A 227,796-nucleotide genomic window follows, 5' to 3' on the forward strand; every position below is an offset into this window, starting at 1 on the left:
GCCTGATTGTCGGGGGTGAGCGTGGTGAACGACCCGGTGCGCGAGGCGCGCTGTCCGCCGCCGCGAGCCGTGGCGGTCACGGTGTACGTCCGGCCATAACCGAGCGGTTCACCGACCTTCCAGGAGGAGCGGTCCGGTGTCATGATGCCGACGACAGGCCGCCCCCCATCGTTGACGAGCGTCACGTTCTCCAGGGTGCCGCCGCGCACAGTGGCCACGACCGGGGCAAGGGGATCGACTCCGCTCGCCCCGTCGTCGGGGGTGAGCTCGATCGACGGCGCGGCCGACGCAACCGACGGATCGGCCACCAGATCCCGGGATGGCTGCGAACACCCTGCGATGATCAGGACGGCAGCAAGAAGGAAGGCGGCAGTACCGCCTCTAGGGAATTTGACCATGGGATACGACCTCTCGTGTGCACAGAACGCGACCGCGAGGGGCGAAACCACCCCATCTACTAAGCAGCTTAGTAGATGGGGTGATCGAGGTGTCTCAGTCGGCCCGCGATGTACCGGTCTAGGTGCCGCAGGGCTGGTGCGTCTACGCGTATCGGAGAGTGGTCATCATGCCCGTCTCCATGTGATAGATGTTGTGGCAGTGCAGAGCCCAGGCGCCGGGGTTGTCGGCGTCGAGGTCGACGTTGACGCGGCCCATCGGACGGATCAGCACCGTATCCTTGCGCAAACCCGATCGGTCGGGCAGCGACCAGGTGTGGCCGTGGATGTGCATCGGATGCACCATCATCGTCGAGTTCGTGATCTGCATTCGCAGCCGCTGGCCGGGCCGGACAGTCAGCGGTGTGTCCTGGCCGTACTTCTTGCCGTTGATCCCCCAGGCAAACGGCGACATCTGCCCGTTCAAAGTGACTTTGAGTGTGGTGTCGGGATCGCGGTCGGGCAATCGTGCCGATTCCGCCGCGGCCAGGTCATCGGCGCCAAGAAGTACTGGACCCTCGAGTTCGCGCGGGCGGATGGTGCTCGGCGGGGCCTGTCCCGAAGCTGTCCGCAGGAACGCCAAGGCTTGGCCACTCTTGCCTTCGGCCGCCGCGACAAGCGGGAACACACCATCTCCGGCGGTGATGGTCACGTCGTAGCGCTCACCCATCGCGACGTACAGGGCTCCGGTCTGCTTGTCGTTGACCCGATGGCCGTCACTGTGCGTCACCGTCATCGTGTGGTCGGCGAGTGCGACCTTGAAGACCGTGTCCGATGCCGCGTTGATCAGTCGCACCCGGACTCGTTGACCCGGTCGGCAGCGGAACTCGGTCGGCGCCTCCGGAACCCTGCCGTTGATGAGATAGTGCGGGTAGGCGACGTCTCCGGCGTCACCCAGCGACGAATTGCCGTGGTTCATTCCCGGCATCGACGAGTGATCCATCCCGCCCATGCCCGACTTCAACGGTCCGGACTCGGCCTGAAAGTCGGCCAGAATCTGATCGGGGCTCTTCCCGACCCCGTCCGTCCAGTCGTCGAGGACGACGATCCATTCCGCGTCGTAGTCGCCCGCATCGGCCGGATCATCGATGATGATCGGCGCGTACAGACCCCGATCGAGCTGTGCCCCGACGTGGGGGTGGAAGAAGTGCGTCCCAGCATCGGGGGCCGTGAAGGCGTACACGAACCGGTTTCCGGGTGCGATCGCCTGCTGCGTGACGTCTGGGACTCCGTCGGCTTCGTTGCGAAGTCGGATGCCGTGCCAGTGAACGGTCGTCGGCGCAGGAAGTTGATTGTCGACGTTGACTCGCAGGAAGTCGCCCGCCGTGGCGCGAACCACTCGCCCGGGAACCTCGTCGCCGTAGGCCCAGGTGTTCGCGATAATGCCCGCACCGAGATCGACAGCCACCGGTCGGGCCGTCAAAGACGCCTCCACCACCTTCTGCCCCGGCTTCGGCGACGCCTGCAACGGCGGTCCCGGCAACGGCGACGACTCAGGGCGTTGAGGGCGGTCCGGGCTGCACGCGCCGAGTACGCCGACCCCCAGCGCCGCCAACCCTCCGATGAGCACCGATCGCCTCGAAACCTCAACCATCCTGATCAGCCTTTCTGGTCCGCGCTGAATCCGCGAGCATGTATCGCGGACGTCCACTCCCATAGTCGTCTCCGACGCGCCGGGTAGCGACCCTCGCGGACGATCTTGAGGAAACCTTGAACCGATGCTGACGATACGAATGTGGCCGATCACCGTCACCGACATTGGAGCACGCACAACGGCATGTCCTGGCTCACCGTTCAACGAGAAGTATCACCAACCCCACAGGCCTGACCACTGCGCCGACTCGTCGGCTCTCACCAGTTTGGAGGCCCCTGGGGGTCGTCGCGAATCAGCCGAACCATCCGCGTGTAGTCCACGTCAGAGATCTCCCCGCACGCCAAACGCTGGCCGAGGACAGACTCGGGGTCCAGCTTTGAAGAGGCGCGTATCGACGAACGGATCGCCAGAGTGATTCCGACGGCGATCAACGCCCAGACTGCGATCAGTACGAGCAGCATCCAACCGTGCCCGAAACTGCCCATGTGGCCGCCGTTAGAGAACATCATCGCTACACCTCATTCACCGTCGATCCAACAGTACGCCCGCCGACCGTGGCAGACCGAGTCTCGCCTGCACCGACCGGGGCACAGGCCGACAACTTCAGGCATTCGGTCGTCACGGCCCAAGATGCCTTCCCCACGTCACACCGCCCTGGACTGAACAGCATTGATGCTGTTGTCCGCCACGAGTTTCCTTCAGCGACGTCGCCTACCCGAAGCTGCGGGGCGAGCCGGACCGCACAGTGAGGCGGTCAGGCGCACCCAGGCAGCGGAGCCATCGAAAACCGCTACCGGACACCCGACTTGCGTGCGACGAGTAACCAGTAGGGAAAGTCGACACTGCCGGCGCGGATCCGCTCCTCGACATGCAGGCCGGCTCGCTGGAGTTCGTCGACAATCGCATCGAACTCCCGGACATGAAACCCGTACTGCGTGAACGGCATCGCTCGCAAAGCATCCGGATCTGCGATGCCGAGAACGGCGCAGCCGTTGCCAGCGAGAATCCGATTGAGCTCACTGAATGCGGCGAACACATCATCGATGAAGTAGATCGTATTTGTGCTGATCAACGCGTCAATCGAAGCGTCCGGAACAGGTAATGCCTCCATCGGCGCGGCAGTCAGTGACAGTCTCCGCGTTTGGACCTCGCGACGGAAGCGTCTCTGTGCGCCGTCGATCATCGTTGTGGAGATCTCGAATCCGTGCACCATGCCCGATTGCCCTACACGATCAAGCAACAACCCTAATCCGACACCACCACCGAACCCGACATCGGCGACTACTTGACCCGCCCGGATTCCAGCAGCCTCCACCGCGGCAGCGATAGGTTCACGATTGCGTCGATTCACTACCCGGCCAACGATTCGACCGCGAATCCCGGCAGGTCGCCCAAGTTGCCGAGAAATACTCACCAATACATGCTCGCCCACATGCATACCTCGATTGCAGCATCCCAGACCCGGCAACCGCATCAGGGAACTCCCGGAGAGTTCGCCCGGGTGTGACATCGGGAACGACTTACCGGATGAATCACGGAACCAATCCTCTGCTGGCCCCCGACTGCCAATCTCAAACGACTCCACGCCGGTCCTCGACGCCCACGTAAGCCCTATCGACGGGTACACCCGACTGGAGGGGTGTCACCCACAATCTAAACCGTCATGTGATTCACAGTCAGATACACCGTAACCAAGTTACAGATAAAAAGTGTGCTCACAAGGGCACAGTGTCGCAGAACTCAACGACACGAAGTATTGAGAGACAGTTGGTTTTCGGACGGGTTTCGAGACACTCAACGATTCGATAACGAAAGGTCGACCTGTCAGTTTCAGAAGAGAGCAGCACGATTTCGAGAGTTCACTGCACTGATGCGGTTAAACGTACTCTGTCAGAGTCCAAGTTCAGGACATTCGATTCCGGGCTCGTACACTGCGATGGTTTTGTGCGCGGACCTTTTTCTACCCTCAGGTCCGACATAGTCACGGTCATTTCAGAAATTGCGCACCATCCAATTACCCCTGGGGGTACTCTGGCGGATTCGAGTACTACCCGGCCCGTGTTTTGGAGGAATGTGCGTAGATGGATTCATCTGAGTGGGATGCGCGTTACAGCAGCGTCGAGCATCCGTGGGGCTCGGCCCCGGCGGCTGCCCTGTCTGCGCGGTTCGCGGAGCTGACGCCGGGCCGGGCGATCGACCTGGGCTGCGGAGACGGCCGCCACGCTCGATGGTTGGCCGACGCGGGCTGGACAGTGCGCGCTGTCGACTTTTCTTCTGTGGCAATCGAATTGGCACGCAGCGGCGGCGAGGATCGGGCGATCGACTACACCGTCGCCGACGCCCGGACCTGGGAACCATCCGAACCGGTGGATCTGGTGGCCATCGGCTTCCTGCATCTACCGGTCGACGAGTTGGTCGCCGTCATTGCCGGTGCAGCGAGTTGGCTCGCACCGAGCGGACGGTTGCTGTATCTCGGCCATGCGCTCGAGAACTTCACTCACGGCGTCGGGGGCCCACCCGATCCGTCGATCCTGCCCGCCATCGACGACCTCGCCCGCGCCGCGAGCGGACTGCAGGTCCGCGAACTGGGACACCTGGTCCGCCCGGTCGGCGAGGGTCGGGCCATCGATGTCCTTCTCCACGCACAGCCCTGGGGCACCGCAGCTCACCGCGATCTGAAGAACGGAACCTTCACGTGACCGATCATCCCACTCCCCTGCGCGTGGTGTTCGCGGTGAACACCACACCCACCGCCGTGGTGCGAGCGATCCACAACCTTCTCGATGCTGCGACAGAGCCGGTGACGATCGAAGTCGTGTGCTTCGGACCGGGCCTCGATGCGGCCTTGCGCTGTTCGGATATCTCCCTGGAGATGCGGGCGTTGATCGACTCTGCCTCCATCACGGTGAAAGCATGCCGCAACAGTCTGGAGGGCAGAGGGCTCGGTGACGACGATCTGCTGATGGGTGTCGAAATGGTTCCCGCTGCAGTGCTCCATCTCGCTCGACGTCAGCGAGATGGATGGTCACAGCTCTACACCTGACGTCACATCCCCGCTCCAGTGTCGTAGGCACACCGTCTCAGAGAGTTCGGTCCTCGCGTTCACCGAGCTCGGAGGACTCGGCTGCGGTGTCGCGGTCTCGACCACGGACGATGCGCACCGTCAGGACTGCGATGATCACCAGCACTGCGATCAGGAGCACTGCGGTGTTCGGTACCGCGCCGGCCACGTCGCTGATCCAGACCTGCAGCGAGTACTGACTGTCGACCCCCATGACGCCGCCGAGGTTCGCTGTGCCCTCCGTGAGCAGGAACAGCACTCCGATACCGATGAAAAGCACCCCCGATATCAGAGACGTCGTGTGCGTTTTCAGCGGTCCTATGCTGATTTCCTTGCCGCGCAGCCACGTTCGTGATCCGAGCGAGAATCGGTCCCAGACCAGCGCCAGCACGAACAGGGGTATCACCATCCCCGCTGCGTAGAGTGCCATGAGCACTCCGCCGTATACGGCCTGACCGCCGGCGACGGCAACGGTCAGGACCGCGCCGAGCAGGGGTCCCGAGCAGAACCCTGCGAGCCCGTAGACCGCGCCGAGGGCGAACACCGATCCGGTGGAGGAGACGTCGATGCGCGCGGCTGCTCTCTGAGCGGACCCCAGCGCGAAGCCGCGACCGACGATGATCATCACTCCGAGGGCGATGATGACCACGCCGCCGATCATCGTGGTGACCTCGCGATACCGGGTGATCGCCGAGCCGATGGCCCCGACTCCAGCACCGAGGGGCACCAAGACCGCTGCCAGCCCGAGGTAGAAGATCCCGGTGCGGCCGGCGAGCTTGCCGGCCCCGTCGAAGGCGTACGCGAAGAAGGAAGGAAGTAGCAGGGCCGAGCATGGACTGAGAAGTGCCAGCAGCCCGCCGAGAAATGCTCCGAGAAGTCCGATCTGCGACATCGTGCCGCCCTACGCGCCGGCTGCCGCGTCGATCAGATCGACGAATTCCGAGAACGGTTGCGCGCCCAGAACCGGATCTCCGTTGACCGAGAACGCCGGAGTGGCCGGGATACCCAGCGACTGCGCTTCGGTGGAGTCGGCGGTGATCGCGGCGTCGAATGCGGTGCCGGTGGCGTCGGCGGTGAACCGAGCCATATCCGGTACCCCGGCCTGTTGCGCGTAGCTCTGCAGCGACTCCAGTGTCAGGTCTGCGTGACCGGTTTCGGGAGCATCGGCGTAGACGGCGCGGGTGAACTCCCAGAACTTGCCCTGGGCGGCGGCGGCGCGTCCGGCCCGGGCGGCGTCGAACGATTGTTGCCCGAAAATGGGTAGGTCTCGCCATTCGATGCGCAGGGTGCCGGTGTCGACGTATCGGTCGATCAGCTGCGGCTCGGTGTCCCGGCTGAATTGGGCGCAGAACGGACACCGGAAGTCCGAGAAGGCGATCATCACCACCGGGGCGTCGACGTCGCCGAGGGCCATCGGATCATCGGGCTCGCGGTGCGCCAGATCGCCGAGCGGTCCCATCACCGGCGGTCCGCTCGCGCTGCTCGACCCGGCGTCCGGTGCCGCCTCCGACTGCTCGTCGCCACCGGTCGTTCCGAGTACGAGAGCTCCCACGAGCACGGCCGCCACCACGACGGCGATGGCCAGGAGCACGATGTCGCGGCGGCGAGTGGAGCGAGATGTCGAAGTCATGCAATACCTTTCGGCAGTCGGATACTGGCAGCGATACCCATCTGGGTATAGCCTCACAGTGTCACCCTACTCACACAACTACACCTCGTAGGAGATCCCAGCCGATGACAGAGCCCGCCACCTCCGACCGTCTCGACGTCGATGCTGCCGGCCGTTCCGGTGACGGGGTGATCGCCGAGTCCGATCGTTTCCGGGGTTGGGGGGCGCGGGTACTGCGCGGCACAGTCGCCGGTGTGGTCACGGTGTTGGTGGTGGGCATTCCCACCGACATCATCGACACGCCGGTCTTCGGCCGTGAGGTGCCGGTGCGGGCGTGGGAGCTTCCGGTTCTGCTGGCCACGGCCCTGTTGACCGCACTGTGGTTCGGGATCGACAAACCCGCGCAGGTCGAGCGGACCGGCACACCCGCCGCTCTCGGTGTGGTCCTGACTTTCTTCGCCGTCGGGTGTCCGGTGTGCAACAAGCTGGTACTTCTTGCGCTCGGCACCTCGGGTGCACTGGGGTTGTGGGCACCGATACAACCCATCCTTGCCGGGGTGTCCCTGGCAATGCTGACAGCAGCGGTGATCGTGCGATGGCGCAAACGCGACTGCACCTCCGCGTCCTGCGCAGCATGACCGGGCGACGCCTGCTCACCCGTGCACCGACCATCGGGTGACCGGCACCCGAACCGATCGAAAGGAACCGAACGAACTATGACCGAATTGGCCATCGGTACCCGCGTGGACATGCCGTTCGAGGAAACCGTGGACGCAACCCGTGAGGCACTCGCCGAACAGGGATTCGGAGTGCTCACCGAGATCGACATGCAGTCGACGTTGAAGAGCAAGATCGACGCCGACATCGAACGCTACGTCATCCTCGGAGCGTGTAATCCGCAGTTGGCGAAGGCTGCGATCGACACCGATCGGCAGGTGGGGTTGCTGCTGCCGTGCAACGTGGTGGTGCGGGCCGATGGCAGCAGCACGATCGTCGAAGCGATGAACCCCCAGGTGATGGTGGGGCTCTCGGATGCAGCGGGCCTGGCCGAGGTCGCCGACCGGGCCACTGCACTGCTGCAGAGCGCGATCATGGCACTCGGCGGAGACAGCACCACCGCATAGATGGGTGCGCACCGTATCGGCAGAGCGGCGGCGGTGATCGGGACCGTTGCACTGTGCGCCGTCGCGCTGGCGTCGGGGTGCAGTTCCTCACCTGCTCCCGACACCACGGGCACCGATCCGGCGGCACATCCGTCGTCGCCGGCCGCGCCGCCGCCGGGCTTCGGAGACACGGCCCTGTGGTCGATCCCGTTCCTGTCGCAGCCTCACATCGTCGAGGACGGGTTCGTCGGAGTCGTCGACTCCTCGGACGCATCCGGTTCGCACCGGGTGCAGGTACTCGACGACACCGGCACACCACGATTCGGCGTGGACGTACCCGCCGATCGCGACGAGTTCGCGGTGACGAGCACACACAACCGTGAGCTGTTGATCACCGAGGACATCGATGATCCCGGTTCGGGTGCACCGGCCACGGTGACCGCCCGCGATACCCGCACCGGCGACCTCGTATGGGGCCCGGTCTCCGCTGCAGGCTGCCTGACCGGGTCCGGACTGCTGATCGACGCCGACTGCTCGCAGACAGCAAAGCCCGCGGCCGTGGCCGCCATCTCGGCGACCGACGGACACCGCACCGACCTGACGGGTGCGATCTCCGAATCCGGTGGATACGCGGTCACCGTCGACGGCGACACAGCGCGCATCGTGACCGCCGACACCGGCAACACCGCCTGGTCCACCGACACCCTCACCCCGCCCCCCGCAGCGATCCCCGGGACCGCACGATTCGTCGCCACCGCCGGCAATGCAGTGGTCGTGGCATGGACGATCCCGACCCGTCCCGAACCGATCCAGGCGGTCTATCGCCTCTCCGATGCCGAGCTCCGATGGATCAGCGGTAGCCGCAGTCCGATGGTGATGACCGCCGACAGCAGTAGCGGGGCGACGATGATCACCACCGCAGACCTCACCGACGACGGCATCGCTGTCCTGTTCGAGCAGTACGGCACCCGAGGTTTCACCGCCGATCAATTTCCCGGTGCCGACCGCTTCTCTCTGGTCGGCGGCATCGTCTACGGCGCGTCGGACTCGCGGGTGACTGCCATCGATGCGACCTCCGGCCGCGTCACCGGCACATCACCGAGCGCCGCACCGACAGCAGTGACCTCGAACGGTGTCGCATTGGCCCAGAGCAGCGACGGGTACACCGCATTCAAGGTGATCCCCCATTTCTGAGCTGCCCGCCCGCACACCCCGTTCAGGACGTCTTGGGACGACCTCGAAGATCGACGGAGAACAACGGACCGAGCAGACACACGTTGATCACCCCGGTCAGCACGAAGACACCGCCGATCACTCCCACCACGATGCCCCCGACACCGCCGAGCACGACGGCGACCACGATCAGAGCGATTCCCACCACGATACGCAGTGCGCGCCCGGCAGTACTGCGCATGAATTCGACGAACGACATGATGATTCCAGTTCTGTAGAGGGACTTTCACTGTTGGACGGGCGAGAACGCCGAAGTGGACCGATCCACGGCTCCTCGCGCGAACAGCCAAACCCTACCCCAGCCCCGACCTCGACAGCGCGGCATACGACGAGCGCTTCGCGCGCGATCTGATCGACCAGGGCACGACTCTTCGTAGCTTCGCAGCCGCGATGACACGATCACCGGCCGATACCGACGATCTGGTGCAGGACGTCCTCGAACGCGCATGGCGCAACCGGAGAACGTTTCGATCCGAATCGGCGCTCACGACGTGGCTCTACCGGATCACGATCAACCGTGCCCGCGATGTGGCCGCACGCGCGGAGACTCAGCGCACCGAACCATCGGGCACGGGCGACATCGATGTATCGATCAGCGACCTCGAGCACCCCGAGACGGTCGCGCAGGCGCTCAGCGATCGATCCACGGTGCGAGCGGCGCTGGCGACGTTGACCGTCGAGGATCGAATGGTCCTGGCACTGCACGACGGCGAGGGCTGGACGGCGACACAGATCGGTGCGGTCGGCGCGCTCACCACCGCAGCGGTGTACAAGCGCATCCACCGTGCACGGGTGAAGCTGCTACGCGCCCTCGACGACGGTCCCGCACACCCGCGAAACGACTCCCAGGCGTGCCGGCGCACACTCGCCGCGGCATCGGACTACCTGGACGGGCGTCTCGATGTCGACGCGTCGGCCCGCATCGATACGCACCTGCGGCAGTGTCGCCGGTGCCCACCCATCGCACAGGCCCTGATCGGTATCAAGACCGCACTCGGCCTGCGGCCGTGGACCAGCGCGGTACCCGAACAGTTCGTCTACGACGTCGCCCACTTGGGCGGACCCCCGCCGCGATGACCGATCATCCCCGACACCCGGAAAAAGATACCCCATAGGGTATATTGAAAGTGAATTGTCGACCGAGGGAGAGACTCATGTGCAGGGCTGTCACGTGCAAGAAGTGCGGGAAAACGACGTGGGCGGGATGTGGTCAACACGTCGATCAGGTGATGCGGGGCGTTCCGGCGTCCAATCGCTGCAAGGGGCACGACTCCGATCCGAAGTCACCGGGATTGTTCTCCCGCATGTTCTCCAAGAAGTAGATCGCGGTCCGCAGCCCTGGTCTTGCCAGGGCTGCGACCCGAGTCGTCGTTCTTCGTGGTCTCGCCCGTCGCAGCGCGCCGACCGGCCAGACCGTGCATACGCAGGTCCGCATCGTAGTGAACGAACAGCCCCCACCCGATCAGGTGCAACACCACGACCACACTCGCCATCGCCGGCAAGCGGGGGCTCCGTCGCGGGAAAGTCGATGTCGCGCAGGCACACTCGCGTCGGTCACCGGCACAGCCAGCCGTCCGGCGGGCAGTCGAGGGTAGTTACGATCGACGTCTGCGACCCTGGAGTGGCTTTCGCCGCCGCGGGGTGCAGGCGAGGTTGCTCGATCAGCTTTTCCCGTTCCCGGACATATCGTCGTCGATGCTCGGACCGACCCCGACCCCGACCAAGGTCAACGATCGGCGATGGTGAGGATCGACCCACACCGAAATGGTGGCACCGGTCACCAGTGCGCGGCCGGTCGACCGTTCTGCACGCACATCGCACTGGTACGTTCCGGACCCGGGCACCGTCACTTCCAGTTCCACCCGTCGTGAATCGATGTCGGTGCCCAGGACCACCGCCCACCCCTCGACGATGTCGTCCTCTCGGTCCGCCGCGGTGTCCCGGACCACGGATACCGCTGCAGGATGCAGCGGTGTGCGGGCTGCGAACATCATCGCCGCCATCAGCAGCACCGCGAAGCCGGCCACCACGGCAGCGGTGACAGCGGTCGCTGACCCGGGTGAGAGTCGAGGGACGAGGAAGGTGAACACCAGGATCAGCGCGAGCACGTAGAACCCCATGGCGACCGCGATCGCGTAAGACACCCGTCCCGGTACCAGGACAGCGGCACCTGTCGAGCGCCGTCTCCGCGCGCTCGTCACCGTCTCTCCCCTGAGGTCCCGCTGGCGGTGCCCTCTTCGACGCCGTCGGCGATCACTTCGGAGGGTGCCCGCACAGCGGCGGTGTGGCCCGTCAGCCCGACGTGGGCTTCGGTGCGCATGCGTTCGACCATATGAGGGTAGTGCAGCTCGAACGCCGGCCGCTCGGAACGGATACGAGGTATTTCGGTGAAATTGTGGCGGGGCGGTGGGCAGGTGGTGGCCCATTCGAGAGAGTTGCCGTAGCCCCACGGATCGTCGACGGTGGCGACCTCGCCGTATCGGTAGGACTTGAACACATTCCATACGAACGGCAGCGTGGACAGCCCGAGAATGAACGCTCCGATCGAGGAGATCAGGTTCAAGGTGGTGAATCCGTCGGAGGGCAGGTAGTCGGCGTAGCGGCGCGGCATCCCTTCGTTGCCGAGCCAGTGCTGGACCAGGAACGTCATGTGGAACCCGACGAACGTCGTCCAGAAGTGCCACTTGCCGAGGCGTTCGTCGAGCATGCGTCCGGTGATCTTGGGAAACCAGAAGTACACCCCGGCGTAGGTGGCGAAGACGATGGTCCCGAACAGTACGTAGTGGAAGTGAGCCACCACGAAGTAGGTGTCGGTGACGTGGAAATCGATCGGGGGGGCTGGCCAGCAGCACACCGGTCAGTCCGCCGAACAGGAATGTGATCAGAAATCCGATGCTGAACAGCATCGGGGTTTCCAGGGTGACCTGTCCTCGCCACATGGTGCCGATCCAGTTGAACAACTTCACCCCGGTCGGCACGGCGATGAGGAAGGACATGAACGAAAAGAACGGCAGCAGAACAGCTCCGGTGGCGTACATGTGGTGCGCCCACACCGTGATCGAGAGCGCTGCGATGCCGAGGGTGGCGAAGATCAGACCCTTGTAGCCGAAGATGGGTTTGCGGCTGAAGACCGGGAAGATTTCGGAGACGATGCCGAAGAACGGGAGCGCGACGATGTAGACCTCGGGATGGCCGAAGAACCAGAACAGGTGCTGCCAGAGCACCGCTCCCCCGGTCGCCGGGTCGAACACGTGACCACCGAAGTGTCGATCGAAGGCCAGCCCGGCCAACGCGGCCGCGAAGGTCGGGAACGCCAGCAATACCAGCACCGAGGTCACGAGCATGTTCCAGGTGAAGACCGGCATCCGGAACATCGTCATGCCGGGTGCGCGCAGGCACACCACGGTGGTGATGAAGTTGACCGCGCCCAAGATCGTGCCCAAGCCGGACAGGATCAGCCCCAGTACCCACAGGTCGGCGCCGACGCCGGGGGAATGCAGTGCGCTCGTCAGTGGGGTGTAGGCGGTCCATCCGAAGTCCGCGGCACCTCCCGGGGTGATGAACCCGGCGAGCACGATCAGCGATCCGAACACGTACAGCCAGTACGCGAACGCGTTGAGCCGCGGGAACGCGACGTCCGGTGCCCCGATCTGAAGCGGCAGAATGTAATTGGCGAATCCGTACGCGACCGGGACGGCGTAGAGCAACAGCATAATCGTGCCGTGCATGGTGAACAGCTGGTTGTACTGCTCGTTGGACAGGAACTGCAACCCCGGTACGGCGAGTTCGGTGCGCATGAGCAGCGCCATCAACCCGCCGATGAGGAACAACCCGAACGAGGTGACCAGATACATCTTCCCGATCGTCTTGTGATCGGTGGTGGTCACCAATTGGAACAGCGTCGAGCCCTTCGGCTCGTGACGCATCGGATACGGCCTGGCCGCCTCAGGGCGGGGAATCAGTGCGGTCATCGACGATTTCCTCGAACTAGGTGTGGGATGCGCCCGCATTTGCATGCGCAGAAATAGGCTCAGTGATGCACAACGATGTGCGTTACAGGGCCATGGAGGCCTGGACGGTGACGTAGACGGCCACGACGAGCAACAGGGCTGCGAAGCTACGGGTGAGTGTGGTGGCAGAGACTTTGTCGCTGATGGCTTTTCCTGCGAACGATCCGGCGATGGCCGCGAGGGTGAACGGTACGACGATCTCCCACGGGATGGTGGCACCTGTGCCGAGGCGTTCGGTGAAGGCTCCCGCGCTGGTGATGGAGATGATCACCAGCGACGTTCCGACCGCGACGGGCATCGAGTAGCCCAGTGCCAGAACCAGGGCGGGGACGATGAGGAAGCCGCCGCCCACTCCCAGAAACCCGGTGAGGAAGCCGACGACGAGCGCGGAAGCGACCAGCTTGACTACCTGCGACGTGGTGATCTTCACTTTCGCGGGCTTGGTGGCGACCGCAACGGCACCCGGGCGTGTTCCCGCGGTCTCGGCCGGGTTCGGTGTCGGTAGGTCGGCATCGTGTCCACGCCGGGTGCGGCGCAGCATCGCACCGGCGGCGACGATCATCAGTGCCGCGAACGCGAGCAGCAAGATCTGCGGGTCGACCGATCGGTTGAGGATCGATCCACCGAAGGCGGTGACCGAGCCCAGAATTCCGAACACTGCCGCTGCCCGCCACCGAACGTGCCGTGCTCGCGCATGACTGATGGCCGCGATGATCGAGGTGATTCCGACGATGATCAACGAGGCGCTCGTTGCCGACTGCGGTTCGACCGCCAGGAGATACACCAGGGCAGGAACAGTCAGTATCGATCCCCCACCACCGAGCGCGCCGAGGGAAAGACCGATGAGAATCCCTGCGGCAACTGCAATCGCCAGGGTGGCGACCATGTCAGATCACTGCGCCGGGGGTGCCGTCATCACGGACCACAGGGCGGCCGTCTTCGTGCCACGCTTTCATTCCGCCCGACAGATTGTGCGCTGTACGACCGGCATCGGTGAGGGCCGCGACAGCTTTGCTCGACCGAGCGCCCGACCGGCACACCACGACCAATTTCTGCTCAGGAGGGTAGGCAGCAGGATCGAGATCGCCGAGGCGTACATGGACGGCGTCCGGGGCGTGGCCGGCAGCCCATTCGTCGTCCTCGCGGACATCGATCAGGATGGCTCCCGATTCGGCGATCAGTGCATATGCGGCGGCCGGATCGGCTTCCGGTGGTGCTCCAGTCATGAACAACGCTCCTTGGATCAGTGGGTGCTTACAGGGCGTGCAGCGGCGTGGCCGGCACGAAGCGATAGCCCTCGCTCGGTGAGAACGTGGCCGAGACGGTGAACCGATCTCCTCGAATCACTGTGTGCCGCAACTCCACCGGCCGGGAATTCATGCAGCCCAAGCGGCGGATCGACAGCGCCGCGGTCTTCGAGTCGAGTTCGAGTGCTGCCGCATCCTCCGGATCCGGCACGACGGCAGTGACGTCCTCGCGGCCACCGGTCAGGCGGATGCCGCAGCGTTTCTCGAGCTCGATGTAGAGAGCCGTGTGAGTGAAGTCCGCATCCAGGAGGTCGCGTGCCAGCTCCCCCGGCAACCAGGCACGGTCGAGAGCCAACGGCATGGTCCCTGCCATACGGATGCGCTCCAGGTAGAGCAGCGGAGCCTTGGGACCGACCTGCAAGGTAGCGGCCACCGCGGGGTCGGTCCGCAGTTCGAGTGCACGCACCACGCTGTGCTGAGCAACACCCGTGGCTTCCACGGCAGCGAAGAGACTGTAGAGCGCACCGAGTGGCTGCTCGATCACCGGCGGAGCCGCCAACCGAGAAGGCCGGCCACGCTCTGCAATCAAGATTCCTTCGTTCCGCAGGTGCCGCAGGGCCTCGCGGGTGGTGTGACGGCTCACCCCGTAGCTCGTCGTCAACGCATGCTCGCCCGGGAACTCGGAGCCGGCGAATTCGTCGTCACCGATTCGGCGGACCAGATCGGCATGCAGTTGCGCCCACAGCGGCATCGCACTGGAGCGGTCGAGCGCGGCGCTGCGATCGGGTTCAACCATCAGAGGCCCTCCTGTCGATCTGTGTCGGAATCCGAATTCGAGCCGCCGGCTGCTGACCCTCGGGGCCACTGTACAACAAATGTACGTACATCCGTACGGACGGCAGTGATGCTCTCTACGCGTCGAAGCGATGTCGACCGAGGATCTCGGGGACCGCAGCTCCCCCCGTCCCCGAGAAACCATCCGTCGGCGTCGCCGACACACAACGAGACAATGCTTGCTTCGAGAAAAGTTGTTTCCCACCACGAACGAGCGCCTGGTGGAGATCGCGCCGAACCTGGTGAATCCGCCCGCGTAGCGAGCGTCATCGTTTCGCTTCCCAGTCGGTCCCGGATCAGGCCAGTCGGTGCCGGATCAGGAGTGTCGCCCGGGGGCTGCTCGCCCGGGGCCTGCTCTACCGTCGGTGGCGCAGCGAGCCGACAGGGCGAGCACCGGACCGAACCGGGGGCGGACTGCACGACCGCCTCCGATTCGGGCGGGTTCGATCAGACTGTTTCGAGGTTGCGCTCGGCCCAGGCGGCGTAGCTGCCCTCGAGTTCGACAACTCGGTAGCCGGCGCGGCGCAGGGCGCTGGCTGCGACCGCGTTACGGACGCCGCTCTGGCAATAAGTCACGATCGGACCGCCCGTGGGCAGTCCGTCGAGGTTCCACAGCAATCGGCCACCGCTGAGCTGTTCGGAGCCAGGTATGTGGCCGTCGGCGTGTTCGGTTTTGTTGCGCACGTCCAGCACCATTGCCGGGTCGAACGAATCCAGCTCGTCCGCACCGATCGTCTCGGGTGTCGTCATGGGGAGCCCTCGTAGACTCGTGACGTACCCGGTCACCGTATCGATGCCGACCCGCAGCAGGTGATCACGTAGCTCGTCGGCGACGGCGTGGTCCTCGGCGAGCACCACCAGTGGAGTGTCCTCTCGTTCGGGGTCGTAGACCCAGGCACCGAACGAGGCTGCCTTGTCGATGCCGGGGATGTTGAGCGCTCCGGGGACAGCGCCGGCGTGCACCTCATCTTGGCCGCGGGTGTCGAGGAGGACGACCTCGTCGGAGTCGAGGGCGCGTGCCAATTCTGCGGAGTCGTACTCGCGCAAGGGAGAGAGTGGCCCGAGAACGACCGGGCCCTGCTTGTTCTGACGCTTCATCCGGCCGAAGTAGGCGTGTGCATCCGGTTGACCGTCGAGCATCTCGTCGACGAAGCCCTGCTCGTCGTCGCGCTCGACATACCCGGCCCACCAAGCGAAACGGCGTTCGTAGCCGACGCTGGTCGACGGAAGCGCGCCGAGAGCTTTTCCGCAGGCACTGCCCGAACCGTGACCGGGAAAGACCTGGATATGATCCGGCTGCGTGACGAACGACCGCTTCAGACTGCGGAAGATCTGTTTGGCACCCTCGAAACGGGTGTCGACACCGTCTGCAGCTTCGTCGAGTAGGTCCGGGCGGCCGAGATCGCCGGCGAAGACGAAGTCGCCCGTCAACATGTATCCCGGAGCATCGGCGAAGGCGCCGTCGGTCACCAGGAACGAGAGGTGCTCCGGGGTATGACCGGGCGTGTGAACGGCTTGCACGGTGATGTTGCCCAGAGCCAGCGTGTCGCCATCGTGGAGGCGTTCGGCCTCGAAGCCGTACTGCCAGTCGTCGCCGCCCTCTCCTGAGACGTAGGTGGTCGCGCCGGTGGCCTTGGCCAGCTCGCGGGTGCCGGACAGGTAGTCGGCATGGATGTGGGTCTCGGTGACGGCGGTGATGGTCATGCCATGTCGATCGGCCAGGTCCAGGTACACACCGATGTCGCGGCGGGCGTCGACCACCACTGCCTCTCCCTTGGCCTGGCAGCCGATGAAGTATCCGGCTTGGGCGAGGTCTTCGTCGTAGATGCGTTCGAGAAGCATCGAAATCTCCTTGTCGATCGTGGTGGCGTTCGTACAGGTCTCAGAATTCATGGTACCCCGTGGGGTATTTCAGGAGGTTCTGTGCGGCGAGGTGCACGGTTCCGATTCCTGCGGGGTGGAGGTGAAGTGGGCGGCATTCCACTGGGCGACCAGGGGCATCGCAACCGACTGATCCAGCGAGGCGCAACGACTCACAGCGACATCGCAGTGGTTGCCGATCATCACGTCCTCCTCAGCCGTCCGGCACTCACCGACTCGGGGCGGACGAGGAAATTTCATTCGTCCCGAGTGTGGCGTTTGTCAGTATTGGCGACTAACCTCTTCCATAATGTACGTACATCCGTACGATCAATCAAGGAGAGGGCGACGTACACCTCGGCACGTGTCCTTGCACCACCTGCTCGAACGCCGGAATGACCTTCCAGCACGACTGCTGTGGATGCAGTGCACCTGGCTTCAATGACCACCAATGTTGTGACCACACGGCTCGCGCCCACACCGACGTCGAGCTGAACCACCCGGCATCAACCGAAATCGAGACAGCGCTCACCGAGCTCGTGTCTCGAACAGGAGGACCACATGTCCGCGCACACCATCGACCACAAAGTCGCGATCATCGGCGGAGGCAACGCCGGTATTTCGCTCGCGGCACGTTTGCGGCGAGCAGGAATGACCGACATCGGCATCATCGAGCCGGCAGAGACCCACTATTACCAACCTTTGTGGACGCTCGTCGGTGGAGGCCGCGCCCCGGCCTCGGAGAGTGCGCGCAGCGAGGCGTCGGTGATGCCCCAGGGCGTCGGCTGGATCAAGGATCGCGCCGAGGGGGTCGACCCCGATGCCCAGACGGTCAGCACCTCCTCGGGAACTACGATCCATTACGACCACCTGGTGGTGTGCCCCGGCATCCAGCTCGACTGGGATTCGGTGTCCGGCATGGCCGAATCGATCGACACCCCGCAGGTCTCGAGCAATTACCGCTACGATCTCGCACCCAAGACGTGGCAGATGATTCAAAAGATGCGGTCGGGCACCGCCGTGTTCACGATGCCCTCCGGCCCCATCAAATGCGCGGGTGCCCCGCAGAAGATCGCGTACCTCGCGGCCGACTACTGGCGCGAGCAGGGCGTGCTCGATGCCATCCGAGTTGTCCTCGTCCTGCCCACACCCGGAATGTTCGGGGTACCGGTGTTCGCCGAGGAGCTCGAACGAGTCGTGGCGCGTTACGGCATCGAGGTGCGCAAGAACAGCGAAGTCACCGCTGTCGATCCGGACGGCCGGTCGGTGACGATCACCGACAACAGTGCAGGTACCACCGACGAGCTACCCTACGATCTGCTCCACGTCGTACCGCGCCAATCTGCACCGGACTGGATCAAGGCCAGCCCCATAGCGGACCCCGAGAATCCAGCCGGATACGTCCAGATCGACAAGAACACACTGCGTCACAACAGATTCGACAACATCTTCGCCCTCGGTGACGCCGGATCGTCACCGAATTCCAAGACCGGTGCCGCCATCCGCAAGCAAGCACCCGTGGTCGCCGAGAACCTGCAGGCGAGCATCGCCGGCCGTCCACTGACCGCACAGTACGGCGGGTACGCCTCCTGCCCCTTGACCACCTCTCGTAAGACGATGCTTCTGGCCGAGTTCGACTACACGATGCAGCCGGCTCCCTCGATACCGCTGATCGACACCACCCGCGAACGCCGCGACATGTGGTTCCTCAAGAGACGCGGACTGCCGGCGTTGTACTGGAATGCCATTCTCACCGGCCGAGCGTGAACGGTCGACCGCCGCACAGTTACGACCGCGAGGGCGACCTGAGCCACTATCGGTCGGTGTTCGAGGCCATCGAACGACGCGTGATACCGGAGGTGGTGATCACCCGGGTCACCCCGTATCTGCTCGTTCTGGTGTCGGCGGCCGTGCTCGGAGTGGTGCTTCCGCACACCGGCGGCGCACACGGGTACGACGTTCTTCTGCGCACCGAAAGCGCCGACGCGGAATCAGCGGGTGTGTTGGCGACACTGTTCACCGCATTCACTCTCACGTTCACCGTCGTAGCGGCCTCGATCGCGCGTCTGGTTCGGCGTTTTCGGTGGGCCGCTCTGGCTTTGGCGGGCAACGGTGTCACCACGGTGTTCGGTGTGCTCGCGATCTGGGCTCGGCAGTCACTGGCACCGACCGCGACGGTGGCGGGTCCATCGATCGGCCTGTATCTGGGGGCGGTGGCAGCCCTGCTGTCCACCGTTCTCTGGGCTCGTGTGGTGTTCACCCGCCCACCCGAGCATCCCGGTCCAGCGCGCAGGAGCTGACACGTCGCGGGCCCGAGCACCCCATCTCGAACCGGCTGTCCTGCCTCGGTCCGATCACCCCCGTGCATCGATGCGGGGGTGATCGGACCGTTGTCAGGCGAGGGCGAGAAAGAGCTTCTCGAGCTCCGCTTCGCTCATCTTCTCCCCTGTTTCCGCCCCGGTGATGCACTCACGGAGTCCGGTGGCGACGATCTTGAAGCCTGCCCGGTCGAGAGCCTTCGACACCGCGGCCAGCTGGGTGACGACGTCCTTGCAGTCACGGCCGCTCTCGATCATCGAGATCACTCCTGCGAGCTGACCCTGCGCACGCCGCAGACGGTTCAGTACCAACGCGATGCTTTCGGTGTCACCGGTCATGTCGTTCAGTCCTTCGTTCGATGAAACTCCAGGTTACCCCTAGGGGTAAGAGTGGTCGTGGTGGCCGACGCCGGACGGTATCGGCCACCACCATGGTGAGCATCTCGACTGTGCGAGCGTCTCAGCTGTGCGAGAAGCCGATCTTGGGTAGTACTGCTCGTAGCCACGTGGGTGACCACCATGCGGCATGGCCGGTCAGGCGCAGGAGCACCGGCAGCAGAACCAAGCGGATGAGTATCGCGTCCAGCAATACGGCGACACCCAGAATGATGCCCATCTCCTTGGGTGGCAGTGGTTCGGCGAGCGCGAACGAGAAGAACACCGCGATCATCACCGCTGCGGCCGCGAAGATCACCCGACCCGAATGCGCCATTCCGTCGACCTGAGAACCGTGCGGATCACCGGTGTTCTCGTAGTGTTCCTTGACGCTCGACAGCAGAAACACCGTGTAGTCCATCGCGATTGCGAAGATCATCGCGAAGAAGAACACCGGGCCCCAACCGTTCAGGAATCCCTGCGGGGTGAATCCGAGCAGCGACGCCCCGTGACCGTCTTGGAAGATCAGCTTCGCCACACCGAATGCTGCGCCGGTGGACAGCAGGCTGACCACGGTCCCCAGCAGGGCGATCAGCGGTGCCTGGAGCGCGATCAGCAGCAGCAGGAATCCGAGCACGAGGATCACCGACACCACGATCGGCAGGTACTCGTTCAACGCGGTCTGTAGGTCCAGGTTCTCCGCGGGTGCACCGCCGACGATCGCTCCCTCGGGCAGCTCGGCGCGCAAGGCGTCGAGTGTGGTCTCGAGTGCGGGGTCCGACGGGTCCACGTTCGGGATGGCCTGCAGCATGACGTAATCGGATCCGTCCATGGCGGGCATGGGCGGCGTCACCATCGATACGCCGTCGACGCTCGCTGCGATCTGTGCGGTCTGCTCTGCCTCCGCCGTGGGGGCGATGATCTGCAGCATGCCTGGTGCGCCTTCGCCCATCTGTGCCTGCACCAGTTCGTAGCCTTGGCGGACCGGAGCGTCCTCGGGGACAACCGAAATGGACGGCATGGCGACCTTGAGACCCAGTGCCGGAATCGACAGCGCCACCAGAATCAGCAGGGAGCCGATGGCGAACGGCCACGGATGCTTGTGCAGCAACTGACCCCAGGTCGCGAATTTCGGCGAGCGGTGCACCTGTCGCTTCGCGTACGGGAGGGAGCCGGCATTGACCTTCGGTCCGAGCTTGCCCAGAACTGCGGGGAGCAGTGTGAGGGTGGCCGCGAGAACGAACACCACCGCGAGCATGATGCCCACGGCCATCGTGCGTACCGCAGGTGCAGGTACCAGAAGCACGGCGGACAGGCTGATCAGCACGGTCAGGCCGGACAGCAGGACTGCTTTGCCTGCCGTGTCCATCGTTTCTGCCACTGCACGCTGGGGGTCGATCCGTCCGGCGTCGATGGTCTTGCGGAGCGCATCCCGGAATCGGACGACGAGGAAGAGCGCGTAGTCGATACCGAGCGCCAGCGCGAACATCATCGCAAAGTTCATCGCCCACACCGAGATCGGTGTGATTTCGTTGAGCAGAACCAGACCACCCGCGGATGCGACGAGGCCGGCCAGAGTCAACAGCAAGGGCAGACCTGCCGCGACGAGCGATCCGAACGCGAGCACCATGATCGCCAATGTGACGGGCCAGGAGATGATTTCGGCCTTGATCATCGCGTCGTGGTTGGCCTTGTTGAAGTCACTCCACAGTGCCGATGCTCCGGTCGGGTAGACCTCGATCGAGTCCGTGGAGGCTGCGGTCAGCTCACCTTTGAGATCGTCGACGGCCTTCACCATCTCGTCGGTGGTCCCGTTCGCTCCACCGATGAGGATCCCGGTGTGTCCGTCGGGGCTGATCGACATTCCCGGTTGCGGGGGGATCACCTCGGAAATCCGCGAATCGGCGGCCAGAATGTCGGTGACCTCGGAAATGACCGCCGCGACAGCGGGATCGGTCACCTGCTCGGTGTCCGAATGCACGACCACCTGGATCGCGGCCGAGGAGTTCCCGCCGAAGTGCTCCTGTGCGAGTTCGCGAACCTGGACCGACTCCGATCCGTTGGATTGCCACCCGGCACCGGCGAGGGATCCGAACACCGACGGGGCGAACGCTCCCAATCCGATGATGACCACGAGCCACGCGGTGACCACCCACTTGAAGTTGCCTGCCATGCGCGCACCGAAGCGCGCCAACGGCCCGCCGGTGATTCCTGGCGGCGAGTTGTCTGCAGAACTCTCGTCGGTTCGAACGTCGGTGGAACTCACATCGTGCCCTTACTGGTCGGGAAGATGGAGGAACCGTAACACAGTACCCCCAGGGGTATGCTGGTATCATCGTATCTACCCCCTAGGGTATGCACGGACGACCGCACCACACGCAGAGAAGCGAGGATCTACCGCATGTCATGCACCGACACCCTCACCGGCCCCGGCGGACCGAGTATCGAACGCGCAGTCCCCGCGCTGGCGGGCACCATGGTCCTTGCCAGCCTCGCCGCCGGTTCCCTTCACGACCGCCGCTGGCATGTCCTGACAGCATTCGTCGGCGGGAATCTGCTGCTGTATTCCGCAGTCGGATGGTGCCCGGCCAGCCTGTTGATGAAGCGGCTGGGGATGCGTCAGAGCACAGCGACCCCGACCCGGTGAACCGCAACAGGACCCGCCCTTTGCCGTGGCAGTGGGTCGGCTACGCCTTCGGCCGCACTCTGCCCTCGACCATGACGGACTGGGTGGCCAACGATCTGACGGGCAATCACGCCGTGGTTCGGCACCTGATCCGCGGCCAGGTTCCGTTTCTTCCCATCTACGCCGTGTTCATGTTCTTTCCGGGTGAACTGTGGTTGCGTGGTTCCATGGTGCTTCTGGCGGTCCTGCTCTCGCTGTTCTTCACCGCCTCGTACATGGAAGAGAATCGGCAACGCCGCCTCGTGCGACACATGCTGCCCCGCGATCTCACGAACTCCCGTAAAGCGCAGGAATCGGAGCTGGTCAAGAAGCGTTATCTGGCGGCGCACCCCGAGTCCGAGGCCTCACGCACCGCCGCGGCACCCATCGCTCCCGGCCGGGAGCACTGAGCGATGGTCGGCGATTCGACGCACCGTCTCGCCCGATGGCAACGATTCTGGGACAAGCAAGCGGCCGGTTACGACAAGCACATGACCTTCCTCGACCGAGTCCTTTTCCGCGACACCAGATCCTGGATCTGCAGTCGCGCCCGAGGCCAGGTTCTCGAGGTCGCAGTGGGAACGGGACTCAATCTCGAGCACTACCCGGCGGGGACATCGTTGACCGGAATCGAGCTGAGTCCGGACATGCTCGCGCAGGCACACTTTCGCGCCGCCGACGTCAGACCGGATGCGCACCTGACGCTCGGGGACGCTCATGCTCTCGACTTTCCCGATGCATCCTTCGACACCGTGGTGTGCACGTTCTCACTCTGCGCCATCCCCGCCACGGACATCGCGCTCGCGGAAATGTCGCGGGTGCTGCGTCCGGGTGGAACGTTGCTACTCGCCGATCACGTCGCCTCGTCGATCCGGCCGGTTCGATGGATCCAACGCGCCCTGGAACTGGTGAGCGTCCCGATCGGCGGCGAGCACTTTCTGCGCCGGCCCTCGCTCGTGATCACCGGTGACGAGAGCTTCTCCATCGAGGACATCGACCGGTTCACTCTCGGTCTTGTCGAGCGTCTTCACGCCACGAAAGTGGCCTGAACGGGAGCAAGGACCACCATCCTCGCGGCACGAACTACCGGCCACGCCCGGCTATCTCGGTCTCGACGAACTCGAGAAGTTGCTTCTCTGCCATCCACCCACACTTGTCGCGCACCCACGGCGAACAACCCAGGATGTAGGGGCGACGAGATCAGCCCACCGAGACTTCGCAACGACGCCGAGGCTCCGACGCTGAACCCATTTCACCCCCGCACCGAGAGTCGGTACGGGGGTGAAGATGGGGTTCGATGGAGAAATCAGGCCAGATCGTAGCGATCGAGCATCATGACCTTGTCCCACGCCGCGACGAAGTCGCGGACGAACTTGTCCTTGGCGTCATCGCAAGCGTAAACCTCTGCGACAGCGCGCAACTCGGAGTTCGAGCCGAAGACCAGATCGTTGCGAGTTCCGGTCCACTTCTTCTCACCGGTAGCGGCATCCTTGGCCTCGTAGATGCCCTCCTCGGCGGCGGGAACCCACTCGGTGCCCATGTCGAGGAGGTTGACGAAGAAGTCGTTGGTGAGCGTGCCGACCTTGTCGGTCAGAACGCCGTGCGTCGACTTCTTGAAGTTCGCACCGAGCACGCGCAGACCACCGACGAGCACGGTCATCTCGGGCGCACTGAGCGAGAGCAGGTTTGCCCGATCGACCAGGTTGAACTCGGCCGGCAGCTTCTGGCCTTTGCCCAGGAAGTTACGGAAACCGTCGACCTTGGGCTCCAGATCGGAGAACGAGTCGACGTCCGTCTTCTCCTGCGTGGCATCCATGCGGCCCGGGGTGAACGGGACCGTGATGTCGACGCCGGCGTTCTTGGCGGCCTGCTCGACGGCTGCGACGCCACCGAGTACCACGAGGTCGGCGAAGGACACAGTTCCGGAGAATGACTGCTGGATTCCTTCGAGAACGCGGATGACCTGTGCGAGCTCGTCGGGCTCGTTGACCTCCCAGCCGGCCTGCGGCTGCAGACGCAGACGGCCACCGTTCGCACCGCCGCGCTTGTCACTGACGCGGAACGACGACGCCGCCGCCCACGCAGCCGAGATCAGCTGATCCTGAGTCAATTCGGATCCGAGGATGGCCTGCTTCAGTTCGGCGATCTGTGCGTCACCGATCAGCTCGTGATCGACGGCCGGGATCGGGTCCTGCCAGAGCAGGGGCTCCGCCGGAACCTCGGGGCCGAGGTAACGCGTGACCGGTCCCATGTCGCGGTGGGTGAGCTTGAACCAGGCCTTCTGGAATTCCTCTGCGAGCTCCTCGGGATGATCGAGCCACCGCCGGGTGATCTGCTCGTAGATCGGGTCGACGCGCATCGCGATGTCGGAGGTGAGCATCGACGGGTGGCGACGCTTGGAGGGATCGGCGGGATCGGGAACGAGGTCCGCGCCCTCGCCGTTCTTCGGGCGCCACTGGTGTGCACCGGCTGGGCTCTTGTAGAGCTCCCACTCGAACCCGTACAGGGTCTCGAGGAACGAGTTGTCCCACTGGGTGGGCGTGGGGGTCCAGATGACCTCGAGGCCACTGGTGATCGCGTCCGCACCGACACCGCTCTGGTAGCTGTTCTTCCAGCCGAGGCCCATCTGTTCGAGGGGAGCGCCTTCCGGCTCGGCACCGATGTGCACCTCGGGATCGGCAGCGCCGTGCGTCTTGCCGAAGGTGTGTCCGCCGATGGCCAACGCGGCGGTCTCGATGTCGTTCATGGCCATGCGGCCGAAGGTCTCGCGAATGTCCAGTGCGGACTGCACCGGATCCGGGTTACCGTTCGGGCCTTCGGGATTGACGTAGATCAGACCCATCTGCACTGCGGCCAGCGGGCCCTCGAGGCTGGTGCGGTCACCGTAGTAGCGCTCGTCGCCCAACCAGGTCTGCTCCGGGCCCCAGTAGATGTCCTCGTCCGGCTCCCAGGCGTCGACGCGTCCGCCGGCGTAGCCGTAGGTCGGCAGGCCCATGGACTCGATGGCGACGTTGCCGGTGAGCACGATCAGGTCGGCCCAGGAGAGCTTGCGGCCGTATTTCTGCTTGATCGGCCAGATCAGCCTGCGGGCCTTGTCCAGGCTCGCGTTGTCGGGCCAGCTGTTCAGAGGCGCGAAGCGCTGCATGCCCGCTCCGGCACCGCCGCGTCCGTCCTGCTTGCGGTACGTGCCCGCTGCGTGCCACGCCATGCGAATGAAGAACGGGCCGTAGTGACCGAAGTCCGCGGGCCACCAGGGCTGCGAGTTCGTCATCAGGGCTTCGATGTCGCGCTTGACCTCAGCGAGATCGAGAGAGTTGAACTCGGCTGCGTAGTCGAAGTCCGGGCCCATGGGGTCGCCGACTGCCGGGTTCTTCTTGAGGATCTTCAGATTCAGGGACTTGGGCCACCACTCGCGGTTGCTTCCGCCTTCGACGGGTGCCGGCATCGAGTCGTGCATGACCGGACACTTGCCACCCGACTCCTGTGGCTGGTCCTGGTTCATCTCTTTTTCGCGTGTTGTGTGGTCCTCGGACACGAGTTTCCCTCCAGAAGATGGTGAATGATCTGATTTCCGCGGCGCTCCCGCGCCGCGACATCAGGGGCTGACGCTGGTGGAGCAGTTCTCGCACAGGCCCCAGTAGATGACCTCTGCCTCGTCGACGACGAAACCAGGGGCCTCCGACGGAGTGAGGCACGGAGCCTCGCCGACGGCGCACTCCACATCGGCGATCGCGCCGCACTTGCGGCACACGAGATGGTGATGATTGTCGCCGATCCTGCTCTCGTACCGGGAGACCGAACCCGACGGCTGAATGCGCCGGACCAGTCCCGCGATGGTCAGAGCGCGGAGCACGTCGTACACGGCCTGGCGCGAGACGTCGGGCAGGGTGGCCCGAACGGCTCCGTAGACGGTGTCGGTGTCGACGTGCGGATGTTCGTGCACCACGTCGAGCACCGCCAGACGGGGGCGGGTGACTCTGAGCGCAGCACTACGCAGCATCTCCGAGTAGTTCGACGATGAGCTCACATCGACCAGTATGCATGACTTTTCTGGAATGAGTCCGGAAACTGAGCGACGGACTGATGTGAGGCGGCGAGCGCAGAGCCAGCGCGTTCCGCGCCGAGTGGCACCGAGATTGCGGGGAGCAATCGCCGGAGGATCTTCGGTTCGGGTGAACCCCTCAGGCTCGGTGTGCGTACACCACAGTGAAGCCCACAGCAGTCGTGGGCCCGAGGACAGGACACGTGATGAACTGAATCGTCCCGGGTTTGATGGAGGCAGGTTTGACCGGAAGGGACACTTGTTTCATGCCTCGCCCATCGAAGTACTCGAAGGAGTTGCGGGACCGTGCCACGCGGATGGCCATCGATGCCCGTAGCGATCCTGCGACCGCGCCGGGTGCGTTGGCGCGGATCGCCAAGCAACTCGATATCCACCCCGAGACTCTGCGGAACTGGGTCCGCCGCGTCGAGAAGGGCCAAGCCGAAACCCCTGGCGTGGAGACGGTCTCCGATATCGAGAGGATCCGTCAGCTCGAGCGTGAGAACGCGGAGTTGCGGCGGGCGAACGAGATGGCGGATTCAAGCGGTGGGCGCAAGAAGCTCTGCGAGCTTCTCTGATGGTGTCAGATAGCCCAGAGTCTTGCGCGGTCGGCTGTTGAGGCTGTCCTGGATCGCGTCCAACTCCTCGCGGGTGACGGCGCTCAGGTCGGTGCCCTTGGGCAGGTACTGACGCAACAGGCCGTTGGTGTTCTCGTTGCTCCCGCGCTGCCAGGGCGAGTGGGGATCGCAGAAGTAGATCGGGATACCCGTGGCAGTGGTGAACGCCGCGTGCTGCGACATCTCCGCGCCCTGGTCCCAGGTGATCGTTCTGGCCAACGAGGACGGTAGTTTGCTGATCGCGGCGCGCATCGCTGCCTCGACCTGCTCGGCTGTCTTGCCATCTGGGAGGTGCAACAGCAGCGTCATCCGCGTCGATCGCTCGACGAGCGTCCCGACCGCGCTGCGGCTGCCCTCGCCAAGGATGAGGTCGCCTTCCCAGTGTCCGGGCACGGCGCGGTCGTCGGCTTCTGCGGGGCGTTCGCTGAGCATCACCATGCCGGGGATCCGGCCGCGGCCGTCAGTGGTGCCGCGGGGCTTTCGGGCCGCTCTTCCGGACCGTAGACACCGCGCCAACTCGCGGCGCAACTCGCCTCGGCCCTGGACAAACAGGGACTGGTAGATCGTCTCGTGGCTCACGCGCATCTCCGGATCATCGGCGTGATCCAACCGTAGGCGCGCCGCGATCTCCTCGGGGGACCACAACTGCTCCAGCCGGCTGGAGACCTCCTCGAGCAACCGGCCTGACGCGAGCTTGAAAGACTTCGGCCGACGAGCTTGATCGCGAGCGCGTTCGTGCGCATGCCATGCCGAGTAGCCGCAGCGACCACCGCCGCGCTTCACCTCGCGGCTGATGGTCGACACCGCGCGCCCCAGGTGCTCGGCGATCGCGGTGAAGGTGTCGCCACGATTGATCCCCACCAGGATCTGCTCGCGCTCGTCAATCGTCAGGCAGCCCTGGCGTGGCTCCCAGCCGAACGGCTTGGCGTCGGCGTGCCTGCCGGTGCGGGCCATGATCCCGACCATCGGCGCGCTGCAGCCGATCTCCTTGGCGATGTCGACCAGCCGCCAACCCCTCGCATGCAGCCTGAGTGCCAGCCGCTTCTGCTCCCGACTGAGATGACCGTGCTTGCCCTGCATCCGGATCCTCCTGTGATCAGTGACTGCCTCATCTCACAGGACTCGTTGCACTGACCGCTTGAATCCGCCGATCTTGAAGACCGCGTCGGCTTTCTTCGCGGCCGAGCTCGACCGGCCACGCCGCTGATCGTCGATTTCATCGACCAGTACCGCCGTCGATGGCCCGTCGAGGCGATCTGCACCGCCCTCACCGAGGCCGGATGCGCGATCGCGCCATCGACCTACTACGCCGCCCGAGGCCGCGGTCCATCGGCCCGCGCCCTGCGCGACGAGGAACTCAAAGAACAGATCATGGACGTCTACGAAGACTCCGGCGGTATCTATGGGCGCCGCAAGATCCGCGCCGCACTCGCCCGCAAAGGGATAACGGTCGCGAAGTGCACGGTCGAACGATTGTGCGGTGACCTGGGAATCCGTGGGGTGGTGCGCGGGAAGTTCCCGCGCACCACGAAACCAGCGGCCGAGACCGAACACCCCGGTGATCTCGTTGACCGCGCATTCGCCGCGACAGCGCCGAATCAGCTGTGGGTTGCCGACATCACCTACGTCCGCACCGATGCCGGCTGGGTCTACGTGGCATTCGTCTTGGACGTGTTCTCGCGGATGATCGTCGGCTGGCAGACCTCGACCCGCATGTTCGCCGACCTGGCGATCGACGCCCTCGCGATGGGCTTGTGGCTGCGGCGTCGGACCGGCCAGGACATCACTGGCCTGATTCATCATTCCGACCGCGGAGTCCAGTATCGAGCGGTGCGCTACACCCAGGCCCTCGACGAGGCCGGCGCCGTCGCCTCAGTCGGCTCGCGCGGGGACTCCTACGACAACGCGATGGCCGAAGCCCTGAACTCGCTGTACAAGCACGAGCTGATTTACCGGAAGGGCCCGTGGCGATCGACGAACGCCGTCGAGATCGCGACTGCCGAATGGGTCCATTGGTACAACACCGCCCGACTGCACGGCGAACTCGATCACCGGCCACCGACAGAGATCGAGGACCTCTACTGGCAGCAGCACGCTGCTGCCGAGACTGAACCTGCACTACAGAACAAATGATCGGTCTCTAACAAACCCGGGACTTGACAAACACTTCAAGGTTCCGTATGGCAACGTCGCTCCTGGCGTCGGCGGCGATGATCGCCCTCGCCGGGTGCGGTTCCACCGAACCCACCGGTTCGGTCGCTGTGTCGAGTACTCCGGTGTCCACGTCGGCGGATCCGAGCGCCTCAACACCTGATGCAGCACCGTCCGAACCCGGTCTGGTGGTGTACGCCAGCAACTACTCCGTGAGTGACACGGTCTCTCGGGTCCAGCGCGCGCTCGAGACGGTGGGGACTGTGGCAGCCACTGTGGATTTCGAGAAGTTGGCACAGGGAACAGGTAAGACGATCCGTCCGACCACCGTGGTGATCGGGGGGAATCCGAAGGCGGCGTCGCCGTTGATCACCGCGGATCAACGGGCCGCGATCGACCTTCCACAGAAGTACCTGGTCTGGCAGGCTGCCAACGGGACGGTGTTTCTGGCATACAACTCCGCGGAGTACATCGCGGCGCTCGCTGGTATCCCGGTGTCGTCCGACGCCCTCGACGGACTCCGGGCCGGGTCGGCATCCACCGCGTCCGATGCGACGGGATCCTCGGCGGCCGCTGCAGAGGGCACCGATGTGTCCACAGCGCCGAGATACCTGGTCGAAAAGACCAGTGATGCATCGGTTGCTGCGTCCATCGCTCGATACGAGGCAGCGTTCGCGGCCAAGAATCAGCCCACAGTCGCCACCGTCGATCTCGCGTCCGCCGCTGCCGAGACACCTCTGAGGCCCACCATGGTCACCTACGTCGGTAATCCTGCGGTCTCGACTGCGCTGGTCGGAGCGCAGCAGACCATGGGGATCGACCTCCCCGCCCGATACGTGGCGTGGCAGGACTCCGAAGGGATCGTTCACGTGGCTCATCCCGATATCCGTGTACTCGCTGCTCGGCATTCGATCTCGCCGACCAATCCCGTTCTCGACATGGTCGAGGCCGCCACGACCGGTTTCACCGATGCCGCTTCCGGCTCGGGCAGTTAGGTGGACGGTGTCGAATCCGGCTCACAGCAGAACCATCAGCTCGTCGATGCGTCCGAAGTTGCCATGTCGGCGCTCTTCCGCGAGCACCAGCATGCAGTGACTCGATTCGTCAGCCGCTACACCCAGACCCGCGAGCAGTGCGAGGACATCGTCCAGGAGACGATGTTGCGTGCGTGGCGCGGGATCGACCGCATCGATGTGACAGCAGCATCGACGCGGTCCTATCTCATGACGATCGCGCGAAACGTGCTCACCGATCAGTGGCGGGCGAGCACGAGCAGGCCGACTCTTGTCCACGACCAGATCGCACTCGCTGCCGAGTGCATCGACGACGAATTGGGCGGGGTCCTCGACGGGTGGCTCATAGACGAGTCGCTGCACCGGTTGTCCGAGGAGCATCGAGCGGTCATCGTGCTCATCTACTACGAGGGCCGAACCGTCTCCGAAGTGGCCGCACACCTCGATATCGCGGTCGGCACGGTCAAGTCCCGCTCCTACTACGCTGTACGTGCCCTACGCCGGATCTTCGACGAGTTGGGATTGATTCCATGAGCTCAGCGCACGACGAGATCCGACCACTGCTCGGGGCGTACGTACTCGACGGACTCGAGCGCGACGACCGAGCAGCGGTACGACGACATCTCGACGACTGCCTTGCCTGCCGAACCGAAATCGACGTACTGGCACCCGTCGCGGGTGTGCTTCGACGTCGAAGGCAGCCAGCAGATCTCTCACCGGTGCACTCGACGGCCGGTGCAGACCAGCGACTCGACCACCTGCTGAGCGCGATGAGGCAGCAACGGACCTCCGAGAAGAGGCGGCGGCGAGTGTGGACTGCGGTGTCGGCGACCCTCGTTCTGGGAGTCGCTGCGGCGATCGTCCCGCTCAGTAGCCTCGCCCGCTCCGACGATTCGACAACGGTGAACGATGCGGGAGCCCGCCCGCTCGTTCTGTCGAGCACCATCGGGGCCACAGGTGAGCTCGAGCTCACCACGAAAGCCTGGGGCACATCGATCGACGTCGACGTCCAACAACTCCCCGACGCAGGCGTCCTCACTCTCCAGGTGGTCGGCAACGACGGGGCTCGACAGCAAGCAGCTCAATGGTCGGTCACCGCGAGCCGAGCAGCAGCGGTGACCGGCGCGACGTCCCTTTCTGTCGAGGACATCCACTCGATCGTGATCGACGATCCGGCGGGCAACACGATCGCGCGGGCCTCTCGCTGAGACCGAGTCGTCACCGACACGGGCCAGGTTTGGATGCGGTGCCTCGAACCGCATGTTGGTCGAACGGCCGGCCGAGTGGCTGGACCGCAGTCGAAGGAGGTCGGGGCGCTCACGACGTACCCCGGATCGAAGTCCGAGTCCGACCTGCGACATCGAGCGATCACACCAGTCTCCTCGTCTCACCAGAACCAATCGACCCGCAGCCCACTGTCGGGTGTCCCACAGAAAATTACGGATATCGACGACACGTACGTCGCAGGATCCGAGACCCCTAGCTATCCGAGGCGACCCAGCGAGCATCGGATGTATACACGGTCAGATGTACCCCATGGGTATGTGCTGATATCACCCTCAGGGGCTCATACTCGTAGTCGTTTGCGATGACTGTGACGACAATTGGACGCGCCTTCGGTCGTCTCGTCGTTTCGGCGGTCGGGTATCGAAGACGGTGCTGCCATCGACCCAAGGGCACCCACTCATCGACGTAGACATCGAGCCGGTGACGGAAGTCGACATCTGTGTCCATGGGTCGACAGCACACCGACAGTGCAATCAGTCCGCCGATGCCAGTTGCCCGAGAGACAGCATCAACAGTCGCCGCGATCCCATCCGTCGTGTTCGTCGAGAATGTCGACGAGAGTGCGCAAAAGATCGTCGACGCGGTCATTGATGTCGTCGAACCGATCGTCGAGCTCGGCGAGGCGGATGTGTGCGTCACGCCGGGCACGAATCCCGTGCTCGTAGTAGGCATTGTCCAGAACGAAGCCCGATCGACCTGGTTCTGCTCCGTGTAGAACAGCACTGTCGGGGTCGTTCGTCGTCCACAGGGTGCGCGGTCGATGCGCAGCCGGCCGACCGTTCAGGTGAGCGCGCGTCAGTGCGGACAGCGACTGCACTGTGAGCGGTTCCGGCGTCCAGGGTGTGTAGCCCCAGCGATCGATACGAACCACAAGCGGCTCCTCCGCGTGCTGCGCTGTCACCACCGGAGACGCAGACATCGAAGGTGAGCGATCGGGGTCGAGAAATTCACGGAGCATCGAGATACTCGCGGAGCGATCGAACATCGACTGAAGTTGCGCCCAGCGCCGGTACACCGACACCGGACCGGACTCACCGTAACTGCCGAGCATGGTCGGGGTGACACGGTGCAGGCCGGAAACGATCAGGTCCGGCCCTGCGACCTCGATGTCGCCGCGGCGCAGAGTGCTGATGTCACGGTAAGTCAGTCCGGCAGAAACCAAAGTCAATATCAGTGCATCACGTCGCCCGAACAGCCCGTATGGCCATCCAGACGACAGAATGCCGTCGATGATCGATGCAGCGCAGCCACGGATTTCGGTGAGACGTTCCCGGCGGCGCTCTGCGAGAGCGAGCCGAATGGGGACCGAGCGACCGGGTTCGGCCATACCGCGACTGCGGTGGGCAGCGTTGACAGCCGATACTCGACGACGCTGCGTGGCGACTGCGGCAGGGTGGTGGTCAAGAAACTCTGCCAGTGTGGACGGTGTAGCAGGCAGCGACGACCGGTCGCTGGCAGCGCACCAGTCGCAGAACAATGCCCATGTGTGTTCTGCGGAGCGGCCGAGACCCGAGATGCCATAAGCCACCGAGCCGAACGTAATTCCGTTCGATTGACTGGCGGAGTGTCGATATTCAAAGTTGCAGTGTTCGGAAACGGTGACACTTCCTCCCCGGTTTGGCTGTTACAACAGTTTAGGCACCGCTCGCCCAGCCTTGGTGACGTCGAGCCGAGGTGGACGCCCCCGTAGCCCAAGCATCTTCAGATCTGCCCGCCGTCTGTCAGCGGGCGCGAAACCGTTCCGTACGAGCCCGTCCATTCGCACCGTCACGTCAATCGGAGGCTCGTTTGCGGCGGTGGACGTGATCGAAGGCGGATGTTGAACCGGCTAGCCATACCGTATTGTGATACGGTATGGCTATGAGCGAAGCCGCAGTGCGCAACCGACGAGCAGGTGGCCCCAAGCGTCTCCTCGTGCTCGATCAGGTGATATCGACTATGGCGGTCCGCGGATACAGCGGCACCAGGTACGCAGATATCTCCGAGGCCTCCGGTATCGCAGTAAGCACCTTGCAGGGCTACTTCGGATCTCGCGAGGACATGTTGATCGAAGCTTTCCAACGCGCCACTTCCGTTGCCGTTGAAGCCATGCGCGAATTCACGGCGCAATTCGATGACCCATGGAAACAACTGGTGGCGATGGTGGACCGTGGCCTTGCAACGGATGTTCCGACCTGGCGGATGCTCATGGAATTCTGGACGGCAGCCGCCCACGACACCGAACTCCGGCAGCACGCCACAGCATTGGCGACCCAGTACCGAGAACCCTTCGCGGACGCTGTTCGTCGAGGAGTGGAGAGCGGTCAATTCGACCCGCGCTTCGATGTCGAGTCCATCGTCGAAGTCGCAGTGGCAAACATCGTCGGCGTGCTGTACCCAACGGTACTCGGCCACCTGCCTCTTCCTGCAACGAATTACCGCGACGTAGTCATCTCCCAGTTGGCGTACGTCCTCCAAGTTGATACCCACGAAACTTCCGGCAACCCGCCGGCGCTCGGCGAACAAGAAGGGTGACACCCATGTCCCACTCAGTCATCAACCCCAGTGAGCTCCACGACCCAATTCCCTACGGCTACAGTCACACTGCGGCAGTGCCGGCCGGTACTGGCCTAGTGTTCGTCTCCGGTCAGTACGGATCCGGAAAGGACGGCATGGTCGTCTCTGCCGACTTCGCCGGCCAAGTGAAACAAGCATTCGCCAACCTCGGCGTGGCCCTGGCTTCGCACGGGCTCGACCACAGCAACATCGTCCAACTCAGAACCTACGTCGTCGGCCCGGATTTCGAGAAGCTCGGAATCATCGGAAGTGTTGTCCATGACAGCTGCGGGGAGCTGCCACCGACACAGACCGTAATCGGTGTGTCGGGTTTGGCCATGCCCGACATTCTGTTCGAGGTCGAAGCAGTCGCTTCCTACCCAAGCGCCGAATCGTAGACGCAACCCCATTTGGGGGCCACCGGCGACGTAACCTGCCCACTCGTCGGTGTATCCGAAAACAGGGACAGGTAGTCGAGACCCGATGCCCGGATCGAACCTGGTCGAAATGCTCGATGGTAGGACCTTGAATGTGTTGTGTAAGTGCACATTCACTGTTTCAGCTTGGCGTTCATGATTCGTCTTGTTGCTCTTCGGAACGAGCGAGCAGGTAGTCGGCCCAGTCTCGTCGTGTTCGACTGGACCATTTGGTGGCTGTAGATATGTTGACGCCGAGTAGGTCAGCGGCGATCGGGGCAGGGATGTCGCGGGCCCAGGCCGAGCGAGCCGAGTGGCGGGCAGGAAGCGGTTCGATCCCGTGGTGGCGGAGTTTGCGTGCGAGGACAGCAGACGCCATTGGCCTGCCCGGGGACCTTCCCGGAAACAGAAATCGGGTTGCGAGTTCGGTCTGGTAGAAGGTTTCGCGACCGACTCTGTTGTCTCGCAGGGTGGTCAGGAGTGCGGCCAGTGCAGGTGGCACCAAGGCGGGGCCTTCGTCGAAACGCAGGTAGGTCTCCTGGTCGACGACGTCGATGCGGCCACAGGTCAGCGTAGCGATGCTGGTGGTTGTGCGGCCGTAAAGCAGGACGAGCGCACCCGTGACTCGGACGTCGAGAGGCAGTTCGTCGTCGTGAAGACACCTGTCGAGCATGTCCCACCGGTCTTCTTCGGTGAGCAAGTTCGACGGGTCGGCGCTCGGCCTTTGGGGCACCGTCAGGTCGGAGCATAGCTTCCTTCCTTTCGACCATTCTATGAATGTGGTTACGAAGTAACGGTATTCGCTGCCACCGTCGAGCCAAACATCGATGTCGGCTTGATCGGTCGTGGGCAGTGTCTTGCCGCGTTCATCGAGCCAGGTCAGGAATTCGAGACTGATTGCGATTTGGCTCCGAACGTAAGTGGCAGCGCTGACCGTGACGGGCCGTCGGTTGGATCGTCGGCGAGCACGCCGCAGAACGTGCCAGGTGGCGAATGGTCGCACGAGTGCGATGTGATGAGCGGGCCGTTCACCGAGGGCATGCTCGAGCCACTGTTCGATTCGCTCGAGCAACTCGTCGCGCTCCGCGAGAATTCCCGCGTGGACGAGCAGATCACGCAGTCGGTGCAAAGCATAGCTCGGCGGGCACTGGTCGAGCAGTTCATGGCTCAGGGACTCGTGGTGGGCTCGTTGAGCGAGCTCGTGAAGCAACTTCGCACCGCCGGCGCGTCGATGAAGCCAGCGCATCATCGAAGACGGATTGGGGACGTGGGCGAAGACGGCAATTAACGGAACAAGTTGCTCGGCAATGCCGTGTTCCGGGTGACTGAGGACGATGCGGAGCTTTGCCTCGAGTGCGTCGTGGGCGGTTTCGTGTTGTCGCCGGCGTACTCGTGTCGGGGATTCGGTGAGCTGGGGTTCGAGGACATGGCCGTCGTCGCGGCAGCGAAGACATACCGGTTGTTGGGCATCCGGATGTGCTGGATGCGCCGCACCGCAGATCACGCATGGGTGTCGTGGTCGGGTGAGGCAGCGGTTGCAGAGATCAGGTTCGGTGCCTCGGGCGGTGCGGTCGATTCCCCTGACTTCGCCGCACCCACCGCAGCGGCGCTTGGGCCGGGTGTAGCAGCTTTTGCAGATCGGGCCGTCGTCGGTGTGGGCGTATGTGGGCGCGTCCTCCCCGCACCGGATGCAGGTGCAGTGCGGAGTGCGGTAGCAATTCGGACACAATGCGGCGCCGTCGCTCCGCCGCGCCTTGATCGCCAACACTCGCCCACATTGTCCGCATGGCCCCCTCTTGCGGGGGACGCATGAGCTGCACAGTGGTCTGCCGTGGTCGTCGCGTTTGGCGATCGACCGATCCTTGCCGCAGCGACTGCACGGCGCGCAGTGGAAATATCGTCGGCAGTTGTCGCAGACACGACCTCCGTCGACTATGTGGTGCAGGATCTTTGGGGCCTTGCATCGTAGGCAACTGGGAATCGTGACCGTGGTGTGTCCGGCCGCGACGAGTAGCGCGGCCAGTCGCTGCACTGCCACTGGGGTGTTCGATGATCCCGACGTCAGCGCATCGGGATGCCGCGCAAGGTGCGCTTCCAACGGTCTCAGTGTTGAGTCGACTACCGCTTCGGCAACGAATTCCATTGCGGCGCAGAGGCTGAGGTCAGGAACACTGTTTCTGACGTGATGGGCGGCTCGCTCGAGCACGATTTGGCGTGGCTCGACTCCCGGCCGTCGGCTCATGTCGTCTCTGGTCGGCGGATGGTGGTGCGTCGTGCCCGTGGCGGGGCTGGGTGCTCACCCGTACTGCCGTTGCTCGTCTTCTTGATAGCAGTGTTGACGACGTCGATCTCGATGAGGTCGTTCGGTGTGCACCCGAGGATGTCGCACAACGCGGCGAGGGTGTCCATCGACAACCGTTGCGGCGGTGCGGTGACGAGCCGGTAGACCTGTTCGCGGGAGAGGTGAATCCCGCGCTCGGCGAGCAGCGGGCCCAGCTCGGTGGTCTGGAACATCTCATGGTCGGCCATCAGGCGTCGCAGGTTCCAGCGGTAGCCCATCTTCTTGATCATGGCGCTCCCTTCCATAAAGTGTCGCGGCTCTGCAGCGCTCGGCGTATTAGTCGGGTTCGGTACTCGTCGGATACACCGGTATAGATCGCGGTCGTCGAGGCGTATCGGTGACCGACCTGTTCGGAGACGAACCGTTCTGGGTAGTCGAACTCCACCAGATGCGTGACGTACGAATGCCGCAGACAGTGCAGGTCGAGTTCGACCGGCAACCCCGCCGCCTGACGCACTTGCTCGAAGGCATCGTTGATGCTGCGCAGTGACATTCGACCGGCGCGCTCGCTGACCCAGAGCGCGGTCAGCGCGCCCGGCTTCATCAATGGCCGAACCTCCTCGACCCAGTGGTCGAGCACATCGACGATCCAATCCATCTCCGGAACCGTCAACACGGTGCGCCGCTTCGGCGGGCTTCCCTTCGATGCCTTCCCCCACCGCACGAACCAAGCACCGTACTGGCCGTACTGCGCTGCTTTCGGTGCGCGGCGTCGGTCGGAGAGATCTAACCCGCGGGCCTCTCGACGGCGCAGTCCGTAGGCGTAGACGGTCTTGAGCAGGGCGGCGTCGCGTAACGCTGTCAACGAACCTTTGCGGCCCAGCTTGCGGATCTGCTCGACGCGGCCGTCCGCGGCATCGAACAAGGTCTGCACTTCGTCGTAGGTCAGCGGCCGCCTCCCCGGTCCGCCCTCGAAATCTGCAGCATGCGCGATCGTGTTTCCCTCGTGAAAAACCTGTTGCGGCACAACCGAAAACCGATCCCAGCACTGCGCAGGCCAACCGTAGCGGCTGTCGGTGACGTACTCCATGAACAAGCAAATCGACATCTCGTACGACCGGGCGGTCGACACCACGATCGGCTTACGCCGGACCGAGGACCGCAGATGCACGATGAAATCTTCACCGTCCGCCGGTTCCCATTGCCACGGATACGAATTGGTGAACTCGGCCATCCGACGCACCAGCGACAAACGCGGCGCGATCGTCCCCTCGTCACTGAGAAACCGCGTTCGTTGCTGACGTTCCCACCCCGCCAGCATCGCTTCGAACACTGCCTGTTCGGGCTCGAGATGCACTACCCCGTCGGTCAACACCAGATGCGCCGCACCCGGAATCTCAGTCTCGCCCATGCGTTGCATTAAACACAACAATGTTGAATCAAGTCTAGTCTGACTGCCGTCGCCGCAGGTCAGGCGAGACGGAAAGCCGGCAACGGATAGGATGACACCGCGGTCAACGTCCAGGTCGCATCAGCTTATGCGGTGGAACGCAGTTGCATCGGACGCAATTCCGCCTAGTTCCGGTTTCATAGTCCGAGGTCGGTGACGGCGTTGCCGAGCATGGGTGCGTGCTCACGGGCGTAGATTTCGACCATCCCAGGGGTCGTGTGGCCGGTCTGGCGCATGATGGCGTGGGCGTCTGCGCCGTTGCGGAATGCTTGGGTGACGAATCCTGCCCGCAACGAATGCCCACCCAACTGTGTGACCGTCTCGGGGTCGAAGCCGGCGCGAGCGGCGCGGCGACGGATCGCGGCGTGCACCGCAGCCCCGGAGAGCGCAGTGTCGGAGAGGTTGCCATTCTTGCGGACCGATCGGAACAGCGGCGAAGATTTGTCGGCGGCGGGCAATGCTCCCCGGCACACATGAGAGTCGAATGGTGTTGCACGGGAAAGTAACCGAATGACGGCGACTCTGCCGCCGGTGTCGAACGCGGCGACGAGCTGCAGCCATCGCACCCACGCGCACACCGGGCATGACTCGTGGCGGTTGGTGAACGGTAGTGCTTTCACTGCTCCGGTGCCGGCCTGGTCGGTCTTGGACTTCCGGATCTGTACGTGCGCGCCGTCGAGACGGTCGCGGCGGACATCGCGGCATTCGAGCGCTACGAGTTCACTGCGACGAAACGCGCCGGTGAAGCCCATCAGCAGCAGCGCGGTGTCGCGGCGCTCGAGCACCTCGGACGCCCACCCGACAGCACTGCGGCGCGCGTGGTCGACGATCGTGGTGATGTCGGAGGTCAGCAGCGGTGCCCGCGGGTTGCGGGGCCGCTCCCCCGCCGACGCATAATCCCGACGAACACCTGCCAGAGTCGCTTTCACCATTTCGTGTCCGCACGGGTTGTCGTAGCCGGCGCTGCGGTGGCGGTCGGCGATCGCTGCAATCCATTTGCCGAATGTCGCAGGCGCATACGCCCGCGTGCCGTCGACGGTGAGTGTGTCGGCCGCGGCGACGAGATACGCGGCCACCACGGCGGGATGCGCCGGCAACGCGGCATGTCCGGTGGCGGTGCACCAGGTCTCGAAGCCTCGCCACGCCGAGCTGTAAGCCCGGCGGGTACCGGCGGACCGCGATGCAGCCATCGACCGCTCTATCCGGGCGGCAACCTCGGGCGTCAGATCCGGAAACACCGCTGCGCCACACGACACGACAGCTGGGACAGTGTTCGGGCCGTCTGCTGGCTGGCGTTCTGTCATGGAAAGGACTGTAGCGGGCAGCTCCGACACATTTTCTGGATCCAAAACCACGCTCAGCTGGTGGTTTGTGGGTCTACGGTGCGGGAAGGAAAATTCTCGTCGGTCACCGCACAAATAACGTTGGTGACTGTGACACCGCCGCCAAAACGGGCCTTGTCGGCCATCGCCGCGTGTGCGTCGCGGACGACCCCGCTCCATCGGGCGAGAACTACGTCGGCGGATGTTGCAGCGGGATCCCGTGGTCGACGAACAGTCGCACCGTCTCATCCAGCTCCGCTGCGGTGCGGCACCCCCAGCGCAGGAAGTTGTACAACGAACTGGCGGATGCGGGATCGACGCGCGCTGCCTCGATGGCGGCCTCGGCTGCAGCGTGCGCGTCAGCCCATAAATCGCGCTCGGGTGCGGGATAGGACGAGCGCGTCGGAGGTGTCCCGGGATCGACCGGCTCATAGGGTCGTGGGCGCAGCAGAGATGCGTGCGCACCGCCGGCATTGATCTCACCGCTCTCGACCATCGCGATGCCGATCGCTGCGGCCTCGAGGACTTTCGCCTGCTCGTCCCAGTGCAGGTCCTCGAACGGAACCCACGCGGTCCGCAACGGGCGAGAACGACCGGCGGCCCTCCATATCGCAACGAGTCTCGTCGCCCACCGTCCGGTGCGAACCAGTGGCGAGGACACTTCGTCGACGACGGTGCGCAGAAGCCGGAACCACACTGCGGCATGTACCCGGCCTGAGCCGAGTTCCACCCATCCCGTCGTCAGAGCCTCGGTGCTGCGCCGATCGAGGTCCGTGACCGCTGAAGAAACCGGAACGGGCGAGACCCGTTCGTCCGAACCGAACCGGACCTGATCCCAGAAGATCGCATGACCAGGGAAAGCAGAGCAGGGTTCGAGTCGACAACGGTGGTCGAGGCAGCTGCTCAGCACCGGATATTGACGCAGCAGAGTCATGTTGATATCAGCAGTGGATTCGAGGCTGTCGACACATGCCGGGCATGCCCGACTGCGCGGAGTGCTAGCCCACGGCAACCATGCCTCGCTCGTGGGTGTGCGGCGTCGTCGATCCTCCCTCGCGAGGTCGGCCGGTAGCAGGATCGAAAATTGGTGGACGTAGGTGTCGAAGTCGCAGTCGGCGGGGTCGGTGCTGTCGAGCAGCCACGGTGTCCACCCCGCCAACGTCATCATCCGTACCCTCTCTACCGGAACTGCGCCGCGAACGGCCAGCTCGGCAAGTATCGGCTCCGGTGTGTAGCGGTCGAGATCCTCGACAGCACAATCGATATCGAGGTCTGCGAGCAGGTCAGAAGGCCTGATGTGCGGATACAGCTCGCATATCCGGGCCAACCAGGACGAGAGGGCCTCACCTGGCAGTGGCTGCGGGTGCAGCGGCCACGGGCGAACGTACGCATCATCGGGCATAGGTGCGAGCCGCGCGTTCATGCGAGGTGGCGCTCGAACTGGCGGCGGCGCTCCGTGGGGCCGACGTACGGAGTGCGCGTGAGCACCGATGAGGTGATCGCTTCCTCTCCGCTGTCGACGGCGGTCACTGCTGCGGCAGTGAGCAGCGTTGTCAGTTCACCGATGGTGCCCTCGGAGCGAGTGAGGAGGTAGTCGGTCATCTCCGGTGATGTCAGGTGCGAGGGTTTGCGGAGGGAGAAGCTCGTGGTGAAGCTGGCCAGCAGTGATCTGGCGTCGGCCGTGTTGGTCCAGACCGGCAAAGTCATGGGGTGGAATCGGTTCTCCAGCTGAGGATCGGTCCGGATGGCGAGGTAGGCGTCGCGGGTTCCGACGGCGACAAGAGGAATGCGTAGTTCGTTGCCCAGGAATCGCAGCACGTTCAAGAATTCGCGGCGGACGTTGTCGCGGCCGGCGAGAACATTGTGGAGCTCGTCGATGATCAACATCCGTACGCCGGTGGCGCGGAGCAGCATCAATGCTTGCTGTTCGAGTTCGTGGACCCGATTGCGTGGTCGGGTCGGTGTTCCCAACGCTGTGAGCAGTGCGAGGTAGAACCGGCCAGGTGACGGGTCCGGGGGCATCTGCATGCACAACACCGGTATCTGCTCGCGGTCGGACAAGCTGATCGGCGGATGAGTGCGCCGGAACTTTTCGATGATCATCGACTTGCCGTTGTTCGTCGGACCGAGCAACAGTAGGTTCGGCATACGCTGCCGGTCCGGCCACGACAGCAACGTCTCCAGATGGTCGATGACCGTACGAGCCTGCGGATACCCGATCCACCTCTCCGACCGGATCAACCGGATCCGCTCCGCATCGTCGAGTACGGTGAGCGGTCGAACCGACTCCCGCAGGTGCCCCAAACCCTCGCCGGACGACTCGGTGGGTTCGTCGCTGCTTCCCATCGATGCGGTCATCGCCTCACCATTCCTCGATGTCGCTGAAGACCGGCGTTGCGGTGCCGCCGTCCGCTCGAGGCTCCTCCGGCGGGTGAATCGCCGGGATCGGTGCAGACGCGACGCCGGTGAGATGCATACGGCGGGCACGGTTGCGCCGGGCTTTGCGGGTAGCTTTCTGCGAGCGGTCGGTGACCTCGCGCATCTGCTCGATCATCGAAAACAGTGCGCTCTCATCGACGTTCGACCGACCTTGTTCGCGGAGACGAGTGATAGCAGCTCTGTGCTCCCACAGTGTCACCGCGGGATGTGACATCGTCCGATACGGCACCTCGACATAGCCGGCACCCTCTGGTTCGAGGACCCAGATTCTGCTCAAATCGCGTGGGTCACGTCGTATCACGAACCGCCCCAAATCCTCTCGCCGCGCAACCCACGGTTTGAGCGCGTTCGAGAAGTAGTGCACGTGATCGAGAACGAAGCCCGTGCGCGTCAGACGTCGCCGGATGACGGGAAGAAAGTCCACCAGGAACGCGGTTTCGCCGAGCACCACACGAGGGGCATGACCAACTGCGGCGACCGCGCCGGCCCACACGGCGGCCGGAGTGTTCCCGATCCCTGTGTGAACGCTCGCGTGATACGAGGCTATGGCCAGGACCAGCCAGCGCTCCAACTCACGCAATGTCAACGCCGCGTGCTTGTCCGAGTCGTAACTTCCTCGGTCCGCGGGGTTCGAGAAGGTGGTCCCAGGCAGCTCGTGCACCGCCGTCATCGCCGTTCCGATGATGCGTTCGACGATCCCGCCGTAGTGCGGTCGGCCCGGAGGACGGTATTCGAGTGTGATCGCGTGCTGGGCGCATCCGCGACGCAGCGCTTCGCTTTTGAACTCGGAGGCGTTGTCGAGATACAACTGTTTCGGCTTCCCTGCCATCGGCCAGTGCACCTGCTCCGCGAACTCGCATGCCTCCAGCCATGTCTGTTTCTCGCAGCACACGCGGCCCAGGCACAACCCGACCGATATCGACGACGGCGGCTCCAGAGTGACGACGAACCCAAGTACGGAACGGCTGAAGACATCGATGGCGATCGTCAGGTAGGGGCGGCCGATCGGTTGCCGCTCGTACTCGTCAACGACCATCAGATCGACGACGGTGTGGTCGATCTGGACCTGATCGAGAATCCCCGACACCGTCGGTGGACTGTCGCCGGCGGACTGACGTGGGCGGGCGGCATCGGGTCCTCCGCGTGACCTGGCCACCGATGCCGGATGGAGCGCGGCGATACGCGCGGTGACGGTATTTCTGGCCGGCACAGGCAGACCCGCGCGGTGGCACGCCAACGCGATACGTCGATGCAGCGCAGCGACACTGAGCTTCTGACGGTGAAGAAAATATCGGGTGAGATGATCGCCGATCACGTCCTCGACCTCGGCCGTTACTCGGCTGCGGCCACGCCCACCCGACGAGACCTTCGTCAGAAGATCGGTGACTGTCCCCGTCCCGTTCCTGAGCCTGCCGACCAACGTGTAGACCTGCCGCCTGGACAATCCCAACCGCTGCGCGGCATCGTCGACCGCTTCCGAACGCACCGGATGCATCTCCAGCAAGGGAGCCAGGACAGCGAAACGGGTCTCGGCCTGGGACCACCGCTCCCCCGACGCGGTCAGCACACCGGTCTCCACGACGTCGAGCTTGTCAGGGTCCATCACAAGCCTCCCTGTCACCGAGAGCCGAACGTGCGACCGTGCACCGCACTTCTGACATCAGGATGTCAGAAGACCACTGCACTCACCCTCGAAACACCTGCAAAGAGTGCAGCCGTCTTCTGAAATTGACACGACCGAACCTCCCGATGTGAGTCCGGCAGTGTCCGAGAAACGAACGAATGAGAGACGACCCGAAGTGGCGCATAACTATGCAATGGGGGTTGCGAGGCGGTCGGGGTCAGGGTTTTGCTCTGCACATACGACCGAGCCATCGGAGATGGTCACTTCATTCATCAGACGAATCGCGCCGTTCTCCGGGGTTTATCGGAGCTTTCGTGTGCTGCCTCCGCGCGGTAGGTGTCAAGGCGCGGAGTAGGCGTCTTGCGTGACCGAGTCCAGATCAGCGGTGTCGGCCTGCGCCAGCATCGAGGATGCGACGGCGGCGCCGACCCGATGCGCAGCCTCGATGTCCAGGACTTCGCCGTCGGGGTGTGCGTCCAGCCACGGTTGGGCCTCCTCGCGGGAGGCGAAGTAGTGCACCTGGTTGCAGAACGAGGACCGAACGGGGCCGTCGTGGTCCGGGATCAAGAGGGATAGGACGGCGGTGTCGGGCTGCACGGACGTGATCGTGCCGTCGGTGCCTGTCGTCACCCGGACGGAGATCCCGCTGTCTGGGGAGGTCGACTCGATCGTCGCGGCCTTCCCGATCAGTGCCGGAAAGAAGAGAGTGTCCAGCGCGCACCACGTGTATAGCTGCCGCCCCGCCACCGTGAAGCGATGTGGCGTGGGCCGCAGAGTCAGGGCCAGGCCGAGGATGCGGCCGTCGTCGTCGTACTCGGCGTCGGGGACTGAGGACAGTCCCCGCCGGACCGTGTTCTCGCTCCGTCCGCTGGCGGTGGCCAGTTCGGCGATGGTGACGGGCTCGCCCTCGGCCAGCAGCCGCAGGAGCGGCACGAACAGGCTCGGGTCGAGCCCTGACCTGGAGGGGGACAGCAGATAGGCGAGGGTCTTCTCGTCGATGGCGGTCATGTGATTCCTTTGTTTCAGAGGCGGGGTCGCGGGCTCACGCGCAGCAGGAGAGCTTGGTGACGTCGGTGGTGAACGCCTTGCAGGCGATCCGGATGCCCTCGGTCATCGTGAGATACGGGCTCCACGCGGCGGCGACCTGCGCGGTCGTCATTGCCCCCTCGAGGATGTAGACGCCGGCGGCGGCGAGCTCCCCGGCGTCCTTTGCCACAGCGGAGATGCCCAGAATCTGCCCGCTGTCGCTATCGGCGACGACCTTGATGAAGCCTCGGGTGTCCCGGTTGGCCTGCGCCCGCGGGACGAATTCCAGGGGTAGCACCTGGCTAACGCTGGAGATCCCGGCGGACACAGCTTCCTGCTCGGTCATCCCGACCGCCCCGATGGCGGGGCTGGTGAAGGTGACGCGGGGCAAGTTTCGGTAGTCGACCACGGCGACGGTGTCGGTGAACGCGTTCTCCACCGCGAGAGCGCCGTGTGCCGCCGCGACGTACACGAAATCCCACTGTCCGGTCACGTCCCCGGCGGCCCAGACTCGCGGATTGGATGTGGCCAGCCGGGAATCCACCACGATCTCGCCGGACGTGCCGGTCTCCACCCCGACCTGGTTGAGGTTCAGCTCCGCGGTGACGGGCCGTCGCCCCGTGGCCACCAGCAGCTTCGCGGACTGGAAAGTCTCCTGCCCGCCGTCCACTGTTGCGGAGACGACGATCTCTCCGCTGTCCTCGTCGCGTGCCACGGCGTTCACGGCGGCCTGCTGGACCACCCGAATCCCCTCATCGGCGAACACCCCGGCCAACGCCTCGGACGCTTCCGGCTCCTCATGCGAGGCCAGCCGGGAACGGACCAGCATCGTCACTCGGGAGCCCAGCCGGGAGAACAACTGCGCCAGCTCCAGCGCGACGTAGCCCCCGCCCAGAACCAGCAATGTCTCTGGCACTTCGTCCAACTCCATCGCCGTGGTAGACGTCAGATACCCGGCCTCCACCAGTCCCGGAACGTGCGGCACGTGGGGCGCAGAGCCGGTGGCCACGAGGTACTGCTCGGCCTCGATCGTCCGCAGCGCGCCGCCGGGCGAGGCGACCTGGAGCAATGGCGCATCCGGGGTTCCGGTGAACGACGCTTCCCCCTCGACCATGTCCCACCCGTGGATGGCGGCCTGATCGACGTACTTCTCCGCTCGCATGCTCTCAACCAGAGCGTCCTTGCCCTTGATCAGTGCCGGCATGTCCACCGGCCCGGCCGAGGCCGCCACACCAGGGAAGCGGGCCGAGTCCGACGCGACGTGGCGGGCCTCCGCGGCAGCCAAGAGAGCCTTCGACGGCACGCACCCGGTGTTCACGCACGTCCCGCCGATAGTCCCGCGCTCAATCATCACGACACGCTTGCCCAGTCCTGTGGCCCGGATCGCGGCCGCGAAGGCCCCGCCCCCGGAGCCGACAATCGCCAAATCGAACTGCTCGCCGCTCATTCAGACACCTCTTCGCCGTGACTCAGGAACTCCTGTCAGCCATTATCAACCTTCCAGTACGATGGAAGGTCAAGTCTGGCGATCACGGATGGGGGCTTCGGCGCACATGAGAATCGGGCAACTCGCGGAGGCGACCGGCACCACGACGAAGACCCTGCGGTTCTACGAGGAGTCCGGGCTCCTCTCTCCCGCGGAACGACTGGCCTCGGGCTACCGGGACTACACCGACGACGCCGTGGGCCAGGTCGGGTTCATCCATCGGGGCCAAGCGGCCGGGCTGACCCTCGCCCAAATCCGGCAGATCCTGGAAATCCGTGGGCACGGCCAAGCGCCGTGCTCACATGTCAAGAGTCTGCTAGGCGAGCGGCTCGACGCGCTCGATGCCCAGATCGCAGAGCTTCTCGTCCTCAGGGAGACCATCTCCCAACTTCACGCGAACGCGAGCAAACCAGAGCCGAGCACTTGCTCTGCCGACCAAGTTTGTCGCTACATCTGATCTCGAACCCTGAGATCCACGGGAGGGCCTTGACCCCGGAAACTGGACACGGGGTTTGTGATTACGCGGCTTTCTGCAGGCTATCGGATGTGTGAGCGTTTTCGTAGTCGGCAGGGCTGAGATAGTTGCAGTACGAGTGCCGGCGTCGGGTGTTGTAGCGGGTGATCCACCGGAACACCGCGAGCCTTGCCGCCCGGGGCGATTCCCAGCGGGCTGCGCCTTGCAGCGTTTCGCGTTTGAGTGTCGCATTGAACGACTCGGCCAGGGCATTGTCCGCGCTCGTGCCCACCGCTCCCATCGATTGCGCAACACCCAACTTCGCGCAGATCATCGCGAAACCCTTTGAGGTGTATTGACTTCCGCGATCGGCGTGGAACACTGCACCGGCAAGACCGCCGCGGGTCAGTGCTGCGGCACCTAAGGCATCTTCGACGAGTTCGGTACGCATGTGCTCGGCGATCGACCAGCCCACCAGGCGGCGGGAGAAGCAGTCGATCACCGTGGCCAAATACAAGAACTCATTGTCCCCGCATGGCAGATACGTGATGTCACCGACGTATCGGGTATTCGGTGCGATCGCGGTGAAATCACGGTTGAGCAGGTCCGGCGACGGAGTGTCGGCTGGTTCGGCGATGGTGGTGCGGTGTTTTCGGCGCAGTCGCAGGCCCTCGATGTTGTTGGCGCGCATGATCCGTGCGATCCGTTTGTGATTGATCCGCTGGTCGGCGGGTTGTCCGTGATTGATCTCGGCGGTGATCCGGGGCCGCCCGTAGGTGTTGTCCACCGTGTGGACGGCGCGGATCTTGTCGGCGAGTTCAGCGTCGGCTGCGGCCCGGGCGGCTCGTTTCTCGGCGGCGTTGATCCATGCGTAGTACGACGAGCGGGCGATATCGATGACCTGGCACAACCGCTTCACCGGGTAGGTGTCGGAGTGGTCTGCGACGAACTGGAAGCGGTTCACCAGTTCGTCTCTCCGGCGAAATATTTTGCCGCCGACCGCAGGATGTCTCGTTCGGTTTCGAGCTTGGTTTTCTCCGCGCGTAGGTGTGCGACCTCGGCGCGGAGCCTGGCGGCTTCCTGCTCGGGTGTCTCGCCGGTGCCGGGCCCCGGAGCGGTGGCGGCGGGTCTGCGGATCGGGATACCCGCATTTCTCAGCCATGTGGTCAGGGAGCCGTGGGATACGCCGAGATCGGCGGCGATCCCGGCTACGGTCGCGCCGCCGGTGTCGCGGTACAGCTCGACTGCGTCGCGGCGGAACTCTTCGGAGTAATTTTTCTTTGCCATCGGGTTAGATCTTCTCGCTTTCCCTGGTCTGAGACCAGGATCAAGCGTGTCCAACCCGCGGGGTCAAGGCCCTGCCTCCATCGGCGCGGCAGTCAGTGACAGTCTCCGCGTTTGGACCTCGCGACGGAAGCGTCTCTGTGCGCCGTCGATCATCGTTGTGGAGATCTCGAATCCGTGCACCATGCCCGATTGCCCTACACGATCAAGCAACAACCCTAATCCGACACCACCACCGAACCCGACATCGGCGACTACTTGACCCGCCCGGATTCCAGCAGCCTCCACCGCGGCAGCGATAGGTTCACGATTGCGTCGATTCACTACCCGGCCAACGATTCGACCGCGAATCCCGGCAGGTCGCCCAAGTTGCCGAGAAATACTCACCAATACATGCTCGCCCACATGCATACCTCGATTGCAGCATCCCAGACCCGGCAACCGCATCAGGGAACTCCCGGAGAGTTCGCCCGGGTGTGACATCGGGAACGACTTACCGGATGAATCACGGAACCAATCCTCTGCTGGCCCCCGACTGCCAATCTCAAACGACTCCACGCCGGTCCTCGACGCCCACGTAAGCCCTATCGACGGGTACACCCGACTGGAGGGGTGTCACCCACAATCTAAACCGTCATGTGATTCACAGTCAGATACACCGTAACCAAGTTACAGATAAGATCGCGGGACCGAGTTGGCTGTGCAGAGCCTCGCGCGCCATCCCGCCGAGGGCCGCGAGCGCTTCCATCCGGGCGGGGACCTCGGTGATCGAGTTGGCGTGCAGCGTGCCCGCGCAGCCGTCGTGCCCGGTATTGAGCGCGGTGAGCAGATCGATCACCTCGGCGCCCCGGACCTCCCCGACGACGATCCGGTCGGGTCGCATTCGCAGTGCCTGCCGCACCAGCATCCGGACCGTCACCTCACCGACGCCTTCGACGTTGGCCGCGCGAGCCACCAGGCGCACTACGTGCGGGTGGCACGGCTCCAGTTCGGGCGCGTCTTCCACGCACAGGATCCGCTGACTCGGGTCGACCAGACCCAGCAGACTCCCCAGCACAGTGGTCTTGCCCGCCCCGGTCCCTCCGACGACCAAGAAGGCGAGCCGAGCCGCGATCACGCCTGCGACCAGGTCGCTCACCTCGGCGTCGATCGAGCCGCCCGAGACGAGCGCCTCGAAATCGTGTGTGGCACTCCGCAGCACGCGCAGCGAGATGCAGGTTCCGTCGGGTGCCAGCGGGGGGATGAGGGCGTGCAGCCGCAGATGCGAACCGCTGCGGCCGACTCCCGTGAGCCGGCCGTCGACCCACGGCTGGGCGTCGTCGAGCCGGCGGCCCGCGCTGAGCGCCAGCCGCGCGGCCAGGCGGCGCACGCTCGCCTCGTCGTCGAACACCACGTCGGTCAGCTGCGGACCGTCACCGCGGTCGGCCCACACCTGCCGCGGTCCGACCACCAGTACGTCCGTCACCGCGGGGTCGGCGAGCAGCACTTCGAGACGTCCGACGCCGACCATCTCCGTCTGCAGGTAACGCAACGCCGCGAGCAGGTCGGTGTCGCCGAGCAGCCCGCCGGACTCAGCACGGATCGCACACGCGATCATCTCCGGTCCCGGCGACGGCGCTCCCGGCCCCGCCTCGGCCGCGAGACGATGCCGGACCCGTTCGAGCAGCTCGGCGTCGACCCCGGTCACCGGGCACCCACTCGTGCGCGACGGCAGACGGTTTCGGCTGCTCGGGTCAGCGGGGAGAACCGGCGCAGCGTGAGCCCGCCCGCCTCGCATCGACCGGGCAACGATGCGTCGGCTCGGAAACCGCCGAGCAGTTCCAGTCCGACGGCATCGGCGACCTGAGGGGCGGTCAGTCCGCTCGGCGACGGGCCGCGGACCAGCAGCAGCGGTTCGCGCTCACGGAGCAGACGGTCGAGTGTGCGGCGGGTGGCCGCGACGGCGGCGACCGTCGCCGTGGTCACCACGACGGTCAGGTCGACGGAGTCGACGATCCCGGCCGTGACCGGCCCCGGTTCCCGTCCCACGTCGGCCACCACCGCGTCTCCTGCACCGCGGCTCGCGTCGAGCGCCGCGAGCACGGTCTCCGGGCGCAGACTCGAGGGCTGCTCGCGACCGGCGGAGAGAACCCCCACACCGCGCGTGCGCGGCACGGCCGACCGCAACGCCGCGCCGCCGATGGAACCGGTCTCCCCGTTGACGTCAGACCACCGCAGGCCCGGCTCCGATTCGATACCCAAGAGCAGATCCGCACCCGCACCGGCCTGGTCGACGTCGAGAAGCAGCACGCCGGTCGTCCGTGCGGCCACGAGCGCCACTGCCGCGGCAAGTGTGCTGGCCCCGGCACCGCCGTGCCCCGGCACCACCGCGACCGCACGCGCCGGATGCCGACGCGGTTCGCGGGCTCGCGACAGCGTTGCGACCAGTGCGGCTTCCTCCTCGGGGAGCACGAAACCGCCGTCGGCGCCGAGAACCAGGCCCGACCGCCACAGCCGCGCGTCGTCGCCGGCGCCGCTGACCGCGAACAGACCGTCGCGCCGCGGCAACTCCTGCCCGGCGAGGACGTCGAGAGCCGCCGAATCGGCGACGACCGCGGCGGCTCTGAGCCATTGGTGTCTGCAGCGCGCCGGATCGCCGACCACCATCGCGAAGCCGGCGGCCGCACTGCACCGCGCGAGATCGTCGTGGAGAGACTCCTGAGCCAGGACCAGCAGCACATCGCTCATGATCCGAGCGTGCCCGCAGACGCCGAGTCAGGAAATCGCGTTGTCCACAGGTCCCGGCGGCGCAGTCGCTACGACTGCCCGGTGAACGGCGGCACGAACTCGCATGGCACCGTGACCGGGTGCGCCGGGTCCAGCGCGTTCAGTGCCAGGTACGCCGCCCGGCGGGATCCCGCGATCGCGAGGTGGTCGCTGTAGTCCTGTGCGCAGCTGTCCTGAACCACGATGTTGTCCACCGACTCGCCCCGGCGGCCGGGGACGAAGCCCGCGGTGTACGGCACCAGCAACTCGTCGTACCTGGTCATGATGTTGGTGTAGTGCACACCCTTCACATACGGGCTTCCGCCGCGCCAGATCTTCTTGTTCATCGACGATCCGCGAAGCATGCCGCCACATCCGATGCACATCGGCATCGGGACGTCGCCGAGCAACCGACCGAGCTGATTCATGGACGGACTCACCGACCCGGTCCCCTTCCACAGGGGCGCGAGGGAGACGTAGTTGGTCACCTTGTCGGCGCCGCCGAGGTACTTGACGTAGTACTCCGGCATGTAGGTTCCCTGCGAGTGGCCGATGATGTCGACGGTCTTCGCGCCGGTGGCCGCCAGCACGCGTGCGACGAATTTCTGCAATTGCCCCGCGCTGACCTCGATCCGGTCCATGCCGCCCACCGCGGTCAGCGGCCACGGCATGCCCGGCAAGGCGCCGTAAGTCAGTGCGAAGACGCAGTATCCGCGGTTCTTGAGCATGGGGACATAGGCTCCCCAGTTGGTGGTGCGTGCTCCGCCGGTACCGTGCACCAGGACCACTGGGCGCGGATGTGCGGCAGTCGGCTTGCAGCGGAAGTCGTTGGATCCGGGCAACGAACCGCCCGGGTGCTGTAGCTCGTAGGGGATTCCGCCGAAGAAGTTGTAGTTCTCGGGCTGGGCGGGGGCGGCTTGAGCAGGTGCCGCCACCAGGGCCGTGGCACCGATCAGCACCGCGCAGATCGCGAGGACGAGACGTCCGAAGGGCTTCATGAGGGTCCAAACTCTAGACGACACGCACCCGCCTCCGGGGTGCACTGGTCTCTGAAGCTACCGCGACGCCCACACCGTGGTGAGACAATCGAGGATGTTCGTCTCGCTTGGGTGGAGTTCGAACGGAAGATCCGACCGCAGAAATGGGACGACCCCGGCCAGGGGGGAGGAGGCCGGGGTCATCAGCGTTTCAGCCCCGGGGGGTCGGGCTGAAAGCTACCGGCGTGAACCGGATAACTACAAGCTACACGCGTAGACGCGAACATTGCAATACCAACTATCTGGTTCCAGTGTTTTCTACGTCACACTTCCCGGCACCCTTCCCCGGGCGTCGGATTCCACCTAGGATTCGGCCTGTGACCTCGACGTCATCGGATCGGATCGCCGCATTCTTCGACCTCGACAAGACGGTGATCGCCCGATCCAGCGCCCTCGCATTCACCCGCCCCTTCTTCGACGGCGGGCTGCTCACCCGTCGCGCAATGCTGAGGTCGGCGGTTGCGCAGCTGCAATTCCTGCTCGCCTCCACCGGCGACGATCAGGTGGAGCGGCTCCGCAAACATGTGACCGACATGTGCACCGGCTGGGACGCCGGCCTGGTTCGCGAGATCGTCTCCGAGACACTCGAGGAGGTGGTCCGGCCAGCGATCTTCAGCGAGGCCGCAGCCCTGATCGAACAACACAGACGCGCAGGCCACGAGATCGTGCTCATCTCCGCCTCCGGAATCGAGATGGTGGAACCGATCGGCCGCCTCCTCGGTGCCGATGTGGTCCGGGCGAGCATCATGCGCGTGGTCGACGGTCGATACTCGGGAGAACTCGAGTTCTACTGCTTCGGCGAGGCCAAGGCGATCGCCATGCGGTCACTCGCCGATGAACGCGGCTACCGCCTGGACGAGTGTTACGCATACTCCGATTCGAGCACCGATCTGCCGATGCTGACCGCGGTCGGCCACCCCGCCGTGGTGAATCCAGACAGGGCGCTCCGTCGCCACGCGACCGAGAACGGTTGGGAGATATTCGATTTCCCAAATCCGCTACCCGCATCGCCGTGGTCGTCCAAGGCCACGGTGACGCGTACGGCGCTGTGCGCCACGGGGATTGGCGCCGCCGCCGCGGCAGCGATCGTCTATCAGCTTCGGCACTCGAAAAACGCCAGGTCAGAGGCCGCGTGAAGATTTTTCACGAAGGGCTTGATGTGATGGGCATCACCATGTACAAATGACTTACGGAGCCCCGGACGGCCCAGCTTCTCCCGGAAGAGAAGGGCAGAAGCCCCCGGACCGGCAAGCTCCCAGCACGGGCGGCAAGCACCCACGCGGAGCGCGCCGCATTGGCACAAGTGTTGTGCGCCTGCGACATTGCGGGCATCATTCGCGAAATCTCTTTTGGGCCGACAACCCGACGTTCGATTCACGACGAGATGCCAGCAGTCCCTCGCCGAGGCGGGTACCACAACCCACATATGCACGCCTGGTCACTTGGGCCCGTGCTTGCGGGCGGCCGCACCGATCGGAGATCCGATCGGTGGGCCGCCCGCAAATATGTGTGCGGCTCCTACTCTTGACGGCGATCCGTCGGTGACACCGCCGATCAGCCGCGGGCCGCATCGGCAATCGCCGTGGCCTCTGCGCCGCCCGCCTCCATCGCCTCGCAGCACAGAACGATCCACGCACCGATCGCCTCCGGATCGCCGGTAGCGAAGCGTGCGGACAGTTCCCGGTACTCACCGAGACGCTTGAGCCAGGTCACCTCCGGCACGCCGAGCAGATGCGGGTCGAGCCCGGTCATCGCCGAGACCAGTCGCGACGCGGCGCGCGCGACCACTCCGTTCGCCTCGGTGAAGGGTGCCAGCGCCAACAGTTCCCCGTGCACCACGGCGGCCAGCACCGGAGCCGGCGCCGACGTGCCGCCGGTGATCAACTGCCCGAGCAGGTCGAGACGCTGTGCGATATGCGGCTCGGGGCGGGGACGGCCGAGCAGCTCCGGATCGTCGAGCAGGTCGGCGGCGGCGAGTGTGTGCAGGCGGGCCAGCGACTGGGCGGGCGCGCGCCGGAACACTGCGACTGCCTGATCGATCGCATCGCTGTCGAGCGACTGGGCCACCCGGACCGCGCCGGCGGCGATCGGGTCACCGAGATCCGACCGTGAGATGTCCGTGGTGCCGCCGTCGATCGCTGCCGACGACCGCCCGGCCCGCCACGAGGCCTCGCGGGAGGTCTTGTCCCACTGCCGCAGGTTGATCGGATGACGATGTGCCGCGCTGACCGCGTCGCGGGCCCGGTCGGACGCCTCGCGAACGCCGGGCAGGTCGAGCAGCGGCGACAACGGATCTGAACTCACGCGTTCAACAGTAGCGGCACCTGCGCGAGCGCCGCCGACCGCTGACGACCGACCGCTCATCGCTCGCAACCCGCATGCAACCGTCCCGCCGTCACACTGTCAGACGGTAGTGATTACCTTCACAATGGAAGTCTCTTCGCCCTGCAGACCCGTTCCGGTCTCACCGTGTGGCCGGAGTCGATGAACGAACAGAGGAAAGGCAAACGACGATGTCTTCGAGCGCAAATCAGGTCTACCCGCCGTCTCCCGAATTCGCTGCCGACGCGAATGCGACGGCCCAGCTGTACGACCGCGCCGAGGCCGATCCGCTCGAGTTCTGGGCGCAGCAGGCACGCCGCCTCGACTGGGACACTCCATTCGGCGAGGTCCTGGACTGGTCCAACGCCCCGTTCGCCAAGTGGTTCGTCGGCGGCAGGCTGAACGTCGCCTACAACTGCGTCGACCGTCATGTCGCCGCGGGCAAGGGTGATCGCGTCGCCATCCACTGGGTCGGCGAGCCCGGGGACTCGCGCGACATCACCTACAGCCAGCTCAAGGACGAGGTCTCACGCGCCGCGAACTATCTGGCGTCCATCGGGCTGCAGGCAGGCGACCGCGTCGCCATCTACATGCCGATGGTTCCCGAGGCCGTCGTCTCGATGCTCGCCTGCGCCCGGCTCGGCCTGACCCACTCGGTGGTCTTCGCGGGCTTCTCCGCCACCGCCCTCCGGTCGCGAGTCGACGATGCCGAGGCCAAGGTCGTCATCACCACCGACGGCCAGTACCGACGCGGCAAGCCGGCACCGCTCAAGGAAGCCGTCGACGAGGCCCTCGGCACCGGCGACGACGCCGCGAAGTCGGTCGAGAAGGTGCTTGTGGTGCGCCGCACCAACCACGACCCGAACCTGAACTGGGTGGAGGGCCGCGACGTCTGGTGGGACGACACGGTCGGCGAGTCGTCTCCCCATCACGAGCCCGAGGCCTTCGACGCCGAGCATCCCCTCTTCCTGCTCTACACCTCCGGCACCACCGGCAAGCCCAAGGGCATCGTCCACTCGTCGGGCGGCTACCTCACTCAGGCCAACTACACCTTCCACAACGTCTTCGACCACAAGGAGGGCCGCGACGTCTTCTGGTGCGGCGCCGACATCGGCTGGGTCACCGGACACACATACCTCGTCTACGGACCGCTCTCCAACGGCGCCACCGAGGTGATCTACGAGGGCACGCCGAACACTCCCAACGAGCACCGGCACTTCCAGGTGATCGAGAAGTACGGCGTGACGATCTATTACATCGCGCCGACCCTCATCCGCACCTTCATGAAGTGGGGACGCGAGATCCCCGATGCGCACGACCTCTCGTCGCTGCGCCTCCTCGGCAGCGTCGGCGAGCCGATCAATCCCGAGGCCTGGCGCTGGTATCACGAGGTCATCGGGGGCAGCCGCTGCCCGATCGTCGACACCTGGTGGCAGACCGAGACCGGCGGCATCATGATCTCCCCGCTCCCCGGCGTCACCGCGACCAAGCCGGGCTCGGCCATGCGCCCCCTGCCCGGCATCAGCGCCAATGTGGTGGACGACAACGGCAATCCGGTGCCCGACGGCGAGCAGGGCTACCTCGTTCTCGACCGTCCGTGGCCGGGGATGCTGCGCGGCATCTGGGGCGACGACGAGCGGTTCAAGGAGACCTACTGGTCGCGCTTCGCCGAGCAGGGCTGGTACTTCGCCGGCGACGGCGCGCGGTACGACGAAGACCACGCACTGTGGGTCCTGGGCCGAGTGGACGACGTCATGAACGTGTCGGGGCACCGCATCTCCACGTCCGAAGTGGAATCGGCGCTGGTGGCGCACTCAGCCGTGGCCGAGGCCGCCGTCATCGGCGCCGCGGACGAGACCACCGGTCAGGGCATCGTCGCATTCGTCATCCTCATGGAGGGCGCCGACGCCTCCGGCGATTCGCTGATCGCCGAACTCCGCGAACAGGTGTCGGTCGACATCTCGCCGATCGCGAAGCCCCGGGAGATCAACATCGTCCCGGAGCTTCCCAAGACGCGGTCGGGCAAGATCATGCGGCGCCTGCTCAAGGACGTCGCCGAGGGCCGCGAGTTGGGCGACACCTCCACCCTCGTCGATCCGTCCGTATTCGAAGCCATCCGGTCGCGCAAGAGCTGATCGCCGGACCGTCCGCATCGACACCGCCGACCTGCCCGGGTCGGCGGTGTCGTTTCGCGGTACGACCCGACATGGCAACATGAGACCGACCAACGATCTTCAAGGGAGTATTCGTGAGCGGAAATTCCGACACCTGGCCGAGTGAACCGAGCAACGCTCCCCGCGTTCCGTCGATCCCCATGTCGGACGCGAACCTCGGACCGAGCGGCGAACCGACGATCGGCAATCTGGTCAAGGACGCCGCCGCGAGCGCCTCCACCCTGTTCCGCGCCGAGATCGCGCTGGCCAAGTCCGAGCTGGTCCGCGAGGCCAAGAAGGCCGGCGCCGGCGGTGGACTGATGATCGTGGCGGCCGTGCTGCTGCTGTACGCGAGCCTGTTCTTCTTCGTGTTCCTCGGCTTCCTGCTCGACATCTGGCTGCCGACCTGGGCTGCGTTCGGCATCGTCTTCCTGGTGCTCCTGGTGGTCTCGATCGCCCTGATAGTCGCTGGGTACGTGTTCCTGAAACGGCTTCGAGCGCCGGAGAAGACGATCGAATCGGTCAACGAGCTGGCGACCGTGATCCCCGGTCACCACGAGTCGACCGGCGGTATGGCGCACCCGCAGATCCCGCCTGCGCGCGACCCGATGCGCAACTGATCCATCACCGCCAGATTGACGAGCACTCCTCCGGACCCGACCCTGGTCCGCTTCGATGGACCGTGGCGGCACTTCGACGTCCGCGCCAACGGTCTGCGCTTTCATGCCGTGGAGACGCAGCGGTTCGTGGCCGACCGTCCGTTGGTGCTGCTGCTGCACGGCTTCGGCGAAGTCTGGTGGTCGTGGCGGCACCAGCTCGAAGCACTGACCGAGGCCGGCTACCGCGCCGTCGCCGTCGACCTGCGCGGCTACGGCGACTCCGACAAGCCGCCCCGCGGATACGACGGGTGGACGCTGGCCGGCGACACCAACGCACTCGTGCGCGCACTCGGCCACACGAGCGCCACGCTGGTGGGTCACGCCGACGGCGGGCTCGTCTGCTGGGCCACGGCCACACTGCATCCCGCGGTCGTCGAGCGGGTGGCGGTGCTGTCGTCGCCACATCCGCGCGCGCTCAAGCGCGGCGTCCTGTTCAACTCCGAGGAGCGGTCGGCGTTTCTCCCGCTGTTCCTGCACAACCAGCTGCCTCGCCTGGGCGAGCGTCGCCTCACCCGGGCGGACGGAGCCTTCATCGAGGAGTACTTCCGGGAACGCTCCGGACCGGCTTGGCAGCAGAGCCCCGACTTCGCCGAGACGATCGCCCGCAACCGGCTCGCCATTCAGATCCCCGGCGTGGCCCACTGCAGCCTGGAGTACCGGCGGTGGGCGTTCCGGTCGCAGTTCCGCAACGACGGCCGGCGTTTCATGGATCTCATGGACAAGCGGCTGCCGATCCCCATCCTCGCCGTGCGCGGCCACGACGACGAGTACATCCTCGACTCGGTGATGGTCCAGAGCCGCCACTGGGCAGCCGACATGGACTACCGGATCATTCCCGACACCGGGCACTTCGCACACCAGGAAGCACCCGGGGAGTTCAACGCGCTGCTGCTGCAGCTCCTCGGCCGGTGACGAACGCCGCCGCTCGAGAGTCCGATCGATCCCGGATCAGCCCGAGACGCATTGCTGCGTCGCCGCTTCGGAATCGCTCTGCTCCGAAGCCGCGAGATCGCGCTGAACCTGTTCCGCGGTGAGGACGAAGCCGGTGTCCTCTGTCGGGTCCTCTGCGGCGCCGAAGACCACGCCGAGGACTTTGCCGTCGGTGGAGATCATCGGACCGCCGGAGTTGCCCGAACGGATGTTGCCGCGCACCGTGTACACCTGGCGCTGCACCTGGCGCGGGCTCTGATAGATGTCCGGCCCGTTGAGCTCCACCACATTCCGCACGCGCAGCGGCGTGACCGTGAAGGGCCCGTTCTCGGGGTAGCCGAGAGCGATGGCGTCGTCGCCCGTCTGCGCCTGCCCGGAGGCGAACTCGAGGGCCGGCGCGCGCAGTCCCGGCACGTCCAGGACCGCGACGTCGTTGCGCGGGTTGAACCAGACGACGGTGGCCTCGTAATCGCCGCCCGCCGACGTCTGAACGCTCACGGTGTCGGTACCCGCCACGACGTGCGCGTTGGTCATCACGCGCTCGGGCGAGACCACGAATCCACTGCCCTCCAGCGCCTGGCCGCAACTGCGAGCCACACCGCTGATCTTGACGACGCTCCGCTTCGCCGAGCGCACCGCGGGCTGGTCGACCAGAGCCGCGTCGGGCGGACCGACGTTCGCCACGCGCGTCTGCCCGAACGGCCCGATCACCTCCTTGAGCCCGGAACTGTCGACCAGACCGGTGAACTCGTCGGGCAGGTCACGCACCCACTGCGGGGCCACCTTGTCGACCGTCTGAATCACCTTCGAGCCGTCGATCGCCGACGAGAGACGGAATTCGTCCGTACTCCGCAAAGGGAAGGCGAGCAGCCACGCAGCGATCACGATGGCGATCACCTGCAGCACCGAACCGATCCAGCTGTCCACGCGCCGCAGTCCCGGGGAGTGGATACTGCTGCGCACCGCACCGCCGAGGACCATGCCCGCGACTTCGCCGATGATGACGAACACGACGATCAGCACCACGCCGATCAACAGCCTAAGCCGAGCGTCGTCGAAGCGTTCGATGACGACGGGAGCCAGCAGAATTCCCGCGACCGCACCCAGGACCACGCCGAAGAAGGCCAGTGCGGACGCTGCCGCACCCTGGCGGTATCCGCTCAGCGCCGCCAGCAGGGCGACGACGAGGATCACCAGGTCGACCCACACCGATCCGCTCATCGATCTCCGTTCACGTCGGCGGCGAGGCCGCCGTCCCGGGGGTCGGAGAACCCCGACACCTGCCGACCGCCGGTCTCGGCGATCATCTGCTCCAGTGGGCGCACGTCGTCGGTGTCCCAGGGGACGTCCCAGCCCGCGGCTTCGCTGATCGCCGCCAGCAGTCCACCGGTGAATCCCCAGACCAGCATGCCGTCGTAGAGAAACGCCGGGCCCTTGTACACGGTGGTTCCCACGAGGGACCGACTCACCTGGAAGCGGTTCTCCGGTGCCAGGAGTTCGCGCAGGTTCACCCTGGTGACCCTCGCCGTCTCACCGTGGTCGACGGCGTACACGTGGCTGGGGCGTTCCCAGTGTGCGAGCACCGGGTGCACTTCGAAACCGGTCGGCACCGGGAAGGCGGGCAGATTCGCCAGCACTTTGACGCCGTCGTCGGTGAGGCCGGTCTCTTCCCGCGCCTCTCGCAGCGCGGTGCCGACGGGATAGTCGTCGCCGGGATCGCGGCTGCCGCCCGGAAAGGCGATCTGTCCGCTGTGCGTTCGCAGGGTGGCGGCGCGCTCGGTGAGCAGCACGTCCGCGTCGGCGGGCAGTCCTCCGGCCGCCAGCGGGTCGGCGGCGAACGACCCGGCGAAGAGCACCAGAACGGCCGCGGCACGGTGTCCGCGCAGGCCCGCGACGAGCCGTGCCCGACCGCCGCCTCGGCTGAGCACCTTCTCGTTGACGACCTCGGGGTCGTCGGTCACCGGGCGCAGCCACGGCGGGATCTGGTCCCGGGACACGAGCGGCCCCACCGGAACTCCGCTCACTGCGCTCCCCCTACGTCGACACCCAGCTTCTCACGGACCACCTCTGCGAGCTGCGCCTCCGAATCGAACACTCGCGGCAGCACATCGGCCACGGTGCCGTCCGACCGGATCAGAACGGTCGACGGGAACACCCGAGGCGCCCCGATCGCCTTGGCGACCGCACCGTTCGGATCGGTGACCACCGGAAGATGCACCCCGACCTCCTGCAGGAATTTCAGGACGAAGTACGGTTTGTCGCCGCCCTGGCTTGCGTGAACGGCGAGCACGTTCAGGCTCTCGCCCGCGTCCTTGGAGAACTGGTCGAAGATCGGCAGCTCACGACGGCAGGGCAGACACCACACCGCCCACATGTTGATGACCAGAGGCTTTCCCGCCGTGGTCACGCCGAGGTCCACCGGTGCGCCGGTGGCCATGCACGGAACCGTGACACCGGCCAGGACGGAATGCGGGCCGGCCGGCCCCGTGCCGTCGGGACAGGGCTGCAGTGCGGCCGCCGCGCGCTCCTTGCTCAGCTCGTCCTCGGACACCTGCTGATCGGTCACACCAGAGGTGGAGGTCGCCGCCGTCGTCCCACCGCCGCCCGCGGTGTCGTCGGGCCCGCCACGGGGCCAGAGCGCCACGATTAGCGCGACCGCGACGATGACGAATGCCAGCGTGGCCCGGGCCGCGGGCTCCTTCAGGATCTTCACTGAGCCGCTCCCGACTGCTCGACTCCGGCCAAGGCGAGCAGATGCTCGGTCTCCGGCCCCTTCACCAGTGCCGCCGCCGCGCCCTTGTCAGTGGGCCCCTCACCGTAGGAGGGACAGTCCTTGGCGAGCACGCAGACACCGCACGCCGGTTTGCGCGCATGGCAGACGCGCCGACCGTGGAAGATGATGCGATGCGACAGGTCGGTCCAGTCGCGCTTCTCGAACAGCGCGCCCACCGCGTGCTCCACCTTCACCGGGTCGGTCTCCCGAGTCCAGTCCCAGCGGCGGACCAGCCGGCCGAAATGCGTGTCGACGGTGATCCCAGGCACGCCGAAGGCGTTGCCCAGGACGACGTTGGCCGTCTTGCGCCCGAAGCCGGGAAGGCTCACCAGATCCTTGAGATTCGCCGGCACCTCGCCACCGAACCGCGAGACCAGCGCCTGCCCCAGGCCGATGATCGAATTGGCCTTGTTCCGATAGAAGCCGGTGGACCGAATCATCTCCTCCAACTCGGTCCGGTCGGCCTCGGCATATGCGCGCGCGTCCGGGTACCTGGCGAAGAGCGCGGGCGTCACCTGGTTCACGCGCACGTCGGTGCACTGTGCCGACAGGATCGTCGCGACCGACAGTTCCAGCGGCGTTGTGAAATCCAGTTCGCAGTAGACGTGCGGGAAGGCCGCCTCCAGCGCTCGGTTCATCCGCCGCGCCCGCCGGACCAGGCCCAGCCTGGTCTCCTCCTTGCGTCTACTCACAACAGACCAGGTTAGCCGCCGTGCCCCCGGCCGCGCGGTCGGCTGACCTCGCCGGCCCGGGTAACCGCAGGTCACAACTCGGTGACGAGAGCCGTCTGGGTTTGCGGCACCCCCACGGCCCCGGTGTTTACTGTTCCTCATGCAAGGACTGGCCGGACTTCTCTTCCCCGCTGTGCTGATGCTCTTCGCACTCGCGATGGAGAGGGTGCAGGCGGGACTCGACCGACTGTCGGTGGGCCCGGCCCACGTCGAGGAGTTCCTGGAAGCCGCGGATGAGACCGACGTGAGCAACCTCGCGAAAGACGGGCTGCCCGCCGCACTCGACGAGCTCCGGAGCCGGCGCAGCAAGCCGATCGCGGAAACAGACGAACCGGAATCCAGTCGCGCGTCCTGAAGTCCGGTGAGCGTGCAGGCGGCCCGAGCCGCAGGTACGACGCGCGCTAGTTGCCTACTAATGCGAACAGTGATCAATCCAACATCTATGATCTTTCACGTAGTCTTTATCACTGGACGCGGCAAAAGCATTTGAGAGAGGTTCTTTAGGTGGAAGAAGTACTAGCACGGGCCGGCATTTTCCAGGGTGTCGAACCCACCGCCGTCGCAGCTCTCGCGAAGGAACTTCAGCCGGTCGAGTTTCCGCGCGGTCATGTCATCTTCCACGAGGGCGAACCCGGCGACCGTCTTTACATCATCCTGTCCGGCAAGGTGAAGCTCGGCCGCCGCTCGCCGGACGGTCGCGAGAACCTGCTGACCATCATGGGTCCGTCGGACATGTTCGGTGAGCTGTCGATCTTCGACCCCGGCCCCCGCACCTCGTCGGCGACCACCGTCACCGAGGTCCGCGCGGTCACCATGGACCGCGACGCGCTGCGCAAGTGGATCAAGGACCGTCCGGAGATCGCCGAGCAGTTGCTCCGCGTGCTGGCACGTCGCCTGCGCCGTACCAACAACAACCTCGCCGACCTGATCTTCACCGACGTCCCGGGTCGCGTCGCCAAGCAGCTCTTGCAGTTGGCGCAGCGCTTCGGCACGCAGGAGGGCGGCGCACTGCGCGTCACGCACGACCTCACGCAGGAAGAGATCGCCCAGCTCGTCGGCGCCTCGCGCGAGACCGTCAACAAGGCGCTCGCCGACTTCGCACAGCGCGGATGGCTGCGACTCGAGGGCAAGAGTGTCCTGATCGCGGACTCCGAGCGCCTCGCGCGCCGCGCACGCTGAGCAAGCGCAACAATCAGTACCGACAAACAGGTCCGAGGGCATTTCGCCCTCGGACCTGTTTGTCAGTCCTGGTCTCCGCCGCACGCGCTCACAGCGTGCGGAGATACTCCAACTGAGTCTTCACCGACATCTTCGCGGCCGGCCAGAGCTTCTGATCGACGTCGGAGTAGACCTTCCGGACCACCTTCATCGGCTTGGCCTTCTCCGGTGAGACACCGAGTTCGTCGAGTGCGGCGACGATCTGCGCGAGACGTTCCTCGCGATGCGACTTGTAGTAGCGCGCAATGGGTTCCAGCTCCGGATGGTCGGGGCCGTGTCCGGGCAGCACGACCGCGTCGGAGGCCTCCACCAGCAGCCGATTGAGCGAGTTGAAGTAGTCCTTCAGCGAACCGTCCGACGGATCGAGCACGGTGGTGCCGAAACCGAGAATGGTGTCGGCGGTCAGGATCGCACGCTGCCCCTCCCACTCGACGAGGAAGCTCGTGGAGTCGGCCGTATGTCCCGGGGTGTGCATCACCGTGATGGTCACGCCCGCCGCCTCGATGACTTCACGGTCCCGCAACCGCGGGGCGCCCACCGAGTACTCGTCTGAGTAGGCCCGCTGCGGTGCGCCCGCGAGTTTGCGCATCCTCTTGCATGCACCGACGTGATCGTGATGGCGATGGCTGATGAGGACGAGTTCGACCTCCCCGGCCGCGGCCGCGACAGCCCGCACGTGATTGCCGTGCTTGGTCGGTCCCGGATCCACGACCACCGCGGTCGACGAACCCGGCGCTCGCAGGATCCAGGTGTTGGTGCCGTCGAGCTCGAACGAGCCGGGATTGTGACACAGCAGCACGGAGGCGAACGGCGTCACCTCACGCACTACGCCGTATGCGGGATGGACCGGCTTGTCGTCGGCGGAAGCGTCGGCATGAAGGGGCATTCACCGAGCCTACCGAGCGACCGCCGCGTCACCACACCACCGGTGCCAGGAACTTCGTGGCGTAGGCCCGGACGGTCTCGACGTCCGCGATGTCCAGACGCGAGGTCCGGATCTGCGTGAGCGACAGCGCGACGCGTACGAAATGCTCCGACACCAGCAGAAGATCGTCGTCGGGCATGGTCGCGCCCGCACGACGCAGCGTGCCCGCGACCGCGGCGCCGGAGGCTTCCAGGAACTCTCCGGCGGTACGGGAAGTCTGGCTCACCAGAACGTCGGCGACGTCCGGCTCGTCCAGCAGCAGTCGGCGCACGAGCGGATCCTCGTCGACGATCCGCGTGCATTCGACGAAGGCCTCGACCACCGCCTCGCGCGGCGGCAGGCCGCGGACGGCTGCGGCGAGATGCCGCATGGTCGCGAGCGCGATCGCCTCGCCGACCTTCGCGAGCAATGCGTCCTTGTTCGGGAAACGCCGGTACAGCGTGCTGCGCGAGACGCCCGCGGCGCGCGCCACGGCGTCCATGCCGGCCCGCCGCACTCCGACCTCCGCGAACTCGCGGCGCGCCGCCGCCAGGATCACCGCTTCCTGTTCCTCGGGACGCACGCTGGTCCGCAGCCTCCGGGCACCGCTCCCCGGTCGGGTCATTTCACCTGGACGACGATTTCCACCTCGACGGGCACGCCCAGGGGGAGTTCGGCGACCCCGACGGCCGACCGCGCGTGGACGCCGGCCTCGCCGAAGATCTCACCCAGCAGGTCCGACGCTCCATTGATCACGCCGGGCTGACCGGTGAATCCGGGTGCCGAGGCGACGAATCCGACCACCTTGACCACCCGGACGATCGAGTCGATGCCGACTTCGGCGTGCACGGCCGCGAGCGCGTTGAGCGCGCAGAGCCGAGCCGCCGCGTTCGCCTGTTCCGGCGTGACGATGCCTTCCGCGCCCTCGGACACCTTCCCCGTGACCCTCACCTGACCGTCGGCCACCGGGATCTGTCCCGAGGTGTACACGAGATCGCCGACGCGGAGTGCGGGGGTGTAACTGCCGACCGGTGCGACCACCGTCGGAAGATCGATTCCGAGTTCCGCCAAGCGCTTCGACCACTGCCCGCTCATCGGTCAGGCCTTCGGACGCTTGAGGTATGCGACGTGCTGTTCTCCGGTGGGACCGGGCAGAACGCTCACCAGTTCCCAGCCGTCCGAGCCCCACTGGTCGAGGATCTGCTTGGTCGCATGCGTGAGCAGCGGAACGGTGACGTATTCCCAGGCGGTGACTTCACTCATGGTGCCAACCTTAACGGTTAACCGCGGTCACAGTAGACACGGTCGATAAGGTGATCGGCGTGGTCAACGAAGTTCGCAAGGACGGTCCCGGGGCGTGGCCGGCGCAGGCGGCGAGCGCGCGTCTGCATTTCGTGTCCGGCAAGGGCGGCACCGGAAAGACGACGGTGGCCTCAGCGCTGGCACTCACCCTCGCCTCCGAGGGTAAGAAGGTCCTGCTCGTCGAGTGCGAAGAACGGCAGGCCATCGCCCAGCTCTTCGACGTCCCCCCGCTTCCGCCCACCGACACTCAACTGGTCGGGATGGACGGCGGTGGCTCGGTGTGGGCGCTCGCACTTCAGATCGAGCACGCCCTGCTGGAGTATCTGGAGATGTTCTACAACCTCGGCTTCGCCGGGCGGGCGATCAAGAAGGTCGGCGCGATCGACTTCGTCACGACCGTCGCCCCCGGACTCAAGGACGTCCTGGTGACCGGCAAGATCAAGGAACGCGTCATCGCCACGGACAAGAACGGCGCGCGGACCTACGACGCGATCGTCGTCGACTCACCCCCGACCGGCCGAATCGGCAACTTCCTCGACGTGACCACCGCGATGCGCGATCTGGCGAAGAGCGGCCCCATTCGGAATCAGTCCGAAGGTGTTGCGGCACTGCTGCATTCGCCGGAGACCGCGATACACCTATGCACCCTCCTGGAAGCCATGCCGGTGCAGGAGACCATCGAGGCAGTCGCAGAACTGCGTGCCAAGAACCTCAACATCGGCGCCATCGTCGTCAATCGCGTCAACCCGTCCTATCTTCCCGAGGCCGAGGCGGACGCCATCGCCGAAGGCCGCATCGACTCGGCACGGATCGAGAAGAGCCTGGCGGAGGCCGGCGTCCACCTGTCCGACGACGATCTGGCCGGTCTGCTGACCGAGACCATCGACTACGCGGCACGGCTTCAGGCGCAGCAGATCGCGCGCGCCGAACTCGACGACGTCGACGCCGCGCAGGTGGAACTGCCGACCGTGGAGAACGGTGTCGACCTCGGCGCCCTGTACGAACTGTCCGCCGTGCTCAAGGAGGCTGGAGCGTAATGCCCGACCTGAAGATGGGCGCGGTGCTGGCCGACCCTGGAACCCGCGTCGTGGTGTGCTGTGGGTCGGGCGGCGTCGGCAAGACGACGACCGCCGCGGCGATGGCCCTGCACGCCGCCGAGCGCGGCCGCAGAGTGGCGGTTCTGACGATCGATCCGGCACGTCGCCTCGCCCAGTCGCTGGGAATGTCGGAGCTGACCAACGAACCGCAGCCGGTTCCCCTCGACAGGCTCGACGGCGCGGGCAGTCTCGACGCGATGATGCTCGACATGCGGCGCACCTTCGACGACATGGTGATCGAACACTCGACGCCGGAGCGCGCCGAGTCGATCATGAACAACAGCTTCTATCAGACAGTGGCGTCGTCGTTCTCGGGCACGCAGGAGTACATGGCGATGGAGAAGCTGAGCCGACTCCTCGACGAGCAGCGGTGGGATCTGATCATCGTCGACACGCCGCCCTCCCGGAATGCGCTCGACTTCCTGGACGCCCCCCAGCGCCTCGGCTCGTTCCTGTCCGGTCGACTGATGCGCATGCTCGTCGGCGGCGGTCGCGGCGTCGGCCGCGTGCTGACCGGGGCGATGAGCCTGGCGATGCGAGGCATCTCCACGATCGTCGGCGGGGAGATCCTGCGCGATGTGGCGACCTTCGTACAGTCCCTCGACTCGATGTTCGGCGGATTCCAAGAGCGCGCCAACCGCACCTACGAACTGCTCAAGCAGCCCGGAACCGAGTTCGTCGTGGTGGCCGCCCCCGAGCCCGATGCGCTGCGCGAGGCCTCGTTCTTCGTCGAACGGCTGTCGAAGGACTCGATGCCGCTCACCGGCCTGATCGTGAACCGGACCCACCCGACGCTCACCTCCATGACGGCCGCTGCGGCCGAGACCGCGATGACCGGCATGGACGATGAACTGACGCGCGGCGTGCTGAAAGTGCACACCGAGCGCGCCGCCACCGCCAAGCGCGAGGTGCGCCTGCTTCAGCGGTTCACCTCGTCGCACCCGAGCGTTCCGCTGGTGGGTGTGCCGGCGCTGCCCTTCGAGGTGGCCGACATGTCGGCCCTGCGCGCAGTCGCCGAACAGATCACCAGCCGCGGCTGACCGAAGGACCGCACAGCCCCAGACGACGAGGAGCCCGGCGCGTGCCGGGCTCCTCGTCGTTCAGTTCTGGTCGGGAACTGCGCCGAGACGCTGTCGTCGGCGCTGCGCTTCGAAGAACGCCGCCCACGACGTCACTTCGGGATGCTGACGGAGCAGCGCGCGACGCTGCCGCTCGGTCATTCCGCCCCAGACGCCGAACTCGACGCGATTGTCGAGCGCATCCGCACCGCACTCGAGTTGCACCGGACAGTGTCTGCAGATGGTCGCAGCCTTCCTCTGAGCAGCTCCGCGGACGAACAGATCGTCCGGGTCACCTCCACGACAACGCGCCTGGGAAACCCAAGCCAGTCGAGCCTCTGAGTCAACGGTGGTCAACGGCGCCAGAGTCATTGCGCAATCCCGCCTTTCACAAACCCATCGACATGCCCCTGGTTGAGCGCATGCATAAGATCCTGCTGTGATTCGTACCTACCAATGAGTTTCTTTGTTAGGTAACTCACGTTTCCAATCTATTGAGGCGGCCGATGCAACGCAAGTCGGTGGGCTATGGTCCTGAGTTCGACGCAGGTCGGGCCGACATCCGCGCAGGTGGATACGGCGCCCCGCGGCGAATCACACGTATCCTGGCCATCGTGCGCAAGACTTCGAACCTCGCAGGCCTGGCCGTCGCCGTCGTGATGGCCGCGGTCCTCGTGGCCGGACTCCTGTTCCCCGTCGCCACCGGAATGGGCGTGCTCTCGAACCGGGCAGCCGCCACGATGGAGAACTCGTCGTCCGAGCTGCTGGGCGGAACCGTCCCCGAAGTCACCACGGTGACCGACGCGAACGGCACACCGATTGCGCTCCTCTACGACCAGTACCGCTACCAGGTCGGATACAACGACATCTCGCAGGACATGATCCGGGCGATCATCTCGATCGAGGACCGGCGTTTCCTCGAACACGACGGCGTCGACTGGAAGGGCACCATCCGTGCGGCCCTGAAGAACTCGTCGTCGGGTGAGGTGCAACAGGGTGCCTCGACGCTCGATCAGCAGTACATCAAGAACTACCAACTGCTGGTTCTGGCCCGGACCGAGGCCGAGCGCGAAGCGGCCACGGAGACGACACCCGCGCGCAAACTGCGGGAGGTGCGGATGGCCCTGACTCTGGAGCAGACGCTCACCGATCAGGCCAAGCGGGAGAAGGGACTCGACGACGCCGCCGCGAAGCAGGACGCGAAGAAGCAGATCGTGACCCGCTACCTGAACGTCGTACCGTTCGGCAACAACGCCTACGGTGTGGAGGCCGCGGCCCAGACGTACTTCGGTCACTCCGCGAAGGAGCTGACGGTGGAACAGGCGGCCATGCTCGCCGGCATGGTCCAGTCGAGCTCCGGGCTGAACCCGTACACCGATCCGCAGGCCACCATGGCGCGGCGGAACACCGTGCTCGACACCATGATCGAGAACTTCCCCGAACGTCGCGCCGAACTTGAGGCGGCGAAGAAGAAGCCGCTCGGCGTGGTGCCCGCGCCGAAGACCCCCGTGCAGGGATGCATCTCCGCGCACAACAACGGCTTCTTCTGCGACTATGTCCTGCAGTACCTGGCCGACAACGGCATCCCGCGCGCACAGGTGATGCGGGGCGGTTACCTCATCCGAACCACCCTGAATCCCGAGGTCCAGGCCGATGCGGTGCGGTCCGCGCAGCAGCACACCGCTCCGGACACCGACGGCATCGCGACCGTGATGAGCATCGTCGCTCCCGGCAAGGACTCTCACGACGTGCTGGCGATGGCCTCGAGCCGCAATTACGGCCTCGACGCCAAGCGCGATGAGACTGTTCAACCGCAGCCCTTCTCTCTCGTCGGCGACGGCGCCGGCTCGATCTTCAAGCTGTTCACCACGGCCGCGGCGATGGAGAAGGGGTTGGGCACGGGCAGCGTGCTGCCGATCCCGTCGAGCGTCGCGGTGTACGGCATGGGCGACAGCAACGGCGCGTTCGGTTGTCCGGTGAACGCGTACTGCGTCAAGAACGCCGGCGCGTACCCTCCGTCGGCCTCGGTGACGCAGGCCCTCGCCACGTCGCCGAACACCACCTTCGTCCAGCTGCTTCAGCAGGTCGGGGTGAAGCCCGCGGTCGACATGGCGGTGCGGCTCGGACTGCGCTCGTACAACGAGCCCGGTACCTCGGGTGTCGGCGATCAGAGCCTCGCCGAGTATGTGAAGAAGGGTAATTTCGGCTCGTTCACGCTCGGCCCGTTCGCAGTGAACGCGCTCGAACTCTCCAACGTCGCAGCGACCCTCGCCTCCGGAGGCACGTGGTGTCCGCCGAACCCGATCGCGTCGATCCAGCAGGTCAAGCGCGATCAGTACGGCAACGCGGTGCTCGACCAGAACGGACAGCGCGCGATGGTCAACGTCCCGTTCAACCCGCCCAAGTGCGAACAGGTCGTCGAGTCCGGGCTGGCCAACACGCTCGCGAACGCGATGAGCGAGGACGACAAGGGCGGCGGCACGTCGGCGGCCGCGGCTTCGGCGGCGGGCTGGAACCTGCCGCTGTCGGGCAAGACCGGCACCACCGAGGCGCACCGCTCGGCGGCCTTCCTCGGATTCACCAACCGCCTCGCCGCCGCCGTCTACACCTACAACGACGGTTCGCACCCGGCGGGCATCTGCACCTCGCCGCTGCGCCAGTGCGGCGACGGAAATCTATACGGCGGCTTCGAGCCGGCACGGACGTGGTTCTCGGCGATCGGACCGATCGCGACCAAGTTCGGTCCGGTCGCGCTGCCTCCCGTGGATCCGCAGTACGTCGCGGGCAGTGACCGCGGACGCATCCCGCAAGTGAGCGGACTGCCGGCCAGCCAGGCCACCTCGCGCTTGCAGGAGGCCGGTTTCAAGGTCACCGAACTCGAAGTCGACAGCACTCGCCCCAAGGGCACCGTCGTCTTCACCGCTCCTTCCGACAGCGCGATGCCGGGAAGCACCATCGCGATGTACGTGAGCAACGGCCGCGGCAAGACCTCCGGCGACGGCACGTCCGACAAACCGGCGGAGAAGACGGTGCAGGTGCCGGGAGTGGGTCCGGTGGTCATCGAGGTGCCCGGCGGCTGACGGCGCAGCGCGGGGTCGGCGGGCGTCTTCGGCGCGTATCCTGAAGTCCATGGTCTCGGTTCCCGGATTCGGTGCGCCCTCGCGCACCACACGTGACGCCTCAGCTCTCACCCGCGTCGTGGCCGGTGTCGCCGGTGCGGCCGCCGCCGGTCTCGTGTATTCGACGGTGATCGAACGCAACGCATTCACCCTGCGTCACGCGACGCTGCCGGTGCTGGAGCCGGGATCGTCGCCCTTGCGCGTGCTGCACATCAGCGACATCCACATGATGCCGAACCAGCATCTCAAGCAGGCATGGATCTCCGAGCTGGAGCGACTCGAGCCCGACCTGGTGGTCAACACGGGCGACAACCTCGCCCATCCCAGCGCGGTCCCCGCTGTGGTGCAGGCACTGGGCGGGCTGCTCGCGCGCCCCGGCCTGTTCGTCTTCGGCTCCAACGATTACTTCGGCCCGAAACCGAAGAACCCGTTCAAGTACTTCAAGAAGAACCACACACGCACGCACGGCGAGCCGCTGCCGTGGCAGGATCTGCGCGCGGCCTTCACCGAACGCGGCTGGCTCGACGCCACGCACACGGTGCGCGAACTCGAGGTCGGCTCGGTGCGCATCGTCGCGGCCGGCGTCGACGACCCGCACATCGAACGCGACCGCTACGAGGCGATCGCCGGGCGACCCAACCCGCTCGCGCAACTGCGGCTGGGGCTGACGCATTCACCGGAGCCCCGCGTGCTCGACTCCTTCGCCGACGACGGGTACGACCTCGTGCTGGCGGGCCACACGCACGGCGGTCAGCTGTGCCTGCCCGGTTACGGCGCGCTGGTGACCAACTGCCATCTCGATCGTTCGCGGGTCAAGGGCGTCTCCAACTGGGGTTCGACGATGAAGCTGCACGTCAGCGCGGGCCTCGGTACCTCGCCGTACGCGCCCGCCCGGTTCTGCTGCCGCCCGGAGGCGTCGCTGCTGACGCTGACCGCGGTGTCGAACGGCGGCGACGTCGACAGCGTTCAGCAGTCGTTGCCCCAGCTCGCAGACCAGTTCAGCTGACCGAGACGGCATGACCACCGACCGGGAACGGATGCTGACCGGCGAGTTGTACCGCGACGCCGATCCCGAATTGGTCGGGTTGCGCAAGGCCTGCGCGCGGCTGCTGGACCGATTCAACGCGACCGCCGCCGACGAGGACGGCGTGCGCGACGCACTGCTGCGTGAATTGCTGGGCGGCCTCGGCGAGGGCAGCTGGGTGATGCCGCGTCAGATGGGAGCCGGGAGCGTCGTCACTCGCGATCTCCCCGACCATGTATTCGCCGCGGGCAATCCCGCGCGAGTGATCCGCGAGTTACCGATCGAGGCTTGAGGTCGCGGCGCAGTTCCCCGCGCACGAGACCGGCTATTCGAGGGCGGTCCGTCCGGCTCCCTCCCCTTAGACAGGAGCGGGACGGACCGCGTCATCGCACCCGTCCGGTTCACTACCCTCCCCAGAGCAACCGCCGAACGGGGCGGCGTCCGCTTGCATCAGTTAGCAGCGGACTTTTTCAAGTGAATCAGGCTCACGAGTTCAACACAAGACTGGGTGCGTGAACTGCGACCGGAGTCCTCCTTCTGAACGACTCGGGTGGGTGCCTGTCCCATCGCTGATGAACTGGCTGGGTGCCCGCCGTCAGCCCGAATCCGCCCAGAAGGCGGCCGTAGCACGATCACTGACCGAGAGAACTCCGATGGAACAGTTACGCCGCGGTATCGAGCGTCGGGGTCGGCACGATCTGCTTGAGCAGTAAGCTCGCGGAAGCCTGACCTCTACCGCAAGGCCGGGTCTCAACGACGATCTGACACCTGAGCAGAACGGACACGCACGATACGAGGAAGCCCCCGGCTCGCATCTCTGCAGGCCGGGGGCCTCTACTGCTTCTCAACCAAAGCGTCGGGGTAGCGGGATTCGAACCCACGACCTCTTCGTCCCGAACGAAGCGCGCTACCAAGCTGCGCCATACCCCGTGTATGACCTGCAATAGCGTACAACGAGCTCGGCCGAACTACTAAATCGTCAGGTCAGGACGGGTTTTCGAGGGCACCGGAGCTGACCGACCCGTCGGCGACCGCGGCATCGAGGCGTCCGTGGTCACCGATGTTGATGCGGCTGTACTCCACCGAGAAGTCGGCGATCGCCGCGTCGAAGGCCTTTCCCGCGTCGGCCAGGTATGCCGCGATCTCGTGGCGGGATGCGGTACGCGCGTGCGCCTGCGCCAGCACCTCGCCGCACAGCGCCCCGTAGTACTCCATCCCGGCCGGAAGCAGCGACTCCACGACCACCGACCCCTTGCCGTCGCGCAGCTGGCGCACGTAGAAGTCGGTGTCGACCGTCGCCTCCGCGCCGGCGGCACGGACCCATCCGAGGAAGATGTCGCTCGACGCCTGCAACAGTTGCTGACCGAACACGACACGCTGCCCCTGATTGGTGTACTCGCAGCCCGGTACGAACGGCGCGAGGACCGATTCGGAGGCCTCCTTGAATTGAAGAAAGAGCGGATCGGTCCCCCGCGCCCCGCCGAAGAGCGCGATCCAGCACCGGGTGCCGACGCTGCCGACGCCGACGACCTTTCGCGCCGCCTCGATGAAGGAGTACTGCGAGAACAACTCGGCGACGTGCGCGGGCAGGGTGCGCGCGTAGCGTGCGAAGGCCTCACCGAAGTAGTCGTCGAGTTGGACCTTCGACATCGACGGCGCGACCTCCGACGCCGGCACCAGCAGCGGCGGATCGCTCTTGATGTGCGCCCCCGCGAGATCGACGTAGCAGAGCTTCTCGAGCGCCTGCGCGCTGTCCCGGTGCCGCGCCTTCCGGAGCGCCTTCTGCGTCCGCTTCGACGCGGCGGTGTCGAAGCGGTCACCGAGATCGGCGACCACCTCGTCGGCGTCGACCCGCGCATACCAGCATTCGAGGGCGGGCTTGGCCTCGCTGGCGATCATCGTCTTCCGGTACGCCTTGGCCGCGAGGCGCGCCATGCTGCGGCCCGTCGTCTCGTCGAAGCCGTTCGCCTGCGACGCGATGACCATGCTGGCCGCGAGTCGCTTCACGTCCCATTCGAACGGGCCGGGGTGCGTCTCGTCGAAATCGTTGAGGTCGAAGACCATCGCGCGTTCCGGTGACCGGAACAAGCCGAAGTTGCTCAGATGCGCGTCTCCGCACAACTGGGTCACGATGCCGGTGCTGGGAGTCGCCGCGAGGTCGGAGGCCATCACCGCCGCCGCACCGCGATAGAACGTGAACGGCGTGGCCGACATCCGCTGATGTCGCACCGGGGTCAGTTCCTGCAGCCGCGTACGGTCCTGTTCGAGGATGATCTCGAGCGAGTCCCTGCGGGTCGCGGCCTCCGGCACCGCAGCCAGTTGGTCGACGGGCAAAGCCATTGGCCGGTTCCCTTCTCTCTATTGATAGGAGACGAACCAGGGAACGGGGTCGACGTTCATGGTCCGGCGAGGAGAGAACATGGGCTTGTCCTCCGTGTAGAAATTCTTCCACCCGAGCCACGTCCGGGGAGGCAGGCCCGCGACAATCCGGTTCCACGTCTGCATCTTGACGTTCGGCACACCGTGGCCGTCGGCGTGAACGAGGAACGCGAGTTCGGTGCGCGAGGTGTCGATCTTCGATCTGTCACCCAGCATGTCGGCGTCGAACTGGTGCAGGACAAAGGCCTTCTGCGGCAGATTCCGACTCTTGACCAGGTCGGCGAGCCAGGTCGAGACCCGGTTCACCTCCGCGGGCGAGACGGACCCGATCTGCTGCAGGTGGACTTGATTCGGCTTCAGCCGCCACTCCGGGTCGAGGGCCAGGCCGACGTGCGGCTGCAGCAGCAGTTCCCGGTACATCTTGGCCTGGTCGAGGAAGTCCATCCGGCCCGGTTGCAGGTCGAGGGTGACGTAGACGCCGGCCTTGCGCGCGGCGTCGACCCACGGCCGCACCGCCGCCACGTCGAGCGCCGAGGTGTAGTTGCCGCCCGGGCCTGGATCGGCGGACGCGACGGTCACGATGATCTCGAAGCCCGGGACCACCGGGACGGGCGAGAGGCGGTCGTACTGCGCTGCGACGGCTTTCGCGCGCCGGATGGACGCACTGATGCTCTGCCTGCCCAGAGGCCCCAGTTCGGGCGCACCGGGCGATCCGTAGAGCGCGACGACGCGGCGCCCCGGGAACATCAACTGTCCGCCGCCGGGGAGTTCCGGGAGGCTCCGCGCGAGTTCGACGCGGCGCGCCAGGAGCCGGGGGTCGCCGAATCCCGATCCCACCGCGAGGATCGGCGCCCCGGGCCGCGCCTTGACGAGGTTCACTGCGCGCCCGGAGCTTCTCGGATCGGGCGACGGCACGGCCGCGACCTCCGCGTGTGCCGCCTCGGCGGTCGCGATCGCGTCGTCGCCGGCCGCCGAAAGCAGCACCACGGTGCCCTCACCGCGCGTCGCGGCACCGCCGGCGAGCACCCGGACGTCGTCGGTGACCGGAACCGGCAGTGCCGGGACGCGGCCGACCCGGACCGCGCGCTCGACACCGAGTCGCTCCAATTCCGCTGCGACAGTGCGGGAATTCGTGTCATCGACCGCGAAGACCGGCACGCCATTGACGCGCGCGGCCTCCGCCGCGGCGCGGCGCTCCGACTCTCGTGCCGTCGGAGCGACCACGACCGCGGTCGGCGACGAGGCGAACAGTTCGCGACTCACGAGGACGGATCCGGGCGCACCGGCGTCGTCGACGACGCGGATCGACCCTCTCGCGAACGCCACGGCCGCGGGGTCTCCGACCACGGGAATCGCCGACGCCGTCACCAGTGCGGCGACCGCCAGCGTCACGACTGTGATGTAGAACAGACGAGCGCGGCCCGTGGTGGTGCGAGCCGGCGTCATTCCTCGTCGGACTCGTACGAGTCCGCGAAGGACACCCGCGGGGTGGTCAGCGCCGAGTATCCCGCCACAGCGGCGTACACCACCGCGGCGAGGGTGAATCCGATGGCGAAGACGATCGCGGCGGCCCAGGCCACGACGCCCACAGCACTGTCGATCCCATCCAGGAGCAGCACCGCGGACGCCGCGAGGACGCCCCCGAGCAGGGCCCAGACGGCCGATCGAATGCGCGGACCGATCGCTCGGCTGAAGAACAGCCGCTCGTAAACCGCTGTCTCGAACTCCTCTACCGCGGCGAGCCGGACGGCGTCGGTGCCCGCCAGCTCGCGCAGCGACGCGGCGAGTTCGGCGTCGCGTTTGAGTACCGCGGTCTCATTCTGCCGGTATCGCACGAATGCGATGGTCGCGATGGTGGCCGCCAGCACTGCGGCGGCGGCGACGATAGCCCAGTTGTTCACGAGAGTTCACCGTACCGGGCCCCGTGCCGCGAATCACACGCGCGATGTGACAGTGCTCGCGATATTGCCGCGCGTGGCCTTCGAGTACGGGCAGAAGGCGTGCGCGGCCTGTGCCAGTTCGGCGGCCTCGGCGGTGTCGAGCCCGGGCAGATACACCTCGATGTCGGCGGTGAGTCCGAAGCCGCCGTCGGCGTCGTCGCTGCCGATGCCGATGTTCACCTTCACCGACGTGGCGTCGGTGAGAGTGGCGCCCTTGCTCTTGGCGACGTTCCGGAGCGCACCCATGAAGCACGCCGCGTAGCCCGCGGAGAACAGCTCCTCGGGATTGCTGCCCTCGCCGTTGCCGCCCATCTCGACGGGCGGAGCGAGCACCAGGTCGATCCGGCCCGACTCGGAGACCACCTCGCTGTCGCGGCCGCCGCCGGTCGAGGTCGACGAGACGTGGTACACGGGGGTGACGGTCATTGCGTTCTCCTTAGTTCGGTCAACTCGAAACGGGAACGGTTCCAGGCGCATGGCCGAACCGGACCCGCTGTCCCCAAGCTACCCGCCGGAGGCGCGCCGGAAGGGTTTCATGGCCATCGACTTCGGCAGCCACTCGTTGATCGGCCTGCGCAGGGTGATGAGCGCGGAGAGGACGAGCGCCCCGCATTGCACCCACGCGAGCACTCGCAGCGACGCCGAGACCTCCGGATAGTGGAACAGCAGATCCGCACCGACGACGGTGAACAGGACCGTCACGGTGATCACCGACAGATAGATGCTGCGCAGATTGCGGCTGTGCGCCCGCGCGGTACCGACAAGCAGCGGATATCCCAGTGCCGTGAACAGCGGGATGCCCACGAGCAGCGCGGGCGTCCAGAACGACGCCATCGAGGCCGCCTTCTCCCCCGGATCCACCCCCGGGACGTTCTGCAGACCTGGCTGCAGACGCTCGGCCATCAACCCCTCGAGCCAGGAGAGATTGGCGAATCCGTACACGACCCACGCCAGGCACGCCACCGCGGCGATCGCCCAGACCACGCGCGCGTCACGGACGAGCGCGACCGGCGGCGGGCCGGGGTCGACGGGACGCGCCGGATACCTGCCGCTGAGATCGCTGTCCTTCGACCGCCGCGCGATCTCGGCGAGGTCCTCGGCGTCGAGTTCGGCCTGCGTCGGAATCCGATCGCGGTCGGCGTCGTCGTCGAACGGTCCGGGAGTGGTCATGTCATTGATGATGGCACGACGCGCACGCCGGTCCGGTGGGCACTAGCCGGAGATCTTCAGCATCCGGGTCACGGTGCCCTGCCAGAGTGTTCCGCCCGGCGCGATCATGCCGGTGAGCTGCATCGGCTCGTCGATCGGCGCGGTCCCCACGCGCCGCGTCGCCACCCGTCGACCAGTCTGAAAGTCGACAGCGACGTAGTCGACCGGTCCCGACTGCTGCGGTCCCGGCACGTACGGGCCGTAGGCGAGACCGTGGATCAGACCGTCCGCCCGGGACAGCCGCGGCAGCGTGGCCATTCGGTCGGTGGTGTTCTCCCATACTCTCGTGCACGCCCCGTCGCGGACGTCGATGCGCGTCATACCGCCGCGGAAGGGAGCGAACGCCGGATCGCTCGGCCCACCGCTCACCGCCATCGGCGGGTACTGGAATCCGTACGTGCTGGGGATCACCAGGCTGTCGCCCCACGCCATCGGGGAGTTCTCGGTCCCCTGGTTCGGTGATGCGAAGGCCCGCGTCCGGCATACCTGCGAACCGTCGTCGGAGCGGTAGACGATCAGGTTCGGCACCGCGGCGTTGTCGACGATCGCGACCCAGCCGTCGCCGCCGGGACCGAAGTAGGTCGGCGTGGTGCCCGATCCCCAGGTCAGCTGCCCCGGCCGGCGGGCGGCACCGCGATCGTAGGCGCGCCGCCACACCGTCCGCGGCACGCCGTCGGCATCCGCGCGCATCTCGTAGAGTGCGTGCGTGGTCAGCACCGACGCACCGGAGCGACGGACGGTGAGCCCGTTGCCCAGTTCTTCGCCCTTCGGCAGGCGCGTGGCCCCGACCCGGCCGTCGGGCAGCACGGTGCCGATGACGCCCTCGGTGGTCGCGAACCAGGTGCGCCCCTGATAGTCGGGGGCCAACCCGGTCACGCCGTCGCCGCCGAGGTATTTCGACACGTCGGTGCTCTCGTCGACGCGCAGCGCCCAGCCGGACCGCGTCCGGTGGTGACCGACCCGCAGGATCTTGCCCGAGCCGTCGGCCACCACCACCCGGTTCCGGTCGTCGAGGAACCCGTACACCCCGCCGAGGAGCTTGCCCTTGGTCAGCGGCAGCCGCGCGACGACCTGGGCGGTCCGCGGATCGAACATGGTCACCACCGGAGTGGCGAACTGCGGCGGGGTACCCGCGACGTAGGCCGTGCACAACGAGACCGGGAAGCCGTCCGAGCCCACGAAAGTCGCGGCGCACACACCGCCGGGCACGCTCGACGCCGCGACATGCCCGGTCTTGCCCGGCCCGCGCAGGACGGTGCTGTCGGTCGATTCGGGATCACCGTGCATCAGCGAAGTGGAGGCCGGGCCGACGCCGGGAACGGCCGGGCTCGCCACGGCAGTCGTCGTCGACACCGTGACGAGCCCGATGACCGCCGCCGACAGGGCGATCAGGAAGCGCTTCATGTCAGTCATGACCAGTAGTCGATCACATGATCGCCGATCACGGGCGACCACTTGCACACGACCGACTGGTCAGCTGTTCAACTCACTGAGGATGAAACTCGTCGCCGGCAGCATCTTGGCCAGCATCGGCAGTGCGTGATTCACGACCAGCCCGGGGAAGATCGGCGGCGTGAAATCGTTGTCGAGCCGCACGTCCGCCCCCTGGGCCTTCCAGTCGCGGTACAGCTGCACCACCTGTCCGTGCGGGATGACGTCGTCACTGACCCCGGTGGAGATCAGCACCGGTGCGTTCGGCTTGAGGCGGCCGATCCGCTGGTCGTCGAGCATCTTCTGGACGCGGGGGTACTTCTTGATGACCGCGCTCAGCGACTTCCCGTTGCGAGTCCACTGGTCGGTGCGCTGGAATCCGTGCGTGAGACCGGTGTCGGCGATGCATTGCGTCGCGACGTCTTTCAGGGCGCGGCGCCCGGTCGCGCTGGTCTCCTTCTTCAGGATCGGGTCGAGCGCCGGATACCGCGCCACGAGTCCGTTGATGGCGTAGCCGATCGCGCCCGAGATGAAGGTGCCGTCGATCTGGCCGATCACCTTGGACAGATCCGCGGGAGGCGCACCGGCGTAGGTGGCCTTCACGTTGAGGTCGGAGGCGTAGGTGGACGCCAGCTCGGCTGCCGACGCGGTCGCACCGCCGCCCTGGGAGTAGCCGGAGAAGGCGACAGGAGCGTCCTTGGGGGCCTTGGCCACCTTGAGTGCGGCGCGGGCGGCGTCGAGCACGGCCCGACCGGACTCGAGACGGTTCACGTACGTGTGGATGCCGGGCGTGCCCATGCCGACGTAGTCGGTGAGCACCACCCGCACGCCGTTGAGCAGGAAGAGGTTCATCTCGAGCCCGGAGTAGTTGACGCCGAGACTCGGCTTGGTCGGGTCGATGGACATCGGCAGCGAGAGCATCTTCGACCCCGCGCACTGGTCGCCTTGTCCGACGGTGCCGGGCGCCAATACGACGGTGGGCCGCGGCCCCCTGCCGTGCCACGGCGCGGTCGGCTCGACCACTGCGCCGGTGACGGCCGTCGGCTTCCCGTCCTGCCGCGTGGTCGTGTACATGATGCGGGTCGCGGTCCCCGGCCATTGGTTGCGAACGCCCGGGATCTGCAGCAGGAGCTGCGTGGGCTGGGTGCGAACCACCGATCCCGGGGCCTCCGACAACCGAGCGGGAGGGCGATAGAAGTCGCCGACGGCACCCGCGTCGCCGGTGCCGGCGACGAGCCCGGAGGCCGCGACCGCACCGACGACGGCGATCGAACCGGTGCGCCTGACGACGCTGGAAACGGATGAACTTCTGGACGAGACGAATCCCCGAATTTTTCTCACGAGAGTAATCTACGCCATAAGTTACCGCTTGGTAAGTCCCGATTTCGACGTTCGCCGCCGACGAGCGAACCCGCCCGCCGCCAGGCGCGCGTCGTCAGACCAGCAGTTCGGCGATCTGGATCGTGTTGAGCGCGGCACCCTTTCGCAGGTTGTCTCCGGAGACGAAGAGCGCGAGGCCACGCCCCTCCGGAGCGCCCGGATCCTGACGGATACGCCCGACGAGAGAGACGTCGCCGCCGGCCGCGTCGAGCGGGTTGGGCACGTCCGCGAGCCGGACCCCGGGCGCGCCGTCGAGGATCTCGCGTGCCTGCTCGGGGGTCACCGCTTCATCGAACTCGGCGTTGATCGACAGCGAATGGCCGGTGAAGACCGGGACGCGGACGCAGGTTCCGCTGACCAACAGCTCGGGGATGCCGAGGATGCGTCGCGACTCGTTGCGCAGCTTCTGGTCCTCGTCGGTCTCACCGCTGCCGTCGTCGACGAGGTTGCCCGCGAGCGGCACCACGTTGAACGCGATCGGCGCGACGTAATTGATCTTCTCGCCGAGATCGACGGCGTGCCCGTCGTAGACGAGCTGCTCGGCGCCGTCGACGCCGGCGCGCACCTGCCCCGCGAGTTCCTGCACGCCCGACAGCCCGCTGCCCGAGACCGCCTGATAGCTGGAGACGATCAGCCGGCGCAACCCCTTGGCGTCGTGCAGTGGCTTGAGCACCGGCATCGCAGCCATCGTGGTGCAGTTGGGGTTCGCGATGATGCCCTTGGGCGGGTTCTTCGCGAGCTCACCGTTCACCTCCGACACGATCAGCGGCACATCGGGATCCTTGCGCCAGGCCGACGAGTTGTCGATCACCGTTACTCCGGCGGCGGCGAACCGCGGCGCCTGCACCTTCGACATGGTTCCGCCCGCGGAGAACAGAGCGATGTCGAGCCCCGCCGGATCTGCGGTCGTCGCGTCCTCGACCACCACTTCACCGCCGCGCCACGGCAGCTTCTTGCCCGCCGACCGCGGCGACGCGAAGAACCGCACCTCGTCGGCCGGGAAGTTCCGGTCTTCGAGGATCTGACGCATGACGCCGCCGACCTGGCCGGTGGCGCCGACTACTCCGAGTCGAATACCCATCTGAGCGTCCTCCTATCGTCCGGTGCCGCCGTAGACCACGGCGTCCTCGTCGGCGCCGAGACCGAAGGCCTCGTGCAGAACGCGGACCGCCGGATCCAGATCGGATTCACGGACGAGGACCGAGATCCGGATCTCGGAGGTGGAGATCAGTTCGATGTTGATGCCCGCGTCGCTGAGCGACTCGCAGAAGGTCGCGGTGACCCCCGGATGACTCTTCATTCCCGCACCGACCAGCGACACCTTGCCGATGTTGTCGTCGAGCACCACCTCGCGGAAGCCGATCTCCGACTTGAGCTTGCCCAGTTCGGCCACGGCGACCTCGCCGAGCTCCTTCGGCAGCGTGAAGGTGATGTCGGTCTTCCCGGTCTCCACCGCCGACACGCCCTGCAGGACCATGTCGATGTTGATCTCGGCGTCGGCGACGGCGCGGAACACCTTCGCCGCGTAACCGGGCTTGTCTTCGATGCCGACCACGGTGACCTGAGCTTCGCTGCGGTCGTGGGCGACGCCGGTGAGGATTGCTTCTTCCACGGGGATGTCCTCCATCGAGCCGGACACAACGGTGCCGGGCTTAGTCGAGTACGACGAGCGCACATGAACTGGAACGTTGTATCGGCGGGCGTATTCCACGCAACGCAGCATCAGCACCTTCGCGCCGCATGCGGCCATCTCGAGCATCTCCTCGAAAGAGATGTGATCGAGGTGCTTGGCATTGCTGACGATGCGCGGGTCGGCCGTGTAGATGCCGTCGACGTCGGTGTAGATCTCGCAGACGTCGGCCTCGAGAGCGGCGGCGAGGGCGACGGCGGTGGTGTCCGATCCGCCGCGGCCCAGCGTGGTCACATCCTTGGTGTCCTGCGAGACGCCCTGGAAACCGGCGACGAGGACGATCTTCCCCTCGTCGAGCGCACTGCGGACCCGGCCCGGAGTCACGTCGATGATCTTGGCCTTGCCGTGGCTGCTCGTGGTGATCACGCCGGCCTGCGAGCCGGTGAACGACTGCGCGTTCTCCCCGAGGCCCTCGATCGCCATGGCGAGCAGCGCATTGGAGATGCGCTCGCCGGACGTGAGCAGCATGTCCATCTCACGGTCGGGGGGATTCGGGTTCACCTGTTCTGCCAGATCGAGCAGTTCGTCGGTGGTGTCACCCATCGCAGAGGCGACGACGACCACGTCGTTCCCTGCGCGCTTGGTCTCGACGATGCGCTCGGCGACCCGGCGAATGCGCTCGGCATCCGACACCGAGGATCCGCCATACTTCTGGACGACCAGTGCCACGTCGTGCAACCTTCCTTATCTGTACAGCTGTCTCGTCTACATGAGCTTCTGCAGCTTCTGCGGGAATCGCGCGGGGTTCACCTTACCCGCCGGACCTGGCGCGGCACATTTCGCGGAGGCCACCGTAGGATCACCTCCGATGACTACCGTGCGCCCGATGTCCACCATGCGACGCTTCGGCATCACCCACGAGTTCGCCCTTCGATGCGTCGGGGTGTACCTGACGATTCGCGTCGTCGGCATCGTGATCCTCACCGTCTTCGCCGGACTCCACCACACCGGTCTCACCGCGCTGCTGTCCATGTGGGACGGCGAGTGGATGCTCGGCATCGCCCAGCACGGCTACGGCGGAATCCCCCTGTGGTTCACCGACGGAAACGGCGTCCACACGGAGTTCACCGCGTACGCATTCTTCCCCGGTTATCCGATGACGGTGCGGACCGTCGCCCTGGTCCCCGGCCTGTCGCCGTTCGCCGCGGCCATGATCGTCAACGTGGTCGCGGGATGCCTCGCCGCGGTGGCGGTGGGTCGTATCGGAGTGATCTGCTCCGGGCGGATCCGTTCCTCGGTTCGGTCGACGCCCGACCAAGCCTCGACGGCCGGACTGGTCCTGGTGGGCCTCTTCGCCGCCACGCCCATGTCGGTGGTGCTGAACATGGCCTACACCGAGGCGGTGTTCTGCGCACTCGCGGGCTGGGCGCTCGTCGGAGTCCTGGAGCGGCAGTGGCTGCTCGCCGGACTCTGCGCCCTCGGTGCCGGACTCGTCCGGCCGACCGGCGTCGCGGTGATCGCCGCCGTGATGCTCGCAGCGATCGTGGCCCGGCGCGACGGCCCTCGTGCGTGGGCCGCCGTGATTCTCGCGCCGCTCGGTTACCTCGGCTACCTGGCAGTGGTGTGGGCGCAGACCGGCTCGGCGACGGGCTGGTTTCAGATCCAGACGACGGGGTGGAACACCACATTCGACGGCGGCGCGGCCACCTGGCGATTCCTCACCCAGACGCTCGGCAGCGGATCGGACTTCTCAGCGATCGCAACGGCCCTGTTGATCATCTCGGTGCTCGTGTTGTTCGGTTGGTCGGTCGCCGACCGCGTGCCGTGGCCGGTGCTCGTCTACGCGGCGGCCGTGCTGGCGTCGATCCTGCTGTCGGACGGCCTGATGATGAGCCGTGCGCGACTGCTCCTGCCCGCGTTCGTCCTGCTGATCCCGGTGGCCGTGCGGATCGCGCGACGGCCGCGGACCGAGATCATCGCCTTCCTCGCAGTCGCCGCCCTGTTCTCCGGCTGGTTCGGTGCCCGCATGCTCACCGTCTTCCAGTACGCGATCTGACGACGGCGCGCGGCTATCCCTTGATCTGAAGCCACGCCTTCGACCACCCGTCGTAGCCGACGCACTCGACGTTCTTGCGACCGTCGACGCAGTCGCGCATCGGCGTGGTCCAGTACCAGATGTGCGAGGCGTACTCGGGGTCCGCGGAGTGGTACACCGCGCAGTGCGTCCGGTCCCGCATCAGCTCGCACGCCTGCGCGTTCGCGGGTGACTCGCCGAAGTACTCCGCGACGCGCGCGTTGACCCGCGCGCTCACGATGTAGTCGACCCAGCGGTACGCGCAGTTCGGATGCTCGGCCCGGGAACTGATCATCCACGAGTCCGACCACCCCGTCGATCCCTCATCGGGCAGCACCGTCGCCACCGGAGCACCGCCGTCGCGGGCGAGGTTGGCCGCCATCTGCCACGTGGAACCGAGCACGCTCCAGCCCGCGCTGAACGCCTGCACCTCGCGGACGATGTCGTTCCAGTACTCGCCGACCGCTCTGCGCTGCTCCTCGAGCAGCGCGACGGCCGCGTCGAACTGCCTCCGGTCGAGCGCGTAGGGATTCGTGATGCCGAGATCGGGCCGGTGCCGCATCAGATACAGCGCGGCGTCGGCGATGTAGATCGGCGAATCGTAAGCGGTCACCCGGCCCGCATAGCGCGGCGCGTCCTCGAACACGGCCCGCCAGGACGTGGGCGCGGGTCGCACGACGTCGGTGCGATACATCAGGAGATTGGCACCCCAGCCGTGCGGCACGCCGTAGGTGATCCCGTTCTTCGCATTCCACGGCTTGCCCTTCAAGAAGGGATAGATGTCGGAGTACGAGGGGACCAGCGCGGTGTTGATCGGCTGTACGTCACCGGCGTCGATCAACCGCAGCGACGCGTCGCCCGATGCCGAGACCACGTCGAACTGACCGGTCCGCATCAAGGACACCGCTTCGTCGGAGGTGCCGAAGGTCTTGACCTCCACCTGGCAGCCGGTCAGGTCCCGGAACGGCTGCACCCAGTTCACGGACCGGTTGTTGCTCCCGTCCTCGGCGTAGCCCGGCCATGCCAGGACGTTCAGCACGCGCTCTGCCGGACCGAGGACCGATCGCATGGGCACCGGGCCGGGACCGGCGGTGCCGCAACCGGCCACGAGTGCGGTCGCCGCGACGAGGATCGTCGCGGCGGCCAGCCTGCCGATCGTGGCCACGCCTCTCCTTGCCGGCGGCCGTGGGCGGCCTCCACAGCCCGTTGTACTCCACCCGGGACCGTCGCGGTCCGCGATCGAATCACCGGTGTGCTTCTGATGTCGATCGGCCGGAAACGAGGTCGCTGACCACCGCATATCCGGCGTAGCCTGAACGGGCCGCGGTCGCGCTTGCATCGCCGGCCGCGCCCGCGATCCACACCTCACAGATCTGGAGCCCGCACGCATGCCCTCGGTCCCGCCGCCCACCGGCACCGCACCCGCGGCCGATCGGAAGACATGGTTCGGGCTCGCGGTTCTGATGCTGCCGGTACTGCTGGTCTCGATGGACTTCTCAGTGCTGTACCTGGCGATGCCGACGATCACCGCGGCGCTCGACCCGTCGGCCACACAGCAGTTGTGGATCCTCGACATCTACGGGTTCCTGATCGCCGGGCTGCTCATCACGATGGGCAACCTCGGCGATCGGATCGGGCGACGGCGGATTCTGCTGTGCGGCGCGGGTGTCTTCGGCGGTGCGTCGGTGCTCGCCGCGTTCTCGCCCGGTGCCGGGGCTTTGATCGCGGCCCGCGCGTTGATGGGCGTGGGAGGTGCGACGCTGATGCCCGCGAGCCTCGCGCTGATCGCCAACATGTTCACGCGCAGTCACGAACGCGCTCGCGCCATCGGGGTGTGGACCTCGGCGTTCGCCGGCGGTGCCGCTATTGGCCCGGTTCTCGGAGGCCTTCTGCTGCACCACTATTGGTGGGGAGTGGTGTTCCTGATCAACGTGCCGGTGCTCGCGGTGCTCTTCGCGGCGGGGCCGTTCGTCCTCCCCGAGTACCGATCGGCCCGCACCGGTCGGTTCGACGTCGTCGGTGTCGCGCTGTCACTGCTCGGCGTCCTCCCCGCCGTCTACGCGGTCAAGGCGCTCGCGACCGAGGGGGTCTCGCCGCTTGCGGCGACGGCGGGTCTGGTCGGCATCGCGATGTTCGCAGTATTCCTCCGCCACGAGGCGCGCACGCGAGATCCCCTCCTGGACTTGAACCTGTTCCGCAACCCCACGGTGAGCGTGTGCCTCGCCATCGCGCTGGTGGGAATGATGGCCGAGGGCGGCATCGCCTATCTCTCGAACGTCTATCTCCAGTCGGTGCTGGGCCACGACGTTCTGGCCGCGGCGCTCGCCGGACTCCCGATGGCGGTGACGATCGCCGTCTTCTCCGTCGTCGCCGATCGCATCGCCCGACTGGTCGGAAAGCGGTACGCCCTGGCCGGCTCGCTGGTGGTCGCCGCGACGGCGAATCTCGGATTCATCGCACTGGGCACCACGTCGTCGCTGTTGGTGTACATGGCCCTGAGCGCTCTCGCCGGAATCGGATACGGTGTGCAGTTCTCGCTGGTGACCGACGTGGTGGTCGGCGCCGTGCCGCCGGAGCAGTCCGGTGCCGCGTCGGGCATCTCGGAGACCTGTTTCGAACTGGGAACCGCCCTCGGCCTGGCTCTCTTCGGCTCGCTGGCCACCGCGGTCTTCCTGTCCCGCGGCGGCGACAGCGGGGTGACGGGATCGCTCGGTGAGACCCTCGTCCGCGCCGACGCCATGAGCACCGGCGGAGACGCCCTGGCAACGGCCGCGCGAGAGGCCTTCGTCGACGGACTGCACGCGACCACACTGGTGAGCGGACTGCTGCTCGCGGTGTTGAGCATCGTCACCGTCCTCGCGATGCGCCGCCGCGAGCACCGCGCCGAAGCAGCCGTCGAGGTGTGACGACGAAGACGCGGGCCCCGACGTCCACAGTCGAGACCCGCGCCCTGCCGCAGGAGTGCGCCTACTCGGCGCATCCGTTCACGAATCAGCGGTGCCAGAGAATCTCTTGCCCGAGAATCGCATTCACACCCATGGCGAATCCGTCCCACACCGGCAGCCAGACGCTGTTGTAGAAATCGGACTGTGCGAAGGCGACCCCGAGGTCGCCGATGATCGGCACCTCATGCCACTGCACGCTTCCGCTGCTGCTGCCCATCTCGTCTCCATTTCTCTAAAGAGTTTGTAAACAAGGTGATCCTAACCTAACTTTTTGTGATGGCAACCGGCCCCGGCATCGCCGGACTCAAGTGCTATCGTTGATGTCATGCAGCGTGCACTCCTCCTCGGTTGCCGCGGCGGGGTCTGATCCGACCGGCCCTCCGTCGCGGGGCCTCTTCACGCGCCGGTCAAAACCCCTTCTTTTGATCAGGAGATTGACCCCTCATGGCACCAGCAGACGCTTTCACCTCCGGTCCGAGCCGCATCGTCGAGCCCAACGGACCCATCCCGGACGGCCAGCCCAGCTGGAACCCGCAACGCAATTCGGCGATGCCCGTCCACCGCTACCGCAGCTTCGCCGATGAGGTCGAGAAGATCGCGCTGCCCGACCGCACTTGGCCCGACAAGGTGATCGACCGGGCACCGATGTGGTGCGCCGTCGATCTGCGCGACGGCAACCAGGCTCTGATCGATCCGATGAGCCCGGCCCGCAAACGACGCATGTTCGATCTGCTGGTCCGCATGGGCTACAAGGAGATCGAGGTGGGCTTCCCCTCCGCGAGCCAGACCGACTTCGACTTCGTCCGCGAGATCATCGACGAGGGCGCCATCCCCGACGACGTGACCATCCAGGTGCTGACCCAGGCCCGTCCGGAACTGATCGCCCGCACCTACGAGGCCTGCGCCGGCGCGCAGAACGTGATCGTCCACTTCTACAACTCCACGTCGGTCCTGCAGCGCCGCGTCGTATTCCGCGCCGACAAGGCCGCGATCACCAAGATCGCCACCGACGCGGCCGAACTGTGCCTGGCCGAGGAGCAGAAGTACCCCGACACCAACTGGCGCTACGAGTACTCCCCCGAGAGCTACACGGGCACCGAGTTGAGCTACGCCAAGGAGGTCTGCGACGCCGTCTCCGAGGTGATCGCCCCGACCCCCGACAAGCCGTTGATCATCAACCTGCCCGCGACCGTCGAGATGACGACGCCCAACGTGTACGCGGACTCCATCGAATGGATGCACCGGAATCTGGCGCGCCGTGACTCGATCATCTTGAGCCTGCACCCGCACAACGACCGCGGCGAGGGCGTCGCGGCCGCCGAACTGGGTTACATGGCGGGCGCGGACCGGATCGAGGGCTGCCTGTTCGGCAACGGCGAGCGCACCGGCAACGTCTGCCTGGTGACTCTCGGCATGAACCTGTTCAGCCGCGGTGTCGACCCGCAGATCAACTTCTCGGACATCGACGAGATCCGCCGGACCGTCGAGTACTGCAACCAGCTGAACGTTCCCGAGCGGCACCCGTACGGCGGCGACCTGGTCTACACCGCGTTCTCCGGCAGCCATCAGGACGCCATCAACAAGGGCCTCGACCAGATGAAGGTCGACGCCGACGAAGCCGACAAGGACGTCGACGACATCTTGTGGCAGGTCCCTTACCTGCCCATCGACCCGAAGGACGTGGGCCGCAACTACGAGGCCGTGATCCGGGTGAACAGCCAGTCCGGCAAGGGCGGCGTCACGTACATCATGAAGGCCGACCACGGACTGGATCTGCCGCGTCGACTGCAGATCGAGTTCAGCCGCGAGATCCAGAAGATCACCGACGGCGAGGGCGGCGAGGTGAACCCGAAGGCGATGTGGGACGTGTTCTCCCGCGAGTACCTGGAGCCCGTGAAGCCACTCGAGCGGGTGCGGCAACAGGTTTCGGCTGCCGAGACCGACGACGGCGAGGACTCGGTGACCGCGACGGTTCTCGTCGACGGCGCCGAGAAGGAGATCTCCGGATCGGGCAACGGTCCGCTGGCCGCTTTCGTCGACGCTCTGTCGACCATCGGGTACGACGTCCGGGTCCTCGACTACTCGGAGCACGCGATGACGGCCGGCGGCGATGCCGAGGCCGCGAGCTACGTCGAGGCGGAGATCAACGGCGAGACGGTATGGGGCGTCGGCATCGCCTCGTCGATCACGACCGCGAGCCTGCGCGCCGTCGTCTCCGCGGTGAACCGGGCCTTCCGCACCGAGACGCCGGCCGAGACCGCCGCCGAGGGCGCCCGCACGTGGGCTCCCTGACGCGCCCGCGTCGCAGCCGAACCGAGCACTGAACCCCGAACGCACCGGACCCCGCGAACCGAAGCTCGCGGGGTTCGGTGCGTTCACGCCCGGTGCCCGGCTGTCAGAAGAGTCCTCGGACGAGGTCGGAGACGACACCGCCGCCCAGACTGCCGCTGCTGCTGCCGAGGCTTCCGTCGCCGTCGGGAGTTCCGGGAGTCGGAGGATCGGCGTCATCATTCACCGAGACGATGACCGGACCGGAGATAGCACCGGAATGGCCCGCCGTGCCGCTGTAAACCGCGGTGACGGTGAAGTCTCCGGCGGCCGCGAACGCGTGCTGCAGCTTCGCCGCGCCGCCGGAGACCGTCACGGGCCCGCCGACGTCGTCGCCGTTGACCTTGAACTGCACTGTCCCGCCGGTCAGGTCGGCCGGCGTCAGCTCCGCCTTGAGCTCCACTGCGGCACCCGGTTTCGCGGTCGCGGGAGCGATCACCTTCACGCTGGTCTCCGTCTCGCTCGGCTCGGGATCGGAGACCTTGATGGTCTTGGCCTCCGACGTCGAGCCGGAGAACCCGGCCGCACCCGAGAACACCGCGGTGACCTCCTTGTCCCCGGCCGAGGCGAACGAATGCTTCAGCACAGCCGCACCGCCGGAGACAGCCACCGGAGCACCCAGATTCGCTCCATCAGCCTTGAACTGCACAGTGCCCCCACCCGGATTCGGTGACACCGACGCCGACAACGTCACCTCGTCACCGGTCGTCGCGGCGCCCGGCACCGACAAGGTGGTCACCGTGTCCTCATCCACCGGCGCGGCATCCACGCGAATGGTGGCGAGCGGACCGGCGCCGGCATTGGTCGGGCCACCGTCGCTGTCGCGCGGCGAGCAACGGGTCGGGGCCCACTGAGTACCGAACAGACTGGCCTTCGCCAACTGTGTACTGAAGTTCTCGTTCGCGTTCTGGTTCGCGGCGTTACCCGCGATCCGCACGGTGGGCTCGATGACGCCGGCGGTGCCCGCCTTCAGCGTCACGTCGATCGCCGGCATGCGGAACCACGTCTCACCGCTCGAATTGGTGGTGCCGTCGAGGTTCTTCTTCGTCTTCGGGATGACGATGCCGCCCTCGCTGTTCGTGCTCGACGTAGGGCTGTTCGCGATGACCTGGTTGTTGCCCGACAGCCTGATGACCGAGCCCGTCGGGCTCACATTCCCGCTGTTGTCGACCAGCAGAACATTCGGCGCCACGCCACTGAGGCCGACGGACGATCCCGCCACCACATCGGCGCTGACGAAGGTGGAGTTCGCCGGGACGGCGAAGTCGTACTTCAAACGCGACAGGTTGGTGGTGGTGGCACCGGAATCCTTGTCGGGGAACGAGGACGGGTTCGGCTGAATCCGGATCGTGAACTTCTCGCCCTCGGACACCGACTCCGGAGCGTCGACGGTGATCGTGTTGCCGACAGGCTTCTTGACCGTCACGATCGAACTCGCCACGCAGATCGACTGGAAGGTGGTGTCGGTCGTCGCCGCCGAGGCCGGCGCGTCGACGACCACCATCGCTCCGGCTAGAAGTACCGATCCGCTCGCCACGGCGAGCACTCGGCTGGTGGACAGTCTCATTCAAGAATCCTTCACTGGGATGATTGACAACGTTCGTAGGACAGGTATGTCAGGAAAGCCGTGGCCGGGAATCGCGAAATGTGACCAGAGGCACAAAAGTCCTCTTTACCGGCGGGTCGTCGTCCGAATAGACGACAGAACTGGTCAAAACAGTGCGAGTGCGAACACCGAATCCGCCGCCGTGGCTCGCCGGTGGGCCGTACGGCCTGACGATCAGTCACGAGGTCGGTTGCGAGATCTCACCGCGAGGCGCCGCGTACCTGGATTGGCTCGCTCGCTGACCGGAAGCTATCGCTCCGACAGGTACAGCGCCCGAGCCTCCCGCACGTTGCGTCCACGCAACGCGCGCACGACGTCGGCCGGAACCTCGACGAACTCGTAGTCGGCGTCCAGTCCGCCGAGCGCCAGCGCGATCCACCCCGGATCGTCGGTCTGCATGGTGACCAGGCAGCCGTCGGGGTGCTCGGTGACCTCCGACCACCGGCCGATGCGGCCGCGCACCGCCTCCGGCTCGGCGTGAACCACGGCGCGCACCTGGAGTTGGTCCCGGCCTCCGCGCAGGCTCTCACGCACATAGGCCGCGGGGTCGCCGCCCGGCACCGCACGCGGCGCGAACCGCCGCTTCTGCGGTTGAGCAGCGCTGAGCCGGTCGAGCCGGAACGTGCGCCAGTCCTGACGATCGAGGTCGTACGCGAGCAGGTACCATCGGCGACCGACGGGAATCAACCGCAGCGGCTCGGTGCGGCGAGTGCCGGACGCACGTCCGGCCCGCGGTGCGGGCGCGTAATCGAAGGTGAGCTCCGTCGCGTCCCGGCACGCCAATGCCACTGTCGTCAGGGTCTCGGCGTCCACGGCCGGCGCCTGCTGTTCGCCGGGGAGCAACACGCTCATGGCCCGCAGCGCATCCGCACGCCGGCGCAGCCGAGGCGGCAGCACCTGCATCACCTTGGCCAGCGCCCGCACCGAGGCCTCCGCCATACCGGCGGCCGAACCGTGCGCGGCCGTCCGCAGCGCACTCACGATCGCGACGGCCTCCTCCTCGTCCACCACCAGCGGCGGCAGCGACCCGCCGGGAGCCAGTTGGTATCCGCCGCCGCTGCCCCGCACCGACTGCACCGGATAGCCGAGATCCCGAAGCCGTTCGACGTCGCGGCGCACGGTCCGCTCGGTGGTCTCCAGACGGTCGGCCAGTTCCACCGCCGACCACAGGCGGTGCGCTTGGAGCAGCGCCAGCAGCTTCAGCGTCCGCGTCGTCGTATCGGCCATGACTGCATCATGCCCCAAACAACGGACAGAAACTGACCGGATTATCCGCCGCTCTTCCGGACGGGAATCGTCCGCAATGGTTCGTAGCGTCATCGGTGCAACAGACCCCCATCACCACAGGAGTTCCCGATGACCGTCACAGCCGAGCCCCCTCCCCTGGCAACCGCGTCCACGAGGAGTCCGGACAGTCCGCCGATCGTCGGGCGCGCCCGGACCGTCGCCTTGGTCTGCCTGTTGGCGGCGTCGTTCATGGAGTTGATGGACGCCACGGTCGTCAACGTCGCACTGCGGACGATGAGTGCCGATCTCGGCGCGTCGCCGACCGCGATGTCGTGGATCGTCGCGGGCTATCCGCTCGCCTACGCGACCGGGCTCGTGCTCGGTGCCCGTCTGGGAGATCGGTTCGGTCGACGCCGACTGTTCCTCATCGGTCTCGTCGCTTTCGGCGTCACCTCACTGGCCTGCGGTCTCGCCGACACGCCGACGCAACTCGTCGTGTTCCGGATCCTGCAGGGTGCCGCGGCGGCACTGATGATCCCGCAGGTGCTGACCAACATCCAGGTGCTCTATCCACCCGCCGAACGCGGCCGCGCGATGGGACTGTTCACCTCCGTCATCGGGATCGCCGCCGTGGTCGGTCCGGTGCTGGGCGCCGTCATCACCTCGGGCGACTGGTTCGGACTCTCGTGGCGGCCGGTGTTCCTCATCAACGTCCCGGTGGCGCTGCTCGCCCTGGTCGCGGCGCGCGTCTTCATCCCGGAGACTTACGCTTCCCGTCCCGCGCCCATCACGCCGATCTCCGCGGCGCTGCTCGGCGGTTCGCTGGCAGCGTTGATGGCGCCGGTCACACTGGGACCGGAGAATGATTGGCCCGCTTGGGGATTCGTCATGATGGCGGCGGGCGTCGCCGGCCTTGCACTCTTCGCTCGGCGGCAGGTCATCACTGCTCGCGCAGGCGGAACACCGCTGGTTCCGCCCGCGGTGTTCCGGTCTCGTTCGTTCACCGCGGGGCTGACCGCGTTCACCGCACTGAGCATCCCGACCGGCGGGTACTTCCTCGTCCAGTCCCTGCACGTCCAGGCCGCGCACGGCTGGTCGGTCCTGCACACCGGCCTGATGTGGGTGCCGTTCTCGATCGCCGTACCCGTCTTCGCCGGTCTGTCCGCGACTGTCCTGGCCGCCCGATTCGGCAAGCACGTCCTGCAGGGCGGAGCGTGGGTGTTCATCGTCGGGATGACGTCCATGATCGTCGCCGACCGCTCGGCCCATCCGGCCCTGTGGTTCACCGTCGCACTCATCGTCGCAGGCGCTGGTTTCGGACTCATCGTCGGGGCCGCCGGCCTGCTGGTTCTGAACGACGTGCCGGTCGGGCTCGCCGGCGCGGCGTCCGGCGTGTTCAACACCGTGCAGGCACTGTCGGTGGCGACGGGTGCGGCGGTGATCGGCACGGTGTACTCGTCGGTGTCGAGCGCATACGGCCTCGCCACCGGCTACCGGGTCTCGTTCCTGGTGATGATCGGACTGGTCGCGGTCGGTGCAGCGGCCGCCCAACTGATGCCGAAGCCCGTGCGGATCGCGGTGTAGCGGCCCAGGCGGGGCGAGGACGTCCGCCCGGCGGGAGCGCCGGGCGGACCCTCTATCCGGCCGAGGCGACCGCCTTCGCCACAGCCTCGCCCATCCGCCGGACGGTGGCCTGCGCGTCCGGGCTCAGCAGCGCCATATTCGCGAATCCGTGGATCATCGTCCCGGCGCGTTCCACGGTCACCGGGACGCCGGCCTGTTCGAGCGCAGCCGCGTACTCGAGGCCTTCGTCCCGCAGCGGGTCGAACCCGGCGACCACCACGTGGGCGGGCGACAACCCGGAGAGATCTTCGGCAAGCAATGGCGAGACCCGAGGATCGGACAGTTGGTCGCGCGAGGCCAGGTAGGTGTCGCAGAAGTAGTCGATCTGTTCCTCGGTGAGGTAGTAGCCGGTGGAGAACTCATGGACCGACGGCCGCTTCCGCGACATGTCGACCACCGGATAGATCAGCAATTGCAGACACGGGGTGATCTCCTCGCCACGCACCTGCTGTGCGACGACCGCAGCGAGATTGCCTCCCGCGGAATCACCGGCCACCGCGATCTGCCGCGGATCGACGCCCCAGTCCGGCGCCTTCTCGACGGCGTAGCGCCAAGCCGCCACGGAGTCGTCGACCGCCGCCGGGAAGAGGTGCTCGGGGGCCAACCGGTAATCCACCGACAGCACGTCGGCGCCCGAGGCGATCGCGAGCGCCCGGACCACCGAGTCGTGGCTGGCCCGGCTGCCCAGGACGAACCCGCCGCCGTGATAGAAGACGATCAGTCCTCGGCCCTTGCCCTCGAGGCTGTATCGCGTGACGGGCACGCCTCCGGCGTCGGTGTCGATCACCAGATCCTCTTCGACGGCGAACGGCTCGAAGGCCTCCGCCATCATCGCGCTGTGATAGTCCATCGACTGCCGTGATCGGGAGACCAGATCGCCGACCAGCGCCAACGATGGAATGTAGGCCGCCGCGGTCACGACCAGTGCGAGCATCGGGTCGAGACGATCACCGTCGCCGTTCACCGTCGTCAGGCGGCTCATCGCCTTCCGCACGGGTGCGGGCAGTTTGGCCGACGCCTTGAGCGCGGTCCGCTGGATCTTGAATGACATGGGCAGTTCGACTGCTGTTGCGCGACTCACAGTGCAGAACTTATCACCGTCAACTCATCGGGTCACCCCTCAGATAAGAACAGTTGACTGTGCAGTTAGCTGTCTAATTGCTAGAGTTGCACTCATGGTCCAGCACTCGTCCGCCGAAGTCGGAAACCGTCTGCGCGCAACGATCGCCGAGCTGAACCGGAAACTGAGGGCCAATTCGTCGGTCCTGGACCTCACCCGTTCGCAGTCGGCCGTGATCGGCTACCTCGATCGCCACGGCGCCTGTTCCACAGCCGATCTCGCCCGTGCGCACGGTGTGCGTCAGCAGTCGATGGCCGCGATCGTCGCCGCCCTCACCGACGCCGGCCTGGTGGTCGGCTCCCCCGATCCGACCGATCGCCGCCGCACCTTGCTCGCCCTCTCCGAGAACGCCCGCACGGAACTGACCACCGGACGGCTCCAGCGAGCGGACTGGCTCGCGCACGCCGTCGACGCGGCCCTCACTCCGGACGAGGTGGCCCGCCTGGCCGATGCGATCGAGTTGCTCGGCCGCATCGCGGACCAGCCCTGAAGCACCTCCGCCCCACGAAAGGATCACCATGCCTGTCACCGCAGTCGACCGTGACGCCGCACTGATCGTCATCGACCTCCAGAAGGGGCTGTCGGGCCGCGACCTCGCACCGCACAGCTTCGCGGACGTGGTCGAGCGTTCCGCGGCGCTGACCGACGCGTTCAGCGCGCGAGGGCTGCCGGTGGTCATCGTCACCGTCGACGCCGTGCCGCCCGGCCGCACCGACCTCTCCGGCCCGCCCATGGAGTTCCCCTCCGGCTGGAGCGACTCGGTAGCGCCCTTCTCCGACGCCCCGGACGCGTGGCGCGTCACGAAGCGGTCGCCGGGCGCCTTCACCGAGACGCCCCTGCACCGACTGCTGCGCGAGCGTGGCGTCACCCAGGTGGTGGTGGTCGGCGTGTCGACGTCGATCGGCGTCGAGATGACCGCGCGGCAGGCCTACGAGCTCGGATACAACGTCACCGTCGCCCTCGACGCCTGCTCGGACAGCGAAGGGTCGCGGCACGCCTACAGCGCCGCCTCCGTCCTGCCGAAGGTCGCCGAGACGGGATCGGCCGCGGACGTCATCGCTGCGCTGACCCGGGCGTGAGAACAGACACCGACCGCCGCCTCGACGCCCATCCGTTCGGCATCGGATTCACCGCGCCGCTGATCCTGGCGTCGGTCCTCAACCCGATCAACAGCTCGCTGATCGCGACCGCGATGGTGGGCATCGGCGTCGACTTCCACCGCGGCCCCGCCGACACCGCGATCCTGATCTCGGTGCTCTATCTGTGCAGCGCCGTCGCTCAGCCCACCATGGGCAAGCTGGGCCCGCTGTTCGGCGAGCGGCGCGTGATGATCGCGGGGATCGGTCTCGTGCTGACCGCCGGCGTCATCGGCGCAGCGGGCTGGTCGTTCGGGGCGCTGGTGGCCTCCCGCGCACTGCTCGGCGTCGGCACCTCCGCCGCGTATCCGATGGCGATGTCGCTGATCCGCAAGCGGTCGGACGCCGCCGGCGTCGGAGTGCCCAGCCGGATCCTAGGCGTCTTCTCGATCACCGGACAGGTGATCGCGATGGTCGGACTGCCGATCGGCGGCGTCCTCACCGGCGTCTTCGGCTGGCGAGCGGTGTTCTTCATCAACGTTCCCGCCGCCCTCGCCGCTCTGCTCCTGGTGCTCACCGGTGTGCCGAAGGACACCGTGGCCTGGCCGACCGACCTGCGTCGGACTCTGACCGCCGTCGACCCTCTGGGCATCGTGGCGTTCGCCGTGGCGATCGTCAGCGCACTCCAGTTCATCGACTCGCCCAGCGCGTCGACGTGGTGGCTCGCGGCGGTGGCCGTGGCGGCGACCGCCGTCCTCATCGGATGGGAACGCCGGTTCTCGACTCCGTTGATCGACGTCCGGATGCTGGTGTCGAACCGCCCGCTGATCCGCACCTATCTGCGGCAGACGCTCGCCTCGCTCGGGATGTACACGACCATGTACGGCGTCAGCCAGTGGATGGAGGACGCGGCCGGCTACCGGCCGACGCAGGTCGGCATGCTCCTCGCTCCGATGTCGGCGACGAGTATCGTCGTCGCCGCCGTCTGTTCCCGGCGCAGCACCGTCCGCAGCCCGCTGATCGCGACCGGCATGGCGTTCTGCGCGGCCGGAGCCGTGATGCTCGCGCTGCGCCACGACGCCCCGGTCTGGGCGATCCTCGCAATGTCGCTGCTGGTCGGTCTGGCGAACGGCCTGAACAGCTTCGCCAACCAGGCGGCCCTCTTCATGCAGTCCCCGGCCGACCAGGTGGGCGTCGCATCCGGCCTGTACCGGACCTTCGCGTACATCGGCGCCATCACCTCCGCGGGCCTGATCGCCGCGGCGTTCGGCAGTCGGGCCACCGACGCCGGGTTCCACATCGTCGGATGGGCCACCATGGCGATCGGCCTGTGCGCGGCGACCCTGACATTGACCGACCGCACGCTGCCGCGACACGCGTGAGCTGGGCTGTCACCGTCCTCACAGTCGGCGCCGGGCGATCGTGCTCCCCGGATATGGGAAACTCGTGGAATGTCGGAAGCCCGCCGCATCCCTGACCGTCCGCGCCCGCCCGTCCGCACTCGCGTGGCACTCACCGCCGCTGCCGCGGCCCGCTGGGCCTCGCGTGCCGCCGGCCGTGGGAAGGGCTCGATGATCGGCGGCCTCGTCGCTGAGAAGATCGATCCGCGCATCATGCTCCGGCTCGCCGCCGGCCGCGAGATCGCGCTGATCACCGGAACCAACGGCAAGTCGACGACCACCCGCATGACCGCCGCCGCCCTCGCCGGGCTCGGCGAAGTGGCGACCCAGGCCGACGGCGCCAACATGGACGCGGGCATCATCGCGACGCTCAGCCTCCAGCCCGACGCCCCGGTCGCCGCGCTGGAAGTGGACGAACTGCACGTGGCCCACGTCGCCGACAACACGTCGCCGCGTGTGTTCACCCTGTTGAACCTCTCCCGCGACCAGCTCGACCGCGTCGGCGAGATCAACATCATCGAGCAGAGTCTGCGCGGGGGAATCGCCCGCCACCCGGACGCGGTGGTGGTCGCGAACTGCGACGACGTGCTCGTCACCTCGGCGGCCTTCGACGCTCCGAACGTGGTGTGGGTGGCCGCGGGGGCCGGCTGGGTGGGCGACTCGGTGAGCTGCCCGCGGTCGGGAGAGCCTATCGTGCGCCACGGTGAGGACTGGTACTCGACCGGCGACGAGCGCTTCCGGCGCCCGGCCCCGCAGTGGTGGTTCGACGACGACAAGATCTACGGCCCGGACGGGTTCGTCGCACCGATGGCGTTGAAGGTGCCGGGCCGGGCCAATCGCGGCAACGCCACCCAGGCCGTCGCGACCGCCGTCGCGATGGGCGCCGACCCCGCGGACGCCGTCGCGGCCGTCGGCACCGTCGGCGAAGTGGCCGGCCGATACGGGACCGTGCAGCTGGGCGACCATCGGATCAGGACCCTGCTGGCGAAGAATCCGGCCGGCTGGCAGGAGGCCCTGGCGATGATCGACACCGACGCCGACAGTCTGGTGATCGCGGTGAACGGGCAGGTCCCCGACGGGGAAGACCTCTCGTGGCTCTGGGACGTGCGCTTCGAAGAGTTCGAGCAGGTCGAGGTGGTCGCCTCGGGCGAGCGCGCCGCCGACCTCTCGGTGCGTCTGCTGTACGCGGGCGCCGAGCACACGGTGACCGACGATCCGTTCGCGGCGATCGCCGCCTGTCCACCGGGCCGCGTGGAAGTGCTCGCCAACTACACCGCATTCCGCGACCTCGGCGTCGCACTGGAACGCGCCGGAGCCCGGCCGGTCGAGAACACTGTGGAGGACAACGCCCGATGAGCGAATCGACCCTGCGGATCGGTCTGGTGCTTCCCGATGTGATGGGCACCTACGGCGACGGCGGAAACGCCCTCGTCCTGCGACAGCGTGCGCGCATGAGAGGCATCGACGCCGAGATCGTCTCGATCACGCTCGACGACGAGGTACCCGAGTCGCTCGACGTCTACACGCTCGGCGGCGCCGAGGATTACGCCCAGCGGCTCGCCACCCGTCATCTGCAGCGGTATCCGGGGCTGCAGCGCGCGGCGGACGCCGGACGCCCGGTGCTCGCGATCTGCGCGGCGATCCAAGTGCTGGGTCACTGGTACGAGACCGCTGCGGGCGAGCGCGTCGCGGGGATCAGCATGCTCGACCTCACCACCTCTCCGAGGCAGTCCCGGGCGATCGGCGAGCTCGTGACCGCACCGATCATCGACGGTCTCAGCCAACCGCTCTCCGGGTTCGAGAACCACCGCGGCGCGACCTCCCTGGGCGCCGCGGCCGCACCGCTGGGCCGGGTCCGCCACGGTGTCGGCAACGGCGCCGGCGCCGGCGTGGAAGGCGCCGTGCAAGGCAGTATCGTCAGCACCTACATGCACGGCCCGGTCCTCGCACGAAATCCCGAACTGGCCGACTATCTGCTGTCGAAGGCGGTCGGCACGGAACTGGAGCCTCTCGACCTGCCGCAGGTGGACCGGCTGCGCCGGGAACGGCTCGCCGCCGCTCGCTAACCGAGCACCCGGCACCGCGCCCGCGTGTCGTCGACCGCGAACCAGCCCTCCTCGAAGTCCTGCCACCGGGCCAGATGATCGCGTTCGGCCTCGCCGTCACGCTGCACGGTTCGGCGCAACCGGTCGGCGGCGGGAGGACCGTCGATCCAGAACCGATGCGTGAAACGATCGGCCGTGCAGCGCCGCGCCGACGTCACGCCCTCGACGATCAGAATCGGCTGCCACCGCATCCAGACCTCCGGCCCCACCTCCGGTCGGCCGTCCACCCAGACCCGGGGCCGATAGAAGTAGTCGTGACGCCGTTCGTAGGCGCGGATCACATCGTGAACCAGTTCCGGCCACCACGAGGCGGGGTCGTCCCACGTCGCGTAGTCGTCGGTGCTGACCAGCACTGAGGCGCGGCCGCGCTCGGCGAGCGCACGGACGAGCTGGGCTGCGAACGTGCTCTTGCCCGCCCCCGACGGACCGTCGATCGCCACCATGGCGTCGGTCAGCCCTCCGCGGACCGCGATCTCGTCGGCCAGCCACGCCCAGTCCTGTGGTGAGGGATCGCGCTCCGCCGGTGGAAGGTGGTCGTCGGCCAACGCTCAGACCAGGATGCGCCGACCGGACAGCGCGCGGCCGAGGGTCAGTTCGTCGGCGAACTCGAGGTCGCCGCCCATCGGAAGTCCCGACGCCAGACGGGTCACGGACAGCCCAGGGAAGTCTTTGAGCATGCGCAGCAGATATGTCGCCGTCGCCTCGCCCTCGGTGTTGGGATCGGTCGCGACGATGATCTCGGAGACGTCCTGGCCGTCGGGCTGGTCGCCCAGACGACGCAGCAGTTCGCGGATCCGGAGCTGGTCGGGGCCGATGCCGGACAGCGGGTCGAGCGCACCGCCGAGGACGTGGTAGCGACCGTCGAACTCCTTGGTCCGTTCGATCGCGTAGATGTCCTTCGGCTCCTCGACCACGCAGATCTTCGTGACGTCCCGGCGGGGGTCGCCGCAGATGCGGCACAGCCGATCGGCGGCGACGTTGCCGCACTCGACGCAGAAGGTGACGTCGTCGCGCACGTGTCCGAGGGCGGCGATCAGCCGGTCGATCTCCACGTTCTCGCCCGCGAGCAGGTGGAAGGCGATCCGCTGAGCACCCTTGGGACCCAGCCCGGGAAGTTTCGCGAGCTGGTCGATCAAATCCTGGATCGGGCCTTCGTACATGCGCCAGTCCGTCAGCCCAGGCCGGGCAGTCCGCCGCCCGCCAGCGGCCCCATCTTCTCCGCGACCAGGGCATCGCGCTGAGCCACGAAGTCGGCGAACGCACCGACGATCAGATCCTGCAACGTCTCGACGTCCGCGGGATCGACCACCTCCGGCGAGATCTCGACGGCGGAGACCGTCCCGGCGCCGTCGCCGGTCACCGTCACCAGTCCGTTGCCCGCCGACCCCACCACCGACGTCGCGGAGATCTCCGCGTGCGCCGTCTCCATCTGGGTCTGCATCTGCTGAACCTGGGCCATCAGCCCGGCCATCGGGTTGTCGCCGCCGGCGCCGCCGAACAGCGCACTGGGGTCGAATGCGTCAGTCACGACTCCCAGGGTAGTCGCCGGGACCGGCCAGGAGACGCTCGACGTGTTCGGCGAGTTCGGCGACCGTGGTGCCCGAACCCGGTACCACGCGGAACGACAGCACCTCGTCGCCGAAGAGTCGAGCCGCTCGCGGTGCGAGCGCGAACTCGAAACGGTCGTCACCGACACGGCGCCACTGCACGACGCCCCCGTACACCGGGGCGCTCGCGCCCGTGGTCACACAGTATTCACCGGCCCGGGGACCACCGGGAAGATCGCGCAGCAACTGGAAGCAGGCGTCCGAGTCCTCGTCGAGGAACACCACACCCTCGCAGCCGAGGTCCGGGTGCCGTTCGAAGGATCCGATGATCGCCACGACCGCGAGGATACGCGCCGGAGACCCCTGCGCTCGCCGCTCAGCGGGCGGTGCGGAACTCCCGGCGCTCACCGCTGAACGGATCGGTGAACTCCAGTGCCGCGGCGACGAGCCGGAGGGGCCGGGAGAAGTCACCGCGATCCGGTGCGGCCGCCAGGTCGGCGTCGACCTCGGGGTACAGCGGATCGCCGACGATCGGGACGCCGAGCTGAGCCATGTGCATCCTGAGCTGGTGGGTGCGGCCGGTGTGCGGCGCCAGGCGGTATTCGGCCAGCCCGTCGCCGAGCCGGGTCGACAGTTCGATGTCGCTGATCGCGTTCACCTCGCCCTCGACGACGCGGGCACGCAGGTCGCCCGCGGTCTTGACGATCCGGTTCTCGATCCGCACGCCGCCGGCCAGAGCGTCGTCCGCCGGCGCGATCGCCCGATACTCTTTGCGAACGCGTCGCTGCGCGAAGAGTTCCTGATACGCGGCCCGCACCTCGCGGCGGCGCGTGAACAGCAGCACGCCCGCCGTCAACCGGTCGAGCCGGTGTGCCGGGGCCACGTCGTCGGAGCCGAGTTCGCGACGCAACCGCACCAGCGCCGTCTGCGCCACATGCGCTCCGCGCGGCATCGTGGCGAGGAAGTGCGGTTTGTCGACCACCACGAGATCGTCGTCCAGGTGCAGGATCGGCATGTCGAAGGGCACCGGCGGCTCCCGCGGCGGGTCGCGGTACAGGTACACCGGAACCGGTCGGAGCACCGGCGCATCGAGATCGACCGGACGGCCGTCGGCGTCGACCAGTTCACCGGTGCGCGACCGCAACTCCAGATCGGCCGCAGTGACGCCGGTCAGGACCGGAGCCGCGAGGAGAGCCTCACGCACCGACCACCCGCCGGGGCCGTCCGGCAGACGCAGAACCACCCGGGTGGCATCGATGCCGTCCCGGGCGGTCAGCGGTTTGACGCGGCGGCGTCCCCTGCGGCTCAGCTCAGCTCTCGAGACGCTGCTTGAGATTGGTGAGAAGGGCCGTCTGGATGCGGTTGAGTCCCTTCGGGGCGAAGGTCTTCTCGAAGAACCCGCCGATGCCGCCCGCGCCCTTCCAACTCGTCGTGGTCTCGACGCGCGAGCCGGTGCCCTCGGCAGTGACGCGGTAGGTGGTGACCATCGTCGAATTGCGATCGGTCTCGGTGATCGTGTCGCCCGCGACCGTCACGTCGGCCAGCACGTCGCGCTTGCGCTTCTCGGTGGCCTGCAGAATCCAGTGGACCACCGTTCCCGAACCGTTGCCGCCCTCGTCGACGCGATAGTCGCGGTAGTTCTCGGGAAGAATGCCCTCGCGCACGTTCGCGTAGTCGGCCAGGGCCGCACTGACGGCCTCGGGAGCTGCGTTGATCTGGATTGCTGCGCTGGCTGTTACCTGTCCCACGTCGGAAGGCTCCTTCTGAACTCGTCTTGGGTCCGATTCACTTCGTTCACCGTACGGCGATCAGGCTACGGTAGGAATGTGGCTTTGAACGCATCCGAGTACGACGATGCCGCCTTCGCGCGCGGCAAGCAGAAACTTCTCGACAGCTACCGAGCTATCCCCGACGGCGCCACTGTGCGACTGGCGAAGAAGACGTCGAATCTGTTCCGCAAGAGGGCCGAGACGTCCGCTCCGGGTCTCGACGTCTCCGAACTGCATCGCGTGATCTCGGTCGATCCCGAGGAACAGACCGCGCAGGTCGCGGGGATGTGCACCTACGAGGACCTCGTGGATGCGACTCTGCCGTACGGACTCGTGCCCCTGGTGGTCCCGCAGCTCAAGACGATCACCCTCGGCGGCGCCGTCACCGGGCTCGGTATCGAGAGCACCTCGTTCCGCAACGGTCTCCCGCACGAGTCGGTGCTCGAGATGGAGATCCTGACCGGATCGGGCGAACTGATCGTCGCGACACCCGACAACGAGCACCGCGACCTGTTCTTCGGATTCCCCAATTCCTATGGGACGCTTGGGTATTCGGTCCGACTCAAGATCAGGCTCGAACCGGTTCCGCCCTTCGTCGAGTTGCGTCACGTTCGCGTGCACAGCACCCGCGAGCTCCAGGATCTGCTCGACCGGGTCGCGACCGACCGCGAATACCGCGGCGAGCGCGTCGACTATCTCGACGGGGTCATCTTCACCTCCGACGAGGCGTACGCCGTGCTCGGACGGCAGACCGACGAGCCCGGCCCGGTGAGCGACTACACCGACGCGAACATCTTCTACCGATCCATCCAGCACGACGGCGCCGAACCCAAACGCGATCGGCTGACCATCCGTGACTATCTCTGGCGCTGGGACACCGACTGGTTCTGGTGCTCCCGCGCATTCGGTGCCCAGAATCCGCGCATCCGCCGGTTCTGGCCCGCCAAGTACCTGCGCAGCAGCTTCTACTGGAAGCTGATCGGATACGACCAGCGGTGGAACATCGGCGACAAGCTGAACGCCGTCAAAGGTCTGCCGCCCACCGAGCGGGTGGTTCAGGACATCGAGGTCCCGATCGAGCGAACGGCCGATTTCGTCGACTGGTTCCTGGACGAGATCCCGATCGAACCGATCTGGCTCTGTCCGCTCAAACTGGCCGAGCCGTCGCCGATCGCCGTCGCCGGCGACGACGAGACCGTCCAGCCGTGGACCCTGTATCCGTTGGAGCGCGGGAAGTTCTACGTCAACATCGGGTTCTGGTCCGGGGTGCCCGTCACCCCCGGCCGGCCCGGGCACACCAACCGGATCATCGAGCAGAAAGTCAGCGAGCTGGGCGGACACAAGTCCCTCTACTCCGAATCCTTCTACGGCCCGGAAGAATTCGACGACCTCTACGGCGGCGAGGCGTACGACGATCTCAAGCGTCGCTACGATCCCCGCGGCCGTCTGCTCGGCCTTTACGAGAAAGCGGTGAAACGCGCATGAAGCTGGCCCAGATCTTCGAAACCCTCGTCGGCGACGATCTCGCCGTACGGATCACGGCATACGACGGCAGCACCGCGGGCCCCGAGGACGCCGAGTACGGACTGAATCTCAAGACCTCGCGCGGCACCACGTACCTCGTGACGGCGCCCGGCGACCTCGGGCTCGCCCGGGCCTACGTCTCCGGCGACCTCGAGCTGATCGGCGCGCATCCCGGCGACCCGTACAGCGCACTGCAGGCACTGGCCGCCGATCTGAAGTTCTCCAAGCCGAGCCCGCTGGAGATGGCTCAGGTGGCGAGGGCCATCGGGCTCGAGCATTTCAAGCTGATCCCGCCGCCCCCGCAGGAGAGCCTGCCCCGTTGGCGCCGGTTCGCCGAGGGGCTGCGACACAGCCGCGAGCGTGACGCCGAGGCCATCCACTACCACTACGACGTCTCGAACCGCTTCTACGAGCTGGTGCTCGGCGAATCGATGACCTACACCTGCGCGGTGTACCCGAACGCCGACGCCACCCTCGAGGAGGCGCAGGAGAACAAGTACCGGCTGATCTTCGACAAGCTGAACCTGCAGCCCGGCGACCGTCTCCTGGACATCGGCTGCGGCTGGGGCGGGATGGTCCGGTACGCCGCGCGCCAGGGCGTCCACGCACTGGGAGTGACCCTCTCCAGCGAGCAGGCCAAGTGGGCGCAGCAGGCGATCGAGGAGCAGGGGCTGTCGAAGTTCGCGGAGGTCCGCTTCAGCGACTACCGCGACGTCACCGAAACGGGTTTCGACGCCATCTCGTCGATCGGACTCACCGAGCACATCGGCGTCGCCAACTACCCGAAGTACTTCGGATTCATGCGCGACAAGGTCCGCACCGGCGGCCTCATCCTGAACCATTCGATCACCCGCCCCGACAACCGTTCGCGGAGCAAGGCCGGCCCGTTCATCGACCGGTATGTGTTCCCCGACGGCGAACTCACGGGATCGGGCACCATCATCTCGAAGATGCAGGACGTCTCGCGTCTCGAAGTGCTGCACGAGGAGAACTTCCGCCACCACTACGCGATGACGCTGCGCGACTGGAACGCCAACCTCGTCGCGAACTGGGACGAGGCGGTCGCCGAGGTCGGCGAAGGCACCGCCCGCCTGTGGGGGCTGTACATGGCGGGATGCCGCATCGGCTTCGAACGGGACATCGTGCAGCTGCACCACGTCCTGGCGACCAAGATGCAGCTCGACGGAACCACGAATCTGCCGCTGCGTCCCTGGTGGCAGCCGTAGGTCCGAGTTCGTGAACGAATCCCCGATTCGCCGTCCGGCCTGCGCGGCCGAGTAGTCGGCGGGTCGGGGATTCGTCTACTCGCGGCTACTCGACCGGCCGAGCGCCGAGCTCCGACTTGAGCAGTTCCAGGGCCACCTGGTCAGGGTCGAGACGGTCGTCCGGGGTCCCCGACTGGGCCTGCGCCACCATCTCGTCACGTTCGGCGTCGGTCAGCTCCTCGTCGGGCACCGGCGGCTCCGGTTCGGGTTCCTCCGGCGCGGGCGGCGGGGCCGGCTGCTCACCGTGCGTCTGCTCCGACCGTGGCCGACTCGGCCGGGTGTACGTCTGACGGCGGGGCTGTTCCCGTTCCGGGGTGCGCTGCGGGGTCGGCGCCGCCGCCGGTGCCGACCCGGGCTGGGCGTGCACGACGGCGACGCTGAAGCCCTCGCCGAAGACCTCGACCACCGCGGCGGTCAGGGCACGCAGTCCGCGATCGTCGGACAGGCGTCCCACCAGCGCGGGATGCGGATGTCCGAGCACCACCTGGGTGCCGTCGACCTGATGTACGAAAGCCGCCGAGAGCATCGCTTCGAGGACGGTGCTCTGCGTCCGCACAGCCGCACGGATATCCGGCCACCGAGCCGAGACTGCGTCCACCGTGAGTCCTGTCGGGGCCTGCGGTTCCGGTTCGGGAGCCGGTTCGGACGCGGGATCGGGCTGGTTCGGCTCGTCCGCCGGCGGGAGCTGATCGGCGTCCATCGGCGGTTCGGGCGGTGGCGGGATCTCCTCGTCCGCGGCGGAGCGCTGCACCTGTTCGCGCTGCGTGTGCTCGCGTCCGACGGGCTCGCGCTGCTGCGGCGGCTCCGGAGCCCGTGGATCAGACACCTCCGGCGGATGCGGAGCCGAGACCGCGGGCTCCTCGGCGCGCGGCGCCTCAGCGGACTCGGGGGCGGGAGTGCTGGGTTCGGGTGCGCTGGGTTCGGGAGCGCTGGGTTCGGGTGCGGGCGTGCTCGGCCGCGGAGCGGGAGGCTCAGGCGCGCGGGGCTCGGATGCCGGCGCAGGCGCACCGGCCGTGTCGACGGCCGCACGCGCTTCTTCGACGGCCTTGCGCTGCGAAGGCCGGACGAAGCGCGGCGCGGGCTCGTCCGCGGCGGGGGCGGCGGGAGCGTCCGTCACCGCGACGGGCACGGAGCCCGGGCCGGATGCTCCCGCGGGACGCCGTTCCAGTGTCTCGATTCGCTGCAGCAGCGCAGCGTCGTCGGCCGAGGCCGCAGGCAGAAGCAGACGGGCGCACATCACCTCCAGCAACAGTCGCGGCGACGTGGTACCGCGCATCTCGCCGAGCGCGGTGTGCGCCACCTCGGCGTACCTCGTCAGAGTCGCGGGCCCCAGTTCGGCCGCGGCCTCGCGCATCGCGGCCAGTTGATCCTCGGGGGCCTCCACCAGCCCGCGCTCGGTGGCGTCCGGCACCGCCTGCACCAGGATGAGGTCGCGGAAACGGTCGAGCAGATCGATCGCGAAGCGTCGCGGATCGTGCCCGGCGTCGACCACCCGCTCGACGACGCCGAACAACGCTGCGCCGTCGCCCGCCGCGAGGGCCTCCACCGCGGCGTCGATCAGCGCCGAGTCGGTGACACCGAGCAGGGCGAGCGCGCGGTCGTAGGTGACGCCCTCGTCACCCGCACCGGCGAGGAGCTGATCGAGGATGCTGAGGCTGTCGCGCGGGGAGCCGCCGCCGGCGCGAATCACCAGCGGATACACCTCGGGCGCCACCACCACGCCCTCCTTGGCGCAGATGTTCTCCAACAGACCGCGCATCACCGGCGGCGCGAGCAGACGGAACGGGTAGTGGTGCGTCCGCGACTTGATGGTCGTCAGCACCTTCTCCGGCTCGGTGGTCGCGAAGATGAAGATCAAGTGCTCCGGCGGCTCCTCGACGATCTTCAGGAGCGCGTTGAAGCCGGCCGACGACACCATGTGCGCCTCGTCGATGATGAAGACGCGATAGCGCGACTCGGCCGGCGCGTAGAACGCGCGGTCGCGGAGATCGCGGGTGTCGTCCACGCCGCCGTGGCTGGCCGCGTCGAGCTCCACCACGTCGAGATTGCCCGGTCCGCCGGGACCGAGCGAGACGCAGGACGAGCACGTGCCGCACGGGGTCGACGTCGGGCCCTGCTCACAGTTGAGTGAGCGGGCCAGGATGCGGGCCGACGAGGTCTTGCCGCAGCCGCGCGGACCGGAGAAGAGATAGGCGTGATTGATGCGGCCGGTATCGAGGGCTCGGCTCAGAGGCGCGGTGACGTGCTCCTGGCCGACGACTTCGGCGAAGGTTGCCGGGCGATAGGTGCGATAGAGAGCCACGACGCAAGACTACCGGCGAGCCCCGACAGCCGTGCCGGCGCTCACGACCGGCCGGCCGCGGGCGCCGGTCGCCCGGGTCCGGGCCGTCGATACGCCACGATCGTCACCACCGAGGTGACGACGAGGATCAGTGTCAACGGCTGGGTGGTGAACCAATCGAACGGCGGGGGGTGCTTGAAGAACAGGCCCGTCAGGTACGCCTCTTCCACGCTGCGGTTGGCGTACCACATCGGGAAGGCGAAGTGCGTCCGCCAGGCGATCGCGGATGCGAACCCGCCGAGGGCGAGCGCGGCCAGCGCGAAGGCGCCCGGGCCGGGGATCCGTTCGGCGATCTGGTGGATCGCGACGACCAGCAATGGGACCAGCCACACCCAGTGGTGCGACCACGCGACCGGGGAAACCGCGCACGAGGTCATCCCGACGATGGAGAGCGCCAGCAGTTCCTGACCGTGCCGATGCGCCAGGACGCAGGCACGGCCCGCCAGCAGCACCAGCGCGGCGGAGAGCACCAGCCACAGCAGGGTGCTCGGGTGGTCGGTGTGGGTGAAATTGGCGATCGCGCCGCGAATGGACTGGTTGCCATAGGTCTGCGGCGAGGAGACCCGGTCGGAGTCGAACATCGTGCCGAACCAGAAGTCCTTCGACGCCGACGGCATGAGGGCGAACCCGAGCACCACCGACGCCGCGAAGCCGGCGGCCATGCGCGCCGCGGTCCGCCATTGCCGGATCGCCAGGAGGTACGCACCGAACATCAGCGGTGTCAGCTTGATGCCCGCGGCGATACCGGCGCCGACGCCCCGAAGCCGGCTGCCCTCGGGCCGCGCCAGATCGGCGATCACCAGCAGCATCAGGAAGACGTTGATCTGTCCGAACCAGATGGTCGACCGTACCGGCTCGAGCAGCGCGCTCAGCAACACGATCGACACCGCGATCGCACGCAGCCGCCAGGTGACCTCGTGTCCGAGACTCTTGAACCCGAGCACCACCACCAGATACAGCGCGACGAAGATCGCGATGGTCCAGACCAGGTGCGCCGGGCCCGCCGCCATCCACGCGAAGGGAGCGAAGAGAACCACCGACAGCGGCGCATAGGTGAAGTCCATCTGGCCGAGCAGCTTGGCCTGGTAGAGATCACCGCCGTCGAGCACCACCTGGGCGCCCGCCCGGTACACGTCGAGATCGAGGAAGTTCTGGAACAGCCCCCAGTACGGCTCGGTGAAGGGGATCAGGGAGTGCTGTGCCCAGACCGAGAGCAGCCCGGCGAGGAGGAATCCGACGACCGCCGGCGTCGACCGTTCGAGCTTCACCGGGAGTCGCTACTCGGAGTCCAGCAGCACCTCGGTCGCGGCGAGCAGCGCGCAGGTGGCGACGCCGTCCATTGCGGTGGCGAGCTCGTCGATCGACGGGAAGGTCGGGGCGAGACGGATGTTCTCGTCGCGCGGATCCTTCTTGTACGGGAAGGTGGATCCGGCGGCCGTCAGCGCGATGCCGGCATCCTTCGCCAGCTCGATGGTGCGTTTCGCGGTGCCGTCGATGACGTCCAGGCTGATGAAGTAGCCGCCCTCGGGGTGAGTCCACGAGGCGATCTTGCTGTCGGCGAGCCGGTCCTCGAGGATCTCCAGCACCTTCGCGAACTTGGGTGCGATGAGCTCGCGGTGCCGGGCCATCAGTTCACGCACGCCGTCGGCGTCGCGCAGGAACATCAGGTGCCGCAGCTGGTTGAGCTTGTCCGGACCGATGGTCGAGACGCTGACGTTCTTTGTGAACCAGTCGAGGTTGGTCTTCGACGACGCGAAGAACGCCACGCCGGCGCCGGCGAAGGTGATCTTGCTGGTGGACCCGAAGACGTAGACGCGGTTCGGGTTGCCGGCCTCGGCGGCCAGGTCCAGGATCGGCAGCGGTTCGGGTGCGTGTTCGACCAGCGTGTGCACCGCGTACGCGTTGTCCCAGTAGATGCGGAAGTCGGCGGCGGCGGGCATCGCGACCAGCTTGCGCGCGACCTCCTCCGACACCGAGTACCCGGTGGGGTTCGAGTAGGTCGGGACCAGCCACATGCCCTTGATCGACGGATCGGCGGCGGTCAGCGCCGCGCAGGCATCGACGTCGGGGCCGTCGGGGTTCATCGGGACGGTGATCATCTCGATGCCGTACCGCTCGGTGATGCCGAAGTGGCGGTCGTAGCCGGGGGCCGGGCACAGGAACTTGATCGGCTCGGCCGACCACGGCTTGTCGGAGTCGGGGTTTCCGCCGAGCAGTGAGTGCACCGTGATGTCGTGCATGATCTGCAGGCTGGCGTTGCCGAGGGCAAGGGTGCGGTCGGCGCCGGTGCCGAGCAATTCGCCGAAGATCGCACGCAGTCCGCGCAGACCGGTGACGCCACCGTAGTTGCGGCAGTCGGTGCCGTCCGGGCTGGTGTACGTCTGCCCCGGCAGCGACAGCATCTCGTTGGAGAGGTCGAGTTGGTCGGGGGCCGGCTTGCCGCGTGTCAGATCGAGCTTGAGTCCAGCTGCCCGGAGGACCTCGTAGCGCTTTCGCAGATCGTCTTGGGTGGTGCGGAGTTGGTCGACACTCATCGAGTGAAAGTTCAACGTGAACCTCTCCCACAGACGCGGCCTCGCGGCGGCTGCAGATGTAACGCGCGAAAAAAGTTAAGCGGACCCCGCGCACCCGAGAGAGCCCGTTGACCCTTGCTGCCTTCCGGCCCTGGGGGAGTTCACAGGATGCACGCCGCGCGGGATCCGTAGAACAGTGTAGCGGGTCGTTTTGGGTTCCATGCACCCCACCCGCTACGATCGTTCTGCCTGGAGGATTCGCCTAGTGGCCTATGGCGCTCGCCTGGAACGCGGGTTGGGTTAACAGCCCTCAGGGGTTCGAATCCCCTATCCTCCGCAGATGTGGTCCCCTGCCCGTTCCCGGGCAGGGGACCACTTGAATTTCGCGCGCAGAATCCTGTCGAGTTGGCACCCTCTCAGGTACTCAACTCGACAAGATTCTGGCGCTAGCTCAGAAGAGCCGCTTGAGCAGGTTCGTCTCGGCGAGGTCGACCAGTTCGTCGCCGCGGCCGGACATCACGGTCCGCAGCGCGTACAGCGCGAAGCCCTTCGCCTGAGCGGCGGAGATCGCGGGCGGAATCGACAGCTCCTGCCGCGCGGTGGTGACGTCGAGGACGGCGGGGCCGTCGTGCGCCAGGAAGTCGCGCACCGCGGCGGGCAGGGCCGAGGCATCGGTGACGCGGCGGCCCCAGATCCCCACCGACTCGGCCAGCGCGGCGAAGTCCGGATTCTCCAGATCGGTGCCGAACGTGACGAAGCCCGCCGCCTTCATCTCCAACTCCACGAAGTTGAGCGACGAATTGTCGAAGACGACCACCTTGACCGGCAGCGAATTCTGGACCAGCGTCAACAGCTCGCCGAGGAGCATCGCCAGTCCGCCGTCACCGGCCATCGCGATCACCTGACGCGCGGGGTCGACCGCCGAGACTCCCACACTCTGCGACAGCGCGTTGGCCATCGATCCGTGGTTGAACGATCCGATGAGACGACGCCGGCCGTTCATCTTCAGGTAGCGGGCCGCCCAGACCACCGGCGACCCGACGTCCGGGACGAAGACTGCGTCGTCGGCGGCCATCTCCGACAGCAGCTTCGTCAGGTACTGCGGATGGATCGGATCGCCGTCGGCGGACGACGTCGCCAGTTCGTCGAGCCCGGCGCGAGTGCGCGCATAGTGGTCGAGTGCCGTGGTCAAGTGCTCGTCGCTGCGGCCGCCGGAGATGAGCGCTGTCAGCAGGGGCAGTGTGTCGGCCGCGGATCCGATGAGCGGGAGATCCACACGGCAGCGCCGACCGATCTGGCTGCCGCGGACGTCGAGCTGAATCGTGTACGCCTTCGACGGCAGGAACTGGGAGTACGGGAAGTCGGTGCCGATCATCAACAGCGTGTCGCAGTGCTCGATGGCGCGGTAACCCGACGAGAAGCCGAGCAAGCCGGTCATGCCGACGTCGTAGGGATTGTCGTACTCCACGAACTCCTTGCCGCGCAGCGCATGCACGATCGGCGCCCGCAACGCCTCGGCCAGCGCCACGAGCTCGTCGTGGGCACCCGCCACTCCGGCGCCGGCGAGGATGGTCACGCGCTCGGACTCGTTGAGCCGGACGCCGGCGAGCTGCAGCGACTCGTCGTCCGGGCGCATCACGGTGCCCGCCGCCCGAATCCGGGACACACGGTCCGGCCTGTCGATCTTCTTCAGGAACAGTTCGCCCGGAATCACCAGGACCGACACGCCTCGCTCCTCCACCGCCGTGCGGACGGCGATGTCGAGAAGGTAGGGCAGCTGGTCGACGGTGCTCAGCGTCTCGCAGAAAGAACTGCATTCGGCGAAGATCTGCTCGGGATGAGTCTCCTGGAAGTACCGCGTCCCCACATTGCCCGCCGGGATCTGCGCCGCGATCGCCAGTACCGGCACCCGCGACCGATGCGCGTCGTACAGGCCGTTGACGAGATGGAGGTTTCCCGGACCGCAGCTGCCGGCGCACACCGCGAGCCCGCCGGTGATCGCGGCCTCACCCGCCGCCGCGAAAGCGGCCCCCTCTTCGTGACGCACATGCGTCCATGTCACGTCCTTCGACGTCCGCAGGACGTCGGTGAAGCCGTTCAGCGAGTCACCCGGGATGCCGTAGATCCGTCGCACCCCGGCTGCCGCGATGGTGTCGACGATGAGGTCTGCGACCGTGTAGCTCATGGATTCTCCCCTCCGGAGACGTCGACGGGCTCCTCCAGGAGCCAGTCCTGATCGAGGCCCTCCTGGGGCCGGAAACTCACCGCGGTGTTCGCGAAGGCCAGCAGCGGGACGGCGAGCAGGCCGCCGACGATTCCCGCGACCATCAGGCCGATCGCGATCACCAGGATCACCGCCACGGGGTGCAGCTTCACCGAACGCCCGAGCAGGAAGGGCTGCAGCACATGCCCTTCCACCTGCATCACGACGATCAGCACGACCACCACCAGCACCGCGGTGAACCAGCCGTGCGTGGCCAGCGCGACGAGGACCGCGAGCGATCCCGCGGCGACCGATCCGACGATCGGGATGAACGCGCCGAGGAAGATCAGCGCCATCAACGGCATCACCATCGGCACCCGCAGGATCGCCAGGCCGATGCCGATGAATACGGCGTCGATGAACGCCACCAGCACCGTCGCGCGGACGTACGACTGCAGCGTCCGGTAGCCGGCGTCGCCCGCCCCGCGCACGTGCTCCCGGTGCGCCGACGGCACGATCCTCGTCACGAACTCCCAGATGCGGTGGCCGTCGTACAGGAAGAAGATCAGCAGGAAGACCGTCAGCAGTGCGGCCGTCACCAGTTTGGTGGCGACGGTTGCGGTGTCGAGGGCTCCGGTCGCGATGCTGGCCTCGTGAGCCTTGAGCCAGTCGATCATGTCGTTGCTGACGTTGCGCAGGTTCTCCGAGTCCATGTGCAGCGGCCCGGTCTCGAGCCAGTTGCGGGTCTTGGAGATGGAATCGGCGATGTCGCCCGACATCCGAGGGATGCCCACGATCAGCTGCTGAACGACGAAGGTGAGTCCGGCGGCGATGATCGCGAAGGTCGCGACCACCGCGGTGAGAACCCCCACTGATCGCGGGATCCGGTGCCGCTCAAGCCATCCCACCAACGGCACGAGGAGCGCCGAGAGCAGGATCGCGACGGCGACCGGGACGAAGACCTCCTGTGCGAAGAGGAAGAGCTTGCCGAGCGCGTACAGCCCCGCGGCGAGGATCAACAGACGCCAGGTCCACGCGGCGGCCGCGCGAACGCCCGGATGGACCTGTGCTGCGGCCCACGACGGGTCGTTCGGGGACGGGCGGTCGCCCGGTTCGGCGCTCACACGGCGAGCTTACTTGGGCTCGGCGATCCGCGAGCGGTGTCGAGGCCGCCGATCCGCCGTCAGAACCGCACGGTCACCGGCGACGCCTGCCCCAGCGACAGCGCGGCGAGGGAGACGGGAGTGATCCCCGAGCGGAAGGCGGCGGCGATCGCCGTGACGTCCTCACCGCGCGAGAGCCGCTCCACCTGCGACCGCGTGAGCGTCAGATCGGCGACATCGACACGCCGCAGAACGTCGTCACCGTTCATGTCGGTGGTGGACGTGCGCATGCTCAGCACCGCGCGGGTGCCGTCGACACGGATGATCGGATCGGCGAGCGCGATCTCGAGCAGGTGGAACTTCGTGGACGCGACGACGGTTCCGCGGTACCGCAGTTCTCCCCGCCCGTTGCGGACCGTGTTCTCGGCGAGCGCGAACAACATCGCTCCCGCGTCGTCCACCCCCGCGCCGCCGCTCCCCGACAGCGCACCCGAGGTGGTGCCGCGGACGGTCTGCGCGAAGCTCGGCGAATACGCCCACACCAGGTTCTTCGGTGCGGGCTGAGGCGTGTTCGGGCCCGGCTGCGTCGAATAGTCGAGCGGCACCGACAGCTCCTGGGCCGCGTTCACCGCGTCCGCAGCGCCGAAGGTGTAGATGCCCCAGCGGCCGCCGGCCGGCGAGGTCTTCGGCGTGGCCAGCGTGATGCGGGCGGTGAACTCGCCGCTGCGGCTCAGCGGCACCCACTGCTGCCGGACGGTGCGGCGCATGTCGAACGGAACGTCGGGCACCCGGTCGAGCGCGTCGCGCGAGAGCACCCACTTGGTCTGGGCTCGGACGGTGGTCCGCGACGATTCGGGAGCTCCCTGCGACGGCCGCCAATCCGGCGCGAACGCACCGAAGGTCACGAACGTCCCGTGCGGCACGCCCGGCGGGACCGGAACCGGAAGACCGGAGGTGTTGGCGCGCGGATCGAAGCCGGTGCCCTTGACGACCACCTGATCGCCGGGGTGCAGTCGCGTCGCGCCGGCCGGGGTGACCCCGTCGGCGAGGAACACCTCGATGGCGGGCTTCCACGTCTTGGCGTCGGCAGTCCCTACGCAGAATGCGGTCAGCGACAGTGCCGTCAGGCCGGCGGCGAACAGCACGGCCACCCGAAGGAGCTTGTTCATGAGCCGAGCCTAACCTATGTCCACTTCCGGTCGAATGGGGCTTAAGTCCCGCGACCGAGACTGCACCGCGTGCCGATTTCTTCAAGAACGCGGCGACGCACGGGCCGACACTGGAGACATGAACGAGAGAAAAGACACCAACATCTGGGCAGGCATCACCTCCGACGACCCCGTCGCACTGCGCGAATGGCTCGAATCCATCGGCTTCGAACCCGGAATCCTCGTGGAGGGCGACGGCGACGGCGAGGTCCTGCATTCGGAGATGCTCTGGCCCGACGGAGGACGGGTCATGGTCCACTCCGCGTGCAAGAAGGACACGACGTTCTCCACTCCGGTCGGATCGGCCTCCCTCTACGTGGTCGTCACCGACCCCGACGCCGTGTACGCGAAGGCGACGGCGATCGGTGCGCGACTGGTCCGCGACATGGCGGAGGAGGACTATGGATCACGAGGGTTCTCCGTCGCCGACCCGGAGGGGAACACATGGAGCTTCGGAACCTACGCGGGCTGACCGGCGTCGGGATCGTCCCCTACGACGTGACGGGCAGCGCTCCAGGCGAGCACCTGGGGCTGCCCGGCACCAGCGCCACCCTGGTCGTCGACCTCGCCGACGGCCTCGTCCTCAGTTCCGGCGACAGCCCGGTCACCACCACCTTCCGGTGCTGTATCGCCGGGATCCACCTGCGACCGGTCACGATCCACCACAACGGCGTCCAACGCGGCGTGCAGCTCGACCTCTCGCCGGCGGCGGTACGCGCACTGCTCGGGATGCCCGCCGGCGAGCTGGCCGGGCAGATGGTGGAACTGTCACAAATCGACACCGCGTTCGCCCGCCTACTGCACGAACGACTCGCGCAGACTCCGGCAGGCGAGCGGGGCGCGGTGTGCGCCGCGATGCTCGCCGAGACGGTCTCCGAGGACACACCGCGGTCGGACGCGTTGTCGGTCTGGGAGGTGATCGCTCGCCGCCGCGGTGATGTCACCGTTTCCGAACTGGTCGAATCGTCGGGCTGGTCGGCGCGACACCTCACCGCGATGTTCAACGCAGAGTTCGGCATCGGCCCCAAACAGGCGGCCCGCCTCACCCGATTCGAGACCGCCCGCGCACGGCTGGAGTCCGGGCACCGGGCCGTGGACGTGGCCGCATCGTGCGGTTACGCCGACCAGGCCCACATGTCACGGGAGTTCACCGAACTGACCGGATACTCGCCGCGCGCCCTGCTGAAGCGCAGGGCCGAGGAGTTCGCGTGAGCGCTGCTCCGACTGCCGGTCACTCCACCCGGTTCCCCGCCTCATCCCAATGCTCGGCCACCTTCTTGCTCGGCTGGACGCGCGGCGGTTCGCCCGGCATCTTCGGGTAGTTCGGCGGGTAGACCATGTCGCCGAGACCGTTCGCCTCGTCGCGCTCGACCATCTCGAGCAGGCGCTCGAGCCCCGAGTGGTGCTCGTCGATGCCCGACCACGGATCGCCGCGCCGCTCCACCAGAGCCGGGACGGTGGCGACGGTGAGATCATCGGGATCGACGTCGACCAACTCCTCCCACGTCACCGGTGCGGAGACGCGGGCGCGCGCGGACTTGCGCACCGAGTAGGGCGAGGCCATCGACCGGTCGCGCGCGTTCTGGTTGTAGTCGATGAAGATGCGGTCGCCGCGCTCCTCCTTCCACCACGACAGGGTCACGGCGGCGGGGTCGCGCCGTTCCAGTTCGCGACCGAACGCGATCACCGCGCGCCGCGTGGCGATGAAATCCCACTCCGGGCGGATCGGTACGAAGACGTGCACCCCGCGACTGCCCGAGGTCTTCACGTACCCGGTCATCCCGAGATCGTCGAGCAACGGTCTGACCAGATCGAGCGCCACCCGGCGGACGTCGTCGAAACCCTTGCCGTCCGGCGGATCGAGGTCGATCCGAAGCTGATCGGGATGGTCGTTGTCGGGCGCCATCGTCGGCCAGGTGTGGAATGTGACAGTCCCGAGGTTGGCGGCCCATACGACGTCGGCCGGGATCCGGGGGCAGAAGGCATCGCCGGTCCGCTTGGACGGGAACACGATTCGCGTGGACTGCACATGATCGGGGTGATGCTTCGGCAGGTGCTTCTGATAGATCTGCTCACCGTCCACGCCGTCCGGGAAGCGCTGCAGGAAGGTCGGGCGCCCGCCGATCGCGCCCAACAGCGGTCCGGCGAGCGCCACGCTCCGGTAATAGTCGACGAGATCGGCCTTGCGACCGCCGTGCTCGCCCAGTTCGGGGAAGTAGATCTTGTCGGGGTTGCTCAGCTTCACCTCGACCCCGTCGACGTCGAGCAGGACCGGCTTCGGTTTCGGCATGTCACTGTCCTCCGGTCACGAGAACGTCGAAGACGTCGTAGGTCAGGGGCACGTCGAGCTGGTCGTAGCCACAGCTCTCCGGTTCCCGGTCGGGGCGCCACCGGAGGAACTTCACCGTGTGCCGGAATCGCTGATTCTCCATCTGGTCGTAGGCGAACTCGGCCACCAGCTCCGGCCGGATCGGAATCCACTCGCCGCTGCCGGCCGCGCGCCAGCGGCTCACCTCGCCTTGTGCGACGCGATCCGGATCGAGCCGCATCGGCTCGAGCATCTCCTGCAGTTCGATCCGCTTCTTGTCGGAGAACGCACTGGAACCGCCGACCATCCGCAGTTCCCCCTCGGCGTACAGCCCGAGCAGCATCGACCCGAGTCCGGTGCCCGACTTGTGAATGCGATACCCGATCACCACGCAGTCGGCGGTGCGCTTGTGCTTGACCTTGACCATCTCCCGTTTCCCCGGGACGTAGACGCCGTCGAGCCGCTTGCCCACGACGCCGTCGAGCCCGGCGCCCTCGAACGCGGTGAACCAGTCGGTCGCGACCGCCGAGTCCCGGGTGACGCGGCTGACCTGGATGCGGTCGTCTCCGGATTCGGCAGCGGCGTCCAGCAGCGCGCTGCGCCGGACCTCGAATCGCTCCGCCGTCAGGTCCATCGAGTCGGTGGCCAGGGCGTCGAAGCCGATGAACACGGCCGGTGTCTCCTCCGCCAGTCTCGCCACGCGCGACGCCGCGGGGTGGATGCGTTGCGAGAGCGAATCCCAGTCGAGCCGGTTCACCCCGCCGATGGGCCGGGCGACGGCGACCTCGCCGTCGAGGACCACCCGCTCGGGAAGCACCGCATGCGCCGCGTCGACCAGCTCCGGAAAATAGCGGGCCAGATCCTTGCCGCCCCGCGAGGACATCACGACCTCGTCTCCGTCCCGGAAGATCAAGGCCCGGAAGCCGTCCCACTTGGGTTCGTACGACCACACCGGCTCGCCGCCGGGTTGGTCGGGCACGGCGGTGACCGCCTTGGCCAGCATCGGTTGCACGGGCGGGTTCACCGGGAGGTCCACCCGTTCATCGTCGCCGAGCAACCGGTGGTTGGCAATCACCCCGGCCGTCGGCGGCACGGCTCAGGCGATGTCGGCGCGTTCCCGCCCGGCGCCCACTGCTCGCCGGACGAACTCCGCCACCCTGGCCACAGCGTCCCTGGTCTGCGCCGAACCGGGGACCGCGGCGGGGAAGGCGTGGATCTGACCGGCGTACAGGTGGAGTTCGTTGGTCACCCCGGCGCGGTCGAGGGCGGCGCACAGGTCCATCGCGTCCTTCTGCAGCGCCTCGCCGCGACCGCAGACGACGATCGCGGGCGGGAACAGCCGCGCCACCGCGTCGAGCGTCACGTTCAGCTCGCCGTCCAGCACCTCCGGGCCCTGGTCGTAGAACTGTCGCAGCTTCTCGATCTTCTTGATCGGCAGCATCGCGTCGTGACGGCTCGTCCGATCGGCGCCCGGCGAGAGGTTGAGCAGCGGCGACAGCCCGACGTACGCGTCGGGGCAGGCGAGGCCGTCCCGCGCGGCGTACTCGACGATCTTGGCCGCGATGTAGCCGCCCGCCGAGTCGCCCGCGACCACCACGGCATCGAACTCGCCCGACCGCCGCAGTTCGCGGTACACCGCATAGCCGTCGCGCACCGACGTGCCCACGCCGACTTCGGGGCACTGCCGGTAGGCGACGTTGACCACCGGCGCTCCGACCGCCCGCGCGATCGCGGCGGCGATCGGCCGGTGGGTGTCGAGCCCGCCCGCCAGGAACGCGCCGCCGTGCGTGTACAGCACGGCGATCCGCGAATCCTCGATCCCGACCGGCGTGATGCGCTCGACGCGAACCTCGGCGATCGTCTCCGGCGTCACGACGACGCCCCGGATCGGGCGGGCGTTCCGCGCCGCCCACTGATCGAGGACCGCCAGCCGGCGGAGGGTGGAGGGCGTCGCCGGAATGATGCGCATGAGCGTTTTGACGATCAATCGGCAGAGCCAGAACACCAGGAAGGAACGGGCGTCTCGCTCATCGTGTTCAACCAACGGCATCGTCTCATCCTCCCCCACCTGCGCGCGGCGGAGTCGATCGACCCCAACCCGTCCCCTTCGCCAACTCCGCCAGCGCCGGCACCGCACGGCGCGGCAGCGGCTCGGTCAAGGTGAGCCAGGTGGTGGAGTGGATCACGCCGGGGTACCCCACGATGGTCTCGATCAGCTCCAGCAGCTCGGGCTGAGTGGCTGTCGCGACGCGCACGAGCAGATCCTCCCGCCCGGTCACCGTGTGCACCTCGATCACCTGCGGTATCTCGGTGACCTCGCGCGCGATCCTGGTGAGGCTGCCCTGCTCGGTCTCCAGCGCGAGGAAGGCCTGCACCACCAGACCCGCCTGCGCCAGGTCGATCTGTGGACGGTAGCCGGCGATCAAGCCGCCTTCTTCGAGCCGCCGGATCCTCGACTGCACCGTGTTCCTCGAGATCCCGAGAGTCGTCGACAGACTCGCCACGCCCTGGCGGGCATCCCGCTCGAGCAGTTTCAACAACTCCACGTCGAGCTCGTCGATGCTGAGCATATTCGTCACCTCTCACTGAGATCCACGTCACCAACTGAACAAATCTACCAGTTGCAGATCGATCAGTTGACCACCTTGCCACCCGATGGCCACCATTTAAGCATTATCCGGTGATCCGCCTCACAGATGCGGACCGACAGATTGGTGGCCCATATGACCTCCGTCGCCGAACCGCAGGCACCGACGTTCGATCTGGCAGACAAGTACCGCCCCAATTCGGGACCGGTCCTGCTGACGGGCGTCCAGGCCGTGGCACGCATGCTGATCGAGAACCACGAACGCGAGCGCCGTGCCGGCCGCGACGTGGCCGCCTTCGTCTCCGGCTATCAGGGCAGCCCGCTGGCCGCGGTCGACAAGGTCTTCGGCGAGGTACCCGATCTCGCCGGGCACGGAATCCGGTTCGTCCCCGGCCTGAACGAAGAACTCGGCGCGACCGCCGTCTGGGGCAGCCAGCAGGAGCTGCCGAAGGGCAAGCGGACCCACGACGGCGTGGTCGGCGTCTGGTTCGGCAAGGGCCCCGGTCTCGACCGCGCGAGTGATGCCTTCCGCCACGCCGCGATGTACGGCGCGCACCCGAAGGGCGGCGCCCTGGCGATGGTCGGCGACGACCCGGCCGCCAAATCGTCCACCGTGCCGGCCGCCAGTGAACGTTCCCTGGCCGCGCTCTCGATGCCGGTCCTGTTCCCGCGCAACGCCGAGGAGATCATCTCGTTCGGCATGTTCGGCATCGAACTCTCGCGTGCCTCCGGCTGCTGGCCTGCAATGAAGCTCGTCGCCGATGTGTGCGACGGCCTGTGGACCCTGAACCGCGACTTCGCGGACCTGCACATCGAGGTTCCCGACCTGGAGTGGGAGGGCCGCCCCTGGACGTACCGCCAGCGCGTCATGGCGGCGCCGCCCGACAGCGTCCTGGCCGAGGCCGACCTGTACGGCCCGCGCTGGGCGATGGTCGAGAAGATGACCACCGCGAACGACATCGACCGCATCGAGGTCGATCCGGCGCACGCCTGGCTCGGCATCGTCGCCGTCGGCACCGCGTACGACTCCGTCCGCGAGGCACTCGGCGAACTCGGACTCACCGAGGACGACCTCCTCCACGCCGGCATCCGCATCCTGCGCGTGGGCATGCCCTACCCGCTCGGCTCGGAGAAGGTGCGTCGTCTGGCCGACGGCGTCGAGAGCGTTCTCGTGATCGAGGACAAGACCTCGTTCGTCGAGTCCCAGGTGATCGACATCCTCTACGGCCGAGCCGACGCGCCCCGGATCCTCGGCAAGCGCGACGCCGACCGCCGGCCGCTGGTGCCCGCCGACGGCGAGCTCACCGCCGCCCGTCTTCTCGCGCCGCTGCGCCGGGTGCTCGACGGGCGCGTCGCGATCACCGTGCCGAAGCCGGCACCGCCGAAGCTGACTCTCCTCGACACCAAGCGCACGGCCTACTTCTGCTCGGGCTGCCCGCACAACCGCTCCACCGCGGTGCCCGACGGCTCCCTCGCGGGCGGCGGCATCGGCTGCCACACCCTCGTCACCATGAGTTCGCGTACCGACTCCCAGGTCACCGGCCTCACCCAGATGGGCGGCGAAGGCGCACAGTGGATCGGCCAAGCGCCGTACACCGACGTCGAGCACATCTTCCAGAACGTCGGCGACGGCACGTACTTCCACTCCGGTCAGCTCGCGGTCCAGGCATGTGTGGCCGCCGGGGTCAACATCACCTACAAGATCCTGTTCAACGCGGCCGTCGCGATGACCGGCGCGCAGGACGCCGAGGGCGGTCTCACCGTCGGACAGCTGACGCACAAGCTGCGCGCCGAGGGCGTCGCCAAGATCATCGTGTGCGCGGAGGATCCGTCTCGCCACCCGAAGGGCTCGCTCGCCGCGGGCACGCTCCTGTGGGACCGCGACCGGCTCGACGAGGCCCAGCGACTGCTGCGCGAGGTCAAGGGCGTCACCGTCCTGATCTACGACCAGCAGTGCGCGGCAGAGGCGCGCCGCAAGCGCAAGCGCGGCACCCTGCCGACCCGTCGCACCCGCGTCATCATCAACGAGGCGGTCTGCGAGGGCTGCGGCGACTGCGGCGTGAAGTCGAACTGCCTGTCGGTGCAGCCGGTGGACACCGAGTTCGGCCGCAAGACCCGGATCGACCAGACCAGCTGCAACACCGACTACAGCTGCCTCGACGGCGACTGCCCGTCGTTCGTCACCGTCGAACTGCCCGAGGACGGCGCGGGGGCGAAGGCGCCGAGCAAGCCGGCGCCGCCGGCGGTCGCCGACCCCGAGGTCGACACCCTGCGCGGCACGCACAACATCTTCCTCGCGGGTATCGGCGGCACCGGCATCGTGACCGTCAACCAGGTGCTCGGCACCGCCGCCCTGCGCGCCGGGCTCCACGTGGAGGGCCTGGACCAGACCGGCCTGAGTCAGAAGGCCGGTCCGGTCACCTCGCACCTGCGGCTCAGTGACGACACCGCGTCCAACGGAACGGCCCGGACGACTGCCGGCGCGGGATCGAACCGGATCAGCCCGGCCTCGGCCGACTGCGTCCTGGCGTTCGATCTGCTCACCGCCGCCGACGCGAAGCACGTGGGCGTCGGCGACGCCGAGCGCACCCTGACGGTGGCCTCCACCAGCGCGGTCGCGACCGGTGAGATGGTCTACGACCGCAACGTCGCCTACCCCGAGGACGACACGCTGCTGCGCCGCGTCTCCGACCACGCGCGACGAGTGGTCTCGTTCGACGCGCTGAGCGCGGCCGAGGCGATCTTCGGCCACACCGCGGCGGCGAACTTCCTGCTGGTGGGCGCCGCCTACCAGGCGGGTGCCCTGCCGATCCCGGCCGCCTCGATCGAAGAGGCGATCGCGGTCAACGGCGTCGCGGTGAAGGCCAATCAGACGGCCTTCCGCTGGGGCCGGGTGGCCGTCGCCGATCCGGAGGCGTTCGCCGCGGCCACCGCGGCCGCCGAGGTGGTCTCGCGCAGCGACACCGTGGTGCCCACGCATCTGTTCACCCGCACCACGCTCACCGGGACCGTCCTCGAACTGGTTCAGCGGCGCGCGGCGCAGCTGATGGCGCACTCCGGAGAGCGGGCCGCCGCTCGGTACGTCCGGGATGTGGAGCTGGTGTGGCAGCGTGAGCGGGCGGTCACCGACAGCACCGAGCTGTCGGCCGCCGTCGCCGAGAACCTGCATCGCCTGACCGCCTACAAGGACGAGTACGAGGTGGCGCGCATGCTCACCGACCAGGCGTTCATCGACTCGGTCGCCGCCGAGATCCCCGGTGCCACCGGCCTCACCTACAAGCTGCATCCGCCGGTGCTGCGCGCCATGGGCCGCGAGAAGAAGATCGGTCTCGGTCCGCGCTCGCACGTCGCGCTCCGCGTGCTCGCCAAGGGCAAGTTCCTGCGCGGCACCAAGCTCGACCCGTTCGGCTACGCCGAGGTGCGCAAGATCGAGCGCCGCCTGCTCGCGCACTACCGCGATCTGGTGACCGACCTGGTCGCCGGCCTCACCGCCGCTCAGTTCGACGAGCAGCGGTACGCGGCCGCCGTCGACGTGGCCCGCGCCCCCGAACTGGTGGTCGGCTACGAGGACGTCAAGCTCCGCAACATCGACCGCTATCGCGCCCGTCTCGCCGAGCTCGGCGTCGACACCACCCCCATCCGCTGAAACCGACCGTCTCAACCGCCCCGGAGGAACCACCATGACCACTGCGCACTCATCGTCGGAAGCCACTCGCGTCCTCGCCCAGACCAGCGTCTTCTCGCACCCGGACATGTCGATCGATCCCCCGCACGAGCAAGTGGTGTTCTGCCGCGACGCCGAGACCGGACTGCGCGCGATCATCGCGGTGCACAACACCGCCCTCGGGCCGGCGCTCGGCGGAACGCGCATGTATCCCTACGCCGCGGAAGCCGATGCGGTCGGCGACGTGTTGCGGCTCTCGCGCGGAATGACCTTCAAATCGGCCGCGGCCGGACTCGACCTGGGTGGCGGGAAGGCGGTCATCATCGGCGACCCCGCGGTGCACAAGTCGCCGGATCTGCTCCGCGCCTACGGCCGGTTCGTCGACACCCTCGGCGGGCGCTACATCACCGCCGGGGATGTCGGCACCACCTCCGACGACATGGACCTGATCGGCGAGGGCACCTCGTATGTGGCGTCGAAGACCGTCGCGGGCGGCGGTTGGGGCGACACCGCGCCGATGACGGCTCTCGGAGTCTTCTACTCACTGCTGGCGGCCGCCGAACGCGTGTGGGGTTCGGCTGATCTCACCGGCCGAACGGTCGGCGTGGAGGGCGTCGGCAAGGTCGGCGTCCAGCTGGCCGACCTGCTGACAGGTGCCGGAGCGACCGTGTTGGCGGCCGATCCGTACGCTCCCGCCCGCGAGGCCTTCGCCGCCCGCTTCCCGCAGGCGCGCATCGTCGACGACGTCCGTTCGGCGCAGCTCGACGTGTACGCGCCGTGCGCGATGGGCGGCACCGTCACCGAGACGCTCGCAGGCGAGACCGCCGCGGCGATCATCTGCGGCGCGGCGAACAACCAGCTGACCAGCCCGTCGGTTGAGCAGGTTCTCGGCGCACGCGGCGTCACCTGGGTTCCCGACTACATCGCCAACGCGGGCGGCGTGATCCAGGCCTTCGGCGAGCAGCAGAACTGGACCCGCGACCGCGCCCAGGAGAAGGTGGAGGCGCTGCGCGACCGTGCGGGCCACGTCCTGGACACCGCGGCGTCGAAGAAGATCACCTGCGGCGACGCCGCCCGGCTGATCGTCGCCGAACGGCTGTCGCAGGCACGGTAGTGCCGTGCTCCCGTAACGGGAGCCGGGAGGAGACGCCGGGCGATACACTTGCGCACTCATGGCGACTCCTCCCGAACGGATCTCCGAGTACTCCCGCAGGCACTTCCTGGGCCTGACCGCGAGCGCGGCCGGAATCGCAAGCGCCGCAACGCTTCTTCCTCCTTCGTTGGTGTCGGCAGCGGCACAGGACCGGCCTGCGGGATCGCTCGAGGATGTCGAGCACATCGTCGTCCTGATGCAGGAGAACCGTTCCTTCGACCACTATTTCGGGACGATGCGCGGGGTCCGCGGCTTCGCCGACAATTCGGCGAAGCCGGGGGTCTTCCTGCAGAGCGGCGTCCACCCGTTCCTCGCCCGCGAGGCCGCCAATCGCGGCTCCCTGTCGGTGGAGTACCTCGCATCTCTGCCTCACGAGTGGGCCGACGGACAGCAGGCCCTGGCCGGCGGGCGGTGCGACGGCTGGGTCGCGGCGAAGGGCAAGGCCACGATGGCCTGCTACGACCGCCGCGACATCCCGTTCCACCACGCGCTGGCCGAGACGTTCACCGTGTGCGACGGCTACTTCGCATCGTCGCCGACCGGGACCGGCACCAACCGCAACTACCTGTTCTCCGGCACCAGCGGATTCGAACCGTGGGGCGCGAGGTCGGTGGGCAACGAGATGTACGCACCCGTCCATCCCGGTCTCACCTGGGAGACGTACGCCGAGTCGCTGCACCGCGAGGGCGTCGACTGGCGCGTGTACCAGGAATGGGACAACTTCACCGACAACAACCTCGACTTCTTCGCGCACTTCCGAGGCATAGGACGCGACGCCGTGGCGCGCGCCGGACAACCCGGAGTGGATCTCACCGGCTTCTACACTCTGCTGATCGAGACCGGGACCAAGGGCGCGCACGGCAACGTGGTCCCGTCGGCGGATCAACGCTCCCGGGCGCGGGCGGTGCATCGGGCCGCCCGCGGCCTCGGCGAACAGGCCGCAGAGCTCTACGATCGCGCGCTGTATCGCAGCGAACCGGGCACTCTGGTCCCGCGCTTCCGCCGGGACGTCGAGAGCGGGCGACTCCCGGCGGTGTCGTGGATCGTCACCTCCGAGGCCGACTCCGAACACCCCCGCAGTTCATCGCCGGTCCAGTCGGCGGGCATCACCTACCGACTGCTCGACGCGCTGGCGTCGAACCCGGAGGTGTGGCGCAAGACGGTGGTGCTGCTCAACTACGACGAGTTCGACGGCTACTTCGATCACGTGGTTCCGCCGCTGCCGCCGGTCGGGGAGGCCGACGAGTGGTGGGAGGGAAAGCCGATGGGGCTCGGATTCCGGGTGCCGATGACCATCGTGTCCCCGTGGACCGTGGGCGGCCGGGTCTGCTCCGAGGTCTTCGACCACACGTCGGTGATCCGGCTGATGGAGGCGGTCACCGGCGTGCGCTGCCCCAACATCTCCGCCTGGCGCCGCGCGGTGTGCGGAGATCTGGTGTCGACCTTCGATTTCGGCCGCACCGACGGACTGCGGGTTCCGGCACAGCCCGCACCGCCGCCACCTTTCCGTCGCCGCTGGACGGCTCGGCCGGGCGGCGCCGCTCCGACGCAGGAGACCGGAACCGCCACGGCGCTGCCCACGCCGTACCGGCTGTCTGCGAACGTGGTCGACGGTGTCCTGGAACTGGTGAACACGGGCCGTCGCGCCGCCGTCTTCGGCGTCTTCGCAGACGGCGACGCCGCTCATCACACGGTGCTCGGACGCCGCCGGGTCCCTCTTCCTCAGCGCGCGCGACGGGTCGTCGTCACCGGTCCCGACCGCTTCCTGCGCGATCTGTCCCTCCGCCCGGGAGGATCGTCGGCGCAGGTGATGCCCGACCACGACCGCGGGCGCCTGTCGGTCGACGGGCGTGACGTCACCGCAACGCGCGTGCACGGCAGCTGGTACGAGGTGACCGTGGTCGGCCCCGAGGGGAGGCAGTACTTCACCGGCCGCCTCGAGAGCAGAGCCGTCACCCGTACGAGTCCCCTGCGCCGCCCACCCGGCTAGTCGAACCGTCGAGACAGCCTCCACCGCCCACACCATCCGATTGACCGAGACCACCCAGCGTCATATAGTCCACATGGACTAATTGATCTGGAGCATTCGATGTCGGCTGAACAACCGCGGCTCACGCCGCTCGGTGTGATGGTCCTCGCGCTGCTGCGCGAGGGCGCCATGCACCCGTACGAGATGGTCCGCCTGCTCAGGCAACGGCGCGACGACCGCATGGTGTCGATCACGAACGGCACGCTGTACCACACCGTGGACCGGCTGAATCAGCAAGAACTCCTGGTCGAAGTCGGAGTGGACCGCGAGGGCAACCGCCCCGAGCGGACCACGTACCGACTCACCGACGCCGGGCGCGACGCGGTCACCGAGTGGGTTCGCCGAGAGTTGCCCCGGAGCGACCGCACGGCGCAATTCCGGGTCGCTCTCGCCGAGGCCCACAACCTCGACCGCGACGAGGTGATCACTCTCCTGACGCTGCGGCGCGAGGGGCTCGCCGCCGATCTCGAGGTCCACCGCCGAGGCCTGAGCGATGCCACCGGCCGCGGTGTGCAATCGCAGTTCCTCATCGAAGTGGATCGTCAGGCCGATCTGATCGAGACCGATCTCCGCTGGACCGACCGCCTGCTCCAACGCCTCGCCGATCCCGACTACGCGTGGGGCGTCGACTCCGCGACATCACCGACACCCATGCTCCGCACCGACTCGAAGGACTCGAAATGACAGTCTCGTCCGGCACCGCCGACTCGCAGCGGAGCCCGTGGCCCGCACTGTGGGCACTGGTGATCGGCTTCTTCATGGTCCTCGTCGACACGACCATCGTGTCGGTCGCGAATCCGGCCATCAAAGAGGCGCTCGACCCCGACACCGACAATCTCGACAACGTCGTCTGGGTCACCAGCGCCTACCTGCTCGCCTACGCCGTGCCGCTGCTGATCACCGGGCGGATGGGCGACCGCTTCGGTCCCCGCAATCTCTACCTCATCGGCATCACCGTCTTCACCCTGTCGTCACTGGGCTGCGGTCTGTCGAATTCCCTGGCCATGCTCGTCGCGTTCCGCGCCGTCCAGGGTCTCGGCGCCGCGATGATCACCCCGCAGACCATGGCTGTGATCACCAGAACGTTCCCGGCGCATCAGCGCGGCGCGGCGATGGGTCTGTGGGGTTCGGTGGCGGGTGTGGCGATGCTGGTCGGCCCGCTGGCCGGCGGTCTGCTGGTCGATCACGCCGGTTGGGAGTGGATCTTCATCATCAACGTCCCGGTGGGCGTCATCGGCTTCGCCGCGGCGTGGCGCTTGGTTCCCCGCCTCGAGACCCACCAGCACCGGTTCGACGTCGTCGGCGTGACGATCAGCACGATCGGCCTCTTCCTCATCGTCTTCGGTCTCCAGGAGGGCGAGAAGTACGACTGGGCCGCCTGGGTGTGGACGATGGTGATCGGCGGTGTAGCGATCATGGCGCTGTTCCTCTGGCAGCAATCCCGCACCGCGAGCGAACCGCTGGTTCCGCTGGCACTGTTCCGCGACCGGAACTTCTCCATCTCCAACCTCGGCATCGCCGTCGTCGGCTTCGCGGTCACGAGTATGACGCTCCCGATGATGTTCTACGTCCAGGTGGCACGCGGACTGAGCCCCACGAAGTCGGCGCTGCTGCTGATTCCGATGGCCGTCCTCGCCGGGGTGCTCGCCCCGCTCGCCGGCAAGCTCCTCGACCGGACCGATCCCCGATTCCTGCTGGTGCCCGGCCTCGGCCTCTACAGCGTCTCGCTGTTCTGGTATGCGTCGATGATGAACGCGGACACCGCCATTCCGATGTTCCTGCTGCCCGCCGCGCTGATGGGCATCGCCAACGCCGGCATGTGGGGACCGCTGGCCACCACCGCCACCCGCAATCTCCCGCCGCGGCAGGCCGGCGCCGGAGCCGGCATCTACAACACCACCCGACAGATCGGGTCGGTGATCGGGTCGGCCGCCATCGCCGCCGGCATGCAGTCCCGGCTGGAGGCCAACGTGCCCGGCGCCGGCGACACCGGCTCGGTGGGCGTCGGGCAACTGCCGGACTTCCTGGTGGCGCCGTTCTCCACCGCCATGGCGCAGTCGATGCTGCTGCCCGCATCGATCCTGATAGTCGGCGTGGTCGCGGCGCTCTTCCTGGTCCGGCCGGAGAGCACGAGGCCGGGGTACCGGGCGGAGACGACGGCGGCGGTCGACACTACCGTGTAGACATGCTGCCGCCGAGCCCCGCGGGCCGCTTCGCACCGTCGCCGTCGGGCGATCTGCACATCGGAAACCTGCGCACCGCGGTCCTGGCATGGTTGTTCGCCCATGCCACGGGCCGCGGTTTCGCGATCCGGATGGAAGACCTCGACCGCGTCCGGCCGGGATCGGACGTCCGGCAGTTGCGGGATCTCGCGGCGCTCGGCCTCAGCTGGGACGAGCCTGTCGTCTACCAGTCACAGCGGCTCGAGGAGTACCGCGCCGTGGTCGACGAATTGGTGGCCGCCGGACGCACGTTCGAGTGCTACTGCACGCGCCGGGAGATCCTCGAAGCGCCGAGCGCACCGCACGCGCCGCAGGGCGCTTACCCCGGAACGTGCCGCGACCTCAGCGAGGCGCAGCGCGCGCAACGACGGTCGGAGCGGCCCGCCGCGATCCGCCTGCGCGCCGAGGTCTCGTCGTTCACCGTCCACGACCTGCTGTACGGCGAGTTCACCGGCGACGTCGACGACTTCGTCCTGGTCCGGAACGACGGAACCCCGGCGTACAACCTGGCGGTGGTGGTCGACGACGCGGCCACGGGTGTCGACCAGGTGGTCCGCGGCGACGATCTGCTCAGTTCCGCACCCCGGCAGGCCTTCCTCGCGACTCTGCTCGGTCACCGCCCGCCCGAATACGCCCACGTGCCGATGGTCCTCAACCGCTCCGGTGCCCGCCTCGCGAAGCGCGACGGCGCCGTCACCCTGACTGATCTCGCCGGCCACGGGGTGGACGCGGCATCGGCGCTGTCGATGATGGCGGAGTCGCTGGGACTGGCCGCCGCGGGTGAACCGGTCACGTTGAGCGTTCTGGCGGAGCGATTCGACCCGTCCACGCTGGTTCGCACACCCTGGGTGTTCGTCCCGCCGGAGTGAACGGCGGTCCCGGCCGCGTTTCCCGGGGCCGACCGCTGCGACGAGAGGCCCGACCGGGCGAACCGGTCGGGCCTCTCGTCAGCGGACTCTGAGCGTCAGCCCAGGCGATCGCGCAGGTGCTTGAGCTGGTCGGCGAGCTCGGCGGGGAGCTTGTCCTTGCCGTCCTCGACGAACTCGAACCACTCCTCGATGGTCGGCAGTTCGTCGCGCCATTCGTCGGCGTTCACCGCGAGTGCCTCGGCGAGATCGGCCTCGGAGACGTCCAGTCCGGTGAGATCGAGCTCGCCCGGCGCCGCCACGATGCCGATCGGGGTCTCGACGCCCTCGACGTTGCCCTCGATGCGATCGACCATCCACTTCAGGACGCGGCTGTTCTCGCCGAAGCCCGGCCACAGGAAGCGGCCGTCCTCGCCGCGGCGGAACCAGTTGACGTAGAACACCGCGGGCAGCTGCGCGCCCTCCTTGCGGCCGATGTTCAGCCAGTGCTTGAAGTAGTCACCGACGTGGTAGCCGAGGAACGGCAGCATCGCCATCGGATCGCGACGGACGGTGCCCACCTTGCCCTCGGCCGCGGCGGTCTGCTCGGAACCGACGGTCGCGCCCATGAAGACCGCATGCTCCCAGTCGCGGGCCTGGGTGACCAGCGGCACGGTGGTCTTCCGGCGACCGCCGAAGAGGATCGCCGAGATCGGCACGCCCTGCGGATCGTCCCACTCGGGAGCCAGCGTCGGGCACTGCGACATCGGGGTGCAGTAGCGCGAGTTCGGGTGGGCGGCGTTGGTCCCGGACTCGGGGGTCCAGTCGTTGCCCTTCCAGTCGATCAGGTGCGCCGGGGTCTCGCCGCCGATGCCCTCCCACCACACGTCGCCGTCGTCGGTGCGCGCGACGTTGGTGTAGATCGTGTTGCCTGCCTCGACGGTCTTCATCGCCGTCGGGTTCGAGTCGTAGCTGGTGCCCGGTGCGACGCCGAAGAAGCCGAACTCCGGATTCACCGCGTACAGCCGGCCGTCCTCGCCGAAGCGCATCCAGGCGATGTCGTCGCCCACGGTCTCCGCACGCCATCCGTCGAGAGTGGGGTGGATCATCGCGAGGTTGGTCTTGCCGCACGCCGACGGGAACGCCGCGGCGACGTAGTAGACCTTGTCCTCGGGGCTGATCAGCTTCAGGATCAGCATGTGCTCGGCCAGCCAGCCCTCGTCGTGCGCCATCGCCGAGGCGATGCGCAGCGCGTAGCACTTCTTGCCCAGCAGCGCGTTGCCGCCGTAGCCCGAGCCGTAGGACCAGATCACCCGGTCCTCGGGGAAGTGGACGATGTACTTCTCGGTGTTGCAGGGCCACGGCACGTCGGTCTGTCCCGGCTCCAGCGGGGCGCCCACCGAGTGCAGGCCCTGGACGAAGAAGCCGTCCTCACCGAGCGCCTCGAGCACCTTGGGGCCGACGCGGGTCATCACGCGCATCGACAGCACGACGTACTCGGAGTCGGTGATCTCGATGCCGAGCTTGGGATCGTCCGATCCGAGGGGACCCATGCAGAACGGGATGACGTACATGGTGCGTCCGCGCATGCAGCCGCGGTACAGCTCCGTCATGGTCGCACGCATCTCGGAGGGCTCCACCCAGTTGTTGGTGGGGCCTGCGGCTTCTTCGGTCTTGCTGCAGATGAAGGTGCGAGATTCGACGCGGGCGACGTCCGCGGGGTCTGAGAGCGCCAGATACGAGTTGGGCTTGCGCTCGTCGTTCAGCTTGGTGATGGTGCCGGACTCGACGAGTTGCGCAGTGAGGCGATCCCACTCCTCGTCGCTGCCATCCGACCAGACAACTCGGTCGGGCTGCGTCAATTCGGCAACCTCGGCCACCCAGGCGATGAGCCCGGCGTGCTTGGTAGGGGCGCTCCCGGGCTCGACGCCCGGAATTGTCGCAGCGGTCATGCGGATCTCCTCATCGAAAACTCACGGGTGCCTGCGCGCAGTGGCTGTGCGAACGCATACTGGCCCCAGGATACGCCCCATACGCCGTGGACCGAACCCCCGGGCATCGCGACCAGCGGCTATTCGAGTCGGCCCAGCGTCGTCGGACTCCACTCGGCGTCATGCTCGCCCAACGCCCCCGCGTCGACTCGGCAATCTGTTCGCAGAACGGACACCCGGTCCACTCGCCCGTCCCCGTCGGTATCGGCGACGATCGCCGGGGAACCATCGACCTCGCAGGTCAGCGAGTCACGGACACCGTCTCCGTTCGCATCGAACTCCGCGGGCCCGAGGTCCCACAGGGCACCGTCCGAGTACCACCACAGGTGGTCGTGAACATCGACACCCGGCGAGTTCTCAGCGTCGGACATCACACCGAAGCCGGACAGGTGGTGCACCCCTCCCTCCGGGGAGATGAGACCATCCTCACTGTCTCCGGCGAGTCCTCCGGTCAATTCGTCCATCGGTTCCATCAGACGCGAGCGGGTCGCGTCCGGTTCCATACCTCTCTCGTGAACTGAGCTTCGGCCGCGCCGGCCCTGGTGCCGATGCGGTGTTCCATGCCGAGCCGCCTCGACGCGATCACCTCAGCGGCCCACCGTTCCAGCCGCGCGCGATCGGCGGATGCGCGGCGGACGGACACCACCCATGCGGCGAGCGCGACGCCGCCCAGGAGGGTGAGCACGGTCCCGGCGATGCCCAGTCCGGCCCACTGCAGGGTCGGCGCGATCACCATCCGGCCGATTCCGAAACCCATCGATGCGCCGAGGAGCAGCACCATGACGTCCTCGGTGCGGCGACCGCCCTGCGGTCGAGGCACGACCCGCGTGCCGTTCCCGAACGGCTCGGGCGGAGACGGCGGAGACGAGCCGCCGGCCAGTCCGCCGACGGCCGCTGCCCGTACCTGATCGAGCCGCTGCGCGAAGTGGTCCATCACCCGGTGTTCGAGCGCGTCGAGCAACGACGGCAGCCAGTCGGTGAAACCGGGAGCGGCGCTGGCGTCCGGCACGCAGCGATGCACATCGGACGTCGCGGCCCGCAACGATTCGATCGCCTCCGCCCTGGAGGCGACGATGCCCGCTCGCAGTCCGGCGAGCCGATCGGCACGGATCAGCGCGACCGACTCCGAGGGCGGCTGCGCCCTCTGTCCGCTCTCGGCCTGTCCGTTCTCGGCCCGCGCGGGAGCCCGGGGAACGGCTTCACCGTCGGCCCGATCGCGGCACCAGCGTGCCAGTTCCGGGACACCCGACGCGGAACCGGAAGCGCTCGCGAGCGCCGCGGAGGTCGCGAACACCGGAAGTCCGCGCTGCGGATCCAGGCGGCGCCGCGTCTCGGCCAGCGCTTTCGGCCATGCCGGGAAGGCGTCGACGCGACATGCCACGAGTGCCGTCGGCAGGCCCGCCGCGGCGAGTTCGGCCAGCAGCAGGTCTTCTTCTTCGCACGCCGGCATCGACGAGTCGATCGCCAGCACGGCCGTCCGCGCCCGCGCGGCCTGCGACGCGGCGTCGGCGGGGCTGCCCGCGACGAGGATCTCCTCCCGCAGCCCGGCGGCCGCCAGTGCAGCGGCGAGTCCCGCCGGATCGGCTCCGGCGGTTCCGGCGATCAGCAGAGTCATCGGACCCGCTCCCCCGCCAGACGCCGTTCGACCGCGACGCGGTCGAAGCCGCGGGCCGCATGCAGGCGCAGCCCCGAGAGTCTGCGCACCCGGCGACCGCGCGCGATCTCCGCGGAAGCGGCGGCGATCGGCGCGACCAGCGCGTCCAGACCGCTCGCCTGCCGCAGCCGCACCGCCAGCGCCTGCGCGTCCAGGTCGGGGTCGGTCGATACGGCGGCCAGCGACTCCACGAGACCGGCGCGACCGAGCAATGCGAGGAGCCGCGCTGCGGAGCCCTGGTCGGGCGCGGCTGCGGCGAACGCTGCAGCGGACTCGGGAACGCGGACCCCGGCGGCCGCCCACGACCGTAGGACGTCCACGTCAGCTGAAGTGATCCGCGCCGCGGCCGGCAGTGCGGACACCGGATGCACCGGACAGGCGAGATCCTCGCTCGCGTTCGCGGCGAGGCGGTCGGCGTCGGGCCGGGTGTCGGCCTTCGCGGCGACGACGACCACCGGCACCTCCGCTGCCCGGATCGCGGCGCGATCACAGGCCCGCGCCTGTGCGCCGATGACCCGGATCAGCAGATCCGCGGGGTCGTCGAGGCGCCGGTCGTGATCCGGACCGTCTCCCCGGTCCTGACCGACCGGTCTGGCGACCACTCCGAAGCGCGCGGCGAGCGCGGCGGCCATCGTCGAACTGCCCGCGCCGGGCGCCCCGGAGACGTCGACCACCAATGGTGTGCGTGCGAAGTCCGGCCCGTCGAATGCGAGGCCGCTGAGAATGGGTTCCACCCCGTCCACCTCCCCCAAGGTGTCTGCGTGCACTGAACCTACCCCGCAGGTCCGACATTGTGCGGCGGTCGCCGGAATCGGGCGGTCCGAGGCGGCTGATCGGGGTGTCCGTTGTGAGCGAGCACCGTAAATAGGACACCATGGAACGGTGAACACCGACGCCGCCGATGGATCGGCGCCCGACACCGACCGCTCCCGCCTCTACCCGAGAGTCACCAGCTTCCGGTTCCGGCGCGGGACTCTGACCCCCGGACAGCAGCGCAATTGGGAGACTCTGTGGCCCCGGCTGGGTCGCGACCTGCGCACCGGACCCGACCGCGCGGACGAGCCACCGCTCGAGGCGGCGGAGTGGTTCGGACGGCAGGCTCCCCTCATCGTCGAGGTCGGCAGCGGCACGGGCATCTCCACCGCGGCGATGGCCGAGGCCGAGCCGGACGCCGACGTCGTGGCCGTGGAGGTGTACCAGCCCGGGCTCGCGCAGTTGGTCGGCCTCGTCGACCGAGCCGGACTGACCAACGTCCGCATGGTCCGCGGCGATGCGACCGTCGTCCTCTCCGAGCTCATCGGTCCCGACACCCTCACCGGCGTCCGCGTGTTCTTCCCCGACCCGTGGCCCAAGTCGCGCCATCACAAGCGGCGTTTCCTGCAGTCGGGCACCATCGAACTGATCGCCGATCGACTCAAGCCCGGCGGCGTCCTGCACATCGCGACCGATCACGCCGATTACGCGCTGTGGATCGCCGAACTGCTGGCGACGCAGCGTCCGGACCGGCCGCATGTGGTGCCGCTGACCTTCGACTCGCCGATTCTGCTCGACCGCCCGACCACCAAGTTCGAGGGCCGCGCCCAGGAGGAGGGCCGAGAGGTCAACGAGTTCGTCTACGTGAAGCCGCATCCCAAACCCACGCGCACGGAGACCAGGGAGGACGACGCATGAGCCCCGAGTTCGCGGAGACGATCTCCGGCGCGAGCAGTGCTCGCCGACTGCTGCTGGTGTGGGACGCCCCGAATATGGACATGGGTCTCGGAGGAATCCTCGGCGGCCGCCCGACCGCCGCGCACCGGCCGCGGTTCGACGCCCTGGGCCGCTGGATTCTCAAGCGGAACGCCGCTCTGGCGGCGAGTCTGCACGCCGAGGTCGAGCCCGAAGCCACCGTCTTCACCAACATCGTGCCCGGCAGCGCCGACGTGGTGCGCCCGTGGGTGGAGGCGCTGCGGAACGTCGGTTACGCGGTGTTCGCCAAGCCGAAGCTGACCGAGGACAGCGACGTCGACGCCGACATGCTCGACCACATCCAGGTGCGACGTCATACACCCGGCCTCGCCGGTGTGATCGTCGCCTCAGCCGACGGCCAGGCCTTCCGGGAACCGCTGCTGGAGATCGCGGCCGAAGGCGTGCCGGTCACCGTCATCGGTTTCCGGGAGCATGCGAGCTGGGCGTTGACCTGCCAAGAGATCGAGTTCATCGATCTCGAGGAGATCCCCGGCGTGTTCCGCGAACCGCTGCCGCGGATCAGTCTCGACTCGCTGCCGGACGAGGGTGCCTGGCTCACCCCGTTCCGTCCCCTCACGGCGTTGCTCAAGTAGACAGGTCTTCAGAGACCTGAAGCCGTGCGCAGGTTTTCTCAGTTTAGGCTGCGAGAATCGCACTTTCGGTACCCGCAAGTAGGAAGGACACCGGCGTGTTCGGATCCATCGGCTCATTCGTCTACCGAATGCGCTATACCGTCATCGCCGTCCTCGTCGCATTGATGGGCGGTCTGGGGCTGTACGGCATCAACCTGCCGCAGTACCTGTCCCAGAGCGGATGGTTCGACCCGGGCTCGGAGTCGGCCCAGGGATCCGTCATCGCCGACACCGCCCTCGGGCGAGACCACAAGTCCGACGTGATCCTGCTGATCACGCCGCCTGCGGGGACCAAGGTCGACGATCCGGCGTTCAGCGCCAAGACCGAGAACATCGTCGACGACCTGGTCAAGGAGCATCCGGACATCGTCAGCCGGGAGTCCGGCGACGGGCACGCTGGCATCATCGATCCGTTCGAGAAGGCCGACGCGGGCGCCGGTCAGACCGCTGCCGAGATCAAGCAGTCCCGGATGTGGACGGCCGACCGAAAACACGGTTTCGTGTCCATCGGCGTCGCGGGTGACGACGACACCACGATCCTGAACAACTACAAGACCATCGAGCCGTTCTTCGACGGGCTCGCCGAGCGGTACGACCTACCGGGAACCAAGTTTCAGTTGGCCGGTCTGCAACCGATCGCGGCCGCGATGAGCAAGGGTATGGAAGACGACATCTCGCGTGCCGAGCTGATCGCGCTACCGGTGGTGGCGATCATGCTCCTGTTCGTCTTCGGCGGCGTGGTGGCGGCCGTGCTGCCGGTCTTCATCGGTGGTCTGACGATCGCCGGCTCCCTCGGCATCATGAAGGTGCTGGCGCAGCTCACCGAGTTGAACATCTTCGCCCAGTCGGTGGTCACGCTGATCGGTCTGGGCATCGCGATCGACTACGGCCTGTTCATCGTCAGCAGATTCAGAGAGGAAATGGCCGAGGGATACACGGTCAAAGCCGCGGTCCGAAGAACCGTGATGACCGCGGGCCAGACCGTGGTGTTCTCGGCGACCATCATCGTCGCCGCGCTGGCCTGTCTCCTGATGTTCCCGCAGGCCTTCCTGAAATCCGTGGCGTACGGGGCGATCGCGTCGGTCGGTCTGGCCGCCATCCTGTCGATCACCGTCCTCCCGGCGATCCTGGCGATCCTGGGCCGCCGGATCGACGCGCTGAGCCTGCCCTTCCTGCGTCGGACCAAGACGCGCGAAGAGATCGAGGCCGGATTCTGGGGCCGCCTGTCCGGATGGGTGATGCAGCACCCGGTCAAGACCGCGGCACCCACGGTCCTGCTGCTGCTGGCGCTGATCATCCCGTTCGGCAACATCCAGTTCGGCGGCATGACCGAGGCCTATCTCCCGCCCGACAACGCGAACCGCGTCGCGCAGGAGGACTTCGACAAGTACTTCCCGACCGAGCGCACCGAAGACCTCAAGCTGATCGTCACCTACGACCAGAACACCGACGACGCGGCGGGCAAGATTCAGCGGATCGCCGACGAGGCCAACCAGATCCCCGGGTTCACCAAGCAGTTCTCGCCCACGGCCGACGGCGGAGCCCTCGAAGGCGTGTACGGCGACGACGAGACCGGGCTCGGCGTGACGCAGATGTCGGCCGGTCTGGTGGACCGCAACACCGCACCCGAGGCGATCAAGAAGCTCCGCGAGATCGACGACCAGGGCATGACCGTCTACGTCGCCGGCACCCCGACCCTGACCCAGGACTCCATCGACGCGCTGATCAAGCTGCTCCCGTGGATGGCCATCCTGCTGGTCCTGGTCACCGGCCTGCTGATGTTCCTGGCGTTCGGTTCGGTCATCCTGCCGATCAAGGCGGCACTGATGACCGCGCTGGGTCTGGGCTCCACGCTCGGGATCCTGACGTGGATCTTCATCGACGGTCACGGCTCGTCGATCGCGAACTTCACTCCCGGCCCGCTCTTCGCGCCGGTGCTGGTTCTGATCATCGCGATCATCTACGGCCTGTCGACCGACTACGAGATCTTCCTGCTCTCCCGCATGGTCGAGGCCCGGCAGCAGGGCGCGTCGACCACCGAGGCGATCCGGGTGGGCACCGCGCACACCGGCCGCATCATCACCGCGGCCGCGGCCATCCTGGTGGTGGTCACCGGCGCGTTCGGCCTGTCGGACATCGTCATGATGAAGTACATCGCCTACGGCATGATCGCAGCGCTGATCCTCGACGCGACGGTGATCCGCATGCTGCTGGTGCCGTCGATCATGAAGTTGCTCGGTGACGACTGCTGGTGGTCGCCGCGCTGGATGCAACGACTGCAGCAGAAGATCGGCCTCGGCGAGACCATCCTCGAGGACGACCCGAGCCAGAAGCGCCCCGACTACTTCGACGCGGTGCCCGCGGGCACCTCGGGCGGCGTCGTGGCCGCGGCGGAGGCACCGACCACCGCTATGCGGGTACCGGCCGGAGTGGCCGAACGTCCAGTGGCCGGACGGGCCGAGCCGACGGGGCCCCGCCGCGCGCTCTCGCGGCACGAGACGCCGGGTGAGTCCGACAGCCGACCCCAGCCCACCGCCGACAGCACGCTCGACGAACTCGTCGACGACGAGGTGGTCGCGCCGTCCGCCGCGCGCACCGACCGCCGCGGCTCCGGCCCCGACACCGGCTCGTGGAAGCTCGGACTCGGCGGCGTCCGCCAGGTGAGCCCGGATCAGCGCCCACGACCGCAGGCAGCCCCGTCGGCACGACCGCAGACCGCACCGCCTGCACCGCAGCCGCGTCCGGTGCGGACGCCGATCGCACCGACGACGGGCGGTGCGACGCCCGCTGCACGGCCACAGGGGCCCGCTCCCACCGCCCCGGCGACCGCGCGCCGCCCGATCGGTGCACCGCCGGTACCGCCGCGCCGGGTTCCGCCGCGCCCGGTGGTACCGGGTCAGAGCGGCCCGCAGCCCGTGGCTCCTCGCCCGGCGACCGACCAGCCGCAGGCTCCCGCGCCGCGCCGCGCCCGGGCCACTCCCCCGGCACCGACACCGCCCCCGCGCCCGACCGCACCGGCAACGGAGGCCCCGGCCCGTGAGCCCGCGGCACCCGAGCCGCAGGCCCCTTCGCGCGAGCTCCGCGCCGACCGCGGCGAGGAGGGAACCCAGATCAGCGTGCAGGATCTGCTGCGCCGGAGCCGTCGGGCACAGCAGGACGGGGAATAGGTCCCTCGCTACCGGGCAGTTACGCTGTAGCGCATGCCCAACGACGACGCCGACCACGTCGCCGCGGACCCGACGCCCGAGGGCGGGTCCTCGCGACCGTGGCGCCGTTGGCTCCGATGGGGTTTGATCGTCCTCGTCGTCGCCATTCTGGTCACCGAGGGCGTGATCGTCTGGCCCAAGCTCACACAGACCTGGGCGCGCATCGGCGAGCTCCGGTGGCAGTGGGTCTTCGTCTCCATCGTGGCTGCTCTGCTGTCGATGGACAGCTACGGCCAGGTGCAGCGCGTCCTGATGCGTTCGGCAGGCGTCCGGGTCCGGCAGCGCGAATCACTGGCGGTGATCCTGGCCTCGAACTCGGTGTCCCAGACCCTGCCCGGCGGACAGGTCCTCGCTCCGGCGTTCATCTACCGCGAGAGCCGGCGCTGGGGCGCGACACCGGTGGTCGCCTCCTGGCAGCTGGTGATGTCCGGGCTGCTGGCGGGCGCTGGACTGGCGCTGCTCGGTCTCGGCGGAGCCCTGCTCGCCGGCGCCAAGACCAGTCCGTTCTCCGTGATCTTCAGCGTCTCACTGTTCGTCGTGTTCGTGGCGGTCGTGCAGTACATGGCCAGTCATCCCCAGGTGCTCGAGACCATCGCCGCCCGGCTGCTCGGCTGGTTCAACGAGCTGCGCGACAAGCCCGCCGACTACGGGACAGACCGACTCCACCAGATCATCACCCAGCTGCAGGCGGTGAAGCTCGACCGGCGCAACGCCGTCGAGGCGTTCAGCTGGAGCCTGTTCAACTGGGTCGCTGACGTTCTCTGTCTCGCCGCCGCCTGCTATGCGATCGGCGCGCATCCCTCGATCTCGGGTCTGATGGTCGCCTATGCCGCGGGCAAGGCGGTCGGCACCGCGGTTCCGCTGCTGCCCGCCGGCATCGGCGTCGTCGACGGCGTCCTGGTCGCGGCCCTCGCCTCCGCGGGCATGGGCGCCGCGGATGCGCTCACCGCCGTCCTGATCTACCGCATCATCAGCTACATCCTGATCGCACTGATCGGTTGGGTCGTCATCGCGGTGCGGTACCGGGGTGCGTTCAAGTCCCGGCGCAGTCTGGACGACGAGATCGCCGAAGACACGACGCAGAAGTATCCGGTCATCGACCCCGGACAGCTGGATCGACGGTCCGACGACGGTCGCGATCCCGGTGCCGGCGAGACGCCGAACACAGGGTAGGGAAGGCCGGCCGGTCCGGGGATACGGTGGGGACATGACCGCACCCGTATCCGTCGCGCCGGTTCAGCGACGTCTCGTCCTCCCCGCCGTCGCCGACTTCGCGGCGATCTGCGTGTTCGTCGCCGTCGGCCGCAGCAGCCACGATGAGGCCGGCTCGTTCACCGGATTTCTGACGACCCTGTGGCCGTTCCTCGTCGGAGCGATCGCCGGCTGGGCGATCGCCGCCGCGACCACCCGGGGCCGAGACCTCGCGCCCGCCGCACTCTGGCCCGCCGGCGTCGCGGTCTGGGTCTCGACCGTCGTCGTCGGGATGCTGCTGCGCGTGGTCTCCGGGCAGGGCACGGCCCTCTCGTTCTGCATCGTCGCCACCATCGCGACCGGTGTCCTGCTGCTGGGCTGGCGCGCCGTCGCCGGTCTGGTGACGCGGCGCCGCGTCACTTCAGCGTGAAGTACTTCTGCGCCACCTGAAGGGCCGCGGTACCGGACTTGTCGCCCTCGCAGTAGATGACGATGATCTTGCCGCCCTGAGAGCCGACGAACCAACCGGGTCCCTGTGGCCCGTTGGTGCCGACCAGCGCCTTGAGCCCGGGAGCACGGGTCAGATCACTGGCGTCGCCGGTCTTCGCCGTGGTCGTCATGGACGCCTGGATCCGCCGGACCACGCCGTCGTCGAGTTTGCCCAACTGGCCCCCGGTGACCTTGGTCTTCGACCCCTTGATGACGAACGGCGGAGCCGCGGTCCGGTCACCGCCGGCTCGTTCCAGGGCGACTCCCAGGGCCGCCATGTTGATCATCGACGCCGTGTAATCCTTCGGGTGGTACGCGGCGGCGGACACCTTGGGCGCGGTGCCGCTCGGCAGGCTCATTCCCGGAACCGTGAACTGCAGGCCCAACCCGAGTGAGTGCAGCACCGACTCCGCGCTGTGCTGATCGGCGCCCTTGCCCTCCGCGGCGATCGCGTCGAACACCGGGTCGAGGGTGCTGCCGACGGGATAGGCGATGCCCGCCTCGATGTTCTTGGCGGCCGCGGCGTCGTTCTGCGCCATCCCGCGGATCGCTCCGGTGGCGGCGTCGAGGGTCATGATCGTCGCCGGCTGCGCCACCTCGACGGCGGCGTCGCCCAGGGTGAGCTGTTCGTTCGGGTCGATCGTCGTCACGATGTCCGGGCCCGCCCCGCCCTGATGCCCGGCGAGTTTCTGCGGCGGCGCCCCGGGCGCCACGAGCTGCACCTGCCAGCCGGCGGTGGCGTCGCGGATCGCGTTCCAGTAGTTCGTCAGACCGGCGCTCAGAGGGGTCGACAGCCGGCGGTCGGTCATCACGAGCATGCCCGACTTGTTGACGTTGACTCCCGCGATCCGAGCCGGATCGGAAGTGAGAATCTGCATGTCGGAGTCGCGCAGCGTCACCGCGACCACCTGCCGTCCCTGGGAAGCGGCGAGCTTGTCGTCGATCGATTTCACCGTCACCATCGGGGCCACCGGAGCCACCGCGTTCGCCAGCGCTCGCACCGACTTGTCGAGATCCTTGGTCGCGGCCGGGTCGATGGTGATCTCGTTGACCGGCTCCATCTGCATGAACGGCTTGCCCGACGCGCTGCGCACCACCGGCGCCGGAGTGGCGTCGGTGCGGACCTCCTGCAGTCGGCCGTCCGGGGTGAGGCCGGTGTACAGCAGCCCCGGATCCCACTGGACCTTCCAGCCGGAGGAGAGCCGGCGTGCCGACCCCGAGGTCTTGGTCTGGAAACTCCGGTCGCCCGCCCAGTTCCACGTGATGGTCAGGGTGAACGAGGCGCTGCCGTCGCTGTACTCCACGAGCCGCCCGGTGTCGACGGACACCTCACGCGGATGCATTCCCGCGAACGTGACGCCGAGCAGCTCGGCCGCCTGACTCGGCGACGTCGTCAGGTCGGCCGCTCCCTGCGTGTCCTGCCTGCTGATCGCGTCCGCGAATGCCGAGACCGCACGCGAAGCATCCGAATCGTCGTCGGAAGAGCACGAGACCATGGCGAGAACCACGGCCAGCGCAGCGACGACAGCGAACACCGCTCTTCCAACCCGCGAAACCATAGTCCCAATTATCACTTCATTCCCACCCGTTTCTCTGGCCACAAGCTCGCATTCCGGGAACTATGTGGTCACAATCGCACAACGCGCCGCTCACGGCATCCGTTCCGGGCGACGGAGGACAATGGACTCCATGAGCACGTCCATCCTGCGTTCCACGGACCGCGCGCGCACCACCACCGGCTGGCTCGACTCGGCCCACTCCTTCTCGTTCGGCGACCATTACGACCCGGCGAACACCCACCACGGCGTGCTCCTGGTGCAGAACGAGGACGTGATCTCGCCCGGTGAGGGCTTCGACACACATCCGCACGCGGACACCGAGATCGTCACCTGGGTGCTGTCGGGATCGCTGGTCCACCAGGACTCCGAAGGACACAGCGGCGTCATCTATCCCGACCTCGCACAGCGGATGAGCGCAGGCACCGGCATCCTGCACTCCGAACGCAACGACGACGCCGAGTCGGCGGACGAGTCGGTGCACTTCATCCAGATGTGGGTGATGCCCGACGAGTACGGCATCACACCGGGCTACGAGCAACTCGACATCTCGGGCGAACTGCGACCGGGACGCCTCGTCACCGTCGCCTCCGGTTCCCCCCGCCACGACTCCGCGATCCGAATCGCCAACCGCGGGGCCACCCTCTCCGCGGCCAGACTCACTCCCGGACAGACCATCGCGGTGCCGTCGTCCCGCTTCACACACCTGTTCGTCACCCGCGGCACCGCGCAGGTGGAGGGCGAGACGCTGGAGGCCTCCGACGCCCTGCGCGCCACCGACTTCGGCGGAACCGTCGTCCGGGCGGCCACCGATTGCGAACTGCTCGTCTGGTCGATGGATGCGCGGCTCGGGGAATAAACCCCGGCGTGATGTCACTATGGAGGACGTGACTATCGAGCAGACCTCCGGGCTCGACCTCGAGTGGGTCGAACCATCCGTACGCGCCGCAGACGACCTCTTCACCCACGTCAACGGGAAATGGCTTGCCAGCCACCGGATTCCGGACGATCGCAGCATCGACGGAGCGTTCCACGTGCTGCGCGACAACGCTGAGGAGGACGTCCGCGCGATCGTCGAGGAGTGCGCCGAGGGCTCCCCCGAGTCGGGCACGCCCGCAGCCAGGATCGGCGACCTCTACGCGTCGTTCATGGACGTCGATCGGGTCGAGGAACTCGGGGTCGCACCGATCGCCGATCAGCTCCAGGAGATCGCCGGCGTCTCCGACACCTCCGAACTGGCCGCTCTGATGGGGCGTCTGCAGCGCGAGGGGGTGGGCGGCCTGTTCGGCTTCTACGTCGACACCGATGCGCGACGGTCCGACCGCTACCTGGTGCACATCACCCAGAGCGGTCTCGGACTGCCCGACGAGTCCTACTATCGCGAAGACAATCACGCCGCCGTGCGCGAGGCCTATCGCGCTCACATCGCCGCGATGCTCGGACTGGCCGGTGTCGCCGACGCACAACGGCAGGCGACGGCGATCTTCGACCTCGAGACCGCGATCGCATCGCATCACTGGGACGTGGTGCGGCGACGCGACGCCGAGGCCGCCTACAACCTGCGGACCCTCGCGGAGTTCGGCGATCTCGCCGCCGGTTTCGATCTCGCCGGCTGGCTGACTGGTCTCGACGCGGGCGAGACGTTCGCGGAGGTGGTGATCGGTCAGCCGTCGTTCATCGAGTCGAGCGCCGGACTGCTCACCTCGCAGCCGCTCGATTCATGGAAGAGCTGGCTCGCCTGGCGGCTGCTGCGCACCGTCGCACCGTATCTCTCCAGCGACTTCGTCGACGAGAACTTCGCGTTCTACGGCAAGACCCTCACCGGTGCCGAGGTGATCCGCGACCGATGGAAGCGCGGTGTCGGTTTCGTCGAGCAGGCGGCAGGCTTCGCGGTCGGCGAACTATACGTGGAGCGACACTTCCCGCCCGAGGCGAAGGCCCGGATGGACGAACTGATCGCCAATCTCGTCGAGGCGTATCGCCGCAACATCGGCGATCTGCCCTGGATGACCGAGGCGACGCGCGCCCGGGCCCTGGCGAAACTCGACAAGTTCACCCCCAAGATCGGCTACCCGGCCAAGTGGATCGACTACTCGACGCTGGAGGTCGACCGCACCGACCTCGTCGGCAACTCCCGCCGCGCCGCGGCTTTCGAGACCGCACGCGAGCTCCGCAAGATCGGCCGCCCCGTCGATCGCGACGAGTGGTTCATGACGCCGCAGACGGTGAACGCCTACTACAACCCGGGGATGAACGAGATCGTCTTCCCGGCGGCGATCCTGCAGCCCCCGTTCTTCGATCCGAACGCCGACGACGCGGCCAACTACGGCGGCATCGGCGCGGTGATCGGCCACGAGATCGGCCACGGCTTCGACGACCAGGGCGCGAAGTACGACGGCGACGGCAACCTGGTGGACTGGTGGACCGACGACGACCGGGCCGAGTTCGGCAAGCGCACTTCGGCACTGGCAGCGCAGTACGGCGAGTTCACGCCTCACGGGCTGGACGAGAAGTACAAGGTGAACGGCGAGTTCACCCTCGGTGAGAACATCGGCGATCTGGGTGGGCTGTCGATCGCCCTGGTGGCGTACGAGATCGCGCAGGAGAAGTCCGGCGCCACGCCGCCGGTGATCGACGGACTGACCGGACGGCAACGGGTCTTCTACAGCTGGGCCCAGATCTGGCGTACCAAGACCCGGGACGAGGAAGCCATCCGGCGTCTGGCCATCGACCCGCACTCGCCGCCGGAGTTCCGCTGCAACGGTGTGGTCCGCAACGTCGACGCCTTCTACGAAGCGTTCGACGTCGTCCCCGGCGATGCGCTGTATCTGCCGCCCGCCGATCGCGTCCGCATCTGGTGAGGCAGCCGACCGGCGCTCTCGATGGTGCGAACACCGCATAGCCGGTAGACATGGAGGCCATGACCTCCTCGCGGCTCGCCTGCACGCTGGTGCCCGCCGTGCTCGTGCTGATCTGGCTCGGGGTGGCCGGGGCCACCGGACCGCTGGCCGGAAAGCTCAGCACGGTCACCACCGACGACGCGAGCGCGTTCCTGCCCTCGTCGGCCGAGTCGACCCGCGTGGCCGAGCAGCTGCCCGCGTTCACCGACACCGGCTACTTCCCGGCGATCGTCGTCGCGGAGAAGCAGGACGGCGGGCCGATGACTGCGGCCGACACCGCCTTCGTCTCCGACGCCGTGACTCCACTGGCCGGAACGCCGGGCTTCGCACCGCAGTTCTCTCCCGCGATCGGGGCGGCGGACGGTGCGGCCGTCCAACTGTTCGTCCCGGTCTCCACTGATGGGAAACCGAAGGAGCAGATCGGGAAGCTGCGCGATGCGCTGGCGAATCCACCGCCCGGAGTGGCAGTGGCCGTGACCGGCCCCGCCGCCCAGGCCGCCGACCTCTCGAACGCCTTCGCGGGCATCGACGGCGTCCTGTTGCTGGTGGCCGGGGCGGTGGTGCTGGCGATCCTGATCGTCGTATACCGCTCGCCGATCCTGCCGCTGGTGGTGCTGCTCTCCGCAGTCTTCGCCCTCGCACTGGCGTCGGGCGTGGTCTACTGGCTCGCGTCCGCGGGCACCCTGGAACTCAACGGGCAGAGCCAGGGAATCCTGTTCATCCTGGTCTTCGGCGCCGCCACCGACTACGCCCTGCTTCTGGTGGCTCGCTACCGCGAGGCGCTGTCGGCGGAACCGGACGCACGCGCGGCCCTGCGCACCGCGTGGCGCGCCACCCTCCCGCCGATCTGCGCGTCGGCTGCCACCGTGATCCTGGGCGTCCTCTGTCTGCTGCTGTCCGACCTGAACTCGAATCGCAGCCTCGGCCCGATCGCGGCGATCGGCATCGCCGCCTCGTTGCTCGTCTCGATCACCTTCCTCCCGGCCGCCCTCGCGCTCATCGGACGCACCGCGTTCTGGCCGCGCCGGCCGGGGCCGGCCACCGGTTCGACGCACCGGATCTGGCAACGGGTCGCCGCATTCGTCGCCCGTTCGCCGCGCAAGATCTGGGCGCTCACCCTCCTGGTGCTCGTCATCGGCGCCGCATTCGCCCCCGCGTTCCGCGCCGGCGGCGTCTCCACCGACGACTTCTTCCTCGGTGAGACCGAATCGGTGACCGGCGCGCAGATGCACGGCAGGCACTTCGACGCCGGGTCGGGCACCCCAACCTGGGTGATCACCGACGATGCGGCCGCGGTCCGAACCGCGGAACGGGTTCGTGCGGTCGACGGCGTCGCAGCCGCCGAGATCCTCGCCGCCGCATCGGGTCCCGTCACCCACGACGGGAGGCAGGCGATTCAGGTGACGCTGAGCGATGACCCGAACTCCCTCGCCGCACAGGACACCGTGGTGCGGATCCGGAACGCCGTCTCGTCCGTCCCCGGTGCCGACGCGGAGGTCGGCGGCGCCACGGCTGTCGACCTGGACACCCGGACCACCGCCGAACGCGACCGCAACGTCATCATCCCCATCGTGTTGGCTGTGGTCCTCGCCGTCCTCGTCGTCCTGCTGCGGAGCCTTCTCGCACCGCTGATCCTGCTCGCGACCACGGTTCTGTCGTTCGGGACCGCGCTGGGCGTCGCGGCACTGATGTTCAACGGCCCGTTCGGCTTTCCCGGCGCCGATCCCGTCGTCCCGCTGTTCGCGTTCGTGTTCCTCGTGGCGCTCGGCATCGACTACAACATCTTCCTGATGACCCGGGCCCGGGAGGAGGCGCAGGCACACGGCACCCGCGACGGGATGATCAGAGCCCTCACCGGCACCGGCGGCGTCATCAGCGCAGCCGGTCTGGTGCTCGCCGCCACGTTCAGCGCCCTCGCGGTGATCCCGCTGCTGTTCCTGGCCCAGGTGGCCTTCCTCGTCGCGTTCGGCGTCCTCGTCGACACGCTGATCGTGCGATCGCTGCTGGTTCCGGCGCTCACCCTCGACATCGGACCGCGGATCTGGTGGCCGGGCGCCATCGCCGCCGACACGTCCCAGGACGCGCGCACCGCGGACTGACGCGCTCCTCGCGCGAACCGCCCGGCGCGGGGTCAGTCGCGCGGCGTCGTCCCGAAGACCGCCACGGCCCGCTCGGGCTTCGCCTCGGCGTAGTACACCTCGGCCGTATCGCCGACCAACGGCCGAGCGCCGAGGGGGAACTCGTCTCTGCCGGTCAACTGATGGGTTCGGCCCTCCGCGTCCCGATACTCGATCCGGTAGCGGACGGTGGCGTGGGTGCTCTCGATCGCCTCGGCACGGTCGCCGTCGGACTCGACCACTGTTCCGCGGACCCGCGTCCCCTGCCGATAGAGCCAGATCCGCGGAACCACCCGAAACAGCCAGATCACGACGCAGATCACTCCGACCGCGGCGGCGGGGACGGCGACCCACGGCACGCCGCCGGCCGCCGCGCCGATCGCCGCTCCGACGCCCAGCGCGCCGACGGTCAACGACATCCACGCCGTCGGGATCGCGAACCCGCCTGCGATCGCGGCGAGCAGTGCCACCGTCGCCAGCGTGAGACTCTCCGATCCCCGGATCCCCGCGGCGAAGATCGCGCACCACACCGAGCACCACAGGGCAGCGCTCACCGACACCACCAGGGTGCGCGTCATCGTCTCGGGACGAGGCCACATGCTCCCAGACTAACGATCCCGACCGATCGGACACCGAATCCGCTTCGATCCCGTGCGGAACGCACTAGCGTCGGCAGCACCCAGCCGATACGACCTCCGGAAGTGATTCCCGTGACCGCTGCCTCCCCAGAATCCGATGTGCGCCATGACTTCACCTCACTGCGAGCGGGCGGGATGAACTGGCAGTCGTTCCCGCTCCGACTGTTCACCAAGGGCAACGCCAAGACCTGGAATCCCGCGGCGATCGATTTCTCCCGAGATGCGCAGGACTGGGCCGCGCTCGACGACGAGCAACGCCGGAGCGCCACCTACCTCGTCTCGCAGTTCGTCGCGGGAGAGGAGGCGGTGACCCAGGACATCCGGCCCTTCATGGACGCGATGGCGTCCGAGGACCGGTTCGGTGACGAGATGTACCTGTCGCAGTTCTGCCTCGAGGAGGCCAAGCACGCCCAGGGTTTCCGACTCTGGATGGACGCCGTGGGCCTCACCGGCGATCTGCACCCGTACGTCGCCGAGAACCCCTACTACCGGCAGCTCTTCTACGAACAGCTGCCGCAGTCGCTACGGGTGCTCTCCGCCGACCCGTCGCCGGTCAACCAGGTCCGCGCCAGCGTCACCTACAACCACGTGATCGAGGGAAGCCTGGCGCTCACCGGCTACTACGCGTGGCGGCGCATCTGCGTCGAAACCGAGATCCTGCCGGGAATGCAGCAGTTGATCGGCCGAATCGCCGAGGACGAGACCAGGCATATGGCCTGGGGCACGTTCACCTGCCGCAGGCACGTGGCGGCCGACGACTCGCTCTGGCAGGTGGTCACCGACAGGTTCGGCGAACTGATCCCCCTCGCGATGGGCATGATCGCCTGGGTCGACGATCAGTTCGACGAACCGCCGTTCGGCATCGACAACGACGACTTCCTCGAGTACGCGGCAGATCGCGCGCAGCGCAGGCTGCACGCGATCGAGTCCGCGCGCGGAAGGAACGTCGAAGACATCGACGTCGATTACAGTCCGGCGACGCTGGAGGAGACGTTCAACGCGGAGGACGAGGCCTCGCTCGGTGGCGACACCGAGACTTGAGCGCCGGCGTCAGCTCGTCAGGCGTTGCCCGCCTTCCACTGATCCCAGCTGAGTTCCCAGTCGCCGTAGGTGTCCCAGACGGGCAGCGGCGGGCCGCCCGAGTTGGTGATCTCGACGACGTCGCCGAGACCGAAGTGGTCGAACATCCACTGCGAGTCGGCCGGACTCAGATTCACGCAGCCGTGCGAGACGTTCGAGGCGCCCTGCTGACCCACCGACCACGGCGCGGAGTGCACGAACTCACCGTCGTTCGAGATCCGCAGATCGTTGTAGACGGTCTCGCGGTAGTAGCCGGGATCGCCCTGGCAGACACCGAAGGTGCACGAGTCCATGACGGTCTGCGCGGCCTTCTCGGACACGACGTGCGGACCGGTGTGCGACGGATTGTTCGGCTCGCCGAGGCTCATCGGCATCTGTTTGACCTGCTCGCCGTTGTGGAAGACGGTGAGCAGTTCGGTGGCACCGTCGGCCTTCGCCACCCACGAGTCGTGGACGGTGTAGTCGACGGCGTTGTCCTCGGCGCCGTAGACGCCGCCGCCGAGATCGACGCCGTAGACGTCGGCTTCGATGTGGATCTTGGTGCCCGGCTTCCAGTATTCGGGGCCGCGGTAGTGGACGTTCTGGTCGTCGATCCAGTACCAGGCACCCGGCTGAGCGGGTGTGGTCGTCACTTTGAGGTGTTTGGTCACTTCGGCCTTGTCCTTCACCGGCTTGGTGAACTGGAAGACCATCGGCTGACCGACGCCGATGCCGACGTCGGAGACCACGTCCGGCGCCGGGACGACGTTGGCGTACGCGGTGTCGTCGGGGGTGATGGTGGTGACGGTGAACGACTTCGTAGTCGGCTTCTTGTCGCTGTTGACCGCTGTGGCGTCCACGGTGTAGGTCCCGCCGTACCCGAGGTCCTCGGAGGTGGTCCAATGCGTCGCGGTGGCGTCGAGCTTTCCGTCGACCTTCTTACCCGCCGCGTTGGTCACCGTCACAGCGGTGAGTTCTCCTCCGGTCGCGTCGACGACGATCGGCGTCGTCGGATTGATCGGCTTGCCGTTCGCCACGGGCACGCCGATCGCCGCGGGAGCCGGAGGCGGGGCCGAAGTGCCACCGCTGCACGCGGCGAGCACCATCGCCACGCCCACCAGGCATGACACCAGCGCGGCGGAATCACGTCGAATCAACATCTATCCCCTCGAGAGCAAAGAGCGGTGCCGTGCACCACTCGACGATTCTCCCCCGACTTCCTGCGAATCACTGAGCCGATCTGTCAGCGAGCGTCAAGGCGACCGCCGTCACACCTGTGGCCGCACCCGTCACGACCAGCACGGACGGCCATGCGCCCAGCTTCTTCGCCAGCGGGTGTGAGATTCCGAACGCACCGAGGTACGTTGCCGACAAAGCTCCCGTAACGGCTGCGCCGCGATGGAGCCAGCTGCGGCCGGCGCCGACGCCGGCGGCGGCGAGCACGGCACCGCCGAGGGGGCGGATCCCGGAGTATCGGGCGGCGGCGAACCCGCCGATCAGACCTGCGGCGACGAGCGGAACTGAGGCATCGATCTTCACGCGCTCCAGGATACGTCCAACCAGCAACTAGAACACGTTCTATTATGGCGGAATGGACGTGACCTACGAGGGAACCAGACGCGAGATCAGCACCGACGAGGGAGTCATCCGGTATCACGAGGCCGGTGAGCACAACAACGACGTGCTCATCCTGCTTCACGGATCCGGCCCCGGCGTCAACGGCTGGCGCAACTACCGCGGCAATCTCGGCTTCTTCGCCGAGACGCACCACTGCTACATCATCGAGTTCCCGGGGTTCGGCGTCTCCGATCCCGTCGACGGCCATCCCGTCCTGACCGCGGGCGCATCCGTCATCCGGTTCATGGACGCCCTCGGCATCGCCTCGGCGGCGATGATCGGCAATTCGATGGGCGGCGTCGTCGGCATCAACCTCGCGATCAAGTATCCGGACCGGGTAGAGAAGCTGATCACCATCGGCGGCGTGGGGCCGAACATCTTCAGCCCCAGCCCGTCGGAGGGAATCCGTCTGCTCCAGGAGTTCACCGACGCACCCGACCGCGACAAGTTGGTCCGGTGGCTCAACTCCATGGTCTACGACCGCGCGCTGGTGACCGACGACCTGATCGACGAGCGGTGGGCCGCCGCCAACGATCCGGCCGCGCAGAAGACCGCCGCGATGATGTACGGGTCGAAAGCCTTCGAGATGATGCAGCAGTACCAGGCGAACGCCGACACTCCGCCCTACTGGGCGATGATGCACAAGGTGAAGTGCCCCACCCTGCTGACCTGGGGCCGCGACGACCGCGTCAGCCCGCCCGACATGTCGATGGCGCCGATGCGGCTGATCCCGGAAGCCGAACTGCACGTCTTCCCCCAGTGCGGCCACTGGGTGATGATCGAAGCCAAGGACGCCTTCGAGTCGACCGTTCGGGCCTTCCTGGCCCGCTGACGCCGGGCGCGGCGGCTCAGGACGCGCCGTCGCGCTCGGACGCGCGGGCCGCGATCACGGCCGGTGCGAGCACCGACGCGAGGTCGTCGGCGACGTCGCTGTCGGCGTCTGGGGCGGGCGGCATGGCCACGTAGCTCAGTGCCGTGCGCGCGATCATCCGCGCGATCCGGCCGGCCGTCTCCGCGTCGATGGCGATCCACGACTCCACGAGGATCACCTCGAGGCGGTCACTCGCCGCGGCGATGATCGGCGCGGCGTCGGTGGTGATCAGCTTCAGCAGGTCCGGTTTGGCCTCGCCCGACAGCAGCGACTGGATCATCGGGTCGTCGGCGGCACTGGCCAGGAAGCGGGCGAAACCCGATCGCAGCGCACCGGTCACGTCTCCGACGTTCGCGGCCACGGCCGCGCCGATCTCGCCGGTGAACTCGTCCGCCAATCGCAGCGCGTACGCCTGCGACAGGCCGGCGCGGGAGGCGAACTCGTTGTACACGGTCTGCCTGCTGACACCGGCCTGCCGGGCGACGTCGGCCATCGTCACCCGAGCCCAGTCCTTCTCTCGCAGCAGAGTGCGGAGACCGTCCAGCAGCGTCGTACGCAGCAGCTGCTTGCTCGCGACCGCGAAGCTGGACGAAGACTGGGCTGGGGCACTCACACCTTCGAGACTAGCGCCGCCGCGATCTCCGAGCGGCACGCGCGGGCCGCCGCCGCCCGACCGATGGTGACCGCGCCCACCAGTTCTCCGTCGACCACCGTGCGGACGGTGGCGTCGGCGTCGTCGATGGAGCCGTCGAGCTCCACCTCGCCCTCCGCGGTGGGCCACCCCACCATCTGGACGTTGACTCCGTACTGCACGGTCCACGCCCGGGGCACCTCGACGAACGGTGCCGCCGGCTCGCCGCGCAGTCCGGCGAGCACCGACTGCGCGACCGCCCTGCCCTGATCGGTGGCGCCGAACCAGTGCTCGCCGCGAGCGGGCCGTCCGGTCCGCAGGTCCGGCGGTCCGGCGGCGTCACCCGCCGCGAACACGCCCGGCACCTCGGTGGCCAGCGTCGAGTCGACGACGATCCCGGCCGGGCCGGTCGGCACGCCGGCGGCGGCGGCCAGCGCCACTTCCGGCGAGGCGCCGATCGCCGCGACGACGGTGCCCGCCAGCTCGGCCCCGCCTGACAACTGCACCCGCTCGGAGGTCGCCGAATGCGCCGCAGACCCGAGGTGCAGTCGCACCCCGTTGCCCTCGTGGAGCCGCTGCAGGTAGTCGGAGACCACGGCCGGCATCACTCGCGACGCCACGCGCCCGCCCGCCTCCACGACCGTCGCCGACATGCCGTGAGCCGCAGCCGAGGCCGCCAGTTCCAGGCCGATCAGCCCGCCGCCGATCACGACGAGCCGCTGCGAGTCGTTCAGACCGTCGCGGATCGCGATCGCATCGTCGCGCGTGCGCAGGGCCGGCACGTCGGCGGCGAGCCATGACGGGCGGATCGGCCGGCCGCCGGTCGCCAGGACGAGGGCCCGGTAGTCGAGCCGGGTGCCGTCGTCGAGTGCGACCGTCCGCGCCGCGGTGTCGATCGCGGTGACGCTGACCCGCGTGCGGATGTCGATGCCGCGCGAGGCCCAGAAGTCGGGCTTCTGCAGGGCGATCCGGGACTCGGAGAGGTCCGCGCCGAGCAGATCCTTCGACAGCGCGGTCCGCCGGTACGGCGTGCCGGGCTCGGCGCCGATCAGCGTGACCGGTCCGTCGTACCCCTCGGCCCGCAGCGTCGCCGCCGCGGTGACGCCGGCGGTGCCGGCTCCCACGACGACGACGCCCGCATCGGATGCGGTCTGCCCGGTCATGGGCGGGCGACCTCGACCATCTCGAAGTCGGCCTTGGCCGCCCCGCAGTCGGGGCAGCTCCAGTCGTCCGGGATGTCGTCCCAGCGGGTGCCGGGGGCGATGCCGTCCTCCGGCCAGCCCTCGGCCTCGTCGTATTCGAAGCCGCACTGCATGCAACGGAAGAGTTTGTAGTCGGTGGTGCTCATGTCACTGTCCAATCAGTTCGAAATCGATCTTCTCGCGGACGCCGCAGTCGGGGCAGGCCCAGTCATCGGGGACGTCCGACCACGCGGTACCGGGCGGGAAGCCTTCGCGCGGAGCGCCTTCGGCTTCGTCGTAGACGTATTCGCACACTTCGCAGCGGTAGGCGCTCATGCCGATGCCTTTCCGTATCGGGCCTGGACCCTCCGTTCCTTGCCGGGCTGGATGTTGATCTTCGAGAGGTCGCCGTCGTAGTGCTCGAGCACCCGATGGTCCATGACTCCGCGCCACACCGGCGGGAAGTAGGTCAGCGCGATCATGCTGGCGTATCCGCTCGGGAGGTTCGGCGCACCGTCGAAACTCCGCAGCGTCTGGTACCGCCGCGTCGGATTGGCGTGGTGATCGCTGTGCCGCTGAAGGTGGTACAGGAAGATGTTGGTGCAGATGTGGTCGCTGTTCCAGCTGTGTTCCGGCGTGCAGCGCTCGTAGCGGCCGCGCTCGTTCTTCTGCCGCAGCAGTCCGTAGTGTTCCAGGAAGTTCACCGATTCGAGCAGCGAGAAACCGTAGACGGCCTGCAGTGCCGCGAAGGGCAGGATCTGCCATCCGAAGATCGCGGTCAGCACGCCCCACAGCACGATCGACATCGCCCAGGCGTTCAGGACGTCGTTGCTCGGATGCAGGACCGGACGCCCGAGACGCTTGAGACGGGTCGCCTCCAGCTCCCACGCGGACTTGAGGCTGCCGAACACACTGCGCGGCAGGAATCGCCAGAAGCTCTCACCGAATCGGGAGGTGGCCGGGTCCTCCGGGGTCGCGACGCGGACGTGGTGGCCGCGATTGTGCTCGATGTAGAAGTGTCCGTAGCAGGTCTGCGCCAACGTCACCTTCGACAGCCAGCGCTCCAGCGAGACCTTCTTGTGTCCCATCTCGTGGGCGGTGTTGATGCCGATGCCGCCCATGACGCCGATCGACAGCGCCAGACCGATCTTGGAGACGAGCCCGAGGCCTCCGTCGACGCCGAGCCAGCTCAGGTCGTCAGCCGTCCACAGGTAGCAGGCCAGGACCACGCTCGCGAGCTGGAACGGGATGTACGCGTAGGTGCAGTACCGGTAGTACTTGTCGTTCTCCAGCTGCTCCATCAGCTCGTCCGGCGGATTCTGGCCGTCCGGACCGAAGAAGATGTCGAGGATCGGCAGCAGCACGTACAGCAGCAGCGGGCCGATCCACCACCAGACGGGCGACACCGTCGACACCCAGCTCCAGCCGAGTGCGTCCGATGCCCAGTTGAACAGTGCCACCAGACCGGTGGCCATGAACACCGCGGTCGGCGGGACCAGGCCCAGCAACCACAGGTATCGCTTCTTGTCGCGCCATTCCACCACCTCGGCGGTGCTCCGGTCGATCGTCGGGTTCGCCATGTGTTCCTCCTCGTCCAGCGAACTAGTGACGTTGACATTAGATGTTGTTACGTACGATGTCTAGACATTAACAATAATTTTGTAAAGTCGCCCAGGGCACCCGGCCTCCGTCGCCGGAATAAGATCGTCCGCATGCGCTACTCACGGTTCGTCGCGATCGGCGACTCCCAGACCGAAGGAATGTGCGACGGCGACCCCGCGAGCGGCTACCGAGGCTGGGCCGACCGTCTGGCGGAGCACCTCGCCCGGCACAACCCCGACCTGCGGTACGCCAACCTCGCGGTCCGCGGCAAGAACACCCGGAACACCCGCGACGAGCAGCTGGAACCGGCCCTCGCGCTGGAGCCCGACCTGATCGCCGCACCACTCGGCATGAACGACGTGATCGGCCGGATCGATCTCGGCGAGGTGCACACCGACCTCGACTACATCTACCGGCGGCTGGCCGGTACCGGAGCCGACGTGGTGGTCTCGACCTTTCCCAACATCGCGGAGACCATCCCGTTCTCCGGCCGCATCGAAACGCGGCTCGCAGCGATCAACCAGATGATGCGCGACTTCGCCGACGCCTACGGCTTCGTCCTGGTGGACCTGCATGCGGCGCCGGTCCTCTCCGACCTCCGGTCGTGGTCGCCCGACCGCCTCCACGCCTCGCCCCTCGGCCACGACCGCTTCGCCGCCGGAGCCGCGCACGCGCTCGGTCTGCCCGACAGCTCACCCGATTGGGGACGGCCGCTGCCTCCGGCCGGCGATCCGAACCGGGTGCTGCGCACCCTCGGCGACGCGCGCTGGTTCGTCGAGTTCTTCACGCCGTGGATCATCCGCAAGGTCCGCGGACGCTCCCTCGGCGACGGCCGACTGCCGAAGCGGCCGGAACTGACGCCGGTCGCGCCTCCGGCCGCCGCGGCGGACGCACTCAGCATCCGCGTGGTCCCGAACGCGGACGTCGCCTCGGAAAACCCGATGGAGGCGTGAGGCATCTCGTCGTACGGTGATCGAGTGAACAGACGACTGACCGACTCGATCGCCGTCGAAGCCGTGGACCTGGTGAAGAAGTTCGGTGACTTCACCGCGGTCGACGGGATCAGCTTCGCCGTTCCCACCGGAACCGTTCTCGGCATGCTCGGGCCCAACGGCGCGGGCAAGACCACCACCGTCCGCATGATGACCACCTTGAGCGCACCCACCTCGGGCACCGCGCGCATCAACGGCTTCGACGTCCTCGACGAGCCGGACGGCGTCCGCCGCAGCATGGGCCTCACCGGCCAGGCCGCCACCGTCGACGAACTGCTCACCGGCCGGGAGAACATGCGCATGATCGGCGGGCTGTACGGTATCGGCCGCCGCGTGCTCAAGGAACGGACCGAGCAGCTCCTCGCACAGTTCTCGCTCACCGACGCGGGCGACAAGACCGTCCGCGAATACTCCGGCGGCATGCGCCGGCGCATCGACCTCGCAGTGAGCCTCCTGGCGTCACCGCCCGTGCTCTTCCTGGACGAACCGACCACCGGCCTCGACCCGCACAGCCGCAACGAGTTGTGGGAGGTGCTGCGCGGTCTCGTGGACGACGGAACCACCCTGGTGCTGACCACGCAGTATCTGGAAGAGGCCGATCAGCTCGCCGATCGGATCGTCGTGATCGACGCGGGCAAGATCATCGCCGAGGGCACCCCGCTCGAGCTCAAGCAGCAGGCCGGAGCGGCGAGTCTGGTGGCCACCGTCACCCATTCCGCCGACCTCGCGGCCGCGCAGGCACTGCTCGCGCCGATCTCCGACGACCTGTTCGTCGACCGGCACGCGCGCACCCTCACCCTGCCCGCGGGCGGCCTCGCGGACCTGACGCATGTCGCGCGGGTTCTCGACGACTCCGGCATCGCCATCGACGATCTCGGCCTGTCGCGGCCCAGCCTCGACGACGTATTCCTCAGCCTCACCGGACACCGCGCGGAGTCCGTTCCGGAGGCCGACTCCGAAGGAGCCGACGCATGAGCGCCCCCGCCCTCGACCGAACCATCGCGGCCCGGCCGCCGTCTCTCTGGCGTCAGACGTCGATCATGGTGCAGCGCAGCTTGATCCACACCAAGCGCATGCCGGAGATGCTGTCGGACGTCACCGTCCAGCCGATCATGTTCGTGGTGCTGTTCGCGTTCGTCTTCGGTCCCGCCATGCCGGTGCCGGGCGGCGGAAGCTATCGCGAGTACCTGCTGCCCGGCATCATGGGCCAGACCATCGTCTTCACCGCCTTCATCGTCTCCAACGGCATCACCGCGGACGTCGACAAGGGGATCGTCGACCGCTTCCGTTCTCTCCCCATCAACCGGACGTCGTATCTGCTCGGCCGGGCGATCGCGTCGCTGATGCACTCGTCGATCGGGATCGTGGTGATGGCGCTGACCGGCCTGGCGATCGGCTGGCGCATCCACACCTCGCTGCTCGAGGGGGTGCTGGGATTCGTCCTCGTCCTGGTGTTCGGTTTCGGGATGATCTGGTTCGGCATCCTCGTCGGGTCGTGGCTCAAGTCCGTCGAAGCCGTCAACGGGTTCATGTTCACCGTGCTGTTCCCGCTGACCTTCCTGTCGAACGCCTTCGTCCCGACCGCTCCCATGGCCACCTGGCTCCGCACCATCGCCGAATGGAACCCGGTGTCCTCGCTGGTCCAGGCGATGCGGCAGCTGTGGGGCAACGGACCGCACGCCACCGACGCGTCAGCGCTGCCGCTTCAGCACCCGATCCTGGCGACCATTCTGTGGTCGGTCGCGCTGACCGCCGTCTTCGCCCCCTTCGCACTGCGCGCCTTCCGGCGCCGCACGGCGGACTGAACGCATCTGCCGATCCACGCCGAAAGCCCCGGTGAACGCCAGTTCACCGGGGCTTTCTCGCGTCGTGTGCCGCTAGCGCGTCACTTCTTGACGAGGTTCTCGTTCGTCAGCTTCTCGACGCCGGCGTCCGCCTTCTCGACGAGCGAGGCCGGCGGCTCGAAGTGGCTGCCGTACTTCGACGCCAGGTCGCGAGCGCGGTCGACGAAGCCCTTGAGGCCGCCCTCGTACTGGTTGATGTACTGCACCACGCCACCGGTCCACGCCGGGAAGCCGATGCCGAAGATCGAGCCGATGTTCGCGTCCTCGACGGAGGTGAGCACACCCTCGTCGAAGCACTTCACGGTCTCGAGGGCCTCGGCGAAGAGCATGCGCTCCTTCATGTCCTCGAGCGGGATCTCATTGGTGCCCGAGGCGAAGTTCTCGCGCACGCCCGGCCAGATGAGGCCGCGCTTGCCGTCGGCGTAGTCGTAGAAGCCCGCGCCGTCCTTCTTCGAGGTGCGGCCCAGGTCGACCATCTTGTCGATGACGGCGTACGAGCCGTGCGACGGGAACTCCTGACCCGCGGCCTTGGCTCCGGCCTCGGTCTCCTTGCGGATCTTCTGCATCAGGGTGAGCGTCAGCTCGTCCGACAGCTGCAGCGGCGGAGCCGGGTAGCCTGCCTGGCTGCCGGCCTGCTCGATGAACGCGGGCTCGATGCCCTCACCGACGGCCGCGATGGCCTCGTTGATGAAGGTGCCGATGACGCGCGAGGTGAAGAAGCCGCGGCTGTCGTTGACGACGATCGGCGTCTTGCGGATCTGCAGGGTGTAGTCGATGACCTTGGCGAGGACCTCGTCCTTGGTCTTCTCACCGCAGATGATCTCCACCAGCGGCATCTTGTCGACGGGCGAGAAGAAGTGGATGCCGATGAAGTCCTCGGGACGGTTGACGCCCTCGGCCAGGATGGTGATCGGCAGGGTCGAGGTGTTGGAGCCGAGGACGGCGTCCGGCTCGACGATGTCCTGGATCTCCTGGAACACCTTGTTCTTGACCTCGACCGACTCGAACGCGGCCTCGATCACCAGGTCGACGCCCTTGAAGTCGGCGGCGTCCACGGTCGGGGTGATGCGGTCGAGCAGAGCCTTGCTCTTCTCCTCGGTGGTCTTGCCGCGCGAGAGAGCCTTCTCCTCGAGCTTCTCCGAGTAGCCCTTGCCGCGCTTGGCCGCCTCGATGTCGATGTCCTTGAGGACCACCTCGATGCCGGCCTTGGCCGAGACGTAGGCGATCGCCGCGCCCATCATGCCCGCACCGATGACACCGACCTTCTTGGCCTGGTACTTGTCGAAGCCCTTCGGCCGCGAACCGCCGCCGTTGATGTGCTGGAGGTCGAAGAAGAACGCCTTGATCATGTTCTGCGCCACCTGGCCGGTGACCAGCGACACGAAGTAGCGGGTCTCGACCAGATCGGCGGTGTCGACGTCGACGTACGCGCCCTCGATGGCAGCGGCCAGGATGGCGCGCGGAGCCGGCATGTTGGCGCCCTTGATCTGCTTGCGCAGGAGAGCCGGGAACGCCGGCAGGTTGGCGGCCACCGACGGGTTCGTCGGAGCGCCACCGGGCATCTTGTAGCCCTTGACGTCGAACGGCTGCTGGGCCTCCGGGTTGGCGGCGATCCAGGCCTTGGCGGCGGGGATCAGTTCCTCGACCGAGCCGACGACCTCGTTGACCAGGCCGATCTCCTTGGCCTTGGCCGGCTTCAGACGCGGGCCCTGGAGCAGAACGCCCATGAGCGCCTGCTGGAAGCCGAGCAGGCGCACGGTGCGGACCACGCCGCCGCCGCCCGGGAGCAGACCGAGGGTCACCTCGGGCAGGCCGAGCTGGTTGCCCTTCACATCCGCGGCGACGCGGTAGTGGCAGTGCAGCGCGATCTCCAGGCCACCGCCGAGTGCGGCGCCGTTGATAGCGGCGACGACCGGCTTGCCGAGGGTCTCCAGGCGACGCAGCACGGCCTTCATGGCGTTGGTGCGCTCGGTGATCTCGGTGGCGATCTCCTCCTTGGACTTGTCGCCGCGTCCCGCGGTCATGTCCTTGAGGTCGCCGCCGGCGAAGAAGGTCTTCTTCGCCGAGGTCAGGACGACACCGGTGATGTCGTCCTTCTCCGCCTCCAGGCGATCGACGGTCGCCGCCATCGACTCCATGTAGAGGTCGTTCATGGTGTTGGCGCCCTGGTTCGGGTCGTCCATGGTGAGGATGACGACGCCGTCGGCGTCCTTCTCCCACGTGATCATGTTCGCAGTCATGAGATGAGTCTTTTTCCTTCTAGTTCCGGGGCGATCAGAGACGCTCGATGACGGTCGCGACGCCCATGCCGCCGCCGATGCAGAGGGTGACCAGGCCGTAGCGGCCGCCGACGCGCTCGAGCTCGTCGAGGGTGCTGCCCATGATCATCGCGCCGGTGGCGCCGAGCGGGTGACCGAGCGCGATGGCGCCGCCGTTGATGTTGACCTTCTCGTGCGGAACCTTGAGGTCCTTCATCCACTTCATGACGACCGACGCGAACGCCTCGTTGAGCTCGAAGACGTCGATGTCGTCGACGGTCAGGCCGGCGCGCTTGAGCGCGAGCTCGGTGGCCGGGGTGGGACCGGTGAGCATGATCGACGGCTCACTGCCGACCTCGCCGTACGACACGATGCGGGCGCGCGGGGTGAGGCCGTTGCGCTTGCCCGCCTCCTCCGAACCGACCAGGACCAGACCCGAGCCGTCGACGATGCCGGAGCTGTTGCCGCCGGTGTGGACGTGGTTGACCTGCTCGACGTTCGGGTACTTCTGCATCACGACGTCGTCGAATCCGGCCATGGCCGCCAGGCCCGCGAACGCCGGCTTCAGCTTGCCGAGGCTCTCGACGGTGGTGCCGGGACGGCGGTGCTCGTCGTTGTCGAGCAGCGTGACGCCGTTGATGTCCTTGACGGGGATGATCGACTTCGCGAAGCGGCCCTCGTCCCATGCCTGGGCGGCGCGACGCTGCGACTCGGCGGCGTAGGCGTCGACGTCCTCACGCGAGAAGCCCTCGATGGTGGCGATCAGGTCGGCGCCGATGCCCTGCGGAGCGATGTAGTTGTCGTACGCGGTGGCGGGGTCCATGAAGAGCGCACCGCCGTCGCTGCCCATCGGCACACGCGACATCGACTCCACGCCGCCGGCCAGGACCAGATCGTCGAAGCCCGAGCGGACCTTGGCCGCGGCCAGGTTCACGGCCTCCAGGCCCGAGGCGCAGAAGCGGTTGATCTGGGTGCCCGGAACGCTCTCGCCGAGACCCGAGGTGAGGGCGGCGGTACGCGCGATGACCGCACCCTGCTCCCCGACCGGCGACACGACGCCGAGGACCACGTCGTTGATGTCCTTCGGATCGAGATCGCTGTGGCGGGTCAGCAGTCCGTCGATCAGACCCGAGACCAGGTCGATCGGCTTGACGCTGTGCAGCGAGCCTCCGCGCTGCTTGCCACGGGGCGTACGGACCGCCTCGTAGATGAATGCTTCGTCGGACACAGGTGTTCCTTTCACACGAACCGAGAATGGTTTCCCTCGTAGGCTAACCCGCAATAACGTATTTGGCTATACCCAGTGGTCAAGTGGTTCATATACAGCCATCCATCGGCTATGGTCGGTTCATCATGACAACCACCAAGGCGACCCGGCGCACGCGGTCGACGGATCGGCGCCGCCAGCTCATCGATGCAGCGACAGTGCTGTTCGCCGAGCGCGGCTACCCGCATGTGTCGGTCACCGACATCGCCCGCCGGGCGGGCGTGAGCGCGCCGACGGTGTACCGGCACTTCGCCGACAAGCAGGCGCTCCTGCTGGCGGCGGTCCAGACCCGCGTCGACGAGCTCGAGGAGAGCACCGCGGGCGCCGACCTCGCGAGCAGCGACCATCCGGCCGACGCCCTCGCCGCCAGCGTCACCGAGCTGAGCATCTCCAACCCGCATGCCACGTCGCTGTGGCGCTGGTCGGGACAGCACCTGTCGGCCGACGAGAACGCCGATGTGGTCCGCCGCACCCGCGCCGTGCTCCGACAGTGGGCCTCGGCCATCCGCGCCGACAGACCCGAGCTCACCGAACGCGAGTCGATGTATCTGGCCGGCGCCGTGCTCAGCGTGGTCGGCAGCGGCGCCGGGCGTGCCGTTCGCAGCGGTGCGCACGAGATGGAGGAGATGGTCCTCGCACTGGTCCGCCAGACCATCCGGCTCACGCCGAGCCACGCCGTCCCCCTGCGCCAGACCGCCGGGCCGGGCGACGACGCCCCCACCCGCCGCGACGAGATCCTCGACGCCGCCGCCCGCCTGTTCGCCGAGAACGGCTTCGCCGGAACGGGAATGGACGAGATCGGCGCGGCGGTCGGAATCACCGGGCCGAGCGTCTACAAGCACTTCCCGTCGAAGCTGGCGATCCTCGTCGGGATCAGCCAGCGCAGCGCCATGCGACTGGAGGCCGGCGTGATGGCCACGTACGCGATCACACCCGATCCGGCGGGGCGGCTGAACGCACTGGTCGACCACTACGTCGACGCCGTCACCTCCTCTCCCGACCTGCTCGTCGGCTTCGTCAGCTCCTATGTCCTCGCGGGCGAACCGCAGGCCGCCGAACTGCTGGCGGTGCAGCGCCGCTACGTGGCACGCTGGGTGCAGCTGCTCACCGACATCGACGCCGACCGGCCGCCCGGATCGGCGGTCCTGGCTGTGCATGCAGCGCTGGCGATCGTCAACGACGCGGTCCGGCTGCCGCGCAGCACGCCGCGCCCCGAGTTCGCCGCCCGCATGGCCTACCTCATGAAAGGTGTGATGGGTGTCTGACCCTCCGCTCGAGTACTCGCGGGACGAACTGATCACCGCCCTGCGGCTCGATCCGGAGTACGCGCAGCGGTTCTGGAACGCCTTCGGTTTCGCCCGCGGCGAGGGCGGCTCGGGTCAGCGCTTCTCCGAGGAGGACCTGGCCGCGCTCGGCGTCTTCGCCGGCAACGATCAGGCCATGGACTCCACCGCCCAACTCGCCGCGGCGCGGGCGATCGGACAGGCCACCGCGCGACTGGCGCAGTGGCAGGCCGAGGAGATCACTCGGTTGGCGGCCGACCCCACCGTCGACGCCACGGCCGAGGAGATGGTTGAGGCGCTCGCACGAGTGCAGGATCTCGTCTGGCGGCGGCATCTGGCGGTGGGACTCACCGACGCCGGCCGGGCAGCCGAGCACACCGAGGTGGTCGTCGGATTCGCCGACATCGTCGGCTACACCTCACTGTCCCGGCGTCTCGGGATGGCCGAACTCGAGACGCTGCTGGAGACCTTCGAGTCCGCGGCGCACACGATCATCACCGACCACGGTGGTCATATCGTGAAGACGATCGGCGACGCGGTGCTGTTCACCGTCATCGACGCCGGCGCGGCCGCGGAGATCGCCGTCGAACTGCACCGTCTCAGCACCGACGGCGAGTTGCCGAGCCTGCGCATCGGCATGGCCCGCGGCGACGTGCTGATGCGGATGGGCGATGTCTTCGGCGAGCCGGTGAACATCGCCTCCCGGCTGGCGAGCGCGGCGCGGTCGGGCACCACATTGATCGACGAGGCCCTCGCCACCGCACTCCGCGACAACGCCGCGACACACGTCGGGCCGATCCCGTCGCTCTCGGTACGCGGCTACCGCAAGCTGCGCGCGTACAAGCTCGTGCGCGACCGCAACTGGACGGCGTGAGGCGGCCGGATGGGCCGGGTGCGCCGGACCGCCGGCACCGCACCTTCTAAGGTCTGAAGGCATGAGGACCAGGAGTTCCACCCCGCGCCGCAGCGCACTGGCGGGGGCCGCCGCGCTCCTGCTCACGGGCGTGACGACCGCATGCTCGCCAGGCACGGAGGACTCCTCCATCACGGTGTCGGCTCCGTCGTCGCTGCAGGCCGTGATGGCGGCGATCGCGACCGAGTTCGAGGAACAGCACCCCGGCGCCCGGGTCACCGTCGCCGGCCCCTCGGCTGCGTCGGCCGATGTCATCGCGACCGACGACGAGGCGTCGATGGACAGGCTCGGCCGGCGGGTGATCGGCCCCCGGCGCTTCGCCTCCAACTCGCTGGTCATCGTGGTTCCGCCGGGAAACCCCGGCCATGTCACGGGGTTCGCCGACCTCGCGCGCTCCGGTCTCCGGGTGGCGGTGTGCTCCGACCGGTTGCCGTGCGGTGCGGCCGTGGTGGACGTCGAACGGATCGAGTCGGCCGCGCTCACCGATCCGATCCACGTCGACTCCGGCGAGGCCGCGGTCGCGTACGTGGCGTCCGGGCGCGCCGACGCCGCTCTCGCCTACCAGACGCAGGCTCGCCCCGGCCTCGGCGTGAGCGTCTCCACGGTGGACGATCCGGTGTTCGCCAAGGCGATCAACAGATATCCGATCGCCGTCGTCCGGTCCAGTGACGACAAGTCGCTGGCCGAAGACTTCGTGAAGACGGTCATCGGTCCCACCGGCGGCGAAGTCCTCTCCCGTGAGGGCTTCGGTCCGCCGTCCGGGTAGGCCGCGCGCCGCGGCGTCGTGTGGCTACGCGGTGTACGACAGTGCGTCGAGCGGGTCGGCGTAGATCGCGTCGAGTGCGACCGCACCCGCCGCCTTCTGCTGCACCGTGATGGCCGAACGTGCCACGCGGACGTCGCGCTGGGTGATGACCGTGGTGGCGCGCAGCGCCTTGCTCACGGCCGGCAGCGCCTCCGGGTAGTCGGTGAAGGCCTGTCCGCCGAGGATGACGTGGTCGGGATTGAAGATGTCCGAGATCAGCGCCACCGTGCGGCCGAGCACCTCGCCGCGTTCGGTCAGGACGTCGTTGGCGACCGTGTTCCCGGTCCGTGCCAGCGTCCGCAGCTCGTCGAGGGAATCGACCTCGAGTCCGGCTCGCTGGGCCGCGTAGAGGATGCCCGAATCGCTGACCGTCGGCTCGAGGCGTCCGGTGCGGTCGGGATCGAGCAGGGTGGTCGGACCGGTCGGGAAGTGCCCGATGGTGGGCGGGCCTGCGGCCGGCGTGTGCACGGCACCGTCGACGCTGAACGCGATGCCCACCATTTCGCGAGCGTAGAAGTAGAGGAAGTTCTGGCTCTGGTCGGCGGGATTGACGACCTGTTCGGCTGCGGCCATGGCCTCGACGTGCGATGCGACCGATACCGGCAGTCCGAGCGACTCGGCGATCAGCCTGCCGACCGGGACGCCCTCCCAGCCCAGACGGGGATGGTCGACGAAGCCGCCGTCGGCCACGCGACCACCGATGGCCACGCCGGCCCACAACAGGCGCTTGCCCACCCAGCGGTCGGCGAACCGGCGGGCGCTGGCACCGATCTGAGCTACGACCGCCTCGGGGTCCTCGGCCTGGGGAGTGGGAATCGCGATCGCACCGGCCACCCGATGCTGGAGATCGTGGGTCGTGATCGAGGTGACCTTGTAACCGATGTGGATGCCGACCGTGAGGTATCCGTCGGTGTTGATCTCGAACGGAACTCGCGGACGCCCGACCGCACCGGGCGGGGTCAGATCGGCGCGCTCACGGATGAGGCCGGCCTTGAGCAATGCGCTCACCTGACGGTTGACGGTGGAGATGGACAGCCCCGTCAGGGCGGCGGCGTCGTCGCGGAACACCGGTCCGGACACCCGCGCCGTGCGCAGCACCAGCGCGGCGGCCTTGGTGGAGAGTTGCAGCTTCGCCGTGGTGACGTGCGGGGCGGACGGTTTCGCAACGGGTCGGGAGGCGGCGCCCGCGACGGGGCGAACCACGACGCCGACGGGAGCGGATTTCGACAGGATCGGACGGTCGAGAGCAGAAGTCATGTTTCTTTGGAGTCCTGTTGCCTGGGCGGACCGGCAGAGGCGGTCACGCCGCGAGTGGTCTCGCGCAGATCAGCGCGAGGCGGAGCTGGGTCAGCGCATTCGGCAACAACAAAGGACCCGGGCCAGCGGCAGACGGCATCCGAGAGCGGTGGTCACATACGTGACCTCCCCGATGGCGGCGAGCTGACTGGTCATGATCGCCAAAAGTAGCAAGCACCCTGTCCGCGTGCAAGTGAGGAGCACCCGATAGGTTGAGAATGTGGCAGCCGCCTCAGTCGCCCCGGGCGCGAGACGGTGTGATCGGTTCCGGCTCGCGGTTCGCGGGCCACGGCTCGGCAGCGAGGAATGGCGTGGGAGTTCTGTACATCGTCCGGCACGGTCAGGCTCCGGCGCACGCCTACGGACCCGACGCCGACGCCGTGAGCGGCCCCGGCCTCACGGAGCTCGGCTTCGCTCAGGCTCGCGCCGCCGGCCGAGCGCTCGCCCGACAGGTGACCGGATTCGATGCCATGTTCTGCGGCGATCTCCCCCGACAGCGCGCGACGATGGCCGGCGTCCTCGAAGCCTTTCCCGACGCCGCAGCGCCGACGATCGATCCCGACTGGAACGAGTACGTCACGCCGCCCCTCCCGGAGGGAGACGACATCTACCGTGACGGCGGCAGACCCTTCCAGGACGCCATCACCAGCGCCCTGCACGAATGGGTCGACGGCGCCGACATCGGCCCCGAGACGTACGCGATGTACGCCAAGCGGACCCGCGCCGCAGCCGACCGTGCCGCTGATGCGGCCGGGTCGGGAAAGAACGTGCTCGTGGTGTCGTCGGCCGGTTCCATCACCCAGTTGGTGGCACAGTTGTGGGACATCCCGCCGCAGTCGTGGCCACAGATGTCGCGCACCTTCGTCAACACCTCGATCACCAAGATCCTCGCCGGCCGCAGCGGATTGACCCTCGTCTCCTTCAACGCCCACGAACACCTCGCCGCCCTCGACTCCGGCCTCCTGACCTACCGCTAGCGCCGCCCGATGCTCGTCCCCTGGCTCGTTGAGCGGCCCCCACACGCTTGTTGAGCGAGCGCGCCCTCCCCAGGCTCGTCGAGCGGCCCCCACAAGGCTGGTTGAGCGAGCGCAGCGAGTCGAAACCAAACCCCACCAAGTTTCGACACGCCCTCCACTACGTTCCGGACGGCTCAACCAGCCGACAAGAGCCGACCCAGCGACAAAGCCCACCGAGCGAGACCACCCCAGGCTCGTTGAGCGGCCCCCACAAGGCTCGTTGAGCGAGCGCAGCGAGTCGAAACCAAACCCCACCACGTTTCGACACGCCCTCCACTACGTTCCGGACGGCTCAACCAGCCGACAAGAACCGACCCAGCGACAAAGCCCACCGAGCGAAGCCACCACAGGCTCGTCGAGCGAGACCTCCCCAGGCTCGTCGAGCGGCCCCCACAAGGCTGGTTGAGCGAGCGCAGCGAGTCGAAACCAAACCCCACCGAGTTTCGACACGCCCTCCACTACGTTCCGGACGGCTCAACCAGCCGACAAGAGCCGACCCAGCGACAAAGCCCACCGAGCGAAACCACCCCAGGCTCGTCGAGCGGCCCCCACAGGCTCGTCGAGCAGCCCCCCCCAAAGGCTGGTTGAGCGAGCGCAGCGAGTCGAAACCACCCGACACACCCACTACCTTCCGGACGGCTCAACCGGCAGGCAGGGCCGACCTCTACCTCAGCGCGCGCAGACCCGCGGCGATGAACTCGGCGGTGGCTTCGGCGGCGCGTTCGGCGCCCGCCGATCCGGACGAGCCTCCGGAGAGCGCTCGGTGCGTGATCCCCTCCGCGATGACGCCGAGTTTCAGATTCGCCAGGGCGAGGTAGAAGGCCCAGTCGCCCAGGTCGGCACCGGTCGCGGCGACGTAGCGCTCGGCCAGTCCGTCCGCACCGGGGTACCGGTCACTCGTCCACGCCGCATCGAATCCGAGAACCGACGAGAACACCGGCTCGCGGTACACGCACATCAGCGCGATGTCGGTGATCGGATCGCCGAGCGCGGACAGTTCCCAGTCGACGACCGCGGCGACGGTGCCCGGGTCACCGGGAGCCAGGATGGTGTTGTCGATCCGGAAATCGCCGTGGACGATCGAGTTCCGGGTCCGCGCCGGCACCCGCTCGGAGAGCGCCGTCGCCAGGCGCTCCACGTCGTCGAGCTCACGCGTCTTGACCAGCGCCCATTGACGAGCCCACAGCTTGACCTGCCGGCCGGCGAATCCGTCCGGCCTGCCGAAACCGCCCAGGCCCACTGCTTGGTAGTCGACGGAATGCAGAGCCGCGAGCGTCCGCACCAGTGCGTCGGCGCTCGCGGTCACCTCGGCGTCGGAGAGTGTCGCGAGGTCGTCCACCGAGCGGATCACGGCGCCGTCGACGAACTCCACGACGGTGCACGGAGCACCGATGTACTCGCCGTCACGGTCGATCGCGACGGCCCGCGGCACCGGCACATCGGTCGCCGCCAGCGCCGAGGTCACGTTCCATTCGCGATTCATGTCGTGCGCCGACGGTGTGAGCCCGCCCATCGGGGGCCGTCGGACCACCCAGTGGCTGCCGTCGTCGCGGACGTCGAAGGTCAGGTTCGACCGTCCACCGCCGATCAAGTCGATCCGCAACTCACCCGCGACATCGATACCGTTCGCCGCCAACAGCTTTCGCAGGCTCTCAGCGGACAGACCGGGATGATCCGCCGTCACCTCGTCGCCTCACGAGCCCTGCGTGCGCGTCCGACCGCCCGCCTCGCGATGGCCCACCGGTGGACTTCGCTGGGACCGTCGTAGATCCGGAACGGTCGCAGCTCCGCGGCGAGCCGCGCCAGCGGAAGGTCTTCTGAGACTCCGAGGCCTCCGCACATCTGCACTGCCCGGTCGGCGACGCGCGAGAACGCCTCCGCACCGAAGGTCTTCGCGATCGACGTCGAGTCCGAGGCGTGCTCGCCGAGATCGAGTTCGTAGCAAGCGCGGACCAGCAGCGCCCGCGCCGCGGCGAGGTCGATCTCGTTATCGGCGATCATCTGCTGAATCATGCCGAGGTCGGCGAGTCGCCCGCCGAAGCCTTCGCGCTGCTCGACGTAGTCGACGGCGATCCGGTGCGCGCGGACCGCGGTGCCCATCCAGCGCATCACGTGAGTCATGCGCGCCGGGCCGAGCCGCACCTGCGCGTACCGGTAACCCTCGTGCGGGGCGCCGAGGACGTCCTCGTCGGGTACGAAGACATCAGTGAAACCGACCACGCAGTGCCCGCCGATCATCGACTTGTCAGTGGTGTGGATGTGCCGCTCCACCTCGATGCCCTCGGTGTGCGCGGGCGCGAGGAACATGGTCGCACCACCGCGGTCGCCCCGTTGCCCGACGGTGCGGGCCATGATGATGAAGAATCCGGCACCGTCGGCTCCAGTGATGAACTGCTTGCGGCCGTTGATCTTCCATCCGCCGGCGACCCTCTCCGCCGTCGTCGACAGGGCGTTCGGGTCGGAGCCTGCACCGGGGGCGGGTTCGGTCATCGCGAACGCGCTGCGCACCTCGCCGGTGGCGAGCGGCGCCAGGTACTTGTCCTTCTGTTCCGACGTGGCGATGTGCGCGAGCATGTGCACGTTGCCCTCATCCGGTGCACCGATGTGCAGTGCGACGGGCCCGAACGTCGAAGCTCCCGCGGCCTCGAACACCGGTGCGCGGTCGCTCATGTTGAGGCCCAGTCCGCCGAACTCCACCGGCGCGTGCGGCGCGAAGACGCCCGCGGCCTTGGCTTTCGCGTTCAGTTCCCGGCGCAGGTCGTCGCCGCCGGCCGCGGCGACGTCGCCCGCGAAGCGGTTCTCGATGGGGAGAACTTCCTCGGCGATGAACGCCGAGGTCCGTTCGACGAGGTCGCGCACCTGCGCGCTGTATGCGAGATCGACAGCCATCTGAGCCTCCGTGTTCATACCGAGCGAACGTTCGGTCAGGGCTAGGTTGTCATGCGACCCCGCACGACGTCAAGCATTCGGCGATCGCCCCTCAGCCCGCCACATGTCCGACGATCGACCGGGCGAACACCAGGTTCTGAGCGATCAACTCGTCGGCGCTCATCGGCCCGTCGACTCGATACCACGTGGAGACACCGACGCACATCGTCGCGACCGCCCGGGCCGCACCCTTCGGCGCATCCGTCGTGAACGCGCCGGACGCCACGCCGTCCTCGACCACCTCGTCGACCATCCGCTGCTGCCGGATCCGGTGACCGATGTAGACGCGGTGGTACTCGGGATCGAGACTGCGAAGCTCGGTGGATCCGACGAACGCCTGCTCACGCCGGTACATGTGGAATCGCAGGAGCGACTCCACCACGGCGTCGAAGCGCGCCAGCGGATCGTCGCCCGCGGCGGCCAGCGCCTCCTCCGACCGGCGAAGGAGGTCGGACATCGTCAATTCGAGCAGCCCCTGGAGCAGCGACTGCTTGGACGGATAGTGGTGGTAGAGCCCCGGGACCGACAACCCCGCACGCGCGGCGATGTCGCGGACCGAGGTGCCGTGATAGCCGTGCTCGACGAAGGCGTCGAGCGCCGCGGCCAACGGCGCCGGAAGGTCGGGCTCGCCGTAGTCACGCCAGTTCGTCATGCACTCAACTTAGCCGGGCCCCAGACGCATCCGCGGCGCGACTCTCGGGAAGCAGCATCCGGACGCAGATGTCGACGAGCGCCGGGCGGTCGAGATCGATCAGCCCCTCCGTCCACGACGCGAGCAGCCGGCCGAGGCCGCCCACCTGGAAATGCGCCGCGGCGAGAGTCTGCTGACCTCCGCTGACGTTCGCGACCGCGGGCGCACTCTGGAAGGTGAGTTCGGTGAAGATCTTCAGCATCTCGAGGCGTTTGCGCACCAGCACCGGACTGCGCAGGGTGTCGGAGAAGATCACCCTCCCCTTCCGCGGGTCGCCCTCGATGACGTCGACGATCGCCTCGACGGCACCGACGACCTTCCCCCGCGCACTCGAGCCGGCATTGAAACCGGCCAGGGCGCGGTCGGCGATCTGCTCGATGATCATGTCGAACGCGGCGCCGACCAGCGTGTCCGCGTTCTCGAAGCTCTCGTAGAAGTAGCGCGGCGTGAGCGACGCGCGGGCACAGATGCCGCGGACGGTGACGGCTCCCGGCTCGGACTCGGAGAGCATGTCGAGTGCGGCGTCGATGAGGGCGGCACGACGGCGGGCCACCCGGGCGTCGCCGGATTCGCCGCCGTAATCGCGCAGCCCTCCCGGAGCGTCGTCGGATTCAGTCACGACACACATCTTGACACCTCGGCCACGCGGGCGTTGAATCAAAGGGGAAACAGTCGTTATCAGTTCATCCGCCCGGGAGGCGAACATGACCGCGGAAGCACTCGATCCTTCAGTCGCGGAACGTCATTCGAAGCGGAGTGAACTCGATGCGCAGACCGTCGACGACCTCGACATGCTCGGCCTGGCTCTGCTCGCGGGCCCGGCGAACGTCATCATGCAGTTGGCCGTCCCCGCGGTCGGATACGGCGTCTACGAGAGCAAGGTGGAGTCGGGCAACCTCTTCAAGGTCCCGGTGAAGCGAACCCGGACCACACTCACCTACCTCGCCGTCGCGGCGATGGGCACCGCGGACGACCGCCGTCGGTACCGGCAGGCGGTGAACAAGGCGCACGTCCAGGTGCGCTCCACCGACGACAGCCCGGTGAAGTACAACGCCTTCGATCCCGAATTGCAGCTGTGGGTGGCGGCATGTCTGTATCGCGGGTGGGAGGACACCCAGCGATTCTTCGGCGATCCGTCGAAGATCACCGAGGACGCCTACCGCCAGGGCGCGGTGATGGGAACCACCCTGCAGATGCCGCCGGAGATGTGGCCCGCCACCCGAGCCGACTTCGAGGCCTACTGGAACGAGACGGTCGAGGGCATCGAGATCGACGACACCATCCGCGACTACCTGTTGAAGATTGTGCGGATGGAGTTTCTTCCGCGTCCGGTTTCGCTGATGGCGGGCTGGTGGTCGGAGGCCATGACCCTCGGCTTCCTGCCGCCCGAGTTCCGCAAGAAGATGGGCGTGCGGATGTCGCGACGGCAGGAACTGCTCTTCAACACCCACAACGCGATCGCCCGGCGCGTCCTCCGGATCCTGCCCCGCCCGCTGACCGCCTTCCCGTTCAACCTGCTGCTCGCCGACGTCCGGTGGCGGATGCGGACCGGCCGGCCGCTGGTCTGACCCGCCGGCCGGTCCGCGTCAGCCGAGGTGCTTGAGAGCGCTGCGGTCCAGGTCGGCGACGTCCCGGTGGCCCGACAGTCCCAGCGTCAGATCGAGTTCGCCGATGATGTTCGCCACCGCGTCGCGGGCTCCGGCCGTGCCGTCGAGTGCGAGTCCGTACATGTGCGGCCGCCCGATGCACACCGCGTCCGCTCCCAGCGCCAGCCCCTTGAACACGTCCGACCCGGTGTAGAAGCCGGAGTCGACGAGGACCTTCGCGCGGCCGTCGACGGCGTCGACCACGTCCACCAGCGCGTCGGTCGAGGAGATGGAGCCGTCGACCTGCCGACCGCCGTGATTGGAGACGATGAGGCCGTCGATTCCGGAGTCGACCGCCTGGCGAGCGTCGTCCGGATGAAGGATCCCCTTGAGGACGATCGGCAGCGAGGTGCGGTCGCGCAGGGTCGCGATGTCGTCCCAGTTCAGTGACGGGCGGGAGTAGATGTCGAGGAAGGTCTGCACCGCCGCGCGCGGTTCGGGTGCGGTCAGGTTGGTGCGGAGGTCGCCGGGTACGTTGCGGGCGATCGAGAACAGGGTCTTGATCGCGCCCACCGAGATCTCCGGCTTCTCCGCGGTGGCAGCCTTGATCCGCTCGGCGACGATCTCCCAGAACGACGGATCCGAGGTGTACTGGCTGATGCCCTCGGCGCGGGCGAAGGGCAGCGAACCGAGGTTGAGGTCCTGGGGCCGCCATCCGAGCATCGTGGTGTCGAGGGTGACGACCAGAGCCGCGGCGCCCATCCGCTCGGCGCGGTCGATCAGGCTGGTGACCAGGCGGTCGTCGGTCGACCAGTACAGCTGAAACCACCGCGGCGCGCCGGGTCGCACCGATTCCATCGCTGCCGCGACGTCTTCCATCGGCGCGCAGCCCTGATTGGAGAAGATGTACGGGACACCGAGTTCAGCGGCGGCCTCGCCGATGTGCACGTCGGCGTTCGGGTGGGCGAGGGCGCCCGCGCCGACCGGGGAGAACAGGACCGGTGCGCTGAGCTTCTGCCCGAAGAGTTCGATCTCGAGGTTGCGCTGCGAGGTGTCGCGCAGCATGCGCGGCACGATCGCCCAGCGGTCGAGCGCGTCCCGGTTGGCCTCCATCGTTCGGCCCTCGCCCGCACCTCCGGCGATGTACGCCCAGCCGCGCCGGCTCATCACGGCCTTGGCGCGACGCTCCAGTTCCGCGAAATCCGCTGGGACCGTGGGTTTCCGCCCGTGTACCCCCGCGGTGTAGATGTCGTTCTGCCGAGCCCTGCCGAAGCCGATCGAAACCATGCGGCCATTGTTCCCCACAGACGGCTCCCGCACACCGGGCAGGCCGGATCGGCGGCTGTGCGGCGTCACCCCCGGACGAGGAAGAAGTAGAAGTGCCGGTCGCGGACCAGCGACGTCTTCCCGTTCATGATCCCCATCAGCGTCCGCTCGTCGACGCGCTTGAAATGGTCGATGACCGGCTGACCGTCGTAGACCATCGAGGCCGTCGACTCGCCTCGGAAACCGACCATCCACGCGCTCGCCTCGCCCTTGCCGATCTCGGTGTCGGAGTACAGCGAGCCGTCGTCGGCCACGCACACCATCGGCTTCACGTCGTGCCACGAGTGGAAGGTCTTCCCGTGCCACCTCACCGCGGCCAACCGGCCGTCCATCGGGTGCCCCGAGGGCAGTTCCCCACCCCGCCACGAGCCGATCAGCTCGTCCACCTGCACCACCGGAAGAGCGGCCCAGATCCGGTCGAGGTCGGCCGGGTCGCTCACCTCCTGAGATTCGGCACGACGGAAGAAATCGGCGACGGCTTCGTCGCGCGTCAGCTGAGACATGACTGCACTGTACGTCTCAAACTCCTGCTACGGAACCCGTCGACCGTCGTTCAGGCGAAGGTCATCTCCTCGGTCACGTCGTACTTGCGCGCGTCGATCGCGTCCAGAACCAGGTTGTGGCGCACCTGCCAGGGTGCACGGTCGCCCGCCTTCGGCAGTCGGGCCCCGGCGCGCCGCACATAGCCCGAGTCGAGTTCGAGCAACGGGTGCGTCTGAGGCTTCGCGCCGTGCAGGGACGGCACCGCGCGGGTGTACCCGTGCCGGCGCATGTACGCCAGCAGTTCGGCGACCGCCTGACTGGTGAGGTCCACCCGCAGCGTCCACGAGGCGTTGGTGTACCCGACCGACCACGCGAGGTTGGGAACGTCGTTCAGCATGTATCCGCGGTAGGCGTACTTGTCGCCCGCCTCGAAGTGCTCGCCGTCCACCGACAGTGAGGCGCCGCCGAAGGTCACCAGGTCCAGACCGGTCGCGGTGACGATGATGTCGGCCTCCAGATGACGGCCCGAGTCGAGGTCGATGCCGGTGGGAGTGATCTGCTTGATGGTGTCGGTGACGACGTCCGCGTCGCCGGCCTTGACGGCGCGGTACAGATCGCCGTCGGGGATCACGCACAGTCGCTGGTCCCACGGCTCGTACTTGGGCCGGAAATGAGTGTCGACGTCGAATCCCTTGGGCAGCATCGACTTCGCGATCCGCCGCATGAGCCGCCGCGAGAGCTTGGGGAAGCTCCGGCAGAACAGGTACAGGCCGAGGGTGATGAAGGCGTTCCGCCACCGGATCACATCGTGCGCGAGCTGCGGCGTCAGCACCCGCTGCAGCAGCTTCGTCATCCCGTCCTCCCACGGGTACGGGAACATGTAGGTCGGCGAGCGTTGCAGCATGGTCACGCTGCCTGCGGTCGGCGCCATCGCCGGAATGAGCGTGACCGCGGTGGCTCCGGAACCGATGACGACCACCTTCTTGCCCGCGTAGTCCAGATCCTCGGGCCAGAACTGCGGATGCACGAAGGTCCCGGTGAACGTCTCCTCGGCGGGGAAGTCGGGCCGATACGGGGCGTCGTACTTGTAGTAGCCGGTGCACATGTAGAGGAAGCGGGTGACGATCGTCTGCGGCACCCCGCCGATCAGCGCGTCCACGGTCCACAGGTCGGTCGAGGTGTCGAAGTCGGCGCCGGTCACGTCGACGTCGAAGGTGATGTGGTCGTCGATGCCGAAGTCGCGGGCGGTCTGCTCGAGGTAGTCGCGGATCTGGTCGCCTTCGGCGATCGTCCGCGAGCCTCGCCACGGGTTCCAGGGAAAGCTGAGGGTGAAGATGTCGGAGTCCGAACGCACGCCCGGGTACCGGAACAGATCCCAGGTGCCGCCGATCCGCGACCGACGCTCCACGATCCGGTAGTCCAGCCCCGGATTCCGATCCCGGAGCCGGTAGGCGGCATCGATTCCGGACAGTCCCGCTCCGACGATCAGCACGTCGAGCGGCTGGTCAGTCGACCCGCCACGCTGCGCATCAGCCATTTCCGCCATCCTCCATCACCCGAGCGACATCTATGATGTGCATCACTGTACAGATCGGTGTCCCGCAGAGATTTCGGCTCCCGGAACGGCCTGAGAGACCGTTCCGGGAGCCAAAGTTTTCAGGCCGACTTCTTCTTGGCGGCCTTCTTGGCCGGAGCCTTCTTCGCGGGCGGTTTCTCGTCCTCGACCTCCCGGCCGCGGCTCTTGACCGACGCCCGCAGCGCCGCGAGAAGGTCCGCGACCTCCGAGTCGTCGTCGGGCGCTTCCTCTTCGGTCTCCGAGAATGCCTGGCCACCGTCGGCTCGCGCCTCGATGAGCTTTCCGAGCTCCACCTGATAGGTGTCCTCGAACTGGCTGGGGTCGAAGTCCGAGGCCATCGTCTCGATGAGCGACGACGCCATGTCCAGTTCCTGATCGCGGATCTCGACGTCGGCGTTCAGGAAGTCGAAGTCCGGCACCCGGACCTCGTCCGGCCACAGCAGCGTCTGCAGGGTCATCACGCCGTCGATGACCCGCAGCGCTACCAGCCGTGTCCGGTTCCGGAGCGTGAAATTCGCAATGGCGAGACGCTCGGTGGTCTCCAGCGCCTTCGCGAGCAGCACATACGCCTTCGGCGACTTGGACGCCGGCTCCAGGTAGTACGGCTTGTCGAAGTAGATCGGGTCCACCTGGTCGATCGGCACGAACTCGAGGATCGAGATCTCCGGGCTCTTGTTGACCGGCAGGGTCGCGAGGTCTTCCTTGGTCAGCACCACCTGCTCGCCGCTCTCGGACTCGTAGGCGTTGGCGATCTTGGAGAACTCGACCTCGGTATCGGTGCCCTCGCGCACCCGCCGATACCGGATCCGGGCCCCGTCGGCGGAATCGACCTGATGCGAACTGCGGTCGTGGCTCTCCGTGGCGGAGTACACCTTGACCGGCACGTTCACCAGACCAAAGCTCAGATCACCTCTCCAGATCGAGCGCATGTCCGTCATTGTGCCAGGAAAGAGAGCCGAGAGGCAGGTGTGCGCGTGGACAATGGTCTCCTATGACGCGATCGCATCTCGACGTGGACGGGCGCAGGATTGTGCTGACCAACCTCGAGAAGGTGTTGTATCCGGAGACCGGGACCCGCAAGTTCGACGTCGTCGACTACTACATCCGGATCGCTGACGCGATGGTGCCGCACATGGCCTCGCGCCCGGTGACCCGCAAACGCTGGCCGGGCGGAGTCGAGTCGGCGCCGTTCTTCGAGAAGACCCTCCCCGCAGGCGCACCCGACTGGGTGGCCCGCTTCACGATCGAGCACTCCGAGCGCCGGACGGTGTACCCGGTGGTCCGGTCGGCTGCCGATCTGGTGTGGCTGGCCCAGGTGGCCGCGCTGGAGCTCCACGTGCCGCAGTGGCGCATCGACCTGTCCGACGACGAGGAGCGCCGCACCGACCGCATCGTGCTCGACCTCGATCCCGGGCCCGGCGTGACACTGGACGACTGCGCCGCCGTGGCCCTCGACATCCGCGCCATGCTGACCGACGCCGGTCTCGAGTCGTTCCCGGTCACCAGCGGTTCCAAGGGGATTCACGTCTACGGGCGCCTCGCATCGCCCGTGCGGTCCGAATCGGCGCGCACCGTGGCCCGCCAGATCGCGACCGCCCTGGCGCAGGCGCACCCCCGCACCGTCACCGCGACCATGGCGAAAGCCGAGCGCGAGCGCCGGGTCTTCATCGACTGGAGCCAGAACACCGCCGCCAAGACGACACTCGCGCCGTACTCGCTGCGTGGACGCGAGCGGCCGTGGGTCGCGGCGCCGCGGTCGTGGGACGAACTGTCCGAGTCCGGACTCGCCCATCTGCTCTGCACCGAGGTCCTCGACCGCTACGAGAACGACGGCGATCTGCTCGCCGGACTGTCGGAGGCGAGCCCGCCGGTCCAGACGACCACCGTTCCCGGCGACGCGGTCGTCGACCTCGGCGAGTATCGGAAGAAACGGTCCTCACGCTCTCGGAGGGAGAGCGTCGCGCCGCCTCCGCGAGAGAGTGCGCCCGCCCGCGACAGCGAGGTCGACGATCCGCTGCCCGGTCTCGTCGGACTCCGCCCGATGCTCGCCACCGACGACCCGATCGAGTCCCTGACCGACGACTGGGCGTACGAGGGCAAGTGGGACGGTTTCCGGGCACTGATCAGGGTGGTGGGCGGCCGGGTCCGGTTGATCTCGAGGTCGGGCAACGACCTCACCGGCGACTTCCCGGAACTGTCCGTGTTCGGTGACCTCCTGGTCTCCGGCGGCCGACCGGTCGACGCCGTGCTCGACGGTGAGATCGTCGCGATCAACGACGCCGGGCTCACCGACTTCTCGCTGCTCGCATCGCGGAGGCGCAGAGCCGAGCCACACGAGCTCCGGGTGCACCTCTTCGACGTCCTGTACCTGGACGGCGTCCGAGTGTGGGAGCAGCCGTGGGAGGTGCGGCGCGAGATCCTGGAGTCCCTCGACTACTTCGACGGCGAACCGCTGATCGATGTGCCGCCGCTGCTTCCCGGGCCGGCGGACACCGCGATCCGCACCGCACGGGACCGGGGGTGGGAAGGGGTCATCGCGAAACGGCGGGCTTCGTCCTACGCGAGCGGACGCCGCAGCCCCGACTGGCGCAAACAGAAGAACTGGAACGACATCGAAGTGGTGATCGGCGGCTATCGGCCCGGTCGCGGCTCCGAGTCGAAGATCGGATCACTGCTGGTCGGCCTGCCCGCCGAGCGCGGCCTGCGCTACCTCGGCCGGGTGGGCACCGGTTTCAGCGACGCCGAACTCGACGCACTGCTCGAAGAACTCCGGCCCCTGCGGATCAGCATGTGCCCGTTCATCGACGACATCGACAAGCCCGTCGCGGGCAGCGCGACGTGGGTGCTGCCGAAGATCGTGGCGGACGTGCAGTTCATGGACTGGACGTCGACGGGGCACCTGCGCCATCCGAGTTGGCGCGGAATCCGCCGTGACAAGCTGCCGGGCGACCTGTGAGCGGCTCTCAGGACTCGCTGAGCAGAACCGCGATCGTCCCCTCCTCGAGAGCGTCGAAGATGTGCTCGATGTCGCCGGGATAGTTCACGTAGTCGCCGGGCGACAGTTCCACGGGCGCCTCCGTCGGCCCCACCGACGCCCGGCCCGAGCAGAGCACGACGTGTTCGACGACTCCTCTGGCGTGCGGTTCGGAGACTCGGGGACGGCCGGGCTCGGCGCGGATCAGATAGGCGTCGCGGCGCGTGCCGTGCCGCGCCGCCGACAGCAGGGTGGCGCTGTAATGATCGGCCTCGCCGGCGGAGATCGTCGCACCCTCGCCCAGCCGGATCACTTCGACGGTCGGACGAGGCGCGTCGACCAACGCCGAGAACTGGATTCCGAGTGCGACGCTGAGTGCCCACAGCGTCTCCACGCTGGGGTTTCCCTCCCCGGACTCCAGCTGTGACAGAGTCGACTTCCCGATTCCGGCACGGCGCGCGAGTTCGGCCAAGGAGATGCCCGCCCGCGCCCGCTCTCTCTTCAGTGCCGCCGCGACGAGTTTCTGCGGACTCACATCGTTCGACAGAGCGGACGAACGTTCATTTTGACGAACCTCTTCCATAGGTTCATCATAGTGGACATGCGTTCATCATGGAGAACACTCGTGCGGCGCGCGCCCCGCGAGATCATCGCCATCGCGTTCTCCCTCTGGATCGTCGGCGTCTCGTACGGCGCCGCCGCACACGGGATCGGCATGGCATGGTGGCAGGTCCTGCTGATGGCCTGCGTCGTACTCGCCGGATCGTCCGAGTTCGTCTTCGTGTCGGTGGTGGCCGGCGGCGGGCTGCCCGTGGTCGGCGCACTGGCCGGCCTGCTGGTGAACCTGCGCAATTTCTCGTACGGGCTCTCCGCCGGCCGATTCCTCCGGGACGACCGATCGGCATACGCCGCAGCCCACATGGTGAACGACGAGACCGCCGTCTACTCGGCCGGTCACCGCGATGTGACGGCCGCACGGTCGGCCTTCGTGATCTGCGGAACCGCGGTCGTCATCGCATGGCCACTCGGCGCGCTCACCGGTGCGATGGTCGGGCAGGTGATCGCCTCGCCCGAGACGCTCGGGCTGGACGCCGCCTTCCCCGCTCTGCTCATCGCTCTGGCGCTTCCCGCACTGCGCGACCGGGAGACGCGTTGGGCGGCCCTGTTCGGCGGGACCATCGCGCTGGCGACGGCGGGCTTCGTGGCCGCCGGACTGCCGATTGTGCTGGCGTTGTTCGGAATTCCGCTCGGGCTGATGGTGACCGGCCGCCCGCGCGTTGACCGGAGTCGCGAGCCGGAGAGCGTGCCGTCGTGACCGGCTGGGAGTTCGCCTGCGGCGTCGCGATCCTCGCCGGAGGGACCTATCTGATCCGGGTCGCCGGCGTGCGGCTGCGCAGCCGGATCACCGTCTCACCGGCGGTGGAGACCCTGCTGGAACGGTCGACGATGATCCTGTTGATCGCCGTCGGTCTCACCGGCGCCCTGTTCGCCGGCACCGAATTGAGCGATCCCGCCCGTCCGATCGGAGTCGCAGCCGGTGCGGTGGCGGCCCTGCTGCGCGCACCGCTGGCCGTCGTGATCGTCGTCGCGGCAGCGACCACCGCGGCACTGCGGCTGGTGCTGTGACGGCGGGTCACTCCAGGACGAACACCGGAATCTGACGGTCGGTGTTCTGCTGGTACTCGCCGTACGGCGGGAAGGCCTCGACCGCCAGCTTCCACCAGTGCTCGCGCTCCTCGCCGGAGACCTCGCGCGCAGTGAGATGGAAGACCTCCGTGCCGTCCTGCACGGTGACCTCGGGATGTGCCTTCACGTTGTAGTACCAGGACGGGTTCGACGGCGCGCCGCCCTTGGACGCCACCATCGCGTACTTGCCGTTCTCCTCGACCCGCATGAGCGGGACATACCGCTGCTTGCCGGACTTGGCGCCGAGCGTGGTGAACAGCACCACTCTCATGCCGTTGATGTCCGCGACGTCGGTCGTGCCCGCGGCCAGGATCTTCTCGGTCTGATCGCGCACCCAGTCGGTGGGGCTCAGTTCGGGGGAATCACTCATGGTCCCGATGGTAGGGCGATCGCCCGCGGCAGGGCGTCGACATCGGCAGGTTCGACCGACTCGACGTTTGAGAGCCGCATGGACGGGGTATCCCGACACTGCATGTCCGCCGCAGCACAGCTGGAGGGAGTTCGCCATGAGAGTGCACCATCACGACCCCGACCTGAGCGGACGGTCCGTCGCGTTCCTGGTCGCGCCGGAGGGCGCCGAGGAGCGAGAACTCACCGACCCGTGGCAGGCCGTGCGCGAGGCCGGTGGCACTCCGACGCTCGTGTCAACCGTCGGCGGAACGGTACAGACTTTCCGCCACCTGGACCGCGCCGCCTCATACCCGGTCGACGAGGTGGTCGAGAATCTCGACTCCACGGATTTCGATGCGCTGGTGCTTCCCGGCGGTGTCGCGAATCCGGATTATCTGCGGACCGTTCCCGGTGCTGTCGAGTTCGCGGCGCGGTTCCTGGAGTCGGGCCGCCCCGTCGCCGCGATCTGCCATGCGCCGTGGCTGCTCATCGAGACGGGTCTGATCGGGGGTCGCCGGCTCACCGCTTGGCCCAGCCTCCGAACCGACGTGCGCAACGCGGGCGCCACGTGGGAGGACGGGCCGGTGGTGGTGTGCGACTCGGGCCCGGGTCCGTTGATCACCAGCCGGGCGCCGGACGATCTGCCCGCCTTCGACGAGGCTCTGCTGCACCGGTTCTCGGTCGCGGCCACGGGCCGGCCCTGATGCCTTTCGTTCAAGGAGGTTCACATGAGACGCAGCGAATCCACGCCGGGAGGAGGCCCGCCCATGACCGGAGACCATCTGAGCGCCGCGACCGTTCGTCCACTGAAGGCGCTCGGGCTGATCGGCTACGGGCTGCTCCTGATCGCCCTGGTGCTGATCGCCGTGACCTTGACCACCGCGGCGGCCGACGACGCGCTCGCACCGTGGATCGTGGCGACGGTGGTCTGCGCTGTGGCCGCGGTCGGATGCCTCGGTTGGTCGCGGGTGAGGTTGCGGTCCCATCGCGCGCTCGACCGTCCCCAGCACGACCCGCTCATCCCGGAGACGACGGCCGAGGAGGCCGACGAGTACGAGCACCTGCATCATCCACGCGGCCGCCGCAGGAGGGCGTGATCGCCGAGCGATCACCCGCCCGTGCGACGGCCGACCCGACAGACGAGGAGGCACCATGTCACTCATCAACACCCATCAGCCGGAGATCGGCGGTCTCTCGCACACCGAGTCCGATGCATTGATCTCGATCCTGCAGCACCGGCTCAGTTCCCTGATCGATCTGCATCTCACGCTCAAGCATGTTCACTGGAACGTGGTGGGCCCCAACTTCATCGGAGTCCACGAGATGCTCGACCCGCAGACCGCCACGGTCCGCGGATTCGCCGACGTGCTCGCTGAGCGCATCGCGACGCTGGGCGGCTCGCCGAGCGGGACGTCGGCGGGTATCACGAAGGATCGCGACTGGGACGATTACGATCTCGGCCGCGACACCGTCCAGGCGCATCTCGCGGCCCTCGACCTCGTCTACACCGGGGTCGTCAAGTCCCATCGCGACGCCATCGCCGAGGCGGGGATGATCGATCCGATCACCGAGGACGTCCTCATCGGCCAGACGCGCGAACTCGAGCAGTTCCAGTGGTTCCTGCGCGCCCACCTGGAAGACCGTTCGGGCGAACTGGCACACGCGGGGTCGCATACCGAACTCGGCGCCGCCGACGCAGCTCGCTGAGGAGGTCGCTCGCTCCGTAGCTCGGTAGAAATGCGACAGGGGCACATGAATCGGGGGGGCTGCTCGGGCAGCGCCGCCGATTTCGCTGGTTCATCTCGCTGGTTCCGGAAGCCGGACTGCGATCTGGCGAAACGCGTCCAGTGACCTCAGACGAGCCTCGCGCGCAGCAACTTCTTGCCCATCTCTGCGCCCTTGAGGCTGTCGCTCTGCGCCTTCGTGAACAACTCCACCGTCTCGTGGTCGCCGTCGCGCTCGGCGTCGGCGATGAAAGTGTCCATCCGAAGCGCGTTCGACAGGCACTTCTCCACGTACCAGATCAGGTTGTACGTCTTGTCGCGTGTTCCGGTCACTTCCCTGGACTCGGTGCTTGCAGACATGCCGCGTCCTCCGTTCAGATAGTCGGTATTCGTCCGTCCGGAAGCGAAGTCCGTTTCCGGACATCGATCGAGTTCCCGATCGCCGAGACCCCGAAACATGATGGGCGGATACGCTGGCCGGATGTCGCCCCGCCGCCGAAGGCTCGCCATCTCACTCGCAGTCGTCGTCGTGCTCCTGGGCGGCGCGACCGCCGTGGCCGTCCACGAAGGCGCAGTGGGTTTCGTCCGGACCTGGTGGAACAACCGCGACCGCGCCTATCCGGACCTGGACACCACTGCTCTCGGCCCCACGCAGCAGCGCATCGTCACCGTCACCCGAGCGGAGTTCGACGCCCAGCCGCCGGGCACCAAATACTCCGAGGGGGTCGACGAGGAGTGGTGCGCCGACTTCGTCAGCTGGGTGATGCGGGAGTCGGGCGTGCCCTTCGAGAATCCGTTCTCCGGGCACTGGCGGATCCCGGGGGTGTACACCCTGACCGAGTACTTCCAGTCGCAGGGACGCTTCCGCGCAGCCGACTCGGGTTACCGTCCCGTCCTCGGCGACGTGATGCTCTACTCCACCAAGAGCTTCTTCCGTCAGCACACCAACATCGTGCTCGACTACTCCGACGGGGAGGTCACCACCGTCGGAGGCAACGAGTGGGGCGGACACGTGAAGGTGAACCGATTCCGGATCGGCGGATACGTCGGGCTCGTGGGGTACGGCGTCCTGCCGTCGGCAGCCGAGCAGTAGCGGGCTTCACCCTGCGCGCCGGATGCGCCGTCAGACCGGAACGAACTCAGAGATCTTCCACGAGTCGCCGTCCTTGGTCATGTGCACGCGGACCCGGCTGCCGTCGAGGCGCGGACCTTCCAGGTCCTTGCTGGTGGTGGTCTGGTTGACGAACAGCAGCACGGTCACCGAGTCCTCCTCCGCGGCCACCACCGAGGCTTCGACCACATCGGCCTTGGTGACGATGGCATCTCTCTTGGCCGCGGGCTGCACCACTGACGCGCCGAGTTCGGTGTATTCAGTGAGGAACTTACCGGTCAGCAGCTTCTTCGCCGACTTCGGAAAGGCCTGGTCGATGGTCCGATAGTCGTAGCTCAGCAGTTCCGGTACGTCACGGCGGGCCGATGCCAGCGCCGACTGCCCGGCATCGGCATCGGCAGCGGCCGACGACGCAGCCCACCACACGTACCCGAGCGCACCGGCACCGACGACCGTCACCGCCGCGAGCACTCCGACGACGAGCCTTCGGGCCCGCACCGACAGATCCGCGGGCCACAGAAGCAGTCCACGCATCCGGCTGCTACTCGTGCCCGTGCCCTCGTCGACGGCCTCTTGTTCCTCGTGCGTCTCCGGCTCGGTGGCGCCGACCGCATCGTCCGGATCCACGCTCGCCTGCTCATTGACCGTCATGACACGAACTCCACATTCCCGACCTTCCAGTCGTCGCCTTGTCGTTGGAGGTCCACCAGCATCCGGTAGACGCGCTGCTGACCGTCGGGTGCCTCGGTGTTCTTGACTACCGAGCTCACCGCTGCGAGGACTTTCGCCGAGTCGTCGTCGGCCTCGACGATCCCCGCCTCCTTGACCGCGCCCGTCGAACGAACCTGACCCGAGGCGAGGACCTGTTCGAAGGAGGCCGCCAGCTGGCCGAACTGTTGTTGAAACGAGCCGGTCGCCAGCGAGGAGATCCGGTCCATGTCGGCCTTGGACCGTTGGTAGTCCAGGCTCACCAGCCCGGCGACCGCTTCTCGCGTCACGTCGAGAACCTGCGCGTCCCGGCTCTTGTTCCGTTCGGCGTGATAGAGGTCGACGCCTTTGACTCCCAACATCGTCAGAACCGCGACGGCGGCGATCAGCAGGGACCAGACGACGAGCGCCGGCCGGCGACCTCCCCGGTCGCTGAGCGTTCGTGTCTCCTGTTCCGTCGCCTGCTCCTGGCCCGTCTCCTGCGCTTCGTCTGCATCTACCACTTGATCAGCAACGACTGCCATGTCGTGTTCCCCTTTCCGGATGCTGTGCTGGTGGGCGATCCGACGAAGTACGTCACTCCGTCAGGTCCTGTGAACCGGCCCGTCTTCTCCGAGTAGGGAATCGGCCGATCAGTGGGCGTCGACGATCGCGGACGCCGGTCCGGCGGGTCGCCTGCGGTCGCGCTGTGCGGCTTGGCGAGCATCTCAGGCCACGTCGACGGCAGACCTCCCGGACAGTCCGCGACCAGCGCGGTCCTCACCGACAGATCGGTGGCGCAGGGCACGTTGCGCGCGCCACGAGCGACCTTCGGGTTGGCGGCGAGGACGTCGCAGTACTGGTCCGGGACCACCGGAACCTCCCGCAGGTCCGACGGATCACGCCGCTGGGTGCGGCCGTAGCCTTCGGTGCACGGCGGCGGGTTCAGCGTATTTCCGAGCTTCACGTCGAGCGGGGCCTGCGGGCTCTCACCGAGCGCGAAGTCCTTGACGGAGTACAGCGTGCCCGATGTGAACGCCGGATACACCGTCAAGATGTGGCGGAGCCCGGGCACGTTGACCCGCAGCACCTGACCGACGGTCTGCAGGTTCGCGAGCAGCGTCGGCAGTGTCGGCGTCAGCTTCCCCAATGTCGCCGACACCTCATCAGCGGCGGCGGGTGCGTCCTCGATCAGCGTGCGAATCCGGCCGTCGCTCATAGCGAGCTGATCAGTGAACGACGCCAGATTCGCCACCGACGATCGCAAGTCGACGGCCACCTTGTTTCCGGTGCGCAGCAGCGGGTCGGCATCGCCGATCAGCGTGGTCGTGGGTACGAGGTCGATCTGCGCCAGCCGCAGCAACTGCTGTGACGAGTCGATCAGACGGGCCAGCCGATCCCCGGACTCTCCCAGCCCGTCCGAGACAGCGTCGATCGTGGTCTCCAGATGCTGAGGCGAGAGTGCCCCCACCAAGCTCATCGTTCGCCCGAGCACGTCTTTGGTGGGTGTGGGCGCCACGTTGCCGCCCGCCGGGAGCACATCGCCGTCGCTCAGTGAGGGGCCGGCGCCCGATCGCGGTACGAGATCGACGTACTGCTCACCGACGGCCGACTGACTCTTGATGTGGGCCGAACTGTCGCGCGGGATGCGCCGACCCGAGTCGATGCGCAGCGTCACACGCACCGGCGCCGATGGATTCGCCAGATCCAAGTCCACGCCGTCGACCCGGCCCACGGTGACGCCGCGATACGTGACCAACCCGGACTCGTAGACGCCGCCGGCCGAGCCGAACTCGGCGACGACCCGGTACGTGCCGATGCCGGTGACACGACCGATACCGATGTACGTGATCGCACCGTAGACCACACTCACCACGGTGAGCAGTGCGAACACGATCAACTGCCACTTGACCAGCTTCGTCAGCCTCATCGACGGCCGCCCTTCGGCGCGGCGAACGGTGCGCGCAGCGGATCGGCCGCCTGGCGAGACAGCATCATCTTCTCCACGTCGATCTTCGGCAGGCTGCCGATCACCTTGTCGCGGATGGCACCCACGGACAGGTCCAGAGTGAGGAACAGATTCTGGAAGTCGCCCTTCATCCCCTTGTCGATCGTCGTCACCGGGAACGGGATGGTCAGACCCACGAGCAGCGAGCCGACCAAGTCGTCTCCCGACTGTTCGAGCCCGGTCAGCGCAGGCCGCAGTTCGGACACGATAGTGGCCAGGTCGTCGTGGCTGCGGGACAGCGCCGTCGACACCTTGGCGCCGAAGTCTCCGACACGGTCGAGCATCGTGACCAGGTTCTCGCGCTGGTCCGCGAGCACGGTGAGCGCGGGTTCGATACCGTCGATTCCCGCGGCTATCGTCGAATTCTGATCGGCGAGTGATCCGCTGAGCCGCCCGAGAGCGTCGATCGCGCGGCCGATGTCGTCGCGCTGACCGTTGAGCCGGGTGACGAGGGTCTTGAGCCTGCCGATCGCTTCGTTCGCAGCCGCCGTCCGGCCGTCGGTGGCGGTGTTCAGTTCGGTCATGATCGACCGGAGCTGCTCGAGTCCGCTGCCGTTGAGCACCAGGGACAGGGCCGCGAGAACCGATTCGGTGGAGGGATACGCCGACGACGAGTTCACGTCGATCGTGTCACCGGGAAGGAGATGGCCTGCAGCCGGCCGGGACGGCCGCACGAACTCGAGGTACTGGGCGCCCAGGACCGAGGTCTGCGCCAGCTTCACCGTGGCATTCGCCGGGATCACGACGCCCTCCGAGAGTTCCACCTCCACTGCGGCGACGGATTGGACCACCGAGATCGACCCGATCTGTCCGACCGTCACATTGTCGTATTTGACCAGCGAATTCGATACGAGATTCTGCACGTCGGCTAAGTGAACGGTCACGCGATAGGCCTTGCCGGAAATCGCGTCGCCGGGCAGCGGCAGGGAGTTCGCGCCGTCGAACCGGCAACCGGTCAGCGCAGTGGACACGACCGCCAGGAGTGCGGCCAGTGCAGCAGCGACCTTTCTGCGTCTCATCAGCGACCTCCCGTCTTCGACGTCGACGACGCGGACGAGCGTGCTATCTCGGAGGTGAGGACCCGGGTCAGCGTGGTGTTCACCTTCTGGCACTCCTTCTTCGGTGCGTCGACCGTGGTGAGCAGCGCGCAGATCAGCGATACCGGGTCGGGGAAATCGGCGATCGCCAGTCCGGCGGTCAGGGAATTCGAATCCGGGTCGTAGATGTTGTAGAGATTCGACAGAGCGGTCGGTGCCGTATGCAGGATCTGGGCGAGGTCGTCCTCACGGTCGACGAGCAGTCGCGACACCCGGGTGAGTTCCCTGACGTCCGTGCTCAGCGCGTCGCGATTCCGCGAAAGGTAGTCGCGCAGGTCTGGAACCATGTCGTTCAGTGCATGGATCGCGGCGTCGAGCTGCGTCCGGTTGTCGGCCAGAAGCGCCGAGGCGTCGTTCAGCTGCGCCGAGAACGAGACGATCTGGTCGTCGGAGGCACGCAGTGCGGTCACCACCTGCTGAAGATTGCGTACGGTGCCGAAGAGATCCGGACCGCCGGCGGAGAGCGTCCCCGCTGCGTCGGACAACGCGTCGACCGCGTGCCGCAGCGACTGGCCGTTGTCGCCGAGAACCGCGGCCGAGGTGTCGACGAACCGGCTCAACGTGCCCTTCTCGTCGTGCGCGGTGGGACCGAGCTGAGTGGCGAGGTCGGTGACCTGCTTCTTGATCTCGTCGTATCCGACCGGCACTGCCGTGCGCTTGAGGCCGATGACTGCGCCGTCGGGCAGTGCCGCGCCTCCCGGCCGCTCCGGATTCACGAACTGCACGTAACGTCCCGACACGAGGGTCGGCGATACGATCGCGGCGCGCGAGGACGCCGATACGAACACCGAGTCGTCGTACGACACCTCGACGACCACGTCGCCCGGCGACGGTTCCACCGACTTCACGGTGCCGATGGACACCCCTCGCATCTTCACCGGGTCGCCGGGGAACAGCCCGGTGCCGTCGGTGAAATGGATTGTCGCTGTGGATGTGTGCGTACGCTCCCACACCACCGACACCGCCAGCGCCACCATCGCCGTGACGACGATGCCGATCACGATGACCGCCGGCGCACCGAGTCTCTTGACTGCCTTCATCGTCCGCCTCCCGGGCTTCCAGGCTGCTGACCGCGGAGATTCGCGGGCGTGATGTTCTCGAGCAGAACGGCGAAGAACGGCCCGCTTCCCAGGACGTCGGTGAACTGCATGACGTACGGCCGCATTCCCGAGATCGACTTGTCGAGATTCGTGTAGTTCGCGTTCAGGGTGTCGGTCACTCTGCGCAATTCCTCGAGCATCGGCGGCGTCGACGTGCGGTTCTCGACGGTGACACGCTCGATCTCGTCGGCGACACCTCGCAGGCTGACGAGCACGCGGCGGATCACCGCGGCGCGATCGTTCAGCGCTTGGAAGAGGACATCGCCGTCGTCGATCAGGCGGGTCAGGTTGCCCTTGCGCTCGGCGAGGACGCCCGAGAGCGAACGGGTGTGCTGTAACAGGGTCCGAATGCCCGCATCCCGGCGGGAGACTGTCCGAGCGGCGTCGGCGACGTTCTCGAGCGAGCCGCCGAGATCGTCCGGAAGGCCCTTCATCACCTTGTCCAGGCTCTGCACCGCGTCGACAACCTGCTTCTTGTCTGTGTCGCCGACGTTCTCGGTGAGTTGATCGAGTGAATCGGTGAGGTCGAAGCCTGAGGTGGTGCGCGACTGCGGGATCCGGTCACCGAGCTCACCGCCGCCGCCGGTCGTCAGCTCGACGTAGCGGCGTCCGAGCGCGGTCTCCACTTTGATCGCGGCGCGTGTCTGCGAGCCCAGATCTCTCCACCCCTCGGTGAGACGGAGTTTGACGTCCACGTGATCGGACTTCAGTGAGATCGCCGTGACTGTGCCCGCGGAGACTCCCGCCACCTGGACTTCGTCATCGGTGTTCAGACCGCTCGCGTCAGCGAACTCGGCGACCACCGTGGTGGCGCCGGGCCAGAAGGGCAGCGACCGATAGTTGAAGGCCAGTGCGAGAACGACGAGGATCACCGCGCTACCGATGATCCCGGCCCGCACGGCACGGACGGAGTCGTCAGGTCTCATCATTTACACCTCTGGGCGGGTACTTGGATCATCGGCGTGTCCTGGTGGCCGCCGTCGAGCGTCGGGTAGCGGATGGCCAGACCGCAGACGAAGAAGTTGACGAAGCTGCCGTACCCCGAGGAGCGGCCGAGCAGGCGATACGCCTCCGGAAGCTTGTTCAGCAGCATGTTGATCGTCGACGTGTTCTTGTTCAGGTTCGCCGCGAGGCCACGCAGGCGCGTGATGTCGATGGTCAGATCCGGTCTGACCTCCGACAGCAGGCTGTCCAGTTGCGAGGTCGCCGCCTCGATGTGGGCGAGTCCGTCCACGATCGTGGTTCGGTCCTCGGCGAGCCCGGACACCAGCCGCTGCATCTGTCCGATCATCGAGCCGAACGCTGCCTTACGTTCGTCGACCGTGCCGAGGACCGTGTTGAGGTCGCTCACCACGGAGCCGATCGTGGCGTCCCGGTCGGCGATCGTCTTGCTGAGCTGTCCGAGCTGCGTGATCACTTCTCCGATGTCGTCGGTCCGGCCGTTGAGGACCGATACCAGTGCCGCCGACAGACGATTGGTCTGGTCGGGGTTCACTCCGACGAGCAACGGTTTGAAGCCGTTGACCAGAGCGTCCATGTCGAGCGCGGCGCGCGTCTGCGTCGCGGGAATCACCGATCCGGACGGACGCTCCTTCGCCGCAGCCGCCGGCGGCGTCTTCAGCTCCACATAGCGATCGCCGATCAGGTTCTTGTACTTGACGTTCGCGTTGGTCGCCGTGGTGACGACGACATCGGAGTCGACGTCCATGGCCACCTCGGCGCCGAGGTGAGGGCCGTCCTCTTCGGTGCGGGCCACCTGGACGTCGGTCACCTTTCCGACCACGACGCCGGCGAGCTTCACATCGTCGCCGGTCCGCAGCCCGGACGCCGACGTGAACACGGCACGGTACGACTTCGTAGGCCCGAACCGCAGGTCGCCGACGATGACGAAGAGCACGGCGGTGATGAGTGCGCTGACGACGAGGAAGATGCCCAGCTTGATCGCGGGCCCGGTGACGTTCATCGCGTCATTCCGTAGATCATGGAGGCGAACGGGTTGCCGATGATGTCCTCCGGGTTCTTCACATCACGGTAGGCGTGGCTGCCGTCGTTGAAATCGACGTGGCCGGGCGCCTTGGCACCGGGGCCGCGGGGGTACCCGTAACAGCTGGGTCCCGACTCTCCCGCGCCGGTGCGCGGAGCGTCTGTTCCCGGCCGATAGGGCGGGTCGCCCATGATGAGTGTTCCGACGATGTCCAGTCCGGCTCGCGCGCCCCCGAACGCACGCTCCAGATACTTGCGTCCGAGGTTGAGGCCGGACAGGAAGCACGGGAGGATCGGGCCGTAGTCGCCGAGCACCTGAGTCGGCGGCGCCAGTGCTTCCGCGGCTTTCACCAGCGGTGTTTGGACGCCGGCCATGAATCGGTCGCCGGTGTTGCCGAAGCGGGTGAAGCTCAGCAGGAACGACGTCAGCTGAGTCTGCTCGTCGACGATCGTCTTCGACGTGACCGTTAGATTCCTGATCGTGGTCATCAGGTCGGGCGTCATATCGGCGAACGTCTCGAGGTTGTCCGCGCCCAGCTTCAGATCGCGTTGCAGCGTCGGCAGCGACTTGTTGAAGGTCGCGAGGTAACGGTTCACATCGTCGATCACGGCGCCGAGCTTGCCGCCGCGGTTCACTGTGCCCGTCTGCACCGCAGTGAGCGTCGCGTTGACGCGTGCCGGATCGATCCTGTCGAGGATCTTGACCAGCAGGTCGAAGGTGTCGAACACCTCGACCGGGGTGGCGGAGGTGTCAATCGTCGCGCCGGCGGCCAGCTTGCCCGCCGACGGCGACGACGGCATCGACAGCGCAACGTACTTGCGTCCGAACAGTGTCGTGGGTTCCATCTCGGCTCGCATGTCGGACGGCAAGTCGTCCATCACGTCGGAGTCGATCTCCATCCGGATTCGAGCTTTGTCGTCGGCGACGGTGACTTGCGATACCCGGCCCACCACGACGCCGTACATCTTCACGTCCGAGCCCGGAACCAACAGCAGTCCGGCGCGCGGCGCGTTGAGATAGACCGTCTCGGTGTTCTGGAATCTGCCTCGGTACGACAACACTGCCAAAACGACGAGGAGGACGACGACGGCAGCTGCGGTGAATGCGTACAACAGGTGGCGCGTGCGCGAATGCTCGATCATCCGGACACCCGCACAGTCGAGTGAACGCCTCCGTAGAGCGCGATTCCGACCACGAAGTCGACGACCATGATGATGATCAGCGAGGTCCGCACGGCATGGCCGACCGCAACACCGACGCCGGCCGGTCCGCCGCTCGCGTTGTAGCCGTAGTAACAGTGCACAGCCATCACCGACACCGCCATGACGATCACCTTCAGCAGCGAGATCGCGACATCGGACGGCTGCAGGAAGAGCTGGAAATAGTGGTTGTAGGTACCCGGCGATTGGTCGGAAAGGAATACGCTGACGAACTCGGTCGCCGCATATCCGGTGAACAGCGCGATGGCATAGAGGGGGATGACCGCGACCAGTCCGGCTGCGATTCGCGTGGAGACCAGATACGGCAGCGACTGCACCGACATCACTTCGAGGGCGTCGATCTCCTCGCTGACCCGCATAGCACCCAGTTGGGCGGTGAAACCGGAACCGACGGTCGCCGTCAACGCAACGCCTGCGATAACCGGGATCGCCTCGCGGGTGTTGAAGAACGCCGAGATGAAGCCCGACATCGCCTCGACGCCGACGCGCCCCAGAGAACTCGAGCCCTGCTGACCGACCTCGTAGCCCGCGGCTGCCGTGAGGAATCCGATGATGACGACGGTGCCGCCGATCACCGCGAGCGCTCCCGCGCCCAGCGAGACCTCGGCGAGCAGCCGGACTGTCTCGCGTCGGTAGTGGGTGAAGGCGCGAGGCACCGCTCGCAGCGACGCGCCGTAGAACGCCAGTTGCCGGCCGAGGCGCTCGGCCGGCGCCAGGACGCGGCCAGGCGCGAGCCGTTCGAATCGCGCGCGAGACGGTTCTCGAGCGGTGGGTGCGCTCGTCATGATGTGGTCCTCCGATTCACCGGTACCCGCCTAATGCAGAGAAAGAGTCGTGATGACGGCGTTCGCCAGGAACAGCAGCACGAAGCTGAACACGACCGTTTGGTTGACGGCGTCGCCGACGCCTTTGGGCCCGCCGCCCGCCTTGAAGCCGAGATGACAGGCGACTACGGCCGCGAGAAGTCCGAAGATGCCCGCCTTGAGTTCGCTGATCAACAGGTCTGACGTGCCGGTCAGGATGGGGATGGCGGTGATGTACTGGCCGGGTGTCGCACCTTGCAGGAAGACTCCGTACAGGTATCCGCCGGTGAGTCCGATGGCTGTCACCAGCCCGTTCAGAAATACCGCGACCACGCACGAGGCGATGACACGCGGTACCGCGAGACGCTGAATCGGGTCGATTCCGAGCACGCGCATCGCGTCGATCTCTTCGCGGATCGTTCGGGATCCGAGGTCGGCGCAGATGGCGGTGGCACCCGCTCCCGCGACGACGAGCACGGTGACGATCGGGCCGATCTCGCGGATGACCGCGATGCCCGCGCCCGCACCGCTGAGGTCGATGGCACCGATCTCATTGAGTAGGACATTGATCTGGAAGACGACCATCACGCAGAACGGAATCGACATCAGCATCGTCGGGACGATCGAGACACTGGCGATGAACCAGGCCTGCGCGACGAGTTCGCGCCATTGGAACGGTCTGCGCGGCAAGGCTTTGAGGATCTCCCAGAATGTCAGGAAGAAGGAACCGACTGTCTGGACTCCGTCGCGGGCCTTCCCGAGGGCGGGAGCGAAAGCCGCCGTCATCGGCTCACCGGCCTGTCGATCGGCGTGATCGGCAGACGCAAGGCACCGGGTGCCGACGCTGGAACCACCGGAGCGACAGGCGCCACCGGCTCGATCCGCTGATATCCGTCGCCCTGGGCCGGTCGAGTGTCGGCATGTCCCTTGTTGGGCCACAGGGCCGCCGCCCGCTCGGCCTGCGCGGAGATGGTCAGCGAGGGGTTGACACCGAGATTCGCCGAGACCGCCGATCCGTCGACCACGCTGAGCGTCGGGTAGCCGTGTACGCGGTGGTACGGGTCGATCACCCCGGTCGAGGCGTCGTCACCGATTACACAGCCACCGAGGAAGTGCGCGGTCATCGGAACGTTGAACACCTCGCCCCAGGTACCCGCCGGGACTCCCCCGATCTGCTCCGCGATGCGGCGCGTCGCTTCGTTGCCCGCGGGAATCCAGGTCGGGTTCGGTTGCCCGTGCCCCTGCCGGCTCGAGAGCCGCCGGCCCAGCAAACCTCGCTTGGTGAACGTGGTTATCGAGTTGTCGAGATTTTGCATCACGAGCGCGATCACTGTCCGCTCGCTCCACCCCTTCACCGCCAGGATCCGTCCGGTCGCGATCGGGTGGCGCAGCATGATTCCCAGGAAACGCACCCAGCGTGGCAGGCGTCCGTCGCCGTCGGTCATCGGCGCTTGCAGCATGCCCATCGCGTTGGAGCCCTTGCCGTAACGGACCGGCTCCACGTGCGTGTCGGGCGACGGATAGAACGACGACGTGATCGCCACTCCACGAGTGAGGTCGAGCGACTCGTCGACGCTGTAACGGATTGCACCGAGGATCGACTCTGAGTTGGTTCGGGTCAGCTCGCCCAAGCGCGACGAGAGCTGCGGGAGGCGACCGGAGTCCTTCAGTTTGTGCAGCAGTTGCTGCGTCCCCCACGTGCCCGCCGCGAGCACCACACTGCGAGCGGTGAAAACCTGTCTGCGCTTCCGCATCCACGCACCGGTGCGGACCGTGTGGACCTCCCATGAACCGTCGGCCGTCGAACGTAGGTCGGTGACGGTGGTGAGGGGATGGACCACCGCGCCGATCTTCTCCGCGAGACCCAGATAATTCTTGAGGAGGGTGTTCTTCGCACCGTGGCGGCATCCGGTCATGCACTCACCGCACTCGATGCAGCCCGTCCGTTCCGGACCGACTCCGCCGAAGTAGGGGTCGGGTGCGGTACGGCCGGGCGCCCCGAAATACACGCCGACGGGCGTCTGGATGAAGGTGTCACCGGCACCCATGTCGTCGGCGACAGCTTTCACGATCTCGTCGGCCGGCGTCATGTGCGGATTGGTGACGACCCCCAGCATCCGTCGTGCCTGGTCGTAGTAGGGGCTGAGCTCATCTTCCCAGTCGGTGATGTGCGCCCACTGCTCGTCGGCGAAGAACGCGCCCGACGGTTTGTAGAGCGTGTTCGCATAATTCAGCGAGCCACCGCCGACCCCGGCGCCGGCGAGGATGACGCAGTCGCGAAGCAGGTGGATGCGCTGGATCCCGTACGCACCCAGCTTCGGTGCCCAGAGGAATCGCCGCACGTCCCAGCTGGTCTTCGCGAAGTCGGAGTCCTCGAAACGTCGTCCCGCCTCCAGCACCCCGACGCGGTATCCCTTCTCCGACAGCCGCAGGGCGGTGACACTTCCGCCGAACCCTGATCCCACGACGAGGACGTCGTAGTCGCGCTCACTGGAGGCGCTCTGCCGGAGAGGCCGAGGGTTCCGTCGGGGATCTGGCATGGGCTTCTCCGTCGCTGAGATGGTTGGGCCGGCGCACCGGTCTAGGAGGTGATCTGGGTTATCGAGCTCAGACACTGTGATTTGTACTGCACATTGTTTATACATTTATGGCGGTTGTGTCAACTAGATCAGCAGTTTCTCCTGAACTGTCAACGATGCCGGGACGTCCTCAAACGCCCGAAACGCACGGAAGGCCTCAGTGTTTGCCCGCGTAGACTGGCCGCATGGGTGAGAGTCGGACCTTCCACAGCGAGGTCCGCAGCCTCCTCCGAAACCGAATACTCGACACCGCAGGCGACCTCGTGATCGCCCACGGCTGGTCCTCGGTCAACATGTCACGCGTCGCCCGCGAGGTCGGGATCAGCCGGGCCGGTCTCTATAACGAAATGGGGACGCGTCAGGATCTGGCTGCGGCGTTGGTGGCTCGGGAAGCCGACCGCTTCCTCACCGGTGTCACTGAGGCCATTTCGACCCATGCCCCCGATCTGGTGGAGGGCCTCGCCGCCGCCGCGGCAGTCACGCTTGCGACCGGTGAGCAGAACCGGCTTCTGCTGTCGGTGGTGAGCGAAGGTGCCCGGGCACGTGAGACCGAGCTCCTGTCTTTAGTCGCGGTCGATTCCGAAACGGTTCTCGGTCGGGCGATGCACGTAGTGGCCGAACAATCGCGGTCGGTGGCACCCGAGATCGGCGATGCAGACCGGGCGACACTAGTCGAAGTGTTCGTGCGCCTCACCGTCAGTCACCTGCTTCAACCCCGTGGCGACCATACGGCCGCGGTTGATCAGATCCGGGCGACCGTCCGCGGTCTGATCTCGACGTTCGTACAGCCTTGAGGACGGAGCAGGGCCGAGCGCTGAGGCCTCGAGATGCCCGCACGGTCAGGCCGCAAGCTCGGTTGAAAAGGCGTTCGAGGTCTGTACCCGGGTCCGGCGCAGCGTGATTGCGCGGCGGTGGGTGCAGGTGCCGTGCTTGTCCGGCGTGGTGGATGGGGTTGAGGCGCCAGGGTTGGTTGGTGGTGGCTGGTCGCCAGGCCATGCGTCCGGCGTGGGGCCCGTCGGTGAGGATGGTGGTCTCCCATTGGCCGCGGTTGGTGCCGACGGCGCAGTTGTGGCGTCCGCAGGCGGCGCCGAGGGCGTCGATGTCGGTGCGCCCTCCCGGGGGTGATCCAGTCCGGTGCGTGGTGGGCCTGGGTTTGGGCGAAGGGTCGGTCGCAGCCGGGGGCGGTGCAGCCGCGGTCGCGGGCGAACAACGCCAACCGCTGCGCTTTACTAGCAAACCGAGCCCCACGACCCTGGTAGAGGACCTCGCTGGTGTGATCCGGAAGACCGCCAAATGCGGCACAGCCTCGGCGGCGAGCCGCACGAGTTCACCGATCGGAACACGGGTGCCGGTGGCGGTCAGGGAGATGCCGGCGTGGGCGGCGAGTTCTTGGTCGGTGACGGTGATGACCAACTCCGCCGGTATCCGGTTCGGTGCACCGAGTCCGCCGTGGGCGAGAACGTAATCACACAGGGCCAGCAGCGCGTCGTGCGTGCGTTGGGCGGCGCTGCGCAGATCACGGCCCCGCGCCGCCGCGAGAGCCTCGGCGTCGAGGTCGTCGGCGTCGACGGTTCCAGTCGGTGAGTCCGGGTCGGCGGGGTTGTTCATCCCGGGTGCGGCCCACGCGGTGAGGATCACTTCGAACTTCGCCCGCAACTCCGGAGTCATCGCGCCGCGGACTTTGCTCATCAACTGCCGATCCTGCGGGAGGATGGTGATTCCGCGTTGGCGTTGCCGGTCGACGTGATCGCTCTCCTGGCCGTCGGGGTCCAGGTGAGCGAGCAGTCGGTCACCGACCTTGCCCAGATCATCGGGGTTCAATCCGGCCGCTGCGTCGGCCAACTCCGCCTCGGCGCGGGCCTTGACCTCCGCTGCGATACAGCCGGGCACTTTCGCCAGCACGGCGAGATGACGAGAGCGTGTTCGGCACCGATGTCCCGCTCGCCACTGCCGCGGCGGTAGCCGGCTTCCGGGGAGGCAGCGTCTGCCTTGAAAGTTCGAGAACTCGCCGATCGCCTCAGCCATCCGGAGCCGCCGACCGGCCTCGCGCGTTCCCAGCCGCAAGCCCTGTGAGAGGTACTGGTGCGGATTCAGATAGCCCGCAGTGCGGTGCGCGTTGCGGTCGGAGACCTCCACCAGCAGCGCCGCGGAGATGCCGTCCCAGCGTCGCCGAATCCGTTCGGCGATCTGCGTGTGCGCCAGCAGTTCCGGTTCGGTCTCCGGCGACAGCGAGGTCTCGGCGAGCTTCACCGCCGCGGCATCGATCAACGCCAACAACTCTGAAGGCCGGTCCGGCAGTGCACCGGTGGCAACGACAGTGGCGACCGAATCGGTGATCGGATCGCTCATCGCTGCCACCTCCCCCGAGTGTTTCAGCTGGTCAAACCATGTTTTCTTGACTACCTGAACGCTATCACCCAGGTCCGACAAAACGACTCGCGTCGACGGCTGACCGCCCGAACCTGGTGTCCGGGCGGTCAGCCAATGTCTCAACTCAGGTGATGGACCTCCTGCAATCCGTAGACCGGCGTGTCCAGCCCCTCGAACCGGGCCTTCAACTGCAGCGCCAGGTACAGCGAGTAGTGGCGCGACTGGTGCAGATTGCCTCCGTGGAACCAGAGTCCCGGCTGCTGCGTCGGCTTCCACATGTTCCGCTGCTCGCCCTCCCAAGGGCCGGGGTCCTTGGTGGTGTCCGAGCCCAGACCCCACACCTTGCCGACGCGATCGGCCACTTCCTGGCCCATCAGATCCGCCGCCCAGCCGTTCATCGAACCGTATCCGGTGGCGTAGACCACGACGTCGGCCGGAAGTTCGGTCCCGTCCTCCAGAATCACCGAGTTCTCCGTGAGACGCTGCACTCCGCCCTTGGCGAGTTTGATGGTCCCGTCGGCCACCAGCTCGCACGCCCCGACGTCGATGTAGTAGCCCGAACCGCGGCGCAGGTACTTCATGAACAGACCCGAGCCGTCGTCGCCGAAGTCCAGATCGAATCCCGCGGCCTCAAGCCGCGCATAGAAGTCCTTGTCACGCTCCCGGATCTGGTCGTACAACGGGATCTGGAACTGATGCATGATCCGGTACGGCAACGATGCGAAGGTCATGTCGGCCTTCTTGGTCGTCATCCCGTCGGCCACTGCCTGCTCGCTGTAGAGCGCCCCGAGACCGATCTCCATCAACGAGTCCGATTTCACGATGTGCGTCGACGACCGCTGGACCATCGTGGTGTCGACTCCCGCTTCCACGAGCGCCTTGCAGATGTCGTGGGCGGAATTGTTCGCACCGATCACCACCACCTTCTTGCCCACATACTCATCGGGTCCCGGATGTCTGCTGGAGTGGTGCTGCTCGCCGGCGAACACGTCCTGTCCCGGGAACTCGGGGACGTTGGGCTTGCCCGACATCCCGGTCGCGAGCACCAACTGTGTCGGGTGCAGTGTCATCGGCTCACCGTCGCGGACGAGTTCGACGGTCCAGCGTCCGGCCGCCTCGTCGTAGGCGGCGGATGTGCACTCGGTCCTGCTCCAGTACGGCACCTCCATCACCTTGGTGTAGAACTCCAGCCAGTCGCCGATCTTGTCCTTGGGCGCGAACACCGGCCAGTTGGGCGGGAACGGCAGATATGGAAGGTGGTCGTACCAGACCGGATCGTGCAGGCACAGCGTCTTGTACCGGCCACGCCACTGATCGCCTGGCCGATCATGCTTGTCGACGACGATCGACGGAACGCCGAGCTGCCGCAACCTCGCACCGAGCGCGATTCCGCCCTGGCCGCCGCCGATCACGAGGACGTAGGGCTGGACGGCTCGGCCGAGTTCGGCCTCCTCATCCTCCTTCTTCTCCGCCCACGACCGGCGGTCCGGGTCACTGCCGTGCACCGCGCCCCTCGGCCGGCGCAAGCCGCTGGGCTCTTCGAAGCCCTTCAACTCCTGCAAGGTGGTGAGCAGGGTCCAAGCTCGGTCGACGCCGTCGTCGTCCTGCTTGATGCGCAAGTGACCGTCACCGCGACCCACCCGGGTCTCGAACTCGATGAACGCCTCGACCACCCCGTCGGTCTCATTCGCCTCCTCTGTGCGCGCGAAGCCGCCGGCCGCCGCATCCGATTGACGCGCGGCGAGCATCGCGACGATCTCGTCGTGTCCCTCGACCGTCTTCAGGTTCCAGGTGAACGCCACCAGATCACGCCAGAACGAGTCCGCCACGAACAACGAGGCGACCTGTTGCGGATCCCCCGAGGCCAGGGCTCGATCGAACTTCTCGAGCCAGGCGTCGATGCGTTCGGACGGGGTGTGCCGCCCGGTGTCCACCGGCCGATCCATGGTCTGCGTCATGACTGTGTCCTCTCACTACGGTCATTCAATGTTGTGATGCACAGCACACTCCTTCGGATTGGGGCCGACAAGCGTTGCAGGGGGTTGCAACCGGCTTGACGACCGCGCGGGCGGGGGTGAAGCTGAATCCGTCATGTGACGACCACCACAGCGGTATGAGGGAGTCCGATGTCGAACGCGACGGCCCGGCCGGTGCCGGAACCGGCGATCTCCTCCGGCGACGATCCCCGCGAGTTCGCGGCCGTGCTCCGCGCGGTCTACGACGCCGCACGATCCGGCGACCGACTGCCCGCCCGCCCGAGATCGGTGATCGGGCAGTCGTGGGACCGGGTCACCACCGCGGGCGTCGATCCCGATCGCGGAGCCGGACACGACCCGCTCGATCCGGGTGAGGTGGAGTGCCGTCGCGCCGAATCCGGACTGGCCGACGTCCTCGAATCGGTCACCGGCAACCTCGAAGTCCTCATCTCCGGCGGGGACAATCTCCTCGTGGTCGCGGACGCCTCCGGCCACGTTCTCTGGCGGTCGGGCGGGCCGGAGGTTCTGCGCCGCGCCGACCGACTCGGGTTCACCGAAGGGGCCTCGTGGTCGGAGCGGAATGTGGGGACCAACGCGATCGGGACGGCGCTGGTCTCACGCCAAGCCGTCCAGGTGTTCTCCGCCGAACACTTCGTCCGCACCCACCACACCTGGACGTGCACCGGTGCACCCATCCGCGATCCGCGGACAGGCGACGTGATCGGCGTCGTCGACGTCAGCGGCCCGGCTCCGTCGATTCATCCCGCGACGCTCGCATTGGTCGACTCGGTGGCACGACTCGCGCAAGCGCAACTGCGTGATGCCCACCGCTCCCGCCTCGACCTGCTCCGCAGCGTCGCCGCACCGATTCTGGCCCGCACCGGAGCACCGGCCCTCGCGGTGGATCCCCACGGGTGGGTCGCCGCCGTCGACCGGCTGCCTCCCCGCACCCGGGTCTCGCTTCCGCGGGACTTCAGCGCCGGGCGCGCACACGTCGGTGATCTGGGACCGTGCGACGTCGAGCCCCTTCCCGGCGGCTGGCTCCTGCGCGTCACCGATCCGGACGAAACGGCCGCCACCACGCATGTCGTGCTCGTCGAAAGCACCGACGGGCCCGCGACAGTACATGTCGACTCTTCGGGTGCGGCGTGGGTCCTCCATCCGTCACCGCGGCATCTTCAGATCCTCCGGCTCCTCGCCGCTCATCCCGATGGACTCAGCGCGGCCGAACTGTCGGCGCACCTGTTCGGAACCGCGGATCGAACCGTCACGGTCCGCGCCGAGATGTCCCGGTTGCGGCGCAAGCTCGGCGGGCTGCTGGTGGCCTCGCCCTACCGTTTCGCCGACATCGTGAGCGTGGAAGTGTCACCGGCGCCGGCGTGATCTGACTCAGGTGCATCGGTCGTCTAGCCTGGATCAGGTATCGGCCGATGCCCAAAAGGAGACGCATGTTCGTCATCGCACAGATAAGCGATCTCCACTTCGACGGCGGCCCCGACCACCGCAGGCGGGTGGCCGCGCTGATGGATTATCTCAACGGTCGCTGCGGCGGCCCGCGGAACGTGGATGCACTGCTGGTGACCGGCGATATCGCCGACGAGGGGCTCCCCGAGGAATACCGCGAGGCCCTCGACGCGCTCGTCACCGACATTCCGACTCTGATGACCCTCGGCAACCACGACGAACGCGCCGCGTACAACTCGGTGGTGACCGGGACCGAGTGCAGTGAACCGGTGAACTCGGCACTCCGTCTGTCCGGACTCCTGGTGCTCGCGCTCGACTCGTCGATCCCCGGCCGCTCCGACGGCTACATCTCCCGCGGCACCCTCGACTGGGCGCGCGCGCAGATAACGGAAGCGGGCCCGGACACCGACGTGCTGGTGGCCTTCCACCACCCGGCGGTCCCGGTCGGGATCCCGTTCATCGACGACCGCAGACAGCTCGATCCCGGACTGCTCGCGGAGTTCGTCGGCGAGCACCCGAACATCGTCGGCTGCGTGGCGGGGCACGCGCACACACCGGCCGTGACAACCTTCGCCGGGCGGCCGCATGTCATCGCCCCCGGCGTCGCCTCGACCCTGAACCTTCCGTTCGAGGGCACCGACGTCCTCAACATCGCTCAGCGTCCCGGCGTCGCCTTCCACCTGATCGACGACGACCACCGGCTCACGACCCATTTCCGCGGAGTGCCGGTGTAGCTCGTCGGCCCACCGCGGATCACTCGTCGTTCAACTCGAACGCCAGCTGGTTGAGCCCTGGATGCTCGGGGTCGAGCCGTAGTCCTTCGAGCACCAGGTCCCACGCCCGTGCGCGCCCGTCGTCGCCGCCCGCCTCCACGGCCATGAGCGCCTGCAGATTCAGTCCGCTCAACGCCAGCGGAAGCCAGTTGGCCGCCGACGATCGCTCCACCACCGACTGCAGCAGCGCCTCGGCGCGCTCGGGGTCCGTGGACCGGAGGATGTCGGCGCGAGCGAGATCGAGCCGGGTTCGCTCGAAATCGACCGGACCGTCGACGCTCAGCTCGTCGTAGACGCGCTCGGCGCGCTCCAGCAGGCTCACGGCGGTGGCGTCGTCGCCCCCGAAGTGAGCGGCCAGAGCGGCGGATCGGAGCACCTCGCCGAGATCGTGCTGCGCGCCGAACTCGGCGAACAGCTCCGCCGCATGGTCGAAGTCGGCCATCGCCTCGGGGTGCCGTCCGAGATCCATCAGTTCGCTCGCACGCGCCTGATACAGCTGCGCGAGGTACCCGGGATGTTCGTCGCCCACCACCGTGTCGAGCACCCGGGAGAACGAGATCACCGCGTCGTCCGGGAGCCGAGCCGACGATTGCGCACGGCCGAGCACCGCGAGACCGGCAGCGACGGCATCCTCGTCGCCGCGCTCGGACATCCGGTCGATCACCGGCCGTACCGCCTCGATCACCCGCCGCGCGTCGTCGCCTCGCGAGAGCTGCATCCGGGCCAAGTCGATCAACGCGGCATCGGCTTGATGATCGAGGCCTTCCACCATCCAGACGGCGATCGCCTGCTCCTGATCGGTCACCGCACCGTCGAAGTCCTCGGCCGCCGTGATCCGGAGTTCGGCCCGCTGAGCGAGCAGAGGCGCACGCTGCGCGTACCGGGAGTTCTCGACGGCCTCGTCCAGCAGACGCAACGCCGCCTGCTCATCGCTCATCGACTGCAGTTGCGCGGCGAATCCCAGGACGCCGGCCAGCTGGGCGTGGGCTTCGAGGCGTTGGTCGGGCGTCGAGGCGGCCGCGACCATCCGGCGGGCTGAGACGAGCGCCGCGTCGATCTCGGCGTCGGGAGAGTATCCGGCGGCGGCCCGCATCGACGCCGCCATGATGTGCAGCGCCGCCGCGATCGAGTAGGCATCGGCCTCCGCCGAGCCCGGGCGCGACGCCATCTCGTCCTCCACGAGGCGGATCTCGCCCGCCAAGCCGCGTCGCAGCGTCTCGATCCCCGCGTCCACCGCACGGCCGGCTCGCTCACCGTCCACGGGTTCGCTCGCCACGGCGACGAAACGCCAGTAGTTCGCCTGAGACAGCGCGGCCCACGCCGGATCCGGGTCCGGCGCCGACAGGAGCCGCTGCGGATCGAGGACGCCCTGTGCCGCCGCCTCCACATCGGCCATGAGTTCGGCCTGCGCCGCCATGGCCGGATACTCCGCGCGCGCCGCCGCAGCGGCTTCCCGCAGTGCCGCCTCGGCGGCGTGACGATCGCTACGGCGCAGGTCGGAGGCCAGCATGATCCGGGCCCGCGCCAGGCTGCGGCCGGTGAGTTCGCCGATCCGGCCCGCGAGCGCCTCGGCGCACGCCTCGGCCCTGCGACTCGAGACCATGGAGAACACGGCCATGCCGCTCATCAACTCCTGGGCCGTCCGTTCGGCGACCGGCTTCACCCGGTCATCGGGCCGACCCGCGGCGCGGAGCGCCAGGGTCTGCTCGACCCACGTCGAGACCGCGCCGCTGCCGTTGCGGATGTCGAACCCCCGGGCGATGTCGCGCGCCACGTCGGCGAGTTCGGCCGCCAGATCGGCCGCCCGTCGGGTCCGGGCCGGACGACCCGGATCGGTGTGATGGGAGATCACAGCGTCCCCGTCCACCGCCGCGGCCGAAGCGAACGCCGCCGACAGCGCCGCGGCCAGCCGCGCCCGGTCGAGCGGCGTGAAGCAGTCGTCCAGATGGGGCAGGCGGCTCACCGCCAGATCCCGTGCCCGCCCGAGCTCACCGACGCGCAACAGCGCGGGAATGGCTTCGGCGTGGCCGGTGGAGCCCGGGAACTCACCGTAGATCCGGTCGATGTGCTCGGCCGCCAGTACGACGTCGTCGCGCCGGCCGGCCGCGGCGTAAGCACCGATCAGCGCGACATGCGTCTCGGCGGGGAAGAACCCGCATCGCTCGCCGTCGTCCACTAGATCCGGCTCCGACAACTCGAGCGCTCGCGCGTGATCGCCGCACCGGCTGTAGAGCGCCGCGACCATCGCTCGCGCACCCTCCCGGCAGGTGCCGGCCGGCGGAGCGAAGTCCCGGCACTCGTCGAGGAACCGGCGGGCCGCGTCGGGGTCGCCGCGGTGCAGTGCGATCTTCGCGCGCACCACCGCGACCAGCGCATCCGACTCGTAGCCCGTCCCGCGGGTCCGCCGGATCCAGTCGTCGAGCAGATCTCGCACTTGGTCGAGCGACAGTTCGGGGACGTCGGGCACCGATTCGAGGAAGTCGACGAGCGTGGTGTTGAGCTGTTCGAGCTGTGTCGGCTCCAAATCGAGCGTCGCCGCCTGGCGGTCGTGGGCCCGGAGCATCCACGCCAGCAGAGTCAGCACGTCGGCCGCGGTCCCGGACCACAGCGCCGCGTAGGAGGCCTCGAGCCGGACGACGAACCGCCAGTAGTCGTCGCCCAGTTCGTCGGCCCGGGCGATCAGCGCGGGAAACGCCCCGAAATCCTCGTGGCCGAACCGCGGATCCCCGTACCGCGCGTGCCAGAGGTCGTTGACGAAACTCTCCAGACGCGGATCGTGCGTCGGCTGGTCGGTCACCTGGCGCCCGCCCGAGTAGCGAGATCCGCCAGCAGCATCACGGCTTCGTCCACGTCCCTGGCCGCGTCCGACGACAACGATCGGTGCGCTCGCACCAACGCCTGGCTGTAGACCGTCCGGACCAGGGCGCCCGCCACCGTCGGATCGGTGATCGACGGCAACCGTCCCACGAGCGTGTTCGCCACGTTCAGCAGCAGCACCGGCCGGCTCGGCACCTGATGGTCGTGCGCGTCGACCGCGGCGACCGCGGCCAACCACGCGTCGGGGTCCCCGGCGACCTCCGACAGCATCTCGCGACGGTCGCCCGCGAGTTTCGCCGAGTCATCGGTCAGCAGCACACCCGAGAGTTCGCCGGGCTCGATGGCCGTCAGATCCACGTCGCAGCCGTACGGCGCCAGCGCGGTTCCCGCCAGGGCGAGGGCACCGGCGAACCGCGTCCGCACATCGTCACCGACGTCTCCCAGCGCGGTCAGCAGCATCTCCTGCGTCACGTACTCGCCGGTGATGTCGGGGTCGGCGGCGATCAGCGCGCGGACCACGCCTGTCTCGAAGGCGTAGCCGGCGTTGACCAGGCCGAAACCCCGGCTGCCCAGGATGTCGCCGAGGACGCGGAAGTCATCGACGCTGCCGGTGTACCGCAGGTCGCCGAATCTCGCTCGGAAGGTCGCGAGCGGCATCGGCCCGTAATTGGTCTCGAAGACGCAGTGCCGGTCGACGAAACCCAGCAGTTCCGGCCGGTGGGCCGCGAGCGCCTTGATCCCCTGCTCGTGGACGCTGAGGAACTTCGCTCGTGTGGCCGGCCGCTGCTCGAGCCCGGCGAGCCAGGCCAGAACCTGCGCGCCGAGCGACTCGACGACGTCGTGGAACAGATCGTCGCGCACCACGCTCTCCCTCGATGCGGTCGGAGTCAGTCCGGTGGCGTCGACGACGACCCGCACGAAGAACGCCCACTCCGGGAGCAGCTCCGCGAGGTCGCCGACCAGGAGTCCCTTGACGTGGACGCGGTGCTCCGACCGTGCCACGAGGTCTCCGCCGCTGGGCGGAACGAACGCGACGCCGCGCAGACCCGCTTCGGGGATGTCGACCTGAAAGGTGTCGAGCGGAGTGAATCCGAACTCGTCCTGGCAGTAGGCGACCTGCGCGGCGACCCGGCGGCCCGCCTCGGCCGCGAAGACCTCGACCGGTGGATTGACTCGGCGTCCGTTCACCGTGACCGGGGTCGGGTGCAGGGCGGTGTATCGCGCAGCCAGCGAGGCCACGCGGTCGGGATCGAGCCACTGCTCGAATCCCGGACGTGCGCAGATCCGCACGGTGGTGCCGGTCTCGCTCCGGTCTCCCGGTCCGGTCTCGACGGTTCCGGACGCATCGCCCACCCACCGGACCGGGTCGTGTCCTTCGGCCTTCGACGAGACCTCGATCCGGTCCCCGGCCAGGAATCCGCTGAGCAGCCCGACGCCGAACTGGCCGATCGTCGCCTGCTCGGAGAATCCGAGCTCGTCCCGTTTCGAGCTGCGGCCGATGGTCCCCAGCAGCTCGGCGATCTGGTCCGCCCGCATCCCGACGCCGGTGTCGGAGATGGCGAACTCGGCCCCGTCGGCCGTGATGACGATGGGTTGATCGGCGCTCGGGCGCTCGGTCTGGGCGTCGATCGCGTTCTGAAGCAGCTCCCGGACGAATACGCCCGGGTTGGTGTACAGATTGTTCCCCAGTACATCGATGAGTCCGCGCAGGTCCACATCGAAGACCCCAGTTTGCTCCATGTCTGTCGATGGTAGGGGTCGCCGGTGACACTCCCGGGCCCCGGGATCGGCGAATCCAGTCGTCCGGCGAACCGAGGCCGCACCGCCCCCGGGACGACGAGCACCCCGCCGATCCGGACGGATCGACGGGGTGCTCGGGATCGGTGCCCGGTTACAGAGCAGCGATGATGTCTTCGACGCGGTCCTTCGCGTCACCGAAGAGCATCTGGGTGTTCTCGCGGAAGAACAGCGGGTTCTGGACGCCCGCGTAGCCGGCCGCCATCGAACGCTTGAAGACGATCACGTCCTTGGCGTTCCAGACCTCCAGCACCGGCATGCCCGCGATCGGCGAGCCCGGATCCTCCGCGGCAGCCGGGTTCACGGTGTCGTTGGCGCCGATGACCAGCACGACGTCGGTCTCGGGGAAATCGTCGTTGATCTCGTCGAGTTCGAGCACGATGTCGTACGGCAGCTTCGCCTCGGCCAGCAGCACATTCATATGGCCGGGGAGACGACCGGCCACCGGGTGGATGCCGAACCGGACATCGATGCCCTTCGCGCGCAGCCGGGACGTCAGATCCGCGACCGGGTACTGCGCCTGGGCCACCGCCATGCCGTAGCCCGGGGTGATGATCACCGACTTGGCGCCGGACAGGAGCTCGGCGGCAGCCTCCGCGTTGATCTCGCGGTGTTCGCCGTAGTCGGTGTCGTCGGCCGGTCCGGCCTCGATGCCGAAACCGCCGGCGATGACCGAGATGAACGACCGGTTCATCGCCTTGCACATGATGTAGCTCAGGTACGCACCCGACGAGCCGACCAGCGCACCGGTGACGATCAGCAGATCGTTGCCGAGCAGGAAGCCCGAGGCCGCGGCGGCCCAACCGGAGTACGAGTTCAGCATCGAGATGACCACCGGCATGTCGCCGCCGCCGATGGAGGCGACCAGATGCCATCCGAGGAACAGCGCCAGAGCGGTGATGACCGCGAGCAGGATCATCGACGTGGTGTTGTCGTGGGTGTCGGACGCGACGTACACGCCCGTCAGAACCGCGAACACCACCAGCGAACCGACGTTGATGAAGTTCTTACCCGGAAGCATCAGCGGCGCCGACTTCATCTTCGCCGAGAGCTTCAGGTTGGCGACGATCGAACCGGTGAGGGTGACCGCACCGATGAAGATGCCGATCGCGATCTCCGCCTCGTGGATGTTGGTCAGCGACCGAACGTTTCCGGGATCGACGCCTGTGACGTCGAAGCCTTCGATCGCCCCGTTCCAGCCGATGAGCACGGCGGCCAGACCGACGAACGAGTGCAGCAGCGCGATGAGCTCGGGCATGCCGGTCATCTCGACGATCTTGGCACGCCACAGACCGATCAGCGCGCCGACGACCACGGCGCCGAACATCAGGACGATCGGCACCCACTTCATGTCGAGCGAGTCGAGGTCGACGATGTTCTTCAGGACCAGGACGATGGTGGCGACCAGCGCGATCGCCATGCCGACGATGCCGTAGGTCAGACCGCTCTTAGCCGACTCATGCTTCGACAGTCCGGCGAGCGAAAGGATGAACAGCAGCGATGCGATGACATACGCCGCAACGGTGATTGCAGTGATTCCCATGAGTGATCACGCCCCCTTGCTGAACATGGCGAGCATGCGACGGGTGACCGCGAAGCCACCGAAGATGTTGATCGATGCGACCAGAATCGCGATCGTCGACAGGATCTGAACGGTCACATTGTCGGACGCGATCTGCAACAGCGCGCCGACCACGACGACACCGGAGATGGCGTTGGTCACCGACATCAGCGGCGTGTGCAGCGCGTGCGCCACATTGCCGATGACGTAGTAGCCGATCACGATCGCCAGCATGAGCACCGTGAAGTGCTGCGGGATCGGCGGCGGCGCAAAGGCCACCACCAGACCGAAGATCACGATCCCGACCAGCGAGAGCGCGACCTTCTTGGCGGGCGACATCGGCTCCTTGGGCGGGGCGACCTCGGCCGGTTCCGCGGCGGCGGCCTTCGGTGCCGCCGACACCTGCACCGGGGGCGGCGGCCACATACCCTCGCCGTCGCGCGTCACCGTGATGCCGCGCTGGACGACGTCGTCCATGTCCAGCGTCAGCTCACCGTTCTTCTCCGGCGTCAGGAGCTTCAGCAGGTTGACGATGTTGGTGCCGTACAGCTGCGAGGTCTGCGCGGCCAGCCGGCCCGCGAGATCGGTGTAGCCGAGGATCGTCACACCGCCGGGGGTGACGACCTTCTCGTCGGCCACGGTGCCCTCGGCGTTGCCGCCGTTGGCCGCCGCCATGTCGACGATCACCGAACCGTTCTTCATTCCGGCGACGGTGTCGGCGCTCAGCAGTTTCGGTGCCGGACGGCCCGGGATCAGCGCGGTGGTGATGACGATGTCGGCGGCGCGGGCCTCCTCGTCGTACATCGAGGCGGTCGCGGCCTCCTGCTCGGCCGTCATCTCCTTGGCGTAGCCGTCTTCGGACTTCTCCGCCTCGAAGTCGACCTTGACGAACTCGGCGCCCATCGACTCGACCTGCTCGGCCACCTCGGGACGCACGTCGAAGGCACGCACCACGGCGCCCATCGCCGAAGCGGCACCGATCGCCGCCAGACCGGCCACGCCGGCACCGACCACGAACACACGCGCGGGCGGAATCTTGCCCGCCGCGGTCACCTGGCCGGTGAACATCCGGCCGAACTCATGTGCGGCCTCGACCACTGCGCGGTAACCCGCGACATTGGCCATCGACGAGAGAACGTCCATGGACTGTGCACGCGAGATACGCGGTACCGCGTCCATCGCCAGCGCGGTGATGCCCGCACTGCGCAGCTTCTCCAGCAGTTCCGGATTACGGGCCGGAGCCATCATCGAGATGAGGACCGCACCGCGCCGCATACGGGCGATCTCGTCGTCCGTCGGGGCGTTGACCTTGACCACGACGTCGGCGGCCCACACCTCGTCGGCCGAACCCAGACGCGTGCCCGCCTCAGCGAACGCCCCGTCCGGCTGCTCGGCGCGATCACCGGCGCCGGCCTCGACGATCACCTCGTAGCCGAGCTGCTGCAGCTGCGCCACCGTCTTAGCGGTCGCGGCGACGAGAGTCTCGCCCGCCTTTGATTCCCGGGGGATACCGATCAGCATTTCACTGCCTCTCCCACACTCATATTCAGCTTCACCTTGTCTTACAGAACATGGCGCACGATGATTCGACGCCAACGCTGTAGACGACAGGCGGGAGCCCCACGGGATGTACGGGCGTCTAAGCCTGCGTCGGCCAGTGCTTCATCGAACTCGCGCGACACGCCGCAGGTGGCCACGTGACCGACCCTGCTGATGGAAAACGTGGCATGACGTTAGCACGCCCTGCCACGCGGACCAGGGGCCGGTTAGATACGTCACTTACCGGACAGTAACCCGATTTCGCACGGTCGCTGCATGTGCCGCGTGACGCCCCGCCCGGCGACCGAAGTACGAGCCCTCCCCCAGTTGGGTGCCGCTGGCGTAGCCCTTTCCGTCCTGCGCGAGGTTCGCCGCACAGGCTCCGGCGGCGTACAGTCCGTCGATCACGGAGCCCTCCTCGGTCAGCACCTGGCCGTCCAGCGAAGTGGCCATGCCGCCGACGGTGAACCCGGCGTACAGCGCCTTCCCGAGACTCATGTCGAACGCCGCCCACGGCCCGGTGTCCTGCGGCGCCAGGAACTCGGGGCTCTTGTGGAAGTCCGGATCCTCGCCCTTGGCGGCGTACTCGTTGTACCGATCGAGGGTCGCGTGCAGCGTGGCCCGATCGAGGCCGAGGCCGTCGGCCATCTCGTCGACCGTCTCCCAGCCGTCGATGAAGGGCGCCAGCGGGAACTCTGGCCGCTGCATGTGCGCCTCGTCGACGATGAGGAAGGCGGCGCGGTCGGTCTGGTCCATCACGAATCCGGACGTCCGCGAGTGATAGGAGTCCTCCGCGACGAACCGCTTGCCCTCCTTATTCACGATCAGGCCGGTGAGGAGGATCGACGGCGGGTACACCGGCGCGGTGATGAACGCCTGGTCCATGTGCTTGAGTCCGGCGCCCACCGATGCGCCCATTCGGATTCCGAGACCGTCGTCGTAGGTGCTGCCGAGCGTGAACGGCTTCTCCGCGAGCTGCGGAACGTACTCGGCGACCATGTCGGGGTTCATGACGAATCCGCCCGCGGCGATCACCACGGCGGAGGCGCGAATGAAACCGTCCTCGCCGCCGGCCTTCCAGTAGGCGCCGACCACGGCACCGGAGTCGTCGACGACGAGCCTGCGCGCCCCGACCTCGTAGCGGATCGGCACGCCCCGCTCGCCGAGACGCTTCACCAGGAGTTCGATCACCATGCCCGCGCCGCCGGTGTCGCCGGGCACGGGCACCTTGTGACCGCGCGGCGCCGGGACGGCCTGTTCGCAGAACGGCCACACCTTCTCGTTGCCGGTGTACATCAGTCCCTGGGTCTGCGGTTGGATGACCGCCTTCTCCGGGTAGTACGAACGCTCGAACTGGAAGCCGAGCGACTCGAGCCAGCCGAAGTGCTCCACGCTGTCGTCGCAGTAGGCCTTGATCTTGTCCGGCTCCGGGTCGCGCGAGACGGCGGTGATGTACTTGGCCATCTCCTCCGCGCTGTCCTGGTGTCCGGTGGCCGTCTGCACCGCGGTGCCACCGCCGAGGTAGAAGTGTCCTCCCGCCATGCAGGTGGTGCCGCCGGCCGCGGCCGATCGCTCGAGCACCAGCACCGACGCCCCGGCCTCCGCCGCTTCGAGCGCCGCGCAGCAGCCGCCGATGCCTGCGCCGATCACCAGCACGTCGACGGTGTCGCTGTACTCGGCGACGTCGGAGGCATTCACGATTTCAGGGAGGTCCAGTCCACTCATGGGAGACAGCCTAGACCAGAAATAGAACGTGTTCTAGAGACTTGGGCCGGCCGGTTCCGGGCCCCTATATAAGAGGAATGGCCCGGCACCCCGTAGGGGCGCCGGGCCATCGGCTCGTTGACCTGTCAGACGTTCGACGACGCCAGCTCCGCATCCATCCGAAGGAGGCCGGAGCCGTCCTCGTTCACCAGTTGCAGGCGACCGACGATCTCGCCGACCGTCGCCTCCTCTTCGACCTGCTCGGAGACGAACCAGTCGATGGTCGGCCGCGAGTCGATGTCGCCCTGCTCCTGTGCGAGCCGGTACAGCGCGCGGATCGCCTCCGAGACGTCGCGCTCGGCGTCGAGCGCCACCTCGAAGATCTCGGTGACCGTGTCGGCCTTGACCGACGGAATCGTGATGTCGCCGATGAGCGGGCGGTTGTCGCGGTTGGTCATGTGCTCGATGAGGCGGTCGGCGTGGCTGAGTTCTTCCGAGGAATGGCTGCGCATCCACGAGGCCATTCCGGGAAGGTCGCGCAGTTCCAACTCGATTGCCAACTGCCGGTAGAGCATCGCCGATTCGAATTCCCGGGTGATCTGCTTGCTGAACTCGACTTCGAGTTCCTCATTCATTTTCATATCCGCTCCCCTGCATATGAATTCCTCGACGAGACCTTCGCCGTGATGATTCCACAATAGGCCCGTAAACCGTCTCTGACCAGCGAGGAAAGGTTTACCGAAATGATCTGAGGTTTGGTAATCCTAAGACTCTGTCGACATCCGCTACGGCTTACGCGGAGACGCGACGAGACCGGAATCCGCGCAGCCGCAGACTGTTGGCGACGACGAATACGGAGGAGAAGGCCATCGCCAGACCCGCCATCATCGGATTGAGCAGAGCCGCGGCGGCCAACGGCAACGCCGCCACGTTGTAGGCGAACGCCCAGAACAGATTCCCCTTGATGGTGCTGAGTGTCTTGCGCGACAACGCGATCGCGTCGACCACCGCCCACAGGTCACCGCTCACCAACGTGAGATCGCCCGCCTCGATAGCGACGTCGGTGCCGGTTCCCATCGCCAACCCCAAATCGGCCGAGGCCAGTGCCGCGGCGTCGTTGACACCGTCGCCGACCATCGCGACCACGCGGCCGGACTCCTGCAGGCGGCGGACCGCGTCCACCTTCCCCTCCGGCGTCACATCGGCGATCACCTCGTCGATGCCGACCTGCGCCGCGACATGCCGCGCGGCACCGTCGTTGTCGCCGGTCAGGAGTACCGGACGCAGCCCCATCCGCTTGAGTTCGGCGATCGCCGCCGCCGACGTGGGCTTGACGGTGTCCGCCACCACGATCACGCCGGCCACCGCGTCGAGATAGGTGACCACGACGGGCGTCGCCCCCTCCGCCGAAGCCGTGGCGATCTGTTCACGCATCCGCTCACCGAGCTGAACGGGGACGTCACGCGGACCGGTCACTGTGACGCGCAGTCCGTCGATGAACGCGGTCACGCCCGCACCGGCGAGATTGCGGAAGTCCGCCGTCTCTGGAACGTCGAGCCCGAGTTCGGCGACGTGCTTGCAGACCGCGCGGCCGATCGGGTGCTCCGACCCGGACTCCACCGCCGCGGCCCGCGCCAGCAGATCGTCCGCATCCACGCCGTCGGCGGTGATCACGTCGCGGACGGCCATCTCGCCGGTCGTCACGGTGCCGGTCTTGTCCAGCGCGACGGTATCGACTCGGCGAGTCGACTCGAGCACCTCGGGCCCCTTCAGCAGGATGCCGAGTTGGGCTCCCCGGCCGGTCCCGACCATCAGCGCGGTGGGAGTCGCGAGACCGAGCGCGCACGGGCAGGCGATGACCAGGACCGACACCGCGGCCGTCAGCGCCAGCGTCGCGCCGCCGCCGACACCGAGCCAGAAACCGAGCACGCCCGCCGCGATCGCGATCACGACCGGGATGAAGTACGCCGAGATCCGGTCGGCCAATCGTTGCACCTGCGCCTTCCCCGCCTGCGCGTCAGCGACCATCTTCGCCATGTGGGCGAGTGCGGTATCGGCGCCGACCGCCGACGCCTCCACTTCGAGGCGGCCGTGCGCGTTCACCGTGCCGCCGACGACCTTGTCTCCCACCGCCACCTCGACGGGGATCGACTCGCCGGTGAGCATCGACTGATCGACAGCCGAAGCTCCCGAGACCACCCGGCCGTCGGTCGCGATCTTCTCACCCGGCCGGACCACGAATCGCTCTCCGACCTGCAAGTCACCGATCGGAACCGTGACCTCCCGACCGTCGCGCAGCACGGTCACGTCCTTGGCGCCGACTTCGGCGAGCGCGCGCAGCGCGTCACCCGCGCGGAGCTTGGCGCGCTTCTCGAAATAGCGGCCCGCCAGCAGGAAGGTGGTGACTCCCGCCGCGGCCTCCAGGTAGATGTTCGACGATCCGTCGCCGCGGGAGGCGATCAAGTCGAAGCCGTGGGTCATGCCGGGGACGCCGGCATCACCCCAGAACAGGGCGTAGATCGACCACCCGAAAGCGGCGAGGGTGCCGACCGAGACCAGGGTGTCCATGGTGGTGGTGCCGTGCCGGGCTCCGGCGAGCGCCGCCCGATGGAAGGGCAGCGCACCCCACACGACCACGGGTGCCGCGAGGGTCAGCGACAGCCACTGCCAGTAGGTGAACTGCCATGCGGGGACCATCGCCAGCGCGATCACCGGAACCGTCAGCACCGCCGATACGACCAGCCGCTGGCGCAGAGCGGTCAGCTCGGCCTCGGCCCGCGACGGCGCCGGATCCTCGTCGGCCTGCTCGGCGTCCGTGGCCGCCGGACGCACCGGTTCGGCGTCGTATCCGGCCGCCCGGACCGCCTCGATGAGATCGTCGGAGGTCACGTCGCCGTCGTATTCCACGTGCGCCTGCTCGGTGGCGTAGTTGACGGTGGCGGTGACTCCGTCGAGTTTGTTGAGTTTGCGTTCGATCCGGTTGGCACACGAGGCGCACGTCATCCCGATCAGTTCCAGATCGAGTTCCCGGTCGGCGGCGATCGGCTGCGTCATCTGTGCGTTCCCTCCTGGTCGTGCTGCATCTGGGTGCCGTGGGACGGCTGCGGCGCGGTGTCCCAGGGGCCGACGGCCCGGCCGACGCCGAACATCGCCCCGAAGACCACCGCGAGACCGGCGGCGAATACGGCGATCCGCACGCCCGGTCTCGCCGACGCGCTCACTGGACCCGGTAGCCGGCCTCGGCGACAGCAGCGCCGACGGCGGCCGGATCGAGCGGGGCGGCGCTGGTGATGTCGACGCGACCGCTGGCCACATCGACGTCGACCTTCTCCACTCCTGCGATCTCGGAGATCTCCTCCCGGACCGAGGCTGCGCAGTGGCCGCAGGTCATGCCGGTGACGGTGACAGTGGTGGTGGTGCTCATGGATTCTCTCCTCATTCGTCTGATCTGGTTGATGTCGTCTGTCGGGAAACGGACTCGCCCGCGGTCAGGACTTGACCAGGCGGGTTATGGCCTTCATGGCCTCATCGACCTTGGCCGCGGCGGCCTCGTCGCTTTCGCGTGCGGCTTCGACCACACAGTGGTTCATGTGGTCGTGCAGCAGCCCGAGCCCCACGGACTCGAGCGCCTTGGTCATCGCCGACACCTGCGTGAGGATGTCGATGCAGTACGCCTCCTCCTCGACCATTCGCTGCAGACCTCGGGCCTGACCCTCGATCAGCTTGAGTCGACGGATGAACTTGTCCTTCTCGGGCAGGTATCCGTGGCCGGTGTGCCCGCCGCCTGCATGGTCGCGGGCGGTCGCCGTCTCGTCGGTGGTCATCCCGCCTCCCTTCGATACCCCCTGTGGGTATCTCAGTCACAGTTCTACTCCGAATTTCGGCGTACGTCTACCCCCTAGGGGTATCGAATTTCAGGAGGGCATGCGGTACACGAAAACTTTGGCTCCCGGACCGGGCTGACAGAACGATGCGGGAGCCAAAAAATCCGGCGACGGGCCGGAGTCGATTCAGCGGGAGGGTTTGAGCGCGTCCGCGAGACGGCCCAGCGATTCGGCGACATCGAGGAGCGCCGCCGACACCTCGCCGTCTTGAGCGGCCTCGGGAAGCGACCGCACGTGCGCGGCCGCGTCTTCGACGACTTCCGCCACCGACCACACGTCGGAGTCGCCCGGCAGTGGTCGGCGCGCGACCGGGATGCCCATCCGCACGGGATCCCAACTGGAGGAGATCACCTCGACCATCGGGGTGGTGAGCACCGAGGCCGCGCCGGGCCGGACCTCGAGCATGTTCGGGTCCACAGTGGCCGCACCGGCGGAGTCCTCCGCATCGTGCGCCGCCCGATGCCTGCTGCGGCCGGCCTCGGCCGGCCGAAGTGCCGGATCCGCGTCCTCACGCAGCCGCCGACGCCCCCGCTTCGGTTCGGCGTCCGGCGCCTCCACCACCTCCGCATCGATCACCTGCTCCGCCGGTTCGAAGCGCGCGGGACCGGAGACCACCGCCTCCGGCGCGCGCGGACCGTCCGGACGGTGCTGGGCGACGTAGTCACCGCGCGACTGCGGCCAGGCGGGTGCGGCCGGGTGGAAACTGCTCTCGGGAAAGACCAGCAGATCCGTGGTCGGCAGATCCCGGAGGCTGGGCATCCCCGCGAAGAGATCGTCGAGCGCCGAGACGCTGAACGACTCGTCCTCGGGCGGCAGCGGCGGCGGTGATATCGGGGCGGACCGAGGCTCCGGGACAGGCGCCGGTGCGGGGGCGCTATCCACGACCGGCTCGGCCGGGAAGTCGCGGCCCACCGGCGCGGCGTACCGGTGCGGACCGCCGTGACCGGCGAAGAACAGACACGGCGCACCGTCGAGAGCCTGCGAGGGACACTCGAACTCCTCGGCGAGGGTCTGCGCACCGCGCGCGTAGTCGTCCCACATCAGCCAGCGACGGCGACCGGAATGGCTCTGCGCGCCGTCGGATCCGTGGGCGCCGTCATGACCGGCGGGCAGCACGCAGGCCACGAGCCAATCGTGGGCGGGCGTCAGATGCAGTGCGGAGCGCTCATCGGGAGTGGCGACGATCGACGACCAGCAACCACCACCGCGCATTGCACATCACCTTCCCGTGAGTTCCCCGATCGAGTCTACGGAGCCCCTCCGACACTGGCCATAGGCTCGGTAGATCCGGCACAGGTCACCGGCCGGAGGCGCGGGACGCTGCGCATCCGGCCGTCGACGAGGGCGAAGTACCGCGGCTGCGGCGCCTCCTCGCTCCCGGGGAAGTCCGAACGGTAGTGACAGCCGCGCGACTCCCGGCGCTCGAGCGCGGCTGCGACCACCGCACGCGCCGCCAGGGTGAGGTTGGCGTCCTCGATGTCGGCCACGGTCGCGAGGCGGCGAAGGGGTGCGGCCTCGAGCAACGCACCGACCGACGCCAGGCCCTCGGCGTTCCGGTCGAGCGCGGCCGCCTTCGACATCGCGTCCTGCAACTCGGTCCTGTCGCATGCGGGCAGGACAGGCGGCGCGCAGGCCGGCACTCGCGGCGGCTCGACCGCCGCGAGTTCGACCGCCGCCAGTGCCGCCGACCGGCCCATGACCAGCCCTTCGAGAAGGCTGTTGGACGCCAGCCGGTTGGCGCCGTGCAACCCGGTGCGCGCCACCTCCCCGGCCGCGAGCAGACCCGGCACGCTGGTACGACCGTCGCTGTCGGTCACCACACCTCCGCAGAGGTAGTGCGCGCCGGGGACCACCGGCAGCCGCGCGCCCGCGAGGTCGAGCCCCGAGGCCCGCACACCGGCCGTGACCGTCGGGAACCGGCGCTCGAAGTCCTCCACTCCCGAGATGTCGAGCCAGACGTGCGGCCGACCGGTCCGCCGCATCGCCGCGGTGACCGCCCGTGCGACCACGTCCCGCGGGGCGAGATCGCCCTGCGGGTGCACGCCGGCGGTCACCGGGGCGCCGTGGTCGTCCACCAGCACGCCGCCCTCCCCGCGCACGGCCTCGCTGACCAGCGTGCGCCTGCCCCGCGCCCCGGGCACGTACAGCATCGTGGGATGGAACTGGACGAATTCGAGGTCGGCGACCTGCGCTCCGGCCCGAAGCGCCAGCGCCACACCGTCACCGGTCGACGCAGCGGGGTTCGTGGTGGCCGAGTACACGTGACCGAGACCGCCGGTCGCGAGCAGCACCGCCGGCGCCCGGACCACCCCACGACCGCCGGCGGTGACGAACTCCAGCCCCGCGGCGCGACCGTCGCCGGTGAGGATCGCGGTGGCCGAGGCGTGATCGATGACTCGGATCGGCGCCGCGGCGACCGCGGAGGCGAGCGCCTGCTGCACCCGCGCGCCGGTGGCGTCGCCGCCTGCGTGGATGATGCGACGGACGCTGTGGCCGCCCTCCCTGGTCCGCAGGAACCGGCCGTCGGCCCCCAAGTCGAACTCCGCGCCCCAGCCGACCAACTGGGTCACCGCCGGCCAGCCCCCGGCCAGGATCGGTTCCGTCGCCACCGGATCGGTGAGTCCGGCACCGGCGGCCAGTGTGTCGGCCAGATGCAGGGCCACCGAGTCGCCGGGGTTCCCGGGCTCCACCACCGCGATGCCGCCCTGCGCGTAGAAGGTGGACGCGGAGTGCTCCGCGCCCGGCTGCGCCCACGTGCGCCCCTTGGTCAGCACCGTCACCGTCAGCCCGCGTGCCGCAGCCGTCAGCGCCGCCGTCAACCCCGCCACCCCCGCACCGACCACCACGAGGTCGGCCCGACTCTCCTCGACCATGCTGAGCTCCCAACGAGAGGGGATCGACAGGTTATCGACTGTCGATCGAAAACATGCGGTCGAGACTACGCCGCCGTGAGCCGGAGCACTAGTGGCCCCCTGCCTCGACCCCGACACGACGACCGCCGCGTCGGCCCGGCGGTCGGCGCCCATTCGCCCACTACACTTGGGCAACTGTGATGACCAATCAGGAATCCCCCAGCGCGCAGGCACGCCCCGGCCTGCCCAGCGTCTCGGCGGTCACCGAGGTCACCCGCTTCACCACCACCGCCGGCCACGCCGCGGCCGGCGCCGGGCGGCTGGCGCTCGGCGCGGTGACCGGACTGCTGCGCGGGCGACCGCCGGGCACCTCCGACGTCGCCCATGAGGTGCGCCGGACGTTCGAGCACCTCGGTCCCACCTACGTGAAGCTCGGTCAGCTGATCGCGTCCAGCCCGGGAGTGTTCGGCAACACCATGGCCGACGAATTCGAGACCCTGCTCGACCGAGTCCGACCGGCCGACCCCGCGCTGGTGCGGCAGGTCTTCGTCGAAGAACTCGGCACCGAGCCCGAAGCGGTCTTCGCGCAGTTCGATCCGGTGCCGATCGCGTCGGCCTCGATCGCCCAGGTCCACACCGCGACGCTGGCATCGGGCGAAGAGGTGGTCGTCAAGATCCAGCGACCGGGCATCGCCGACCGGCTGGCGCCCGACGTCGCGATTCTGGAACGTCTGGCCGGGCTCGTTGAGATGTCCGAGTACGGCCGCATGCTCAGCGCGCGCCACGTGGTCGAGGACTTCGCCGACGGACTCGGTTCCGAGCTCGACTTCCGCAACGAGGCCGCCACCATGGCCGAGTGGTTCGAATGTCTGCAGCCCGGTCCCTTCGGCGACCGAGTTCGGGTCCCGCGCGTGTACGGCGAGCTCACCACCGCTCGGGTGCTGACCATGGAGCGGATCCACGCCACCCGGATCGACGACGTCCGCGCCGTCCGGGCCGCGGGGCACGACGGTGTCGCACTGTGCCGCAATCTGCTCCTCTCACTTCTCGATTCGGCATTCCACGGCGGACTGTTCCACGGCGATCTGCACGCGGGGAACGTCCTCGTCGACGACCAGGGGAAGCTGGTGATGCTCGATTTCGGCATCGTCGGCCGGTTCGACGCGCGCACCCGCCGCATCCTCCGGCAACTGGTCGTCGACCTCATCGTCAAACAGGACTACGACGCCGCCGGACGCGCGATCTTCCTGTTGGGCGCGGTGCACAATCCGGGGTCGACGGCCCAGGGCGGCGCCGACATCGAGAAGGTGGCCGCACCGTTGTCGGCCACCGACATGGCCTCGATGTCGTACACCGATCTGGGGCGCCGGCTCGCCGCAGTCGCGAAAGCCCACGACGCGCGGCTTCCGCGGGAGTTGGTGCTCGTCGGCAAACAACTGTTGTATGTAGAGAAATACATGAAGCTGCTGGCTCCGCGCTGGAAGGCGATCTCCGATCGCGAGATCTACGGCTACATGGCGGGAATCATGAAGGAAGCCGAACGCGACCGACGTGGTCGCCGGCCGGCGTCCGACACGACGAAGAGCTGACCGAAGCACGCAGATCGACCGATACAGAGGAGACGACCCGATATGAAACGTGCCGCGCTGGCATTGCTTGCCTTCCTCGGCGTCGCGTGCATCGTCGCGGCCATCGCCGTCCCCACCTACCTGGTGCCGAGGCTGAAGGTGGTGCCCCTCGACCTCGACATCACGTCGGTCGCGACCACCGTTCCCACCGACGGTGACTCGGCGAACCGCTTCCCGGCCACCATCTTCGACCGTTGCTCGGTCACCAAGTCCAAGGCTGCGACTCTCGAGGCTCATCTGACGCAGCAGCGGCGGTCGGTCATCGTCGAGCCGTCGAACAAGGACCAGGCGACGGTGCAGTCCGGCCAGACGGTCCAGATCGACCGCGTCCGCGACGCCGCGGGCAAGGAGAGCGACCCGACGATGGCGTCGAGCGACGCCGACCGCAAGTGCAACGACGGCCTGCTGAACGCGACGGTCGACCGAGTGTCAGTGAATCGCAAGACATCCGCGCCCAACGGTGCAGTGAGCGAACTGCAGCTGGAGGCGGTCCCGGAGGGCGGCAACGTCGAGGAGGTCTCGGTGAAGCTGGAGGACCGCAAGGGCTTCCAGTACAAGTTCGGATTCGACGTCGGCAAGCGCGAGTACTACTACTACGACACCACCACCCGTCAGGACGCGATCGCCAAGTACGTCGGCGAGAAGACCATCGACGGCGTCAAGACCTACCATTTCGTCGCTGACGTTCCCGAGACCGACCTCTCGAATCTCCCGAATCCGCAGGGCGACGCACCGCTCGGCACCATCCTGGACATGCCTGCCAAGTGGTGGGGCATCAAGGGCAAGGGCGTCAAGCCGAACGACATCGTCACGATGCACCGCTACGCCAAGGCCACGCGCAATGTGTACGTGGAGCCCGTCACCGGCACCATCGTCTACGGCGAAGAGGACCAGGAGCAGTACTTCAAGTCGCCGGACGACAGCGACGACTCGCCGCGCGCCGTCCGCGACTTCCGCATGGATGCGCTGAAGGGCACGTTCAAGTGGAACGACGAGACGGTCTCGCACCAGGCGCAGCGGGCCCAGAGCTACCTCGACCAGCTCAAGTGGGGTGGCACGATCACGCCGATCATCCTCGGTGTGCTCGGTGCGCTGTTCCTGATCGCCTGGGCCGTGCTGGTGTGGCTGGGGCGCCGACGCGGCGACGGGCCGGACGACGCCGACCAGACCCGCGGCGACGAGCCGACGCCGGATGACGGTGGTGCGGGCGAAGCCGCGAGCCCGGAGGCCCAGACCACGGTGATTCCGACGCCGCAGGGCGGGCCGTACGAGCAGTACTCCGCCGGTGAGACGACGACGGTGCTGCCGCAGACTCCGCAGGAGCCGTCCACCCAGGCCATCGGCGGCTACGGTGCGATCTCGTCACCGATGGATGAGGCCCAGACCCAGTCGTTCGGGGCTCCCGCCGACGGATTCGCCCCGATCCCGGGATCTGAGGGCGCGCAGTCCGGTTCGCCTTATCCGTTCGCCGATCCGACGCGCCCGATGCCCGACGTGGAGCGCTACCGCACCCCCGACCAGGATCAGCCGGGCCGGCACGAGCGCTGACCGACGGCCCCGTCCCGGCCGGATGCGTGATCCGGCCGGGACGGCGGCGGTCAGAGGCGCGACTGTCGGGCCACCGCCCGTCCCGCGGCGCGCCCGGAGAAGATGCAGCCGCCGAGGAAGGTTCCTTCGAGCGCGTTGTAGCCGTGAACGCCGCCCCCGCCGAAGCCGGCGACCTCGCCCGCGGCGTACAGACCGTCGAAGGCGCTGCCGTCGGGACGCATCACCTGCGAGTCGAGATTGGTCTCGAGACCGCCCAGCGTCTTCCTGGTGAGAATGTTGAGGCGCACCGCGATCAGCGGGCCGTGTGCGGGATCGAGTAGACGGTGCGGCTTGGCGACGCGGACCACCTTGTCGCCCAGGTAGTTCCGCGCATTGTGCACCGCCATCATCTGCGCGTCTTTGCTGTAGGAGTTCTCTACCTGTGAATCTCGTGCGGAGATGAGCCGTTCGAGGGACTGGAGATCGACGTGGCCGCCGCGGCCGATCTCGTTCATCCCGGCCACCAGATCCGAGAGATTGTCGCGGACCACGAAGTCGACTCCGTGCCGAGTGAAAGCCTCCACCGGCCCCGGCATCCCCTTGGCCAGGCGGCTCCTCGCCGCGGTCTTCAGCGACTTCTCCGTGATGTCGGGGTTCTGTTCGGATCCCGACAGCGCGAACTCCTTCTCGATGATCGACTTGGTGAGGACGAACCACGAGTAGTCGTAGCCGGTGTCCAGAATCGCCTTCATGGTGGCGTTGGTGTCGAAACCGGGGAAGTTGGGCGCGGGGAGACGATTTCCGTTCGCGTCGAGCCACAGCGACGACGGGCCGGGAATGATGCGGATGGCGTGGTCGGACCAGATCGGGTTCCAGTTCATGATGCCCTCGGTGTAATGCCACATCCGGTCGCGATTGACGATGTTTCCGCCCGCGGCCTCGGTGATCCCGAGCATGCGTCCGTCCACGTAGTCGGGAACGCCCGCGATCATGAACTCCGGCGCGGGGCCGAGCCGCTCGGTGGGCCAGTTCTCGCGGACGAGGTCGTGGTTGTGACCGATGCCGCCGGAGGTGACGATCACTGCCCCCGCCCGCAGCTCGAAGTCTTTGACCTCGGTGCGAGAGCTCGGTACGCCGCGCTCGGCGTCGGTGGGCTCGAGGACCCGCCCACGCACCCCGACCGCCGCACGGTCCTCAACGATCAGTTCATCGACCCGGTGCCGGAACGCGAAGGTGACCAGTCCCCGCTTCTCCGCCTCGAGTACCGGCTCGGCGAAGATGCGGACCACCTCGGGCCCGGTGCCCCAGGTGAGGTGGAACCGCGGCACGGAGTTGCCGTGGCCGTCGGCGAATCCGCCCCCGCGCTCGGCCCATCCGACCACCGGTGTGAAACGGAGACCGAGATCGTGCAGGTACTGCCGCTTGATCGTCGACGCGAACTCGACGTAGGCCCGCGCCCACTGCCGCGGCCAGTAGTCCTCGTCGTCGCGGTCGAAGCCGGCCGATCCCATCCAGTCCTGGAGAGCGAGGTCGGGCGAGTCCTTGATGCCGAGCCGACGCTGTTCGGGACTGTCGACGAGGAAGAGTCCACCCAGTGACCAGAACGCCTGGCCGCCGAGATTCTGTCGATTCTCCTGATCGACGACGACCACCGTGCGCCCCGCCTTGGTCAGTTCGTAGGTGGCGACCAGTCCCGCCAACCCCGCGCCCACCACAATGGCGTCCGCCGCTTGCGTCTGCTTCAACACCCGACTCGTCCTCTCCGCGAAGATGTGTGGCCCATCGCACAGGCCGTCGGGACTGACACTACCCGCGCCGGCCGGGGCCGCCGACGGGCGGAAGTCCCACGCGCACCGGGCGAGAGCGGGGACGTCCCGCGGCGACCGAACTCGCCACGCCGCGGCGCGCACGGCCCGATACTGAGACGACACGCACGATTCGTCTGACGAGGAGGCACCCGTGGCCGCACCGACCCCGACCGTTCATTCCGCGGCAGCCGATCCCGTCACCTGGGCGTCGATGGCGCGGGGCGTCCTGGGGCTGCTGCGCGACGTTCCGGTCCTGGCCCGGCAACGGCCGTCGCTCATTCATTTCGACGAACACCGGAGATGGAGTGTGGGCCGGGCCTTCGCCGCGGCGGCGGCACGCCATCCCGATCGTCCCTTCCTCCGCACCGGCGGCACCGTTCACACGTACGGCGAGTGCAACCGCCGCGCCAACCGGTGGTCGGCCGTGCTGGCCGAGCACGGGGTCCGCCGCGGCGACGTGGTCGCGGTGATGGCGCACAACAGTCCGGAATGCGTGATCGCGATGCTCGCGATCGTCAAGCTCGGCGCGGTGACGGGAATGGTGAACCACACGCAGCCGGGCGACGCCCTGGATCACAGCTTCGGTGTGCTCGACGACGCGAACCGCCGCGGCGCCCGGCTCGTCGTACTCCACGACGACGAATGCGGCGAGCAACTCGGCGCCCTCACCGGCGTCGACACCGATCCGATCGCCCTGGCCGAGATGGACGCGCGGGGCTCCGCGCTCGCGGCCCGGAATCCCGCGGTGCAAGCGGACCCGCGCGCGACCGCGGATGTGCGAGCCGACGACCCCGCGTATTACATCTTCACCTCGGGTACCACCGGCTGGCCCAAGGCCAGCGTGATGAGCCACGGGCGCTGGCAGACCGCGATGAACGGATTCTCGATGGGCCTGCGGCTGCGGTCCGACGACGTCCTGTTCGTCACGCTGCCCTTTTATCACAACAACGCGCTGACGGTCTGTGTCGCGACGGCGCTCGCGGCCGGCGCCTGCCTGGCCATCAGTCCGAAGTTCTCGGCGAGCCGCTTCTGGGACGAGGCCATCGAGAACGAGGCGACGGCCTTCTGCTACATCGGCGAACTCTGCCGCTACCTGCTGGCTCAGCCGCCCCGGCCCACCGACCGCGCGCATTCGATCCGGCTGGCCGCGGGCAACGGCCTGCGCCCGGAGATCTGGGACGAATTCGCCGACCGGTTCGGGATCGACCGGATCGTCGAGTTCTACGCCGCGAGCGAATCGAACATCGGGTTCGTCAACATCCTCGATCAGCGCAAGACCGTCGGCTTCTGTCCCCTGCCGTACATCGTGGTCGAAGCGGACGAAGCGACCGGACTGCCGGTCCGCGGCCCCGACGGCCGCGTGATCGAGGTCCCGAAGGGCACACCCGGACTGCTGCTCGGGAAGATCACCCGGCTGGCCCGGATCGACGGATACACCGATCCCGCCGCCACCGAGAAGAAGATCGTCCGCGACGCCCTCAAGGACGGCGACTCCTACTTCAACACCGGCGACCTGGTGGCCGACGTCGGGTTCCGGCACGTCGCCTTCGTCGACCGCCTCGGCGACACCTTCCGCTGGAAGGGCGAGAACGTGGCGACCACCCAGGTGGAGGCCGCACTGAACGCGGTGCCCGGCGTCGCCGAGTCGGTGGTCTACGGGGTGGCGGTGCCGGGTGCCGACGGTCGCGCCGGGATGGCCGCGGTGGTCGTCGAGGACGACTTCGACCCCCGGCTGGTCGCAGCCGAGCTGCGCGCCCGGCTACCGCACTACGCGGTGCCGCTGTACCTCCGGGTGGTGCCGGCGCTGGCCCGCACGTCGACCTTCAAGAATCAGCGCGTTGCGCTCCGCGAGGAGGGCTACGCGAATACCGGCGCGGACCCCGTGTACGAGCTCGGCGATGACGGCTACGTCCGGATGGCCTGAATCCGGCGCCGTCGCCGACAAATCCCGCGAGGTTTATCGATTTGTGACCTGACCGCCGCAAACGGGTCCCGAAACGGCTACGACCAGCACCGAACCGCCCTCTTGCCTTTGCGGCAGCGTCGGGAGTCCGTTAATCTCACCACTCGTGCGGGGGTGCTGCGGGTCGATCGACCCGCGGCGACTCGGGCCGATCGGCTCACGGATCGAGATCGGGGCACCGCTCCGGCCCCGATCCGGTGACACGACAGTCGCTCCCGCGACCGAACAGACCGAAGGATTCATATGCGAAAGAGCGTCGGCAAGCGCTTGACGATCGCGATCGCCGCCCTGGCGACCCTCGTCGGCACCGCAGTCTCCGTCACGCCGCAGGCACAGGCCGCAGGCACCACCGAGTACGTGTACTCGAACGCGATGCACCGCAAAGTCCCGGTCCGCATCGTCGACGGCGGCGGGAGCGGCCCGAAGCCGACGCTCTACCTGCTCGACGGCCTGCGCGCCCCGAACAACACCAGCGGCTGGCTGCAGAACACCAAGGTCGACAGCTGGATGGTCGGCAAGGGCACCAACGTCGCGATCCCGTTCGGCGGCGGCGGCAGCTTCTACACCGACTGGGAGCAGCGCGACCCGAAGCTCGGCGTCAACAAGTGGGAGACCTTCCTGACGCGTGAGCTGCCCGCGTACATGAAGAAGCACCACAACAGCGACAACCGACGCAACGGCATCGCCGGCCTGTCGATGTCGGGGACCGCGGCCCTGAACCTGGCCTCGCGACACCCCAGCTTCTACAAGGCGGTCGCGTCCTACAGCGGCTACCCGACCGTCACCATGCCCGGCTTCACCCAGGGCATCCAGGCCTCGGTGGCCGAGATGGGCGGCAACCCGACCAACATGTGGGGCTTCTACCCCGCAGGCGAGTGGTTCGCCAACGACCCGTTCCTGTCGGCGGGCAACCTGGCCGGGCACTACGTGTACGTGTCCTCCGGGACCGGCGTCGGCAGCAAGTACGACTCGAGCCTGACTCCGGGCAGCGGCAGCTTCAACCCCGTCAAGTTCGCCCAGATGGTTCCGCTGGAGGTCGCGGCGTCGACCAGCTCCCAGCTGTACATCGCCCGCGTCGCCACCGTCCCCGGCGTGCACCTCACCACGCACATCACTCCGGACGGCGCGCACTGGTGGGACTACTGGCAGGACCGCTTCAAGCAGTCGTGGGCCACCACGTTCCGCCCCGCGTTCTTCTGATCGGACACACCGCTCACGATGGCCGGCACCCGCCAGGGTGCCGGCCATCGTGAGTCTGCGCCGGAAACTGTCCGATCGCCGCGTTAGGCTGGTTCCGTGCCCACGCCTCAGACGATCCTCACCCGTAAGACCGGCGCCGCCGCCTTTCTCGTGTTCACCGTCAACGACGGCGGCGAGGCCGCGGTGCGCGACGCGCTGGCCGAGTTGCCCGGACTGTCGACGGCGGTCGGCTCCCGCGCCCCCGAGTCGGCGCTGACGGCGATCGTCGGAATCGGATCGCAGGCATGGGATCGGCTGTTCGCCGGCCCGCGCCCGAAGTCGCTGCGGCCGTTCACCGCGCTGGCCGGTTCCGTGCACTCGGCGCCCGCCACCCCGGGCGACCTATTGCTGCACGTGAAGGCCGACCGCATGGACCTGTGCTTCGAAGTGGGCCAGCGCTGGACCGAACGCCTCGGCGACGCCGTGACCACCGTCGAGGAGGTTCACGGCTTCCGCTACTTCGACATGCGCGACCTCATCGGTTTCGTCGACGGCACCGAGAACCCGGTCGGGCAGGAGGCGATCGACGCCATCACCGTCGGCGACGAGGATCCGGATTTCGCCGGCGGCAGCTACGTCGTCACGCAGCGGTACGTCACCGATTTCGAGTCGTGGAACGGTCTCCCGGTGCCCGAGCAGGAGAACGCGATCGGCCGCACCAAACTCGAGAACATCGAGATGGACGACGATGTGAAGCCGACCAATTCGCACATCGCGCTCAACGTCGTGACCGACGACGAGGGCAACGAGATCAACGTGGTGCGCGACAACATGCCGTACGGCGACATCTCCGGAAGCGGAGAGAAGGGCACGTTCTACATCGCGTACTCGAGCGCGCCTGATGTGAGCGAGGAGATGCTCCGCCGGATGTTCATCGGCGAGCCCGAGGGCAACTACGATCGTCTGCTCGACTTCACCACCGCGGTCAGCGGAGCGCAGTTCTTCGTGCCCACCCGCGACTTCCTCGAGGAACAGCCGCCCGCCCCCGGCCCGGTCCCCGAGACCGCCCCGGAACAGCCCGACGCCCGGTCGGACGGCTCGCTCGGAATCGGCTCCCTCCGATAGCCGGCGATCACCGGCCGCTCGGGCCGGTCAGCGTTCCCAGTCACAGTTCCCACAGTCCCAGTTCCCTCCGACCACCGCACGACCACACCGAGTTAGGAAACACGATGAACAATCTGCACCGCGAACTCGCTCCCATCTCCGCCGCTGCGTGGGCCGAGATCGAGGAGGAGGCGTCCCGTTCGTTCAAGCGGAACATCGCCGGTCGTCGTCTCGTCGACGTGAAGGGTCCGCTGGGACTGGACGTCGACTCCGTCACCCGCGGGCACCGCACCAAGATCGACTCGCCGGCCGACGGGATCACCGCCTTCCTGCGCCACACTCAGCCGCTGGTGGAGTTCAAGGTGCCGTTCACCGTCACCCGGGAGGCGATCGACAACGTCGACCGCGGCGCCTCCGATTCCGATTGGGACCCCGTGGTTCGCGCCGCGCGCGAACTGGCTCTGGCCGAGGACCGCGCGATCTTCGAGGGTTACGCGGCCGCCAAGATCAACGGCATCGCCCACGAGTCCGGCGTGAACTCGATCGCGCTGCCCGACGACGTCCGCGATTACCCGGAGGCCATCAGCCAGGCGATCAGCAAGCTGCGTCTGGAGTCGGTCGACGGACCGTACTCGCTCGCGCTCTCGGCGGAGCACTACACGCAGGTGAACGAGACCTCCGATCACGGCAACCCGGTGCGCGACCACTTGCGCCGGATCCTGGTCGACGGCGAGATCGTCTGGGCGCCGGCCATCTCCAGCGGCTTCCTGCTGAGCACCCGGGGTGGCGACTTCGAACTGTCGATCGGTCAGGACGTGTCGATCGGCTACGACTCGCACGACGCCGACACGGTGAACCTCTATTTCTTCGAGTCCTTCACGTACCTGACATACACCCCGGAGGCTGCGGTCGCGCTCACGTAGCGCCGCACGGGCGGCGCGCGAATCCCGATCGCGCGTGTCACACACCGCACGTAATGTGGACCCGTGCTCATTCGCCTACTGCGGACGTATGTCCTCCGTTATCGTGGCGCGGTCGTCGCGGTGGTCTGCCTCCAGCTGGTGGCGACCGCCGCGATGCTGTATCTGCCCACCCTGAACGCCGACATCATCGACATCGGCGTCGCCAACGGCGACACCGGCTACATCCTCTCCACCGGAGGCTGGATGCTGCTGGTGTCGCTCGCGCAGATCGCGGGTTCGGTGGCCGCGATGTACTTCGGCTCGCGGGCCGCGCTCGGCGGCGGCCGCGACATCCGGCACGATCTGCTCCACCGGGTGAACGGATTCTCCACCCGAGAAGTCGGCAGGTTCGGTGCCCCCTCGCTCATCACCCGCACCACCAACGATGTGCAGCAGGTACAGCTGCTGGCGGTCATGGCGATGTCGATCCTGGTGACGGCTCCGATCATGGGCATCGGCGGCATCGTGATGGGCTTACGGGTGGCAGCGCCCATCTCATGGGTGCTGGTGGTGGCCGTCCCGGTTCTCGGGATCACGATGGGCCTCATCATCTCGCGCATGATCCCCGGGTTCCGCGCGATGCAGACGCGCATCGACAACGTCAACCGCATCATGCGCGAGCAGGTCACCGGCATTCGCGTGGTGCGTGCCTTCGTCCGTGAACAGCACGAGACCGAACGCTTCGGCAGCGCGAACGACGACCTCGCCGAGGCGTCCCTCCGCGTCGGCCGCATGATGGCGCTGATGTTCCCGTCCGTCATGCTCATCACCAACCTGACGCTGGTCGCGGTGCTCTGGTTCGGCGCGCACGCGGTCAACGACGGATCGGTGGAGATCGGCGCGCTCACCGCCATGATCAGCTACGTCATGCAGATCATGATGTCGGTGATGATGGCCTCGTTCCTCGCGATGATGGCGCCTCGGGCGGGCGTCTGCGCCGACCGCATCTGCGAGGTCCTCGACACCGAGACCACCGTGACCGCGCCGGCCGCCCCGCAACCGATCGTCGGCGATCCGGCCGTCCTGCGCCTCGACGACGTCGAATTCCGTTACCCGGGCGCCGACGAGCCCGTGCTCAGCGGGATCAGCTTCCAGACCGCGCCCGGCACCACCACCGCCGTCGTCGGATCGACGGGATCGGGCAAGACCACCTTGATCAACCTCCTGCCGCGGATGCTGGACGTGACCGGCGGATCCATCACGATCGGCGGCACCGACCTGCGCGACGCCGACCCCGACGCACTGCGCAGGCACTTCGGTCTCGTCCCCCAGCGCCCCTACCTCTTCTCCGGCACCATCGCGAGCAACCTCCGGAACGGCAAACCGGATGCCACCGAGGACGAGATGTGGGAGGCCCTGACGATCGCGCAGGCCGCCGATTTCGTCCGCGCCATGCCCGACGGTCTCGACACTCCGGTCGCACAGGGCGGTACCACGGTCTCCGGCGGTCAGCGTCAGCGGCTGGCGATCGCGCGAGCACTCATCCGGAAGCCGTCGATCTACCTGTTCGACGACTCGTTCTCGGCGCTCGATCTCACCACCGACTCGCGTCTGCGCGAGGCCCTGGTGCCCGCCACCCGCGATGCGGCGCTGGTCGTCGTC

General features: G+C 67.4%; 207 protein-coding genes, 2 tRNA genes, 1 other RNA gene and 2 pseudogenes (2 of these 212 cut by a window edge). 85 read left to right on the top strand and 127 right to left on the bottom strand.

Going from position 1 to position 227,796, the window contains the following annotated elements; genetic code table 11:
- The 4 genes from ACZ5QD_RS13065 to ACZ5QD_RS13080 all read right to left on the bottom strand — a co-directional run.
- On the bottom strand, positions 1 to 398 hold the 5' end (the start) of the coding sequence (locus ACZ5QD_RS13065; protein ID WP_006898158.1) for a L,D-transpeptidase. 817 nt of this gene lie to the left of the window's left edge; the window shows 398 of its 1,215 coding nt (coding positions 1-398); the start codon lies at positions 396 to 398; its stop codon lies beyond the left edge, outside the window.
- Positions 399 to 540: 142 nt separating this feature from the next.
- Positions 541 to 2,028, bottom strand: a complete 1,488-nt coding sequence (locus ACZ5QD_RS13070) for a multicopper oxidase family protein (RefSeq protein WP_464366849.1) — start codon at positions 2,026 to 2,028, stop codon at positions 541 to 543.
- Between the two features lie 257 nt (positions 2,029 to 2,285).
- Positions 2,286 to 2,537, bottom strand: a complete 252-nt coding sequence (locus ACZ5QD_RS13075; protein WP_006898160.1) for a hypothetical protein — start codon at positions 2,535 to 2,537, stop codon at positions 2,286 to 2,288.
- Positions 2,538 to 2,818: 281 nt separating this feature from the next.
- A complete protein-coding gene (locus ACZ5QD_RS13080) occupies positions 2,819 to 3,466 on the bottom strand; it encodes a class I SAM-dependent methyltransferase (protein WP_101841515.1) in 648 nt (215 codons plus the stop codon).
- Positions 3,467 to 4,109: 643 nt separating this feature from the next.
- Here ACZ5QD_RS13080 and ACZ5QD_RS13085 point away from each other — a divergent pair.
- Positions 4,110 to 4,727 carry a class I SAM-dependent methyltransferase gene (locus ACZ5QD_RS13085; RefSeq protein ID WP_006898208.1) on the top strand — a complete coding sequence of 206 codons (618 nt, stop codon included), beginning with the start codon at positions 4,110 to 4,112 and terminating at the stop codon, positions 4,725 to 4,727.
- Positions 4,728 to 4,762: 35 nt separating this feature from the next.
- On the top strand, positions 4,763 to 5,071 hold the full coding sequence (locus tag ACZ5QD_RS13090) for a DsrE family protein (RefSeq protein ID WP_233500149.1): 309 nt from the start codon (positions 4,763 to 4,765) through the stop codon (positions 5,069 to 5,071).
- A gap of 37 nt (positions 5,072 to 5,108) precedes the next feature.
- Here ACZ5QD_RS13090 and ACZ5QD_RS13095 read toward each other — a convergent pair whose 3' ends face one another.
- Together ACZ5QD_RS13095 and ACZ5QD_RS13100 are read right to left on the bottom strand one after the other, a co-directional pair.
- Positions 5,109 to 5,981 (bottom strand): cytochrome c biogenesis CcdA family protein, encoded by an 873-nt coding sequence (locus tag ACZ5QD_RS13095; protein ID WP_006898206.1) that lies wholly within the window; start codon positions 5,979 to 5,981, stop codon positions 5,109 to 5,111.
- Between the two features lie 9 nt (positions 5,982 to 5,990).
- Complete coding sequence (locus ACZ5QD_RS13100) at positions 5,991 to 6,719, bottom strand: DsbA family protein (RefSeq protein WP_006898205.1); 729 nt, start codon at positions 6,717 to 6,719, stop codon at positions 5,991 to 5,993.
- A 104-nt stretch (positions 6,720 to 6,823) separates the two neighbouring features.
- Between ACZ5QD_RS13100 and ACZ5QD_RS13105 the strand changes: the two genes are divergently transcribed.
- The 3 genes from ACZ5QD_RS13105 (at position 6,824) to ACZ5QD_RS13115 (ending at position 8,995) form a co-directional block, all read left to right on the top strand.
- Positions 6,824 to 7,336 carry a hypothetical protein gene (locus ACZ5QD_RS13105; protein WP_006898204.1) on the top strand — a complete coding sequence of 171 codons (513 nt, stop codon included), beginning with the start codon at positions 6,824 to 6,826 and terminating at the stop codon, positions 7,334 to 7,336.
- Between the two features lie 78 nt (positions 7,337 to 7,414).
- Positions 7,415 to 7,822 carry a DUF302 domain-containing protein gene (locus ACZ5QD_RS13110; protein WP_006898203.1) on the top strand — a complete coding sequence of 136 codons (408 nt, stop codon included), beginning with the start codon at positions 7,415 to 7,417 and terminating at the stop codon, positions 7,820 to 7,822.
- Positions 7,823 to 8,995: a PQQ-binding-like beta-propeller repeat protein gene (locus ACZ5QD_RS13115; RefSeq protein ID WP_006898202.1), complete on the top strand. Its 1,173-nt coding sequence runs from the start codon at positions 7,823 to 7,825 to the stop codon at positions 8,993 to 8,995.
- Positions 8,996 to 9,017: 22 nt separating this feature from the next.
- Here ACZ5QD_RS13115 and ACZ5QD_RS13120 read toward each other — a convergent pair whose 3' ends face one another.
- Entirely contained in the window at positions 9,018 to 9,233 is a 216-nt protein-coding gene (locus tag ACZ5QD_RS13120; protein ID WP_006898201.1) for a YgaP-like transmembrane domain, read from the bottom strand.
- Positions 9,234 to 9,424: 191 nt separating this feature from the next.
- On the opposite strand from ACZ5QD_RS13120, the gene ACZ5QD_RS13125 reads away from it, so the two are divergent.
- Positions 9,425 to 10,111, top strand: a complete 687-nt coding sequence (locus tag ACZ5QD_RS13125; RefSeq protein ID WP_006898200.1) for a sigma-70 family RNA polymerase sigma factor — start codon at positions 9,425 to 9,427, stop codon at positions 10,109 to 10,111.
- A 584-nt stretch (positions 10,112 to 10,695) separates the two neighbouring features.
- Here the strand turns inward: ACZ5QD_RS13125 and ACZ5QD_RS13130 are convergent.
- The 6 genes and pseudogenes from ACZ5QD_RS13130 to ACZ5QD_RS13155 all read right to left on the bottom strand — a co-directional run bounded on the left by ACZ5QD_RS13130 (position 10,696) and on the right by ACZ5QD_RS13155 (position 16,967).
- Positions 10,696 to 11,178, bottom strand: coding sequence for a hypothetical protein (locus ACZ5QD_RS13130; RefSeq protein WP_081598160.1), 483 nt, complete (start codon positions 11,176 to 11,178; stop codon positions 10,696 to 10,698).
- Positions 11,179 to 11,231: 53 nt separating this feature from the next.
- Positions 11,232 to 13,005 (bottom strand): annotated as a pseudogene (gene ctaD, locus ACZ5QD_RS13135) (aa3-type cytochrome oxidase subunit I).
- 82 nt (positions 13,006 to 13,087) lie between these two features.
- A complete protein-coding gene (locus ACZ5QD_RS13140; RefSeq protein ID WP_006898194.1) occupies positions 13,088 to 13,930 on the bottom strand; it encodes a sulfite exporter TauE/SafE family protein in 843 nt (280 codons plus the stop codon).
- A 1-nt stretch (position 13,931) separates the two neighbouring features.
- Positions 13,932 to 14,270 (bottom strand): rhodanese-like domain-containing protein, encoded by a 339-nt coding sequence (locus ACZ5QD_RS13145; protein WP_006898193.1) that lies wholly within the window; start codon positions 14,268 to 14,270, stop codon positions 13,932 to 13,934.
- 28 nt (positions 14,271 to 14,298) lie between these two features.
- A complete protein-coding gene (locus tag ACZ5QD_RS13150) occupies positions 14,299 to 15,087 on the bottom strand; it encodes a GntR family transcriptional regulator (RefSeq protein ID WP_006898192.1) in 789 nt (262 codons plus the stop codon).
- Between the two features lie 485 nt (positions 15,088 to 15,572).
- Positions 15,573 to 16,967, bottom strand: coding sequence for an MBL fold metallo-hydrolase (locus tag ACZ5QD_RS13155; protein ID WP_006898191.1), 1,395 nt, complete (start codon positions 16,965 to 16,967; stop codon positions 15,573 to 15,575).
- A 579-nt stretch (positions 16,968 to 17,546) separates the two neighbouring features.
- On the opposite strand from ACZ5QD_RS13155, the gene ACZ5QD_RS13160 reads away from it, so the two are divergent.
- Positions 17,547 to 18,752 carry an NAD(P)/FAD-dependent oxidoreductase gene (locus ACZ5QD_RS13160; protein ID WP_006898190.1) on the top strand — a complete coding sequence of 402 codons (1,206 nt, stop codon included), beginning with the start codon at positions 17,547 to 17,549 and terminating at the stop codon, positions 18,750 to 18,752.
- Complete coding sequence (locus ACZ5QD_RS13165; protein ID WP_006898189.1) at positions 18,749 to 19,285, top strand: Rv2732c family membrane protein; 537 nt, start codon at positions 18,749 to 18,751, stop codon at positions 19,283 to 19,285. The genes ACZ5QD_RS13160 and ACZ5QD_RS13165 overlap by 4 nt, the downstream gene beginning before the upstream one ends.
- Before the next feature lie 93 nt (positions 19,286 to 19,378).
- Here ACZ5QD_RS13165 and ACZ5QD_RS13170 read toward each other — a convergent pair whose 3' ends face one another.
- A complete protein-coding gene (locus ACZ5QD_RS13170) occupies positions 19,379 to 19,642 on the bottom strand; it encodes a metal-sensitive transcriptional regulator (protein WP_006898188.1) in 264 nt (87 codons plus the stop codon).
- A 121-nt stretch (positions 19,643 to 19,763) separates the two neighbouring features.
- Complete coding sequence (locus tag ACZ5QD_RS13175) at positions 19,764 to 21,851, bottom strand: MMPL family transporter (RefSeq protein ID WP_233500148.1); 2,088 nt, start codon at positions 21,849 to 21,851, stop codon at positions 19,764 to 19,766.
- Between the two features lie 228 nt (positions 21,852 to 22,079).
- Here ACZ5QD_RS13175 and ACZ5QD_RS13180 point away from each other — a divergent pair, with 228 nt between their 5' ends.
- The 3 genes from ACZ5QD_RS13180 to ACZ5QD_RS13190 are packed head-to-tail and all read left to right on the top strand — an operon-like array spanning position 22,080 to position 23,392.
- The gene (locus tag ACZ5QD_RS13180; protein WP_006898186.1) at positions 22,080 to 22,325 is read left to right on the top strand and encodes a YgaP family membrane protein; all 246 of its coding nucleotides are present in this window, start codon (positions 22,080 to 22,082) and stop codon (positions 22,323 to 22,325) included.
- Between the two features lie 20 nt (positions 22,326 to 22,345).
- Positions 22,346 to 22,753 carry a DUF5313 family protein gene (locus ACZ5QD_RS13185; RefSeq protein WP_006898185.1) on the top strand — a complete coding sequence of 136 codons (408 nt, stop codon included), beginning with the start codon at positions 22,346 to 22,348 and terminating at the stop codon, positions 22,751 to 22,753.
- A 3-nt stretch (positions 22,754 to 22,756) separates the two neighbouring features.
- Positions 22,757 to 23,392 carry a class I SAM-dependent methyltransferase gene (locus ACZ5QD_RS13190; protein WP_151097334.1) on the top strand — a complete coding sequence of 212 codons (636 nt, stop codon included), beginning with the start codon at positions 22,757 to 22,759 and terminating at the stop codon, positions 23,390 to 23,392.
- Positions 23,393 to 23,649: 257 nt separating this feature from the next.
- On the opposite strand, the gene katG is transcribed toward ACZ5QD_RS13190, so the two are convergent.
- Together katG and ACZ5QD_RS13200 are read right to left on the bottom strand one after the other, a co-directional pair.
- Positions 23,650 to 25,845 carry a catalase/peroxidase HPI gene (gene katG, locus ACZ5QD_RS13195; RefSeq protein WP_039868156.1) on the bottom strand — a complete coding sequence of 732 codons (2,196 nt, stop codon included), beginning with the start codon at positions 25,843 to 25,845 and terminating at the stop codon, positions 23,650 to 23,652.
- Positions 25,846 to 25,938: 93 nt separating this feature from the next.
- Positions 25,939 to 26,343, bottom strand: a complete 405-nt coding sequence (locus ACZ5QD_RS13200) for a Fur family transcriptional regulator (protein ID WP_006898181.1) — start codon at positions 26,341 to 26,343, stop codon at positions 25,939 to 25,941.
- A 308-nt stretch (positions 26,344 to 26,651) separates the two neighbouring features.
- Between ACZ5QD_RS13200 and ACZ5QD_RS13205 the strand changes: the two genes are divergently transcribed.
- Positions 26,652 to 26,963: a transposase gene (locus ACZ5QD_RS13205; RefSeq protein WP_278127090.1), complete on the top strand. Its 312-nt coding sequence runs from the start codon at positions 26,652 to 26,654 to the stop codon at positions 26,961 to 26,963.
- On the opposite strand, the gene ACZ5QD_RS13210 is transcribed toward ACZ5QD_RS13205, so the two are convergent.
- The gene (locus ACZ5QD_RS13210; protein WP_006896665.1) at positions 26,925 to 28,082 is read right to left on the bottom strand and encodes an IS30 family transposase; all 1,158 of its coding nucleotides are present in this window, start codon (positions 28,080 to 28,082) and stop codon (positions 26,925 to 26,927) included. The genes ACZ5QD_RS13205 and ACZ5QD_RS13210 overlap by 39 nt on opposite strands.
- Positions 28,083 to 28,152: 70 nt before the next feature.
- Here ACZ5QD_RS13210 and ACZ5QD_RS13215 point away from each other — a divergent pair.
- The 4 genes and pseudogenes from ACZ5QD_RS13215 to ACZ5QD_RS13230 form a co-directional block, all read left to right on the top strand.
- Positions 28,153 to 29,135, top strand: a pseudogene (locus tag ACZ5QD_RS13215) (IS3 family transposase); the annotation flags it as partial.
- A gap of 47 nt (positions 29,136 to 29,182) precedes the next feature.
- Positions 29,183 to 30,148 carry a DUF302 domain-containing protein gene (locus ACZ5QD_RS13220; RefSeq protein ID WP_039868152.1) on the top strand — a complete coding sequence of 322 codons (966 nt, stop codon included), beginning with the start codon at positions 29,183 to 29,185 and terminating at the stop codon, positions 30,146 to 30,148.
- On the top strand, positions 30,149 to 30,700 hold the full coding sequence (locus ACZ5QD_RS13225) for a sigma-70 family RNA polymerase sigma factor (protein WP_006898178.1): 552 nt from the start codon (positions 30,149 to 30,151) through the stop codon (positions 30,698 to 30,700).
- Positions 30,697 to 31,374, top strand: a complete 678-nt coding sequence (locus tag ACZ5QD_RS13230; RefSeq protein WP_081598158.1) for a zf-HC2 domain-containing protein — start codon at positions 30,697 to 30,699, stop codon at positions 31,372 to 31,374. The genes ACZ5QD_RS13225 and ACZ5QD_RS13230 overlap by 4 nt, the downstream gene beginning before the upstream one ends.
- A gap of 587 nt (positions 31,375 to 31,961) precedes the next feature.
- Here the strand turns inward: ACZ5QD_RS13230 and ACZ5QD_RS13235 are convergent.
- On the bottom strand, positions 31,962 to 32,981 hold the full coding sequence (locus tag ACZ5QD_RS13235) for a hypothetical protein (RefSeq protein WP_006898175.1): 1,020 nt from the start codon (positions 32,979 to 32,981) through the stop codon (positions 31,962 to 31,964).
- Between the two features lie 332 nt (positions 32,982 to 33,313).
- On the opposite strand from ACZ5QD_RS13235, the gene ACZ5QD_RS13240 reads away from it, so the two are divergent.
- A complete protein-coding gene (locus ACZ5QD_RS13240) occupies positions 33,314 to 33,967 on the top strand; it encodes a TetR/AcrR family transcriptional regulator (protein ID WP_101841652.1) in 654 nt (217 codons plus the stop codon).
- 5 nt (positions 33,968 to 33,972) lie between these two features.
- The gene (locus ACZ5QD_RS13245) at positions 33,973 to 34,386 is read left to right on the top strand and encodes a RidA family protein (RefSeq protein WP_006898173.1); all 414 of its coding nucleotides are present in this window, start codon (positions 33,973 to 33,975) and stop codon (positions 34,384 to 34,386) included.
- 172 nt (positions 34,387 to 34,558) lie between these two features.
- Here the strand turns inward: ACZ5QD_RS13245 and ACZ5QD_RS13250 are convergent, their stop codons facing one another.
- The 9 genes from ACZ5QD_RS13250 to merA all read right to left on the bottom strand — a co-directional run bounded on the left by ACZ5QD_RS13250 (position 34,559) and on the right by merA (position 45,993).
- Positions 34,559 to 36,172 carry a hypothetical protein gene (locus ACZ5QD_RS13250; protein ID WP_157225346.1) on the bottom strand — a complete coding sequence of 538 codons (1,614 nt, stop codon included), beginning with the start codon at positions 36,170 to 36,172 and terminating at the stop codon, positions 34,559 to 34,561.
- Between the two features lie 470 nt (positions 36,173 to 36,642).
- The gene (locus ACZ5QD_RS13255) at positions 36,643 to 36,975 is read right to left on the bottom strand and encodes a helix-turn-helix domain-containing protein (RefSeq protein WP_006898170.1); all 333 of its coding nucleotides are present in this window, start codon (positions 36,973 to 36,975) and stop codon (positions 36,643 to 36,645) included.
- Complete coding sequence (locus tag ACZ5QD_RS13260) at positions 36,972 to 38,096, bottom strand: tyrosine-type recombinase/integrase (RefSeq protein WP_006898169.1); 1,125 nt, start codon at positions 38,094 to 38,096, stop codon at positions 36,972 to 36,974. Before ACZ5QD_RS13260 ends, ACZ5QD_RS13255 begins: the two co-directional genes overlap by 4 nt.
- Positions 38,097 to 38,272: 176 nt before the next feature.
- Positions 38,273 to 39,439 (bottom strand): site-specific integrase, encoded by a 1,167-nt coding sequence (locus ACZ5QD_RS13265; RefSeq protein ID WP_039868144.1) that lies wholly within the window; start codon positions 39,437 to 39,439, stop codon positions 38,273 to 38,275.
- Positions 39,440 to 39,647: 208 nt separating this feature from the next.
- On the bottom strand, positions 39,648 to 40,880 hold the full coding sequence (locus ACZ5QD_RS13270) for a TniQ family protein (protein WP_051999703.1): 1,233 nt from the start codon (positions 40,878 to 40,880) through the stop codon (positions 39,648 to 39,650).
- Complete coding sequence (locus ACZ5QD_RS13275; RefSeq protein WP_006898166.1) at positions 40,877 to 41,815, bottom strand: TniB family NTP-binding protein; 939 nt, start codon at positions 41,813 to 41,815, stop codon at positions 40,877 to 40,879. The genes ACZ5QD_RS13270 and ACZ5QD_RS13275 overlap by 4 nt, the downstream gene beginning before the upstream one ends.
- Before the next feature lie 4 nt (positions 41,816 to 41,819).
- A complete protein-coding gene (locus tag ACZ5QD_RS13280) occupies positions 41,820 to 43,463 on the bottom strand; it encodes a Mu transposase C-terminal domain-containing protein (protein WP_428832038.1) in 1,644 nt (547 codons plus the stop codon).
- 396 nt (positions 43,464 to 43,859) lie between these two features.
- Positions 43,860 to 44,528, bottom strand: coding sequence for an organomercurial lyase MerB (gene merB, locus ACZ5QD_RS13285; protein ID WP_006898164.1), 669 nt, complete (start codon positions 44,526 to 44,528; stop codon positions 43,860 to 43,862).
- Between the two features lie 34 nt (positions 44,529 to 44,562).
- The gene (gene merA / locus ACZ5QD_RS13290; RefSeq protein ID WP_006898163.1) at positions 44,563 to 45,993 is read right to left on the bottom strand and encodes a mercury(II) reductase; all 1,431 of its coding nucleotides are present in this window, start codon (positions 45,991 to 45,993) and stop codon (positions 44,563 to 44,565) included.
- Between the two features lie 106 nt (positions 45,994 to 46,099).
- On the opposite strand from merA, the gene ACZ5QD_RS13295 reads away from it, so the two are divergent.
- Positions 46,100 to 46,489, top strand: a complete 390-nt coding sequence (locus ACZ5QD_RS13295) for a heavy metal-responsive transcriptional regulator (protein ID WP_030537294.1) — start codon at positions 46,100 to 46,102, stop codon at positions 46,487 to 46,489.
- Positions 46,490 to 46,550: 61 nt separating this feature from the next.
- Here ACZ5QD_RS13295 and ACZ5QD_RS13300 read toward each other — a convergent pair.
- The 4 genes from ACZ5QD_RS13300 to ACZ5QD_RS13315 all read right to left on the bottom strand — a co-directional run bounded on the left by ACZ5QD_RS13300 (position 46,551) and on the right by ACZ5QD_RS13315 (position 51,513).
- Positions 46,551 to 47,773, bottom strand: a protein-coding gene (locus tag ACZ5QD_RS13300) for an IS3 family transposase (protein WP_085950748.1) whose coding sequence is annotated in 2 segments (ribosomal slippage) — positions 46,551 to 47,467 and positions 47,467 to 47,773 — 1,224 coding nt in all. Because the reading frame shifts where the segments join, the coding sequence is not laid out codon by codon here.
- 646 nt (positions 47,774 to 48,419) lie between these two features.
- Positions 48,420 to 49,457 (bottom strand): TadA family conjugal transfer-associated ATPase, encoded by a 1,038-nt coding sequence (locus ACZ5QD_RS13305; RefSeq protein ID WP_464366850.1) that lies wholly within the window; start codon positions 49,455 to 49,457, stop codon positions 48,420 to 48,422.
- Positions 49,454 to 50,497 carry a septum site-determining protein Ssd gene (gene ssd / locus ACZ5QD_RS13310; RefSeq protein ID WP_062366397.1) on the bottom strand — a complete coding sequence of 348 codons (1,044 nt, stop codon included), beginning with the start codon at positions 50,495 to 50,497 and terminating at the stop codon, positions 49,454 to 49,456. The genes ACZ5QD_RS13305 and ssd overlap by 4 nt, the downstream gene beginning before the upstream one ends.
- A 68-nt stretch (positions 50,498 to 50,565) precedes the next feature.
- On the bottom strand, positions 50,566 to 51,513 hold the full coding sequence (locus tag ACZ5QD_RS13315; RefSeq protein ID WP_062366396.1) for an esterase/lipase family protein: 948 nt from the start codon (positions 51,511 to 51,513) through the stop codon (positions 50,566 to 50,568).
- Positions 51,514 to 51,869: 356 nt separating this feature from the next.
- On the opposite strand from ACZ5QD_RS13315, the gene ACZ5QD_RS13320 reads away from it, so the two are divergent.
- Positions 51,870 to 52,688 (top strand): HAD family hydrolase, encoded by an 819-nt coding sequence (locus ACZ5QD_RS13320; protein ID WP_045537290.1) that lies wholly within the window; start codon positions 51,870 to 51,872, stop codon positions 52,686 to 52,688.
- A 418-nt stretch (positions 52,689 to 53,106) separates the two neighbouring features.
- Here ACZ5QD_RS13320 and ACZ5QD_RS13325 read toward each other — a convergent pair whose 3' ends face one another.
- Positions 53,107 to 53,856, bottom strand: a complete 750-nt coding sequence (locus ACZ5QD_RS13325; protein ID WP_039867776.1) for a Fic family protein — start codon at positions 53,854 to 53,856, stop codon at positions 53,107 to 53,109.
- Between the two features lie 209 nt (positions 53,857 to 54,065).
- On the opposite strand from ACZ5QD_RS13325, the gene acs reads away from it, so the two are divergent.
- From acs to ACZ5QD_RS13340, 3 genes are all read left to right on the top strand, one after another.
- Positions 54,066 to 56,009 carry an acetate--CoA ligase gene (gene acs, locus ACZ5QD_RS13330; RefSeq protein WP_006897359.1) on the top strand — a complete coding sequence of 648 codons (1,944 nt, stop codon included), beginning with the start codon at positions 54,066 to 54,068 and terminating at the stop codon, positions 56,007 to 56,009.
- A gap of 113 nt (positions 56,010 to 56,122) precedes the next feature.
- Complete coding sequence (locus ACZ5QD_RS13335) at positions 56,123 to 56,647, top strand: phage holin family protein (RefSeq protein ID WP_006897360.1); 525 nt, start codon at positions 56,123 to 56,125, stop codon at positions 56,645 to 56,647.
- A 15-nt stretch (positions 56,648 to 56,662) separates the two neighbouring features.
- Positions 56,663 to 57,598, top strand: coding sequence for an alpha/beta fold hydrolase (locus ACZ5QD_RS13340; RefSeq protein ID WP_006897361.1), 936 nt, complete (start codon positions 56,663 to 56,665; stop codon positions 57,596 to 57,598).
- A 36-nt stretch (positions 57,599 to 57,634) separates the two neighbouring features.
- Here ACZ5QD_RS13340 and ACZ5QD_RS13345 read toward each other — a convergent pair whose 3' ends face one another.
- The 4 genes from ACZ5QD_RS13345 to nth are packed head-to-tail and all read right to left on the bottom strand — an operon-like array spanning position 57,635 to position 61,027.
- A complete protein-coding gene (locus ACZ5QD_RS13345; RefSeq protein WP_006897362.1) occupies positions 57,635 to 58,837 on the bottom strand; it encodes a MarP family serine protease in 1,203 nt (400 codons plus the stop codon).
- The gene (locus ACZ5QD_RS13350) at positions 58,834 to 59,640 is read right to left on the bottom strand and encodes an NUDIX hydrolase (protein WP_039867779.1); all 807 of its coding nucleotides are present in this window, start codon (positions 59,638 to 59,640) and stop codon (positions 58,834 to 58,836) included. Before ACZ5QD_RS13350 ends, ACZ5QD_RS13345 begins: the two co-directional genes overlap by 4 nt.
- On the bottom strand, positions 59,637 to 60,329 hold the full coding sequence (locus ACZ5QD_RS13355; protein WP_045537286.1) for a TlpA family protein disulfide reductase: 693 nt from the start codon (positions 60,327 to 60,329) through the stop codon (positions 59,637 to 59,639). Before ACZ5QD_RS13355 ends, ACZ5QD_RS13350 begins: the two co-directional genes overlap by 4 nt.
- Entirely contained in the window at positions 60,326 to 61,027 is a 702-nt protein-coding gene (nth, locus tag ACZ5QD_RS13360; protein ID WP_231875670.1) for an endonuclease III, read from the bottom strand. The genes ACZ5QD_RS13355 and nth overlap by 4 nt, the downstream gene beginning before the upstream one ends.
- A 193-nt stretch (positions 61,028 to 61,220) precedes the next feature.
- Here nth and ACZ5QD_RS13365 point away from each other — a divergent pair, with 193 nt between their 5' ends.
- A complete protein-coding gene (locus ACZ5QD_RS13365) occupies positions 61,221 to 61,475 on the top strand; it encodes a hypothetical protein (protein WP_006897366.1) in 255 nt (84 codons plus the stop codon).
- Positions 61,476 to 61,624: 149 nt separating this feature from the next.
- Positions 61,625 to 62,299, top strand: coding sequence for a Crp/Fnr family transcriptional regulator (locus tag ACZ5QD_RS13370; protein WP_006897367.1), 675 nt, complete (start codon positions 61,625 to 61,627; stop codon positions 62,297 to 62,299).
- Between the two features lie 88 nt (positions 62,300 to 62,387).
- On the opposite strand, the gene ACZ5QD_RS13375 is transcribed toward ACZ5QD_RS13370, so the two are convergent.
- From ACZ5QD_RS13375 to ACZ5QD_RS13390, 4 genes are read right to left on the bottom strand one after another with little or no spacing between them, the layout of a single operon-like run.
- Positions 62,388 to 63,224: an MBL fold metallo-hydrolase gene (locus tag ACZ5QD_RS13375; protein WP_464366851.1), complete on the bottom strand. Its 837-nt coding sequence runs from the start codon at positions 63,222 to 63,224 to the stop codon at positions 62,388 to 62,390.
- A gap of 28 nt (positions 63,225 to 63,252) precedes the next feature.
- Positions 63,253 to 63,867, bottom strand: a complete 615-nt coding sequence (locus ACZ5QD_RS13380; RefSeq protein WP_006897369.1) for a TetR/AcrR family transcriptional regulator — start codon at positions 63,865 to 63,867, stop codon at positions 63,253 to 63,255.
- Positions 63,864 to 64,337: a RidA family protein gene (locus ACZ5QD_RS13385; RefSeq protein ID WP_062366390.1), complete on the bottom strand. Its 474-nt coding sequence runs from the start codon at positions 64,335 to 64,337 to the stop codon at positions 63,864 to 63,866. Before ACZ5QD_RS13385 ends, ACZ5QD_RS13380 begins: the two co-directional genes overlap by 4 nt.
- 3 nt (positions 64,338 to 64,340) lie before the next feature.
- Positions 64,341 to 64,505 (bottom strand): DUF4177 domain-containing protein, encoded by a 165-nt coding sequence (locus ACZ5QD_RS13390; protein WP_006897371.1) that lies wholly within the window; start codon positions 64,503 to 64,505, stop codon positions 64,341 to 64,343.
- A 50-nt stretch (positions 64,506 to 64,555) separates the two neighbouring features.
- Between ACZ5QD_RS13390 and bagA the strand changes: the two genes are divergently transcribed.
- Both bagA and bagB read left to right on the top strand, forming a co-directional pair.
- Positions 64,556 to 65,581: an ArsA family ATPase gene (gene bagA / locus ACZ5QD_RS13395; protein ID WP_006897372.1), complete on the top strand. Its 1,026-nt coding sequence runs from the start codon at positions 64,556 to 64,558 to the stop codon at positions 65,579 to 65,581.
- A complete protein-coding gene (gene bagB, locus ACZ5QD_RS13400; RefSeq protein WP_006897373.1) occupies positions 65,581 to 66,681 on the top strand; it encodes an ArsA family ATPase in 1,101 nt (366 codons plus the stop codon). The genes bagA and bagB overlap by 1 nt, the downstream gene beginning before the upstream one ends.
- A gap of 60 nt (positions 66,682 to 66,741) precedes the next feature.
- Here bagB and ACZ5QD_RS13405 read toward each other — a convergent pair whose 3' ends face one another.
- Positions 66,742 to 67,071 (bottom strand): WhiB family transcriptional regulator, encoded by a 330-nt coding sequence (locus ACZ5QD_RS13405; RefSeq protein ID WP_006897374.1) that lies wholly within the window; start codon positions 67,069 to 67,071, stop codon positions 66,742 to 66,744.
- A 287-nt stretch (positions 67,072 to 67,358) separates the two neighbouring features.
- Between ACZ5QD_RS13405 and ACZ5QD_RS13410 the strand changes: the two genes are divergently transcribed.
- From ACZ5QD_RS13410 to ACZ5QD_RS13420, 3 genes are read left to right on the top strand one after another with little or no spacing between them, the layout of a single operon-like run.
- Positions 67,359 to 69,779, top strand: coding sequence for a penicillin-binding protein (locus ACZ5QD_RS13410; RefSeq protein ID WP_045537298.1), 2,421 nt, complete (start codon positions 67,359 to 67,361; stop codon positions 69,777 to 69,779).
- Positions 69,780 to 69,828: 49 nt separating this feature from the next.
- Complete coding sequence (locus tag ACZ5QD_RS13415; RefSeq protein WP_222110847.1) at positions 69,829 to 70,824, top strand: metallophosphoesterase; 996 nt, start codon at positions 69,829 to 69,831, stop codon at positions 70,822 to 70,824.
- A 10-nt stretch (positions 70,825 to 70,834) separates the two neighbouring features.
- Positions 70,835 to 71,134, top strand: a complete 300-nt coding sequence (locus ACZ5QD_RS13420; RefSeq protein ID WP_222110846.1) for a maltose acetyltransferase domain-containing protein — start codon at positions 70,835 to 70,837, stop codon at positions 71,132 to 71,134.
- A gap of 564 nt (positions 71,135 to 71,698) precedes the next feature.
- Here the strand turns inward: ACZ5QD_RS13420 and ACZ5QD_RS13425 are convergent.
- The 10 genes from ACZ5QD_RS13425 to ACZ5QD_RS13470 form a co-directional block, all read right to left on the bottom strand.
- Positions 71,699 to 71,772 (bottom strand) — tRNA-Pro (locus tag ACZ5QD_RS13425).
- Between the two features lie 54 nt (positions 71,773 to 71,826).
- Positions 71,827 to 73,182 carry a DUF2252 domain-containing protein gene (locus ACZ5QD_RS13430; protein WP_045537282.1) on the bottom strand — a complete coding sequence of 452 codons (1,356 nt, stop codon included), beginning with the start codon at positions 73,180 to 73,182 and terminating at the stop codon, positions 71,827 to 71,829.
- An 18-nt stretch (positions 73,183 to 73,200) separates the two neighbouring features.
- Positions 73,201 to 74,667 carry a hypothetical protein gene (locus ACZ5QD_RS13435; RefSeq protein WP_464366852.1) on the bottom strand — a complete coding sequence of 489 codons (1,467 nt, stop codon included), beginning with the start codon at positions 74,665 to 74,667 and terminating at the stop codon, positions 73,201 to 73,203.
- Positions 74,664 to 75,122, bottom strand: a complete 459-nt coding sequence (locus ACZ5QD_RS13440) for a hypothetical protein (protein WP_045537280.1) — start codon at positions 75,120 to 75,122, stop codon at positions 74,664 to 74,666. The genes ACZ5QD_RS13435 and ACZ5QD_RS13440 overlap by 4 nt, the downstream gene beginning before the upstream one ends.
- Before the next feature lie 33 nt (positions 75,123 to 75,155).
- Positions 75,156 to 75,587 carry an Ohr family peroxiredoxin gene (locus tag ACZ5QD_RS13445; RefSeq protein ID WP_464366853.1) on the bottom strand — a complete coding sequence of 144 codons (432 nt, stop codon included), beginning with the start codon at positions 75,585 to 75,587 and terminating at the stop codon, positions 75,156 to 75,158.
- A gap of 78 nt (positions 75,588 to 75,665) precedes the next feature.
- Positions 75,666 to 76,331, bottom strand: coding sequence for a hypothetical protein (locus tag ACZ5QD_RS13450; protein WP_464366854.1), 666 nt, complete (start codon positions 76,329 to 76,331; stop codon positions 75,666 to 75,668).
- A 42-nt stretch (positions 76,332 to 76,373) separates the two neighbouring features.
- On the bottom strand, positions 76,374 to 77,783 hold the full coding sequence (locus tag ACZ5QD_RS13455) for a hypothetical protein (RefSeq protein ID WP_082083891.1): 1,410 nt from the start codon (positions 77,781 to 77,783) through the stop codon (positions 76,374 to 76,376).
- A gap of 60 nt (positions 77,784 to 77,843) precedes the next feature.
- Positions 77,844 to 79,142: a lipase family protein gene (locus ACZ5QD_RS13460; RefSeq protein WP_006897384.1), complete on the bottom strand. Its 1,299-nt coding sequence runs from the start codon at positions 79,140 to 79,142 to the stop codon at positions 77,844 to 77,846.
- 94 nt (positions 79,143 to 79,236) lie between these two features.
- Complete coding sequence (locus ACZ5QD_RS13465) at positions 79,237 to 80,262, bottom strand: aspartate-semialdehyde dehydrogenase (protein WP_006897385.1); 1,026 nt, start codon at positions 80,260 to 80,262, stop codon at positions 79,237 to 79,239.
- A gap of 12 nt (positions 80,263 to 80,274) precedes the next feature.
- Positions 80,275 to 81,540, bottom strand: a complete 1,266-nt coding sequence (locus ACZ5QD_RS13470) for an aspartate kinase (protein WP_039867782.1) — start codon at positions 81,538 to 81,540, stop codon at positions 80,275 to 80,277.
- 139 nt (positions 81,541 to 81,679) lie between these two features.
- Here ACZ5QD_RS13470 and ACZ5QD_RS13475 point away from each other — a divergent pair, with 139 nt between their 5' ends.
- The gene (locus ACZ5QD_RS13475; RefSeq protein ID WP_006897387.1) at positions 81,680 to 82,867 is read left to right on the top strand and encodes a hypothetical protein; all 1,188 of its coding nucleotides are present in this window, start codon (positions 81,680 to 81,682) and stop codon (positions 82,865 to 82,867) included.
- A gap of 13 nt (positions 82,868 to 82,880) precedes the next feature.
- Here the strand turns inward: ACZ5QD_RS13475 and ACZ5QD_RS13480 are convergent, their stop codons facing one another.
- Positions 82,881 to 84,050: an ABC transporter substrate-binding protein gene (locus ACZ5QD_RS13480; RefSeq protein ID WP_375003410.1), complete on the bottom strand. Its 1,170-nt coding sequence runs from the start codon at positions 84,048 to 84,050 to the stop codon at positions 82,881 to 82,883.
- A 223-nt stretch (positions 84,051 to 84,273) separates the two neighbouring features.
- Here ACZ5QD_RS13480 and ACZ5QD_RS13485 point away from each other — a divergent pair, with 223 nt between their 5' ends.
- Positions 84,274 to 85,791, top strand: coding sequence for an MFS transporter (locus ACZ5QD_RS13485; RefSeq protein WP_045537279.1), 1,518 nt, complete (start codon positions 84,274 to 84,276; stop codon positions 85,789 to 85,791).
- 85 nt (positions 85,792 to 85,876) lie between these two features.
- Here the strand turns inward: ACZ5QD_RS13485 and ACZ5QD_RS13490 are convergent, their stop codons facing one another.
- Positions 85,877 to 86,047: a hypothetical protein gene (locus tag ACZ5QD_RS13490; RefSeq protein ID WP_156150441.1), complete on the bottom strand. Its 171-nt coding sequence runs from the start codon at positions 86,045 to 86,047 to the stop codon at positions 85,877 to 85,879.
- A 227-nt stretch (positions 86,048 to 86,274) separates the two neighbouring features.
- Here ACZ5QD_RS13490 and leuA point away from each other — a divergent pair, with 227 nt between their 5' ends.
- Positions 86,275 to 88,122 carry a 2-isopropylmalate synthase gene (gene leuA / locus ACZ5QD_RS13495; protein ID WP_045537278.1) on the top strand — a complete coding sequence of 616 codons (1,848 nt, stop codon included), beginning with the start codon at positions 86,275 to 86,277 and terminating at the stop codon, positions 88,120 to 88,122.
- Positions 88,123 to 88,225: 103 nt separating this feature from the next.
- On the opposite strand, the gene ACZ5QD_RS13500 is transcribed toward leuA, so the two are convergent.
- Together ACZ5QD_RS13500 and ACZ5QD_RS13505 are read right to left on the bottom strand one after the other, a co-directional pair.
- Positions 88,226 to 89,725, bottom strand: coding sequence for an Ig-like domain-containing protein (locus ACZ5QD_RS13500; protein ID WP_045537277.1), 1,500 nt, complete (start codon positions 89,723 to 89,725; stop codon positions 88,226 to 88,228).
- Positions 89,726 to 90,013: 288 nt separating this feature from the next.
- The gene (locus tag ACZ5QD_RS13505; RefSeq protein ID WP_006897393.1) at positions 90,014 to 90,991 is read right to left on the bottom strand and encodes a helix-turn-helix transcriptional regulator; all 978 of its coding nucleotides are present in this window, start codon (positions 90,989 to 90,991) and stop codon (positions 90,014 to 90,016) included.
- A gap of 129 nt (positions 90,992 to 91,120) precedes the next feature.
- On the opposite strand from ACZ5QD_RS13505, the gene ACZ5QD_RS13510 reads away from it, so the two are divergent.
- Positions 91,121 to 92,575, top strand: coding sequence for an MFS transporter (locus ACZ5QD_RS13510; protein WP_464366855.1), 1,455 nt, complete (start codon positions 91,121 to 91,123; stop codon positions 92,573 to 92,575).
- A 52-nt stretch (positions 92,576 to 92,627) separates the two neighbouring features.
- Here the strand turns inward: ACZ5QD_RS13510 and ACZ5QD_RS13515 are convergent, their stop codons facing one another.
- Entirely contained in the window at positions 92,628 to 93,665 is a 1,038-nt protein-coding gene (locus tag ACZ5QD_RS13515; protein ID WP_156479396.1) for an alpha/beta hydrolase, read from the bottom strand.
- A gap of 124 nt (positions 93,666 to 93,789) precedes the next feature.
- On the opposite strand from ACZ5QD_RS13515, the gene ACZ5QD_RS13520 reads away from it, so the two are divergent.
- The 5 genes from ACZ5QD_RS13520 to ACZ5QD_RS13540 all read left to right on the top strand — a co-directional run bounded on the left by ACZ5QD_RS13520 (position 93,790) and on the right by ACZ5QD_RS13540 (position 98,276).
- Positions 93,790 to 94,224 (top strand): MarR family winged helix-turn-helix transcriptional regulator, encoded by a 435-nt coding sequence (locus ACZ5QD_RS13520; RefSeq protein WP_062366376.1) that lies wholly within the window; start codon positions 93,790 to 93,792, stop codon positions 94,222 to 94,224.
- 28 nt (positions 94,225 to 94,252) lie between these two features.
- Complete coding sequence (locus ACZ5QD_RS13525; protein ID WP_062366374.1) at positions 94,253 to 94,813, top strand: isochorismatase family protein; 561 nt, start codon at positions 94,253 to 94,255, stop codon at positions 94,811 to 94,813.
- Positions 94,810 to 96,192: an MFS transporter gene (locus tag ACZ5QD_RS13530; RefSeq protein ID WP_045537268.1), complete on the top strand. Its 1,383-nt coding sequence runs from the start codon at positions 94,810 to 94,812 to the stop codon at positions 96,190 to 96,192. The genes ACZ5QD_RS13525 and ACZ5QD_RS13530 overlap by 4 nt, the downstream gene beginning before the upstream one ends.
- Positions 96,193 to 96,261: 69 nt before the next feature.
- Positions 96,262 to 97,566 (top strand): MurT ligase domain-containing protein, encoded by a 1,305-nt coding sequence (locus tag ACZ5QD_RS13535; RefSeq protein ID WP_006897399.1) that lies wholly within the window; start codon positions 96,262 to 96,264, stop codon positions 97,564 to 97,566.
- Positions 97,563 to 98,276: a type 1 glutamine amidotransferase gene (locus tag ACZ5QD_RS13540; RefSeq protein WP_464366856.1), complete on the top strand. Its 714-nt coding sequence runs from the start codon at positions 97,563 to 97,565 to the stop codon at positions 98,274 to 98,276. The genes ACZ5QD_RS13535 and ACZ5QD_RS13540 overlap by 4 nt, the downstream gene beginning before the upstream one ends.
- Here the strand turns inward: ACZ5QD_RS13540 and ACZ5QD_RS13545 are convergent.
- The 6 genes from ACZ5QD_RS13545 to ACZ5QD_RS13570 form a co-directional block, all read right to left on the bottom strand.
- Positions 98,273 to 98,860, bottom strand: coding sequence for a uridine kinase family protein (locus ACZ5QD_RS13545; RefSeq protein WP_006897401.1), 588 nt, complete (start codon positions 98,858 to 98,860; stop codon positions 98,273 to 98,275). The genes ACZ5QD_RS13540 and ACZ5QD_RS13545 overlap by 4 nt on opposite strands.
- Before the next feature lie 3 nt (positions 98,861 to 98,863).
- Positions 98,864 to 99,475 carry a recombination mediator RecR gene (gene recR / locus ACZ5QD_RS13550; RefSeq protein ID WP_006897402.1) on the bottom strand — a complete coding sequence of 204 codons (612 nt, stop codon included), beginning with the start codon at positions 99,473 to 99,475 and terminating at the stop codon, positions 98,864 to 98,866.
- 11 nt (positions 99,476 to 99,486) lie between these two features.
- A complete protein-coding gene (locus ACZ5QD_RS13555) occupies positions 99,487 to 99,843 on the bottom strand; it encodes a YbaB/EbfC family nucleoid-associated protein (RefSeq protein ID WP_006897403.1) in 357 nt (118 codons plus the stop codon).
- The gene (locus ACZ5QD_RS13560) at positions 99,836 to 100,198 is read right to left on the bottom strand and encodes a hypothetical protein (RefSeq protein ID WP_039867793.1); all 363 of its coding nucleotides are present in this window, start codon (positions 100,196 to 100,198) and stop codon (positions 99,836 to 99,838) included. The genes ACZ5QD_RS13555 and ACZ5QD_RS13560 overlap by 8 nt, the downstream gene beginning before the upstream one ends.
- Before the next feature lie 40 nt (positions 100,199 to 100,238).
- Positions 100,239 to 101,105, bottom strand: a complete 867-nt coding sequence (locus ACZ5QD_RS13565; RefSeq protein ID WP_006897405.1) for a pseudouridine synthase — start codon at positions 101,103 to 101,105, stop codon at positions 100,239 to 100,241.
- A 67-nt stretch (positions 101,106 to 101,172) separates the two neighbouring features.
- The gene (locus tag ACZ5QD_RS13570) at positions 101,173 to 101,610 is read right to left on the bottom strand and encodes an SRPBCC family protein (RefSeq protein WP_006897406.1); all 438 of its coding nucleotides are present in this window, start codon (positions 101,608 to 101,610) and stop codon (positions 101,173 to 101,175) included.
- Positions 101,611 to 101,694: 84 nt separating this feature from the next.
- On the opposite strand from ACZ5QD_RS13570, the gene ACZ5QD_RS13575 reads away from it, so the two are divergent.
- Both ACZ5QD_RS13575 and ACZ5QD_RS13580 read left to right on the top strand, forming a co-directional pair.
- Complete coding sequence (locus tag ACZ5QD_RS13575) at positions 101,695 to 103,116, top strand: FAD-binding oxidoreductase (protein ID WP_006897407.1); 1,422 nt, start codon at positions 101,695 to 101,697, stop codon at positions 103,114 to 103,116.
- Positions 103,113 to 104,381, top strand: coding sequence for a class I SAM-dependent methyltransferase (locus ACZ5QD_RS13580; protein WP_006897408.1), 1,269 nt, complete (start codon positions 103,113 to 103,115; stop codon positions 104,379 to 104,381). The genes ACZ5QD_RS13575 and ACZ5QD_RS13580 overlap by 4 nt, the downstream gene beginning before the upstream one ends.
- A gap of 85 nt (positions 104,382 to 104,466) precedes the next feature.
- Here the strand turns inward: ACZ5QD_RS13580 and ACZ5QD_RS13585 are convergent, their stop codons facing one another.
- The 4 genes from ACZ5QD_RS13585 to ffs form a co-directional block, all read right to left on the bottom strand.
- The gene (locus tag ACZ5QD_RS13585; RefSeq protein WP_006897409.1) at positions 104,467 to 106,722 is read right to left on the bottom strand and encodes a DNA polymerase III subunit gamma and tau; all 2,256 of its coding nucleotides are present in this window, start codon (positions 106,720 to 106,722) and stop codon (positions 104,467 to 104,469) included.
- 41 nt (positions 106,723 to 106,763) lie between these two features.
- Positions 106,764 to 108,029, bottom strand: coding sequence for a glycosyltransferase 87 family protein (locus ACZ5QD_RS13590; RefSeq protein WP_006897410.1), 1,266 nt, complete (start codon positions 108,027 to 108,029; stop codon positions 106,764 to 106,766).
- A gap of 9 nt (positions 108,030 to 108,038) precedes the next feature.
- Positions 108,039 to 109,310 carry an aspartate aminotransferase type Ic gene (locus tag ACZ5QD_RS13595; protein WP_464366857.1) on the bottom strand — a complete coding sequence of 424 codons (1,272 nt, stop codon included), beginning with the start codon at positions 109,308 to 109,310 and terminating at the stop codon, positions 108,039 to 108,041.
- A gap of 59 nt (positions 109,311 to 109,369) precedes the next feature.
- Positions 109,370 to 109,466: signal recognition particle sRNA small type (gene ffs / locus ACZ5QD_RS13600), an RNA gene on the bottom strand.
- 59 nt (positions 109,467 to 109,525) lie between these two features.
- Between ffs and ACZ5QD_RS13605 the strand changes: the two genes are divergently transcribed.
- Positions 109,526 to 109,611, top strand: a tRNA-Ser gene (locus tag ACZ5QD_RS13605).
- Positions 109,612 to 109,725: 114 nt separating this feature from the next.
- Here ACZ5QD_RS13605 and poxB read toward each other — a convergent pair.
- The 3 genes from poxB to ACZ5QD_RS13620 are packed head-to-tail and all read right to left on the bottom strand — an operon-like array spanning position 109,726 to position 113,749.
- Positions 109,726 to 111,459: a ubiquinone-dependent pyruvate dehydrogenase gene (gene poxB / locus ACZ5QD_RS13610; protein WP_045539236.1), complete on the bottom strand. Its 1,734-nt coding sequence runs from the start codon at positions 111,457 to 111,459 to the stop codon at positions 109,726 to 109,728.
- Positions 111,456 to 112,601 carry an AI-2E family transporter gene (locus ACZ5QD_RS13615; protein ID WP_006897413.1) on the bottom strand — a complete coding sequence of 382 codons (1,146 nt, stop codon included), beginning with the start codon at positions 112,599 to 112,601 and terminating at the stop codon, positions 111,456 to 111,458. Before ACZ5QD_RS13615 ends, poxB begins: the two co-directional genes overlap by 4 nt.
- 59 nt (positions 112,602 to 112,660) lie before the next feature.
- Positions 112,661 to 113,749 carry an HtaA domain-containing protein gene (locus ACZ5QD_RS13620; RefSeq protein ID WP_006897414.1) on the bottom strand — a complete coding sequence of 363 codons (1,089 nt, stop codon included), beginning with the start codon at positions 113,747 to 113,749 and terminating at the stop codon, positions 112,661 to 112,663.
- A gap of 118 nt (positions 113,750 to 113,867) precedes the next feature.
- Between ACZ5QD_RS13620 and ACZ5QD_RS13625 the strand changes: the two genes are divergently transcribed.
- A complete protein-coding gene (locus ACZ5QD_RS13625; protein WP_006897415.1) occupies positions 113,868 to 114,260 on the top strand; it encodes a VOC family protein in 393 nt (130 codons plus the stop codon).
- Positions 114,233 to 115,000, top strand: a complete 768-nt coding sequence (locus ACZ5QD_RS13630) for a helix-turn-helix domain-containing protein (RefSeq protein WP_006897416.1) — start codon at positions 114,233 to 114,235, stop codon at positions 114,998 to 115,000. The genes ACZ5QD_RS13625 and ACZ5QD_RS13630 overlap by 28 nt, the downstream gene beginning before the upstream one ends.
- A gap of 19 nt (positions 115,001 to 115,019) precedes the next feature.
- Here ACZ5QD_RS13630 and ACZ5QD_RS13635 read toward each other — a convergent pair whose 3' ends face one another.
- Genes ACZ5QD_RS13635 through ACZ5QD_RS13650 form a run of 4 tightly spaced genes read right to left on the bottom strand, consistent with a single transcriptional unit; the run spans position 115,020 to position 118,666 of the window.
- Entirely contained in the window at positions 115,020 to 116,078 is a 1,059-nt protein-coding gene (locus ACZ5QD_RS13635; RefSeq protein WP_006897417.1) for a DNA polymerase domain-containing protein, read from the bottom strand.
- 1 nt (position 116,079) lies between these two features.
- The gene (locus ACZ5QD_RS13640; RefSeq protein ID WP_006897418.1) at positions 116,080 to 117,132 is read right to left on the bottom strand and encodes an ATP-dependent DNA ligase; all 1,053 of its coding nucleotides are present in this window, start codon (positions 117,130 to 117,132) and stop codon (positions 116,080 to 116,082) included.
- Between the two features lie 60 nt (positions 117,133 to 117,192).
- Positions 117,193 to 118,146 (bottom strand): alpha/beta hydrolase, encoded by a 954-nt coding sequence (locus tag ACZ5QD_RS13645; RefSeq protein WP_464366858.1) that lies wholly within the window; start codon positions 118,144 to 118,146, stop codon positions 117,193 to 117,195.
- Positions 118,147 to 118,150: 4 nt separating this feature from the next.
- The gene (locus ACZ5QD_RS13650; protein ID WP_006897420.1) at positions 118,151 to 118,666 is read right to left on the bottom strand and encodes an Lrp/AsnC family transcriptional regulator; all 516 of its coding nucleotides are present in this window, start codon (positions 118,664 to 118,666) and stop codon (positions 118,151 to 118,153) included.
- Between the two features lie 153 nt (positions 118,667 to 118,819).
- Between ACZ5QD_RS13650 and ACZ5QD_RS13655 the strand changes: the two genes are divergently transcribed.
- The 6 genes from ACZ5QD_RS13655 (at position 118,820) to gluQRS (ending at position 128,620) form a co-directional block, all read left to right on the top strand.
- Positions 118,820 to 122,329 (top strand): indolepyruvate ferredoxin oxidoreductase family protein, encoded by a 3,510-nt coding sequence (locus ACZ5QD_RS13655; RefSeq protein ID WP_464366859.1) that lies wholly within the window; start codon positions 118,820 to 118,822, stop codon positions 122,327 to 122,329.
- A 34-nt stretch (positions 122,330 to 122,363) separates the two neighbouring features.
- On the top strand, positions 122,364 to 123,461 hold the full coding sequence (locus ACZ5QD_RS13660; RefSeq protein WP_006897422.1) for a Glu/Leu/Phe/Val family dehydrogenase: 1,098 nt from the start codon (positions 122,364 to 122,366) through the stop codon (positions 123,459 to 123,461).
- Between the two features lie 58 nt (positions 123,462 to 123,519).
- Positions 123,520 to 125,490 carry an alkaline phosphatase family protein gene (locus tag ACZ5QD_RS13665; RefSeq protein WP_006897423.1) on the top strand — a complete coding sequence of 657 codons (1,971 nt, stop codon included), beginning with the start codon at positions 123,520 to 123,522 and terminating at the stop codon, positions 125,488 to 125,490.
- A 99-nt stretch (positions 125,491 to 125,589) separates the two neighbouring features.
- The gene (locus ACZ5QD_RS13670; protein WP_045539605.1) at positions 125,590 to 126,213 is read left to right on the top strand and encodes a PadR family transcriptional regulator; all 624 of its coding nucleotides are present in this window, start codon (positions 125,590 to 125,592) and stop codon (positions 126,211 to 126,213) included.
- Entirely contained in the window at positions 126,210 to 127,712 is a 1,503-nt protein-coding gene (locus ACZ5QD_RS13675) for a DHA2 family efflux MFS transporter permease subunit (protein WP_006897425.1), read from the top strand. Before ACZ5QD_RS13670 ends, ACZ5QD_RS13675 begins: the two co-directional genes overlap by 4 nt.
- Before the next feature lie 2 nt (positions 127,713 to 127,714).
- Positions 127,715 to 128,620 (top strand): tRNA glutamyl-Q(34) synthetase GluQRS, encoded by a 906-nt coding sequence (gene gluQRS, locus ACZ5QD_RS13680; protein WP_006897426.1) that lies wholly within the window; start codon positions 127,715 to 127,717, stop codon positions 128,618 to 128,620.
- Positions 128,621 to 128,715: 95 nt separating this feature from the next.
- Here the strand turns inward: gluQRS and ACZ5QD_RS13685 are convergent, their stop codons facing one another.
- The 4 genes from ACZ5QD_RS13685 to ACZ5QD_RS13700 form a co-directional block, all read right to left on the bottom strand.
- Entirely contained in the window at positions 128,716 to 130,548 is a 1,833-nt protein-coding gene (locus ACZ5QD_RS13685; RefSeq protein ID WP_006897427.1) for a phosphoenolpyruvate carboxykinase (GTP), read from the bottom strand.
- Positions 130,549 to 130,667: 119 nt separating this feature from the next.
- Positions 130,668 to 131,051 carry a DUF6802 family protein gene (locus ACZ5QD_RS13690; protein WP_231650293.1) on the bottom strand — a complete coding sequence of 128 codons (384 nt, stop codon included), beginning with the start codon at positions 131,049 to 131,051 and terminating at the stop codon, positions 130,668 to 130,670.
- A gap of 8 nt (positions 131,052 to 131,059) precedes the next feature.
- A complete protein-coding gene (locus ACZ5QD_RS13695) occupies positions 131,060 to 132,202 on the bottom strand; it encodes a hypothetical protein (RefSeq protein WP_062367291.1) in 1,143 nt (380 codons plus the stop codon).
- Positions 132,199 to 132,975 (bottom strand): hypothetical protein, encoded by a 777-nt coding sequence (locus tag ACZ5QD_RS13700; protein WP_231875715.1) that lies wholly within the window; start codon positions 132,973 to 132,975, stop codon positions 132,199 to 132,201. Before ACZ5QD_RS13700 ends, ACZ5QD_RS13695 begins: the two co-directional genes overlap by 4 nt.
- Before the next feature lie 148 nt (positions 132,976 to 133,123).
- On the opposite strand from ACZ5QD_RS13700, the gene trmB reads away from it, so the two are divergent.
- The 5 genes from trmB (at position 133,124) to ACZ5QD_RS13725 (ending at position 139,428) form a co-directional block, all read left to right on the top strand.
- Positions 133,124 to 133,912: a tRNA (guanosine(46)-N7)-methyltransferase TrmB gene (trmB, locus tag ACZ5QD_RS13705; protein ID WP_062367287.1), complete on the top strand. Its 789-nt coding sequence runs from the start codon at positions 133,124 to 133,126 to the stop codon at positions 133,910 to 133,912.
- The gene (locus tag ACZ5QD_RS13710) at positions 133,909 to 134,562 is read left to right on the top strand and encodes an NYN domain-containing protein (protein WP_045540559.1); all 654 of its coding nucleotides are present in this window, start codon (positions 133,909 to 133,911) and stop codon (positions 134,560 to 134,562) included. The genes trmB and ACZ5QD_RS13710 overlap by 4 nt, the downstream gene beginning before the upstream one ends.
- A 95-nt stretch (positions 134,563 to 134,657) precedes the next feature.
- On the top strand, positions 134,658 to 137,768 hold the full coding sequence (locus ACZ5QD_RS13715) for an MMPL family transporter (RefSeq protein ID WP_464366860.1): 3,111 nt from the start codon (positions 134,658 to 134,660) through the stop codon (positions 137,766 to 137,768).
- Positions 137,769 to 137,801: 33 nt separating this feature from the next.
- Positions 137,802 to 138,980 (top strand): lysylphosphatidylglycerol synthase transmembrane domain-containing protein, encoded by a 1,179-nt coding sequence (locus ACZ5QD_RS13720; RefSeq protein ID WP_006896817.1) that lies wholly within the window; start codon positions 137,802 to 137,804, stop codon positions 138,978 to 138,980.
- A 34-nt stretch (positions 138,981 to 139,014) separates the two neighbouring features.
- Positions 139,015 to 139,428, top strand: coding sequence for a DUF3054 domain-containing protein (locus ACZ5QD_RS13725; protein WP_006896818.1), 414 nt, complete (start codon positions 139,015 to 139,017; stop codon positions 139,426 to 139,428).
- Here ACZ5QD_RS13725 and ACZ5QD_RS13730 read toward each other — a convergent pair.
- Positions 139,415 to 141,046, bottom strand: a complete 1,632-nt coding sequence (locus ACZ5QD_RS13730) for an NTF2-like N-terminal transpeptidase domain-containing protein (protein ID WP_045540028.1) — start codon at positions 141,044 to 141,046, stop codon at positions 139,415 to 139,417. The genes ACZ5QD_RS13725 and ACZ5QD_RS13730 overlap by 14 nt on opposite strands.
- A gap of 130 nt (positions 141,047 to 141,176) precedes the next feature.
- Between ACZ5QD_RS13730 and ACZ5QD_RS13735 the strand changes: the two genes are divergently transcribed.
- Genes ACZ5QD_RS13735 through ACZ5QD_RS13745 form a run of 3 tightly spaced genes read left to right on the top strand, consistent with a single transcriptional unit; the run spans position 141,177 to position 146,042 of the window.
- Complete coding sequence (locus ACZ5QD_RS13735; protein WP_197462929.1) at positions 141,177 to 141,902, top strand: pirin family protein; 726 nt, start codon at positions 141,177 to 141,179, stop codon at positions 141,900 to 141,902.
- Between the two features lie 19 nt (positions 141,903 to 141,921).
- A complete protein-coding gene (locus tag ACZ5QD_RS13740; protein WP_062367281.1) occupies positions 141,922 to 143,904 on the top strand; it encodes a M13 family metallopeptidase in 1,983 nt (660 codons plus the stop codon).
- 59 nt (positions 143,905 to 143,963) lie between these two features.
- Positions 143,964 to 146,042: an MMPL family transporter gene (locus ACZ5QD_RS13745; RefSeq protein WP_062367377.1), complete on the top strand. Its 2,079-nt coding sequence runs from the start codon at positions 143,964 to 143,966 to the stop codon at positions 146,040 to 146,042.
- 32 nt (positions 146,043 to 146,074) lie between these two features.
- Here ACZ5QD_RS13745 and ACZ5QD_RS13750 read toward each other — a convergent pair whose 3' ends face one another.
- Positions 146,075 to 146,659 carry a DUF3592 domain-containing protein gene (locus tag ACZ5QD_RS13750; RefSeq protein ID WP_156479429.1) on the bottom strand — a complete coding sequence of 195 codons (585 nt, stop codon included), beginning with the start codon at positions 146,657 to 146,659 and terminating at the stop codon, positions 146,075 to 146,077.
- Between the two features lie 111 nt (positions 146,660 to 146,770).
- Here ACZ5QD_RS13750 and ACZ5QD_RS13755 point away from each other — a divergent pair, with 111 nt between their 5' ends.
- The gene (locus tag ACZ5QD_RS13755; protein ID WP_062367376.1) at positions 146,771 to 147,739 is read left to right on the top strand and encodes a R2-like ligand-binding oxidase; all 969 of its coding nucleotides are present in this window, start codon (positions 146,771 to 146,773) and stop codon (positions 147,737 to 147,739) included.
- 17 nt (positions 147,740 to 147,756) lie between these two features.
- Here ACZ5QD_RS13755 and ACZ5QD_RS13760 read toward each other — a convergent pair whose 3' ends face one another.
- Positions 147,757 to 148,863, bottom strand: coding sequence for a L,D-transpeptidase (locus ACZ5QD_RS13760; RefSeq protein WP_231650334.1), 1,107 nt, complete (start codon positions 148,861 to 148,863; stop codon positions 147,757 to 147,759).
- 121 nt (positions 148,864 to 148,984) lie between these two features.
- A complete protein-coding gene (locus tag ACZ5QD_RS13765; RefSeq protein ID WP_062367274.1) occupies positions 148,985 to 149,296 on the bottom strand; it encodes a hypothetical protein in 312 nt (103 codons plus the stop codon).
- Positions 149,297 to 149,348: 52 nt separating this feature from the next.
- On the opposite strand from ACZ5QD_RS13765, the gene ACZ5QD_RS13770 reads away from it, so the two are divergent.
- Entirely contained in the window at positions 149,349 to 150,206 is an 858-nt protein-coding gene (locus ACZ5QD_RS13770) for an alpha/beta fold hydrolase (RefSeq protein WP_062367272.1), read from the top strand.
- Positions 150,207 to 150,222: 16 nt separating this feature from the next.
- On the opposite strand, the gene ACZ5QD_RS13775 is transcribed toward ACZ5QD_RS13770, so the two are convergent.
- The 5 genes from ACZ5QD_RS13775 to ACZ5QD_RS13795 are packed head-to-tail and all read right to left on the bottom strand — an operon-like array spanning position 150,223 to position 153,637.
- Positions 150,223 to 150,858, bottom strand: coding sequence for a TetR/AcrR family transcriptional regulator (locus ACZ5QD_RS13775; RefSeq protein ID WP_006896828.1), 636 nt, complete (start codon positions 150,856 to 150,858; stop codon positions 150,223 to 150,225).
- Positions 150,855 to 152,039 carry an NAD(P)/FAD-dependent oxidoreductase gene (locus tag ACZ5QD_RS13780; protein WP_062367269.1) on the bottom strand — a complete coding sequence of 395 codons (1,185 nt, stop codon included), beginning with the start codon at positions 152,037 to 152,039 and terminating at the stop codon, positions 150,855 to 150,857. Before ACZ5QD_RS13780 ends, ACZ5QD_RS13775 begins: the two co-directional genes overlap by 4 nt.
- The gene (locus ACZ5QD_RS13785; protein WP_006896830.1) at positions 152,036 to 152,224 is read right to left on the bottom strand and encodes a rubredoxin; all 189 of its coding nucleotides are present in this window, start codon (positions 152,222 to 152,224) and stop codon (positions 152,036 to 152,038) included. The genes ACZ5QD_RS13780 and ACZ5QD_RS13785 overlap by 4 nt, the downstream gene beginning before the upstream one ends.
- 1 nt (position 152,225) lies before the next feature.
- On the bottom strand, positions 152,226 to 152,393 hold the full coding sequence (locus ACZ5QD_RS13790; protein WP_006896831.1) for a rubredoxin: 168 nt from the start codon (positions 152,391 to 152,393) through the stop codon (positions 152,226 to 152,228).
- The gene (locus ACZ5QD_RS13795; protein ID WP_006896832.1) at positions 152,390 to 153,637 is read right to left on the bottom strand and encodes an alkane 1-monooxygenase; all 1,248 of its coding nucleotides are present in this window, start codon (positions 153,635 to 153,637) and stop codon (positions 152,390 to 152,392) included. Before ACZ5QD_RS13795 ends, ACZ5QD_RS13790 begins: the two co-directional genes overlap by 4 nt.
- Positions 153,638 to 153,769: 132 nt before the next feature.
- Here ACZ5QD_RS13795 and ACZ5QD_RS13800 point away from each other — a divergent pair, with 132 nt between their 5' ends.
- From ACZ5QD_RS13800 to ACZ5QD_RS13810, 3 genes are read left to right on the top strand one after another with little or no spacing between them, the layout of a single operon-like run.
- Positions 153,770 to 154,612 (top strand): SGNH/GDSL hydrolase family protein, encoded by an 843-nt coding sequence (locus ACZ5QD_RS13800; protein WP_006896833.1) that lies wholly within the window; start codon positions 153,770 to 153,772, stop codon positions 154,610 to 154,612.
- A 24-nt stretch (positions 154,613 to 154,636) separates the two neighbouring features.
- Complete coding sequence (locus tag ACZ5QD_RS13805) at positions 154,637 to 155,626, top strand: ATP-binding cassette domain-containing protein (RefSeq protein WP_006896834.1); 990 nt, start codon at positions 154,637 to 154,639, stop codon at positions 155,624 to 155,626.
- The gene (locus ACZ5QD_RS13810) at positions 155,623 to 156,456 is read left to right on the top strand and encodes an ABC transporter permease (protein ID WP_062367266.1); all 834 of its coding nucleotides are present in this window, start codon (positions 155,623 to 155,625) and stop codon (positions 156,454 to 156,456) included. The genes ACZ5QD_RS13805 and ACZ5QD_RS13810 overlap by 4 nt, the downstream gene beginning before the upstream one ends.
- Positions 156,457 to 156,536: 80 nt before the next feature.
- Here the strand turns inward: ACZ5QD_RS13810 and ACZ5QD_RS13815 are convergent, their stop codons facing one another.
- Positions 156,537 to 158,735, bottom strand: coding sequence for a 3-hydroxyacyl-CoA dehydrogenase NAD-binding domain-containing protein (locus ACZ5QD_RS13815; RefSeq protein WP_006896836.1), 2,199 nt, complete (start codon positions 158,733 to 158,735; stop codon positions 156,537 to 156,539).
- 34 nt (positions 158,736 to 158,769) lie between these two features.
- Positions 158,770 to 159,981: an acetyl-CoA C-acetyltransferase gene (locus ACZ5QD_RS13820; RefSeq protein WP_006896837.1), complete on the bottom strand. Its 1,212-nt coding sequence runs from the start codon at positions 159,979 to 159,981 to the stop codon at positions 158,770 to 158,772.
- Positions 159,982 to 160,106: 125 nt separating this feature from the next.
- On the opposite strand from ACZ5QD_RS13820, the gene ACZ5QD_RS13825 reads away from it, so the two are divergent.
- From ACZ5QD_RS13825 to ACZ5QD_RS13835, 3 genes are all read left to right on the top strand, one after another.
- Positions 160,107 to 161,285 carry a TetR/AcrR family transcriptional regulator gene (locus ACZ5QD_RS13825; RefSeq protein WP_464366861.1) on the top strand — a complete coding sequence of 393 codons (1,179 nt, stop codon included), beginning with the start codon at positions 160,107 to 160,109 and terminating at the stop codon, positions 161,283 to 161,285.
- On the top strand, positions 161,278 to 162,177 hold the full coding sequence (locus ACZ5QD_RS13830; RefSeq protein WP_062367265.1) for an adenylate/guanylate cyclase domain-containing protein: 900 nt from the start codon (positions 161,278 to 161,280) through the stop codon (positions 162,175 to 162,177). The genes ACZ5QD_RS13825 and ACZ5QD_RS13830 overlap by 8 nt, the downstream gene beginning before the upstream one ends.
- 61 nt (positions 162,178 to 162,238) lie before the next feature.
- Positions 162,239 to 162,982 carry a substrate-binding domain-containing protein gene (locus tag ACZ5QD_RS13835; protein ID WP_006896840.1) on the top strand — a complete coding sequence of 248 codons (744 nt, stop codon included), beginning with the start codon at positions 162,239 to 162,241 and terminating at the stop codon, positions 162,980 to 162,982.
- Positions 162,983 to 163,006: 24 nt separating this feature from the next.
- On the opposite strand, the gene ACZ5QD_RS13840 is transcribed toward ACZ5QD_RS13835, so the two are convergent.
- The gene (locus tag ACZ5QD_RS13840; protein ID WP_006896841.1) at positions 163,007 to 164,278 is read right to left on the bottom strand and encodes an ROK family transcriptional regulator; all 1,272 of its coding nucleotides are present in this window, start codon (positions 164,276 to 164,278) and stop codon (positions 163,007 to 163,009) included.
- Between the two features lie 350 nt (positions 164,279 to 164,628).
- On the opposite strand from ACZ5QD_RS13840, the gene ACZ5QD_RS13845 reads away from it, so the two are divergent.
- Positions 164,629 to 165,294 (top strand): histidine phosphatase family protein, encoded by a 666-nt coding sequence (locus tag ACZ5QD_RS13845; RefSeq protein WP_006896842.1) that lies wholly within the window; start codon positions 164,629 to 164,631, stop codon positions 165,292 to 165,294.
- Positions 165,295 to 165,997: 703 nt separating this feature from the next.
- On the opposite strand, the gene ACZ5QD_RS13850 is transcribed toward ACZ5QD_RS13845, so the two are convergent.
- From ACZ5QD_RS13850 to ACZ5QD_RS13865, 4 genes are all read right to left on the bottom strand, one after another.
- Positions 165,998 to 167,017, bottom strand: coding sequence for a phosphotransferase family protein (locus tag ACZ5QD_RS13850; protein ID WP_222110830.1), 1,020 nt, complete (start codon positions 167,015 to 167,017; stop codon positions 165,998 to 166,000).
- Positions 167,014 to 168,222: an acyl-CoA dehydrogenase family protein gene (locus tag ACZ5QD_RS13855; protein ID WP_222110829.1), complete on the bottom strand. Its 1,209-nt coding sequence runs from the start codon at positions 168,220 to 168,222 to the stop codon at positions 167,014 to 167,016. The genes ACZ5QD_RS13850 and ACZ5QD_RS13855 overlap by 4 nt, the downstream gene beginning before the upstream one ends.
- 91 nt (positions 168,223 to 168,313) lie before the next feature.
- Positions 168,314 to 168,913, bottom strand: coding sequence for a TetR/AcrR family transcriptional regulator (locus tag ACZ5QD_RS13860; protein ID WP_045538076.1), 600 nt, complete (start codon positions 168,911 to 168,913; stop codon positions 168,314 to 168,316).
- Between the two features lie 4 nt (positions 168,914 to 168,917).
- The gene (locus ACZ5QD_RS13865) at positions 168,918 to 169,580 is read right to left on the bottom strand and encodes a TetR/AcrR family transcriptional regulator (RefSeq protein ID WP_222110828.1); all 663 of its coding nucleotides are present in this window, start codon (positions 169,578 to 169,580) and stop codon (positions 168,918 to 168,920) included.
- Positions 169,581 to 169,656: 76 nt separating this feature from the next.
- Between ACZ5QD_RS13865 and ACZ5QD_RS13870 the strand changes: the two genes are divergently transcribed.
- Positions 169,657 to 170,520 carry an oxygenase MpaB family protein gene (locus ACZ5QD_RS13870; protein WP_006896847.1) on the top strand — a complete coding sequence of 288 codons (864 nt, stop codon included), beginning with the start codon at positions 169,657 to 169,659 and terminating at the stop codon, positions 170,518 to 170,520.
- 18 nt (positions 170,521 to 170,538) lie between these two features.
- Here the strand turns inward: ACZ5QD_RS13870 and ACZ5QD_RS13875 are convergent, their stop codons facing one another.
- From ACZ5QD_RS13875 to ku, 4 genes are all read right to left on the bottom strand, one after another.
- Positions 170,539 to 171,825 carry an alpha-hydroxy-acid oxidizing protein gene (locus tag ACZ5QD_RS13875; protein ID WP_045538083.1) on the bottom strand — a complete coding sequence of 429 codons (1,287 nt, stop codon included), beginning with the start codon at positions 171,823 to 171,825 and terminating at the stop codon, positions 170,539 to 170,541.
- Between the two features lie 65 nt (positions 171,826 to 171,890).
- A complete protein-coding gene (locus ACZ5QD_RS13880; RefSeq protein ID WP_006896849.1) occupies positions 171,891 to 172,367 on the bottom strand; it encodes a DUF4334 domain-containing protein in 477 nt (158 codons plus the stop codon).
- A 50-nt stretch (positions 172,368 to 172,417) separates the two neighbouring features.
- Complete coding sequence (locus tag ACZ5QD_RS13885) at positions 172,418 to 173,884, bottom strand: flavin-containing monooxygenase (protein ID WP_464366862.1); 1,467 nt, start codon at positions 173,882 to 173,884, stop codon at positions 172,418 to 172,420.
- A 119-nt stretch (positions 173,885 to 174,003) separates the two neighbouring features.
- Positions 174,004 to 174,852 (bottom strand): non-homologous end joining protein Ku, encoded by an 849-nt coding sequence (gene ku / locus ACZ5QD_RS13890; protein WP_464366863.1) that lies wholly within the window; start codon positions 174,850 to 174,852, stop codon positions 174,004 to 174,006.
- Between the two features lie 62 nt (positions 174,853 to 174,914).
- On the opposite strand from ku, the gene ligD reads away from it, so the two are divergent.
- Complete coding sequence (gene ligD / locus ACZ5QD_RS13895) at positions 174,915 to 176,879, top strand: non-homologous end-joining DNA ligase (protein WP_464366864.1); 1,965 nt, start codon at positions 174,915 to 174,917, stop codon at positions 176,877 to 176,879.
- Positions 176,880 to 176,886: 7 nt separating this feature from the next.
- Here the strand turns inward: ligD and ACZ5QD_RS13900 are convergent, their stop codons facing one another.
- Positions 176,887 to 177,480, bottom strand: coding sequence for a helix-turn-helix domain-containing protein (locus ACZ5QD_RS13900; protein ID WP_006896853.1), 594 nt, complete (start codon positions 177,478 to 177,480; stop codon positions 176,887 to 176,889).
- A gap of 18 nt (positions 177,481 to 177,498) precedes the next feature.
- Here ACZ5QD_RS13900 and ACZ5QD_RS13905 point away from each other — a divergent pair, with 18 nt between their 5' ends.
- Positions 177,499 to 178,212: an AzlC family ABC transporter permease gene (locus ACZ5QD_RS13905; protein WP_039867626.1), complete on the top strand. Its 714-nt coding sequence runs from the start codon at positions 177,499 to 177,501 to the stop codon at positions 178,210 to 178,212.
- On the top strand, positions 178,209 to 178,523 hold the full coding sequence (locus ACZ5QD_RS13910) for an AzlD domain-containing protein (RefSeq protein WP_006896855.1): 315 nt from the start codon (positions 178,209 to 178,211) through the stop codon (positions 178,521 to 178,523). The genes ACZ5QD_RS13905 and ACZ5QD_RS13910 overlap by 4 nt, the downstream gene beginning before the upstream one ends.
- Before the next feature lie 7 nt (positions 178,524 to 178,530).
- On the opposite strand, the gene ACZ5QD_RS13915 is transcribed toward ACZ5QD_RS13910, so the two are convergent.
- Positions 178,531 to 178,953: a nitroreductase family deazaflavin-dependent oxidoreductase gene (locus ACZ5QD_RS13915; protein ID WP_006896856.1), complete on the bottom strand. Its 423-nt coding sequence runs from the start codon at positions 178,951 to 178,953 to the stop codon at positions 178,531 to 178,533.
- Between the two features lie 136 nt (positions 178,954 to 179,089).
- Here ACZ5QD_RS13915 and ACZ5QD_RS13920 point away from each other — a divergent pair, with 136 nt between their 5' ends.
- The 3 genes from ACZ5QD_RS13920 (at position 179,090) to dps (ending at position 180,680) form a co-directional block, all read left to right on the top strand.
- Positions 179,090 to 179,677, top strand: coding sequence for a type 1 glutamine amidotransferase domain-containing protein (locus tag ACZ5QD_RS13920; RefSeq protein ID WP_464366865.1), 588 nt, complete (start codon positions 179,090 to 179,092; stop codon positions 179,675 to 179,677).
- 63 nt (positions 179,678 to 179,740) lie between these two features.
- Positions 179,741 to 180,070 (top strand): hypothetical protein, encoded by a 330-nt coding sequence (locus ACZ5QD_RS13925; protein ID WP_006896858.1) that lies wholly within the window; start codon positions 179,741 to 179,743, stop codon positions 180,068 to 180,070.
- Between the two features lie 55 nt (positions 180,071 to 180,125).
- On the top strand, positions 180,126 to 180,680 hold the full coding sequence (gene dps, locus ACZ5QD_RS13930) for a DNA starvation/stationary phase protection protein Dps (RefSeq protein ID WP_464366866.1): 555 nt from the start codon (positions 180,126 to 180,128) through the stop codon (positions 180,678 to 180,680).
- A 146-nt stretch (positions 180,681 to 180,826) separates the two neighbouring features.
- Here dps and ACZ5QD_RS13935 read toward each other — a convergent pair whose 3' ends face one another.
- Complete coding sequence (locus ACZ5QD_RS13935; protein ID WP_464366867.1) at positions 180,827 to 181,057, bottom strand: hypothetical protein; 231 nt, start codon at positions 181,055 to 181,057, stop codon at positions 180,827 to 180,829.
- 121 nt (positions 181,058 to 181,178) lie between these two features.
- Here ACZ5QD_RS13935 and ACZ5QD_RS13940 point away from each other — a divergent pair, with 121 nt between their 5' ends.
- On the top strand, positions 181,179 to 181,790 hold the full coding sequence (locus ACZ5QD_RS13940) for a CHAP domain-containing protein (protein WP_464366868.1): 612 nt from the start codon (positions 181,179 to 181,181) through the stop codon (positions 181,788 to 181,790).
- Positions 181,791 to 181,820: 30 nt separating this feature from the next.
- On the opposite strand, the gene ACZ5QD_RS13945 is transcribed toward ACZ5QD_RS13940, so the two are convergent.
- From ACZ5QD_RS13945 to ACZ5QD_RS13995, 11 genes are read right to left on the bottom strand one after another with little or no spacing between them, the layout of a single operon-like run.
- Positions 181,821 to 182,459: a hypothetical protein gene (locus ACZ5QD_RS13945; protein WP_197462926.1), complete on the bottom strand. Its 639-nt coding sequence runs from the start codon at positions 182,457 to 182,459 to the stop codon at positions 181,821 to 181,823.
- Positions 182,456 to 183,040: a hypothetical protein gene (locus ACZ5QD_RS13950; RefSeq protein WP_464366869.1), complete on the bottom strand. Its 585-nt coding sequence runs from the start codon at positions 183,038 to 183,040 to the stop codon at positions 182,456 to 182,458. Before ACZ5QD_RS13950 ends, ACZ5QD_RS13945 begins: the two co-directional genes overlap by 4 nt.
- Complete coding sequence (locus ACZ5QD_RS13955; protein WP_464366870.1) at positions 183,013 to 184,425, bottom strand: MlaD family protein; 1,413 nt, start codon at positions 184,423 to 184,425, stop codon at positions 183,013 to 183,015. Before ACZ5QD_RS13955 ends, ACZ5QD_RS13950 begins: the two co-directional genes overlap by 28 nt.
- The gene (locus ACZ5QD_RS13960; protein ID WP_464366871.1) at positions 184,422 to 185,522 is read right to left on the bottom strand and encodes an MCE family protein; all 1,101 of its coding nucleotides are present in this window, start codon (positions 185,520 to 185,522) and stop codon (positions 184,422 to 184,424) included. Before ACZ5QD_RS13960 ends, ACZ5QD_RS13955 begins: the two co-directional genes overlap by 4 nt.
- Positions 185,522 to 186,640, bottom strand: a complete 1,119-nt coding sequence (locus ACZ5QD_RS13965; RefSeq protein WP_464366872.1) for an MCE family protein — start codon at positions 186,638 to 186,640, stop codon at positions 185,522 to 185,524. Before ACZ5QD_RS13965 ends, ACZ5QD_RS13960 begins: the two co-directional genes overlap by 1 nt.
- A complete protein-coding gene (locus ACZ5QD_RS13970) occupies positions 186,637 to 187,626 on the bottom strand; it encodes an MCE family protein (protein WP_062367369.1) in 990 nt (329 codons plus the stop codon). The genes ACZ5QD_RS13965 and ACZ5QD_RS13970 overlap by 4 nt, the downstream gene beginning before the upstream one ends.
- Positions 187,626 to 188,663, bottom strand: coding sequence for an MCE family protein (locus ACZ5QD_RS13975; RefSeq protein ID WP_464366873.1), 1,038 nt, complete (start codon positions 188,661 to 188,663; stop codon positions 187,626 to 187,628). Before ACZ5QD_RS13975 ends, ACZ5QD_RS13970 begins: the two co-directional genes overlap by 1 nt.
- Complete coding sequence (locus ACZ5QD_RS13980; RefSeq protein WP_464366874.1) at positions 188,660 to 189,826, bottom strand: MCE family protein; 1,167 nt, start codon at positions 189,824 to 189,826, stop codon at positions 188,660 to 188,662. The genes ACZ5QD_RS13975 and ACZ5QD_RS13980 overlap by 4 nt, the downstream gene beginning before the upstream one ends.
- Positions 189,823 to 190,689 carry an MlaE family ABC transporter permease gene (locus ACZ5QD_RS13985; RefSeq protein WP_062367248.1) on the bottom strand — a complete coding sequence of 289 codons (867 nt, stop codon included), beginning with the start codon at positions 190,687 to 190,689 and terminating at the stop codon, positions 189,823 to 189,825. The genes ACZ5QD_RS13980 and ACZ5QD_RS13985 overlap by 4 nt, the downstream gene beginning before the upstream one ends.
- 30 nt (positions 190,690 to 190,719) lie before the next feature.
- Entirely contained in the window at positions 190,720 to 191,493 is a 774-nt protein-coding gene (locus ACZ5QD_RS13990) for an MlaE family ABC transporter permease (protein WP_062367247.1), read from the bottom strand.
- Entirely contained in the window at positions 191,490 to 193,247 is a 1,758-nt protein-coding gene (locus ACZ5QD_RS13995) for an FAD-dependent oxidoreductase (RefSeq protein WP_464366875.1), read from the bottom strand. The genes ACZ5QD_RS13990 and ACZ5QD_RS13995 overlap by 4 nt, the downstream gene beginning before the upstream one ends.
- Before the next feature lie 224 nt (positions 193,248 to 193,471).
- Between ACZ5QD_RS13995 and ACZ5QD_RS14000 the strand changes: the two genes are divergently transcribed.
- Entirely contained in the window at positions 193,472 to 194,080 is a 609-nt protein-coding gene (locus ACZ5QD_RS14000; RefSeq protein WP_464366876.1) for a TetR/AcrR family transcriptional regulator, read from the top strand.
- Here ACZ5QD_RS14000 and ACZ5QD_RS14005 read toward each other — a convergent pair.
- Together ACZ5QD_RS14005 and ACZ5QD_RS14010 are read right to left on the bottom strand one after the other, a co-directional pair.
- Complete coding sequence (locus tag ACZ5QD_RS14005) at positions 193,983 to 195,635, bottom strand: DUF222 domain-containing protein (RefSeq protein WP_464366877.1); 1,653 nt, start codon at positions 195,633 to 195,635, stop codon at positions 193,983 to 193,985. The genes ACZ5QD_RS14000 and ACZ5QD_RS14005 overlap by 98 nt on opposite strands.
- A 140-nt stretch (positions 195,636 to 195,775) precedes the next feature.
- Positions 195,776 to 197,614 (bottom strand): flavin-containing monooxygenase, encoded by a 1,839-nt coding sequence (locus ACZ5QD_RS14010; RefSeq protein WP_062367245.1) that lies wholly within the window; start codon positions 197,612 to 197,614, stop codon positions 195,776 to 195,778.
- Between the two features lie 168 nt (positions 197,615 to 197,782).
- Here ACZ5QD_RS14010 and ACZ5QD_RS14015 point away from each other — a divergent pair, with 168 nt between their 5' ends.
- Complete coding sequence (locus ACZ5QD_RS14015; protein ID WP_278125441.1) at positions 197,783 to 199,015, top strand: helix-turn-helix domain-containing protein; 1,233 nt, start codon at positions 197,783 to 197,785, stop codon at positions 199,013 to 199,015.
- Between the two features lie 65 nt (positions 199,016 to 199,080).
- Positions 199,081 to 199,830, top strand: coding sequence for a metallophosphoesterase family protein (locus tag ACZ5QD_RS14020; RefSeq protein WP_433820626.1), 750 nt, complete (start codon positions 199,081 to 199,083; stop codon positions 199,828 to 199,830).
- Between the two features lie 19 nt (positions 199,831 to 199,849).
- Here the strand turns inward: ACZ5QD_RS14020 and ACZ5QD_RS14025 are convergent, their stop codons facing one another.
- The 12 genes from ACZ5QD_RS14025 to nadB form a co-directional block, all read right to left on the bottom strand.
- The gene (locus ACZ5QD_RS14025; RefSeq protein ID WP_006896878.1) at positions 199,850 to 202,666 is read right to left on the bottom strand and encodes a hypothetical protein; all 2,817 of its coding nucleotides are present in this window, start codon (positions 202,664 to 202,666) and stop codon (positions 199,850 to 199,852) included.
- The gene (locus tag ACZ5QD_RS14030) at positions 202,663 to 204,426 is read right to left on the bottom strand and encodes an HSP90 family protein (RefSeq protein WP_464366878.1); all 1,764 of its coding nucleotides are present in this window, start codon (positions 204,424 to 204,426) and stop codon (positions 202,663 to 202,665) included. Before ACZ5QD_RS14030 ends, ACZ5QD_RS14025 begins: the two co-directional genes overlap by 4 nt.
- Positions 204,427 to 204,577: 151 nt before the next feature.
- Positions 204,578 to 206,026 carry a Re/Si-specific NAD(P)(+) transhydrogenase subunit beta gene (gene pntB, locus ACZ5QD_RS14035; RefSeq protein WP_006896880.1) on the bottom strand — a complete coding sequence of 483 codons (1,449 nt, stop codon included), beginning with the start codon at positions 206,024 to 206,026 and terminating at the stop codon, positions 204,578 to 204,580.
- A gap of 6 nt (positions 206,027 to 206,032) precedes the next feature.
- Positions 206,033 to 207,565: a Re/Si-specific NAD(P)(+) transhydrogenase subunit alpha gene (locus ACZ5QD_RS14040; RefSeq protein WP_006896881.1), complete on the bottom strand. Its 1,533-nt coding sequence runs from the start codon at positions 207,563 to 207,565 to the stop codon at positions 206,033 to 206,035.
- Positions 207,566 to 207,823: 258 nt separating this feature from the next.
- On the bottom strand, positions 207,824 to 209,308 hold the full coding sequence (locus ACZ5QD_RS14045; protein ID WP_045538111.1) for an FAD-binding protein: 1,485 nt from the start codon (positions 209,306 to 209,308) through the stop codon (positions 207,824 to 207,826).
- A gap of 125 nt (positions 209,309 to 209,433) precedes the next feature.
- Positions 209,434 to 209,922 carry a ferritin gene (locus ACZ5QD_RS14050; protein WP_082083933.1) on the bottom strand — a complete coding sequence of 163 codons (489 nt, stop codon included), beginning with the start codon at positions 209,920 to 209,922 and terminating at the stop codon, positions 209,434 to 209,436.
- Between the two features lie 157 nt (positions 209,923 to 210,079).
- Positions 210,080 to 212,341 carry a heavy metal translocating P-type ATPase gene (locus ACZ5QD_RS14055; protein ID WP_464366879.1) on the bottom strand — a complete coding sequence of 754 codons (2,262 nt, stop codon included), beginning with the start codon at positions 212,339 to 212,341 and terminating at the stop codon, positions 210,080 to 210,082.
- Entirely contained in the window at positions 212,338 to 212,484 is a 147-nt protein-coding gene (locus tag ACZ5QD_RS14060; RefSeq protein ID WP_464366880.1) for a hypothetical protein, read from the bottom strand. The genes ACZ5QD_RS14055 and ACZ5QD_RS14060 overlap by 4 nt, the downstream gene beginning before the upstream one ends.
- Before the next feature lie 20 nt (positions 212,485 to 212,504).
- Positions 212,505 to 212,711: a heavy-metal-associated domain-containing protein gene (locus ACZ5QD_RS14065; protein WP_006896886.1), complete on the bottom strand. Its 207-nt coding sequence runs from the start codon at positions 212,709 to 212,711 to the stop codon at positions 212,505 to 212,507.
- A gap of 64 nt (positions 212,712 to 212,775) precedes the next feature.
- On the bottom strand, positions 212,776 to 213,111 hold the full coding sequence (locus ACZ5QD_RS14070; protein ID WP_464366881.1) for a metal-sensitive transcriptional regulator: 336 nt from the start codon (positions 213,109 to 213,111) through the stop codon (positions 212,776 to 212,778).
- Positions 213,112 to 213,297: 186 nt separating this feature from the next.
- The gene (locus ACZ5QD_RS14075; RefSeq protein ID WP_464366882.1) at positions 213,298 to 214,383 is read right to left on the bottom strand and encodes a hypothetical protein; all 1,086 of its coding nucleotides are present in this window, start codon (positions 214,381 to 214,383) and stop codon (positions 213,298 to 213,300) included.
- Between the two features lie 35 nt (positions 214,384 to 214,418).
- Positions 214,419 to 216,044: an L-aspartate oxidase gene (gene nadB, locus ACZ5QD_RS14080; protein WP_464366883.1), complete on the bottom strand. Its 1,626-nt coding sequence runs from the start codon at positions 216,042 to 216,044 to the stop codon at positions 214,419 to 214,421.
- Between the two features lie 179 nt (positions 216,045 to 216,223).
- Here nadB and ACZ5QD_RS14085 point away from each other — a divergent pair, with 179 nt between their 5' ends.
- Both ACZ5QD_RS14085 and pgfA read left to right on the top strand, forming a co-directional pair.
- Positions 216,224 to 217,612: an ABC1 kinase family protein gene (locus ACZ5QD_RS14085; RefSeq protein WP_464366884.1), complete on the top strand. Its 1,389-nt coding sequence runs from the start codon at positions 216,224 to 216,226 to the stop codon at positions 217,610 to 217,612.
- Between the two features lie 42 nt (positions 217,613 to 217,654).
- On the top strand, positions 217,655 to 219,199 hold the full coding sequence (gene pgfA, locus ACZ5QD_RS14090) for a cell envelope lipid trafficking protein PgfA (protein WP_062367232.1): 1,545 nt from the start codon (positions 217,655 to 217,657) through the stop codon (positions 219,197 to 219,199).
- Between the two features lie 50 nt (positions 219,200 to 219,249).
- Here pgfA and ACZ5QD_RS14095 read toward each other — a convergent pair whose 3' ends face one another.
- A complete protein-coding gene (locus tag ACZ5QD_RS14095; protein ID WP_006896892.1) occupies positions 219,250 to 220,926 on the bottom strand; it encodes an FAD-binding dehydrogenase in 1,677 nt (558 codons plus the stop codon).
- A 211-nt stretch (positions 220,927 to 221,137) separates the two neighbouring features.
- Here ACZ5QD_RS14095 and ACZ5QD_RS14100 point away from each other — a divergent pair, with 211 nt between their 5' ends.
- From ACZ5QD_RS14100 to ACZ5QD_RS14120, 5 genes are all read left to right on the top strand, one after another.
- Positions 221,138 to 222,910 carry a long-chain-acyl-CoA synthetase gene (locus ACZ5QD_RS14100; protein ID WP_006896893.1) on the top strand — a complete coding sequence of 591 codons (1,773 nt, stop codon included), beginning with the start codon at positions 221,138 to 221,140 and terminating at the stop codon, positions 222,908 to 222,910.
- A 282-nt stretch (positions 222,911 to 223,192) separates the two neighbouring features.
- A complete protein-coding gene (locus ACZ5QD_RS14105) occupies positions 223,193 to 224,149 on the top strand; it encodes an alpha/beta hydrolase (RefSeq protein WP_062367230.1) in 957 nt (318 codons plus the stop codon).
- Positions 224,150 to 224,245: 96 nt separating this feature from the next.
- Positions 224,246 to 225,253: a Dyp-type peroxidase gene (locus tag ACZ5QD_RS14110; protein WP_062367228.1), complete on the top strand. Its 1,008-nt coding sequence runs from the start codon at positions 224,246 to 224,248 to the stop codon at positions 225,251 to 225,253.
- Between the two features lie 104 nt (positions 225,254 to 225,357).
- Positions 225,358 to 226,155 carry a family 1 encapsulin nanocompartment shell protein gene (locus ACZ5QD_RS14115; RefSeq protein WP_006896896.1) on the top strand — a complete coding sequence of 266 codons (798 nt, stop codon included), beginning with the start codon at positions 225,358 to 225,360 and terminating at the stop codon, positions 226,153 to 226,155.
- A gap of 63 nt (positions 226,156 to 226,218) precedes the next feature.
- Positions 226,219 to 227,796 carry the 5' portion of an ABC transporter ATP-binding protein gene (locus ACZ5QD_RS14120; RefSeq protein WP_062367226.1) on the top strand. 156 nt of this gene lie beyond the right edge of the window, so only the first 1,578 of its 1,734 coding nucleotides appear in the window; it begins with the start codon at positions 226,219 to 226,221; the stop codon falls past the right edge of the window.

It is taken from the genome of Gordonia sp. J1A, assembly GCF_055393515.1.

Bases quoted from the DNA above. Each gene is read 5' to 3' on its own strand.
- ACZ5QD_RS13070 (WP_464366849.1), bottom strand. From the start codon at position 2,028: ATGGTTGAGGTTTCGAGGCGATCGGTGCTCATCGGAGGGTTGGCGGCG.
- ACZ5QD_RS13075 (WP_006898160.1), bottom strand. From the start codon at position 2,537: ATGATGTTCTCTAACGGCGGCCACATGGGCAGTTTCGGGCACGGTTGG.
- ACZ5QD_RS13080 (WP_101841515.1), bottom strand. From the start codon at position 3,466: ATGCATGTGGGCGAGCATGTATTGGTGAGTATTTCTCGGCAACTTGGG.
- ACZ5QD_RS13085 (WP_006898208.1), top strand. From the start codon at position 4,110: ATGGATTCATCTGAGTGGGATGCGCGTTACAGCAGCGTCGAGCATCCG.
- ACZ5QD_RS13095 (WP_006898206.1), bottom strand. From the start codon at position 5,981: ATGTCGCAGATCGGACTTCTCGGAGCATTTCTCGGCGGGCTGCTGGCA.
- ACZ5QD_RS13100 (WP_006898205.1), bottom strand. From the start codon at position 6,719: ATGACTTCGACATCTCGCTCCACTCGCCGCCGCGACATCGTGCTCCTG.
- ACZ5QD_RS13105 (WP_006898204.1), top strand. From the start codon at position 6,824: ATGACAGAGCCCGCCACCTCCGACCGTCTCGACGTCGATGCTGCCGGC.
- ACZ5QD_RS13110 (WP_006898203.1), top strand. From the start codon at position 7,415: ATGACCGAATTGGCCATCGGTACCCGCGTGGACATGCCGTTCGAGGAA.
- ACZ5QD_RS13115 (WP_006898202.1), top strand. From the start codon at position 7,823: ATGGGTGCGCACCGTATCGGCAGAGCGGCGGCGGTGATCGGGACCGTT.
- ACZ5QD_RS13120 (WP_006898201.1), bottom strand. From the start codon at position 9,233: ATGTCGTTCGTCGAATTCATGCGCAGTACTGCCGGGCGCGCACTGCGT.
- ACZ5QD_RS13125 (WP_006898200.1), top strand. From the start codon at position 9,425: ATGACACGATCACCGGCCGATACCGACGATCTGGTGCAGGACGTCCTC.
- ACZ5QD_RS13140 (WP_006898194.1), bottom strand. From the start codon at position 13,930: ATGGTCGCCACCCTGGCGATTGCAGTTGCCGCAGGGATTCTCATCGGT.
- ACZ5QD_RS13145 (WP_006898193.1), bottom strand. From the start codon at position 14,270: ATGACTGGAGCACCACCGGAAGCCGATCCGGCCGCCGCATATGCACTG.
- ACZ5QD_RS13150 (WP_006898192.1), bottom strand. From the start codon at position 15,087: ATGGTTGAACCCGATCGCAGCGCCGCGCTCGACCGCTCCAGTGCGATG.
- ACZ5QD_RS13155 (WP_006898191.1), bottom strand. From the start codon at position 16,967: ATGCTTCTCGAACGCATCTACGACGAAGACCTCGCCCAAGCCGGATAC.
- ACZ5QD_RS13160 (WP_006898190.1), top strand. From the start codon at position 17,547: ATGTCCGCGCACACCATCGACCACAAAGTCGCGATCATCGGCGGAGGC.
- ACZ5QD_RS13170 (WP_006898188.1), bottom strand. From the start codon at position 19,642: ATGACCGGTGACACCGAAAGCATCGCGTTGGTACTGAACCGTCTGCGG.
- ACZ5QD_RS13175 (WP_233500148.1), bottom strand. From the start codon at position 21,851: ATGGCAGGCAACTTCAAGTGGGTGGTCACCGCGTGGCTCGTGGTCATC.
- ACZ5QD_RS13180 (WP_006898186.1), top strand. From the start codon at position 22,080: ATGTCATGCACCGACACCCTCACCGGCCCCGGCGGACCGAGTATCGAA.
- ACZ5QD_RS13190 (WP_151097334.1), top strand. From the start codon at position 22,757: ATGGTCGGCGATTCGACGCACCGTCTCGCCCGATGGCAACGATTCTGG.
- katG (WP_039868156.1), bottom strand. From the start codon at position 25,845: ATGAACCAGGACCAGCCACAGGAGTCGGGTGGCAAGTGTCCGGTCATG.
- ACZ5QD_RS13200 (WP_006898181.1), bottom strand. From the start codon at position 26,343: ATGCTGCGTAGTGCTGCGCTCAGAGTCACCCGCCCCCGTCTGGCGGTG.
- ACZ5QD_RS13205 (WP_278127090.1), top strand. From the start codon at position 26,652: ATGCCTCGCCCATCGAAGTACTCGAAGGAGTTGCGGGACCGTGCCACG.
- ACZ5QD_RS13210 (WP_006896665.1), bottom strand. From the start codon at position 28,082: ATGCAGGGCAAGCACGGTCATCTCAGTCGGGAGCAGAAGCGGCTGGCA.
- ACZ5QD_RS13220 (WP_039868152.1), top strand. From the start codon at position 29,183: ATGGCAACGTCGCTCCTGGCGTCGGCGGCGATGATCGCCCTCGCCGGG.
- ACZ5QD_RS13230 (WP_081598158.1), top strand. From the start codon at position 30,697: ATGAGCTCAGCGCACGACGAGATCCGACCACTGCTCGGGGCGTACGTA.
- ACZ5QD_RS13240 (WP_101841652.1), top strand. From the start codon at position 33,314: ATGAGCGAAGCCGCAGTGCGCAACCGACGAGCAGGTGGCCCCAAGCGT.
- ACZ5QD_RS13245 (WP_006898173.1), top strand. From the start codon at position 33,973: ATGTCCCACTCAGTCATCAACCCCAGTGAGCTCCACGACCCAATTCCC.
- ACZ5QD_RS13255 (WP_006898170.1), bottom strand. From the start codon at position 36,975: ATGATCAAGAAGATGGGCTACCGCTGGAACCTGCGACGCCTGATGGCC.
- ACZ5QD_RS13260 (WP_006898169.1), bottom strand. From the start codon at position 38,096: ATGGGCGAGACTGAGATTCCGGGTGCGGCGCATCTGGTGTTGACCGAC.
- ACZ5QD_RS13265 (WP_039868144.1), bottom strand. From the start codon at position 39,439: ATGACAGAACGCCAGCCAGCAGACGGCCCGAACACTGTCCCAGCTGTC.
- ACZ5QD_RS13270 (WP_051999703.1), bottom strand. From the start codon at position 40,880: ATGAACGCGCGGCTCGCACCTATGCCCGATGATGCGTACGTTCGCCCG.
- ACZ5QD_RS13275 (WP_006898166.1), bottom strand. From the start codon at position 41,815: ATGACCGCATCGATGGGAAGCAGCGACGAACCCACCGAGTCGTCCGGC.
- merB (WP_006898164.1), bottom strand. From the start codon at position 44,528: ATGACCGCCATCGACGAGAAGACCCTCGCCTATCTGCTGTCCCCCTCC.
- merA (WP_006898163.1), bottom strand. From the start codon at position 45,993: ATGAGCGGCGAGCAGTTCGATTTGGCGATTGTCGGCTCCGGGGGCGGG.
- ACZ5QD_RS13295 (WP_030537294.1), top strand. From the start codon at position 46,100: ATGAGAATCGGGCAACTCGCGGAGGCGACCGGCACCACGACGAAGACC.
- ssd (WP_062366397.1), bottom strand. From the start codon at position 50,497: ATGAGCGATGTGCTGCTGGTCCTGGCTCAGGAGTCTCTCCACGACGAT.
- ACZ5QD_RS13315 (WP_062366396.1), bottom strand. From the start codon at position 51,513: ATGAAGCCCTTCGGACGTCTCGTCCTCGCGATCTGCGCGGTGCTGATC.
- acs (WP_006897359.1), top strand. From the start codon at position 54,066: ATGTCTTCGAGCGCAAATCAGGTCTACCCGCCGTCTCCCGAATTCGCT.
- ACZ5QD_RS13345 (WP_006897362.1), bottom strand. From the start codon at position 58,837: ATGAGCGGATCGGTGTGGGTCGACCTGGTGATCCTCGTCGTCGCCCTG.
- nth (WP_231875670.1), bottom strand. From the start codon at position 61,027: ATGAACCGAGCGCTGGAGGCGGCCTTCCCGCACGTCTACTGCGAACTG.
- ACZ5QD_RS13365 (WP_006897366.1), top strand. From the start codon at position 61,221: ATGCAAGGACTGGCCGGACTTCTCTTCCCCGCTGTGCTGATGCTCTTC.
- ACZ5QD_RS13375 (WP_464366851.1), bottom strand. From the start codon at position 63,224: ATGCCCCTTCATGCCGACGCTTCCGCCGACGACAAGCCGGTCCATCCC.
- ACZ5QD_RS13380 (WP_006897369.1), bottom strand. From the start codon at position 63,867: ATGACCCGACCGGGGAGCGGTGCCCGGAGGCTGCGGACCAGCGTGCGT.
- ACZ5QD_RS13385 (WP_062366390.1), bottom strand. From the start codon at position 64,337: ATGAGCGGGCAGTGGTCGAAGCGCTTGGCGGAACTCGGAATCGATCTT.
- ACZ5QD_RS13390 (WP_006897371.1), bottom strand. From the start codon at position 64,505: ATGAGTGAAGTCACCGCCTGGGAATACGTCACCGTTCCGCTGCTCACG.
- bagB (WP_006897373.1), top strand. From the start codon at position 65,581: ATGCCCGACCTGAAGATGGGCGCGGTGCTGGCCGACCCTGGAACCCGC.
- ACZ5QD_RS13405 (WP_006897374.1), bottom strand. From the start codon at position 67,071: ATGACTCTGGCGCCGTTGACCACCGTTGACTCAGAGGCTCGACTGGCT.
- ACZ5QD_RS13410 (WP_045537298.1), top strand. From the start codon at position 67,359: ATGGCCGCGGTCCTCGTGGCCGGACTCCTGTTCCCCGTCGCCACCGGA.
- ACZ5QD_RS13415 (WP_222110847.1), top strand. From the start codon at position 69,829: ATGGTCTCGGTTCCCGGATTCGGTGCGCCCTCGCGCACCACACGTGAC.
- ACZ5QD_RS13420 (WP_222110846.1), top strand. From the start codon at position 70,835: ATGACCACCGACCGGGAACGGATGCTGACCGGCGAGTTGTACCGCGAC.
- ACZ5QD_RS13430 (WP_045537282.1), bottom strand. From the start codon at position 73,182: ATGGCTTTGCCCGTCGACCAACTGGCTGCGGTGCCGGAGGCCGCGACC.
- ACZ5QD_RS13435 (WP_464366852.1), bottom strand. From the start codon at position 74,667: ATGACGCCGGCTCGCACCACCACGGGCCGCGCTCGTCTGTTCTACATC.
- ACZ5QD_RS13445 (WP_464366853.1), bottom strand. From the start codon at position 75,587: ATGACCGTCACCCCCGTGTACCACGTCTCGTCGACCTCGACCGGCGGC.
- ACZ5QD_RS13450 (WP_464366854.1), bottom strand. From the start codon at position 76,331: ATGACCACTCCCGGACCGTTCGACGACGACGCCGACCGCGATCGGATT.
- ACZ5QD_RS13455 (WP_082083891.1), bottom strand. From the start codon at position 77,783: ATGACTGACATGAAGCGCTTCCTGATCGCCCTGTCGGCGGCGGTCATC.
- ACZ5QD_RS13465 (WP_006897385.1), bottom strand. From the start codon at position 80,262: ATGGGTATTCGACTCGGAGTAGTCGGCGCCACCGGCCAGGTCGGCGGC.
- ACZ5QD_RS13475 (WP_006897387.1), top strand. From the start codon at position 81,680: ATGACTACCGTGCGCCCGATGTCCACCATGCGACGCTTCGGCATCACC.
- ACZ5QD_RS13485 (WP_045537279.1), top strand. From the start codon at position 84,274: ATGCCCTCGGTCCCGCCGCCCACCGGCACCGCACCCGCGGCCGATCGG.
- ACZ5QD_RS13490 (WP_156150441.1), bottom strand. From the start codon at position 86,047: ATGGGCAGCAGCAGCGGAAGCGTGCAGTGGCATGAGGTGCCGATCATC.
- leuA (WP_045537278.1), top strand. From the start codon at position 86,275: ATGGCACCAGCAGACGCTTTCACCTCCGGTCCGAGCCGCATCGTCGAG.
- ACZ5QD_RS13500 (WP_045537277.1), bottom strand. From the start codon at position 89,725: ATGAGACTGTCCACCAGCCGAGTGCTCGCCGTGGCGAGCGGATCGGTA.
- ACZ5QD_RS13505 (WP_006897393.1), bottom strand. From the start codon at position 90,991: ATGGCCGATACGACGACGCGGACGCTGAAGCTGCTGGCGCTGCTCCAA.
- ACZ5QD_RS13510 (WP_464366855.1), top strand. From the start codon at position 91,121: ATGACCGTCACAGCCGAGCCCCCTCCCCTGGCAACCGCGTCCACGAGG.
- ACZ5QD_RS13515 (WP_156479396.1), bottom strand. From the start codon at position 93,665: ATGTCATTCAAGATCCAGCGGACCGCGCTCAAGGCGTCGGCCAAACTG.
- ACZ5QD_RS13520 (WP_062366376.1), top strand. From the start codon at position 93,790: ATGGTCCAGCACTCGTCCGCCGAAGTCGGAAACCGTCTGCGCGCAACG.
- ACZ5QD_RS13525 (WP_062366374.1), top strand. From the start codon at position 94,253: ATGCCTGTCACCGCAGTCGACCGTGACGCCGCACTGATCGTCATCGAC.
- ACZ5QD_RS13535 (WP_006897399.1), top strand. From the start codon at position 96,262: ATGTCGGAAGCCCGCCGCATCCCTGACCGTCCGCGCCCGCCCGTCCGC.
- ACZ5QD_RS13540 (WP_464366856.1), top strand. From the start codon at position 97,563: ATGAGCGAATCGACCCTGCGGATCGGTCTGGTGCTTCCCGATGTGATG.
- recR (WP_006897402.1), bottom strand. From the start codon at position 99,475: ATGTACGAAGGCCCGATCCAGGATTTGATCGACCAGCTCGCGAAACTT.
- ACZ5QD_RS13580 (WP_006897408.1), top strand. From the start codon at position 103,113: ATGAAGCTGGCCCAGATCTTCGAAACCCTCGTCGGCGACGATCTCGCC.
- poxB (WP_045539236.1), bottom strand. From the start codon at position 111,459: ATGAGCTACACGGTCGCAGACCTCATCGTCGACACCATCGCGGCAGCC.
- ACZ5QD_RS13620 (WP_006897414.1), bottom strand. From the start codon at position 113,749: ATGAACAAGCTCCTTCGGGTGGCCGTGCTGTTCGCCGCCGGCCTGACG.
- ACZ5QD_RS13625 (WP_006897415.1), top strand. From the start codon at position 113,868: ATGAACGAGAGAAAAGACACCAACATCTGGGCAGGCATCACCTCCGAC.
- ACZ5QD_RS13630 (WP_006897416.1), top strand. From the start codon at position 114,233: ATGGAGCTTCGGAACCTACGCGGGCTGACCGGCGTCGGGATCGTCCCC.
- ACZ5QD_RS13635 (WP_006897417.1), bottom strand. From the start codon at position 116,078: ATGCCGAAACCGAAGCCGGTCCTGCTCGACGTCGACGGGGTCGAGGTG.
- ACZ5QD_RS13645 (WP_464366858.1), bottom strand. From the start codon at position 118,146: ATGCCGTTGGTTGAACACGATGAGCGAGACGCCCGTTCCTTCCTGGTG.
- ACZ5QD_RS13650 (WP_006897420.1), bottom strand. From the start codon at position 118,666: ATGCTCAGCATCGACGAGCTCGACGTGGAGTTGTTGAAACTGCTCGAG.
- ACZ5QD_RS13655 (WP_464366859.1), top strand. From the start codon at position 118,820: ATGACCTCCGTCGCCGAACCGCAGGCACCGACGTTCGATCTGGCAGAC.
- ACZ5QD_RS13660 (WP_006897422.1), top strand. From the start codon at position 122,364: ATGACCACTGCGCACTCATCGTCGGAAGCCACTCGCGTCCTCGCCCAG.
- ACZ5QD_RS13665 (WP_006897423.1), top strand. From the start codon at position 123,520: ATGGCGACTCCTCCCGAACGGATCTCCGAGTACTCCCGCAGGCACTTC.
- ACZ5QD_RS13670 (WP_045539605.1), top strand. From the start codon at position 125,590: ATGTCGGCTGAACAACCGCGGCTCACGCCGCTCGGTGTGATGGTCCTC.
- ACZ5QD_RS13675 (WP_006897425.1), top strand. From the start codon at position 126,210: ATGACAGTCTCGTCCGGCACCGCCGACTCGCAGCGGAGCCCGTGGCCC.
- gluQRS (WP_006897426.1), top strand. From the start codon at position 127,715: ATGCTGCCGCCGAGCCCCGCGGGCCGCTTCGCACCGTCGCCGTCGGGC.
- ACZ5QD_RS13685 (WP_006897427.1), bottom strand. From the start codon at position 130,548: ATGACCGCTGCGACAATTCCGGGCGTCGAGCCCGGGAGCGCCCCTACC.
- ACZ5QD_RS13690 (WP_231650293.1), bottom strand. From the start codon at position 131,051: ATGGACGAATTGACCGGAGGACTCGCCGGAGACAGTGAGGATGGTCTC.
- ACZ5QD_RS13695 (WP_062367291.1), bottom strand. From the start codon at position 132,202: ATGACTCTGCTGATCGCCGGAACCGCCGGAGCCGATCCGGCGGGACTC.
- ACZ5QD_RS13710 (WP_045540559.1), top strand. From the start codon at position 133,909: ATGAGCCCCGAGTTCGCGGAGACGATCTCCGGCGCGAGCAGTGCTCGC.
- ACZ5QD_RS13720 (WP_006896817.1), top strand. From the start codon at position 137,802: ATGCCCAACGACGACGCCGACCACGTCGCCGCGGACCCGACGCCCGAG.
- ACZ5QD_RS13725 (WP_006896818.1), top strand. From the start codon at position 139,015: ATGACCGCACCCGTATCCGTCGCGCCGGTTCAGCGACGTCTCGTCCTC.
- ACZ5QD_RS13730 (WP_045540028.1), bottom strand. From the start codon at position 141,046: ATGGTTTCGCGGGTTGGAAGAGCGGTGTTCGCTGTCGTCGCTGCGCTG.
- ACZ5QD_RS13735 (WP_197462929.1), top strand. From the start codon at position 141,177: ATGAGCACGTCCATCCTGCGTTCCACGGACCGCGCGCGCACCACCACC.
- ACZ5QD_RS13740 (WP_062367281.1), top strand. From the start codon at position 141,922: ATGGAGGACGTGACTATCGAGCAGACCTCCGGGCTCGACCTCGAGTGG.
- ACZ5QD_RS13745 (WP_062367377.1), top strand. From the start codon at position 143,964: ATGACCTCCTCGCGGCTCGCCTGCACGCTGGTGCCCGCCGTGCTCGTG.
- ACZ5QD_RS13750 (WP_156479429.1), bottom strand. From the start codon at position 146,659: ATGTGGCCTCGTCCCGAGACGATGACGCGCACCCTGGTGGTGTCGGTG.
- ACZ5QD_RS13760 (WP_231650334.1), bottom strand. From the start codon at position 148,863: ATGGTGCTCGCCGCGTGCAGCGGTGGCACTTCGGCCCCGCCTCCGGCT.
- ACZ5QD_RS13770 (WP_062367272.1), top strand. From the start codon at position 149,349: ATGGACGTGACCTACGAGGGAACCAGACGCGAGATCAGCACCGACGAG.
- ACZ5QD_RS13780 (WP_062367269.1), bottom strand. From the start codon at position 152,039: ATGACCGGGCAGACCGCATCCGATGCGGGCGTCGTCGTCGTGGGAGCC.
- ACZ5QD_RS13785 (WP_006896830.1), bottom strand. From the start codon at position 152,224: ATGAGCACCACCGACTACAAACTCTTCCGTTGCATGCAGTGCGGCTTC.
- ACZ5QD_RS13790 (WP_006896831.1), bottom strand. From the start codon at position 152,393: ATGAGCGCCTACCGCTGCGAAGTGTGCGAATACGTCTACGACGAAGCC.
- ACZ5QD_RS13795 (WP_006896832.1), bottom strand. From the start codon at position 153,637: ATGGCGAACCCGACGATCGACCGGAGCACCGCCGAGGTGGTGGAATGG.
- ACZ5QD_RS13800 (WP_006896833.1), top strand. From the start codon at position 153,770: ATGCGCTACTCACGGTTCGTCGCGATCGGCGACTCCCAGACCGAAGGA.
- ACZ5QD_RS13810 (WP_062367266.1), top strand. From the start codon at position 155,623: ATGAGCGCCCCCGCCCTCGACCGAACCATCGCGGCCCGGCCGCCGTCT.
- ACZ5QD_RS13815 (WP_006896836.1), bottom strand. From the start codon at position 158,735: ATGACTGCGAACATGATCACGTGGGAGAAGGACGCCGACGGCGTCGTC.
- ACZ5QD_RS13825 (WP_464366861.1), top strand. From the start codon at position 160,107: ATGACAACCACCAAGGCGACCCGGCGCACGCGGTCGACGGATCGGCGC.
- ACZ5QD_RS13835 (WP_006896840.1), top strand. From the start codon at position 162,239: ATGAGGACCAGGAGTTCCACCCCGCGCCGCAGCGCACTGGCGGGGGCC.
- ACZ5QD_RS13840 (WP_006896841.1), bottom strand. From the start codon at position 164,278: ATGACTTCTGCTCTCGACCGTCCGATCCTGTCGAAATCCGCTCCCGTC.
- ACZ5QD_RS13855 (WP_222110829.1), bottom strand. From the start codon at position 168,222: ATGGCTGTCGATCTCGCATACAGCGCGCAGGTGCGCGACCTCGTCGAA.
- ACZ5QD_RS13860 (WP_045538076.1), bottom strand. From the start codon at position 168,913: ATGACGAACTGGCGTGACTACGGCGAGCCCGACCTTCCGGCGCCGTTG.
- ACZ5QD_RS13865 (WP_222110828.1), bottom strand. From the start codon at position 169,580: ATGTGTGTCGTGACTGAATCCGACGACGCTCCGGGAGGGCTGCGCGAT.
- ACZ5QD_RS13870 (WP_006896847.1), top strand. From the start codon at position 169,657: ATGACCGCGGAAGCACTCGATCCTTCAGTCGCGGAACGTCATTCGAAG.
- ACZ5QD_RS13875 (WP_045538083.1), bottom strand. From the start codon at position 171,825: ATGGTTTCGATCGGCTTCGGCAGGGCTCGGCAGAACGACATCTACACC.
- ACZ5QD_RS13880 (WP_006896849.1), bottom strand. From the start codon at position 172,367: ATGTCTCAGCTGACGCGCGACGAAGCCGTCGCCGATTTCTTCCGTCGT.
- ACZ5QD_RS13885 (WP_464366862.1), bottom strand. From the start codon at position 173,884: ATGGCTGATGCGCAGCGTGGCGGGTCGACTGACCAGCCGCTCGACGTG.
- ku (WP_464366863.1), bottom strand. From the start codon at position 174,852: ATGCGCTCGATCTGGAGAGGTGATCTGAGCTTTGGTCTGGTGAACGTG.
- ligD (WP_464366864.1), top strand. From the start codon at position 174,915: ATGACGCGATCGCATCTCGACGTGGACGGGCGCAGGATTGTGCTGACC.
- ACZ5QD_RS13900 (WP_006896853.1), bottom strand. From the start codon at position 177,480: ATGGAAGAGGTTCGTCAAAATGAACGTTCGTCCGCTCTGTCGAACGAT.
- ACZ5QD_RS13905 (WP_039867626.1), top strand. From the start codon at position 177,499: ATGCGTTCATCATGGAGAACACTCGTGCGGCGCGCGCCCCGCGAGATC.
- ACZ5QD_RS13915 (WP_006896856.1), bottom strand. From the start codon at position 178,953: ATGAGTGATTCCCCCGAACTGAGCCCCACCGACTGGGTGCGCGATCAG.
- ACZ5QD_RS13920 (WP_464366865.1), top strand. From the start codon at position 179,090: ATGAGAGTGCACCATCACGACCCCGACCTGAGCGGACGGTCCGTCGCG.
- ACZ5QD_RS13925 (WP_006896858.1), top strand. From the start codon at position 179,741: ATGACCGGAGACCATCTGAGCGCCGCGACCGTTCGTCCACTGAAGGCG.
- dps (WP_464366866.1), top strand. From the start codon at position 180,126: ATGTCACTCATCAACACCCATCAGCCGGAGATCGGCGGTCTCTCGCAC.
- ACZ5QD_RS13935 (WP_464366867.1), bottom strand. From the start codon at position 181,057: ATGTCTGCAAGCACCGAGTCCAGGGAAGTGACCGGAACACGCGACAAG.
- ACZ5QD_RS13940 (WP_464366868.1), top strand. From the start codon at position 181,179: ATGTCGCCCCGCCGCCGAAGGCTCGCCATCTCACTCGCAGTCGTCGTC.
- ACZ5QD_RS13945 (WP_197462926.1), bottom strand. From the start codon at position 182,459: ATGACGGTCAATGAGCAGGCGAGCGTGGATCCGGACGATGCGGTCGGC.
- ACZ5QD_RS13950 (WP_464366869.1), bottom strand. From the start codon at position 183,040: ATGGCAGTCGTTGCTGATCAAGTGGTAGATGCAGACGAAGCGCAGGAG.
- ACZ5QD_RS13955 (WP_464366870.1), bottom strand. From the start codon at position 184,425: ATGAGGCTGACGAAGCTGGTCAAGTGGCAGTTGATCGTGTTCGCACTG.
- ACZ5QD_RS13960 (WP_464366871.1), bottom strand. From the start codon at position 185,522: ATGAGACGCAGAAAGGTCGCTGCTGCACTGGCCGCACTCCTGGCGGTC.
- ACZ5QD_RS13965 (WP_464366872.1), bottom strand. From the start codon at position 186,640: ATGAAGGCAGTCAAGAGACTCGGTGCGCCGGCGGTCATCGTGATCGGC.
- ACZ5QD_RS13970 (WP_062367369.1), bottom strand. From the start codon at position 187,626: ATGAGACCTGACGACTCCGTCCGTGCCGTGCGGGCCGGGATCATCGGT.
- ACZ5QD_RS13975 (WP_464366873.1), bottom strand. From the start codon at position 188,663: ATGAACGTCACCGGGCCCGCGATCAAGCTGGGCATCTTCCTCGTCGTC.
- ACZ5QD_RS13980 (WP_464366874.1), bottom strand. From the start codon at position 189,826: ATGATCGAGCATTCGCGCACGCGCCACCTGTTGTACGCATTCACCGCA.
- ACZ5QD_RS13985 (WP_062367248.1), bottom strand. From the start codon at position 190,689: ATGACGAGCGCACCCACCGCTCGAGAACCGTCTCGCGCGCGATTCGAA.
- ACZ5QD_RS13990 (WP_062367247.1), bottom strand. From the start codon at position 191,493: ATGACGGCGGCTTTCGCTCCCGCCCTCGGGAAGGCCCGCGACGGAGTC.
- ACZ5QD_RS13995 (WP_464366875.1), bottom strand. From the start codon at position 193,247: ATGCCAGATCCCCGACGGAACCCTCGGCCTCTCCGGCAGAGCGCCTCC.
- ACZ5QD_RS14000 (WP_464366876.1), top strand. From the start codon at position 193,472: ATGGGTGAGAGTCGGACCTTCCACAGCGAGGTCCGCAGCCTCCTCCGA.
- ACZ5QD_RS14005 (WP_464366877.1), bottom strand. From the start codon at position 195,635: ATGAGCGATCCGATCACCGATTCGGTCGCCACTGTCGTTGCCACCGGT.
- ACZ5QD_RS14010 (WP_062367245.1), bottom strand. From the start codon at position 197,614: ATGACGCAGACCATGGATCGGCCGGTGGACACCGGGCGGCACACCCCG.
- ACZ5QD_RS14015 (WP_278125441.1), top strand. From the start codon at position 197,783: ATGTCGAACGCGACGGCCCGGCCGGTGCCGGAACCGGCGATCTCCTCC.
- ACZ5QD_RS14020 (WP_433820626.1), top strand. From the start codon at position 199,081: ATGTTCGTCATCGCACAGATAAGCGATCTCCACTTCGACGGCGGCCCC.
- ACZ5QD_RS14030 (WP_464366878.1), bottom strand. From the start codon at position 204,426: ATGGAGCAAACTGGGGTCTTCGATGTGGACCTGCGCGGACTCATCGAT.
- pntB (WP_006896880.1), bottom strand. From the start codon at position 206,026: ATGGGAATCACTGCAATCACCGTTGCGGCGTATGTCATCGCATCGCTG.
- ACZ5QD_RS14040 (WP_006896881.1), bottom strand. From the start codon at position 207,565: ATGCTGATCGGTATCCCCCGGGAATCAAAGGCGGGCGAGACTCTCGTC.
- ACZ5QD_RS14045 (WP_045538111.1), bottom strand. From the start codon at position 209,308: ATGAGTGGACTGGACCTCCCTGAAATCGTGAATGCCTCCGACGTCGCC.
- ACZ5QD_RS14050 (WP_082083933.1), bottom strand. From the start codon at position 209,922: ATGAATGAGGAACTCGAAGTCGAGTTCAGCAAGCAGATCACCCGGGAA.
- ACZ5QD_RS14055 (WP_464366879.1), bottom strand. From the start codon at position 212,341: ATGACGCAGCCGATCGCCGCCGACCGGGAACTCGATCTGGAACTGATC.
- ACZ5QD_RS14065 (WP_006896886.1), bottom strand. From the start codon at position 212,711: ATGAGCACCACCACCACTGTCACCGTCACCGGCATGACCTGCGGCCAC.
- ACZ5QD_RS14070 (WP_464366881.1), bottom strand. From the start codon at position 213,111: ATGACCACCGACGAGACGGCGACCGCCCGCGACCATGCAGGCGGCGGG.
- ACZ5QD_RS14075 (WP_464366882.1), bottom strand. From the start codon at position 214,383: ATGCGCGGTGGTGGTTGCTGGTCGTCGATCGTCGCCACTCCCGATGAG.
- nadB (WP_464366883.1), bottom strand. From the start codon at position 216,044: ATGGTCGAGGAGAGTCGGGCCGACCTCGTGGTGGTCGGTGCGGGGGTG.
- ACZ5QD_RS14085 (WP_464366884.1), top strand. From the start codon at position 216,224: ATGACCAATCAGGAATCCCCCAGCGCGCAGGCACGCCCCGGCCTGCCC.
- pgfA (WP_062367232.1), top strand. From the start codon at position 217,655: ATGAAACGTGCCGCGCTGGCATTGCTTGCCTTCCTCGGCGTCGCGTGC.
- ACZ5QD_RS14105 (WP_062367230.1), top strand. From the start codon at position 223,193: ATGCGAAAGAGCGTCGGCAAGCGCTTGACGATCGCGATCGCCGCCCTG.
- ACZ5QD_RS14115 (WP_006896896.1), top strand. From the start codon at position 225,358: ATGAACAATCTGCACCGCGAACTCGCTCCCATCTCCGCCGCTGCGTGG.